Origin of the sequence: Azospirillum sp. OGB3, from assembly GCF_014192915.1 — a bacterium.
Taxonomy (GTDB): Bacteria; Pseudomonadota; Alphaproteobacteria; order Azospirillales; family Azospirillaceae; genus Azospirillum.
On the sequence record NZ_JACHYN010000006.1, the window covers coordinates 1 to 223,908 of the forward strand.

General features: G+C 67.2%; 221 protein-coding genes, 5 tRNA genes, 2 rRNA genes and 2 pseudogenes (1 of these 230 only partly in view). 103 read left to right on the top strand and 127 right to left on the bottom strand.

Going from position 1 to position 223,908, the window contains the following annotated elements; genetic code table 11:
• The 3 genes from FHW79_RS14030 to FHW79_RS32725 form a co-directional block, all read left to right on the top strand.
• A 23S ribosomal RNA gene (locus tag FHW79_RS14030) occupies positions 1-108 on the top strand; the annotation flags it as partial.
• A 135-nt stretch (positions 109-243) separates the two neighbouring features.
• Positions 244-359 (top strand): 5S ribosomal RNA (rrf, locus tag FHW79_RS14035).
• 70 nt (positions 360-429) lie between these two features.
• Complete coding sequence (locus FHW79_RS32725) at positions 430-879, top strand: YkgJ family cysteine cluster protein (protein ID WP_247884374.1); 450 nt, start codon at positions 430-432, stop codon at positions 877-879.
• Here FHW79_RS32725 and FHW79_RS14045 read toward each other — a convergent pair.
• A complete protein-coding gene (locus FHW79_RS14045) occupies positions 851-1,651 on the bottom strand; it encodes a hypothetical protein (protein ID WP_183179519.1) in 801 nt (266 codons plus the stop codon). The genes FHW79_RS32725 and FHW79_RS14045 overlap by 29 nt on opposite strands.
• Positions 1,652-1,745: 94 nt before the next feature.
• On the opposite strand from FHW79_RS14045, the gene FHW79_RS14050 reads away from it, so the two are divergent.
• From FHW79_RS14050 to FHW79_RS14090, 9 genes and pseudogenes are all read left to right on the top strand, one after another.
• Positions 1,746-2,516 carry an SDR family oxidoreductase gene (locus FHW79_RS14050; protein WP_183179520.1) on the top strand — a complete coding sequence of 257 codons (771 nt, stop codon included), beginning with the start codon at positions 1,746-1,748 and terminating at the stop codon, positions 2,514-2,516.
• A 522-nt stretch (positions 2,517-3,038) separates the two neighbouring features.
• Positions 3,039-4,877: pseudogene (gene uvrC / locus FHW79_RS14055) on the top strand (excinuclease ABC subunit UvrC); the annotation flags it as partial.
• 48 nt (positions 4,878-4,925) lie between these two features.
• Positions 4,926-5,537, top strand: a complete 612-nt coding sequence (gene pgsA / locus FHW79_RS14060) for a CDP-diacylglycerol--glycerol-3-phosphate 3-phosphatidyltransferase (RefSeq protein WP_183179522.1) — start codon at positions 4,926-4,928, stop codon at positions 5,535-5,537.
• A gap of 160 nt (positions 5,538-5,697) precedes the next feature.
• Positions 5,698-6,225 (top strand): molybdopterin-guanine dinucleotide biosynthesis protein B, encoded by a 528-nt coding sequence (gene mobB / locus FHW79_RS14065; RefSeq protein ID WP_183179523.1) that lies wholly within the window; start codon positions 5,698-5,700, stop codon positions 6,223-6,225.
• A 74-nt stretch (positions 6,226-6,299) separates the two neighbouring features.
• Positions 6,300-7,568: a gephyrin-like molybdotransferase Glp gene (gene glp / locus FHW79_RS14070; RefSeq protein WP_183179524.1), complete on the top strand. Its 1,269-nt coding sequence runs from the start codon at positions 6,300-6,302 to the stop codon at positions 7,566-7,568.
• A complete protein-coding gene (gene moaD, locus FHW79_RS14075) occupies positions 7,568-7,819 on the top strand; it encodes a molybdopterin converting factor subunit 1 (protein WP_014240490.1) in 252 nt (83 codons plus the stop codon). Before glp ends, moaD begins: the two co-directional genes overlap by 1 nt.
• Positions 7,820-7,835: 16 nt before the next feature.
• Positions 7,836-8,294, top strand: coding sequence for a molybdopterin synthase catalytic subunit MoaE (gene moaE / locus FHW79_RS14080; RefSeq protein ID WP_183179525.1), 459 nt, complete (start codon positions 7,836-7,838; stop codon positions 8,292-8,294).
• A gap of 89 nt (positions 8,295-8,383) precedes the next feature.
• Positions 8,384-9,079 carry a hypothetical protein gene (locus tag FHW79_RS14085; protein WP_183179526.1) on the top strand — a complete coding sequence of 232 codons (696 nt, stop codon included), beginning with the start codon at positions 8,384-8,386 and terminating at the stop codon, positions 9,077-9,079.
• Between the two features lie 75 nt (positions 9,080-9,154).
• Positions 9,155-9,790: a LysE family transporter gene (locus FHW79_RS14090; protein WP_183179527.1), complete on the top strand. Its 636-nt coding sequence runs from the start codon at positions 9,155-9,157 to the stop codon at positions 9,788-9,790.
• A 4-nt stretch (positions 9,791-9,794) separates the two neighbouring features.
• Here FHW79_RS14090 and FHW79_RS14095 read toward each other — a convergent pair whose 3' ends face one another.
• The gene (locus FHW79_RS14095; protein ID WP_183179528.1) at positions 9,795-10,949 is read right to left on the bottom strand and encodes an alpha/beta hydrolase; all 1,155 of its coding nucleotides are present in this window, start codon (positions 10,947-10,949) and stop codon (positions 9,795-9,797) included.
• Between the two features lie 222 nt (positions 10,950-11,171).
• Between FHW79_RS14095 and FHW79_RS14100 the strand changes: the two genes are divergently transcribed.
• Positions 11,172-11,642, top strand: coding sequence for a hypothetical protein (locus tag FHW79_RS14100; protein ID WP_183179529.1), 471 nt, complete (start codon positions 11,172-11,174; stop codon positions 11,640-11,642).
• On the opposite strand, the gene FHW79_RS14105 is transcribed toward FHW79_RS14100, so the two are convergent.
• Positions 11,620-12,195, bottom strand: a complete 576-nt coding sequence (locus FHW79_RS14105; protein ID WP_183179530.1) for a GNAT family N-acetyltransferase — start codon at positions 12,193-12,195, stop codon at positions 11,620-11,622. The genes FHW79_RS14100 and FHW79_RS14105 overlap by 23 nt on opposite strands.
• 311 nt (positions 12,196-12,506) lie before the next feature.
• Between FHW79_RS14105 and FHW79_RS14110 the strand changes: the two genes are divergently transcribed.
• A complete protein-coding gene (locus FHW79_RS14110; protein ID WP_183179531.1) occupies positions 12,507-12,677 on the top strand; it encodes a hypothetical protein in 171 nt (56 codons plus the stop codon).
• Positions 12,678-12,768: 91 nt separating this feature from the next.
• Here the strand turns inward: FHW79_RS14110 and FHW79_RS14115 are convergent, their stop codons facing one another.
• Positions 12,769-14,115, bottom strand: coding sequence for a globin-coupled sensor protein (locus tag FHW79_RS14115; protein WP_183179532.1), 1,347 nt, complete (start codon positions 14,113-14,115; stop codon positions 12,769-12,771).
• A gap of 231 nt (positions 14,116-14,346) precedes the next feature.
• Entirely contained in the window at positions 14,347-15,237 is an 891-nt protein-coding gene (gene rpoH / locus FHW79_RS14120) for an RNA polymerase sigma factor RpoH (protein WP_038527871.1), read from the bottom strand.
• A gap of 513 nt (positions 15,238-15,750) precedes the next feature.
• Here rpoH and FHW79_RS14125 point away from each other — a divergent pair.
• The gene (locus FHW79_RS14125; protein WP_183179533.1) at positions 15,751-16,275 is read left to right on the top strand and encodes a GNAT family N-acetyltransferase; all 525 of its coding nucleotides are present in this window, start codon (positions 15,751-15,753) and stop codon (positions 16,273-16,275) included.
• 97 nt (positions 16,276-16,372) lie between these two features.
• Here the strand turns inward: FHW79_RS14125 and FHW79_RS14130 are convergent, their stop codons facing one another.
• A complete protein-coding gene (locus FHW79_RS14130; RefSeq protein WP_183179534.1) occupies positions 16,373-16,783 on the bottom strand; it encodes a MucR family transcriptional regulator in 411 nt (136 codons plus the stop codon).
• Positions 16,784-16,850: 67 nt separating this feature from the next.
• Positions 16,851-17,126 (bottom strand): HU family DNA-binding protein, encoded by a 276-nt coding sequence (locus FHW79_RS14135; RefSeq protein WP_183179535.1) that lies wholly within the window; start codon positions 17,124-17,126, stop codon positions 16,851-16,853.
• Between the two features lie 372 nt (positions 17,127-17,498).
• Here FHW79_RS14135 and FHW79_RS14140 point away from each other — a divergent pair, with 372 nt between their 5' ends.
• Positions 17,499-18,488 (top strand): TerC family protein, encoded by a 990-nt coding sequence (locus FHW79_RS14140; RefSeq protein WP_183179536.1) that lies wholly within the window; start codon positions 17,499-17,501, stop codon positions 18,486-18,488.
• A 6-nt stretch (positions 18,489-18,494) separates the two neighbouring features.
• Here the strand turns inward: FHW79_RS14140 and FHW79_RS14145 are convergent, their stop codons facing one another.
• Complete coding sequence (locus FHW79_RS14145; protein ID WP_183179537.1) at positions 18,495-18,962, bottom strand: hypothetical protein; 468 nt, start codon at positions 18,960-18,962, stop codon at positions 18,495-18,497.
• A gap of 150 nt (positions 18,963-19,112) precedes the next feature.
• Between FHW79_RS14145 and FHW79_RS14150 the strand changes: the two genes are divergently transcribed.
• Both FHW79_RS14150 and FHW79_RS14155 read left to right on the top strand, forming a co-directional pair.
• Complete coding sequence (locus tag FHW79_RS14150; RefSeq protein WP_183179538.1) at positions 19,113-20,243, top strand: polysaccharide pyruvyl transferase family protein; 1,131 nt, start codon at positions 19,113-19,115, stop codon at positions 20,241-20,243.
• A gap of 30 nt (positions 20,244-20,273) precedes the next feature.
• On the top strand, positions 20,274-21,698 hold the full coding sequence (locus FHW79_RS14155; RefSeq protein WP_247884375.1) for an FAD-dependent oxidoreductase: 1,425 nt from the start codon (positions 20,274-20,276) through the stop codon (positions 21,696-21,698).
• Between the two features lie 15 nt (positions 21,699-21,713).
• On the opposite strand, the gene FHW79_RS14160 is transcribed toward FHW79_RS14155, so the two are convergent.
• The 3 genes from FHW79_RS14160 to FHW79_RS14170 all read right to left on the bottom strand — a co-directional run bounded on the left by FHW79_RS14160 (position 21,714) and on the right by FHW79_RS14170 (position 25,539).
• Entirely contained in the window at positions 21,714-22,979 is a 1,266-nt protein-coding gene (locus FHW79_RS14160; RefSeq protein ID WP_348984154.1) for a ferric reductase-like transmembrane domain-containing protein, read from the bottom strand.
• A 218-nt stretch (positions 22,980-23,197) separates the two neighbouring features.
• Positions 23,198-24,223: a hypothetical protein gene (locus FHW79_RS14165; protein WP_183179540.1), complete on the bottom strand. Its 1,026-nt coding sequence runs from the start codon at positions 24,221-24,223 to the stop codon at positions 23,198-23,200.
• Between the two features lie 35 nt (positions 24,224-24,258).
• Positions 24,259-25,539, bottom strand: a complete 1,281-nt coding sequence (locus FHW79_RS14170) for an FAD-binding oxidoreductase (RefSeq protein ID WP_183179541.1) — start codon at positions 25,537-25,539, stop codon at positions 24,259-24,261.
• A 165-nt stretch (positions 25,540-25,704) separates the two neighbouring features.
• Here FHW79_RS14170 and FHW79_RS14175 point away from each other — a divergent pair, with 165 nt between their 5' ends.
• The 8 genes from FHW79_RS14175 (at position 25,705) to FHW79_RS14210 (ending at position 34,257) form a co-directional block, all read left to right on the top strand.
• On the top strand, positions 25,705-27,048 hold the full coding sequence (locus FHW79_RS14175; protein ID WP_014240470.1) for a glutamine synthetase family protein: 1,344 nt from the start codon (positions 25,705-25,707) through the stop codon (positions 27,046-27,048).
• A gap of 220 nt (positions 27,049-27,268) precedes the next feature.
• Positions 27,269-28,369, top strand: coding sequence for an extracellular solute-binding protein (locus tag FHW79_RS14180; protein WP_183179542.1), 1,101 nt, complete (start codon positions 27,269-27,271; stop codon positions 28,367-28,369).
• A 214-nt stretch (positions 28,370-28,583) separates the two neighbouring features.
• A complete protein-coding gene (potA, locus tag FHW79_RS14185) occupies positions 28,584-29,735 on the top strand; it encodes a polyamine ABC transporter ATP-binding protein (RefSeq protein ID WP_183179543.1) in 1,152 nt (383 codons plus the stop codon).
• Positions 29,732-30,655, top strand: a complete 924-nt coding sequence (locus tag FHW79_RS14190; RefSeq protein ID WP_183179544.1) for an ABC transporter permease subunit — start codon at positions 29,732-29,734, stop codon at positions 30,653-30,655. The genes potA and FHW79_RS14190 overlap by 4 nt, the downstream gene beginning before the upstream one ends.
• Positions 30,652-31,485, top strand: coding sequence for an ABC transporter permease subunit (locus FHW79_RS14195; protein ID WP_137138499.1), 834 nt, complete (start codon positions 30,652-30,654; stop codon positions 31,483-31,485). The genes FHW79_RS14190 and FHW79_RS14195 overlap by 4 nt, the downstream gene beginning before the upstream one ends.
• Positions 31,486-31,886: 401 nt before the next feature.
• Complete coding sequence (locus FHW79_RS14200; RefSeq protein ID WP_183179545.1) at positions 31,887-32,903, top strand: agmatine deiminase family protein; 1,017 nt, start codon at positions 31,887-31,889, stop codon at positions 32,901-32,903.
• A gap of 186 nt (positions 32,904-33,089) precedes the next feature.
• A complete protein-coding gene (locus tag FHW79_RS14205) occupies positions 33,090-33,320 on the top strand; it encodes a hypothetical protein (protein WP_247884377.1) in 231 nt (76 codons plus the stop codon).
• A gap of 142 nt (positions 33,321-33,462) precedes the next feature.
• Positions 33,463-34,257, top strand: a complete 795-nt coding sequence (locus tag FHW79_RS14210; protein ID WP_183179547.1) for a protein phosphatase 2C domain-containing protein — start codon at positions 33,463-33,465, stop codon at positions 34,255-34,257.
• 24 nt (positions 34,258-34,281) lie between these two features.
• On the opposite strand, the gene FHW79_RS33515 is transcribed toward FHW79_RS14210, so the two are convergent.
• Entirely contained in the window at positions 34,282-35,130 is an 849-nt protein-coding gene (locus FHW79_RS33515; protein WP_183179548.1) for a DUF4384 domain-containing protein, read from the bottom strand.
• A gap of 260 nt (positions 35,131-35,390) precedes the next feature.
• On the opposite strand from FHW79_RS33515, the gene FHW79_RS14220 reads away from it, so the two are divergent.
• The gene (locus FHW79_RS14220) at positions 35,391-36,569 is read left to right on the top strand and encodes a lysozyme inhibitor LprI family protein (RefSeq protein WP_183179549.1); all 1,179 of its coding nucleotides are present in this window, start codon (positions 35,391-35,393) and stop codon (positions 36,567-36,569) included.
• Positions 36,570-36,600: 31 nt separating this feature from the next.
• Here FHW79_RS14220 and FHW79_RS14225 read toward each other — a convergent pair whose 3' ends face one another.
• From FHW79_RS14225 to FHW79_RS14260, 8 genes are all read right to left on the bottom strand, one after another.
• Positions 36,601-37,404 (bottom strand): MBL fold metallo-hydrolase, encoded by an 804-nt coding sequence (locus tag FHW79_RS14225; RefSeq protein ID WP_183179550.1) that lies wholly within the window; start codon positions 37,402-37,404, stop codon positions 36,601-36,603.
• Positions 37,401-38,198: a TatD family hydrolase gene (locus tag FHW79_RS14230; RefSeq protein WP_183179551.1), complete on the bottom strand. Its 798-nt coding sequence runs from the start codon at positions 38,196-38,198 to the stop codon at positions 37,401-37,403. Before FHW79_RS14230 ends, FHW79_RS14225 begins: the two co-directional genes overlap by 4 nt.
• A gap of 6 nt (positions 38,199-38,204) precedes the next feature.
• Positions 38,205-39,755, bottom strand: coding sequence for a methionine--tRNA ligase (metG, locus tag FHW79_RS14235; RefSeq protein ID WP_183179552.1), 1,551 nt, complete (start codon positions 39,753-39,755; stop codon positions 38,205-38,207).
• 72 nt (positions 39,756-39,827) lie between these two features.
• Complete coding sequence (locus FHW79_RS14240; RefSeq protein ID WP_183179553.1) at positions 39,828-40,946, bottom strand: DNA polymerase III subunit delta'; 1,119 nt, start codon at positions 40,944-40,946, stop codon at positions 39,828-39,830.
• 1 nt (position 40,947) lies between these two features.
• Positions 40,948-41,580, bottom strand: coding sequence for a dTMP kinase (gene tmk, locus FHW79_RS14245; protein WP_183179554.1), 633 nt, complete (start codon positions 41,578-41,580; stop codon positions 40,948-40,950).
• Between the two features lie 70 nt (positions 41,581-41,650).
• Positions 41,651-42,817 carry a D-alanyl-D-alanine carboxypeptidase family protein gene (locus tag FHW79_RS14250; RefSeq protein ID WP_183179555.1) on the bottom strand — a complete coding sequence of 389 codons (1,167 nt, stop codon included), beginning with the start codon at positions 42,815-42,817 and terminating at the stop codon, positions 41,651-41,653.
• Positions 42,818-42,906: 89 nt separating this feature from the next.
• Positions 42,907-43,818: a septal ring lytic transglycosylase RlpA family protein gene (locus FHW79_RS14255; RefSeq protein ID WP_348984155.1), complete on the bottom strand. Its 912-nt coding sequence runs from the start codon at positions 43,816-43,818 to the stop codon at positions 42,907-42,909.
• Between the two features lie 105 nt (positions 43,819-43,923).
• Entirely contained in the window at positions 43,924-44,748 is an 825-nt protein-coding gene (locus FHW79_RS14260) for a YdcF family protein (RefSeq protein ID WP_348984168.1), read from the bottom strand.
• A 169-nt stretch (positions 44,749-44,917) separates the two neighbouring features.
• Here FHW79_RS14260 and FHW79_RS14265 point away from each other — a divergent pair, with 169 nt between their 5' ends.
• Positions 44,918-46,876 carry a HAMP domain-containing methyl-accepting chemotaxis protein gene (locus FHW79_RS14265; RefSeq protein ID WP_183179558.1) on the top strand — a complete coding sequence of 653 codons (1,959 nt, stop codon included), beginning with the start codon at positions 44,918-44,920 and terminating at the stop codon, positions 46,874-46,876.
• 93 nt (positions 46,877-46,969) lie between these two features.
• Here FHW79_RS14265 and FHW79_RS14270 read toward each other — a convergent pair whose 3' ends face one another.
• The 5 genes from FHW79_RS14270 to FHW79_RS14290 all read right to left on the bottom strand — a co-directional run bounded on the left by FHW79_RS14270 (position 46,970) and on the right by FHW79_RS14290 (position 53,012).
• Positions 46,970-49,636 carry a valine--tRNA ligase gene (locus FHW79_RS14270; RefSeq protein WP_183179559.1) on the bottom strand — a complete coding sequence of 889 codons (2,667 nt, stop codon included), beginning with the start codon at positions 49,634-49,636 and terminating at the stop codon, positions 46,970-46,972.
• A 69-nt stretch (positions 49,637-49,705) separates the two neighbouring features.
• On the bottom strand, positions 49,706-50,383 hold the full coding sequence (locus tag FHW79_RS14275; protein ID WP_183179560.1) for a DUF2497 domain-containing protein: 678 nt from the start codon (positions 50,381-50,383) through the stop codon (positions 49,706-49,708).
• Between the two features lie 141 nt (positions 50,384-50,524).
• Positions 50,525-51,883: a TolC family outer membrane protein gene (locus tag FHW79_RS14280; RefSeq protein WP_247884378.1), complete on the bottom strand. Its 1,359-nt coding sequence runs from the start codon at positions 51,881-51,883 to the stop codon at positions 50,525-50,527.
• A 35-nt stretch (positions 51,884-51,918) separates the two neighbouring features.
• Positions 51,919-52,245 carry a rhodanese-like domain-containing protein gene (locus FHW79_RS14285; RefSeq protein ID WP_183179562.1) on the bottom strand — a complete coding sequence of 109 codons (327 nt, stop codon included), beginning with the start codon at positions 52,243-52,245 and terminating at the stop codon, positions 51,919-51,921.
• 110 nt (positions 52,246-52,355) lie between these two features.
• Positions 52,356-53,012, bottom strand: a complete 657-nt coding sequence (locus tag FHW79_RS14290; RefSeq protein WP_183179563.1) for a protein-L-isoaspartate O-methyltransferase — start codon at positions 53,010-53,012, stop codon at positions 52,356-52,358.
• A gap of 217 nt (positions 53,013-53,229) precedes the next feature.
• Between FHW79_RS14290 and FHW79_RS14295 the strand changes: the two genes are divergently transcribed.
• A tRNA-Cys gene (locus tag FHW79_RS14295) sits at positions 53,230-53,303 on the top strand.
• A gap of 284 nt (positions 53,304-53,587) precedes the next feature.
• Here the strand turns inward: FHW79_RS14295 and FHW79_RS14300 are convergent.
• Entirely contained in the window at positions 53,588-54,070 is a 483-nt protein-coding gene (locus FHW79_RS14300) for a DMT family transporter (RefSeq protein ID WP_183179564.1), read from the bottom strand.
• On the opposite strand from FHW79_RS14300, the gene FHW79_RS14305 reads away from it, so the two are divergent.
• Both FHW79_RS14305 and FHW79_RS14310 read left to right on the top strand, forming a co-directional pair.
• Positions 54,069-55,085 (top strand): LysR substrate-binding domain-containing protein, encoded by a 1,017-nt coding sequence (locus FHW79_RS14305; protein WP_211108279.1) that lies wholly within the window; start codon positions 54,069-54,071, stop codon positions 55,083-55,085. The genes FHW79_RS14300 and FHW79_RS14305 overlap by 2 nt on opposite strands.
• Positions 55,086-55,233: 148 nt before the next feature.
• A tRNA-Asn gene (locus FHW79_RS14310) sits at positions 55,234-55,309 on the top strand.
• A 500-nt stretch (positions 55,310-55,809) separates the two neighbouring features.
• On the opposite strand, the gene FHW79_RS14315 is transcribed toward FHW79_RS14310, so the two are convergent.
• Positions 55,810-56,049, bottom strand: coding sequence for a hypothetical protein (locus FHW79_RS14315; RefSeq protein WP_183179565.1), 240 nt, complete (start codon positions 56,047-56,049; stop codon positions 55,810-55,812).
• 133 nt (positions 56,050-56,182) lie between these two features.
• The gene (locus tag FHW79_RS14320; RefSeq protein ID WP_183179566.1) at positions 56,183-56,359 is read right to left on the bottom strand and encodes a hypothetical protein; all 177 of its coding nucleotides are present in this window, start codon (positions 56,357-56,359) and stop codon (positions 56,183-56,185) included.
• 189 nt (positions 56,360-56,548) lie between these two features.
• Here FHW79_RS14320 and FHW79_RS14325 point away from each other — a divergent pair, with 189 nt between their 5' ends.
• The 8 genes from FHW79_RS14325 (at position 56,549) to FHW79_RS14360 (ending at position 63,067) form a co-directional block, all read left to right on the top strand.
• On the top strand, positions 56,549-57,559 hold the full coding sequence (locus FHW79_RS14325; RefSeq protein ID WP_183179567.1) for a S1C family serine protease: 1,011 nt from the start codon (positions 56,549-56,551) through the stop codon (positions 57,557-57,559).
• Between the two features lie 86 nt (positions 57,560-57,645).
• Positions 57,646-58,254 carry an NUDIX domain-containing protein gene (locus tag FHW79_RS14330; RefSeq protein WP_183179568.1) on the top strand — a complete coding sequence of 203 codons (609 nt, stop codon included), beginning with the start codon at positions 57,646-57,648 and terminating at the stop codon, positions 58,252-58,254.
• Between the two features lie 111 nt (positions 58,255-58,365).
• Positions 58,366-59,370, top strand: coding sequence for a cysteine synthase A (locus FHW79_RS14335; RefSeq protein WP_183179569.1), 1,005 nt, complete (start codon positions 58,366-58,368; stop codon positions 59,368-59,370).
• Positions 59,371-59,386: 16 nt separating this feature from the next.
• Complete coding sequence (locus tag FHW79_RS14340) at positions 59,387-60,094, top strand: alanyl-tRNA editing protein (protein ID WP_183179570.1); 708 nt, start codon at positions 59,387-59,389, stop codon at positions 60,092-60,094.
• Positions 60,095-60,110: 16 nt separating this feature from the next.
• Positions 60,111-61,013: a 3-mercaptopyruvate sulfurtransferase gene (sseA, locus tag FHW79_RS14345; RefSeq protein ID WP_183179571.1), complete on the top strand. Its 903-nt coding sequence runs from the start codon at positions 60,111-60,113 to the stop codon at positions 61,011-61,013.
• 5 nt (positions 61,014-61,018) lie between these two features.
• Positions 61,019-61,444: a GNAT family acetyltransferase gene (locus FHW79_RS14350; protein ID WP_348984157.1), complete on the top strand. Its 426-nt coding sequence runs from the start codon at positions 61,019-61,021 to the stop codon at positions 61,442-61,444.
• Entirely contained in the window at positions 61,420-62,061 is a 642-nt protein-coding gene (locus FHW79_RS14355; RefSeq protein ID WP_183179573.1) for a GNAT family N-acetyltransferase, read from the top strand. The genes FHW79_RS14350 and FHW79_RS14355 overlap by 25 nt, the downstream gene beginning before the upstream one ends.
• A gap of 52 nt (positions 62,062-62,113) precedes the next feature.
• A complete protein-coding gene (locus tag FHW79_RS14360) occupies positions 62,114-63,067 on the top strand; it encodes an EamA family transporter (RefSeq protein WP_183179574.1) in 954 nt (317 codons plus the stop codon).
• Here the strand turns inward: FHW79_RS14360 and FHW79_RS14365 are convergent.
• The 5 genes from FHW79_RS14365 to FHW79_RS14385 form a co-directional block, all read right to left on the bottom strand.
• On the bottom strand, positions 63,003-64,088 hold the full coding sequence (locus tag FHW79_RS14365; RefSeq protein ID WP_183179575.1) for a histidinol-phosphate transaminase: 1,086 nt from the start codon (positions 64,086-64,088) through the stop codon (positions 63,003-63,005). The two genes, FHW79_RS14360 and FHW79_RS14365, sit on opposite strands and share 65 nt — an antisense overlap.
• A 141-nt stretch (positions 64,089-64,229) precedes the next feature.
• The gene (locus FHW79_RS14370; RefSeq protein ID WP_211108281.1) at positions 64,230-65,006 is read right to left on the bottom strand and encodes an amino acid ABC transporter ATP-binding protein; all 777 of its coding nucleotides are present in this window, start codon (positions 65,004-65,006) and stop codon (positions 64,230-64,232) included.
• A 22-nt stretch (positions 65,007-65,028) separates the two neighbouring features.
• Positions 65,029-66,147 (bottom strand): amino acid ABC transporter permease, encoded by a 1,119-nt coding sequence (locus tag FHW79_RS14375; RefSeq protein ID WP_183179576.1) that lies wholly within the window; start codon positions 66,145-66,147, stop codon positions 65,029-65,031.
• Between the two features lie 5 nt (positions 66,148-66,152).
• On the bottom strand, positions 66,153-67,352 hold the full coding sequence (locus FHW79_RS14380; protein WP_183179577.1) for an amino acid ABC transporter permease: 1,200 nt from the start codon (positions 67,350-67,352) through the stop codon (positions 66,153-66,155).
• 199 nt (positions 67,353-67,551) lie between these two features.
• Positions 67,552-68,574 carry an amino acid ABC transporter substrate-binding protein gene (locus FHW79_RS14385; RefSeq protein WP_183179578.1) on the bottom strand — a complete coding sequence of 341 codons (1,023 nt, stop codon included), beginning with the start codon at positions 68,572-68,574 and terminating at the stop codon, positions 67,552-67,554.
• Between the two features lie 241 nt (positions 68,575-68,815).
• Between FHW79_RS14385 and metC the strand changes: the two genes are divergently transcribed.
• Positions 68,816-69,994, top strand: coding sequence for a cystathionine beta-lyase (gene metC, locus FHW79_RS14390; RefSeq protein ID WP_183179579.1), 1,179 nt, complete (start codon positions 68,816-68,818; stop codon positions 69,992-69,994).
• A 43-nt stretch (positions 69,995-70,037) separates the two neighbouring features.
• Positions 70,038-70,472: a phosphoribosyl-AMP cyclohydrolase gene (gene hisI / locus FHW79_RS14395; RefSeq protein ID WP_183179580.1), complete on the top strand. Its 435-nt coding sequence runs from the start codon at positions 70,038-70,040 to the stop codon at positions 70,470-70,472.
• A 332-nt stretch (positions 70,473-70,804) separates the two neighbouring features.
• On the opposite strand, the gene FHW79_RS14400 is transcribed toward hisI, so the two are convergent.
• From FHW79_RS14400 to FHW79_RS14415, 4 genes are all read right to left on the bottom strand, one after another.
• Positions 70,805-71,047 carry a DUF6460 domain-containing protein gene (locus FHW79_RS14400; protein WP_348984159.1) on the bottom strand — a complete coding sequence of 81 codons (243 nt, stop codon included), beginning with the start codon at positions 71,045-71,047 and terminating at the stop codon, positions 70,805-70,807.
• Positions 71,048-71,490: 443 nt separating this feature from the next.
• Positions 71,491-71,567, bottom strand: a tRNA-Arg gene (locus FHW79_RS14405).
• A 10-nt stretch (positions 71,568-71,577) separates the two neighbouring features.
• Entirely contained in the window at positions 71,578-71,874 is a 297-nt protein-coding gene (locus FHW79_RS14410; protein WP_014240426.1) for an ETC complex I subunit, read from the bottom strand.
• Between the two features lie 49 nt (positions 71,875-71,923).
• Positions 71,924-72,001, bottom strand: a tRNA-Pro gene (locus FHW79_RS14415).
• A 119-nt stretch (positions 72,002-72,120) separates the two neighbouring features.
• On the opposite strand from FHW79_RS14415, the gene FHW79_RS14420 reads away from it, so the two are divergent.
• Positions 72,121-72,621 (top strand): hypothetical protein, encoded by a 501-nt coding sequence (locus FHW79_RS14420; protein WP_183179582.1) that lies wholly within the window; start codon positions 72,121-72,123, stop codon positions 72,619-72,621.
• A 13-nt stretch (positions 72,622-72,634) separates the two neighbouring features.
• Here the strand turns inward: FHW79_RS14420 and FHW79_RS14425 are convergent, their stop codons facing one another.
• The 4 genes from FHW79_RS14425 to FHW79_RS14440 all read right to left on the bottom strand — a co-directional run bounded on the left by FHW79_RS14425 (position 72,635) and on the right by FHW79_RS14440 (position 75,598).
• The gene (locus tag FHW79_RS14425; RefSeq protein ID WP_183179583.1) at positions 72,635-73,117 is read right to left on the bottom strand and encodes a DUF192 domain-containing protein; all 483 of its coding nucleotides are present in this window, start codon (positions 73,115-73,117) and stop codon (positions 72,635-72,637) included.
• A gap of 70 nt (positions 73,118-73,187) precedes the next feature.
• Positions 73,188-73,742 carry a hypothetical protein gene (locus FHW79_RS14430; protein ID WP_183179584.1) on the bottom strand — a complete coding sequence of 185 codons (555 nt, stop codon included), beginning with the start codon at positions 73,740-73,742 and terminating at the stop codon, positions 73,188-73,190.
• The gene (locus FHW79_RS14435) at positions 73,739-74,296 is read right to left on the bottom strand and encodes a hypothetical protein (RefSeq protein WP_183179585.1); all 558 of its coding nucleotides are present in this window, start codon (positions 74,294-74,296) and stop codon (positions 73,739-73,741) included. Before FHW79_RS14435 ends, FHW79_RS14430 begins: the two co-directional genes overlap by 4 nt.
• Before the next feature lie 150 nt (positions 74,297-74,446).
• Positions 74,447-75,598, bottom strand: a complete 1,152-nt coding sequence (locus FHW79_RS14440; RefSeq protein ID WP_183179586.1) for an acetoin utilization protein AcuC — start codon at positions 75,596-75,598, stop codon at positions 74,447-74,449.
• A gap of 127 nt (positions 75,599-75,725) precedes the next feature.
• On the opposite strand from FHW79_RS14440, the gene FHW79_RS14445 reads away from it, so the two are divergent.
• Positions 75,726-76,490, top strand: coding sequence for a DUF1194 domain-containing protein (locus tag FHW79_RS14445; protein ID WP_183179587.1), 765 nt, complete (start codon positions 75,726-75,728; stop codon positions 76,488-76,490).
• Between the two features lie 79 nt (positions 76,491-76,569).
• The gene (locus FHW79_RS14450) at positions 76,570-77,394 is read left to right on the top strand and encodes a universal stress protein (RefSeq protein WP_183179588.1); all 825 of its coding nucleotides are present in this window, start codon (positions 76,570-76,572) and stop codon (positions 77,392-77,394) included.
• Between the two features lie 49 nt (positions 77,395-77,443).
• Here FHW79_RS14450 and FHW79_RS14455 read toward each other — a convergent pair whose 3' ends face one another.
• The 4 genes from FHW79_RS14455 to FHW79_RS14470 form a co-directional block, all read right to left on the bottom strand.
• Complete coding sequence (locus FHW79_RS14455; protein WP_183179589.1) at positions 77,444-78,901, bottom strand: sodium:proton antiporter; 1,458 nt, start codon at positions 78,899-78,901, stop codon at positions 77,444-77,446.
• Positions 78,902-79,012: 111 nt separating this feature from the next.
• Positions 79,013-79,393: a DUF1850 domain-containing protein gene (locus tag FHW79_RS14460; protein ID WP_183179590.1), complete on the bottom strand. Its 381-nt coding sequence runs from the start codon at positions 79,391-79,393 to the stop codon at positions 79,013-79,015.
• 24 nt (positions 79,394-79,417) lie between these two features.
• Positions 79,418-81,514 carry a TRAP transporter permease gene (locus FHW79_RS14465; protein ID WP_183179591.1) on the bottom strand — a complete coding sequence of 699 codons (2,097 nt, stop codon included), beginning with the start codon at positions 81,512-81,514 and terminating at the stop codon, positions 79,418-79,420.
• 31 nt (positions 81,515-81,545) lie between these two features.
• A complete protein-coding gene (locus tag FHW79_RS14470) occupies positions 81,546-82,484 on the bottom strand; it encodes a TAXI family TRAP transporter solute-binding subunit (RefSeq protein WP_183179592.1) in 939 nt (312 codons plus the stop codon).
• A 319-nt stretch (positions 82,485-82,803) separates the two neighbouring features.
• Between FHW79_RS14470 and FHW79_RS14475 the strand changes: the two genes are divergently transcribed.
• The 8 genes from FHW79_RS14475 to FHW79_RS14510 all read left to right on the top strand — a co-directional run bounded on the left by FHW79_RS14475 (position 82,804) and on the right by FHW79_RS14510 (position 91,396).
• On the top strand, positions 82,804-83,301 hold the full coding sequence (locus FHW79_RS14475) for a (2Fe-2S)-binding protein (RefSeq protein WP_041811053.1): 498 nt from the start codon (positions 82,804-82,806) through the stop codon (positions 83,299-83,301).
• A gap of 37 nt (positions 83,302-83,338) precedes the next feature.
• Entirely contained in the window at positions 83,339-85,729 is a 2,391-nt protein-coding gene (locus FHW79_RS14480; protein WP_183179593.1) for a xanthine dehydrogenase family protein molybdopterin-binding subunit, read from the top strand.
• A 15-nt stretch (positions 85,730-85,744) separates the two neighbouring features.
• Positions 85,745-86,539 (top strand): xanthine dehydrogenase family protein subunit M, encoded by a 795-nt coding sequence (locus FHW79_RS14485; protein WP_183179594.1) that lies wholly within the window; start codon positions 85,745-85,747, stop codon positions 86,537-86,539.
• A gap of 77 nt (positions 86,540-86,616) precedes the next feature.
• Positions 86,617-87,540 (top strand): MoxR family ATPase, encoded by a 924-nt coding sequence (locus FHW79_RS14490; protein WP_183179595.1) that lies wholly within the window; start codon positions 86,617-86,619, stop codon positions 87,538-87,540.
• Between the two features lie 6 nt (positions 87,541-87,546).
• On the top strand, positions 87,547-88,746 hold the full coding sequence (locus FHW79_RS14495; protein ID WP_183179596.1) for a VWA domain-containing protein: 1,200 nt from the start codon (positions 87,547-87,549) through the stop codon (positions 88,744-88,746).
• On the top strand, positions 88,743-89,057 hold the full coding sequence (locus tag FHW79_RS14500; RefSeq protein ID WP_183179597.1) for an XdhC family protein: 315 nt from the start codon (positions 88,743-88,745) through the stop codon (positions 89,055-89,057). The genes FHW79_RS14495 and FHW79_RS14500 overlap by 4 nt, the downstream gene beginning before the upstream one ends.
• Positions 89,054-89,770, top strand: coding sequence for an XdhC/CoxI family protein (locus FHW79_RS14505; RefSeq protein WP_183179598.1), 717 nt, complete (start codon positions 89,054-89,056; stop codon positions 89,768-89,770). The genes FHW79_RS14500 and FHW79_RS14505 overlap by 4 nt, the downstream gene beginning before the upstream one ends.
• A 15-nt stretch (positions 89,771-89,785) precedes the next feature.
• The gene (locus tag FHW79_RS14510) at positions 89,786-91,396 is read left to right on the top strand and encodes a molybdopterin-binding/glycosyltransferase family 2 protein (RefSeq protein ID WP_183179599.1); all 1,611 of its coding nucleotides are present in this window, start codon (positions 89,786-89,788) and stop codon (positions 91,394-91,396) included.
• 3 nt (positions 91,397-91,399) lie between these two features.
• On the opposite strand, the gene FHW79_RS14515 is transcribed toward FHW79_RS14510, so the two are convergent.
• Complete coding sequence (locus FHW79_RS14515; protein ID WP_183179600.1) at positions 91,400-92,113, bottom strand: type 1 glutamine amidotransferase; 714 nt, start codon at positions 92,111-92,113, stop codon at positions 91,400-91,402.
• Positions 92,114-92,283: 170 nt separating this feature from the next.
• Here FHW79_RS14515 and FHW79_RS14520 point away from each other — a divergent pair, with 170 nt between their 5' ends.
• Entirely contained in the window at positions 92,284-93,804 is a 1,521-nt protein-coding gene (locus FHW79_RS14520) for a 5'-nucleotidase C-terminal domain-containing protein (protein WP_183179601.1), read from the top strand.
• Between the two features lie 79 nt (positions 93,805-93,883).
• Here the strand turns inward: FHW79_RS14520 and FHW79_RS14525 are convergent, their stop codons facing one another.
• Positions 93,884-94,450 carry a phasin family protein gene (locus tag FHW79_RS14525; protein ID WP_183179602.1) on the bottom strand — a complete coding sequence of 189 codons (567 nt, stop codon included), beginning with the start codon at positions 94,448-94,450 and terminating at the stop codon, positions 93,884-93,886.
• Positions 94,451-94,815: 365 nt separating this feature from the next.
• Here FHW79_RS14525 and ald point away from each other — a divergent pair, with 365 nt between their 5' ends.
• Positions 94,816-95,934, top strand: coding sequence for an alanine dehydrogenase (gene ald, locus FHW79_RS14530; RefSeq protein WP_183179603.1), 1,119 nt, complete (start codon positions 94,816-94,818; stop codon positions 95,932-95,934).
• Positions 95,935-95,985: 51 nt separating this feature from the next.
• Here the strand turns inward: ald and FHW79_RS14535 are convergent, their stop codons facing one another.
• The 8 genes from FHW79_RS14535 to FHW79_RS14570 all read right to left on the bottom strand — a co-directional run bounded on the left by FHW79_RS14535 (position 95,986) and on the right by FHW79_RS14570 (position 103,689).
• Positions 95,986-96,663, bottom strand: a complete 678-nt coding sequence (locus tag FHW79_RS14535; protein ID WP_183179604.1) for an L-2-amino-thiazoline-4-carboxylic acid hydrolase — start codon at positions 96,661-96,663, stop codon at positions 95,986-95,988.
• 45 nt (positions 96,664-96,708) lie between these two features.
• Positions 96,709-97,629 (bottom strand): branched-chain amino acid ABC transporter permease, encoded by a 921-nt coding sequence (locus FHW79_RS14540; protein ID WP_247884402.1) that lies wholly within the window; start codon positions 97,627-97,629, stop codon positions 96,709-96,711.
• Positions 97,630-97,689: 60 nt separating this feature from the next.
• Positions 97,690-98,577, bottom strand: coding sequence for a branched-chain amino acid ABC transporter permease (locus FHW79_RS14545; protein ID WP_183179606.1), 888 nt, complete (start codon positions 98,575-98,577; stop codon positions 97,690-97,692).
• 95 nt (positions 98,578-98,672) lie between these two features.
• Entirely contained in the window at positions 98,673-99,887 is a 1,215-nt protein-coding gene (locus FHW79_RS14550; RefSeq protein WP_119508420.1) for an ABC transporter substrate-binding protein, read from the bottom strand.
• A gap of 43 nt (positions 99,888-99,930) precedes the next feature.
• The gene (locus FHW79_RS14555; protein WP_183179607.1) at positions 99,931-100,653 is read right to left on the bottom strand and encodes an ABC transporter ATP-binding protein; all 723 of its coding nucleotides are present in this window, start codon (positions 100,651-100,653) and stop codon (positions 99,931-99,933) included.
• The gene (locus FHW79_RS14560) at positions 100,646-101,401 is read right to left on the bottom strand and encodes an ABC transporter ATP-binding protein (RefSeq protein ID WP_183179608.1); all 756 of its coding nucleotides are present in this window, start codon (positions 101,399-101,401) and stop codon (positions 100,646-100,648) included. Before FHW79_RS14560 ends, FHW79_RS14555 begins: the two co-directional genes overlap by 8 nt.
• A 330-nt stretch (positions 101,402-101,731) precedes the next feature.
• The gene (locus FHW79_RS14565; protein ID WP_014240398.1) at positions 101,732-102,205 is read right to left on the bottom strand and encodes a MarR family winged helix-turn-helix transcriptional regulator; all 474 of its coding nucleotides are present in this window, start codon (positions 102,203-102,205) and stop codon (positions 101,732-101,734) included.
• Positions 102,206-102,597: 392 nt separating this feature from the next.
• Entirely contained in the window at positions 102,598-103,689 is a 1,092-nt protein-coding gene (locus FHW79_RS14570; protein ID WP_183179609.1) for an enoyl-CoA hydratase/isomerase family protein, read from the bottom strand.
• A gap of 167 nt (positions 103,690-103,856) precedes the next feature.
• On the opposite strand from FHW79_RS14570, the gene FHW79_RS14575 reads away from it, so the two are divergent.
• The 3 genes from FHW79_RS14575 (at position 103,857) to hemB (ending at position 106,822) form a co-directional block, all read left to right on the top strand.
• Positions 103,857-104,837, top strand: coding sequence for a diacylglycerol kinase family protein (locus tag FHW79_RS14575; RefSeq protein WP_183179610.1), 981 nt, complete (start codon positions 103,857-103,859; stop codon positions 104,835-104,837).
• Between the two features lie 59 nt (positions 104,838-104,896).
• Positions 104,897-105,745, top strand: coding sequence for a metallophosphoesterase (locus tag FHW79_RS14580; RefSeq protein WP_014240394.1), 849 nt, complete (start codon positions 104,897-104,899; stop codon positions 105,743-105,745).
• Between the two features lie 63 nt (positions 105,746-105,808).
• Positions 105,809-106,822 (top strand): porphobilinogen synthase, encoded by a 1,014-nt coding sequence (hemB, locus tag FHW79_RS14585; protein ID WP_183179611.1) that lies wholly within the window; start codon positions 105,809-105,811, stop codon positions 106,820-106,822.
• A gap of 59 nt (positions 106,823-106,881) precedes the next feature.
• On the opposite strand, the gene FHW79_RS14590 is transcribed toward hemB, so the two are convergent.
• The 3 genes from FHW79_RS14590 to dapA are packed head-to-tail and all read right to left on the bottom strand — an operon-like array spanning position 106,882 to position 109,312.
• Positions 106,882-107,910, bottom strand: a complete 1,029-nt coding sequence (locus tag FHW79_RS14590; RefSeq protein ID WP_183179612.1) for a methyltransferase — start codon at positions 107,908-107,910, stop codon at positions 106,882-106,884.
• 13 nt (positions 107,911-107,923) lie between these two features.
• Positions 107,924-108,400, bottom strand: coding sequence for an SsrA-binding protein SmpB (smpB, locus tag FHW79_RS14595; RefSeq protein WP_038527736.1), 477 nt, complete (start codon positions 108,398-108,400; stop codon positions 107,924-107,926).
• A gap of 36 nt (positions 108,401-108,436) precedes the next feature.
• Positions 108,437-109,312, bottom strand: coding sequence for a 4-hydroxy-tetrahydrodipicolinate synthase (gene dapA, locus FHW79_RS14600; protein WP_183179613.1), 876 nt, complete (start codon positions 109,310-109,312; stop codon positions 108,437-108,439).
• Positions 109,313-109,390: 78 nt separating this feature from the next.
• Between dapA and FHW79_RS14605 the strand changes: the two genes are divergently transcribed.
• Together FHW79_RS14605 and FHW79_RS14610 are read left to right on the top strand one after the other, a co-directional pair.
• Positions 109,391-111,367 carry a lytic transglycosylase domain-containing protein gene (locus FHW79_RS14605; RefSeq protein ID WP_183179614.1) on the top strand — a complete coding sequence of 659 codons (1,977 nt, stop codon included), beginning with the start codon at positions 109,391-109,393 and terminating at the stop codon, positions 111,365-111,367.
• 263 nt (positions 111,368-111,630) lie between these two features.
• Positions 111,631-111,858 (top strand): hypothetical protein, encoded by a 228-nt coding sequence (locus FHW79_RS14610; protein WP_145676539.1) that lies wholly within the window; start codon positions 111,631-111,633, stop codon positions 111,856-111,858.
• 48 nt (positions 111,859-111,906) lie between these two features.
• Here FHW79_RS14610 and mltG read toward each other — a convergent pair whose 3' ends face one another.
• The 5 genes from mltG to fabD form a co-directional block, all read right to left on the bottom strand.
• Positions 111,907-112,908, bottom strand: coding sequence for an endolytic transglycosylase MltG (mltG, locus tag FHW79_RS14615; protein ID WP_183179615.1), 1,002 nt, complete (start codon positions 112,906-112,908; stop codon positions 111,907-111,909).
• A gap of 26 nt (positions 112,909-112,934) precedes the next feature.
• Positions 112,935-114,197: a beta-ketoacyl-ACP synthase II gene (gene fabF / locus FHW79_RS14620; protein WP_183179616.1), complete on the bottom strand. Its 1,263-nt coding sequence runs from the start codon at positions 114,195-114,197 to the stop codon at positions 112,935-112,937.
• A gap of 86 nt (positions 114,198-114,283) precedes the next feature.
• Positions 114,284-114,523 (bottom strand): acyl carrier protein, encoded by a 240-nt coding sequence (locus FHW79_RS14625; protein WP_014240383.1) that lies wholly within the window; start codon positions 114,521-114,523, stop codon positions 114,284-114,286.
• Between the two features lie 169 nt (positions 114,524-114,692).
• Positions 114,693-115,430: a 3-oxoacyl-[acyl-carrier-protein] reductase gene (gene fabG / locus FHW79_RS14630; RefSeq protein ID WP_183179617.1), complete on the bottom strand. Its 738-nt coding sequence runs from the start codon at positions 115,428-115,430 to the stop codon at positions 114,693-114,695.
• Between the two features lie 8 nt (positions 115,431-115,438).
• Complete coding sequence (gene fabD, locus FHW79_RS14635; RefSeq protein WP_183179618.1) at positions 115,439-116,395, bottom strand: ACP S-malonyltransferase; 957 nt, start codon at positions 116,393-116,395, stop codon at positions 115,439-115,441.
• Between the two features lie 393 nt (positions 116,396-116,788).
• On the opposite strand from fabD, the gene rpsF reads away from it, so the two are divergent.
• The 10 genes from rpsF to FHW79_RS14685 all read left to right on the top strand — a co-directional run bounded on the left by rpsF (position 116,789) and on the right by FHW79_RS14685 (position 125,303).
• Positions 116,789-117,226 (top strand): 30S ribosomal protein S6, encoded by a 438-nt coding sequence (gene rpsF / locus FHW79_RS14640; RefSeq protein ID WP_035673612.1) that lies wholly within the window; start codon positions 116,789-116,791, stop codon positions 117,224-117,226.
• Complete coding sequence (gene rpsR, locus FHW79_RS14645; RefSeq protein WP_014240379.1) at positions 117,227-117,499, top strand: 30S ribosomal protein S18; 273 nt, start codon at positions 117,227-117,229, stop codon at positions 117,497-117,499.
• A 34-nt stretch (positions 117,500-117,533) separates the two neighbouring features.
• The gene (locus FHW79_RS14650) at positions 117,534-118,490 is read left to right on the top strand and encodes a DUF2232 domain-containing protein (RefSeq protein WP_183179619.1); all 957 of its coding nucleotides are present in this window, start codon (positions 117,534-117,536) and stop codon (positions 118,488-118,490) included.
• Entirely contained in the window at positions 118,490-119,056 is a 567-nt protein-coding gene (gene rplI, locus FHW79_RS14655) for a 50S ribosomal protein L9 (protein WP_183179620.1), read from the top strand. The genes FHW79_RS14650 and rplI overlap by 1 nt, the downstream gene beginning before the upstream one ends.
• Positions 119,057-119,307: 251 nt before the next feature.
• Positions 119,308-120,561, top strand: coding sequence for a cyclopropane-fatty-acyl-phospholipid synthase family protein (locus FHW79_RS14660; protein ID WP_183179621.1), 1,254 nt, complete (start codon positions 119,308-119,310; stop codon positions 120,559-120,561).
• A 182-nt stretch (positions 120,562-120,743) separates the two neighbouring features.
• Positions 120,744-122,276, top strand: coding sequence for a replicative DNA helicase (locus FHW79_RS14665; RefSeq protein ID WP_183179622.1), 1,533 nt, complete (start codon positions 120,744-120,746; stop codon positions 122,274-122,276).
• Positions 122,254-123,390, top strand: coding sequence for an alanine racemase (alr, locus tag FHW79_RS14670; RefSeq protein WP_183179623.1), 1,137 nt, complete (start codon positions 122,254-122,256; stop codon positions 123,388-123,390). The genes FHW79_RS14665 and alr overlap by 23 nt, the downstream gene beginning before the upstream one ends.
• Positions 123,390-124,166: an ABC transporter permease gene (locus FHW79_RS14675; protein ID WP_183179624.1), complete on the top strand. Its 777-nt coding sequence runs from the start codon at positions 123,390-123,392 to the stop codon at positions 124,164-124,166. Before alr ends, FHW79_RS14675 begins: the two co-directional genes overlap by 1 nt.
• A gap of 22 nt (positions 124,167-124,188) precedes the next feature.
• Entirely contained in the window at positions 124,189-124,980 is a 792-nt protein-coding gene (locus FHW79_RS14680; protein ID WP_247884380.1) for an ATP-binding cassette domain-containing protein, read from the top strand.
• A gap of 104 nt (positions 124,981-125,084) precedes the next feature.
• Positions 125,085-125,303 carry a hypothetical protein gene (locus tag FHW79_RS14685; RefSeq protein WP_183179626.1) on the top strand — a complete coding sequence of 73 codons (219 nt, stop codon included), beginning with the start codon at positions 125,085-125,087 and terminating at the stop codon, positions 125,301-125,303.
• A gap of 3 nt (positions 125,304-125,306) precedes the next feature.
• On the opposite strand, the gene FHW79_RS14690 is transcribed toward FHW79_RS14685, so the two are convergent.
• Both FHW79_RS14690 and map read right to left on the bottom strand, forming a co-directional pair.
• A complete protein-coding gene (locus tag FHW79_RS14690) occupies positions 125,307-125,897 on the bottom strand; it encodes an NUDIX hydrolase (RefSeq protein WP_183179627.1) in 591 nt (196 codons plus the stop codon).
• Positions 125,894-126,721 carry a type I methionyl aminopeptidase gene (gene map, locus FHW79_RS14695; RefSeq protein ID WP_183179628.1) on the bottom strand — a complete coding sequence of 276 codons (828 nt, stop codon included), beginning with the start codon at positions 126,719-126,721 and terminating at the stop codon, positions 125,894-125,896. Before map ends, FHW79_RS14690 begins: the two co-directional genes overlap by 4 nt.
• A 159-nt stretch (positions 126,722-126,880) precedes the next feature.
• On the opposite strand from map, the gene radA reads away from it, so the two are divergent.
• From radA to FHW79_RS14715, 4 genes are all read left to right on the top strand, one after another.
• Complete coding sequence (radA, locus tag FHW79_RS14700) at positions 126,881-128,281, top strand: DNA repair protein RadA (RefSeq protein ID WP_183179629.1); 1,401 nt, start codon at positions 126,881-126,883, stop codon at positions 128,279-128,281.
• Between the two features lie 56 nt (positions 128,282-128,337).
• Entirely contained in the window at positions 128,338-129,024 is a 687-nt protein-coding gene (locus FHW79_RS14705) for a CvpA family protein (RefSeq protein WP_183179630.1), read from the top strand.
• A 100-nt stretch (positions 129,025-129,124) separates the two neighbouring features.
• Positions 129,125-130,573, top strand: coding sequence for an amidophosphoribosyltransferase (purF, locus tag FHW79_RS14710; protein WP_014240365.1), 1,449 nt, complete (start codon positions 129,125-129,127; stop codon positions 130,571-130,573).
• Between the two features lie 91 nt (positions 130,574-130,664).
• Positions 130,665-131,375: an SDR family NAD(P)-dependent oxidoreductase gene (locus FHW79_RS14715; protein ID WP_183179631.1), complete on the top strand. Its 711-nt coding sequence runs from the start codon at positions 130,665-130,667 to the stop codon at positions 131,373-131,375.
• A gap of 46 nt (positions 131,376-131,421) precedes the next feature.
• Here the strand turns inward: FHW79_RS14715 and der are convergent, their stop codons facing one another.
• From der to FHW79_RS14740, 5 genes are all read right to left on the bottom strand, one after another.
• Entirely contained in the window at positions 131,422-132,822 is a 1,401-nt protein-coding gene (gene der, locus FHW79_RS14720; RefSeq protein WP_183179632.1) for a ribosome biogenesis GTPase Der, read from the bottom strand.
• A gap of 36 nt (positions 132,823-132,858) precedes the next feature.
• Positions 132,859-134,241, bottom strand: coding sequence for a PQQ-like beta-propeller repeat protein (locus FHW79_RS14725; RefSeq protein WP_247884381.1), 1,383 nt, complete (start codon positions 134,239-134,241; stop codon positions 132,859-132,861).
• On the bottom strand, positions 134,241-134,885 hold the full coding sequence (locus FHW79_RS14730; RefSeq protein ID WP_183179633.1) for a hypothetical protein: 645 nt from the start codon (positions 134,883-134,885) through the stop codon (positions 134,241-134,243). The genes FHW79_RS14725 and FHW79_RS14730 overlap by 1 nt, the downstream gene beginning before the upstream one ends.
• A gap of 171 nt (positions 134,886-135,056) precedes the next feature.
• Positions 135,057-135,611 carry a thioredoxin family protein gene (locus FHW79_RS14735; protein WP_183179634.1) on the bottom strand — a complete coding sequence of 185 codons (555 nt, stop codon included), beginning with the start codon at positions 135,609-135,611 and terminating at the stop codon, positions 135,057-135,059.
• Positions 135,612-135,800: 189 nt separating this feature from the next.
• Positions 135,801-136,448: a response regulator transcription factor gene (locus FHW79_RS14740; RefSeq protein ID WP_035674679.1), complete on the bottom strand. Its 648-nt coding sequence runs from the start codon at positions 136,446-136,448 to the stop codon at positions 135,801-135,803.
• Positions 136,449-137,225: 777 nt separating this feature from the next.
• Here FHW79_RS14740 and FHW79_RS14745 point away from each other — a divergent pair.
• Positions 137,226-137,969: a LuxR C-terminal-related transcriptional regulator gene (locus FHW79_RS14745; RefSeq protein WP_247884382.1), complete on the top strand. Its 744-nt coding sequence runs from the start codon at positions 137,226-137,228 to the stop codon at positions 137,967-137,969.
• Positions 137,970-138,208: 239 nt separating this feature from the next.
• Here the strand turns inward: FHW79_RS14745 and FHW79_RS14750 are convergent, their stop codons facing one another.
• Positions 138,209-138,901: a response regulator transcription factor gene (locus FHW79_RS14750; protein WP_109071138.1), complete on the bottom strand. Its 693-nt coding sequence runs from the start codon at positions 138,899-138,901 to the stop codon at positions 138,209-138,211.
• Between the two features lie 502 nt (positions 138,902-139,403).
• Here FHW79_RS14750 and FHW79_RS14755 point away from each other — a divergent pair.
• Complete coding sequence (locus FHW79_RS14755; protein WP_175426370.1) at positions 139,404-139,574, top strand: hypothetical protein; 171 nt, start codon at positions 139,404-139,406, stop codon at positions 139,572-139,574.
• A gap of 103 nt (positions 139,575-139,677) precedes the next feature.
• Here the strand turns inward: FHW79_RS14755 and FHW79_RS14760 are convergent, their stop codons facing one another.
• Positions 139,678-141,033 (bottom strand): ATP-binding protein, encoded by a 1,356-nt coding sequence (locus FHW79_RS14760; protein WP_247884383.1) that lies wholly within the window; start codon positions 141,031-141,033, stop codon positions 139,678-139,680.
• 899 nt (positions 141,034-141,932) lie between these two features.
• Between FHW79_RS14760 and FHW79_RS14765 the strand changes: the two genes are divergently transcribed.
• Positions 141,933-143,879 carry a potassium transporter Kup gene (locus FHW79_RS14765; protein WP_183179636.1) on the top strand — a complete coding sequence of 649 codons (1,947 nt, stop codon included), beginning with the start codon at positions 141,933-141,935 and terminating at the stop codon, positions 143,877-143,879.
• Positions 143,880-143,882: 3 nt separating this feature from the next.
• On the opposite strand, the gene FHW79_RS14770 is transcribed toward FHW79_RS14765, so the two are convergent.
• Complete coding sequence (locus FHW79_RS14770; protein WP_348984161.1) at positions 143,883-144,716, bottom strand: ABC transporter substrate-binding protein; 834 nt, start codon at positions 144,714-144,716, stop codon at positions 143,883-143,885.
• Between the two features lie 139 nt (positions 144,717-144,855).
• Here FHW79_RS14770 and FHW79_RS14775 point away from each other — a divergent pair, with 139 nt between their 5' ends.
• Positions 144,856-148,344, top strand: a complete 3,489-nt coding sequence (locus FHW79_RS14775; protein ID WP_183179637.1) for a response regulator — start codon at positions 144,856-144,858, stop codon at positions 148,342-148,344.
• A gap of 128 nt (positions 148,345-148,472) precedes the next feature.
• On the opposite strand, the gene FHW79_RS14780 is transcribed toward FHW79_RS14775, so the two are convergent.
• The 4 genes from FHW79_RS14780 to cobD all read right to left on the bottom strand — a co-directional run bounded on the left by FHW79_RS14780 (position 148,473) and on the right by cobD (position 153,320).
• Positions 148,473-149,780, bottom strand: coding sequence for a methyl-accepting chemotaxis protein (locus FHW79_RS14780; RefSeq protein ID WP_183179638.1), 1,308 nt, complete (start codon positions 149,778-149,780; stop codon positions 148,473-148,475).
• Positions 149,755-150,318 (bottom strand): PAS domain-containing protein, encoded by a 564-nt coding sequence (locus FHW79_RS14785; RefSeq protein WP_183179639.1) that lies wholly within the window; start codon positions 150,316-150,318, stop codon positions 149,755-149,757. Before FHW79_RS14785 ends, FHW79_RS14780 begins: the two co-directional genes overlap by 26 nt.
• A 177-nt stretch (positions 150,319-150,495) precedes the next feature.
• Complete coding sequence (locus tag FHW79_RS14790; protein WP_247884384.1) at positions 150,496-152,097, bottom strand: diguanylate cyclase; 1,602 nt, start codon at positions 152,095-152,097, stop codon at positions 150,496-150,498.
• A 158-nt stretch (positions 152,098-152,255) separates the two neighbouring features.
• Positions 152,256-153,320, bottom strand: a complete 1,065-nt coding sequence (gene cobD / locus FHW79_RS14795) for a threonine-phosphate decarboxylase CobD (protein WP_183179641.1) — start codon at positions 153,318-153,320, stop codon at positions 152,256-152,258.
• Positions 153,321-153,354: 34 nt separating this feature from the next.
• Here cobD and cbiB point away from each other — a divergent pair, with 34 nt between their 5' ends.
• Positions 153,355-154,317, top strand: coding sequence for an adenosylcobinamide-phosphate synthase CbiB (cbiB, locus tag FHW79_RS14800; RefSeq protein WP_183179642.1), 963 nt, complete (start codon positions 153,355-153,357; stop codon positions 154,315-154,317).
• 72 nt (positions 154,318-154,389) lie between these two features.
• Here the strand turns inward: cbiB and FHW79_RS14805 are convergent, their stop codons facing one another.
• From FHW79_RS14805 to FHW79_RS14845, 9 genes are all read right to left on the bottom strand, one after another.
• The gene (locus FHW79_RS14805; protein ID WP_183179643.1) at positions 154,390-155,808 is read right to left on the bottom strand and encodes a saccharopine dehydrogenase C-terminal domain-containing protein; all 1,419 of its coding nucleotides are present in this window, start codon (positions 155,806-155,808) and stop codon (positions 154,390-154,392) included.
• 140 nt (positions 155,809-155,948) lie between these two features.
• A complete protein-coding gene (locus FHW79_RS14810; protein WP_183179644.1) occupies positions 155,949-157,223 on the bottom strand; it encodes a type III PLP-dependent enzyme in 1,275 nt (424 codons plus the stop codon).
• A 421-nt stretch (positions 157,224-157,644) separates the two neighbouring features.
• The gene (locus FHW79_RS14815; RefSeq protein WP_183179645.1) at positions 157,645-158,469 is read right to left on the bottom strand and encodes a hemerythrin domain-containing protein; all 825 of its coding nucleotides are present in this window, start codon (positions 158,467-158,469) and stop codon (positions 157,645-157,647) included.
• Positions 158,470-158,615: 146 nt separating this feature from the next.
• Positions 158,616-159,179: an acireductone dioxygenase gene (locus FHW79_RS14820; protein WP_183179646.1), complete on the bottom strand. Its 564-nt coding sequence runs from the start codon at positions 159,177-159,179 to the stop codon at positions 158,616-158,618.
• A gap of 100 nt (positions 159,180-159,279) precedes the next feature.
• On the bottom strand, positions 159,280-160,524 hold the full coding sequence (locus FHW79_RS14825) for an MFS transporter (protein WP_183179647.1): 1,245 nt from the start codon (positions 160,522-160,524) through the stop codon (positions 159,280-159,282).
• Positions 160,525-160,675: 151 nt separating this feature from the next.
• Complete coding sequence (locus FHW79_RS14830) at positions 160,676-161,548, bottom strand: VOC family protein (protein WP_183179648.1); 873 nt, start codon at positions 161,546-161,548, stop codon at positions 160,676-160,678.
• 87 nt (positions 161,549-161,635) lie between these two features.
• On the bottom strand, positions 161,636-162,148 hold the full coding sequence (locus tag FHW79_RS14835) for a thioesterase family protein (RefSeq protein ID WP_183179649.1): 513 nt from the start codon (positions 162,146-162,148) through the stop codon (positions 161,636-161,638).
• Positions 162,149-162,194: 46 nt separating this feature from the next.
• A complete protein-coding gene (locus tag FHW79_RS14840) occupies positions 162,195-162,587 on the bottom strand; it encodes a MerR family DNA-binding transcriptional regulator (protein WP_094302185.1) in 393 nt (130 codons plus the stop codon).
• A 138-nt stretch (positions 162,588-162,725) separates the two neighbouring features.
• Positions 162,726-164,444: a long-chain fatty acid--CoA ligase gene (locus FHW79_RS14845; protein WP_183179650.1), complete on the bottom strand. Its 1,719-nt coding sequence runs from the start codon at positions 164,442-164,444 to the stop codon at positions 162,726-162,728.
• 235 nt (positions 164,445-164,679) lie between these two features.
• On the opposite strand from FHW79_RS14845, the gene FHW79_RS14850 reads away from it, so the two are divergent.
• From FHW79_RS14850 to FHW79_RS14860, 3 genes are all read left to right on the top strand, one after another.
• Positions 164,680-164,988, top strand: a complete 309-nt coding sequence (locus FHW79_RS14850; protein WP_014240763.1) for an SCP2 sterol-binding domain-containing protein — start codon at positions 164,680-164,682, stop codon at positions 164,986-164,988.
• Between the two features lie 93 nt (positions 164,989-165,081).
• Entirely contained in the window at positions 165,082-165,714 is a 633-nt protein-coding gene (locus tag FHW79_RS14855; RefSeq protein ID WP_183179651.1) for a DUF6134 family protein, read from the top strand.
• Between the two features lie 23 nt (positions 165,715-165,737).
• Positions 165,738-166,022, top strand: a complete 285-nt coding sequence (locus FHW79_RS14860; RefSeq protein ID WP_145676604.1) for a DUF1488 family protein — start codon at positions 165,738-165,740, stop codon at positions 166,020-166,022.
• Positions 166,023-166,148: 126 nt separating this feature from the next.
• Here the strand turns inward: FHW79_RS14860 and FHW79_RS14865 are convergent, their stop codons facing one another.
• From FHW79_RS14865 to FHW79_RS14875, 3 genes are read right to left on the bottom strand one after another with little or no spacing between them, the layout of a single operon-like run.
• Positions 166,149-166,877, bottom strand: coding sequence for an ABC transporter ATP-binding protein (locus tag FHW79_RS14865; protein ID WP_307832725.1), 729 nt, complete (start codon positions 166,875-166,877; stop codon positions 166,149-166,151).
• An 11-nt stretch (positions 166,878-166,888) separates the two neighbouring features.
• On the bottom strand, positions 166,889-167,653 hold the full coding sequence (locus FHW79_RS14870) for an ABC transporter permease (protein WP_035674628.1): 765 nt from the start codon (positions 167,651-167,653) through the stop codon (positions 166,889-166,891).
• 5 nt (positions 167,654-167,658) lie between these two features.
• Positions 167,659-168,705, bottom strand: coding sequence for an ABC transporter substrate-binding protein (locus FHW79_RS14875; protein WP_183179652.1), 1,047 nt, complete (start codon positions 168,703-168,705; stop codon positions 167,659-167,661).
• A gap of 262 nt (positions 168,706-168,967) precedes the next feature.
• Between FHW79_RS14875 and FHW79_RS14880 the strand changes: the two genes are divergently transcribed.
• On the top strand, positions 168,968-169,855 hold the full coding sequence (locus FHW79_RS14880; protein ID WP_183179653.1) for a hypothetical protein: 888 nt from the start codon (positions 168,968-168,970) through the stop codon (positions 169,853-169,855).
• A gap of 63 nt (positions 169,856-169,918) precedes the next feature.
• Here the strand turns inward: FHW79_RS14880 and cysC are convergent, their stop codons facing one another.
• From cysC to FHW79_RS14895, 3 genes are read right to left on the bottom strand one after another with little or no spacing between them, the layout of a single operon-like run.
• Positions 169,919-171,793 (bottom strand): adenylyl-sulfate kinase, encoded by a 1,875-nt coding sequence (cysC, locus tag FHW79_RS14885; RefSeq protein ID WP_183179654.1) that lies wholly within the window; start codon positions 171,791-171,793, stop codon positions 169,919-169,921.
• 18 nt (positions 171,794-171,811) lie between these two features.
• Positions 171,812-172,609 (bottom strand): sulfate adenylyltransferase subunit CysD, encoded by a 798-nt coding sequence (cysD, locus tag FHW79_RS14890; protein ID WP_014240756.1) that lies wholly within the window; start codon positions 172,607-172,609, stop codon positions 171,812-171,814.
• Positions 172,606-173,340: a phosphoadenylyl-sulfate reductase gene (locus tag FHW79_RS14895; protein WP_183179655.1), complete on the bottom strand. Its 735-nt coding sequence runs from the start codon at positions 173,338-173,340 to the stop codon at positions 172,606-172,608. The genes cysD and FHW79_RS14895 overlap by 4 nt, the downstream gene beginning before the upstream one ends.
• 200 nt (positions 173,341-173,540) lie before the next feature.
• On the opposite strand from FHW79_RS14895, the gene FHW79_RS14900 reads away from it, so the two are divergent.
• Genes FHW79_RS14900 through FHW79_RS14920 form a run of 5 tightly spaced genes read left to right on the top strand, consistent with a single transcriptional unit; the run spans position 173,541 to position 177,511 of the window.
• Entirely contained in the window at positions 173,541-174,107 is a 567-nt protein-coding gene (locus FHW79_RS14900) for an NAD(P)-dependent oxidoreductase (protein ID WP_348984164.1), read from the top strand.
• Entirely contained in the window at positions 174,104-174,943 is an 840-nt protein-coding gene (gene cobA, locus FHW79_RS14905) for a uroporphyrinogen-III C-methyltransferase (protein WP_183179656.1), read from the top strand. The genes FHW79_RS14900 and cobA overlap by 4 nt, the downstream gene beginning before the upstream one ends.
• Before the next feature lie 24 nt (positions 174,944-174,967).
• Positions 174,968-175,303, top strand: a complete 336-nt coding sequence (locus FHW79_RS14910) for a DUF2849 domain-containing protein (RefSeq protein ID WP_211108285.1) — start codon at positions 174,968-174,970, stop codon at positions 175,301-175,303.
• 35 nt (positions 175,304-175,338) lie between these two features.
• The gene (locus FHW79_RS14915) at positions 175,339-177,027 is read left to right on the top strand and encodes a nitrite/sulfite reductase (RefSeq protein ID WP_183179657.1); all 1,689 of its coding nucleotides are present in this window, start codon (positions 175,339-175,341) and stop codon (positions 177,025-177,027) included.
• Entirely contained in the window at positions 177,014-177,511 is a 498-nt protein-coding gene (locus tag FHW79_RS14920; RefSeq protein WP_183179658.1) for a DUF934 domain-containing protein, read from the top strand. Before FHW79_RS14915 ends, FHW79_RS14920 begins: the two co-directional genes overlap by 14 nt.
• 53 nt (positions 177,512-177,564) lie before the next feature.
• On the opposite strand, the gene FHW79_RS14925 is transcribed toward FHW79_RS14920, so the two are convergent.
• Positions 177,565-177,771, bottom strand: a complete 207-nt coding sequence (locus tag FHW79_RS14925) for a hypothetical protein (RefSeq protein WP_183179659.1) — start codon at positions 177,769-177,771, stop codon at positions 177,565-177,567.
• Between the two features lie 397 nt (positions 177,772-178,168).
• Between FHW79_RS14925 and FHW79_RS14930 the strand changes: the two genes are divergently transcribed.
• Positions 178,169-179,935, top strand: coding sequence for a cation:proton antiporter (locus tag FHW79_RS14930; RefSeq protein ID WP_183179660.1), 1,767 nt, complete (start codon positions 178,169-178,171; stop codon positions 179,933-179,935).
• Between the two features lie 140 nt (positions 179,936-180,075).
• Here FHW79_RS14930 and FHW79_RS14935 read toward each other — a convergent pair.
• The 8 genes from FHW79_RS14935 to FHW79_RS14970 form a co-directional block, all read right to left on the bottom strand.
• A tRNA-Pro gene (locus tag FHW79_RS14935) sits at positions 180,076-180,152 on the bottom strand.
• 84 nt (positions 180,153-180,236) lie between these two features.
• On the bottom strand, positions 180,237-180,752 hold the full coding sequence (locus FHW79_RS14940; protein ID WP_183179661.1) for a MerR family transcriptional regulator: 516 nt from the start codon (positions 180,750-180,752) through the stop codon (positions 180,237-180,239).
• A 40-nt stretch (positions 180,753-180,792) separates the two neighbouring features.
• On the bottom strand, positions 180,793-181,131 hold the full coding sequence (locus FHW79_RS14945; RefSeq protein WP_014240747.1) for an integration host factor subunit alpha: 339 nt from the start codon (positions 181,129-181,131) through the stop codon (positions 180,793-180,795).
• 138 nt (positions 181,132-181,269) lie between these two features.
• Positions 181,270-182,241 carry a beta-ketoacyl-ACP synthase III gene (locus FHW79_RS14950; RefSeq protein ID WP_183179662.1) on the bottom strand — a complete coding sequence of 324 codons (972 nt, stop codon included), beginning with the start codon at positions 182,239-182,241 and terminating at the stop codon, positions 181,270-181,272.
• 4 nt (positions 182,242-182,245) lie between these two features.
• Positions 182,246-183,298: a phosphate acyltransferase PlsX gene (plsX, locus tag FHW79_RS14955; protein WP_094302201.1), complete on the bottom strand. Its 1,053-nt coding sequence runs from the start codon at positions 183,296-183,298 to the stop codon at positions 182,246-182,248.
• 49 nt (positions 183,299-183,347) lie between these two features.
• A complete protein-coding gene (gene rpmF, locus FHW79_RS14960) occupies positions 183,348-183,533 on the bottom strand; it encodes a 50S ribosomal protein L32 (RefSeq protein WP_014240744.1) in 186 nt (61 codons plus the stop codon).
• 105 nt (positions 183,534-183,638) lie between these two features.
• Complete coding sequence (locus FHW79_RS14965) at positions 183,639-184,247, bottom strand: DUF177 domain-containing protein (RefSeq protein WP_183179663.1); 609 nt, start codon at positions 184,245-184,247, stop codon at positions 183,639-183,641.
• Positions 184,248-184,378: 131 nt separating this feature from the next.
• Complete coding sequence (locus FHW79_RS14970) at positions 184,379-184,930, bottom strand: ubiquinol-cytochrome C chaperone family protein (protein WP_183179664.1); 552 nt, start codon at positions 184,928-184,930, stop codon at positions 184,379-184,381.
• 129 nt (positions 184,931-185,059) lie between these two features.
• Between FHW79_RS14970 and bamE the strand changes: the two genes are divergently transcribed.
• The gene (bamE, locus tag FHW79_RS14975; protein ID WP_014240740.1) at positions 185,060-185,527 is read left to right on the top strand and encodes an outer membrane protein assembly factor BamE; all 468 of its coding nucleotides are present in this window, start codon (positions 185,060-185,062) and stop codon (positions 185,525-185,527) included.
• Between the two features lie 85 nt (positions 185,528-185,612).
• On the opposite strand, the gene FHW79_RS14980 is transcribed toward bamE, so the two are convergent.
• The 11 genes and pseudogenes from FHW79_RS14980 to rpiB form a co-directional block, all read right to left on the bottom strand.
• On the bottom strand, positions 185,613-187,715 hold the full coding sequence (locus FHW79_RS14980; RefSeq protein WP_183179665.1) for a sodium-translocating pyrophosphatase: 2,103 nt from the start codon (positions 187,713-187,715) through the stop codon (positions 185,613-185,615).
• Between the two features lie 204 nt (positions 187,716-187,919).
• Positions 187,920-188,384 (bottom strand): hypothetical protein, encoded by a 465-nt coding sequence (locus FHW79_RS14985; RefSeq protein WP_183179666.1) that lies wholly within the window; start codon positions 188,382-188,384, stop codon positions 187,920-187,922.
• A gap of 83 nt (positions 188,385-188,467) precedes the next feature.
• Complete coding sequence (gene thiL / locus FHW79_RS14990; RefSeq protein ID WP_183179667.1) at positions 188,468-189,487, bottom strand: thiamine-phosphate kinase; 1,020 nt, start codon at positions 189,485-189,487, stop codon at positions 188,468-188,470.
• Entirely contained in the window at positions 189,465-190,037 is a 573-nt protein-coding gene (gene nusB, locus FHW79_RS14995) for a transcription antitermination factor NusB (protein WP_137103021.1), read from the bottom strand. Before nusB ends, thiL begins: the two co-directional genes overlap by 23 nt.
• Before the next feature lie 33 nt (positions 190,038-190,070).
• Positions 190,071-190,541 (bottom strand): annotated as a pseudogene (locus FHW79_RS15000) (6,7-dimethyl-8-ribityllumazine synthase); the annotation flags it as partial.
• Positions 190,542-190,557: 16 nt separating this feature from the next.
• Positions 190,558-191,682, bottom strand: coding sequence for a 3,4-dihydroxy-2-butanone-4-phosphate synthase (gene ribB, locus FHW79_RS15005; RefSeq protein WP_183179668.1), 1,125 nt, complete (start codon positions 191,680-191,682; stop codon positions 190,558-190,560).
• Entirely contained in the window at positions 191,679-192,266 is a 588-nt protein-coding gene (locus FHW79_RS15010) for a riboflavin synthase (RefSeq protein WP_183179669.1), read from the bottom strand. The genes ribB and FHW79_RS15010 overlap by 4 nt, the downstream gene beginning before the upstream one ends.
• Positions 192,267-192,379: 113 nt before the next feature.
• The gene (gene ribD / locus FHW79_RS15015; RefSeq protein ID WP_183179670.1) at positions 192,380-193,498 is read right to left on the bottom strand and encodes a bifunctional diaminohydroxyphosphoribosylaminopyrimidine deaminase/5-amino-6-(5-phosphoribosylamino)uracil reductase RibD; all 1,119 of its coding nucleotides are present in this window, start codon (positions 193,496-193,498) and stop codon (positions 192,380-192,382) included.
• 17 nt (positions 193,499-193,515) lie between these two features.
• Complete coding sequence (nrdR, locus tag FHW79_RS15020; RefSeq protein WP_183179671.1) at positions 193,516-193,980, bottom strand: transcriptional regulator NrdR; 465 nt, start codon at positions 193,978-193,980, stop codon at positions 193,516-193,518.
• Between the two features lie 32 nt (positions 193,981-194,012).
• On the bottom strand, positions 194,013-195,323 hold the full coding sequence (gene glyA / locus FHW79_RS15025) for a serine hydroxymethyltransferase (RefSeq protein ID WP_014240730.1): 1,311 nt from the start codon (positions 195,321-195,323) through the stop codon (positions 194,013-194,015).
• A gap of 54 nt (positions 195,324-195,377) precedes the next feature.
• Positions 195,378-195,809 carry a ribose 5-phosphate isomerase B gene (gene rpiB, locus FHW79_RS15030; protein ID WP_183179672.1) on the bottom strand — a complete coding sequence of 144 codons (432 nt, stop codon included), beginning with the start codon at positions 195,807-195,809 and terminating at the stop codon, positions 195,378-195,380.
• A 537-nt stretch (positions 195,810-196,346) separates the two neighbouring features.
• On the opposite strand from rpiB, the gene FHW79_RS15035 reads away from it, so the two are divergent.
• Positions 196,347-196,790 (top strand): MucR family transcriptional regulator, encoded by a 444-nt coding sequence (locus FHW79_RS15035; protein ID WP_014240726.1) that lies wholly within the window; start codon positions 196,347-196,349, stop codon positions 196,788-196,790.
• 174 nt (positions 196,791-196,964) lie between these two features.
• On the opposite strand, the gene FHW79_RS15040 is transcribed toward FHW79_RS15035, so the two are convergent.
• Positions 196,965-197,276: a hypothetical protein gene (locus tag FHW79_RS15040; protein WP_247884385.1), complete on the bottom strand. Its 312-nt coding sequence runs from the start codon at positions 197,274-197,276 to the stop codon at positions 196,965-196,967.
• Between the two features lie 326 nt (positions 197,277-197,602).
• The gene (locus FHW79_RS15045; RefSeq protein ID WP_183179673.1) at positions 197,603-197,833 is read right to left on the bottom strand and encodes a hypothetical protein; all 231 of its coding nucleotides are present in this window, start codon (positions 197,831-197,833) and stop codon (positions 197,603-197,605) included.
• A 128-nt stretch (positions 197,834-197,961) separates the two neighbouring features.
• Here FHW79_RS15045 and FHW79_RS15050 point away from each other — a divergent pair, with 128 nt between their 5' ends.
• The 5 genes from FHW79_RS15050 (at position 197,962) to FHW79_RS15070 (ending at position 200,424) form a co-directional block, all read left to right on the top strand.
• Complete coding sequence (locus tag FHW79_RS15050; RefSeq protein WP_183179674.1) at positions 197,962-198,474, top strand: ferritin-like domain-containing protein; 513 nt, start codon at positions 197,962-197,964, stop codon at positions 198,472-198,474.
• A gap of 112 nt (positions 198,475-198,586) precedes the next feature.
• The gene (locus FHW79_RS15055; RefSeq protein ID WP_183179675.1) at positions 198,587-199,006 is read left to right on the top strand and encodes a hypothetical protein; all 420 of its coding nucleotides are present in this window, start codon (positions 198,587-198,589) and stop codon (positions 199,004-199,006) included.
• A gap of 79 nt (positions 199,007-199,085) precedes the next feature.
• Positions 199,086-199,505 carry a hypothetical protein gene (locus FHW79_RS15060; protein WP_183179676.1) on the top strand — a complete coding sequence of 140 codons (420 nt, stop codon included), beginning with the start codon at positions 199,086-199,088 and terminating at the stop codon, positions 199,503-199,505.
• Entirely contained in the window at positions 199,502-199,966 is a 465-nt protein-coding gene (locus tag FHW79_RS15065; RefSeq protein WP_183179677.1) for a DUF488 domain-containing protein, read from the top strand. Before FHW79_RS15060 ends, FHW79_RS15065 begins: the two co-directional genes overlap by 4 nt.
• Positions 199,967-199,974: 8 nt before the next feature.
• Positions 199,975-200,424 (top strand): GNAT family N-acetyltransferase, encoded by a 450-nt coding sequence (locus tag FHW79_RS15070; protein WP_183179678.1) that lies wholly within the window; start codon positions 199,975-199,977, stop codon positions 200,422-200,424.
• Positions 200,425-200,439: 15 nt separating this feature from the next.
• Here FHW79_RS15070 and FHW79_RS15075 read toward each other — a convergent pair whose 3' ends face one another.
• From FHW79_RS15075 to FHW79_RS15085, 3 genes are all read right to left on the bottom strand, one after another.
• Positions 200,440-201,213: a hypothetical protein gene (locus FHW79_RS15075; RefSeq protein WP_183179679.1), complete on the bottom strand. Its 774-nt coding sequence runs from the start codon at positions 201,211-201,213 to the stop codon at positions 200,440-200,442.
• 136 nt (positions 201,214-201,349) lie between these two features.
• Entirely contained in the window at positions 201,350-202,927 is a 1,578-nt protein-coding gene (locus FHW79_RS15080) for a cisplatin damage response ATP-dependent DNA ligase (protein ID WP_183179680.1), read from the bottom strand.
• Positions 202,924-203,910 carry a ligase-associated DNA damage response exonuclease gene (locus tag FHW79_RS15085; protein WP_211108287.1) on the bottom strand — a complete coding sequence of 329 codons (987 nt, stop codon included), beginning with the start codon at positions 203,908-203,910 and terminating at the stop codon, positions 202,924-202,926. The genes FHW79_RS15080 and FHW79_RS15085 overlap by 4 nt, the downstream gene beginning before the upstream one ends.
• Positions 203,911-204,059: 149 nt before the next feature.
• Between FHW79_RS15085 and FHW79_RS15090 the strand changes: the two genes are divergently transcribed.
• Together FHW79_RS15090 and FHW79_RS15095 are read left to right on the top strand one after the other, a co-directional pair.
• Positions 204,060-204,980 (top strand): pseudouridine-5'-phosphate glycosidase, encoded by a 921-nt coding sequence (locus tag FHW79_RS15090; RefSeq protein WP_183179780.1) that lies wholly within the window; start codon positions 204,060-204,062, stop codon positions 204,978-204,980.
• Positions 204,981-205,089: 109 nt separating this feature from the next.
• Positions 205,090-205,503, top strand: coding sequence for a hypothetical protein (locus FHW79_RS15095; RefSeq protein ID WP_183179681.1), 414 nt, complete (start codon positions 205,090-205,092; stop codon positions 205,501-205,503).
• A 79-nt stretch (positions 205,504-205,582) separates the two neighbouring features.
• On the opposite strand, the gene FHW79_RS15100 is transcribed toward FHW79_RS15095, so the two are convergent.
• The 4 genes from FHW79_RS15100 to FHW79_RS15115 form a co-directional block, all read right to left on the bottom strand.
• On the bottom strand, positions 205,583-206,467 hold the full coding sequence (locus FHW79_RS15100) for an S-methyl-5'-thioadenosine phosphorylase (protein WP_183179682.1): 885 nt from the start codon (positions 206,465-206,467) through the stop codon (positions 205,583-205,585).
• 77 nt (positions 206,468-206,544) lie between these two features.
• Entirely contained in the window at positions 206,545-207,243 is a 699-nt protein-coding gene (locus FHW79_RS15105; protein ID WP_183179683.1) for a rhomboid family intramembrane serine protease, read from the bottom strand.
• A gap of 126 nt (positions 207,244-207,369) precedes the next feature.
• Complete coding sequence (locus tag FHW79_RS15110) at positions 207,370-211,689, bottom strand: translocation/assembly module TamB domain-containing protein (protein WP_183179684.1); 4,320 nt, start codon at positions 211,687-211,689, stop codon at positions 207,370-207,372.
• A 113-nt stretch (positions 211,690-211,802) separates the two neighbouring features.
• Positions 211,803-213,734: an autotransporter assembly complex family protein gene (locus FHW79_RS15115; RefSeq protein ID WP_247884386.1), complete on the bottom strand. Its 1,932-nt coding sequence runs from the start codon at positions 213,732-213,734 to the stop codon at positions 211,803-211,805.
• 268 nt (positions 213,735-214,002) lie between these two features.
• Here FHW79_RS15115 and typA point away from each other — a divergent pair, with 268 nt between their 5' ends.
• On the top strand, positions 214,003-215,829 hold the full coding sequence (gene typA, locus FHW79_RS15120) for a translational GTPase TypA (protein WP_145676661.1): 1,827 nt from the start codon (positions 214,003-214,005) through the stop codon (positions 215,827-215,829).
• A gap of 110 nt (positions 215,830-215,939) precedes the next feature.
• Complete coding sequence (locus FHW79_RS15125) at positions 215,940-216,413, top strand: OsmC family protein (RefSeq protein WP_183179685.1); 474 nt, start codon at positions 215,940-215,942, stop codon at positions 216,411-216,413.
• 38 nt (positions 216,414-216,451) lie between these two features.
• Here FHW79_RS15125 and FHW79_RS15130 read toward each other — a convergent pair whose 3' ends face one another.
• The 3 genes from FHW79_RS15130 to FHW79_RS15140 form a co-directional block, all read right to left on the bottom strand.
• Positions 216,452-216,634 (bottom strand): hypothetical protein, encoded by a 183-nt coding sequence (locus FHW79_RS15130; protein ID WP_183179686.1) that lies wholly within the window; start codon positions 216,632-216,634, stop codon positions 216,452-216,454.
• Entirely contained in the window at positions 216,634-216,810 is a 177-nt protein-coding gene (locus tag FHW79_RS15135) for a CsbD family protein (RefSeq protein WP_014240705.1), read from the bottom strand. The genes FHW79_RS15130 and FHW79_RS15135 overlap by 1 nt, the downstream gene beginning before the upstream one ends.
• 121 nt (positions 216,811-216,931) lie before the next feature.
• Positions 216,932-217,345: an HIT family protein gene (locus FHW79_RS15140; protein WP_183179687.1), complete on the bottom strand. Its 414-nt coding sequence runs from the start codon at positions 217,343-217,345 to the stop codon at positions 216,932-216,934.
• Positions 217,346-217,770: 425 nt separating this feature from the next.
• Here FHW79_RS15140 and FHW79_RS15145 point away from each other — a divergent pair, with 425 nt between their 5' ends.
• Positions 217,771-220,380 (top strand): glycosyltransferase, encoded by a 2,610-nt coding sequence (locus tag FHW79_RS15145; protein WP_183179688.1) that lies wholly within the window; start codon positions 217,771-217,773, stop codon positions 220,378-220,380.
• An 87-nt stretch (positions 220,381-220,467) separates the two neighbouring features.
• On the opposite strand, the gene FHW79_RS15150 is transcribed toward FHW79_RS15145, so the two are convergent.
• Entirely contained in the window at positions 220,468-220,752 is a 285-nt protein-coding gene (locus tag FHW79_RS15150) for a hypothetical protein (protein WP_183179689.1), read from the bottom strand.
• Positions 220,753-221,052: 300 nt separating this feature from the next.
• On the opposite strand from FHW79_RS15150, the gene FHW79_RS15155 reads away from it, so the two are divergent.
• Positions 221,053-221,787, top strand: a complete 735-nt coding sequence (locus FHW79_RS15155) for a Crp/Fnr family transcriptional regulator (protein ID WP_247884387.1) — start codon at positions 221,053-221,055, stop codon at positions 221,785-221,787.
• Positions 221,788-222,002: 215 nt separating this feature from the next.
• Entirely contained in the window at positions 222,003-222,416 is a 414-nt protein-coding gene (locus tag FHW79_RS15160; RefSeq protein ID WP_183179691.1) for a response regulator, read from the top strand.
• Positions 222,417-222,441: 25 nt separating this feature from the next.
• Here the strand turns inward: FHW79_RS15160 and FHW79_RS15165 are convergent, their stop codons facing one another.
• Positions 222,442-223,149 (bottom strand): Crp/Fnr family transcriptional regulator, encoded by a 708-nt coding sequence (locus FHW79_RS15165; protein ID WP_183179692.1) that lies wholly within the window; start codon positions 223,147-223,149, stop codon positions 222,442-222,444.
• Between the two features lie 161 nt (positions 223,150-223,310).
• Between FHW79_RS15165 and FHW79_RS15170 the strand changes: the two genes are divergently transcribed.
• Positions 223,311-223,724 (top strand): hypothetical protein, encoded by a 414-nt coding sequence (locus tag FHW79_RS15170; RefSeq protein WP_183179693.1) that lies wholly within the window; start codon positions 223,311-223,313, stop codon positions 223,722-223,724.
• On the opposite strand, the gene FHW79_RS15175 is transcribed toward FHW79_RS15170, so the two are convergent.
• Positions 223,696-223,908: the 3' portion of an isoprenylcysteine carboxylmethyltransferase family protein gene (locus FHW79_RS15175; protein WP_183179694.1), read on the bottom strand. The gene runs 327 nt beyond the window's last position; the window shows 213 of its 540 coding nt (coding positions 328-540); its start codon lies off the right edge, out of view; the stop codon is at positions 223,696-223,698. The genes FHW79_RS15170 and FHW79_RS15175 overlap by 29 nt on opposite strands.

The following is a 223,908-nucleotide window of genomic DNA, read 5'->3' on the forward strand; positions in this document are numbered from 1 at the left end:
CAGAACTCCCTTGAGAGCCGTGACAGACCATCACGTCGATAGGAGGCATGTGGACGGGCGGCAACGCCTGAAGCTGAGCCTTACTAATCGCTCGATCGGCTTGATCCTTCCCAGCAGGCGGCCCGCGCGCAGCGGCAAGCCCTGGACGCAACGAGCCAACACCGCAAGTACAAGAACGCAGACGTCCTCAACTTAACGAAACCTCTGCCGTCCGGTCCGGATGGTTCGCGTGTGCCTTGGTGACCTGGTGGTCATGGCGAGGCTCCCAACACCCGATCCCATTCCGAACTCGGCCGTGAAACGCCTCAGCGCCGATGGTACTGCGTCTTAAGACGTGGGAGAGTAGGTCGCCGCCAGGTCACCACGGCACACGCCAAGCCACCCAGGACTTGGACGATACGGTTTCAAACACGCTTGACAATCGGCTTCATGAACGGCAAGGCCGGCGCTTTCCCCTGCGGGAAGCGCCGGTTTTTCGTTGTGTTCGGAGTGTTGGAGATGAGCCCCCTCCCCAACCCTCCCCCGCCGCCGGCGGGGGAGGGGATCAAGGGGTTGGTGACGGGGGCGAGGAAGAATGGGGATATTGCCATGCCGACGGATGGTGACGTGCCGGATTGCGAAAGCTGCGGGGCCTGTTGCGCCTATTCCTGGGAATGGCCGACCTTCATCGGTGATTGGGATGGTGACGGGATCATGGAGCACCTGAAGGAGGACGGGCGCATGCGATGCAACGGCAACCGCTGTGCCGCCCTGATGGGAACCCTTGGCGAGTCGGTCTTCTGCAGCGTTTATGAGCAGCGCCCCTTGGTGTGCCGGGAATTCACGGCGGGAAGCGACGCCTGTCACTCGGTCAGGTCCCAGTTGGGGCTGCGAGATTGAACCACGCGCCGACGCGGTGGCGCAGACTGCGCCGTCGGTCTTCCTCCGGGGCCGGGGCAATGTCCCAATCCCAGCCGCGGTCGGGAGGGGGGAGGTCGAGCCCCCAGAGCGAGTCCTCACGCTCCAGAATCGCGCCGCCCTCCAACCACAGACTCTCCGTGTCGGTGAAAAGCGTTGCCTGCTCGGCAACGCTGGACAACCAGGTGCGATGGCTGCGCGCCAGGGCTTGGGCGAAGCGTTCCCGCTCCGCCTCCGGCCTGTTCGGCGCCTTGCGGTCGATGGCGTCCAGGGGCAGAAGCGGGAGCTGTGACAGCAGGTTGCAGGATAGGGCGAAAGCGAACCGTTCCCCCGGCAGTTCCGGCGGCGATGGTGAGGGAAGGGGCGACCCATCGGGCAGAGCGGCGTCCAGCGGCGCCAGCGCTCCGGTAACGTCAAGGGTGAGCAGGCGGACGTTGGGGTGGCGCCGCGCCTGTTGGCGAACGGAGCGGGAGTGCAGCATGTCGATCAGCAGGACTTCACCGAATCGCTCAGCGAGAGCAGGCAGCGGGACTTCGATCAGCAAGCCGGACCCCGCCACCAGCGCCCGCCCCCCGCGTGGAGCCCGTTCGGCTGCCTCAAGGACGAAGCGACGGCAAGCCTCGACATGCGGCGCCCATGCTCGTCGCTGACGGCGGTGGCGCGCTCCAAGAGCCACCATCTCCGCCAGATAGCCATAGCGGCGGGCCAGGGGCGGGCAGGGGGTGGTCAGATACTCGAAGGCTTCCCTCAGCATGGCCGCATCACGTCCCACCCGTCTTTCACCGGTTCGGGCCGCTACCCGAAGGGAACCCCTTGACCGGAACGGTTGGCAGGGTACCTATGGCGGCATGGTGGAGATCAAGAGGAAAGCGGCCCTGGTCACTGGGGCGGGAAAGCGGATCGGGCGTGCCATCGCGCTTGACCTTGCGGCGCGCGGCTGGCGGGTGGGGGTCCATTTCGGCCATTCCCGCCCCGAGGCCGACGCGGTGGTCGCGCACATCGTCGGGCAGGGCGGCGTTGCCGTCGCGCTTCAGGCCGACCTGGAACGCGAATTGGACGCGCAGGCGCTCGTGCCCGAAGCGGTGGAGCGCCTGGGCACGCTGTCGCTGCTGGTCAACAACGCCTCCCGCTTCGAGCGGGACGAGGTGGGGGACGTGACCCGCGAGTCCTGGGACCGGCACATGGAGGCCAATCTCCGTGCCCCGTTCGTGCTGAGCCAAGCCTTCGCGGCACAGGCGCCGGGCGACACGGAGGGGCTGATCGTCAACATGATCGATCAGCGGGTGTGGAATCTCACCCCGCATTTCATCTCCTACACCCTGTCGAAGGCCGGCTTGTGGACGCTGACGCAGACGCTTGCCATGGCGCTCGCCCCGCGTATCCGGGTCAACGCGATCGGACCGGGCCCGACGCTGAAGAACGTTCGGCAGACGGAGGAGGAGTTCGCCGCCCAGCGTGACGCGACTCCGCTCAAGCGCGGCCCCTCGCCCGAGGAAATCTGTGCGGCCTTGCGCTTCCTGATCGACGCGCCGTCGGTCACCGGTCAGATGGTCGCTCTGGATGGCGGTGAGCATTTGGGATGGGCGCAGCCGGCCTTGGGATTCGTGCCGACGGAATAGGCGGTTTGTCCAGGGTGCGCCTTGCCGTCTCGCGGTGGATACCCTGTGCCAGCGTACAGCCCGGCAGAACGACCGCGCGTTGTACACATCTCGCCCTGTCGGTGCAAGGGGCTGCTTGCACGATCCGAAAATTTAGCGCCACAGTGCCGACTTGACTCGAGGTGTCTTCATTAAAAACAATGACTTAGGGGAATTGCTCAATTTTTGTGCATAGCCTCGAAATCCCTTGGCCCGCCTTGGTTCTGTTAGGGTAGCCCTTGGGTTATCGACACACTTATCCACAGGAGTCGTGGATATCCCGAAGAGTGACCGCCAATGAGGTGAGTCGTTCGTCTTAACCATTCAGGACAGGGGGTGGTTGACCCATTCCCCGCACTCGACGACATTCGAGACATGGCCGACACTGCAGACACCCCCACCGATCTTGTCCTTCCGGACGCTGAGGGAGCCGACGTTGCGAACACGGATGCCCAAGGCGCCGGCGCGAGTCCGCGTCCGAGGCGGCGCCCCGCCGATCTCGCCCGCGGGGCGGAGGTGATCCGCGACCACCTGAAGACCCTGCCGCAGACGCCCGGCGTCTATCGCATGCTGGCGGGCGACGGAGCCGTGCTCTATGTCGGCAAGGCCAAGAACCTGAAGCGGCGGGTGTTCAACTACACCCAGGTCAACCGCCTGCCCGTGCGGCTGCAGCGCATGGTGTCGGAGACGGAGACCATGGAGTTCGTCACGACCCACACCGAGGTCGAGGCGCTGCTCCTCGAATCGAACCTGATCAAGCGGCTGATGCCGCGCTACAACGTGCTGCTGCGGGACGACAAGACCTTCCCGCACATCATGATCACCAAGGACCACGACTACCCGCAGCTGACCAAGCACCGGGGCGCGCGGTCGCGCGACGCCGACTATTTCGGTCCCTTCGCTTCGGCGGGGGCGGTCAACCGGACGATCACCGCGCTCCAGCGCGCCTTCCTGCTGCGCAACTGCGCCGACACGGTGTTCGCCGCGCGCACCCGGCCCTGCCTGCAGTACCAGATTAAGCGCTGCACCGCGCCCTGCGTGGAACGGGTCAGCCCGGCGGAGTATCAGGCGCAAGTCGATCAGGCCCGCGCCTTCCTGTCCGGCAAGAGCCGGGACATCCAGACGGAGTTCGTCGCGGAGATGACCAAGGCGGCGGAGAATCTCGACTACGAGACCGCCGCTCGCTACCGCGACCGTATCCGTGCGTTGACCGCGGTGCAGGCGCACCAGGACATCAACGTCGAAGGGGTGGTCGAGGACGCCGACGTGATCGCCGCCTACGCGGAGGGCGGGATGACCTGCGTGCAGGTGTTCTTCTTCCGCGGCGGGCGCAACTACGGCAACCGCGCCTACTTCCCCAGCCACGACAAGAGCGCCGAGACCCCGGAGGTGCTGGCCGCCTTCATCGCCCAGTTCTACGAGAACAAGGCGGCCCCCGGCCTCGTCCTGGTCAGCCACGACCTGCCGGAACAGGAACTGCTGACCGAGGCCCTGGCGCTGCGCGCCGGCCACCGGGTGGAGCTGGCCGCGCCCAAGCGGGGCGACAAGCGCCGCATCGTCGAACACGCCTTGACCAACGCGCGGGAGGCTCATGGACGGCGGCTCGCCGAAAGCTCGTCGCAGGCGCGGCTGCTCGACGGGGTGGCGACGGTGTTCGGGTTGGACGGCCCGCCGCAACGCATCGAGGTCTACGACAACTCCCACGTCCAGGGCGCCCACGCCATCGGCGCCATGATCGTCGCCGGGCCGGAGGGCTTCATCAAAAACGCCTACCGCAAGTTCAACATCAAGACCGAGGGCGCCGCCGGCGACGACTTCGCGATGATGCGCGAGGTCATGGCCCGCCGCTTCGGCCGGGCGATCAAGGAGGACCCGGAGCGGACGCAGGGCACCTGGCCCGATCTGGTGCTGATCGACGGCGGCATCGGGCAGCTCAACACGGCGTTGGGTGTGCTGGCCGATCTGGGGATCGACGACGTGACGCTGGTCGGCATCGCCAAGGGGCCGGACCGCGACGCCGGGCGCGAGCGCTTCTTCATGCCGGACCGTGCGCCGTTCCAGCTGGAAATGCGCGATCCCGTGCTCTATTTCCTGCAACGGCTGCGGGACGAGGCGCACCGCTTCGCCATCGGCACCCATCGGGCGAAGCGCACCAAGGCGTTGGGCAAATCGATGATCGACGAGGTTCCCGGAATCGGACCCAGCCGGAAGAAGGCCCTGCTTCACCATTTCGGGAGCGCCGTCGCCGTCTCCCGTGCCGGACTGGCGGATTTGGAGTCGGTCGAAGGGATCAGCAAGACGGTGGCGAAAAAGATATACGATCATTTCCATTCAGACGGTTAGAATGACGCCGCCCGCCGTGCGTTTCCCCCGATTCCAGAGTTGCGACCGATGCTGACCAGCCTGCCGAACCTGCTCACCCTGTCGCGCATCGCGGTGATTCCCGTCGTTGTCGGGCTGTTCTACGTGCCGGAAGCGTGGGCCGCCTACACGGCCTGCGCTCTCTTCGCCGCGGCCTGCATCACCGACTGGTTCGACGGCTATCTGGCCCGCGCCTGGGAGCAGGAAAGCGTCATCGGCAAGTTCCTCGATCCCATCGCGGACAAGCTGCTGGTCGCCGCGACGCTGATCATGCTGGTCGCCTTCGCCCGGCTGTCCGGGCTGTCGGTGCTGGCCGCCGTGGTCATCCTGCTGCGCGAGGTCCTGGTGTCCGGCCTGCGCGAGTACCTGGCCGGGCTCAACGTCGGGGTGCCGGTGACCTGGATGGCCAAGTGGAAGACGACGATCCAGATGGTGGCGATCGGCTTCCTGATCGTCGGTGACTACGGCCCGGTCCACATCCCGGTCACGCTGATCGGCACGCTGGGCCTGTGGGTGGCGGCGATCCTGACCTTCGTCACCGGCTGGGATTACATGCGCGCCGGGCTGAAGCACATGATGGCCCACCAGCCGGCCAAGCCCAGCAAGGGCGCTCCGGGGAACCCGGCCCGCACACCAGGCTGATTTGCTCGCGCTGAGTCGCCGTTTATGCAGACGGCTTTCCGACCAGCGGCAGAGCGGGCCGCAAATCCGGTTTGTCCGTTCGCATGCCCGTGTGTTTCTGCTATGTGACCGGAGAACGCCCGCGCAGCGATGGGCGGCAAGGCGGAGGATAGGGGCTTCCATGAAGATGTTCGGCCTGACGGGGTGGAGCGGCAGCGGCAAGACGACGCTGATCGTTCGCCTGATCCCGGCGCTGATCCGGCGCGGCCTGACCGTTTCGACCATGAAGCACGCGCACAAGGGCTTCGACATCGATCATCCCGGAAAGGACAGCCACAACCACCGCGAAGCCGGCGCCACCGAGGTTCTGGTCAGCTCGCCGCGCCGCTGGGCGCTGATGCACGAGATCCGCAACGACGAGCCGGAACTGACCCTGTCGGAACTGCTGCCGAAGCTGTCGCCCGTCGACCTGCTGCTGATCGAAGGGTTCAAGCGCGAGCCGCACGAGAAGATCGAGGTGTGGCGCGCCTCGGTGGGCAAATCGCTGATCGCGCGGGACGATCCGAGCATTGTCGCGATCGCCAGCGACGGGCCGGTGCCGGACGCCGGGGTTCCCGTCTTCGACCTGAACGACGAGGAGGCCATCGCGTCCTTCATCATCGAGCGTTGTGCGCTCGACCGATGCAGGGCAACGGGGCAGGCTGTCTGAGACGGCGGACGGCCTGAAGCAGAGTGGTCCGGCATAAGGTTGACGGACGGCGGTGTGCGGGGTGGAGTGGAGCGATGGCTCAGCTTAGCGACGATTGCTTCGCCTTCGGCGGGGAGATGATGGCGGTGGACCGGGCGCTGGAGCTTCTCTCCGGCCGCCTCCACCCGGTCACGGAGACCCATCGGATCGGTCTTGCCGACGCGCTGGGCCATGTGCTGGCCGAGGACGTCGTCGCTCCGTTCAACGTGCCGCCCCACGACAATTCGGCGGTGGACGGCTACGCCGTCTTCTTCGACGACCTGACGCCCGACGCGGCCACGCTGCTGCCGGTCACGGCGCGCGTCGCCGCCGGCCATGCGCTGGACCGTCCAGGACGGCGCGGCGAGGCGGTGCGCATCTTCACCGGCGCCCCGATGCCCGCGGGATTCGACACGGTGCTGATGCAGGAGGACTGCAAGGCGGAGGAGGGCTCCGTTGCCATTCCCCCCGGCATCCGCCGTGGCGCCAACCGTCGCCGCGCCGGGGAGGACATGGCGCAGGACAGCACCGTCCTGACCGCCGGACGCCGGCTGCGGGCGGAGGACATCGGCCTGCTCGCCTCGTTGGGGCGTCGGGAGGTGACGGTGCGCACGGCGCTGCGCGTCGCCGTCTTCTCCACCGGGGACGAGGTGCGCGAGCCGGGCGTGCCTCTGGAGCCCGGCTGCATCTACGACGCCAACCGCTTTGCCCTGATCGCTGCGCTGCGCCAGCTCGGCTGCGGCGTGACCGACCTCGGCATCCTGCCCGACCGGCTCGACGCCGTTCGCGGCGCGTTGGAAGAGGCGGCGGGGACGCACGACGTTCTCATCACCTCGGGCGGCATGTCCACCGGGGAGGAGGACCACGTCAAGGCGGCGGTGGAAGCGTTGGGCGGCCTGCATTTCTGGCGGCTTGCGATCAAGCCGGGGCGCCCGGTGGCTCTGGGTACGGTCAAGGGCGCAACCAAGGGGGCAGCCGTCTTTGTCGGCTTGCCGGGCAACCCGGTGGCGGTCATGGTCACCTTCCTGCGCATCGCCCGCCCGATCCTGCTCCGGCTGATGGGGGCGGCCGACGAGGTTCCGGCCTTGTTCCCGCTGCGCGCCGGCTTCACCTACAAGAAGAAGGCCGGGCGGCGCGAGTATGTGCGGGCCACGCTCGCCCGCGCCGCCGACGGGGTTTTGACCGCGGTCAAGCACCCGCGCGACGGGGCGGGCATCCTGTCGTCGATGGTCGAGTCCGACGGGCTCGTCGAACTGCCGGAAGAGATCACCCGCGTCGAGCCGGGGATGATCGTGGATTTCCTGCCCTTCAGTGAGGTTCGGTGATGAAGATCCTCTATTTTGCTTGGCTGCGCACCAAGATCGGCGTGGCGACCGAGACGGTGGACCTGCCGGCGGAGGTCCGCGACGTCGGCGCCCTGGTGGAGTGGCTGAAGACCCGCAGCCCGAAGCACGCCGACGCGCTCGCCAACAGCACGGTGGTCAAGGTCGCGGTGAACCAGGAGCATGTGCCCTACGACCACCCGGTCGGCCCCGGCGACGAGGTGGCCCTGTTCCCGCCGGTGACCGGCGGCTGAGGAAGGAAGCATTGCCGTGACGGTGAGGGTGCAGAGCGAGGATTTCGACGTCGGCGCGGAGCTGGCCGCGCTGACCGGCGGCAAGACCGGAATCGGCGGGGTGACCCTGTTCGTCGGGCTGGTGCGCGACATGGCCGGCGGCGAATCCGTCAGCGCCATGACGCTGGAGCATTATCCCGGCATGACCGAGCGGCAGTTGGAGGCCATCGAGGCGGAGGCGCGGGCGCGTTGGCCGCTCGACGACGCGCTGATCATCCACCGCTACGGGCGGCTGGAGCCGGGCGACCGGATCGTGCTGGTCGCCACCGCCAGCGCCCACCGCGAGGCGGCCTTTGAAAGCTGCCATTTCCTGATCGACTGGCTGAAGACCAAGGCGCCCTTCTGGAAGATGGAGGCCACTCCGGAAGGTGAGCGCTGGGTGGAGGCCAAGGAGTCCGACGACGAGGCGGCGGCCCGCTGGACGAAACCGGCGTGAGGTGAGAGGCAGGGCACAGACGGCGCCCTCCTCACAGTGATTGGATCCGCTCCCGCGCAAGGCTGTGCGCGCATGCGGAGTGTCCGATCATGCGAACCCGGTTCCTGCTCACCGGACTGGTGATCCTGTCGCTGGGTACATTCCTGTCGTGCCCTGTCCAAGGGAAGGAGCGGCAGACGGCGCAGCGGATTCTGACCGACCCGGCCAGCGGTTGCCGCGTCCGCGACCCTGATCCGAGCCGGGGGAGGTCCGTCCGCTGGAGCGGCGCCTGCCACAACGGCTTCGCTCAGGGCGCGGGTGTTCTTGAAATGTTCGATGGTGCGGAACCGACGGACTGGACCGAGGCGGTCTTCGTCGATGGCCGGGCCGAGGGGCCGGGACGCCGCGGACGCGCGGATGGGACGATCTTCCAGGGGCGTTTTCGTCACGGTCTCGCGACTGGCATGGGAACTCTGACCCTGCCGGACGGGCACCGCTACGAGGGGGCCTTCGCGTTCGGGCGCCCGACCGGGGAGGGGGAGTTCATCGCCTCCATGGGGTTGCGCTACCGCGCCCAGGTCGATCGGGACGGACGGGTGTGGCCCGGCGCGCTTCTCGGCGCGAAGCCTCCCGAGGCCATCCAGTCGGCCGAGCGGCTGGAACCGCGGGGCAAGGCGGCGCCGGGCAGCCTGGAGGAGTGGTTGCGCACGCCGCCGTGGGACTACCGTGATCCGACGTCCAGCGATCCGACATCCAGCGATCCGACATCCAGCGATCCGGCGCCGGGCGATGCGAACCGGCGTTGACCAGCTTTGCGCAGGCGGCGTTTGCCAGACGCGCCCCGCCGTGGTGACATCGCAAGCCCCTTTCGGATGACGGCGATGAACTGGCAGACCCTCGGATTCTTCTTCGCGACGGCCTTCGTGCTGTCGATGACCCCCGGCCCCAACATGCTGCTGGCGATGAGCCTCGGCCTGCGCTACGGCGTCCGCCGGGCGGCCTGGGGCGGGCTCGGCATGTGCGTGGCGCTGACGACGATGGCCACCCTGTCGGTGCTGGGCCTCGGCGCCCTTCTGGCGGCGTCGGAGCCGGCCTTCCAGGCGGTGAAATGGGCGGGCGTGGCCTATCTGACCTGGCTCGGCATCGCCGCCTGGCGGGCGCCGGTGCCGGATGGCTCGCCGCGCGCCAGCGGTGCCGCGGCGGTGGAGGAAGCCCCGGCCCATCGCCTGTTCCTGCGCGGGCTGCTGGTCGCCTTCAGCAACCCGAAGGCGCTGGTCTTCATGGCCGCCCTGTTTCCGCAGTTCATCGACCCGGCAACCCCGCTGATGCCCCAGCTTGTGGCGCTGGTGGCGATCATGGTGGTGATCGAGTTCGGCTGGATCATGGCCTACGCCACCGGCGGCAACAGCATTGGCGCCCGCTTGACCAGTGCATCCGCCACCCGGACCCTCAACCGCTTGACCGGCGGCCTGATGATCGGCGCCGGCGGGCTTCTGGCGCTCGCCCGCCGGCTGTGATCACTCAGTCCATCCGACGGAGGGTCGTCTCCAGACGGCCCTTGCCGGAGCGGTCCAGCCACGTGGCGGACAGGCGCCCGTCCGTGCGGATGCTGTAGCGCAGCACGTTGCGCCCCTTTTCGTCGAACACCAGTTCGTCGTTCTCGATGCGGCCCTTGCGCTGGGCGCGCTCCATCGGCTGGTCGGCCTCCATGCCCGGCCCCAGCACATAGTCGGCGTAGACGGCGTCGCCGTCGACCCGGTCCACCGCCAGCGCGATCTCCCGCCCGTTGATGTAGGCGCCGTACCAGACGCCGAGGAAGGAACGGGCGCCGGTGCCCGCCGGGGAGGAGGTGCCGCTGCCGGTGCGCGGTTCCGGCGCCGCGGCCCGCATCAATTCCGCGCTCGGCGTGCGGCCCCAGGATTCGTCACAGGACGGGTCGCCCCGCCGCGGCGGCGCCTCGGAAAAGCGCAGGATGCAGGACCCGAAGCGCCGGACGAACATGCCGGTCGTCGCGGCGCCGTGGCCGGTCAACAGGGCCGGCTGATCGACCACGATGTGGTCCAGCCCGCGCGAGGACAGGATGCTGCGCGCCGACTCCCCGCGTCCGCCCGGGTCGAAATCGTCACCATGGAAGAAGAACAGCATCACCCGCGCATTGTGGATGCCGCGCAGGATCGGCCAGAGCTGGGCGGCGTTGTCGCGGAAGCTGTCGTAGGAGTCGGAGAAGTTTCCAAAGGCCGCGGGGGCGGTGCCGACGACGGCATCCACCCTGTCGCTCTGCCCGGCGGCCATCAGCGAGATGAAAGCGCCGAAGGACTGGCCGGTCAGCACGACCTTGCGGTAGCCACGGTCCTTCAATTGATCGGCGTAACCCGCGAGCGCGCGGGAGCTGTTCGGCAGCGTGTCGCTGACCCGCATGCGGTCCAGCCGGAACACATCCCACCCGGCGTCCTTCATGGTCTTCATGTAAAGCGGCGTGGGAGCGCTCGAATCCTCCACATCCACCGACCGGCCGTGGCTCCACACCACAGCGCCGCGGGCCATGGTCGGGCCGAGCAGGGCACCGTCGCCATAGGCCGCGTTCAGGTGAATCTGGGCCGCCGCCGTCTGCGCCGTACCGAGCATCGCCAACGCCACCACCAATCCGAGCAGCGCCTGTCCGATTGTCCGCCTCATCCTTCCACGCTCCTGTCTGCGGGCGTGGAAAGGGTCCAAGAATATGGTTAACCCGATCTTTCCAGCAGGGGAGGCCGGCGTTTGTCACGGAGCGTTGTCACAGCCTCCATCGGTGTGGGTGCCCTGCGTCAGAAGGTCCATGGATTGCAAATGCGAATGACTCGCAAATCAGGCATGGATCGTCTAAGGTCGGTTCCGTCACTTCAGTCGGGAGGGGTCAACATGTGCGATTCGGTGGGCGGGGGGCGATTGTCCCCCTGGACGGTGTCCGATCTGACGACGGCGGAACGCGCGCTGCTGACCGGTTTCCGGCAGTGGTTCCGTCACGGCACCGCCGGCGCGATGGCCGCCATGCGGGCCAGCTTCGGCGTCGCCGGCGTGCCGTCGTCGGCTCTGCTTCCGCTGTTTGCCCTGCTGGGCACCTTCGCCGTCACCAACGCCGGCCGTCCGGCCTTTCGCTGCCCGTCCTGCTCTCGGGTCGGGATGGACGAGATGGCGGTGCTGGACGCGCTTGCCGCCATGCAGGCCGGGGAAGGGGACGTGACGACGCAGGTGTTCGACCGCTGGCTTCCCCTGGTCGCCCTGACCATGGCCACGGATTCCGCGCGGGAGTTGGCGGACATCCTGGACGGCGCGCGCATCCGTCTGCCGCGGCGCCGTCCAGCCCGGCTCATAGCGCTGGCGGCGGAATGACCGGCGCGAAGCCGGCTCCGGTCTGCCAGGGCACCCGCCGGAACAGCGGCTTGCGCATGATCCACTGATCGATGGGCACCTGGACCAGTTCGCCGGCCGGGGTGCGGTAGGAATAGCGCCCCCGTTCGGTGCCGCGCAACTCGTAGCCCAGCCGCTCGTAGAAGACGAGGACCCCGGCGTTGTCCCGGTCTACGCCCAGTTCCGCTTCCGAATAGCCATGGTCGAGCGCGGCACCCTCGGCGGCGGTCATCAGTCGCGTGGCGATGCCCCGGTTGCGAAAGGGTTGGAACACCCGCAACGCCCACAGCGTGGCGCGTCGCAGATGCCGCTTGCGCTGGAAGTCGATGCAGATCTGACCCGCAGGAAAGCCGTTGACCTCCGCCACGAGGAGGGCACCGCTTCCTCGTTCCTGGGCGCGAAAGGCCGTGGCGAGGATTTCCCGGTGCGGTGTATGCAACCCGAACCATTCGAGTTCCGGCAGGTCGGTCCGGCAGGCCGGGCGAATTGTGACGGGCAGGCTGATCACATCCTGCGACGCGGTGGCGGCGTCCATTCCTCCTCCGGACTTCAAACCATCTGAGGGAATGAACGGAGCGACTCCGCGCGGCGTTCCCCGCGACCGATGAAAGTCTTGCCGAACGGGACAGAGCGGTTGCGGACGAAATTCAGGTGAGCGGGCCGGATCGGCGTCGTTACCCAAAGCTTCTCTTTTTAAGCGTCGAACAATCTGTGGTGTATGATGATTGGACGGATTGACCGGTTGAGCGGTCTTTTGGTAAGTCTCTAAATGAAATGGGGAGGCGGCGGCGCTGTGGATCAGTATGGCGCGAAATCGATTCCCCAAAGACGGAGGAGGGGAGCGCGATGGTTAAAATCGTCAATCTGGGGCGCACCGGCCTTTTTGTCGTGATGCAGAACGGCGCCCTGACCACCATCGGTGGCCGCAGCCACTGGCGTTCGCTGGATGATGCCCGTTCGGCCGTCAGTGTGGCGAAGATCAAGGTCAGCGATACAGTCCTGCGCACCGTTCTCTGACGGCAAGGACCGTGTCAGCGTCCGGACAATTCGCTTATCCCGCTAAGCCGGCGGCGCAGAACGGGCCGCCGGCTGCCGACCGCCGCAGCGGTCAGCCGGCCCGAACCCGTGCAAGAAAGCGATCGACCTCGGCCCGCAAATTGTTCGACTGAACGGACAATTCGTTCGTCGCCGACAGGACGCTGCGCGCTTCCGATCCCGTGTCCGACGCCGATGCATTGACGCGCACGATGGTCTCGCTGACCTCGCGCGTGCCGATCGATGCCTGCTGGACGTTGCGGGCGATCTCGGTGGTGGCGGCACCCTGCTCCTCCATGGCCGAGGCGATGGAGGTCGAAATGTCGTTGATCCGCGCGATGGTTTCCGAGATCGACCGGATGGCCAGAACGGCGTCCTGGGTCGCCCCCTGAACCGCGCCGATCTGGGAATTGATTTCCTCCGTCGCCTTGGCGGTCTGGTTGGCGAGGCTCTTCACCTCTGACGCCACGACGGCGAAGCCCTTGCCGGCCTCCCCCGCGCGCGCCGCCTCGATGGTGGCGTTCAACGCCAGAAGGTTGGTCTGGCTGGCGATGTCGTGGATCAGCTTCACCACTTGGCCGATGCGGCTGGCGGCGTCGGCCAAGCCCTGAACGGTGGTGTTGGTGCGCTCCGCCTGCGACATGGCCTCGCCGGCGATCGCTGCCGACTGAGTCACCTGATGGCTGATCTCTCCGATGGAGGCGGTCAGCTCCTCCGCAGCCGCGGCGACCGTCTGGATGTTGACGGAGGCTTCCTCCGCGGCGGCCGCAACCTGTGTGGACTGCGCGCTGGTTTCCTCGGCGGTGCGGCTCATGTTCTGGGCGGTGCCCTGGAGCTGATGCGCGGCGGAGGCCACCGCCTGCACCACGCTCTTCACCTCACGCTCGAACGAATCGGCGGTGGTGCCCAACTCGCGTGAGATGATCGCGGCGGTGTTCAGGTCGACATAGACGGAGGTCGCCAGATCCATGTCGAGGAAAACCGCCTTGTTGATCGCCTGCATCAACTGCGCAAGCTTTTCCGGCTTCTTGCGGTAGATCTGATAGGCGAGGTCGATCAGCTTGTTCAAGGTGAAGCAATAGGCGCCCGTGTACCAGCGCGGCTCCAGGCCGATGCGCTGGTGAGCCTGCCCGATCTTCAGCACCTGCGCCATGTAGGCGTCGTCAAAGGTGCCGGTGAAGACGTTCTTCAGCCAATGCTGCTTCTGCATGTCGCGCGCCCGGCTGACCACGGTCGGATCGGCGAGGAGCGTCGCAACCTGCGGGACCGCGCGCAGGTAGCCGTAGAAATCCTCAAGGATCTGATCGATGCGCTGGGCGAGATAGGGTTGGAAGTCCCGGAGGACGGCCTTCGTGGGTTCGTCGATTCGCAAAAAGGAAATTCGGTCGAGGATGGATTGCGTCTGGGCAGAATGCGACATGGATCGACTTCCCCGCGAAAATAGGAGCGCATCAGATTAGCGCAATTTGTTTTTAATGCAAAGTAACTAACCTGCGGCCGGCACTATGGAGGGTTATGATCGGCGTGGAAACCGGCAGAGTTGTCGCAGGTCGGCAAATCATTAAAGGCAGGTGAAAATAAAAAACCGGCGGAGCCGTTTAGCATCCGCCGGTATGCAATGCATTTCGCTTGGAAGGACTGCCCGTCTACATCAGGCAGCCATGTGGGCCGGCGCGCGGCGCAGAGCCTGCGCGGCGCTGAGGACAGCCTTCTGCAGCTTCTCGAAGGCGCGCACCTCGATCTGGCGCACCCGCTCGCGCGACACGCAGAACTGCTGGCTCAACGATTCCAGGGTGGAAGGATCATCCTTCAGGCGACGCTCGAACAGGATGCGGCGTTCACGGTCGTCCAGACGCTCGAGTGCCTGCCCGACCAGCCGGCGGCGCAGCGCCAGTTCGTCGGCATCGGCGATCACGCTCTCCTGCGTCGGCCGGTCATCGGCCAGAAGCTCCAGCCAATTGGTTTCGCCGTCGCTCGACAGGGCCGCATCGAGCGAGCTGTCGTTGGACGAGAGCCGGCGGTTCATCTCGATCACCTCCTGCTCCGGCACATCCAGCTCGGTCGCGATGGCGGTGACCGTGGACGGGGACAGGTCGCCCTGCTCCAGTTCCTGCATCTGGCTCTTCAGGCGGCGCAGGTTGAAGAACAGCTTCTTCTGCGCGGCGGTCGTGCCCATCTTCACCAGGGACCAGCTGTGCAGGATGTACTCTTGGATGGAGGCGCGGATCCACCAGGTGGCGTAGGTGGCGAAACGGAAGCCGCGTTCCGGATCGAACTTCTGGGCGGCCTGCATCAGACCCACATTGCCTTCGGCGACGAGGTCGGGCAGGGGCAGGCCGTACCCGCCGAAGCCGCGGGCGATCTTGATGACCAGCCGCAGGTGGCTGCCCACAAGACGCTCCAGCGCGTGGCCATTCCCGCGGTCGCGCCAGGCGACAGCCAGCTCGCGCTCCTCGTCGGGGGCCAGGATGGGGAACCGCTTCGACTCCTCGACATAACGGGTCAGGCTGGCGTTTTCACCAGTCAGGAGTTTCTTGAGCACACCGGCCTCCTCTCTCCAACGCTCCACCGTCTCTTGCCGTGGAACCCTTTCGATGGCCGTTCGCAGACGCCCACCGTTTCGGCATTTTTTTTTCTGGGAGATTTGCCGAAATTATCCGGGAACACGTCAATCAGACATTGATACTGTGCCGCCACCTCCAAGTTGGATCAAGCCTTGAAACGGCGGTGCAGCAATATTTTTTGGCCTATGTCCGGACTATTCGGTCCTTATGAATGCCGAAAAGATCAGAAGAACTTTTGGAAGATTGGCGAAAAGATGACGATTTTCGTTTGGAGCTAAGGCAGATACGGTTCTCTCCGCTTTGTTATCACTCGGCCGGACGTATGTGTCTTTTGCAGTAGCCGCGGCCATACAGGCTATGGGATCGGCTTCTTGGCATAGAACGTTCCTCAGGGGAGCGTGCGGTGAAACGCGATGTCGCCCCGGCGACCCTTCTGTTCACCGGACCTTGGGGTGTGCTATTCCAAGCGGGAACGTGGCGAGAGGCCCCTCATGCACATCCGCGACAGCCGGCTGGATGATCTGCCGCGCATCCAGATGATCTACACCCACCACGTCCTGACCGGCACGGCCAGCTTCGAGGAGGTTCCTCCCAGCCTGGATGAGCTTGCCCGCCGACGGGACGACGTTCTGGCCCGGAGCATGCCCTATGTCGTTGCGGAGATGGACGGGCGGGTCATAGGATACGCCTATGCCGGTCCCTACCGGCTGCGCACGGCCTACCGTTACTGCGTTGAGGATTCGATCTATCTCGACCCGGACTGCACGGGCCGCGGCGCTGGCCGGGCCTTGCTCGCGACCGTGATCGAGCGCTGCACGGCGGCGGGATGCCGTCAAATGCTCGCGGTGATCGGCGACAGCGGAAACGCGGCGTCCATCGGCTTGCACCGGAGTCTGGGTTTCGAATCAGCGGGCTTGCTGAAGGCGGTCGGGTTCAAGTTCGGGCGCTGGGTGGACAGCGTCCTGATGCAGCGCCCGCTCGGTCACGGGCAGACCGCATTGCCTGACGATCGTTGATGGAGCAGCCACCGGCCATTGGCCGGCGAGCGCCGAAAGAAAAGGGCGCATCCTGAGGATGCGCCCACCGTCGACCGCAGGGTGAAGGGCAGGCAGATCAATCCTGCGCAACCCGCTTGCGGCCCAAACCGAGCTTCGTGGCCATTTCCGACCGGGCCTTGGCGTAGTTCGGAGCGACCATCGGATATTCCGCCGGCAAATTCCATTTGGCGCGGTAATCGTCCGGAGACATGTCGTAGACGGTCTTGAGATGCCGCTTCAGCATCTTCAGCTTCTTTCCGTCCTCCAGACAGATGATGTATTCCGGAGTGACCGACTTCTTGATCGGCACCGCGGGGACCAACTCGGCCTTGGCTGGTGCGGCCCTCTCCTCGCCCAGGCCGTTGAAGGCCGCCTGAACGTTCAGAATCAGCGCCGGCAGGTCGGCGACCGGCACCGTGTTGTTGCCGACATAGGCCGAGACGACCTTGGCGGTCAGGGCCTGCAATTCCGATGCTTCGATGGTCATGGCCGCGTTCAGCTCCGTTCCCCAGTGAGTCGGCTGGTTTCAATCAGCCTTGATTCAGGCAATTCGATCAGACGTTTACCACGTCACGCAACTGCTTGGCGGGTTTGAAACGCGGCGCCTTGGATGCGGCGATCGGCACCGCTTCGCCAGTGCGTGGGTTTCGCCCCTCGCGAGCGGCGCGCTCGGCAACCTCGAAGATGCCGAACCCGGCAAGACGCACCTCCTCACCACGGGCAAGCGCCGAGGAAATGCCTTCAAACACCGATTGGACGACCTTCGCCGCATCGGATTTGCGGATGCCGGCGTTGGTCGCGATGGTCTCAATGAGTTCGGCTTGGTTCATGCGAAACTCCTGGTGCCTTCGCGAGGGTGGATTTTCTCGTGTTCTTGGCAGATCGAATCCATCCGCACAAGAGCGATGGGCGGGAAGGCAACCCTAAGTGTTTCATCAGTTATGAATTCTTGCATTAACTGTGGCCTGAATGCATCAAAGGGACCTTCCGGCGCGACACAACGGTGCCGCGTGGATGGCAAAGGAAGGATGTTTTCCGGGAAAAGTTGATCGACTCGCGGGATGCGAATCTTGAACGGACCATGGACAACACCATTTGCGTGGCGTTCGGGTCCGGGCCCCTCTGACGGCTGAGGCGTCAGCCGTGATGTCGGATACCGCTTGAATTCACTGCAGACGCAGCGCAATCAAGTGGGCCTTGTTATGGATTCCCTTATCGCCTCCTTCTTTCTCGATTTCATGGGAAAGCCGGCGTGGGTCTGGCTGACCTTCGTCGGTCTTGTTCTTGCCTTGCTGGCCTTCGATCTCGGCATCCTCAACCGGCGCGACCGCGAGATCGGTGTCAGGCAAAGCCTTCGCCTCTCCGCTTTCTACATCACCGTCGCCCTGCTGTTCGGCGGCTGGGTCTGGTGGTCGATGGGCGACGCGGCGGCCGCCCAGTACTACACGGGATTCTTCATCGAGAAGAGCCTGTCGCTCGACAATGTCTTCGTCATATCGCTGATCTTCACCTACTTCGCGGTCCCGCGCGCCTACCAGCATCGCGTGCTGTTCTGGGGCATCCTGGGCGTGATCGTGATGCGCGGCCTGATGATCGCCGCCGGCGCCGCGCTGGTCAGCGAGTTCGACTGGGTCCTATACATCTTCGGCGCCTTCCTGTTGATCACCGGCGTGAAGATGCTGTTCGCCGTGGACAAGGAGCCGGACCTCACCGGCAACCCGGCGCTGCGCTTCCTGACCCGGCACCTGCGGATCACCGACGGCTTCCGCGGCCAGAACTTCTTCGTGCGGGAAAAGGCACCCGACGGGCGGATGGCGCTCTACGCCACGCCGCTGTTCCTGGCGCTGATGATGGTCGAGTTCGCCGATCTGATCTTCGCGGTGGACAGCGTGCCGGCGATTTTTGCCATCACCACCGATCCCTACATCATCTACACCAGCAACATCTTCGCCATCCTCGGCCTGCGCGCGCTCTACTTCGCGCTGGCGGCGATGGTCCACCGCTTCCGTTACCTGAAATACGCGCTGGCGCTGGTGCTGGTCTTCATCGGCGGCAAGATCTTCTACGCGCAGGTCTTCGGCAAGCCGGACCCGCTGATCTCGCTCGGTGTGACGCTGACCCTGATCGCCGGCGGCGTGGTCGTGTCGCTTCTCAAGACGCGCAGCGAGGGCAAGCGGCTGGCGGTGGAATGACGCCGGTCAGCCGGTGAAGCCCAGGCGCTTCAGGGCGGCGATGCTCTCCTTCGCGCTGGTGTGGAGGATGAAGTCGCCGCCCGCCTGCGTCCAGGGATCGCGGGCCTTCTCGCGGTCGTCGACGAGCACCGTGCCCGGCCCGCCGTGGCGGTGCTTGTCGCGGGCCATGCAGGTGATGACCCGCACATGAGGGCCCAGCATGTGGGCGACCCAGCGCCGCTTCTGCTCCGGCGCCCAGGAGCCGAGCGGAAGGCCGGTCAGGATGGTCGGGCCGTAAGGTTCGCAGAAGCGCCAGAGATCCTGCGCGTCGTGCATGAAGTCGAGCGTACCGAAGAAGTCGGGGTGGCGGGACAGTTCCCGCCACATGACCTTCATCGGGATCTCCTCCGGCCGCTTGCCGGTGACCGCCTTCACGCCACGGTCGAAGTCGGCCAGAACGCCGTCGAGGTCGAGAAACAATTTGCGTTTTTGCATCGTCCGCCTTGTCGCGCCCTTCCGCGTCTCGCCGTCTCCCACCTCCAGGCGACGGGGATGAAGAATACCGGCGTCGCGGAACCTTCGCCAGCCCATCGGGTTGCACCCGAAGGCATAGGCGCACGGATACTGTGCGGCAGGGGGGTACGGATGACGGTCATAGGCATTTCAGGGTCTTACGGTGGCCTGAATTTGGGCGACGAGGCGATCCTCACCTCGGCCATCGAGCAGTTGCGCGCCACGGTGCCGGGGGTGGAGGTCGTCGTCTTCTCGCGCAACGCCGCCCACACGCAGGAGAACCATGCGGTCGACCGCGTCCTGAACCCGCGGGAGGCCATGAAGGACGAGATCACCCCGGAGGTCGAGCGGCTTGATCTGCTCCTCCTGGGCGGTGGCGGCATCCTCTACGACAGCGAGGCGCAGACCTACCTGCGCGAGGTCACCATCGCGCAGAGGCTGGGCGTGCCGACCTACACCTTCGCCATCGGCGTCGGCCCGCTGAAGGACCGGGTGGAGCGCGACGCGGTGCGCGAGGGACTGGACCGCATGGCCGGCATCACCGTCCGCGAGCCGAGCGCCAAACGGCTGATCGAGGAGATCGGCGTGCAGGTCCCTGTGACGGTCACCGCCGACCCGGCCCTGCTCCTGAAGCCGGAGCCCTTCACCGAGGAGATGCTGGCCGAGGCCGGCATTCCGCGCGGTCGTCCGCTGGTCGGTCTGTCGGTGCGCGAGCAGGGCGCTGCGGCGCCCGAACTCACCGACGCGGCCTACCACCAGCTTCTGGCCGAGGCGGCGGACTACATCGTGCAGCGCTTTGGCGCCGATGTGGTGTTCGTGCCGATGGAACGTGCCGACGTGCGGGAAGCGCACCGCGTCATGGGCCGCATGGCCGTGTCCGAGCGCGCCCATCTGCTGCAGTACCGCTACACGCCGCGCCAGATCATCGGGTTGATGGATCATTTCGAGATGGCCGTGGGGATGCGGCTGCATTTCCTGATCTTCGCGGCCATCACCGGCACGCCGCTGATCGCTCTGCCCTACGCCTCCAAGGTGTCGGATTTCCTGTCCTCGGTGGGGTTGGAGCCGCGGGCGACCGTGTCCCACACCACCGCCGGGACCTTCCTCGCCGACCTTGACCGCCTGTGGGATCACCGCGCGGAGCAGAAGGGACTGCTGCGCGATCGGCTTCCCGTGCTGATGGATCGCGCCCGCGAAACGGCGCCGCTGGCCCTGCGGACGGTGACCCCGCGCGCCGAACCGGCGGTGGAGCTGGCGGAATAATGGCCGGCGGAATGATGAAAGGAGCCAGTCTTGCCCGTTCTGCCCTGTCCTCCGAACCCTGAATCGGTCACGCTGCCGCCGCGCCGCGCCATGAAGGTGGCGCGCTGCCACGTCCTCGTCGTCGGCGGCGGCCCCGCCGGCATGGGGGCGGCCATCGGCGCCGCCCAGTCGGGAGCCGAGACGATCCTGGTGGAGCGCTACGGCTTCCTCGGCGGCAACGCCACGGCGGCGCTCGTCATGCCCTGGATGAGCTTCTACACCCAGCGCGGCTCGGTGGCGGTGGTCGACAACACCCGCCTGATGCCCCAGGACCACGGCCCCGGCGAGCCGGTGGTGGGCGGGGCGCTGGCCGTCTTCCTGGGGCGTCTGTACACCAACCAGGGAGCCATTCCGCCCTCGCCGGACACCGGCTTCACCGTTCCCTTCGACCCGGAGGTGCTCAAGGTCACCGCCCAGCAGATCCTGGATGAGGCCGGGGTGAAGGTGCTCCTGCACGCCTTCGCCTCCACCGTCCTCGGGGAGCCGGGAAAACCCGACGCCGTGGTCTTCGAGACGAAGTCCGGCCCGGTGGTCATCGAAGCCGACGTGATCGTGGATTGCACCGGCGACGGCGACATCGCGGCGCTGGCCGGCTGCGACTACGAGGTCGGGCGGGAGGAGGACGGGCTGACCCAGCCGATGACGCTGATGTTCCGTATGGTCGGCTTCGACCACGACGCCTTCAACGGCTATGTGCGGGAGCATCCGACGCAATGGCGCGGCGTGCACGGGCTGTGGGACCTTGTCTCCAAGGCCACCGCCAACGGCGACCTCGATCTGGCGCGCGAGGACATCCTGTTCTTCGCCACCACCCACCCCGGGGAGATCGCCCTGAACTGCACGCGGGTCACCGGCGCGCTGGGCACCGACGTCTTCGACCTGACCCGCGCGGAATGGGAGAGCCATCGGCAGGCCGCGCAGATCGCCAATTTCCTGCGCAAGTACGCCCCCGGATTCGCCGACGCCTACACCTGCCAGACCGGCACCGGAATCGGCATCCGCGAGACGCGGCGCATCGTCGGCGACTACGCCATGACCGCGGACGACGTGCTGGGGGCGGCGAAGTTCAAGGACGCCATCGCGCGCGGCACCTACCCGGTGGACATTCACAGCCCGACCGGCCGCGGCACGGTGTTGAAGCGCGTGCCCTCCGGCGAATGGTACGAGGTGCCCATGCGGGCGCTTCTGCCCAAGGGGACGGAGAAGCTGCTGGTGGCCGGACGCTGCATCTCCGGCAGCCACGAGGCCCATTCCTCCTACCGGGTGACGCCCACCTGCATGGCGACGGGGCAGGCCGCCGGGGTCTGCGCGTCGATGGCGGCGCGGCGCGGCGAGCGCACCCGCGACATACCGGTCGGCGCCATCCAGCGCGAGCTGCTGCGCCAGGGCGCCCTGCTGCGCGAGCCGGAGGCGTAGTCCCGCAAGGCGAGGTCAGCGCATCGCGAAGAGTTCCTGGTGGAAACGTCGCTCCACCGGCAGGCCGTGGGCGGCGAAGTCGTGCCGCAGCGCCTGCCCGAAGCCAGTCGGGCCGCAGAACCAGACGCTGGCGTCGCGCCATTGCGGCACCAGGGCACGGATGCGCCCGCCGTCCAGACGACCGTCGCGGCGGTCAACCAGGACATGGAGGCTCACCCCCGCCGCCGCGGCGTCGGCGGCGAGCTTCGCGATCGCCTCTTCGTCGTACTCGCTGGTGGTGTGGAAGAAGTCGATGGTTTGCCGCCGCCGTTCTGGGCTGGCCGCCAGGAACTTCATGCGGGCGATGAAGGGCGTGACGCCAATCCCGCCGCCCACCCAGATCTGGTGCGGGCAGGAATCGTCGAAGGTAAAGCAACCGTAAGGCCCCTCCACCGTCACCGCCTGGCCGACCGCCAGCCATTCCCGCAGGCGCCGGGTGTGGTCGCCAAGTTCCTTGACCACGAAGGTGATGCGACGCTCGGCATCGTTCCAGGCCGAGGCGATGGTGTAGGGATGGGCGCCCTCCGTCTTGTCCGAGGTGGCGAAGGCGAACTGGCCCGCCTTGTGGCCCGGCCAGCCCTGCGGAACGTCGATCGCGACCTCCAGCGTGCGCACGCCGGGAAAGTAATGGAGCGCGCTGATGGTGCCGGGAACCCGCCGGTCGGCGGCGACCCGGCCGAGCAGCGCGACAACGGCGGCCCAGGCGCTGGCGGCGAGGAGCGGAGCCAGGACCCAGCCGATGGGCGCGCTCCAGTAGGCGAAGTTGGTCAGCACGACGGCGTGGAAGACCAGCACGAGGTAGGCGATCGCCAGAAGGCGGTGCGTCTTGAAGAACAACCGGTAGGGAAGGCGTTTGAACAGCGCCAGCGCGATCAGCAGCACGGCCGCGTAGAAGGCCCATTCGCCGAGCCATTCGGCGGTGCCGCGCAGGCTGCGGAGCGACTGTTCGAGGGAACTGTCGGGCATGGCCCGCGGTCCCCGTTGCGGCCGGGCCAGCCACCCCCAGCCCACCGCCCATTTCGGCCCCTGGGCCCACAGCCAATGGACGACCGCCGCGACGAGGCCGGCGATGCCCAGCCATTTGTGCAGGCGGTACATTTTGTCGAGACCGCCGAACCACGCTTCCGGCCAGCGCGGCCGCAGCGCCAGGATCATTGCCATGCCCATGCAACCGATGGCGATGATCCCGCTGTACTGAACCAATGCGGCGCGAAGACCGAAGAAGCTATCCGCCAAAAACACTCCAGGTTCGGCGGCAAACCATAAAATCGTGAGAAGGGCTAAAATACCCCACAAAGACAATTTTATCGCTTTCATGGCGACATCCTCCGTGTCGGCCACCGTCAAGGTGCGGATGGAGGGATGATCGCGATCGCCTTTCCGGTGACAAGCCGATCCCGATCATCGCAGCCATTCGAATCGTCGGCCACGGCAACGGCGGGGGATGACGGGGGATTCGGTTACTTGCGAATCCAGACCTTGGTTTCCATGAAGCGGTTGGCGAGGAAGCGGTAGGTCTGCTTCTGCAACTGCTCGATGGCGGTCGACTTCTCCACCGGCGTGGCGTCCCAGGCCTGAAGGATGTCCTCCCATTCCAGAAGCCGGGCGCGCAGGTCGTCACGGATCTTGCGGATGAAGGTCACGGTCGTGTCGAAGGCCTTCAGCGCGCCGAAGATCTCGCCGGTCTGGGCGTCCGCCTGCTCGAAGATGGCGTCGTAGTCCTTCAACGGCTTGTTCAACAGACCCTGCATGCGCGCGACCTCATTGCACAGCGTACGGTCGGTCCGGTAGAGCTGGGTCAGCCGGCTCAGCTTGCCGCTGATGGCGCGGATGGCGTTGAAGCGGTCGCGCAGTGCCTCGATGTAGGATAGCTCCTGCGTCAGGTCCTCGATGCGGTCGGTCAGGTACTGCTCGTAATTGTCCTTGAGGCCGAGCTTCGCCGCGATGTCCTTGAAGGCGGCCTTGACGCGCTGCTTGGTCTGCGGGTCCTCGACGATCTGTTCCAACTCGTCGGCCTTCACCACGATCATCTCGGTTCCGGAGATCGAGGAGACGAGTTGGACGGTCAGGCGCCCGCGCGCGATGGTCCGATGCTTCTCCTCAACCGACCAGGAGGCCCGGCCGTCCAGCAGTTCGCCCGGAATCTGCTCGCCGGGACGGATCTGCTTCACGAAGGCCAGCCCCTTGGCGACGATGTCCAGAAGTTTGGCGTCGCGGCTGTCCTCCTTGATGTCGAAGGATTCCATCAGCGTGTTGAAGGGCAGGGCGGCCTTCAGATCCCCCAGCAGGATGTGCAGGACCGGCTGCTTGGCGGACGGGTCGATGCAGAAGAAGGCCCCGGAGAGGCTGAAGACCTTGTGCTCAAAATCGAAATGTGTGTCCCGCATCGGCGCCGCGGGCGCGGCATCGGGTGGAGGCGCCGCCGCGGGCATCGCCTCGGCATCGGCTTCCGTGTTTCCGGTTTCGGGATCGGTGACATCGGACATGGGAGGGGACCGGAAGCGGGAATGGGACGGGCAGGTTACAGCAGATCGCGCAGCCGGAACCAGAGCATCGCGAGGACAAGCGCCGGTGTGCGGAACCGCCGTCCGCCGGGGAAGGGCAGGTGGGGGACGCGGGCGAACACGTCGAACCGCTCCGCCGTGCCGCGGATCGCCTCGGCCATGACCCGTCCGGCCATGCCGGCCAGCGCCACCCCATGGCCGGAATAGCCGTGAGCGAAACAGGTGGTGGGCGTCAGGCGCCCGACATCGGGCATGCGGTTCATGGTGATGGCGACGTGGCCGCCCCAGAAGTGATCGACCGCGACGCCGCGGAGTTGCGGGAAGACCGCCAGCATCTTTGACCGCATGGCGATCTTCAGACCCGGCGCGTCCAGACCGGAGTAGCTGACGCCGCCGCCGAACAGCAGCCGGTGATCGGCGGAGCGGCGGAAGTAATTCAGCACGAAGTTCATGTCGCTGACCGCCGCATTGGTCGGCAGCAGGGAGGTTGCTGTGGCCTCGCCAAGCGGCTCTGTGGCGATCATGTAGGTGGCGACCGGCATCACCTTGGCTGACAGGCGCGGTGCCAACGCCCCCAGATAGGCGTTCCCGGCAAGCACAAGGAAGCGCGCCGTTACCCGCCCTTTGGCGGTGGTGGCGCTGGGTTTGTCCCCGGTGTCGATGGCGGTGACCCGGCTGTCCTCGAAAATGCGCACGCCGGCTTGGTGGGCCGCGCCGGCAAGGCCCAGCGCGTAATTCAGCGGGTGCAGATGTCCGCTTCCGTCGTCGGCCAGCCCGCCGACATAGGCGTCGCTGCCGACCACCGTCCGCATGGCGTCGCGGTCGAGCGCGCGGACCTTCCCATAGCCGTAGCGGTCACGCATCTCGCGTTCCATTGCCGCCACGTCGTCCATGTGGCGCGGTTTCACCGCGGCGTGGGCGAAACCCCAGGTGAGATCGCAGGCGATGGCGTGCTTCACCACCCGCTCGACGATCAGCGCCTTGGATTCCTCGCCGAGGTCCCACAGCCGACGGGCATCCTCCGCCCCAACCCAGCGCTCGATGGTGCTCATCGACTTGTTGTAGCCGGTGATGATCTGCCCGCCGTTGCGGCCCGACGCCCCCCAGCCGACGCGGTTGGCCTCCAGCAGGACCACGTCGTAGCCCCGCTCGGCCAGTTCCAGTGCGGTCATCAGCCCGGTGTAGCCGCCGCCGACCACGCAGACGTCGCAGGACAGCGTTCCTTCCAGTTCCGGGTGCTGCGGGTATGGAGTCGCGGTGTCGGCGTACCACGAGCGGATGTGGGATGATGGAGGCATGACCGCCGAGTTAGGGGAGGGACCCCCGCCCCGTCAATGATTCCAGCGGTCATATGGGCAGGATCTTTGTTCCCCTCTGGCGCGAGGAGGGGGTGCGGGATCATAGTAAGGCGGTCGTTCACAGCAGGGAGGGGCTGCCCACCGTCCGGTGCGGTCCATACGTTCATGGGTTTCATGGAAGACTTCATCAAGAAGAACCGCATCACCGAAGTGGAATGCCTCGTGCCCGACATGTCGGGCATTGCGCGCGGCAAGATCGTGCCCGCCGAGAAGTTCCTGCGCATCCTGCGCGACCGCGGTCTGCGGCTGCCCGAGGCGATCTTCGTCCAGACCGTGACCGGGGAGTATCCGGAGGACGATTCGGTGACCTCGGATGAGAATTCCGACATCTACATGATCCCGGACGAGCGGACGATCCGCTTCGTTCCCTGGTACGAGGAGCCGACCGCCCAGGTCATCACCGACTGCGTCTACGCCGATGGCAGCCCGGTGAACTTCTCGCCCCGCCATGTCCTAAAGCGGGTGCTGTCGCTCTACGAGGAGCGCGGCTGGAAGCCGATGGTGGCGCCGGAGCTGGAGTTCTTCCTCGTCCAGGTCAACAAGGACCCCGACTACCCGTTGGTGCCGCCGGTCGGCCGCAACGGGCGGGTGGAGAGCGGGCGGCAGGCCTTCGGCATCGACGCGGTGAACGAGTTCGATCCGATCTTCGAGATGGTCTACGACTTCTGCGAGGCGCAGGACATCGACATCGACACCCTGACCCATGAGGCCGGGGCGGCGCAGATCGAGATCAACTTCAACCACGGCGACGCGCTGGAACTGGCCGACCAGGCCTTCCTGTTCAAGCGGACGGCGCGCGAGGCGGCGCTGCGCCATCAGGTCTACGCGACCTTCATGGCAAAGCCGATGCAGAACGAGCCGGGCAGTGCCATGCACATCCACCAGTCGGTGGTCGATGCGGATTCCGGGCGCAACCTGTTCTCCGACGCCAACGGGGCGGACACGCCGCTGTTCATGTCGCACATCGCCGGCCTCCAGAAGTATTTGCCCTACGCGATGCCGCTGCTGGCGCCGAACGTGAACTCCTACCGCCGGCTGGTGCCGAACTCCGACGCGCCGATCAATGTGCATTGGGGCCGCGACAACCGCACCACCGGCCTGCGCGTTCCCGTCTCGCCCGCCGATTCGCGCCGGGTGGAGAACCGGGTGGCCGGCGCCGACGCGAATCCGTACCTCGCCATCGCCGCCTCGCTGGCCTGCGGCTATCTCGGCATGGCCCAGGGGCTGGAGCCGACCGACCCGGTGAAGGGCTCCGCCTACCGGCTGGCCTTCACCCTGCCGCGGCACCAGGGCGATGCCTTGCAGAAGTTCAACGCCTGCAAGCCACTGAAGGAGGTGCTGGGCGAGAAGTTCCTGGACGCGGTGACCTGCGTGAAGGAGGCCGAGTACGAGGCCTATCACCGCGTGATCAGCTCGTGGGAGCGCGAGAATCTTCTGCTGAACGTTTGAGCATTTTTCCGCCCCCTTCCGCCGTTGCCGCGGGAGGGGGCGTTTCCGTTCCGCAAAACCCCGGAAAACCACCCGCAAACCGTTGACAACCAACCTCCCCGTGGGTGCAATAGCGCTCGCGCCGGGGACGCCGTGCGACGCACGCCGCCCCTCACGTCGAATGGAAAAAAGTCGACCAGTCACGAACTGACGAACGATCCAGAATCCGGGGGCTTTCTGCATGAAACGTTTCGCTCTCAGCGTCATCGGCGCCGTCGCGGCGATCGCCATCGCCGGCCCGGCGCTGGCCCAGGCCAAGAAGCCGGTCAACATCTACATCTGGAACGACTATCTGGGCGAATCGACGCTGGCGGACTTCACCAAGGCCACCGGCTACGACACCAAGGTGGACCTGTACGACAGCCTTGAGCTGCTGGAGCAGAAGGTGCTGGTCGGCAAGTCGGGCTACGACGTGATCGTCCCGACCGCCGAGCCGACCCTGTCGCGCATGATCCAGGCGAAGGTCGTGGCGCCGCTCGACAAGGCGAAGATCCCGAACCTGAAGAACGTCGATCCGAAGGTTCTCAAGCTCCTCGAGAACTCGGACCCCGGCAACAAGTTCGCCGTGCCCTATCTGGGCGGCACGGTCGGCATCGCCATCATCCCGGAGAAGATCAAGGCCGTCGCCCCCGACGTCCCGCTCGACAGCTGGGACCTGATCTTCAAGCCGGAGGTGGCGAAGAAGGTCGCGGCCTGCGGCATCACCGTGATGGATTCGGCCATCGACGTGATCCCGTCGGTGCTGAACTACCTCGGCCTCGATCCGAACTCCGAGAAGAAGGAGGATCTGGACAAGGTCGAGAAGACGCTGCTGGCGGTCCGCCCCTACATCAAGCAGTTCGTCACCGGCCAGAACATCAACATCCTGGCGGGCGGCGACGCCTGCGTCGTCATGGCCTACAACGGCGACGCCATCCAGGGTGCGGCCCGCGCCGAGGAAGCCAAGAACGGCGTGAAGGTCGAGTACATCACGCCGAAGGAAGGCGTGCAGGTGTGGTGGGACACGCTGGCCATTCCGGCGGACGCGCCGAACAAGGACGGCGCGCACGCCTACATCAACTTCATCCTGGACCCGGCGAACACCGCCGCGATCTCCAACACGGTCAGCTACGCCAACGCCGTTCCGGCCTCGCTGGCCTCGGTTGACGAGGGCGTGAAGAGCAACCCGGCCGTCTTCCTGCCGGAGAACAGCAGCCTCAAGCTGTTTGCCCTGAAGTCGATCAAGCAGACCACCGACCGCGCCCGCACCCGCGTCTGGACCAAGGTCAAGACCGGCAAGTAAGCGCGCCGCGAACCGGCACGCACGACACGCGCCCTGGTCGTTTCCCATCGGGAACGGCCGGGGCGCTCCCATGATACGGCCGGAAAATGATCGTTCCCATCATTTTTCGGCCGTGAAACCCGGCAGATCAATGCTTTAGCATTGATTGAGAGGGGCATGCGGACGGCGCCTTCGGGTGCCGTCCGCATGAGAAGAGGACGCCGAGAGGAGCCGCATGGCCGTCCAGCCGATCCGCAAGCCCACGCGCCTGGAACCCTGGCAGGATCCGGGACAGAAGCCCTATGTGCGAATCGAGAAGGTGACCAAGACCTTCGGCGATTTCGTCGCCGTGGACGAGGTCAGCCTGTCGATCTACCGGGGCGAGTTCTTCGCCCTGCTGGGCGGTTCCGGGTCGGGCAAGACGACCCTGCTGCGCATGCTGGCCGGGTTCGAGACGCCGACCGAGGGCAAGATCTTCATCGACGGCGTCGACATGGCCGGCATCCCGCCCTACGAGCGGCCGGTCAACATGATGTTCCAGTCCTACGCCCTGTTCCCGCACATGTCGGTGGAGCAGAACGTCGCCTTCGGCCTGAAGCAGGACGGCGTTCCGAAGGCCGAGATCAAGGAACGGGTGGGGGCGATCCTCGACCTCGTCCAACTCGGCCAGTTCGGCAAGCGCAAGCCGCATCAGCTCTCCGGCGGCCAGCGGCAGCGCGTGGCGCTGGCCCGCTCGCTGGTCAAGCGGCCGAAGCTGCTGCTGCTGGACGAGCCGCTGGGCGCGCTGGACAAGCGGCTGCGCGAGCGGACCCAGTTCGAGCTGGTCAACATTCAGGAGAAGCTGGGCGTCACCTTCATCGTGGTCACCCACGACCAGGAGGAGGCGATGACCATGTCCTCGCGGATCGCCGTCATGAACCACGGCGTCATCGCCCAGACCGGCACGCCGACCGAGATCTATGAGTACCCGCAGTCCCGCTTCGTCGCCGAGTTCATCGGCTCGGTGAACATGTTCGAGGGCAGGGTGGTGGAGGATCAGGCCGACCATGTGCTGATCCGCTCCGAGGATGCCGGCTGCGACCTCTACATCAACCACGCGGTGGCGGTCCCCGCCGGCGCCACGGTGGGCGTCGCCGTCCGTCCGGAAAAGATCGCGCTGAGCAAGGAGCCGCCGGCCAACGCTGATGGGCGCAACGTCACCAGCGGGATCGTGCGCGAGATCGCCTATCTTGGCGACGTGTCGATCTATCTGGTCGAGCTGAAGACGGGCAAGACCGTGCGCGTCACGGCGCCCAACGTGGTGCGGCGCACCGAGATGCCGATCACCTGGGACGACGAGGTGCATCTGAGCTGGCGTCCCTTCGCCGGGGTGGTGCTGACGCAATGATCGATCTTCTGCGCCGGATCGGCCTGTGGGGGCGGGGGATGGTGGTCGCCATCCCCTACCTGTGGCTTCTGCTGTTCTTCCTGGTGCCCTTCCTGATCGTGTTCGGCATCAGCCTGTCGGAGGCGATGCTGGCGCAGCCGCCCTACGCGCCGCTGATCGACTGGCTGGTGGACGAGGACGCGGGCACGACCAAGCTCCAGATCCTGCTCAACCTGTCCAATTATCTGCGGCTGGGCGGGGACGACCTCTACATCCTGGCCTATCTGAACTCGGTGAAGATCGCGCTGGTCACCACCGTCTGCTGCCTGCTGCTGGGCTACCCCATGGCCTACGCCATCGCCCGGGCAGAGCCGTCCAGGCGCGGGCCGCTGATGATGCTGGTCATCCTGCCCTTCTGGACCAGCTTCCTGATCCGCATCTACGCCTGGATCGGCATCCTGAAGGCCAACGGGGTGGTGGACAACCTGCTGCAATGGACCGGCCTGACGACGGAGCCGTTCGAGCTGCTCTACTCGGACTGGGCCGTCTACATCGGCATGACCTACTGCTACCTGCCCTTCATGGTGCTGCCGCTCTACGCGACGTTGGAGAAGCTGGACCCAACGCTGCTGGAGGCGGCGGCGGACCTCGGCTGCCGGCCCTGGAAGGCGTTCCTGACCGTGACCCTGCCGCTGTCGCTGCCGGGCATCATCGCCGGGTCGCTGTTGGTCTTCATCCCCTCGGTCGGTGAGTTCGTGACTCCGGAGCTGCTGGGCGGTCCGGACACGCTGATGATCGGCCGGGTTCTGTGGAACGAGTTCTTCGCCAACCGCGACTGGCCCGTCGCCTCGGCGGTGGCCATCGCGCTCCTGTTGTTCCTGGTGGTGCCGATCATGGTCTTCCAGCATGTCCAGGGGCGCCAGACGGAGGCCGGGCGATGAAGCAGATGGGAAAACTGGCTTGGGCGCTGTGGTTCGGCTACGCCTTCCTCTATGTGCCGATCGCGCTGCTGATCTTCTATTCCTTCAACGAGTCGCGGCTGGTCACGGTGTGGGGCGGCTTCTCCACCAAATGGTACGCGGAGCTGCTGCAGAACGACCAGCTTCTCGGGGCGGCCTGGCTGTCGCTCAAGGTTGCGGCGATGTCGGCCACCGCGTCGGTGGTGCTCGGCACCGTCGCCGGTCTGGCGCTGGCCCGCTTCGGGCGGTTCCGCGGGCGGACGCTGTTCGGCGGCATGATCACCGCGCCGCTGGTCATGCCCGAGGTCATCACCGGCCTGTCGCTTCTGCTGCTGTTCGTGGCGCTGGAGCAAGCCATCGGCTGGCCGGACGGGCGCGGCATGACGACGATCACCATCGCCCACACCACCTTCACCATGGCCTATGTGGCGGTCATCATCCAGTCGCGCCTCGTCAGCCTGGACGAGAGCCTGGAGGAGGCGGCGATGGATCTCGGCGCCCGCCCGGCCAAGGTGTTCTTCGTCATCACGCTGCCGATCATCGCCCCGGCCATCGTGTCCGGCTGGCTGCTCGCCTTCACTCTGTCGCTCGACGACGTGGTGGTCGCCAGCTTCGTGTCGGGGCCGGGCTCCACCACGCTGCCGATGGTCATCTTCTCCAGCGTGAAGTTCGGCATCAGCCCGCAGATCAACGCGTTGGCAACGCTGATGATGGTGGTGGTCGCCACCGGAATCTTCATCGCCAGCCTTGTGATGGCGCGGCAGGAACGGCAGAGGAAGCGGGACGAGCAGATGGCGGTGCAAGGGGGCTGAAAACGCCCCTGTCACCCCGGAGCGCCGCCTCATAGGGGCTATGCCATCCGGCCGCAGCCGGCGGGGGTGGCCGTTTGCCGCTGCATTTGCTATTGTATTGGCATCTGCAACAGCGAATGAGGTCGTATCGTGCGCGCGCTCTTATGGTTCCCCATGCTTCGTCTTGGTTTTTCGATGCCTTTTTCGGCGCCCAAGCGCCGTTATTCGGACCGTCCGCCCTCCCGCCGCTGAGCGGTCGAGCGCGCCGCCCTTCCGGGCAATCCGGTGGCCCCTTTGGTGGCCGTTGCCAAATCCTCCGCTCCGTGGTTAGGGTGACCGTGGTCACGGGTGACGCCGTGACGACCCGCCCCGGCCACGCAAGAAGAGCCGGGCTATTCAGGGATTTGGCAGGAGATTCAAAGATGACGACACCGGCGGCGGAAGGCTTCACCATGCCGGGCGAATGGGCACGGCACACCCGTTGCTGGATGGCGTGGCCGTGCCGGCCCGAGACGTGGCCCGAGGGAGCCTTCGACGCCGCCGCTGCCGCCTACACCGACGTCGCCCGCGCCATCAGCCGGTTCGAACCGGTGACCATGGTCTGCGATCCCGCCGACGTCGCCGACGCCTCGCTGGCCTGCGGGCCGGGGATCGAGATCCTGCCTCTGCCCATCAGCGATTCCTGGATCCGCGACACCGGACCCAGCTTCGTCACCGATGGAAAAGGGCAGGTGGCCGGCGTCCATTGGCGCTTCAACGCCTGGGGCGGCAATTACCCGGACAGCGTCAAGGACCAGCAGGTCGGGCGCCTGATGCTCGACCATCTCAACCTGCGGCGCTTCGAGGCTCCCCTGGTCATGGAGGGCGGCTCCTTCCATGTGGACGGGGAGGGGACGCTGCTGACGACCGAGCAGTGCCTGCTGAATCCCAACCGCAACCCGAATCTCGGCAAGGCGGAGATCGAGGAGCTTCTGAAGGAGCATCTCGGCATCTCCAGCGTGATCTGGCTGGGCGAGGGCTATCAGGACGACGAGACGGACGGCCACATCGACGAGATCGCCCTGTTCGTGAAGCCCGGCGTCGTCATGGCGATCACCACCGACGATCCCGGCGACGCCAATTTCAAGGCGTTCCAGGACAACCTCGACCGTCTGAAGCGCGCCCGCGACGCCCAGGGGCGGGAGCTGGAGGTCATCCCGGTCCGCCAGCCGGCGCGGCGCGACGAGAACGGCGTGCGGCTGACCTTGTCCTACACGAACCTCTACATCGCCAACGGCGGCATCGTCATGCCGGCCTTCGAAGATTCGGCGGACGACGAGGCCTACCGCATCGTGCGCCGGGCCTTCCCCGACCGCGAGGTCGTGCAGGTTCCGGCCTTGGACATCGTCCGCGGCGGCGGCGGTATCCATTGTATCACGCAGCAGCAGCCGGCGGTCTGATATCCGGCATCTCGCAGGTCGCGAAAGGGCGAAGGCCGGTCCGGTCTTCGCCTGTGAATCGACAAGTGCGGCGATTGGGATCTTGAATCGGCGGATGCGCGGGCGCATCTTCTTAACATGCAGTTAAACCCGCTCAATATGCCACCGCTGGCAAAGCCTCAGCCGCCGATCACACCGGCAATGCAGATGGCCATGTCCCCGGCGGTGCAGGCGGCGCAGCAGACCACGCCCACCGTCCGAACCCAGACGGTCCAGGCGACCCAGGCGGTCGGCAAGATGGACCAGACGCGGGAAACGCGCAACGCCACCCAGTCGGGGCAAGCGGTGGACCCGCAGGCGGCGGCTGTGCAGGCACGAACGAACGGCCTCGGGTATGGCAGCAAGCAGCGCGGCACACTCCTCGATGTGAGCGTCTGAGGCTTTTTACGCGCCCTTTCCCGCTGTTCAATCCGCATTCTCTCCGTCATTATCTTGTGGAAAGCCGAGGCGGTTTTTCGCGTTGCCGAAGGCTGTTTCCAGGAATCTGGTTCGGCTGTAACGCGCTGGAGCCGTTCGTGTGATGCATTCCGCTCTGATCGCTATGATCGCCGTCGGACAAACGGACGTGGGCCGTGTCCGGTCGCGAAACGAGGACTCCTTTCACGTCGATCCGGAACGCGGTTTGGCAGTGATCTGCGATGGAATGGGGGGGCATGCCGGCGGCGACATCGCCAGTCGCACCGCGGTGGAGACGGTGGCCACGGTGATTGCCGCTCAGCATCGTGCCATGGGCGGGGAGACGATGTCCCCGGCGGAAGAAGATAGGGCGGCGGCCGATGCCGCGTCGACGGTCCGTTCCGCGGTGGTGGCCGCCAACCGTCGCATAAACGCCATGAACCGCCAGCGCGGCTTCGCTGAAGGACGTGGCATGGGGACCACGCTGGTGGGGCTGTGGCGGGTGCCGGGAACAGGCCGCATCGTCGTGTTCCATGCCGGTGACAGCCGGCTGTATCGCCTGCGCGGTGGCGAATTGCGCCTGCTAACCCGCGATCACAGCCTCTATCAGCTTTGGCATGACAACGGACGCCGTGGGCAAGCGCCCCAACGCAACATCATCGTCCGCGCTCTCGGCACCGGGGAGCAGGTCGAACCTGACATCGCCGTCCACGATCTGCAACTGGACGACGTGTATCTCCTGTGTTCCGATGGGCTGACCGGCATCGTGCCGGAGGGCGTGATCCAGCGGATGCTCACCCAACAGCCGCCACCCGCCGCCGAGGACGCCTGCGCCCGGCTGATCGACCTAGCCAACGGTGCGGGTGGGCCGGACAACATCACCCTCATCCTTGCCCGTTTTGTCGTGCTCCCGGCCTGACCGTCTGCGGCGTCGCCTGGTGTTTCAGGGCGCTCTCGCTTTCAGGAACCGCGCGGTGGCAAGGGTGGCGGGCGCGGCCGAGTTCAAAGCCTGCTTCAACGCCGGAAGATAGGACGCCGCCGCCTCGGCCTCAGGACGAGGCGACGCGAACAGCGGCGTGGGGCTGGCGATCACGACGATCAACTCGTGGCCGTACGGCGGGCCGATGGTCCAGAATCGCCCGCCGGTGCCGCGCTCACCCAACCGGCGAATCGCTCGGGATTCCACACGGCTACTGACTTCCAGCGGATTGGGCAACAGGTGGATCACGTCACCGTCCGACGTGAAGTAATCGACCTGCAAATGCGCAGGGAAATCGGGTGATGCGATGTCGAACACCAAATCTTGACCGCCCAGGAGCGGCTTTCGAGCGGCTTCCTTGAAGCGAATCGACAATGGAGCGGCCAATCCGGCGTTGGCCGACCGAAGCGGGCCGATCAGGGTCAGGGGCTCGCACAGGGCAGGGGACACGCGTTCAACCTCGACGGCGGGCCTTTGTCCGGCGAGGAGATCCTGGGCAAGCAGCGCGAGACTGTCCGGATCGGTATCGCCTGCGGTCAGACCGGAGATGGCGACCCGCTGGTCCTTGCCGATGGCGACTTCCAACTCGGCGCAATGAAACTCCGCCAGGGCCGTTTGCAAGGCCGACAGGTCGGGCACGGCGGGAACCGGTGGCACGTCCGGCGCGGAGAGTGGCGGCACGGCTTCGCCGTCGGCGGAGGCCTCGGACGCCGCTCCGGCATGGCCCGACCAAGCGGTCGCAGCGGCGACCGCGGCGAGCAAAACCGCGGAGCATCTGAGGCGCCATGTCGTCGGCGTGTCGGTGTCCTTCACCGGAACCTGAGCGTTGGCTGCAAACAACGGTTTATGTAGCGTGCATTTTGCGCATCGCCAAGGGTCGAGGGCCAAAGGTGGGAAGAGGCTCCCGCCACGGTCGGGAGTCGATCATATAATCTGTATTATGGAAAATAATATCGGGAGGAAGCGAGGAGGGCGCTAATCCGTCCCTTCCGGCGTTCCGGTCGATGCACTATCGTCGCGCTTCGGTTTTCGTGTCCATTCCCGTCCATTCCCTTCGATGAAGGCTGCGCCTTATGCCTCGTTTCCCGTGGCTTTTCGGTCCCGCGCTGTCGCTCTGTCTGATCCCCGTCGCCGGCTTGGCCCAGACGCCGCCCGACTGCGTCAAGCCGTTCAGTCGCGCCGACCGGACCATTTGCTCCAGTGCCGACCTCAGGGTCGCTGCCGAGGATCTGGCGACGCTCCTGCGCGACACCCTGGGGAACACACCGGCCGAAGGCCGCAATGCCATCGAGCGCGCGCAAAAGGCCTTTCTGACCGAACGTGATGGCACCTGCGCCGACAAATCCACCATTCCGGCCTGCCGCGCCCTGTACGAGACGCGCGCCGCCGACCTCGCTGCCCAGAACGCGGTGGCCCAGAAAAAGCTGGCCGCGGTTGTCGCCGGCATTCCGAAGGACGCCAAGTCCGCCGCCGCGGCGTTGCAGCGCCACAGTGGTGCGCTGGCGAAGGCGTGGCTGGTTTACCTCTACCAGAGCGGCACGGTGACGGTGCCCGACAAGGACGCCATGGTGCGCAGGCTGGTGGACGAGATCGTGAACCAGGATCTTCCGAAAGATCCCTATCTCCTTGAGGAGATGACGAATCTCGGCGATGTGGCGAGCGCACCCCTGGGAACGGGGCTGCTGTTCCTGCGCCATGTCCTGTCGACCACGGAGATGGACGCGCCCTGCTTCCTGTTCACCAAGCATGGGCAGCCGGCCTTTGAAGCCTTTGGCGCCTTCTGGGGCAACGCGCGCGACGAGACGCCCGGCCTGTGCAGCCCGCCGTCCTCCGTGTTCGATCTGGCGGAATGGAAGGCCGTCGCCACCCACATGGACCCGGCCATAGAGCCGGCCCTGGTTGAGCGCGGCAGCATCCGGCACGGTTACGAGCGTCAGTTCGAAGTGGACGATCTTCAAGCGTCGATGGTGCCCAGCACGCTTCTCGAAGCGCCCATGTCCGTCGAAGCCAAGAAGATGGCCGAGCAGCGCGGCCGGGCGGTGGCCGCTTTTCGATCCTGGAACGACTTCGAGGCTTGGCCGGAGAGGGAGTATCGCGCGACAGTGAGCGCCCTGCCCGCCGCTATCACAGCGACATCAAGGCTTTATCGGGAGAAGTTCAAGCTGAATCCTGAGACGGCGGATCAGGCGGCCAAGGCCGCCGCGGACCGTTTCATCGCCGGGCGGTTGGGCCTCATCATGCCGGACGACTGAGCGCCGCCCTGCCCCATTCCGTCGCCAAACGTTAAAGCTCGATGACGAGCCCGTCGTAGGCGGGCTCGACACCGGCGGGAAGCAGCCGGCGAAGCGTGTCGTAGTCCATGGTCTGGTCCATGTGCGTCAGGTAGGCCCGCTTGGGGCGCACCCGCGCGATCCATTCCAGCGTCAGGGCGAGATGGGCATGGACCGGGTGCGGCGGCTCGATCCGGGCGCAATCGACCACCCACACTTCGACACCGTCCAACGCCGCGAAGGCGTCTTCATCCAACCTCACAACATCGGTCGAATAGGCAAATTTATCAAACCGATAGCCGAGGGTCTTCAGATAGCCGTGATCCTGCTCGAATGGCACGATCTGGTGTCCGCGCACCTCGAACGGGCCTTCCACGGCACGAGACGTCAACACCGGGCGATAAAAAGGATCGCCGGGGCGCAGGGGCTCGAAGCAGTAGGTGAAGCGTCGTTCCAACTCGGCGAGGTCGTCGGCACGGCCATAGGCGTCGATGGGGGCCTGCATCGCCCGGCAGAGTTCCCGCAGTTCATCGATGCCGTGGGCATGATCGGCGTGCTGGTGTGTCCACAGCACGGCGTCGAGCCGTCGCACATCGGCGTTGAGAAGCTGCTGGCGCAGGTCCGGCGAGGTATCGACCAGGACGCTGACGCCACCGCCCTGCCCGGTCCCCCGCCCTTGCTCCCACTCCACCAGGACCGACGGGCGCATCCGCTGGTTCCTGGGGTTCGCCGGGTCACAGGAACCCCAGCCGAGACCGATCACGGGAACACCCCGCGATCCGCCGCAGCCGAGGATCGTAACCCGCTGGCCGGTCATGCGGCGGCCTGTTCGGCCGTTCCGGCACGGGGGAACAGGCGGAAGAAGTTCTCGGTGGAGATCCGGGCCAGTTCGGCCGTCTCCACGCTCTTGACCTCGGCGACACAGGCTGCGGTGTGGGCGACGTAGGCCGGTTCGTTGCGCTTGCCGCGGAACGGTACCGGCGCCAGGTAGGGCGCGTCCGTTTCCACCAGAATCCGGTCCAGCGGAACGTCCCTCACGATGGCGCGGAGATCCTCCGACTTCTTGAAGGTGACGATCCCGGAGAGCGAGATGTAGAACCCGAAATCCAGAGCCTCTTCAGCGAGTTGCCGCCCGGAGCTGAAGCAGTGCAGCAAGCCGTTGACCGGCTGTCCGGCGGCCTCCTCGCGGACGATCCGCATGGTGTCGCTGTCGGCGTCCCGGGTGTGCACGATCAGCGGCAGGCCGGTCTCCAGGCTGGCGCGGATGTGCCGGCGGAAGCACTCCTGCTGAACGTCCCGCGGGCTCTTATCGTAGAAGTAGTCGAGCCCGGTCTCGCCCAGCCCGATCACCTTCGGGTGCTTCGACAGTTCGACGAGGCGTTCAACGGACACTCCGGCGATCTCCTCCGCCGCTTGGTGCGGGTGGACGCCGAGCGAGCACAGGACATCGTCGTAGCGCTCGGCGACCGCCAGGATGCGGTCGAAGCGCGACAGGTAGGTGCAGATGGTCACCATCCGCCCCACCCCCACCTGCCGGGCGCGGTCGACGACCGCGTCCAACTCCTCGGCGAAATCGGGAAAGTCGAGATGGCAGTGGCTATCGACCAGCATCGTTCGTCAGCTCTTCACTTCGTCCACGTAGCGCGGGAACACGCCCTGCGGCGCCGGCAGCGGCGTGCCGGGGACCAGCGCCCCGCCCGCCCCCAGCCGGTCGAACCCGCGGGCCTCCGGCCCCTGCGCCAGTTGGTCCAGGATCTTGGCCGAGGCTTCCGGCATGATCGGCTGGGTCAGGATGGCGAGATGGCGGATGGTCTCGGCCAGCACGTACAGCACCGTGGCCATGCGCGCCGGGTCGGTCTTCTTCAACGCCCAGGGCGCTTGCTCGTCCACATAGCGGTTGCCGTCGCCGATCACCGCCCAGATGGCGTCGAGCGCCTTGTGGAAGGCCTGCGACTGGATCTCCGTCCGGACGATCGGCAGCAGGTTGCGGGCGGCGCCGAGCAGCGCGTCGTCAGCCTCGGTGAAGGCGCCCGGCTGCGGCACGGCGGCGCCGCAGTTCTTGCCGATCATCGACAGGGAGCGCTGCACGAGGTTCCCGTAGTCGTTGGCGAGGTTGCCGTTGATCCGCTGCACCATCTGCTTGTGCGAGAAGTCGCCGTCGTTGCCGAAGGGCACTTCGCGCAGCAGGAAATAGCGGGTCTGGTCCAGACCGTAGGTATTGACCAGCGTCTCGGGCGCGATGACGTTGCCCAGCGACTTCGACATCTTCTGACCTTCGATGGTCCACCAGCCGTGCGCGAAGACGCGCTTGGGCGGGGCCAGCTTGGCGGCCATCAGGAAGGCCGGCCAGTAGACGGCGTGGAAGCGCAGGATGTCCTTGCCGACCATGTGCAGGTTGGCCGGCCAGTATTTGGCGTACTCGCCGCTCTCGTCCGGGAATCCGACCGCGGTGATGTAGTTGGCCAGGGCGTCCAGCCAGACATACATGATGTGGTCGGGGTTGCCCGGCACCGGGATGCCCCACTTGAAGGTGGTGCGGCTGACCGACAGGTCCTTCAGCCCCGACTTCACGAAGGCGACGACCTCGTTGCGCTTGCCGGTCGGAGCGATGAAGTCCGGGTTCTGCTCGTAGAACTCCAGCAGGCGGTCCTGCCAGGCCGACAGGCGGAAGAAGTAGGACGGCTCCTCCACCCACTCGCACTCGGCACCGGTCGGGGCGATCTTCTTGCCAGCGGGCGAGGTGGTCAACTCGTCCTCGCCGTAGAAGGCCTCGTCGCGCACCGAGTACCAGCCGGCGTAGCTGCCGAGATAGATCTCCCCGGCCGATTCCAGGCGGCGCCACAGCTCCTGCACCGACGCGATGTGCCGCGGCTCGGTCGTGCGGATGAAGTCGTCGTTGGAGAAGTTCATCAGCGAGACGAGGTCGCGGAAGTTCTTCGACACGCGGTCGGTGAACTCCTGCGGCGCGATGCCGGCGTTCATGGCGGATTTCTCCACCTTCTGGCCGTGCTCGTCGGTGCCGGTGAGGAACTTCACGTCATAGCCGTCCAGCCGCATGAAGCGGGCCAGCACGTCGCAGGCGAGCGTGGTGTACGCGTGCCCGATGTGCGGCACGTCGTTCACGTAATAGATCGGAGTCGTCAGGTAGAAGGTCTTCGACCCGGTCATGGCAGAGGCTCTCCCGAGAATGCGCCGGCCCGGCGTGTCGCCGGTCCGGGTGGGCGTGGTGTGTCGTCCGTGTTAAGTAGCAGCCGCTTCCAGCGTCGCCAAGGCGTTCAGGACCACCTGTTTGCGGTCGAGATTGGCGGATTCCGCACGGGCGAAATGGCGTTGGACCTTTTCCCACACCTCCACCCAACGTTCAAGGCCGCGGGCGTTGGCCAGACGGGTCATCAGGGCGGCCTCCCCGGCCACCACCTCCGCCGGCCAGGCGCCGCGGGCCAGCGACCGGACGAAGCGGGCCAACCACCAGACGAGCAGGTCCGTGGCCGTCTCATAGAGCCCGTCGTCCTGCTTGCGGGTCAGCTTGTCGCCAAAGGTGTGGGCGGCGGTGATGTCCAGCCGCGGCAGCGTGCCGAGCAGGCCGATCAGCTCGCGGTAGAGGTCGAGCCCACCGGCCTCCGCCAGACCGATCGCCCGGCCGATGCTGCCCTCCGCCAGCCGGGCGAGCGCCGCCCGGTCTTCGCTGCCCAGGTCTGGACGATGCTGGGCCAACAGGTTGAGGACCGTTTCCTCAGGAAGCGGTTGAAGCGTCAGCTTGCGGCAGCGGGAGCGGATGGTCGGCAGCATGCCGCCGGGATTGTCGCTGACCAGAAGCAGCAACGCGCCGGGCGGCGGCTCCTCAAGAATCTTAAGAATGGCGTTCAAGCCACTGAGATTCATGCGATCCGCGCCGTCGATCACGGCGACGCGCCAGCCGCCTTCGGCGGCGGTCTTGCGCAGGAAGGGTCCGATCTTGCGAACGTCGTCCACGGCGATGTCGCGCTTCAGCCGGTCGCGCTTCTCGTCGCGTTGGCGCTCCACGGTCAGCAGGTCGGCGTGACCGCCCGAGGCGACACGGCGAAAGACCGGGGCGTCCGGGGACAGCACCAGCGAGGTGGGCGGTGGCGGCGCGCCGAACAGGCCGGCGTCCGGCGCCTCGTGCCCCTGGGACAGGACGAAGCGGGCGAAGCGAAAGGCAAGTGTCGCCTTGCCGATCCCCGGCGGGCCGCCGATCAGCCAGGCGTGCGGCAACCGCCCGGAGTTCCAGGCGTCGAGCAGCAGGCGCTCGGCGTCATCATGGCCGGTCAGACCGGGGTTGCGGCGCGGGGCGAGGGCGTCCTCCTCCGCGACCGGTTCGGGCGCGCGGGCGCGGCTCACCTCAGGACACTCCCAGGCGACGGGTCACGGTGTCCAGAATGGCCGCCTGCACCGCTTCCACGGGGTGCCCGGCGTCGACGACCGCGCAGCGCTCCGGCTCGCGCGCGGCGATGTCGAGGAAGCCGTCGCGCAGGCGGTGGTGGAAGGCGATGTCCATCCGCTCGTAGCGGTCCTCACCGCCGCGCCGGGCGGCGGCGCGGGCCAGACCCTCCTCCACCGGCAGGTCGAGGATCAGCGTCAGATCGGGCCGGAAGTCGCCCAGGGCCGTGGCTTGGAGCGTGGCGACCAGCTCGCGCCCGAGCCCCAGCCCATAGCCCTGATAGGCCATCGTGCTGTCGAAGAAACGGTCGCAGATGACCCAGTGGCCCGCGTCCAGCGCCGGCCAGACGGTGCGTTCCAGATGGTCGCGGCGGGCGGCGGTGTGCAGCAGAGCCTCGGTCACCGGACCCCAGCGCCCGGTCTCCCCGGACACCAGAAGGCCGCGGATCTCCTCCGCACCCGGCGAGCCGCCGGGCTCGCGGGTCAGCACGACGCGCTTGCCCCAACCGATCAGCGCGTCGGCGAGCAGGCGGATCTGGGTGGTCTTGCCTGCCCCTTCGCCGCCCTCCAGCGTGATGAACCGCCCGCGCGTCATGGTCTGCTCCCGATGGTGATGAGGCCCGCCGCCTTCCGGAGTCCGGCAGTGACGGGCCGGCTTACACCAATCAGCTCGCCCCGAAAATGAGGAACTTCGCCGCCGCCAAAGCGCGGCCCACGAAGCCCAGCTTCTCCACGTCCTGGGCGGCGACCACCGGGAACTCCTTGCCCGGGAAGCCCGGCGCGGAGACCACCACCTTGCCGACCACATCGCCCTTCTTCACCGGGGCGGCGACCGGGGCGTTGCTGACCAGCGACACCTTCATGCCGCTGCGGTCGGCGCGGGCCATGGTGACCTTCATGTCCTCCGGCACGGTGACCGGCACGCTGTCCTGCGCACCCAGCCAGAGCGGCACCTGATCGACCGTCTCGCCCGCCTTGAACAGGGCGTAGGTGGCGAATTCGCGGAAGCCCCATTCGATCAGCCGGGCCGATTCGTCGGCGCGGGCCTGCATGCTCGGCAATCCATTGACCACAAGGATCAGACGGCGCCCTTCCCGCTCCGCCGAGGCGGTCAAACCGTAGCCGCCGGCCTCGGTGTGGCCGGTCTTCATGCCGTCCACGTCCATGCCGCGGTAGAGCAGCGGGTTGCGGTTGCCTTGGTTGATGCCGTGGTACTTGAATTCCCGAATCGAGTAATAGTGGTAGTATTCCGGGAAGTCCTTGATCAGATGCTCGGCCAGGACCGCCAGATCGCGGGCGGTCATATAGTGGTTCGGGTCGGGCCAGCCCGTCGCGTTGGTCAGGTTGGTGTCCTTCAGACCCAACTCGCGGGCGCGCTTGTTCATGCGCTCGGCAAAGGCCGATTCGGAGCCGGCGAGACCTTCGGCGAAGACGATGCAAGCGTCGTTGCCCGACTGCACGATCACGCCCTTGATGAGGTCGTCGACCTTGATGTTGTTGTGCAGTTCCACGAACATCTTGGAACCCTGCATCCGCCACGCGCGCTCCGACACCGGCAGCGTGCTCTCCAGCGTGAGCCGGCCTTCCTTGATCGCGTCGAAGACCATGTACATCGTCATGATCTTGCTCATCGAGGACGGCGCCATGCGCTGATCCGGGCTCTTCTCGAACAGCACGGTGTTCGAGGTGATATCGACCAGGATCGCCTGCTTGGCGATGGTTTCGATGCTGGCGGCGTGAGCCACCGGCCCCACCCCCGCCGCGAACAGCGCGACCGCAAGGCCCATGGCGAAACGGGTGCGGGCAACGCGGGTGCGGACGACAGCGACCATGACAACTCCCTTCGAAACGCGGACTGGACAAGACGTGAAACGGAACGAGGCCCGGTGCCGGGCCAAGCTTGGACTGGGCTCGCGGGTGATCAATCAACCACGATTTTGGCGTCGGTAAGGCCGGCTTGGATGATCTGGTTCAAAACGGCGTCGGCGGAGTCCACGCTGGCCAGAGGCCCCACCCGCACCCGCTGCAGACGCTGCCGCCCGGCGACCGTCTGTGTGACCTGCGCCGGTTGGCCGAGCGAGGCCAGACGGGCGCGCACGCGGGCGACGTTGTCCGGACTGCCGAAGGCGCCGACCTGCACGTAGATCTGCTCGTAGGGCTTCACCGGAAGCTCGGCGACCACCGGGGCCGGAACGAAGCGGCCGTCCACCATGTCGCCGGCCACCGTCGTGGGCGGCGGCACCGGGGCGCGGGTGACCGCGGCGGGGGTCGGTCGAACGGTGCCGCTGACCTCCACCGAACCGCGCGGGGCGGCCTTCGGCGGCGGGCCGTCCAGTTCCGCCAGCATCGGGGCCGGCGTGCCCTGGCGGGCTGCGGCGGCGACCGCGCGGCTTTCCTCCGCGAGAATCTGCACGCGCACCTTGGCCGTGCCCGTGCCTTCGAACCCAAGCAATTGCGCGCCGCGCCGCGACATGTCGATGATTCGCCCATTGGCGTAGGGGCCGCGGTCGTTGATGCGAACCACCAGCGACCGGCCGTTGTCGAGATTGGTGACGCGCACGAGGCTTGGCATGGGCAAGGTCTTGTGCGCGGCCGTCAGCTCATTTTGGTCGTAAACCTCGCCGTTGGCGGTGACCTTTTGGTGGAATCCCGGCCCATACCAGGAGGCGATCCCGGTTTCGCTGTAGGAGTAGTCCTCGGCGGGATAATACCAGACGCCGTTGACTTGGTAGGGCTTTCCGACCTTGTAGACGCCGCTGCGCGGCAGTCCTGACGAAGACGGCGAGGGCGGCGCGGAGGCGCAGGCGGCGAGCGTCAGCGCTCCTGCGAGCACGACCGCCCCCCTCAGCATATGCGCGCGTCGCATGGCCCCACCCCGCTAAATCTGGTGGCGCCACTCTAACCGAGTTACCCCGCCGCGCCAACCGCGCAACACCCCTCAGGAGCCCGCCTGTGCTGCAGTGCGGTCATGGACGGGGCTCGGAAACAGCGAATCGGTCCGCCCCATCAGGTGGTAAGCGACGAGGCCGATCCATTCGCGGACCGGGTCCTGGAGCGCGTCGATCTGCTTGTCGAACTCGAAGCGGACGAAGGGCCGCCCGCCGAAGCGCGTGCGGTAATCGACCGGATAGGGAATCACCCCCCAGCCGACCTGCCGGAAGATGCCGACCGACCGCGGCATGTGCATGGCCGAGGTCACCAGGACCCAGGTCTCCCCCGGCTTCGGTTGGACGAGCCGCTGGCTGAACAGGGCGTTCTCCCAGGTGTTGCGGGACTCGTTTTCGTAGGTCACGCGGTCCGGGTCGATCCCGACCTGGCGAAGCGCGCCGCGGACGGCAAGGTCCTCGCGCAGGTCCAGGGCGTCCTGCCCGGCCAGCCGTCCCGAGCCGCCGGTGAAGACCGCGTGCGCCTGCGGATAGCGGCGGATCAATTCGGCGAAACCCAGGATGCGCTCCGCCGCGTCGTTGACGGACGGCTCCCCGCGATCGCGGGTGATCGGCGGGTTCACCGCCCCGCCCAGCATGATAATGCCGTCCACCCGCTCCGGCAGGTCGGGGCGGGGGAACCGCTCCTCCAGCGGCAGCGCGACCCAGGAGGCGATCGGCGTGACCATGACGACGACGAAGCCGACGGTGACCGCCACGACCAGCCGCCGCCCCCAATGGGCCAGGCGGCGGGTGAACAGCAGCGCCGACCCGGCGGTGAGGATCAGCACGAGCAGATTGCCCGGCGAGACCAGGAACCACAGCAGCTTCGACAGCACGAAGGACAACAGCCGACCTCCCCTTTCGATTTCCGGTGGTTTCTAGATACGGGCGTTCACCATGAATGCCCAGGGGGCGACGGCACGGTAACGAATCCGCCATCAATCCGTAACAGCGGCGTCTTCGGCGGCGCGTAAGGTCCGCGGCGCAACCAAGGATTTACCGCATATGCTGTCGAACATTTCCATCGGCACGCGAATCGCGCTGCTGGTCGCCGCGTCCGTGGTCACCTTGGGCCTGCTGGGCGGGACGGTCACCGTCGGCGCACAGCGCATGTTCGAGGCGACCGCCGAACTGGACCAGTTCCGCGACGCCTACGAGCACACCGCCGCCGTCGAGCGCCGGGCCAGCCGCCTGCGCTTCCAGGCGCTGCGCTTCGTGGCCGACCGGGACGAGACGGCGGCCGAGGCCTTCGCGAAAAACGCGGAGGAGGCCTCCCGCCTGCTCGACAACCTCAAGGAACGCAGCGCGGAGCGCCTGCCGGCGGAGGAGCTGGACAATCTGTCGCAGGGCATCGGCGCGCTGAAGGAGCGCTTCTCGTCGGTCGTCGCGCGGGCGAAGGAACTGGGTCTCTCCGACGACAGCGGCCTGCGCGGCGTCCTGCGCGCTTCGGCCCGCGCCATCGAGGATGAGCTGAAGCAGTGGCCGAACGCCGACAAGCTGACCGGCCGCATGGAGTCCATGCGGAAGATGGAGAAGGACTTCATCATCTACAGCGACGAATCGCTACTGTCCGGCCACCGCAAAGCCTTCAACGAATTCACCTTCTTCCTGGCCGATTCGGGGCTGGACGCGGCGACCCAGACCCGGTTGGAGAAGCAGGCGCGCGCCTACCGCACCGATCTCGGCCGCTTCGTGGACGCCACCAAGGCGTTCCGGGCCGAGGTGCAGACCTTCAACGACGCCTTCCAGGCCATGGTGCCGCGTTTCGAGGCCCTGCTGGAGTCGGCCAACGCCGGCATGGCCGGGGCGGTGGAGACGCAGAACCGGGTGCGCGGCGCGGTGATCGCCAACGTACTCCAGGTCGGCTCCGTCCTGCTGGTCGGCTTCGCGATCATCAGCCTGCTCGTCGCCCGCAGCATCACCCGGCCGCTGCGCCTGATCGAGGGCGTGATGGAGCGGCTGGCCGGCGGCGATCGGACGGCCACCGTGCCGGAGACCGGGCGGCGCGACGAGATCGGTGCAATGGCCCGCGCGGTCAGTGTGTTCAAGGAGAATCTTCAGCGCACGCATGAGCTGGAACAGGAGTCCCGCCGGGCCGAACGGCGGGCGGAAGAGGAGCGGGAAACCGCGCTGCGCGCCATCGCCCACGACTTCGATTCGGCCTTTGGCCGCGTGCTCCACACGGTCAGCCATGCCGCCGACCAGATCCGCAACGGCGCGCACATCCTGCGCGACACCGCAGAGAAGATGAAGGAGCAGGCGCTCGACACCTCGGAGAAGGCGGAGCAGACCTCCGAGGTGGTCGGCATCGTCAACAACGTGTCGCGAACCCTGTCCGCCTCCATCGGGGAGATCGGCGGGCGGGTGACCACCTCCAGCACAGCCATCCGTCGCGCCGTGGAGCACGCGCGGCAGAGCGACTCGGCGGTGGCGGCGCTGGCCGACAGCTCGCAGCGGATCGGGGAGATCGTCCGGCTGATCAACGACATCGCCGGGCAGACGAACCTGCTGGCGCTCAACGCCACCATCGAGGCAGCCCGCGCCGGCGAGGCCGGCAAGGGCTTCGCCGTCGTCGCGCAGGAGGTGAAGGTGCTGGCCAACCAGACCGCCAAGGCGACCGAGGACATCGCGGGTCAGGTCGGCGCCATCCAGGAAGCCACCGGCTCCGTCGTCGAGGCGATCCGGGCCATCCGGACCACCGTTGAGGAAGTCGCCCACCTGTCGGAGGACGTGTCGGCCGCCGTGCGCGACCAGCTTGAGCAGACCGAGGAAATCGTCGGTGCGGTGGGAAGGGCCAACGACAACACCCACGAGGTGACCGAGAGCGTCAGCACCATGGCGATCACCGCCGCGGAAACCGGCAAGTCGGCCATCGAGATGATTTATTCCGCCGCCCAACTGGCCGATGAGCTCCGTCAGCTCGAAGCCGACGCCGACCGCTTCGTCTCCTCGATCAGGATCTGACGCATCCCGCTGTCGGGTGTTCTTCAGACAGAAAGGAAGGGCAGAAGCCGAAGCCCCTGCCCTTCCTGATTTTTCTGGGTCAGATGACTGTCCCTATGCGGCCAGCATCTCCAGCGCCTTCTGCAGCTTGTCGCGGGCCTGCTCCGCGGCGTCGCGGCGGTCGCGCTGCTCCTCGATCACCTCTTCCGGCGCCTTGGCGACGAACTGCTCGTTCGACAGCTTGGCGTCGATCTTCTTGATCTCGCCGGACAGCTTCTCGATCTCCTTGGTCAGGCGCGCCCGCTCCTTGTCGAGGTCGACGATGCCTTCCAGCGGCAGGATCAGCGTGGCCTCGTCCAGTACGGCCTGGACGGCGCTCTTCGGCACCGGGCCGGACAGCGGCTCGACGCTGGACAGGCGGCCCATGCGCAGGATCAGGTCGCGGTGCGTGTCCAGCCGCTTCAAGCTCTCCGGACCGGCGTCCTTCAGCTTCAGCTCGATCTGCGCCGCGGGCGGCACGTTCATCTCCGACCGCATGGAACGAACCGAGGAGATCGCCCGCACCACCCAATCCATCTCGTCGCGGGCCGCCGGGTCGATCAGCTCCGCGCCATGCTCCGGCCAATGGGCGGAGATCAGACGGTTCGCCCGGTCGTCCGAAAGCTGCTCCCACAGCTCCTCCGTGATGAAGGGCATCAGCGGGTGGAGCATGTGCAGGATTTCGTCCAGCACCCAGGCGGTGGTCGCCCGCGTCTCGGCGATGGCCGCCTCGTCAGCGCCGTTCAGGATCGGCTTGGTGAACTCCAGGTACCAGTCGCAGAAGGTGCCCCAGGTGAAGGCGTAGGCGGTGTTGGCGGCCTCGTTGAACTTGTACGCCTCGATGGACTCGCCGACCTTCTTCGCCGCCTCCGCCAGGGCCCCGACGATCCAGCGGTTGACCGTCTGGCTCAGCCCGACCGGCTTGAAGCCGGGGACCGGGGCCACCCCGTTCATCTGGGTGTAGCGCGCGGCGTTCCACAGCTTCGTCGCGAAGTTGCGGTAACCCTCGACGCGGCTGACCGCCAGCTTGATGTCGCGCCCCTGGGCGGCCATGGCCGTCAGGGTGAAGCGCAGGGCGTCGGTGCCGTACTGGTCGATCAGCTCCAGCGGGTCGATGACGTTGCCCTTGGACTTCGACATCTTCTGGCCCTTCTCGTCGCGGACCAGGGCGTGGATGTAGACCGTCCGGAAGGGCACGTCCTTCATGAAATGCAGGCCCATCATCATCATCCGGGCGACCCAGAAGAAGATGATGTCGAAGCCCGTCACCAGCACGTCGGTCGGGTAATAGCGCGCCAGCTCCGGCGTCTCGTCCGGCCAGCCCAGCGTGGAGAAGGGCCACAGGGCCGACGAGAACCAGGTATCCAACACGTCCTGGTCGCGGGTCAGCGCCACGTCCTGGCCGTAATGGGCCTTGGCCGCGGCGATGGCCGCCTCCTCGGTCTCCTCGACGAAGAAATGGCCGTCCGGGCCGTACCAGGCGGGAATCTGATGGCCCCACCAGATCTGGCGGCTGATGCACCAGGGCTGGATGTTGCGCATCCACTCGAAATAGGTGTTCTCCCACTGCTTGGGCACGAAGACGGTCTTGCCGGTTTCCACCGCCTCGATGGCCGGCTTGGCAAGCGTGGCGGCGTCCACGTACCACTGATCGGTCAGCCAGGGCTCGATGGCGACGCCGGAGCGGTCGCCGTGCGGGACCATGTGGGTGTGCGGCTCGATCTTCTCCAGCAGGCCCAGCGCCTCCAGCTCGGCCACGACCTTCTTGCGCGCCTCGTAGCGGTCGAGCCCGCGGTAGGCCTCGGGGACCTCGTCGCCGGTGATGCGGGCGTCGCGGTCCATGATGTTGATGGCTGCGAGGTTGTTGCGCCGCCCGACCTCGAAGTCGTTGAAGTCGTGCGCCGGGGTGATCTTCACAGCACCCGAGCCAGTCTCCGGATCGGCGTACTCGTCGCCCACGATGGGGATCAGACGGCCGACCAGCGGCAGGACGACGTTCTTGCCGATCAGGTCCTTGTAGCGCTCATCCTCCGGATGCACGGCGACGCCGGTGTCGCCCAGCATGGTCTCCGGGCGCGTGGTGGCGACCACGATGAAGCGGTCGGCCTCGCCCTCGCCCCCGGTCTTTTCAATCGGGTAGCGGAAGTGCCAGAGGTTGCCCTTGATCTCCTTTTGCTCGACCTCGAGGTCGGAGATGGCGGTGTGCAGCTTGGGGTCCCAGTTGACCAGCCGCTTGTCCTTGTAGATCAGACCCTGCTTGTGCAGCTCCACGAACACCTTGCGGACGGCGCGGCTCAGTCCCTCGTCCATGGTGAAGCGCTCGCGCGGCCAGTCGGGCGACGCGCCCAGCCGGCGGAGCTGGCGGGTGATGGTGCCGCCCGATTCGGCCTTCCACTCCCACACCTTGTCGATGAAGGCGTCGCGGCCGAAATCGTGGCGCGTCTTGCCTTCCTTGGCGAGGTTGCGCTCCACGACCATCTGGGTCGCGATGCCGGCATGGTCGGTGCCCGGCTGCCACAGGGCGTCGCGCCCGCGCATCCGGTTGTAGCGGGTCAGAACGTCCTGGAGCGTGAAGGTCAGCGCGTGGCCCATGTGCAGGCTGCCGGTGACGTTCGGCGGCGGCATCATGATGGTGTAGGGCTTGCCGTTCGACTCGGTCTTCGCCGCGAACGCGCCCGTCTCTTCCCACAGCCGGTAGTGCTTTTCCTCGACCTCGGCGGGCCGGTACGTCTTTTCCAACATCACCAGGAACTTTCGCTTACGAATTCAAACGGAATGCGTGGCCGGAATGCGTGGCGGGCGTGACGCCGCTCAGAATTTCTGGGAGCGCCGGATCATCCGGTCGATTTCCTGCTGCACCAGCCGTTCGACGATGGTCGGCAGGTTCTCGTCCAGCCATTCCTTCAGCAACGGCTTCAACAGCTCGCGGACAACCTCCTCCACGGTGCGCACCCCGACGGGCATCGGGCCGATGGACAGGTCGTCGCCGAGCTGGCGCGCCAGATGCGTGAAATGGTGGGACGATTCCTCGGCCACCCGACGGGAGATCAGCCCGTCGTCGAGACCCGACGGGCGGATGCGCGGCCGCGGCGGCGGCGGCTCATCGTCATCGAAATCGTCGAAGGCCGGCGCCGGGCGCTTCGCGGCCGGACGTGGCGGCGGCGGCGGGGGCTCGGGATCCGGCACGTGATACGCCGGCTCCGGATCGGCCATGCCGCCGAAGGACGGCTCGTCGCGCCACGGATCGGGCTCCGGCTCGTCGGGCTCCTCCCTCCCCTCGTCCTCGAGCATCTGGGTAAGTTCCAGGACGTCGTCGTCGTCCTCCATGGGAGGCGGCGGTGGCGGTGGGGGGGGCGGCGGAGGTGGCGGCGGTGGCGGCGGAGGGGGCGCCGCTTCCGCCTTCGCGGGTTCGCCATCCTCCGAGATGATGCGGCGGATGGAGGCGAGGATCTCCTCCATCGACGGTTCTTGCTGGCCTTTATCGCTCATCGTGGCAAACCCGGAGACGTCATCCTGTCGCGGACACTAGGGCAGGACTGGGTAAAAAGCCACCAGACAAAAACGGCCCGCCGAGGCGGGCCGTTTCGATCATCCGGGGACGATCACCCAGGAAGGGCTGTTCAAGTACGGTCACTCCGGCACGCCGGTTCCGATCCACTTGTTGCGCACCTGCTTGTAGTGCGTGTCGGCGTCGTAATACTGGACCGGCAGGTTGAGCTGCCGCGCCGTCAACTGGCCGATCGCGCCGAGGACCGTGAAGGCCTGGACCATCTCGGTGCGCTGGGCGCGGACGAGGTTGACGCGGGCGTTGAGCAGTTCCTGCTCCTGGTTCAGCACGTCGAGAACGGTGCGCGAGCCGACCTGGGCCTCCTGCCGCACGCCTTCCAGCGCGATCTCGGCGGCCCGGATCTGCGAGTTGTAGGACTCGATGCTCGCCCGCGCGGCCTGCAAGCCCTGCCACGCGCTGATCGCCGCCTCGACCGCCTGACGGCGGGTGTCGTCGATCTGCAGGCGGGCCTGATTTGCCGTGTGCTTCGCCTCGCGGGTCAGCGCTTCCGGCAGGCCGGCCTGATAGAGCGGGATGGTGATCTGGGCGGTGAGCTGGGCGCCGTCCTGCCGCTTGATGTCGATGCCCGACGAACGGCCGGCGTCGATGGTGCGGTTCGCCTGCGCCGACAGGTTGGCCGACGGGAGCAGGCGGCCGAACTGCTGATCCACCGCCTCGCGCTGCGCCGCCTCGGTGTAGGTGGCCGACAGCACCGACGGGTTGTTGGAGCGGGCCATCTCGACGACTTCGTCGAGCGTCCCCGGCAGCTTGAACTTCGGCTTCGGCGCCTTCAGCTTGCCCGGCATCGAGCCGACGACGCGCTCGTAGGTCGCACGCGAGGCCTGGAGCGTGCCTTCGGCGGAGATGCGCGCGGCGATGGAGGCGGCCAGACGCGATTCGGACTGGCTGACGTCGGTGCGGGTGTATTCGCCGACGCGGAAGCGGTCGCGGGCGGCGTCGAGCTGGCGGCGCAGAACCTGCTCGTTGTTGGCCTGGAGTTCCAGCACCGCCTGGTTCTGCACGACGTCGAGATAGGCCGCCGCGGCGTTCAGCAGGATCTGCTGCTCGTTGGCCAGCACGGTGGCGCGCTGCGCTTCGACGGTGCGCTCGGCGCGGCGGACGGCCGGACCTACGGTCGCGTCATAGAGCGGCTGGGTGGCGGTGATTCCAACGCTCTTGGCGTTGTTCTCGGAACCGGTTTCGCCGCCCTGAAAGGTGCTGTTGCTGGCGTTGCGGGTGATACCCGCGGTCGCCTGCACCGTCGGACGGTAGCCGGACAGGGCCTGCGGAACGCTCTCGTCCACGGCGCGCTGACGGGCGCGCTGGGCGGCGAGCGCCGGGTTGTTGGAATAGGCCTGCGCTAGCGCGTCTTCGAGGGATTGGGCCGACGCGGTGTCGATGCCCCCGACGAAGGCAACCCCCAGCGTGAGGGCGGTCGCCATCAAATGGCGCGCGAAACGGCTTCGCACAGTCATGTTCAGTAGACCTTCATGTTCGGGTCGATTCGGCGTGCCCAGGCATCCACCCCGCCATTCAGGTTGGTGGCGCGGGAAAATCCCTGGGAACGCAACCACATGGTCACCTGCGCGCTGCGTCCGCCGTGATGGCAAACGACCACGATGTCGCGGTCCCGCGGCAACTCCCCGACGCGGGCGGGCAGCGCCCCCATCGGAATGTGGAGGCTGTCGGGAAGGGCGCAGATGGCCACCTCCCCCGGTTCCCGGACGTCAAGCACCAGCGGATCGCCTCCCGATGTCCGGATGCGGTCCAGATCCTCGACGTCCATCTCAAACGGCGCCGACATGCCTTGATTCTCCGCTGCGGGCCGCAGGACCGCGGCCGGTGAAAGGCAAGGTGACAGGCTGGGGGACAGGTCGACAGGGACCGAAGCCCCTGGGATCACTCACTCTGGAATCAGAATACGAATTTCGGCTTGGCTTCGAAACCGGGCAGCGGGTGCGTGTGGGCTTCAAACAGCGTGCGGGCCGACGTGACGCCGCCGCTGCGCTGGTAGAGCTTCACTTCGCCGACACCGCGGTCGCCGAGAACGGCGGCGACCAGCCGCCCGCCCTCGCCCAGCTGGGCCAGGATGCCTTCCGGAACCTCCGACACCAGACCCTCGATCACGATCACGTCGTAGGGGGCCTGCTGCGGGTAGCCTTCGGTCAGCGGGGCGGTGATGACGACGGCGTTGTCGACGCCGACCGTGTTCAGCGCTTCCGTCGCCTGCCGGGACAGCTCGGCGTCGGACTCGATGCCGACCACGGTCGCCGCGAGGCGGGCCAGCACAGCGGTCGAGTAGCCGGAGCCGCTGCCGATGTCGAGCACGACGTCGGTCGCGTCGATGCCCACTTCTTGGAGCATGCGAGCGAAGACCATCGGCTCCATCAGATAGCGGCCTTTGCCGATGGGCAGATCCTCGTCCACATAGGCGATGCCGCGCGCCGCCTTTGGAACGAACTGTTCACGGGGAATGTCGAGCATGGCATCGACCAGGCGCTGGTCGGTCACCTTGTTCGGTCGGATCTGCCCTTCGACCATGTTGAGACGGGCGGCGGCGTATTCGGACATGGCGGTCGCTTACAATCTGGTGGACGGAGCGCGGCGCCAAGCCGTGATGCGCGGCCTCGCTGCCTTGTCGCGTATATATCTTCAAAGTCTCACGAACACAACGCCGCACCGGTTCGTCGAAAAACGCCACGAAGGCGCTTGACCACCCCCGTGAACAGCAGTATACGTCCGCTCCCACGCTGCGGCGCTCCCGCTAGGGGGTGCCGGACGCAAGGATGGCGCGGTGGCAGAGTGGTGATGCAGCGGACTGCAAATCCGTGTACGTGGGTTCGATTCCCGCCCGTGCCTCCATCCTTGACCGCTGGAAACCATAGGGTTTTCAGCCGTTTGCTCTGAAGCCCAAAGGCCCAGGGCGCCCGATTTTCTCCCAAATCGCTCCCTGGATTTCGCCCCTGCCATGGCGCGCTCCCTGATGGCCTAAGCCATTATCCGACACCCCCCTTATCTGCCCGGCCGACTCGCCATAGTTCGAACCCACCGTGCGGCTTACGGATGGCGCGCCGAGAATGCCGGTGTCGATATGAAGCGGTTTGATGGACGATCTCTCTTGAAATGACGGCGTGATTTTCGCGCCGTCACGTACCGGCGGGCGGCTTTGCGCCGAGCCCCTGCCATTGCATCACGATCAATCCGAGGATGATCAGGCCAAGACCGGCAAGGCGGGACAACGAGACGGGTTTTTGAGGGAGGCCAACAAGGCCCCAATGGTCGATGATGATCGACGCCAGCATTTGCCCGGCAATAGCCGCCATGATGAAACCGGCGGCCCCGAGTTTTGGCGCAAGCATGAGCGCGCCCGTAATATAGACGACACCGACAATACCGCCGATCCATATCCAGCGGGGGGCTTGGGCAAGATTCGATAAGACAGGCGCTTCGACCTTCGCAAGCGCCATGACGGGCAGGATGCAGGCGAAGCTGACACAAAGAGATAGGACCGTTCCCCAAAGTGGATGGCCGAGCGTCCGCCCAAGGACAGCGTTAGCTCCGGCCTGAAACGGAACAACCGCGCCGGTTACGATTGCAGCGAGGATGAGAAGCAGCGGGTTGGTTTGCATGGTGAACCTCCGTGCTCACCACATGCAGCATCCGCTTTATGAATGGAAATTCCGATATAATATCTTCCATATGCACGATGTGAATACCCTTCGGGGCATCGACCTCAATCTGTTAGTGGTCCTTGATGCCCTGCTGGCCGAGCGGCACGTGTCGCGCACGGCCTCCCGGCTGAACATGAGTCAGCCGGCCGTCAGCCACGCGCTCGGGCGTCTGCGGCATCTGTTCGATGATCCCCTGCTGATCCGCCGCGCCGGGCAACTCGTGCCGAGCGCACGGGCGCGCGAGATCGCACCCGCGCTGACCGAAGCCTTACGGCAGTTGCGGGAGATTTTGGGACCGGGAGGCTTCGACCCGGCCAAGGAAAAACGGACGTTTCGTCTTGCGATGTCGGATTACGGCTCTGCCGTCATCCTTCCCGGCCTGCTGAAAATGCTGCGCCTTCAGGCGCCGGAGATCGATGTGGCGATAACTCAATCAAGCCGTGAAGCCATGATTGGGCTGGTTCTGGACGGAGAGTGCGATCTTGCTTTGGGTGTCTTTCCCGAACGCCCCGAACCGGTGGAAGCGGAACAGCTTTTCTTGGAGCGCTTCGCTTGCCTAGCGGATCGGGAGCAGATGGGAGGCCAGGACTGTCTGGATATGGAGGCCTATCTTTCACGGCCCCATGTGCTCGTTGCGACGAAGAGCGAGGCAAACAGCGAGATCGACATGGCCTTGCGTGCACTCGGTCACGTTCGTCGCATCGCTGTCACGCTGCCGCATTGGGGAAACGCGCCACGGCTGATCTGCGGGACGGATCTCGTTCTGACCGTCGCTCGTAAGGCTCTCGCGCATTATGAGCGTGATCCGGCCTTTGTGGCTTTCAAGCCGCCCTTCCCGATACCGCCATTTCCTTTCGTTCAAATCTGGCATGAACGGCGCGGCGGCGACCCCGCGCATCTGTGGCTGCGCAACGCTGTGAAAGGCGTCGCAGTGTCCGCGTCGTTGCCAACCGTCAATGCCGCGGCGAGTTGATCCCGCTCTACCGCCCCGACCGCTACGCCCCGGTTCACCCTGCTCCAGCCATCGATTTTTTGGCATCAAAAGACTTGGCAAGCGTCGGGCGGTCCGCTATATAGCCGCCCACGCCGGACGTTGCGCCTCGCAAGGCCGGTCAGACTGATCCCGGTTAGCTCAGTCGGTAGAGCAGCGGACTGTTAATCCGCGTGTCGCTGGTTCGAGTCCAGCACCGGGAGCCACTTCGATGAAAAGGCCAAGTCCTCGCGGGCTTGGCCTTTTCTCATAGCGAATTCCCATGACGGAAATCCGCCACACCGCTTCCGGCATCATCCGAAGGAAAGGGCGTTGCGACCGAAGGCCTGATCCCGTCGTCCGCCTTGCAGCGTTACACTGACTCCGGATACCCATCGAGTCGGGATTGCGCCTGTTCAGCGGTGGAGGCGACCCATGGCGATTGTTCCACTCCGTTCGCGTCCCCCCATCTTCCGGACCGACTCCCCACCCCCCGCCAGCCCGCAGGACGGCAGGGGGTGGATCGGTGCGGTCGCGGTCATCGCCCTGTCCATGGCCTTAGCCGTCGCCCTGCTTGGAATCGATTGGCATCGGATGCTGGTCCCCGGCGAAGCGGCACTCCCGGAAAACCAGCGGTCCATGGTGATCGCGCCGCTGGTCGCGCCAATGCCCCGCTGAACCGAAGGCATGATGGTTTGGCGACCCGTCGGTCTACCGGCTTGGCCGGCTATCGGGGCTGTGGATCGTCATAGATGAGGCGGTTGTCCACCGACTCGCCGCCAGGGTCGCCGATGTCGCGTTTCCATTCGCCGCACCAGTCGGTGGATAGGGTGATCGGAAAGCGCCCCTCGGTGTCCCGCGGCGTCACCTGCGGCGGAAAGCGGCGGCACAGGCCCTTTGGTCCCCTCTGGCGGATGCCCTGCCCTTCCCAGAACAGGCAAGTGTAGCAGTTGTCGATTCGCTTCATCGTGGGGACGCGCTCCTTCCTTCAACGGCGGCATCCCGGACCGGCAGGCCGGTCCGGGAGCGGCGGCAGTGTCGGTCAGCCGCCCCCTCCGCGTCGATGAAGAAATACGCGCTGTGGGACAACGCGCGTGGGATCAATCGTGCCGCGGTTTGCCCTTGCGCATGTCGTCGGAGTGCTGGGCATAGAAAGCCTTGATCTCCGCATCGAGTTCGAGCTTCCGGCGCTCGCCGGACGAACCGGCGGGCTCGTCGGCCAGACGCTGGAACTCCGCCACAGCCTGTTCGAGCTCGCGTTCGCTGTTGATGGCCATCGGTTCCGTCCTTCGTGGTGTCGCTGCTCCGGGTAACGCTGCGCGGCGGGCGGAGGTTTCACGGCTCTGACGGCGCCGCCCCGTCGAATCGGAGAGCCACTTGATGGAGGCGCGCCGACGCTCATGTTTAATTCGGGGACCGAGCATTCCGGCGCATCGCCCGACTCGGTTTCGGCAAGGGAGGGAAGCATGACGGGTCGCTGGCACCGCATCCCCTGGACGATGAGCGTCTTTGCGACCTTGTTTGCACTGTTTGTTCCGATCACCGCAGCGCGGGGGGACCAGCTCGACGCGGCGAAGCTGGCGGGCGCGTTGGTCCGCATCTCCGCCACCATCCTTCCCGACAGCCAGAGCGCCCGCTCGCTCGGCACGGAGCGCGAGGGGACCGGCGTCGTCATCGACGGGTCCGGACTGATCCTCACCATCGGCTACACGATCCTGGAGGCGTCGCAGCTCCAGGTCACCACCGGCGAGGGGCGCGGCTATCCCGCGGAGTTCGTGGCCTACGATCAGGCCAGCGGATTTGGGTTGCTGCGCGCCGGCATGGGCTTCAGCGCCGCGCCCGTGCGCCTCGGCGATTCCGACGCGATCAAGGTGGGGGAGCGCGCCATGGTGCTCACCCGGCAAGGGTCCACCGGGGTGCAGCCGGTGCTGATCGCCGCGAAGCGCGAGTTCGCCGGCTATTGGGAGTATCTGCTGGACGAGGCGATCTTCACCACCCCGCCGATCATGGGCTTCAACGGCGCCGCCCTGATCGACCGCAAGGGCGAGCTGGTCGGGATCGGCTCGCTGATCGTGCGCGACGCGGTGCCGGCCCACGGCGGCATCCCCGGCAACATGTTCGTTCCGGTGTCCGCGCTGAAACCGATCCTGGCCGATCTTCTGGCCTTCGGTCGGCGGCAGGAGCCCGCCCGCCCCTGGCTGGGCGTCACGCTGCGCGAGGAGCAGGGCCGCTTGATGGTCGAGCGGGTCACCCCGCAGAGCCCCGCCGCGACCGTGGGGATCCGGCCGGGCGACATGATCGTCGGTGTCGCCGGCCAGAGGCCGCAGGGACTGGCCGATTTCTACCGCAAGGTTTGGGAACTCGGCCCCGCCGGCGTCACCGTACCGCTGGAACTGCTGCGCGGCCCCAAGCTGGAACCGGTCGCCGTTCCCTCTGCCGACCGTTACAGCACGCTGAAGCTGAACCCGACCTTCTGAAAGACCGTCCGGCCGCCTCGCCCCGGATGGGCGGATGCGCTACATCCTTGGACTGTGCCCGCATCGCCAGCCAGGGAGTTCCGCCCGTGGATCATCCGGACATCGAGGTCCAAGAGAAGAAGAGGGCCTACAACGGCTACCTCAAGGTCGACGTCTACCGCCTGCGCCACAAGAAGTTTGACGGGTCCTGGAGTGGCGTGCTGCCGCCGCGCGAGGTCTGCGTGCGCGGTGAGGCGGTGGGCGTCCTGCTCTACGATCCGGACCGCGACAGCGTGGTTCTGATCGAACAGTTCCGGGTCGGCTCGGCGTCCGCGGGCGGCCGGGCGTGGCTGACGGAGATCGTCGCCGGCCTGCTGGACGAGGGCGAGACGCCCGAGCAGGTGGCGCGGCGCGAGGCCATGGAGGAGGCCGGCTGCACCGTCCAGGAGATCGAGACGATCTGCGACTATTACCCCAGCCCGGGCGCTTACGACGAGCATGTCACCGTGTTCTGCGGGCGGGTGGACAGCCGGGGCCTCGCCGCGACCGGCGGCTGCGCGGATGAGCACGAGGACATCCGCATCATGGTCGTTCCGGCCGACGAGGCGATCCGGCTGCTCGACGAAAACCGGCTGAACAACTCCATCGCCATCATCGCGCTCGGCTGGTTCGCGCGGAACCGCGACCGGCTGCGCGGCCAGTGGATTAAGAAATAGAAAGAACGAATCTATTTCGTTCAATGCTGCATTTCACAAGCCGACCTTGAATTCCCTGGTGCGCAATCCGATAGTGTTGCCCGGTTCATCATTCGATTCGGGAGACAGTCCGTGGACATCCGCACCGGCTTCATCGGCTCCATCGGCAACACGCCGCTGATTCGGCTGGAAGGGCCGTCGAAGGCCACGGGATGCGAGATCCTGGGCAAGGCGGAATTCCTCAACCCCGGCGGCTCGGTGAAGGACCGCGCGGCCCTGGCCATCGTCCGCGACGCCGAACGCCAGGGCCTGCTGCGTCCCGGCGGCACCATCGTGGAAGGCACGGCGGGCAACACCGGCATCGGGCTGGCGCTGGTCGGCAACGCGCTCGGCTACCGCACCGTCATCGTGATGCCCGAGACGCAGAGCCAGGAGAAGAAGGACATGCTGCGCCTGATCGGTGCCGACCTTCGTCTGGTGCCGGCGGTGCCCTATTCCAACCCCGACAACTACGTCCGCTATTCGGGCCGTCTGGCCGAGGAACTGGCGAAGACCGAGCCGAACGGCGCCGTCTGGGCCAACCAGTTCGACAACGTGGCGAACCGCGAAGGCCATCGCCTGACCACCGGTCCGGAAATCTGGACCCAGACCGAGGGGCGGATCGACGCCTTCACCTGCGCGGTGGGCAGCGGCGGCACGCTGGCCGGCGTCGGGCTGGCTCTGAAGGAGCGCAATCCGGACGTCCGCATCGTTCTGGCCGACCCGATGGGCGCCTCCCTCTACCATCATTACGCCCATGGGACGCTGAAAGCTGAGGGCAGCTCGATCACCGAAGGCATCGGCCAGGGCCGAATCACCGCCAACCTGGAGGGCGCCCCGGTCGATCAGGCGCTGCAGATTACCGACGAGGAGGCCCTTCCGGTCATTTTCGACCTGATCAAGTCGCAGGGGCTGGTGCTGGGCGGCTCGTCGGGCATCAACGTGGCGGCGGCCATCCGCATCGCCAGGGAGATGGGGCCGGGCCACACCATCGTGACGATTCTCTGCGACGGAGGGCAGCGCTACCAATCTAAGCTCTTCAATCCGGCCTTCCTGCGTGAGAAGAATCTGCCTGTGCCCGATTGGCTGGATTCGTAAACGCACCCGAGGTTCCATGGAGCTGATCTTCCGCGAGGACGCCTACGCAACCTCCTGCACCGCCACCGTGACCTCCGCGGACGAGCGGGGCATCCGGTTGGATCGGACGGTCTTCTACCCCAACGGCGGCGGCCAGCCCGGTGACACCGGCCTGCTGCGCGTCGCCGGCGTCACGCTGCGCATCGTGGACACGGTAAAGGGCGACGGGCCGGACGATGTGATCCATGTGCCCGAGCCCGGCGCCGCCCTGCCCGCCCCCGGCACCTCGGTGGAGGCCGAGATCGACTGGGACCGCCGGCACCGCCACATGCGGATGCACACGGCGTTGCACCTCGTCTGCGCGGTCCTGCCCGGCGCCTCGATCACCGGTGCCCAGGTCGGGGCGGAGCGCAGCCGCGTCGATTTCAACGTGCCGACCGAGGGGCTCGACAAGGAGGCCATCGCGGCGGCCCTGAACCGGCTGGTCGCCGCGGACACGCCGGTCGGATCGCTGTGGATCACCGACGCGGAGCTGGACGCCAACCCCGAGCTGATCCGCACCCTGACGGTCAAGCCGCCGCGCGGCCATGGCCGCGTCCGGCTGGTCGACATCGCCGGGGTCGACCGCCAACCCTGCGGCGGCACCCATGTGAAGCGGCTGGGCGAGATCGGCGGACTCGACGTCGTGAAGATCGAGAACAAGGGCAAGCAGAACCGGCGCGTGATCGTCGCGCTGCGGGATTGAACGGGGAGGATATCCTATGACCGATTCGCACACCACGCTCACCCTCCCCGGCCCGATCGTCCCGACGGGCTGGCTGGCCGAACGGCTGGGCCAGCCGGGCCTGCGCGTCCTCGACGCCTCCTGGTTCATGCCCGGCTCCGACCGTGATCCGAACGCCGAATTCCTGGAGCGGCACATCCCCGGCGCCGTGCGCATCGACATCGACGAGGTGGCGCAGCCGGACACCCACCCCCTGCCGCACATGGTGCCGGACGAGGCGACCTTCGCCGCCAAGGTCGGGGCGCTCGGCGTCGGCAACGGCGACGCGGTGGTCGTCTATGACAGCGCCGGCATGGCCACCGCCGCCGCCCGCGTCTGGTGGATGTTCCGCCTGTTCGGGCATGGCCGTGTCGCCGTTCTGGACGGCGGCCTGCCGAAATGGATCGCCGAAGGCCGGCCCCTGGAATCCGGGTCGCCCGACCCTGCCCCGGCGGATTTCGGGGCGACGCTGCGACCGGATTTGCTGCGCCGTGCCGACGATCTGCTCGCCAACATCGACTCGCGGGTGGACCAGGTGGTGGACGCCCGGGCCGCCAACCGCTACGAGGGCGCCGTCACCGAGCCGTGGCCGGGCCGCCGCAGCGGGCGCATCCCCGGAAGTTTCAACCTGCCCTTCAACGAGCTGATCGACGTGAACAGCAAGACCCTGCTGCCGCCCGAAACCATCGCGGAGCGGGCGAAGAGCGCCGGCCTCGATCTGGAGCGCCCCATCGTCGCCTCCTGCGGCAGCGGCGTGACCGCCTGCGTGCTGGCGCTCGGGCTGGCCGCCGCTGGCAAGGAGGACGTGGCCGTCTATGACGGGTCCTGGGCGGAATGGGGCCTGCGCTCCGATCTTCCGCTGGAAACCGGGCCGCGGGAAAGCGAACCGGTGAAGCGGTGAGGGAAGTGCTGAGCATCCGCCACTACGAGGCGGCGGACCGCGACGACGTGGTGGCGCTGTGGACCGCCTGCAACCTCGTCGTGCCGTGGAACGACCCGGTGGCAGACATTGCGCTCGCCGTGTCGAAGCCGAACGCCACGATCCTGATCGGCCGCGCGGACGACCGGACCGTGGCGTCCGTCATGGTCGGTCATGACGGGCACCGCGGCTGGTTCTACTATCTGGCGGTCGACCCCGCCTGCCGCGGGAGTGGCCATGGCCGGGCGATGGTCCGGGCGGCGGAGGGCTGGCTTGTCGAGTCCGGCATGCCCAAGGCGCAACTCATGGTGCGCACGACGAACCACGCCGTGGTGGCGTTCTATGAGCGGCTGGGCTATGCCACCGGTCCCGTTACCGTGATGCAGAAATGGCTGAAGACCGATTCTCCCTGACGCCGCCCTCCCGGACGTCCCTGCCGCAGTCCCGGATCGTGGCGCCAGTGCCGCCCGGCTGTCTGTCCGTCATCGTCACCTATCTGGAGATGACGGCCCCGCCGGCCCACGCGCCCCTGCCCCGTCCGGCGGGTGACGTGGCGGTGGTGCGGGCCAACCCGCCGACCGCCTCCTACTACCGCTATCTCTACGACACGGTCGGCGAGCCCTGGCTGTGGCACGAGCGGCGGCGCATGCCGATGCCGGAACTTGGGCGCGTCGTCACCGACCCGCGGGTCGAGATCTGGGTCCTCTACGTGAACGGCACGCCGGCCGGCTATGCCGAGATCGACCGGCGGGAGGAGGACACCGATCTGGCCTATTTTGGGCTGATCCCCGATTTCATCGGCCTGAAGCTAGGTCCCTGGCTGCTCGACACGGCAATCCGGCTGGCCTGGCAGGGCGGAACGAAGCGGCTTCTCGTCAACACCTGCACCTTCGACCACCCGAAGGCGCTGCCGCTCTACCAGTCGATGGGCTTCGTACCCATCCGGCACGTGACCCGCGAAATCCGCGATCCCCGCCTTCTCGGCTGGCTGCCGCGGACCTCGGCCCCGCACATTCCGATCAACGAGTGACGGGCCGCCCCGGCCCGCTCTCCGCCGTTCCGAACGCCAGGGCACCGACGCCATGATGAAGGGCATTCTGTTCGCGTTCCTGGCCTTTGCCTTCTTCGCCTGGGGCGATGCGCTGGTGAAGGCGATCGGGCATGGGCTGGACCCGTTCGAGGTCACCTTCTTCGCCTATATCCTGCCTTTGCTGCTCTCCCCGGTCTTCATGACCCGGGGCGACCGGCTCGGCGATCTTCTGCGCTGGAACCGGCCATGGCTGATGACGGTGCGGCTGGTCTTCGTGGCGGCCTCCACCCCGCTCAGCGTCATGTCGTTCCGAAGCCTTCCCTTCGCGGAAGCCTTCGCCATGATTTTCCTGATGCCCAGCCTGGTGACGCTGCTGTCGATCTTCGTGCTGAAGGAGCCGGTGCGCTGGCGCCGGAGGCTGGCGATCGGAGCGGCCTTCATCGGCGTGCTGATCGTCGCCCGCCCTGGCTTCCGCGAGCTGCTGCCCGGCCATTTCGCTGCGCTGGGCTGCGCCTTCAGCTCCGCCGTCGTGGTCATCACAGGGCGGATGATCGGGCATACGGAGAAGCGCTTCACCCTGATCGGGACGGTGTTCCTGTCGACCGCCGTGGCGTCCGGCCTGCTGATGATCCCCGGCTTCGAGTGGCCGACGCGGGAGCAGTGGATTCTGACGGTGGGCTTCGCCACCACGACCTTCGCCGCCCAGGCCCTGTTCACTCTGGCCGCCGCCTTCGCCCCGGCCGACCGGGTGGGGGCGGCCCAATACAGCCAGATCCTGTGGGCTCTGGCCATTGGGGCGATCTTCTTCGACGAGTGGCCGGACCTGCTCTCGCTGGTCGGCATCGTCATCGTTGTCGGCTCCGGGCTGTTCATCTTCGCCCGCGAGCATGCCCGGCATCCGGACCCGATGCCCGAACCGGTGCCCGGCGCGGGGCCGGAGGTCAGCTCAGAATCTCTCCCAGAGCCGCGACCAGAGCCCGGTTTTCGTCCTCCCGCCCCACCGTGATGCGCAGGCAGTCGGCCAGCCCATAGTCCTGGGTGGGCTTCACCAGGATGCCGCGGCGCGCCAGATGGTCCAGCACCGCCTGGACGCCGAGCGACGGGTCGGTCGGGATGCGCGCCAGGATGAAGTTGCAGACGCTGGGATAGACGCGCACGCCGAGTTGCTCCAGCTCGTGGCTCAGCCAGGGCAGCCACGCGCTGTTGTGGGCGAAGGTCGCCTCCTCATGCTCGGTGTCGCCGATGGCCGCCTCCGCCGCGGCCTGGGCGGCGATCCCGACGTTGAAGGGGCCGCGCGTCTGGTTGACCGCCTCGATCACCCCCGCCGGCCCGTAGGCCCAGCCGACGCGCAGCCCGGCAAGCCCGTGCAGCTTGGAGAAGGTGCGCACCATCAGCACGTTGTCGGAATTCTCGACGATTTCCGTCCCGTCGCTGTAATTGTCGCGGCGGCAATAGTCGGCGTAGGCCGAATCGAGCACCAGAAGCGTGTGCGACGGCAGGCCGGCGCGCAGCCGCAGGACCATTTCCGACGGGATATAGGTGCCCGTCGGGTTGTTCGGGTTGGCGAGGAAGCAGAGCTTCGTCTTCTCGTTCGCCCGGTCGATCATCGCCTCGACATCGACGACCAGATCGCGCTCCGCCGCGATGACCGGTGTCGCCCCGGCGGCGCGGATCGCTTTCATGAAGCCGCGGTAGCCGTGCTCGTGGCACAGCACCTCGTCCCCCGGCCCGGCGAAGGCCTGGGTGACGAGGTGGATCATCTCGTCGGAGCCGTTGGCGCAGGTGATGTGGCCGGCGTCCAGATCGTAGCGCCGGGCGATGGCGTGGCGCAGGCGATCCTGCGACCAGTCGGGATAGCGGTGGATTTGCGCCGCCATGTGGCGGTATGCGGTGAGCGCCTTTTTGCCGGGTCCCAGCGGATTGACCGTCAGCGACAGATCGACCCAGGCGGGGCCGTCCTCCGGCGGTCGGGCGGGACGGTAGGGCTTGATCTGGCCAATTCCGGGACGGGGACTCAGCAGCTCCATCAGGCAGGCTCCGTTGTGCACAGCGGCAAACAGCACGAACGGACTGCATTCAACCCGAAACCGGGGCAACCCGCCAGCGTTCCTTGCGGGTTGCGCTGGTTTACCGCGCCGGAACAAGCCGTTCCGGCGCGGTTGTCGGCATCAGTGGTTCAGGATCTGGCTGAGGAACAGCTTCGTCCGGTCCGACTGCGGGTGGTTGAAGAACTCGTTGGGCGTGTTCTGCTCGACGATCTCGCCGCGGTCCATGAAGATGACGCGGTCGGCGACCGACTTGGCGAAGCCCATCTCGTGGGTGACGCAGAGCATGGTCATGCCGTCCTCGGCCAGACCGATCATGACGTCCAGCACCTCCTTGACCATCTCCGGATCAAGGGCGGAGGTCGGCTCGTCGAACAGCATGACCTTCGGGCTCATGCACAGCGACCGCGCGATGGCGACGCGCTGCTGCTGGCCGCCGGAGAGCTGGCCGGGATACTTGTGCGCCTGCTCGGCGATGCGCACCCGCTTCAGGTAGCGCATCGCCATCTCCTCCGCCTCGGCCTTCGGCTTCTTGCGGACCCAGATGGGGGCGAGCGTGCAATTCTCCAGCACGGTCAGGTGCGGGAACAGGTTGAAGTGCTGGAACACCATGCCGACTTCGCGGCGGACCAGCTCGATGTTCTTCAGGTTGCCGGTCAGCTCGATGCCGTCAACGACGATGGAGCCCTTCTGGTGCTCCTCAAGCCGGTTCAGGCAGCGGATCATGGTCGACTTGCCGGAGCCCGACGGGCCGCAGATCACGATCCGCTCCCCCTTGGCGACCGACAGGTCGATGTTCTTCAGGACGTGGAACTCGCCGTACCACTTGTGCACGCCCCGGCACTGGATGATCGGCTCCCCCTGGGCGAAGGTGCGCGCGGCGCCGGCGGTTTGGGCCATGGTCATCTCTTTTCCCCTTCCCTCAGCGACGGTGACCGCGACGCAGGTCGCGTTCGAGTTTTTGGCTGTATTTGGACATCGAGTAGCAGAACACCCAATAGATCACGCCGATGAACAGGTAGGCCTCGCGGTAGAAGCCGCGCCAAGCCGGGTCGGACAGCGCCGCCTTGGCCGTGCCCAGCAGGTCGTAGAGGCCGATGATGATGACCAGCGACGTGTCCTTGAAGAAGCTGATGAAAGTGTTCACCAGCGGCGGGATGGAGATGGCGAGCGCCTGCGGCAGGATGATCTTGCCCATCGCCTGCCAGTAGTTCAGGCCGAGCGCATCCGCAGCCTCGTACTGCCCCTTGGGGATGGCCTGGAGACCGCCGCGGATCGCTTCCGCCATATAGGCGGCGGCGAACATGATGAAGGCGATCTGGGCGCGCAGCAGCTTGTCGAAATTCACGCCGGTCGGCAGGAACAGCGGGAACATCACCGACGCCATGAACAGCAGGCTGATCAGCGGCACGCCGCGGATCAGCTCGATGTAGGTCACCGAGATCACGCGGATCGCCGGAAGCTGCGAGCGCCGGCCGAGCGCCAGCAGGACCGACACCGGGAAGGCCACGGACAGGCCGACCACCGAGAGCATCAGCGTCAGCGGCAGGCCGCCCCACAGCGTGTTCTCGACATAGGTCAGGCCCAGAACGCCGCCCCACATCAGCACGCCCACCGCGGACAGGCCGGCGATCCACACCAGCGCCAGCCAGGGCTTCCAGAAGCGGCGGTCGCAGCTCGCCAGCACCAGCGCGATGATGATCACGATGGTGATCAGCGGCCGCCACTGCTCGTCGTACGGGAAGGTGCCGAACATGACGAAGCGCAGCTTCTCGCTGACGAAGGTCCAGCAGGCGCCGCCCTCCTGCCGGCACACCTGGGGCGGCGTGCCGAAGCTGTTGGCGCTGAAGATCAGCCAGTCGAGAAGCGGCGGGATCGCCTTGAACAGCAGCCAGGCGATCAGGATGGTCAGGAGCGCGTTGTACCAGGTGTTGAACAGGTTGTTGCGCAGCCACGCCACGGGGCCGACGGTGTTGGACGGCGGGCGCTCGTCGGGGATGCTTCCGGTGGGGACATTGCCGGTATGGACGTTGTCTGTCATGGCCGTCAGCGCTCCACCAGCGCGATGCGCTTGTTGTACCAGTTCATGAAGATCGAGATGCCCAGGCTGATCACCAGATAGGTGCCCATGATCATCGTCACGCCCTCGATCGCCTGACCGGTCTGGTTCAGCGTCGTGTTGGCGATCGACACCAGATCCGGGTAGCCGATGGCGAGCGCCAGGGAGCTGTTCTTGGTCAGGTTCAGATACTGGCTGGTCAGCGGCGGCACGATCACCCGCAGCGCCTGCGGCAGGACGACGAGCCGCAGCGTCTTGCCGCTGTCGATGCCGAGCGCCCTTGCGGCTTCCGTCTGGCCCCAGTTGACCGCCAGGATGCCGCTGCGCACCACCTCGGCGATGAAGGCCGCGGTGTAGACGACCAGACCGACCAGGATCGCGAAGAACTCCGGGGTGATGACCACGCCGCCGACGAAGTTGAAGCCCTGCAGCTTCGGAACGTCCAGCGCCGTCGGCGCGCCGCCGACGAGGTAGGCGACCAGCGGCAGGCCGATCAGCAGGCCGAGGCTCGCCGTTCCGATCGGGAAGGGCTGGCCCGTCCGCTCCTGCCGGGCCTTGGACCAGCGCCGCAGGAAGATCACGGCGATCACCCCGATGGCGAGCGCGAAGCCCATCGTGCCCCACACCGGGTCGGCGGAGGGCACCGGCACGAACAGGCCGCGCTGCGACAGGAACACGCCGGGAATCGGGTTCAGCGCCTGCCGCACCGGCGGCATGCTTTCCGAGACCAGCGCGTACCAGAAGAAGAGCTGGAGCAGCGGCGGGATGTTGCGGACGATCTCCACGTAGGTGGAGGCCAGCTTGGCGATCAGCCAATTGCTCGACAGGCGGGCGACGCCGATCAGCGTGCCCAGCACGGTCGCCAGCACGACGCCGATGATCGACACCTTCAGCGTGTTCAGCACGCCGACCAGGAAGGCCCGGCCATAGCTGTCCCGTGGATGATAGTCGATCAGGCTCTCACCGATGCCGAAGGAGGCCTCGCGGTCCAGGAATCCGAATCCCGTCGCGATGGACCGCTTCGACAGGTTGTCGAGCGTGTTATGAATAAGGAACCAGCCGACCGCGATGACGATGCCGACCACCAGAACCTGGTAGAACACGGCACGGACCGTCGGGTCGCTGAGGGAAAATGAAACACCGCCAGGCGCGCTTGGGCGCGCGGTGTCCCGGGTCTCGCTGGCCACGGTTCTCTCCCCTCACCAGCATGGCGTAAGGGCGTCGGCCGCCTCCCGAACGTCCGCCGCAACTTGCGCCACGTATATCGTCTCCCAAACGGGCCTGCGGCACCGGCATTGATTCTTGTCGCCCTGTGACCGCTCCGCCCGTCGTCAAAAAAGGAAGGACCGCGGGCCTCCCTGTGGTCCGCGGTCCCCCTTTCCGTCCTCAGCGGATCGGCATCGCGTACTGCAGACCGCCGTTGGTCCACAGCGCGTTCAGGCCGCGCTCCAGCTTCAGCGGGGTCTTCATGCCGACGTTGCGCTCAAAGATCTCACCATAGTTGCCCATGGTCTTGATGACGTTGTAGGCCCACTTCTCGTCCAGGCCCAGCGCCTTGCCCATGCCCGGCGAGGTGCCGAGGATGCGCTGGATCTCCGGGTTCTTGCTGTTCACGAACTCATCGACGTTCTTGGACGTGATGCCCATCTCTTCGGCCTGGATGGTGGCGTAGACGGTCCACTTCACCACATCGAACCACTGGTCGTCACCGTGACGGACGGCGGGGGCCAGCGGCTCTTTGGAGATGATCTCCGGGAGGATGATGTGGTCGTCCGGAACCGGGGCCACGCCGGCGCGGGTGCCGGCCAGACCGGAGGCGTCCGTCGTCAGCACGTCGCAGCGGCCGGCGAAGTAGGCGGCGTTCACCTCGTCGTTCGACTCGATGACGACCGGGTTGTAGGACATGTTGTTGGTGCGGAAATAGTCCGCCAGGTTCAGTTCGGTCGTGGTGCCGGCCTGGACGCAGACGGTGGCGCCGTTCAGCTCCTTGGCGCTCTTCACGCCGAGCTTCTTGTTCACCATGAAGCCCTGGCCGTCATAATAGGTGACCGGGGCGAAGTTCAGGCCGACCGAGGTGTCGCGGGTCAGCGTGACGGTGGTGTTGCGCGACAGCAGGTCGACCTCGCCCGACTGGATGGCGGGGAAACGCTGCTGGGCGGACAGCGGGGTGAACTTGACCTTGTTCGGGTCGTTGAACAGCGCAACCGCGACCGCGCGGCAGTAATCGACATCGAGACCGGTCCAGTTGCCCGAGCTGTCGGGGTTGCCGAAGCCCGGAAGGCCGGCGTTCACGCCGCACTGGACGAAGCCGCGGCCCTTGACGGCGTCCAGCGTCGGACCGGCCTGGGCGCCGGTCACGGCGCCGAACACCACGGCCGCGGCAGCAGCGGCGAGGATTCCCGATTTCATATTAAGCTCCACCCTGTTCTTGCGTTTTTACGCTTAGGTTCATGCATTGCGCGCCCCGCATGGCGGACACGCGCGTGTGACAAGAGTGCACCAACAGCAACCGGCTTGTCGAATCATCCTTAAGCCGTGCATTTGGCTTGGTTATCCCTTACAGAGGCTTGGGGAAAAGAAATCTTTGGCGGTCGGGTCCATCCTGGAAAGTCGGGATACGACCACCGTCACTGTTGTTGCGGGAAGACCCATGAAAGACGCACGAAAAGATACGGTCCTCGGACACGCCGGGCGCAGCCCGCGTGAGAATCACGGAATTGTGAATCCGCCGGTCTACCATTGTTCGACCGTGCTCTTCCCGACGCTGGAGGAGTTGGAGGCGAGCGACCGCGCCCCCTTCGACAGCATCAACTATGGACGCGTCGGGACTCCGACCACGCTGGCCTTTGAACAGGCGGTGGCGGAGCTTGAGGGCGCCTACCGCTCCGTCAACACCGGCTCGGGCCTGAACGCCATCGCGACGGCGCTTCTCGCCTTCACCAGGACCGGTGACCATGTGCTGATCACCGACAGTGCCTACGCCCCGACCCGCCGATTCGCCACCGACACGCTGATCCCCTACGGCGTGGAGGTCGAGTATTTCGACCCCACGATCGGCGCCGGCATCGCCGCCCTGCTCAAGCCGAACACCCGCGTCGTCTTCCTCGAATCTCCGGGCTCCCTGACCTTCGAGGTGCAGGACGTGCCGGCCATCGCCGCGGCGGCCAAGACGGTGGGCGCCACGGTGATGATCGACAACACCTGGGCCACCCCCCTCTTCTTCCAGCCGCTGCGGCACGGCGTGGACGTGTCGATCCACTCGGCCACCAAGTACATCGTCGGACACGCCGACGCGATGCTGGGCGTGATCTCCTGCGCCAACGAGGCGCAATGGCTGGCGGTGAAGAAGGCCGCCACGCGGACCGGCACCTGCGCCGGTCCGGACGACATCTATCTGGGCCTGCGCGGCCTGCGCACCCTATCCGTCCGCCTGAGGCAGCACGAGGCAAGCGCGCTCGCCCTGGCCGGCTGGCTGTCGAAGCAGCCCGAGGTCACCCGCATCCTGCATCCGGCCTTCCCCGATTGCCCCGGCCACGCGCTGTGGAAGCGCGACATCGGACGCTCTTCCGGCCTGTTCTCCATCGTCATGAACGCAGTGCCGAAGCCGGCCCTGTCGGCCATGCTGAATTCCCTGGAGCTGTTCGGGCTGGGGTACAGCTGGGGCGGATTCGAGAGCCTGATCCTGCCGGCACGCCCCGCCGCCGTTCGTACGGCGACCCGCTGGACCGATCCCGGAACCGTCCTGCGCCTGCACGCCGGGCTGGAGGACGTGGACGATCTCATCCGCGACCTCGATGGCGCCTTCGCCCGCCTGAGGACCGCCCTGTAACGGGCGGGTCCGGATACGCGGCACACACACGAGGATGGACACCATGACGGACGCCACCGCGTTCGAGCCCGCATCTGAGCCTGCAATCGAGGATGTGATCGCCGCCATCGCCTTCAACGCCGACGGGCTGGTCCCAGCCATCGCCCAGGCGGAAGGAACCGGCGAGATCCTGATGATGGCCTGGATGAACCGCGAGGCCGTGCTGGAAACGCTGCGCACGGGGCGCGTCTGCTACTGGTCGCGGTCCCGCAAGGGCTTGTGGCGCAAGGGCGAAACCTCCGGCCAGATGCAGCGGCTGAAGGACTTCCGCGTCGATTGCGACGGCGACACCCTGCTGTTGGTCGTGGAACAGGACGGCGTTGCCTGCCACACCGGACGGCGCAGTTGCTTTTACCGTGCGTTGCGTGACGGGAAACTCGCCATCATTCAGGACGTCGAAACCGATCCTTCGGTTCTCTACGGACACACGCACAAGTAAGACGCTAAACGTTCGCTGCAATGCGAAAAGTGTTTGATCTATGTCAACGTAGCCCGGGGCGGGAAGAGGTAGAAAGCTCTTGTCTCTAACCCTCCCTGTATTCGCCTATGCCGGGGGTTCCAATGGAACCCTCGGCTATTTTTTTGTCTCAAGTCAGAGCCCGATCGGTTGTGGCGGATCGATAAAATTATCGCAGATTGATGCAGATCAACGAAGCGGGTCTCTCGATCAGTTAAACAGTCCTTGTCTCTAACCCTCCCTGTATTCACTTAACCGGAGATCCATTGGATCTCCGGTTTTTTCTTTTGCCGGCAGCGTTGATTGGGATTGCGTTACGGACGGTGCCGCGTGCGGGTCCAGCGCATGACCGCTCCGATCACGGACAGCGGAACGACGATCACCGCCCCGATCAGGATGTATGGCAGCGCCCAATGGAACAGGTCGGCGGACAGCCGGGCGATGTCCTGGATCGTGTCCCAGCTGTTGGTCAGGATGCTGGCCGGATTGATGTCCAGAAAGGACAGAATCAGCCCGACCACGAAGCACAACAGAAGCGTTCTGACGATCCAACCCACCAAGACATCACCTCGTGCAGACGCCGAACGGCGCGGGATTGATCATGCGCCCCGTGAAACGTCACCGGCACGCCGACCGTTCCTTGCGGTAGATGGTGATGCCGATGGCGCGTGAGAACGCCTTGGCCCCACCCCAAACGGACGCTTTCGGGTTATCCCCAATTTCTGTGGATAACTTTGTGGATGAGACGGCAAGCCTGTTGGAGTGGCGACGTCTTGCCCCGATGCCCCCAAATTGAGCATGGCTATCGCGAGGCGAAGCCACTGGATGCATTGCACATCGCAGGGTCCGGAACGCCGCCGATGGTTCCCGAAACCCTTTGCCTACGACAAAAAGGATATGGGGATAACTGTGTTGAGCGTTTGGCAGGCGGCGGCTCGTCCGTGGAGGAATCCGCGGACAGTGCGCATTGGTCGGGGCCGTGCGGGTTTTCAAAGGAAGATGGCGACCCCAGCAGGATTCGAACCTGCGACCTATCGCTTAGAAGGCGATTGCTCTATCCAACTGAGCTATGGGGCCCCGGTTCGGATCAGAAGCGCGGACGGTCCATCCGGAAATTGTCGGCGTAGTTGCGCGGACGGACGCGGCGAACCGGCGCATCCTGAACCGTGTAGTCCCAACCCTTGCGCTGGGCGAAGGCGACCGCCTCCTCCGACGTCTCGAAACCGATGCGCACCTGGTTCAGCGTGTCGCCGGAGCTGATCCAGCCCATCAGGGGTTCCGGCCGGCGCGGGGTCTCGATCTCGTACTCCAGCAGCCAACGATGCGTCTTGGCACGCCCGGACTGAGTGGCCGCTTTGCTCGGCTGGTAGATCCGGACCTTCATGACGCGGCATCTCCTCTGATACGTGCGTGGTGCATCGTTCGAATTTCGTTGGTCGGGGCGCCCGGATTCGAACCGGGGGCCTCCAGTACCCAAAACTGGCGCGCTGACCAGACTGCGCTACGCCCCGACGTCGCGCAGTGGAATACACGAACCCCGCGCGGACGGCAAGACGCAGCCGCATCTATCCCGCAGGGTGGTGCTTCCGTATGATGCCGCCCTCTTTCGACCGCGTCGGCCACCCCTTCCGTGAACATCTCCTCCCTGCCCCCGCCCCGTCTCGCCGTCTTCGTGTCCAGGCTGGACGACACCCCGGCCGGACGCGCCGCCGTGAGCCTCGCCCACGCCCTGCAGCGGCGTGGGTACGGGCTCGACGTGGTGGCGCCGATGGGCGGCGGGCCGTTGCGGGCGGCGCTGCATCCCGGCATCGGCCAGATCGACCTCGCCAAGCGCCACACCAACACCTCTGTCCTCGCTCTCGCACGGATCCTCGCGGAGCGTCGGCCGAGCGGACTGGTCGGGGTGGGGAACGACGCGGGATTGGTTGCCCTGGCCGCCGTCCGGCTGGCGCGGCAGGGCACGCCCACAGCGGTGCTGGAGGATACACAGCGGTCCGACAGCCGGTTGCAGCGCGCCTTGGGGAGATGGCTGCACCCGCGCGCCAGCATGGTGTCCCCCCTCTTCATGGATCCCGGGGAGGCCGCTCCGCTTATTCTGGCCGCCTTCGGCTTGCGCGACCGGCTTCGTTAGCGGAGACGCGCGTTCATCCTCCGGTTCCGAAGGCCGAATGCACCACGCGGTCGCCCGGACGGATGCCCAAACGCGCGCTCATCCCGCCGTTGATCTCCAGGATGCCCTTCACCGGACCGGCCGAGTTCACCGCATCCAACGAGTGAGGCACGGCGTTGGCGTGGATGTTCACGATGCGGCCGTCCGCACCGATGAAGATCATATCGAGCGGGATCAGCGTGTTCTTCATCCAGAAGCTGGCCGGCTGCGGGCGGCTGTAGGTGAACAGCATGCCCGCGTCGGCGGCCATCTTTTCACGGAACATCAGCCCCTGGGCCTGCTGCGCCGGAGTCTCGGCCAGTTCGACGTCAAAACGGTACTTGCCGCCGACGGCGGTCTCGATGGTCAGGGTGGAGCGCGCAAAGCTCTCCAGCGCCGTCGCCGGCAGGGCCGACAGCAGAATCGCGGCCCCCAACAGAAGCCCACCCAAGAGGCCATGCACAGCCCGTCCGATCATCGCGATCAACCCATCCCTTGACGTTCAAAGCCTGGACGATGCCGCCGCGGCGCGCGCCTGTCCAGCGGCGTCACGCCGCCGTCCGATCGGTGGCGGTTGTGTAGATGTCTTTGGTCAATGGCTTGACCAGTTTGATCTGGTAGCCGGGGCGGGCACTGAAGCGGCGGATGGTCCGCTCCCCGGCTTCCCGGTCGCTCTCGGCCCAGACGAGATAGTCACGCCCGCGCGCCCACTCGATGGCCAGCGGGTGCAACGCGTCGATTTCGCCAATCTGGCTGTTGACGACGGTCACCAGCCATTCCTTGTCGTTCGGATTCCGCCGCTCGGTCAGGATCAAAAGCTGTGGCCTCTGCTTCGTCTGCGCCTCGGACAGGCGTCGCTGGATCTCCGACTGCCTGCGGCGCGCCTCGACCGTGTCGGCCATGCACTCGTCGATCTCCTTGGCAAGGTTCTCCTCTTCGCGCTGGAGCCTGCGGATGGTCGCTTCCAGCTTGCCGATGCTGTCCTTGGCGGCGCGCATCCGGCTGCGGCTCAGCGCCATTTGGGCATCCACCGCCAGCAGTACGTTGCCCAGCCAAGCCCCGATGGCGATGATCCCCAGGATGATGAGGAAGTTGATCATCATGACGCGGGCACCTTGATCCGGCCGGGGTTGGGGCGGCCCTGCGTCTTCTGGAAGGTCTTGGTGAATCCCATCTTGAACGGGAACGCCACCTCGACGAGTTGCTTGGCCTCCTCCGCGTTGGATGCCCAGACCTCTGCGACGTTGACGCAGCGCCAGATTGGGTTGACCTGGGACTTGTCGCCGCCGGACGACGCCTTCTCCTGGGCGACGTTCATCAGGAACTTCGACAGGCCGGCCTGCGGATCGCCCACCTCGTGCACGAACACGGGCGGCTGGAGGGCGATATCCGCGATCGCCCGTTCCATCTTGCGGTTTTCGGTTTCCGCGCGGTGCTTCTCGGCGGACACTTGGTTGCGCCGTTGCACCTTGCCGTTCACCCGGTCCTGAAGCTCGTGGATCTCCGAATGCAGGACGTAGATGCGGTTCTCAAGCTGGCCGATGCCCGCCGATCGATGAAGGAACTCGGGCAGGAAGCGCTTCAGCATCATGGCGACGGGTACGGCGGCCAGCATCATTGCGGCGATGGTCAGCAGGAGCAAGGTGGTGTTGGACATTGGCGGCCTGCCCTTTTCCCTCTCCGGCTCCCGGCATGGCGTGAATCATCGGATCGGCCAGCGGGCAGCGCGAGTCGCGCGAATAAAGCTGTCCGATTCGTTCCAATACGTCAACTGCGTGACATATGTGAATGAAAAGCTTTCCAAAGATTATCCAGTACGGACCATCTTCGCAATTGCCGCAGCGGCAACGCGACGCACCTCGTCGCGCAGCGGCCCTGGGCGGGGCGCGTCGGCAAGGGTGGTGAACCAGTGTTCCGGCGGGTTGCGTCCGGCGGCCCGCGACCAAGACAGCGCCCGCAACACGCCCTCCGCCTGCGGCGTCGGCGGCACCGCCGGGTCGATGCCGTTCAGCACCGCCCAGATTCCCGCCCAGCAGCGCCCGACAGACCAGGGATTGTAGCCCCCGCCCCCGACCACCATCAGGCGCGGCGCCAGCCCCGTCAGCGCCGCCACCGCCCGCCACAACGCCCCATTCGACAGCTCCAGCCGGCTCAGCGGATCTTCGGCGAGCGCGTCGGCTCCGGTCTGGATGACCAGCGCCTCGGGGCGGAACGCCCGCCCCAGCGGCAGGATCACCGTCTCCAGAAGATGGTCCATCTCCGTGTCGTTGAAGGCCGGAGGGACCGGCAGATTGAAAGCCAGCGCGCCGGGCCGATCCTCCACCTTGCCGGTGAAGGGCCAGCGCCCATCCTCATGGACCGACAGGGTCAGCACCCGGTCGTCGTCGGCGAAGGCGTCCTCCACCCCGTCGCCGTGGTGGGCGTCGAGGTCCACGTAGAGCACGCGTTCGATTCCGGCGTCGAGCAGGGCCAGGATGCCCAGCACCGGGGCGTTGAGGTAGCAGAAGCCGCTGGCCCGCCCCGGACGGGCATGATGGGTGCCGCTGGCCGGGCTGTAGACGATGCCGGCGGGCACCTCCGCCAACAGGCGTCCGGCCAGGATGGCGGCACCGGTGCTGATGGCGGGGCGGCGGTACATTTCCGGGAAGATCGGATTTTCCAGCCGGCCGAGGTTGTAGCGCTCCCCTGTCGCGCCGTCCACGCGCTGGTCCGCCTCCGCGCGGTGGAGGGCGGCGACGTAGTCCGGGGCATGGAAGCGGACCAGTTCCTCGGGCGTTGCGAGCGGGCTGTCGCGGTAGGCCTCGTCGGGCAGCCACCCCATGGCGCGGCTGAGGTCGATGGCGGTGGACACCCGCGGGATGGCCAGCGGGTGCTTCGCGCCGTAGCTGGAGCCCCGGTAGATCTCGCTGCCCAGGAAGAGCGGGCGGGCGGGAAATTCGGTCGGAAATTCGGTTGGCATGGGGTGGAGAGGTGGAGCGGCGACGCCCATCCGTCAACGCCTTGTGCACAAGGCCCCTTGTCGTGGCCGCGCGGCGATCTCTTTTCTTGAGGGGTATGGGCGAAAACATCCGCGGGGGAGGCACGGCATGGACGGTGCGTGGCGTCTGGCGGGGGTGGCCGTTGCGATTCTTGCAGCCAGCGGAACGGGTGCGCCGGCCCTGGCCGATACGCCGGTTGATCTGGAACTGGTGCTGGCCGTGGACGTGTCCGGCAGCGTGGACGCCGAGGAAGGCCGCCTCCAACGGGAAGGCTACGTTGCCGCCCTCACCGACCCGAAGATCCAGGCGGCGATCCGCGGGGGCCCCTATGGACGCATCGCCGTCACCTACATCGAATGGGCCGGCGACAGCTTCCAGCGCATCACCGTACCCTGGACCCTGCTGAGCGATCACGGCAGCGTCGAGGCCTTCGCCTCCTCTCTCGCCGAGTCGCCCACGCTGAGCGCGCAGTGGACCTCGATCAGCGCGGCCATCGACTTCAGCGCCCGCCTGTTCAACGACAACGAATTCGAAGGCACGCGGCGGGTGATCGACGTGTCGGGGGACGGGGTCAACAACCGCGGCCGCCCGGTGCAATGGGCGCGCGACGAGGCGGTGGCTGCGGGGATCACCATCAACGGCCTGCCGATCCTCAACGACCGGCCCAACCCCTGGGGCGGAGCCGCGCCGACGAATCTCGACGGATATTACGAGGAGCATGTGATCGGCGGCCCCGGTGCCTTCCTGGTGCCCGCCGTCAGCTTTGAGGCCTTCGCCGACGCCATCCTGAGCAAGCTTCTTCTAGAAATCTCCGGCCTTCCTCCGGACCCCGGCGCCGGCGCCGGCGCGCCAACCGGCCTTGCCAGCCGTTAGCCGGATCGTTGCCAGATTGGCTCAACAAACATTACCTATGGAGGGCCGGTCACCCGGTTCGAAACCTGCGAGCGAGACCATGCCGATCAAGACGATCCTGCTGCACATGTCGAACGACGACCGCCACACCCAGCGGCTTGAGGCGGCCGCCATCCTCGCCAAGCGCTTTTCCGCCTTTGTCGAGGTTCTGTTCGTCGCCACGCCGGTGTCCATGCCCGCCGCCGTGACCGGCCGCGCCGCGTCCTACGCCTACATCGCGGAGGCCACGGCCATCGCCCATGAAAAGGCCGAGCAGATTGAGCAGGAGGTCCGGCAGACGCTGAAGGACTGCTCCTACTCCTGGGCGATCGAGGAGGGCGACCATGTGGAGCTGCTGGCCGCCCGCGCCGTCTACGCCGACCTTGCCGTGGTGACTCAGAGCCATGACGACGAGCGCGGCGACCGGGTGGCGCTCCAGGTGCCGGATCGGCTGCCGCTGACCAGCCCCTGCCCCACCCTGGTCCTGCCCCATGCCGCGCCGTCCGCCTCGGGGATCGGGCGCCACGCGGTGGTCGCCTGGAAGAACACGCGGGAGTCCGGGCGCGCCGTTCGAAACGCCCTGCCGTTCCTGAAGGAGGCGGAGAAGGTCACGGTGGTCACCGTCGACCCGCCGGGCCATCGGCTGGACAGCGGACGCGATCTGATGATCTGGCTGGAGCGCCATGGCGTGCGCAGCCAGCATCAGGCGATCATCTTCCAGGGCGGCGACGTGGGCGACGTTTTGATCAGCGCCTGCCGCGAGCTGGCCGGCGATCTGCTGGTGATGGGGTCCTACGGCCATTCCCGCCTGCGGGAGATGGTCCTCGGCGGCGCCACCCGAACGGTTCTGGCGAAGCTGGAAGTGCCTGTTCTGATGTCCCATTGACGGGGAAGCGCCGGGCGGTAACGGGCCGCCCGGCGGACCGGACCTGGAGCTAGAGGAAGAACACCCAGGTCACCAGGACAAACAGCGGCACGAGAATGCCGCAGGACCACAGCATGTAGCCGAAGAAGCTCGGCATCGCCACGCCGCGCTCCTCCGCGATGGCCTTGACCATGAAGTTCGGCGCGTTGCCGATGTAGGTGTTGGCGCCCATGAACACCGCGCCCGCCGAAATGGCCGCCAGCGTCACCGCCAGATCGCCCATCAGCACCTGCGCGTCGCCGCCCGCGGTGTTGAAGAAGATCAGGTAAGTCGGCGCGTTGTCGAGGAAGCTCGACAGGACGCCCGCCGCCCAGAAATAGGCCGCGGGGACCGGTTGACCGTCCTGGTTCACTGCCGCGATGATGGCCCCCAGCGCACCGTCCGTGCCGGCCCGCAGGATCGCGATGGCCGGGATGATGGTCAGGAAGATCGCGGCGAACAGCTTCGCCACCTCCAGGATCGGCCCCCAGGTGAAGGCGTTCAGGCGGCGGCTCCGCGCGCTGGTCAGCACCAGCGACAGGCCGGTGATGCCGAGAAGCAGCAGGTTGCTGACGATGGTCTCCAGCGGCACCTGGATGTGGTAGATCTCCACCCCTACCCCCGGATGCCAGACACCGCTCAGCAGCACCGCGCCGACGATGGCGACGAGCAGGAGCAGGTTCACCGCCCCCTCGATCCGCACCGGCTCACGCTCATGCACGCCCTCGATCAGCGGGTGCTTGCCCGGGTCCTTGGTGTGCAGGTAGAGGTCGACCACGAAATAGATCGCCAGCAGGCAGCCGGCCACCAGCACCATCGGCCAGAACAGATGCACCGTCGGCCAGAAGAAGCTGACCCCCTTCAGGAAGCCCAGGAACAGCGGCGGATCGCCCAGCGGCGTCAGGGAACCGCCGACGTTCGACACCAGGAAGATGAAGAAGACGACGGTGTGCACCTTGTGCCGCCGGTGCTCGTTGGCGCGGATGAGCGGGCGGATCAGCAGCATCGAGGCGCCGGTGGTCCCCATCAGGCTCGCCAGAAGCGTACCCAGCCCAAGGCCCAGCGTGTTCGCCAGCGGAGTCCCGACCAGCGTTCCGCAGATCCGCACGCCGCCCGCCACCGTGAACAGGGCGGTCAGCAGCACGATGAAGGGAATGTATTCGAGAAGCAGCGTGTGCAGCAGTTCGTAGGTGGCGAGCCCCGCACCGAAGGTCAGCGCGAAAGGCAGCAGGAAGGCGATGGCCCAACCCGCGGCGACCTTGCCGAAATGATGATGCCAGAAGGATGGCGCCAACAGCGGCATCAGCGCGATGGACAGCAGAATCCCGACGAAGGGAATCACCCAGAAGACGCTCAGGTCACGCCCATCGAGATGAGGGGCGCCCGCCGCCTCCGCCGCCAGGACCAACCCGGGCAGTCCGGCGGTGGCGAGTCCCGCCAGGGCGGCCAGGGAACGGGTGAGATGTCGGTTCGGTCGGGCGTCGGTCATCATACGCATTCGGCTGTAATATCAGTTGCGTGAGTATGCGTCCCACAATGGCTTAAGCCAAGCCGGAACGGCCCTGCCAAACCCCTTTGCGGCCGTGCGTGGACAGCGGGGCTACAGGCAGGGTTTGATTTCCAAAGGGCTTGGCACCGGCCCGCCGATCCAATCGTGAAGGGGGCGACAGGCCCCGCCCGCGCACAGTTCGTGGTCCGGCGTGAAGGACGAGGCGGCCAGGACCAGCCGCTCCAGCGGCGGCACCGCCGGTGCCCAGACCCACCAGCCAGCGGCCAAGCGGGCGTCCTGTGCCGGCTCCATCCCGGCGCCGGCGCCCTTCACGCGGGCTTCGGTCAGACGAAGACGCCCGCCCTCGATCCGCCACTCCTCCCGCCATTCGGTTTTCTCCACCGAATGGGTCCAGGTCAGGGTGAAGACGGGACCCGGCAGGGCGGCCAGAACCGCCCCGCCGAGCGCCGACAGGCACAAGGCCACGCTCATGCCGCCGCCATCATGCCGCCACCATCATGCCGGGGCGCTGGACCGCCCCAGGCGGCGCAGGCGATGGCGCTGCCACAGCAGGAAGGCCGCCGTCATGACGAATCCGGCTTCGTCCGTCACCGGCAGCGACACAACGAACAGGAAGGCCGCCGCCGCCGCGAACACCCGCTCCGCCCAGTTCATCGGCGTCCAGAAATAGCCGATGGTCGCCGCGCCCCATAGGCCGATGGAAATCAGCGCCTTGAACAGGACGTAAGCCACGGCCAGCGGGTCGTCGGTCTGGAGCATCAGCGCCGGGTCGTACACCGCCATGAAGGGCACGACGTAGCCCGCCATGGCGACGCGCGTGGCGATCCAGCCGATCTCCATGTGCCCGGCCCGGCAAATGGACGAAGCCGCCAGCGCCGCCAGCGCCACCGGCGGCGTCAGGTCGGCCATGATGCCGAAGTAGAAGACGAACATGTGCGAAACGATCAGCGGCACACCCATCTGCAGCAGGGCCGGCGCCGCGATGGCCGCGGTGATGATGTAGTTCGCCGTGGTCGGCAGGCCGGTGCCCAGGACGATGCAGGCCAGCATGGTCAGCAGCAGCGCGATCAGCAGATTGCCGCCCGACAGATCCATGATGGTGGAGGCGAAGCTGGAGGCGAGGCCAGTCAGGGTCAGGATGCCGATCAGCACGCCCACCAGCGCGCAGGCCACGCCCACCCCCACGGCGTTCTTGGCGCCGTCGGCGAGGCTTTGCACCAGCAGCGCCAAAGTCTCCCGCCCGCCTTTCAGCGCCAGACAGGGCAGGACCAGCAGTCCGACGATGGCGAAGGCCAGATGCTCCGTCCGCAGCCCCATCCGCCACAGCGCCGCGGCGATCAGGCCGAGGACGACCCAGAAGCCGACGCGCAGGACGGTCGGGCCGATGAAGCCGACGATCCGCGTGCCGAGGATCAGCGCGACGGTCAGGGCGATGCCGATCACCCCCGCGAACAGCGGCGTGAAGCCGGAGAACAGCAGATAGACCAGCGCCGCCAGCGGCAAGATCAGGTACCAGCTTTCCTTCAGCGCGCGGAGGACGCTGGGGCACTGGTCCTTCGGCAGACCGACGAGGTTGTGCTTGCCGGCCTCCAGGTGGACCATCCAGAAGGCGCTGCCGAAATAGAGGATGGCCGGGATGGCGGCGGCAATGGCGATGTCGCTGAAGGGAACGCCGATGGTCTCCGCCATGATGAAGGCGGCCGCCCCCATGACCGGCGGCATGATCTGCCCGCCCATGCTGGCCGTCGCCTCCACCGCTCCGGCGAAGGCCGGGCGATAGCCGAAGCGCATCATCAGCGGGATGGTGAACTGGCCGGTGGTCAGCACGTTCGCCACGCCTGAGCCGTTGATCGTCCCCATGAAGCCGGAGGAGATGACCGCCACCTTCGCCGGCCCGCCCTTGGCATGGCCGACGAGGCCGAGCGACACGTCGTTGAACAGCTTGATCATGCCGGCGCGCTCCAGGAAGGCGCCGAACAGGATGAACAGGAAGATGAAGGTCGCCGACACGAAGGTCGGCGTGCCGTAGATGCCCTCGGTCGACAGGTACAGGTTGTCGATGACCTGATCGATGTCGTAGCCGCGGTGGGCCAGCCCGAAGGGCAGATGCCGCCCGAACAGCGCGTAGGGGATGAAGACGCCGCACATGATCGGCAGCGCCCACCCCATGATGCGCCGCGCCGCCTCGAACACCAGCGCGATGGTCAGCGCGCCGACGATCAGGTCCGTGGTGTTCGGATCGCCCGCCCGCTGGATGAGATCGACCTCGAAGACGTAATGGTAGAGGCCCAGTGCGAACGCGCCCAGGCCGAGCAGCCAGTCGTACCAGGGCACGCTGCGCCGTTCCGCCTCCTGCCGGAAGCCGAACAGCGTGAAGGTCATCAGCAGCAGGAAGCCGACATGGACCGACCGGACGACCATGCTCGACAGCGGGTTGAAGGCCGCCGTCCAGATCTGGAACAGGGAGAAGGCGACGGCGATGGCGAAGACGGCCTTGCCCGCCACGCCTTCGAAGGCCATGACCGTGGAGGGGTTCTCACGGTCGATGGCCTGGCGGATTTTGTTGTCCGCCTCTTGGGACGATGCGCTCATCGCACGGGGGGTCCGGGACGACGCGGCGGGCTTACATCAGGCCCTTTTCCTTGTAGAACTTTTCCGCCCCCGGATGCAGCGGCACCGGCGACTGGATGGTCGTGGCGTCCAGCTTGATCTGCTTGGCGGCGGCGTGAGCCGCGCCCATCGCGTCGAGGTTCTCGAACATCGCCTTGGTCATCGCATAGACCGCGTCGTCCGACACGCCGGCGTGCGTGACCAGCAGGTTGCGCACCGCCGCGGTCGGCACCGGCTCGCCCTGGCCGCTGTAGCTGTTGGCCGGGATGGTTTCCGCGATGTAGGCGGGATCGCCGACCTTCTGGATCACGTCGGCCGGGATCGAGACGATGGTGATGTCCTGCGAGGTCGCCAGATCCTTGATCGCCGCCACGCCGAGTCCCGCGGAGATCAGCGTCGCGTCGAGCTGCCGGTTCTTGATCAGGTCCACCGATTCGGCGAAGGGCAGATACTCGGTCTTGGCGAAGTCCTTGTAGCCCAGCCCGGCGGCGGCGAAGATCGCGCGGGCGTTCAGTTCCGTCCCCGACTTCGGCGCGCCGACCGACACGCGCTTGCCCTTCAGGTCGGCCAGCGTCTTCACGCCGGAATCCTTGCTGGCGACGATCTGGATGTAGTTGGGATAGATGGCGGCGACGGTGCGCAGCTTGGTCAGTTTGGTCTTGAAACCGGCCTCCTCGTCGCCCTTCCAGGCGCCGCTCAGCGAGTCGCCGAGCGAGAAGGCGATCTCGCCGCGCTCCGACTGGAGGAGGTTCAGGTTCTCCACCGAGGCCTTGGTCGCCTGGACCGTGACCTTCGCCCCCGGGATGGCCTTGCCATAGATGCCGGACAGCGCCACGCCCAGCGGGTAGTAGACGCCGCTGGTGCCGCCGGTCAGGACGGTGACGAACTGCTCGGCCTGGGCCGGCAGCGCGGTGAGCATGCAGACGCCAACCGCGGCCAGGAAACGCTTCATACTTCTGCCCTCCCAAAAGGCTGTCCGTTGCGGATCGTTCGTAAGACGCTTTGGTTTGCGTCGGATTGTTGGCTATCCTAACTTGTGGGCGGTGGGTCCGCCAGTCCGTAGGAACCGATAGACGCGCGGCGCTTCGGCACAAGCATTCTCCCTTCGGAGGAGGCCGAACGGCGTCTTGACCGGACAGGACGACGCCCCCCTATCCTTGTTCCGGTTGGTCCTGCACCACACTTTATCCCGCAGATTCGGAAGAGCCGTCGAAGGAAGCGTCGCGAAGGTCGGGGCAACAGAACGTCACCAAACAATGGGAGGACAGCGGATGCCGTGTACCGTTTCCATGACCGTCAACGGAAAGGCGGTCTCGCGCGAGGTGGAGGAGCGGACCCTGCTGGTCACCTTCCTTCGTGACCAGCTCGGCCTGACCGGCACCCATGTCGGCTGCGACACCAGCCAGTGCGGCGCCTGCGTCGTCCACATCGACGGGCGGTCGGTGAAGTCCTGCACCATGCTGGCGGCCCAGGCCGACGGCGCCGCGGTCACCACCATCGAGGGGCTGGCGGCGGCGGACGGCACGCTGCACCCGATGCAGGCGGCCTTCCGCGAGCATCATGGCCTGCAATGCGGCTTCTGCACGCCCGGCATGGTGATGAGCGCCGTCGATCTAGTGACCGCCAACCCCTCCCCCAGCGAGCACGACGTCCGCGAAGGGCTGGAGGGCAACATCTGTCGCTGCACCGGCTACCACAACATCGTCAAGGCGGTGATGGCCGGGGCCGAGGCGATGCAAGGCGGCACGATGAAGGCCGCCGCCGAATAACGGGCGGAAGCAAGGCTCACATGGGAGGAACACGAAGATGGCGAACCCCACCGGCATCGGCGCTTCCGTGCGCCGGCGCGAGGACGCGCGCTTCCTGACCGGGCGCGGCACCTACACCGACGACATCAACCGGCCCGGCCAGACCCACGCGGTCTTCGTCCGGTCCCCCTACGCCCACGCCCGCATCACCGGGATCGACGCGGCCGAGGCCATGCGGGCCCCCGGCGTGATCGCAGTGCTGACCGGCGCCGACATGGAGACCGACAAGGTCGGCAGCCTGCCCTGCGGCTGGCTGATCCACTCCAAGGACGGTTCCCCGATGAAGGAGCCGCCGCACTTCCCGATCGCCCGCGACCGCGCCCGCTACGTCGGCGACGCCGTCGCCGTGGTGATCGCCGAGACGCGCGAGCAGGCGAAGGACGCCGCCGAGCTGGTGATGGTCGATTACGAGGAGCTGCCGGCGGCGGTGACCTCGCTGAAGGCGCTGGAAGGCGGCGCGCCGCTGGTGCACGACGACGTCGGCGGCAACCTCTGCTTCGACTGGCATCTCGGCGACGCGGCGGCGGTGGACGCGGCCTTCGCGCAGGCGGCGCATGTCGCCAAGCTCGATCTGGTCAACCAGCGGCTCGTCCCCAACGCGATGGAGCCGCGGGCGGCGCTCGGCGAGTACGACCGGGCGACCGGCGAGCACACGCTGACCACCACCAGCCAGAATCCGCACGTCATCCGCCTGCTGATGGGCGCCTTCGTGCTGGGCATCCCGGAGCACAAGCTGCGCGTCGTCGCCCCCGATGTCGGCGGCGGCTTCGGCTCCAAGATCTTCCATTACGGGGAGGAGGCCGTCGTCACCTGGGCGGCGAAGAAGGTCGGGCGCCCGGTGAAGTGGACCGCCGAACGCTCCGAGAGCTTCCTGACCGACGCCCACGGCCGCGACCATGTCAGCCACGCCGAGCTGGCGATGGACAAGGACGGCAATTTCCTGGCGCTGCGCGTCGCGACCATCGCCAACATGGGCGCCTATCTGTCGACCTTCGCGCCGTCGATCCCGACCTACCTCTACGCGACGCTGCTGGCCGGCCAGTATAAGACCCCGGCGATCTACGCCGAGGTGAAGGCGGTCTTCACCAACACCGTGCCGGTGGACGCCTACCGCGGCGCCGGCCGTCCGGAGGCCTGCTACCTGATCGAGCGGCTGGTCGAGGTCGCCGCCGCCGAGACGGGGATCGACAAGGCGGAGCTGCGCCGCCGCAACTTCGTGCCGGCCAGCGCCATGCCCTACCAGACCCCGGTGGCGCTGCAGTACGACACCGGCGACTTCGCCAAGAATCTCGACATCGCCCTGCCGCTGGTCGATTACGACGGTTTCGCGGCGCGCAAGGCCGAATCCGCCCGGCGCGGCAAGCTGCGCGGCATCGGCTTCGCCACCTACATCGAGGCCTGCGGCATTGCCCCCAGCAACGTCGCGGGCGCGCTCGGCGCGCGGGCCGGGCTGTACGAATCTGCGGAGGTGCGCTTCCACCCCACCGGCTCGGTGACGGTCTTCACCGGCTCCCACAGCCATGGACAGGGGCACGAGACGACCTTCGCGCAGCTTGTCTCCGAACGCTTCGGCGTGCCCATCGAGAATGTGGAGATCGTCCACGGCGACACCAGCAAGATCCCCTTCGGCATGGGCACCTACGGCTCGCGCTCCCTGGCGGTCGGCGGGTCGGCCATCGTCAAGGCGATGGACAAGGTGGAGCGCAAGGCCAAGAAGATCGCCGCCCACATGCTGGAGGCCGCCGAGGCCGACATCGAAGTGAAGGACGGGCGCTTCGTCGTGGCGGGCACCGACAAGGCGCTGACCATCGGCGACATCGCCCTGCAGGCTTACGTCCCGCACAACTTCCCGCTCGACGAGCTGGAGCCGGGGCTGGACGAGCAGGCCTTCTACGATCCGAAGAACTTCACCTACCCCAACGGCTGCCACGTCTGCGAGGTGGAGATCGACCCCGACACCGGCGTGGTTCAGGTGGTCAGCTTCGCCGCGGTGGACGATTTCGGGCGGGTCATCAACCCGCTGATCGTCGAGGGGCAGGTGCATGGCGGGCTGGTCCAGGGCATCGGGCAGGCGCTCTACGAGAACTGCGTCTACGACGAGGAGTCCGGGCAGCTCATCACCGGCTCCTACATGGACTACTGCATGCCGCGGGCGGACGATGTGCCGTCCTTCACGGTGCGCTACCACGAGGACCAGCCCTGCACGCACAACCCGCTGGGCGTGAAGGGCTGCGGCGAGGCCGGGACCATCGGCGCGTCGGCCGCCGTGATGAACGCGGTGGTGCACGCGCTGTCCGAGTACGGCGTCACCCATCTCGACATGCCGGCGACCCCCGAGCGGGTCTGGCAGGCGATCCGGCGCCACACCCCCGCCCAGGCGGCCGAGTAAGAGGGAGGAGACATCATGTACGCCTTCACCTATCACCGCCCCAAGAGCGTCGCCGACGCCGTCGCCCTGCTCGGCCAGTTCGAGGACCCGAAGCTGCTGGGCGGAGGGCAGACGCTCCTGCCGACGCTCAAGCAGCGCCTCGCCCGGCCGAGCGACCTGATCGACCTCGGCCAGATTCCCGAGCTTCAGGGCATCCGGGAGGAGGCCGGCGGTCTGACCGTCGGCGCCTTCACCCGCCACGCCGAGGTCGCCCATTCCGAGACGGTGCAGCGCGTCATCCCGGCGCTGGCCAGCCTCGCCGAAGGCATCGGCGACCGGCAGGTGCGCAACATGGGCACGCTCGGCGGGTCGATCTGCAACGCCGATCCCTCCGCCGACTACCCCGCCGCGGTCGTCGCGCTGAAGGCCACGGTGCGGACCGACCGGCGGGAAATCGCGGGCGACGACTTCTTCACCGGCATGTTTGAGACGGCGCTGGAGCCCGGCGAGATCGTCACCGCCGTGCATTTCCGGACGCCCGACAAGGCCGCCTACGCCAAGTTCCGCAACCCGGCCAGCCGCTACGCCATCGTCGGCGTCTTCGTGGCCGTGTTCGGGAGCGAGGTGCGGGTCACGGTGACCGGCGCCGGCCCGTCGGTCTTCCGGGCGGACGACATGGAGGCGGCGCTGGCCCAGGACTTCCGCGCCGACGCCCTGAACGGTGCGTCGGTGTCGGCGGACGGGCTGAACGCCGACATCCACGCCAGCGCCGACTACCGCGCCCATCTGGTGCGGGTGATGGCCCGGCGCGCGGTCGAGGCGTGTGGGTAAGGACAAGCACCTTCAAAATCCCCTCTCCCCTCTGGGGAGAGGGCTACCGCAGCACCCTGCAAGGCATTCCGCCCACCATGCCCAACACCCTCCCCGCTTCCGTCGATGACACGCTGGACCTGCTGCGGCGGGGGAATTACGTCGCCGACCGCTCGCTGGCGACGGCGCTGTACCTCGCCTTGAAGCTGCGCCGCCCGCTGTTCCTGGAGGGCGAGGCGGGGGTCGGCAAGACCGAGATCGCCAAGGTGCTGTCCACCACGCTGGGCCGGCGCCTGCTGCGGCTGCAATGCTACGAGGGGCTGGACGTCGCCGCGGCGGTCTACGAATGGAATTACGCCCGGCAGATGATGGAAATCCGGCTGGCCGAGGCGTCGGGCGACCGCGACCGGGACGCGCTCGGCGCCAATCTCTTTTCCGAACGCTTCCTCATCAAGCGCCCACTGCTCCAGGCGCTGGAACCCGACTTGGCCGGTCCTCCCGTCCTGCTGATCGACGAGCTGGACCGCACCGACGAGCCGTTCGAAGCCTATCTCCTCGAAATCCTCTCGGACTTCCAGGTTTCGATCCCGGAGTTCGGCACGGTCACGGCGCCGGAGCCGCCCATCGTCATCCTGACCTCCAACCGCACCCGCGAGATTCACGACGCGCTGAAACGGCGTTGCTTCTACCACTGGGTCGATTACCCCAACGCCGAGCGCGAGCGCGCCATCCTGGCGGTGAAGGCGCCGGAGGCCGACGCCCGGCTGGCCGCCCAAGTCGTCGGCGTCGTGCAGAGCCTGCGCGGGATGGACCTCTACAAGGCGCCGGGCGTGGCGGAGACGCTGGACTGGGCGCAGGCGCTGGTGGAGTTGAACCAGCTTGAGCTGGAACCTTCGGTCATCAACGACACGTTGGGCACGCTGCTGAAGTACCAGGACGACATCGCCCGCATCCAGGGCAGCGAGGCCGCGCGCATCCTGGCCCAGGTCAAGACGGAACTCGCCGCCTCCACGGCCCGGTAAAAGACGATGCAGGGCGGCCTCGCCACCAACCTGATGCATTTCGCCCGCGCGCTGCGGGCGGCGGGGCTGCCGGTCGGGCCGGGCAAGCTGCTTCAGGCCGTCGAGGCGGTGGAGGCCGTGGGGATCGGCAACCGGGCGGATTTCTACTGGGCGCTGCACGCCGTCTTCGTGAACCGGCGCGACCAGCGCGAGGTCTTCGATCAGGCCTTCCACGTCTTCTGGCGCAACCCCGACATCCTGAAGCGGATGATGGGGCTTATGCTGCCGACCATCCGCACGGAGTCGGCAGACAGCCAGGACCCGATGTCCCGCCGCGTCGCCGACGCGCTGCGCGGCACCGCGCCGGAGGCCGAAGGGCCGGAGAAGTCGGAGATCGAGGTCGACGCCGCCTTCACCGTTTCGGCCCAGGAACGGTTGCAGGAGAAGGATTTCGAAAAGATGTCGGCGGCGGAGATGGCCGAGGCCAAGCGGATGCTCGCCCGCATCGCCCTGCCGGTGGCCGAGGTGACCACCCGCCGCCACCGCCCCGACCCGCGGGGGCCACGCGTGGACCCGCGGGCGACGCTGCGGCGGATGCTGCGCTCCGGCGGCGATCTCGCCGATCTGGCGCGGCGCAGCCGCCGCACGCGGCCACCGCCGCTGGTCGTGCTGTGCGACATCTCCGGCTCTATGACCCGCTATTCGCGGATGCTGCTGCATTTCATGCACGCGCTCAGCAACGACCGCGACCGGGTGCACAGCTTCGTCTTCGGCACCCGCCTGACCAACATCACCCGCCATCTGCGGCACAAGGACGTGGACGTGGCGCTGGACGCCGTGTCGGCGGCGGTGGCCGACTGGTCGGGTGGGACGCGCATCGGCACGGCGCTGCACGCCTTCAACCGGACCTGGGCGCGGCGGGTCCTCGGCCAGGGGGCGGTGGTTCTGCTCATCACCGACGGGCTGGACCGGGATGCCGGCGAGGGGCTTGCGGCGGAGGCGGAACGGCTGCACAAGAGCTGCCGCCGTCTGGTCTGGCTGAACCCGCTCTTGCGGTGGGAGGGGTTCGCACCAAAATCCAGCGGTATCCGGGCCTTGTTGCCGCATGTGGATGACTTCCGCCCGGTCCACAACCTGAACAGTCTGGCCGGGCTCGCCGACGCGCTGAACCGCGACGGGCCGCGACGGGCCGAAAGCCTGCGCAAGTGGCTGAAGGAGGCCGCATGAAGGACGATATTCTGGAGCAGGTCGCGGGCTGGCGCGCGGAGGGCCGCAAGGTGGCGCTGGCGACGGTGGTCGCCACCTGGGGGTCATCCCCCCGGCCGGTGGGCAGCCAGATGGCGGTGGACGACGCCGGTTCGATGATCGGCTCCGTCTCCGGGGGCTGCATCGAGGGGGCCGTGGTGCACGAGGCGCGCAAGACCATGGAGGATGGCGAGCCCCGGATGATCTCGTTCGGGGTCAGCAACGAAATGGCCTGGGAGGTCGGGCTGGCCTGCGGCGGCCGGGTGCAGGTCTATGTCGAGGCCGTGGAATGAAGCGCGACATCACCGAACGGCTGCTGGCCGCCCGCAAGGCCGGGCGTCCCGTGGCCCTGGTCACCGACCTCGGCACCGGTCTGCAGACTCTCGTCTACGAGGACGCCATCCAGGGCGGCTTCGGGCTGGAGGACGACCTTCTGGAGGAGGTGCGGGAGCGGCTGCGCCAGGATCGTTCCGGCCTCGTCAGCGATTTGGAGGAGGATGAGGACGGCGTCCAGCTGTTCGTCCAGACCCACAACCCGCCGCTGCGCCTGCTGGTGGTCGGCGCCGTGCACATCGCCCAGGCGCTGGCCCCACTCGCCGCGCTGACCGGCTACGCCGTCACGGTGATCGACCCGCGCGGATCCTTCGCCACGGAATCGCGCTTTCCCGGCGTTTCCCTGCACGATTCCTGGCCGGACGAGGCGCTGACGGATTTGAAGATCGACAACCGCACCGCCGTGGTGACCCTGACCCACGACCCCAAGCTGGACGACCCGGCGCTTCTGGTGGCGCTGCGGTCCCCGGCCTTCTACGTCGGGTCGCTCGGCAGCAAGCGCACCCACATCAAGCGGCTGGAGCGGCTGAAGGAGCAGGGCGTGACCGACGCGGAGCTGGCGCGCATCCACGCCCCGGTCGGGCTGGACATCGGCGCCGTGACCCCGGCGGAAATCGCCCTGTCGGTCATGGCCCAGATCACCGCCGTGCGGCGCAAGGCCGGCGCGGCCTGACAGGAGTTCATCACCATGTTTTTCGGCCCGCTGCCCTTGCGGGAGCTGGAGGGCGCCATTCTGGCGCATTCGGTCCGCCGCGGCTCCGTCAGCTTCAAGAAGGGCCGCGTCCTCAGCGCCGAGGACGTGACGGCGCTGCGTGACGCCGGCCTTACCACGGTGACCGTCGCCAAGCCCGGCCCTGACGACGTTGGCGAGGACGCCGCCGCCGCCCGCATCGCCGCCGCCCTGAAGGGGCAGGAGATCACCGTCGGCGCCGCCTTCACCGGGCGCGTCAACCTGTTCGCCGAATCGCGCGGCCTGTTCGTTCCGGACGTCGAACGGATCAACGCGCTGAACCTCATCGACGAAAGCGTAACGGTCGCCACCCTGCCCGCCTTCGCACCCGTCGAGCCCGGCCAGATGGTCGCTACGGTCAAGATCATCCCCTTCGCCGCCCCCCGCGGCGCCGTGGAGGGGGCGGAGGTCGAGGCGTCGGCCGGGATGCCGGCGCTGCGCATCGCCCCCTTCCGGCCCCTGACCGCAGCGCTGATCCAGACCCGTCTGCCCGGCGTGAAGGACAGCGTCCTCGACAAGACCGTGACGGTGACGCGCCAGAGGTTGGAGGCGATGGGCGGGCGGCTGGTCCGCGATTCGCGCTGCTACCACGGCGAGGCGGCGCTGGCCGACGCCATCGCAGCGGCCGGGCGCGTCGACCTGCTGCTGATCGCCGGGGCCTCGGCCATCACCGACCGGCGTGACGTGCTGCCCGCGGGCATCGAGCGGGCGGGCGGCGTGATCGAACATTTCGGCATGCCGGTCGATCCCGGCAACCTGCTTCTGCTCGCCCGCATCGGGGAAACGCCCGTGCTCGGCCTGCCCGGCTGCGCGCGGTCGCCCAAGCTGAACGGCTTCGATTGGGTGCTCCAGCGCATCGCCGCGGGGATTCCGGTGACGCGGGCCGATGTCATGCGCATGGGGGTGGGTGGCCTGCTGGCCGAGATCCCCAGCCGGCCCCTGCCCCGCGCCGGCGCCGTGGCGGCGGAGCCGCCGCGCGCGCCGCGCATCGCCGCACTGGTTCTGGCCGCCGGGCGGTCGAGCCGGATGGGCGGCAGCAACAAGCTGCTCGCCGATGTCGGCGGGGAGCCGCTGGTTGTCCGCACGGTCGAAGCGGTGCTGGCCTCGCAGGCCAGGCCGGTGCTGGTGGTGACCGGCCACATGGCCGAGGCGGTGTCCGCCCCGCTGGCCGGGCGCCCACTGACCATCGTCCACAACCCGTCCTTCGCCGATGGGCTCAGCGCCTCGCTGCGCGCCGGGCTGGCCGCCCTGCCGGCGGATGTGGACGGGGTGGTGGTGTGCCTCGGCGACATGCCGCGAGTCACGTCGCAGGCCATCGACCGGCTGATCGCCGCCTACAACCCGCTGGAGGGCCGGACCGTCTGCGTCCCGACCGTCCAGGGCAAGCGCGGCAACCCGGTCCTGTGGGACCGCGGCTTTTTCGCGGAGATGGCCAAGCTGAGCGGCGATGCCGGGGCCAAGACCCTGCTGGCCACCCACGCCGATCAGGTGGTCGAGGTACCGGTGGAGGACGGTGGCATCCTCTACGACGTCGATACGCCGGAACTGCTGGCGGATCTGCGCGGGTAAGGCTCAGGCCGCCCGTTCGATCACCAGATCCAGCCAGCGGCGGGAGATCGTCCGGGCGACCGCCTTGGCGGCGGGCAGGTGCCGCTCCAGCGCGGCGTCCAGCCCATCGAGGACGGCCCGGTTGCGCTCCCGCGAATCCACGCCGAACTTCTCCGCCCAGCCACGGACGATCGCGGCGTCGGCCTCCGGGTGGAACTGGAAGGCGTAGAGGCTGCGGCCGAGCCGGAAGGCCTGACGCATGCAGGCCTCGCTCCAGGCCAGCGGCACGGCGCCCTCGGGAAACTCGAAGGTGTCGTAGTGCCACTGCACCATGCGAAGCTCCGGCTCCAGCCCGCCGAGCAGCGGATCGTCCGAAGCGGCATTGAACAGCCGGACCGCCCCCACGCCGATCTCCGCCACCGAATGGCGGTAGACGCGGGCCCCGAAGGCGCGGGCGGCCAATTGCGCGCCCAGGCAGATGCCCATCACCGGGCGCTCCTCCGCCGCGAAGGCGCGGATCAGGTCCATGACCTGTGGAAAATGCGGCCCCTGCGCGTCGTTCCAGGCATCCTGCGGGCCACCGAGGACCAGCAGCCCGTGATAGCTCTCCGGCGTGGCGGGGAGCGCTTCCCCTTCGTCCGCGGCGACGGTGACCAGCGTCGCGCCGAACTCGGTCAGCGCGTCCCCGACGAGTCCGGCGGGGGCGTTTCGGTTGTTCTGAACGACCAGGATGCGCATCGAGGGGCCACGTCGGTTGAAGCGGATTCCGGCGAGCGGACGCCCCTGTTCTTGATCGGCACCTGTCACAAAATCAAGCGGTGCAAGGCGGCTATGCGCCGCGCCGCAGGTCGGCGTACAGTGCGATGACGCGAAGGAAGCCTTTCAACTTCCCCAGGGAGACGAGATTGATGCTGACCCGGATTCGCACGCTGGCGGGGGCCGCTGCCCTTCTTGCCGGCACCTTGCTTTTCCCTGCTCTGTCCGCGGCGCAGAACGGCACAGTGACCTTTCTGCACTTCAACGACATCTACGAGATTTCCCCGGTGAAGGGGCGCGGCGGATTCGCCCCCCTGATGACGGTGCTGAAGACGGAGCGGGAGCGCAGCGCCGGGGCGCTGACCACGGTCGGTGGCGATTTCCTGTCCCCGTCGCTGCTGTCGGGAACGACGCGTGGCGCGCAGATGCCCGACCTGTTCAACGCCATGGGCGTGGACGTCGTCGGCTTCGGGAATCACGAGTTCGACTTCGGCACGGAGGTGCTGAAGGCCCGCATCGCCGAATCGAAATTCCCCTGGGTCGGCACCAACGTCGCCGGGCCGGATGGCCAGCCGCTCCCCGGTTCGGTCGCCACCTGGACGAAGACGGTCGGCGACGTCAAGGTCGGCTTCCTCGGCGTCCTGACCCCGGAGACCGCGCATCTGTCCAGCGGCGGGGCGGAGGCAACCTTCACCAACGTGCAGGCCGCCGCGGCCCTGGCGGTGAAGGCGCTGCGCGACGCGGGGGCGAACGTCGTCGTGGCGCTGACCCACCAGACCATCACGGAGGACCGCGATCTGGCCGTCAAGGTCAAGGGCATCGACCTCGTGCTGGGCGGCCACGACCACGACCCGATCAGCTTCTACGAAGGATCGACCCTGATCCTGAAGGCGGGGGCGGACGGCCATTATCTCGGCGTCATTGATCTGGCGGTCAGCACCAAAGCGACCGAAAAAGGGCCGGCGACCACCGTCGCTCCCGGCGGCTGGCGTTTCGTCACCACCGCCGGGGTGGCTCCGGACGCCGAGGTCGGGGCGCTGGTCAAGCGCTACACCGACCAGCTCGACGCCACGCTGGCCGGGGTGATCGGGCGGACGGAAACCGACCTGGACAGCCGCAAGGACGTCGTCCGCTCGCAGGAAACGACGATGGGCAACCTGATCGCCGACGCACTTCGCGACGGGCTCAAGGCCGACATCGCCATCACCAACGGCGGCGGCATCCGCGCCGACACGCTGCACCCGGCGGGCAGTTCGCTGACCCGCAAGGACATCTTCGCGGAGATGCCCTTCGGCAACGTCGCCGTGCTGACGCTGCTGTCCGGAGCCGACATTCTGGCCGCGCTGGAGCATGGCGTGTCGAAGGTGGAGGACAAGGCCGGGCGCTTCCCGCAGGTGTCGGGCCTGTCCTTCACCTACGATCCGAAGCTGCCGTCGGGTACCCGCGTGACCGGCGTGACGGTGGGCGGCCAGCCGCTCGACCCCGCCAGAACCTACCGCGTGGCGACCAACGACTACATGCTGAAGGGTGGCGACGGCTACGCCGCGCTGACCCGCGGTCGGACGGTGGTGGACGCCTCCGGCGCCGTGCTGATGGCGACGATGGTGATGGATTACGTGGAAGCGAAGAAGACCGTCGCTCCGAAGGTCGAAGGCCGCATCGTCGCGAGGTAACCGCAGCGCGCGCAAAAAAGAACGCCCCTGGACCGGTCGGTCCGGGGGCGCAAGGCCAGGATGGATCGTTGGTGAAGCGTCAGGCGCTGCGACGGGCGTGGCGCGCGGCCCCTTCGGCCCGCGCGTTCAGCCGCCGCACCGCGTCGTTCGCGGTTTTCGCCGACAGCTCCGAAATCTTGACGCTGCGGTTCAGCAGAAGTTCCATCTCGTCTTTGACCATGCTGCTCTGCGCGGCGTAGAGGTCCTGGACCGACCGGCTACGCATCATCGCGTTGACGCCTTCGGCGTTGCGGGCCATCGCTTCCTGGGCGAAGCCCATCCATTCGCGCATGATGGACTGCATCCCGTCCATCAGCACGGACCCGCACTGCGTCATGACGTCCATGTTCTCGCGGGCCTGCTGGGCGACCTCGCCCTGGGCCTCCGCGGACAGGCCCATCATGCGGTTGAGTTGATCGGTGGTCTGGCCGGCAACCTGTCCGGCAACCTGGGTCGCCTTTCCCATCATGTCGCTGGCCGTGTCGGCACCGCGCTGGGTCGCCTCCGCGGCGGTTTCCGCCATGCGGCGGGTGGTGTCCTCGGCAACATTCCGGCCTTTGGCGGCGGTGTCGCGCGCGATGGTCTGCGCGTCCTTCTCTGAAGCCATCTGCCTTGCTCCTGGTTTCGTTCCGTCCGAATCGGACGCTCCCCCCATTTTCTTAGGTGCCGCGATTTTTTGTGCAGTGCGACACAAGCATCCATATACCATGGTGGCGAAGAATAGTTCCACAACTCTAAAAACTAACCTTACCTACTTTTTTGCGGATACGGAGAAGTCTCAACCAGGATTTATTGCATAGAATTTTGCGTCAAATTTCTTGCAGAGTTTTAATCGATCCAAAGAAAATCGCTAGGCAGCGCTGTAAGCGAGATGCGGATGGCCCGAGCAGTCCCCAAATTCTGGGGCAAGCAAACCTGAGCCGGTGCGCTGCCCGTCCTGGTCCGACACCGGCCCACCCGCGGAGGATGCCCATGCTCATCGGCGTGCCGACGGAAATCAAAAACCATGAATACCGCGTCGGTCTGACACCGGCCTCGGTCCGTGAACTGACGCATCACGGGCACAGCGTGCTGGTGCAGGCGGAGGCCGGCGCCGCCATCGGGCTGGACGACGAGCATTACGAAGCGGCCGGAGCGGAGATTGTGCCAGACGCCGCAACCATCTTCGCCCGTGCGGACATGGTCGTGAAGGTGAAGGAGCCCCAGCCGCAGGAATGCGCGATGCTGCGCCGGGGGCAGATCCTGTTCACCTATCTGCACCTCGCCCCCGATCCCAAGCAGACGAAGCTCCTGCAGGACTCAGGCGCCGTCGCCATCGCCTATGAAACGGTGACCGATTCCCGCGGCGGCCTGCCGCTCCTGGCGCCGATGAGCGAGGTGGCCGGCCGCATGTCGGTGCAGGCCGGCGCCCATTGCCTGGAGAAGGCGCAGGGCGGGCGTGGCGTCCTGCTCGGCGGCGTGCCCGGCGTTCCGGCGGCGAAGGTCGTCGTGCTGGGCGGCGGCGTGGTCGGCACCAACGCCGCCCGCATGGCCATGGGTCTGGAGGCGAAGGTGGTCGTCATCGACAAGTCCCTGCCCCGCCTGAAGGAGCTGGACCTGCAATTCGGCGCCAAGCTGCAGACGCTTTATTCGACCGTCGACACGATCGAGGAGCATGTGCTCGACGCCGACCTTGTCATCGGTGCGGTCCTCGTGCCGGGGGCCGAGGCGCCGAAGCTGGTGACCAGGGCGATGGTGGAGCGGATGCGGCGGGGTGCCGTGGTGGTTGACGTCGCCATCGACCAGGGCGGCTGCTTCGAGACCTCGCACCCCACCACCCACGCCGAGCCGACCTATCGGGTGGACGGGGTGGTCCATTACTGCGTCGCCAACATGCCGGGGGCGGTCGCGCGCACCTCGACCTTCGCGTTGAACAACGCCACCCTGCCGTTCACGCTGGCGCTCGCCGACCAGGGCTACCGCGCGGCTCTGGCCCGCGACCCGCATCTGCGGGCCGGGCTGAACATCCACGCCGGAGCGGTCACCTGCAAGGCGGTCGCCGACGCCCAGGGGCTGGATTACCAGCCGGCGGAGGAAGCCCTGCGGCTCTAGCATCGCGTCCCGGAGGGTGGCGACGCCATTGCCCCCTCCGGGGACCGGTGCTCAGGCCGACCGGATCCGCGAGAAGCGGAAATCGCAGTGGCTGGCGCCGCCGGCCAGGGTTTGCGTTCTTTCCAGATGGATGCCGCGTGTCGCGTAGGCGTCGAAATCGAGACCGCAGATGTTCGGCAGAATGTCGTTGTCGCCATGGCGGGCCGCGAATTTGCAGAAACCGCAGGCTTTGTAGTTGATGCCGAACTCGAAACGTTCTCCTGGACCCGGCTCGACGAAGTCGTAGACGAAATCCTCGGGAAACTGCTCCTGGCGGCTTTTCGCCGCCTGCTCGCGCAGAAACGCCTGATTCTCTGGTGACATGAATTGACGCCCCGAGGCGAGACGCTCCGCTTCGGGAACGGTGAGCAATTGGGCCTTGTAGGTGTCCCGCTCGATGTCGCCGATCACGGACAGCGGCACGCCGTGCCGTCGCAGCACCCGGCTGATCGCCATGAAGCCAAGGAGACGCATGAAGAAGTCGCTCATGCGACTGTCCGCGCCCCCGACATAGGGCATTTGCGTGAGCACGATGGCGAACTCGTCCATCACCTCCCGCTTGATCCCTTCGATGTCGGATGGGTGGACATGTTCGCCCAACAGCCCTTCGGCAAGGTCCAGGCGCTGGCGCATGGCCGCCTCCATCGTACCGCGATGCTCCTCGTAGAAGGGATGGATGGTTCCGGCCATGCGGTATCTCCCACAGTCAATGGTGACCGGTCGGGCGCGACCGGCTCACGGGCGCTTGCCGCCCAACCGGGCGGCGATCTCCCCGACGATGCCGCGGCGGAACAGCAGCACGCAGGCGACGAAGATGACGCCGATCACCACCGGCACCGGCAGGTTGCTCGCCGCCAGATAATTCTCCAGCGTCACCACCAGCGCCGCCCCGACCACCGGCCCGAACAGCGTCCCGATGCCGCCGAGCAGGGTCATCAGAACCACCGCGCCGGACATCTGCCACTGCACATCGGTCAGGGTGGCGAGTTGGAAGACGATGGCCTTGGTGCCTCCGGCCAGCCCTGCCAGGGCCGCGGACAGGACGAAGGCCATCAGCTTGTAATGGTCGGTGCGGTAGCCGAGCGAGATGGCGCGCGGCTCGTTCTCACGGATCGCCTTCAGCACCTGACCAAAGGGCGAGTGCACGGTGCGCCAGATCACCACGAAGCCGAACAGGAAGACCGCCAGCACCGTGTAATACATCGCCATCGGCTGGCTGAGGTCGATCAGCCCGAACAGATGGCCGCGCGGCACCGCCTGGATGCCGTCCTCGCCACCGGTGAACTTGAGCTGGAGCGCCATGAAGAAGACCATCTGCGACAGCGCCAGCGTGATCATGGCGAAGTAGATGCCCTGCCGCCGGATCGCCAGCGCCCCGAAGGCCAGCCCGAGCGTCGCGGAAAAGGCGGTGCCCAGCAGGATGCCGAGTTCCGGCGGCAGCCCCCAGACCTTCACCGTGTGGGCGGTGATGTAGGCCGCTCCGCCGAAGAAGGCGGCGTGGCCGAAGCTCAGGAGACCGGCGAAGCCGATCAGCAGGTTGAAGGCGCAGGCGAACAGCGCGAAGCACAGCACCTTCATCACGAAGACGGGGTACAGCACGTAGGGCGCGGCGACCAGCACCAGCAGCAGCACGGCGAGCGCCAGAAGACCCGGCATGGCCGGTCGGGCGGGAGCCGCGGTGTCGCGGCGGACGGCTTGGATCTCGGTCGCCATGGGTCACCTCTCCCGCCCGAACAGGCCGGCGGGCTTGATCAGCAGCACCACGGCCATGATGACGAAGACGACGATGTTGGACGCTTCCGGATAGAACACCTTCGTCAGACCTTCCAACAGCCCCAGGCCGTATCCGGTCAGCACCGCCCCCAGGATCGACCCCATGCCGCCGATCACCACCACGGCGAAGACGACGATGATCAGGTTGGAGCCCATCAGCGGCGACACCTGGTAGATCGGGGCGGCCAGCACCCCGGCCAGCCCGGCCAGAGCGACGCCGAAGCCATAGGTCGCGGTGATCATCAGCGGCACGTTGATGCCAAAAGCCTGGACCAGCACCGGATTCTCGGTGGCGGCGCGCAGGTAGGCGCCGAGCTTCGTCCGCTCGATGGCGTACCAGGTGGCGAGGCAGACGACCAGCGAGGCGACGACGACCCAGCCCCGGTAATTGGGCAGGAACATGAAGCCGAGATTTTGCCCGCCGCGCAGCAGGTCGGGAATGGGATAGGGCTGGCCCGACACGCCGTAGAAATGGCGGAACGCCCCCTCCACGATCAGCGCGAGGCCGAAGGTCAGCAGCAGCCCGTAGAGATGGTCGAGCTTGTAGAGGCGGCTGAGCAGCGTCTTTTCCAGCACCACGCCGAAAGCGCCGACGACCAGAGGCGCCAGCAGCAGGGCCCACCAATAGCCGATCCCCGCCATGGTCAGCAGCAGCCACGCCACGAAGGCCCCCAGCATGTAGAGCGCGCCGTGGGCGAAGTTGATGACGTTGAGCATGCCGAAGATCACCGCCAGCCCGAGGCTGAGCAGCGCGTAGAAGGACCCGTTGATCAGCCCCAGCAGAAGCTGCCCGAACAGCGCCTGGGGCGGGATGCCGAAAATGGTGGACATGGTGGTTCGCCTCCGGCCGTTCTGCGCGGCGGGTGATCGCCCCGGCACCCAGCCCCGCGCGGTGGCGGGAAACCGGTCGCCGGGGCGGGCGGGAATCAGCCCGGCAGCTTGCAGCCGCTTTCCGCCATGGTGGCGAAGGCCTCGTCGCCGGGGATGGTGCGGATGATCTCGTAATAATCCCACGGCCCCTTGGACTCGCTGGGCTTCTTCACGCGGGCCAGATACATGTCGTGGACCATGCGCCCGTTCGGCAGGATCTTGCCGTTCTTGGCGAACATGTCGTTGACCGGCATTTCCTTCATCTTGGCGGCGACGGTCGGCCCATCGTCGGTCCCGGCCGCCTCGATGGCCTTCAGATAATGCTTCACCGAGGAGTAGCTGCCGGCCTGCACCATGGTCGGCATCTTGCCGGTCTTCGCCTTGTACTTCTCCGACCAGGCGCGCTTCTCGTCGTCCATGTCCCAGTAGAAGCCGGTGGTCAGGACGAGATCCTGGGCGACCTGGAGCCCCAGCGCGTGCACGTCCGACAGGAAGATCAGCAGCCCGGCCAGCTTCTGCTGCCCGCTCTGCGTCAGGCCGAACTCAGACGCCTGCTTGATCGAGGTGATGGTGTCGCCGCCGGCGTTGGCGAGGCCGATGACCTGGGCGCCCGACGACTGCGCCTGCAGCAGGAAGGAGGAGAAGTCCGCCGTGTTCAGCGGCGCGCGCACCGCGCCGACGACCGTGCCGCCGGCCTTCTTCACCTGCGCCGCCGTGTCGGTTTCGAGTTGGTGGCCGAAGGCGTAGTCGGCGGTCAGGAAGAACCAGCTCTTTCCGCCCTCCTTCACGATGGCCTGACCGGTGCCGACGGCCAGCGCGCGGGTGTCGTAGGCCCAGTGGAAGCCGGTGGGCGAGCAGGCGTCGCCGGTCAGGCGCGAGGTCGCAGGCCCCTGCATCAGGAAGATCGTCTTCTTCTCGCGCGTCACCTCCTGCACCGCCAGGGCGACGCCGGAGTTCGGCACGTCGACGATGACGTCCACCCCGTCGCGGTCGATCCATTCACGGGAGAGGTTGGAGCCGATGTCCGGCTTGTTCTGGTGGTCGGCCGAAACCACCTCGATGGGCTTGCCGAGAATCTTGCCGCCCACCTCCTCGACCGCCATGCGGACGGCGACCGCCGAGCCCTCGCCGCCCAAATCGGCGTAGAGGCCGGAGCGGTCGTTGAGGACGCCGATCTTCACGACGTCGCCGGAGATCTTGCCCTGCTGGGCCTGCGCAGAACCGACGGCCAGCGCGGCAAGCGCCGCCCCGGCAAGCAGACGTGCAATCATTCCATTCCTCCCGGTTCGAATTCGAACGTTTCTGCTTGTTGATTCAGACACCCAGATACGTGTGCAGCTTCTCCATGTTGGCGGCGAGCTGGTTGTTCGGGATCATGTCTACGACATGGCCTTCCTCCATCATGTAATGACGGTCGGCGATGGTGGCGGCGAAGCGGAAGTTCTGCTCCACCAGCAGGATGGTGAAGCCGCGCTGCTTCAGCTTGCGGACGGCCACCCCGATCTGCTCGATGATCACCGGGGCCAGCCCTTCCGTCGGCTCGTCGAGAAGGATCATGGTGGCGCCAGTGCGCAGGATGCGCGCGATGGCCAGCATCTGCTGCTCCCCGCCCGACAGCCGGGTGCCCTGGGTCGAGCCCCGGCCCTGCAGGTTGGGAAACAGCTCGTGGATCTGCTGGACCGTCATGCCGCCGTCCTTTACGACGGGCGGCAGGGTCAGGTTCTCATCGACGTTCAGCGAGGCGAAGATCCCGCGTTCCTCCGGCACATAACCGATGCCGAGGCGCGGAACCCTGTGCGGCGCCATGCCGATCAACTCCTGTCCCTGGAAGCGGATGGCGCCGGTGCGTTTGCCGACGATGCCCATGATCGAGCGCATGGTGGTCGTCTTTCCGGCGCCGTTGCGGCCCAGCAGAGTCACCACCTCCCCCTGGCGGACCTCCAGGTTTACGCCGTGCAGAACGTGGCTTTCGCCGTAGAAGGCGTGGAGATCGGAGACCTCCAGCATCGCGGTCCTCACCGTTGCGCCGTCAGGCATGTCCGCTCCCCATATAGGCTTCACGGACCTTCGGGTGGCGCGACACCTCGGCATAGGGGCCTTCGGCCAGGACCTCGCCGCGGGCCAGCACCGTGATCCAGTCCGACAGGTTGGCGACGACGGACAGGTTGTGCTCGACCATCAGGATCGTGCGGTTGGCCGAGACCCGCTTGATCAGCGCGGCGATGCGGTCGATGTCCTCGTGCCCCATGCCGGCCATCGGCTCGTCCAGCAGCAGCATCTCCGGCTCCAGGGCCAGCGTCGTGGCGATCTCCAGCGCGCGCTTGCGGCCGTAGGGAAGCTCCGCCGCCGAGTGGTGGGCGTAGCCGGCGAGCCCGACATCCTCCAGCAGCTCCATCGCCCGCCCGTTCAGCCGGTCGAGCACCGATTCCGATGTCCAGAAATGGAAGGAGTTGCCGAGCGGCCGTTGCAGCCCGACGCGCACATTCTCCAGCACCGACAGATGCGGGAACACCGCCGAGATCTGGAAGGAACGGATGATGCCCAAGCGCGCCACGTCCGCCGGCTTCACCGCGGTGATATCGCGCCCGTTGAACAGGATGGCGCCGTTGCTGGGTTGAAGGAACTTGGTGAGCAGATTGAAAACGGTCGTTTTTCCAGCCCCGTTGGGACCGATCAGCGCATGGATGGACCCCCGCTTCACCCGAAGGCTGACGTCGCGGACGGCGACGAAGCCCCGGAATTCCTTGGTCAGTCCGCGCGTCTCCAGAATGACGTCACTTGCCATATCCTCCCCATTCCCTGTTTTCAGCAGCCTTCCGCGAGACCGCCTGTTGTTTGGTTCAGGTTAGCAGCAATCTGTCACACGTACAGCTTACGGAAAGAACTTAATCCCGTCCATCCGGAAGCATCGAAGGCGTGACAAAGCGTGGCCGGGGGGCAGAACCGCCGGCAAAATGGTCTGTGGAAGGCCGTAACGCGGGCATGAAAAAAGCGGCCACGCTGGGCCGCACACCGACTCGCGACACGCCCCCGGCTTACAGGCCGGAGGCATGCCTTTCTCTTTCGACGCAGGAGCCGGAAACCGCGGTACCGATACGACTCAGGCGGCCGCGGATCAGGCCGCCGAGGTCAGCGGAAAGCCGCTGTAGTCGAGCGACGCGGACCAGAAGCGTTCGAGCTTGCGCAGGGTCTCGTTCGCCTTGACCAGTTCCTCGTCGCTGAAGCCGGCTTTCTCCAGCGCCGTGAGGTGGCGCTCGAACATGCGGCTGATCTTTTCGCGGAGATCGAGGCCCTTCTCCGACAGGCGGACGCGCACCGACCGGCGGTCGTGCGGCGAGCGCTCCTGCCCGAGATAGCCGTTCTCGACCATCTTCTTCACGTTGTAGGACACGTTGGAGCCGAGATAATAGCCGCGCGCCGTCAGTTCGCCGACGGTCATCTCGTCTTCGCCGATGTTGTAGAGGATCAGGCTCTGGACGTTGTTGATGTCCTGGATACCGAGCCGGTCAAGCTCGGTCTTCAGCACCTCGAGAAAGTGGCGGTGAAGCCGTTCGATCAAGAGGATGCTTTCATAATAGGGTTTGCGCACCGCGGTCTCCTTTGGCTCGTACCGGACATGGGCCGACCTGTGGCCTTTCCGGGGTCCTTAAGGGGAGATTAACCGATCATTGTCCGGCAATCACCTCAATAATGCCCCAAAAGCACAGCCCGGGTTGTAGAACAGCCTGGCCCTGCGGAATACGCCCGTCCTGCCGTGCCAAGCCCCGTCGCGTGCCGGGATGTGCCTCGAATCCGGACACCCCAGCGGCGTTCCCGCCCGGCGAACCGGGCGGCAAGCCGACCCGTCCATTCCGACCTTTCACAACAACGGTCAGGTTTGAGACAAGTCCCGCAAGGATTTCCCCGATACTAACGCAGAAACGCGCGGAATGTGCCCGCATCTGCGCACGTTCTGAGTGCAATAAAGGGGGGCAGGCCTCTTCATTCGGTAAAGCGCAAATCCCCGCCAACGGGTTCGGCGAAGTAACCGGCAACCTCTTCGGCCGTCACCTCCGCCAGAGAAGCGGGCGACCAGCGCGGGTTCCGGTCCTTGTCCACCAGCGCCGCGCGGATGCCTTCGTAGACATCATGGCGGGCGAGGAAGGCGAGGCTGAGGCGAAGCTCCTGGATCATGCAGCCGTCGAAGTCCAGCCGGGCGCCGCGGCGCAGCGCCTCAAGCGTCACCTTCAGGCTGGTCGGCGACACCCGCTTGAGCGTGGCGAGCTGGCCGGCGGCCCACTCCGTGCCCTCGGCCTCCAGGGCGGCGACGATGGCCTCCACCGCGTTGTGGGCGTAGCAGCGGTCGATGGCCGCACGGTTGGCGGCAACCGGCGGTTCGCCGGCCTCCTCGCGATGGCGCGCGACCGCCTCGTCGGCCGGCACGCCGTCGGCCAGCTCGGCGATCAGCGACTTCAGCTTGGCGCTGGGCACGAAGGCGTCGGCGGCGCCGACCTCGATCATGTCGGCCGCCTTCAGACGGTCGCCGGTCAGGCCCAGCCAGATGCCGACCTGTCCGGGCAGGCGCGGCAGGAAATAGGTGCCGCCGACGTCCGGATAGAGCCCGATGCCCGTCTCCGGCATGGCGAACATCGTCCGCTCGGTCACGATCCGATGCGACCCGTGCACCGACAGACCGACGCCACCGCCCATGCTGATGCCGTCGATCAGCGCCACATAGGGCTTGGGGCAGGTGTGGATCAGGCGGTTGAGGACATACTCCTCGCTGAAGAAGGCGCGGATGGCGGCGCCATCGCCCTGCCCCGCCTTGGCGGCCTTGCCCGTCTCGTACAGGTTCACCACGTCGCCGCCGGCGCAGAAGGCCTTCTCCCCCGCGCCCTGCACGACGATGGCCTTGACCTCGGGATCGGCGATCCAGGCGCGCAGCTGCGGATCGAACAGGCGGATCATGCCCAGCGTCAGGGCATTCAGCGCCTTCGGGCGGTTCAGCGTCACCAGCCCGATGGAGCCGCGGCGTTCGAACAGGATCTCGGCGAACTGGATTTCGGCGATCTGGGTCTGGGCGGGGTCGCTCATGGTTCCGGTCGTTTCCATTTGTTCGTTTGTGGGGCGGATTTGTTGGTTTCGGGCGATGATACGGGCGGCGGGCGGCGTGTCAAACCGCGGTTTCGCAGCGCAGCGTCGCGGAACACCGCGCCTGCCCCAGCCGTTGCCGCACCCACAGTCATGAGCGGGATGGTTCCATGATGGCAGCCTCAGCAGCGCAAGCGTCACGTCAGGAGGGAGCGGGCCGCAAGACGGCCATCGTCCTCAACCGGTCCGCGGGAACGCTGGCCGGACAGCCGATCGACGACACGGTGGCGGCGATCCGCAGCGCTTTCGAGCGGCACGGGGCGGAGGTGTCGCTGACCGCGGTGGAGCCGGCCGACTGCGAATCGGAGATCCGCAAGGCCATCGAGTCCGACGCGGAGCTGGTCATCGTCGGCGGCGGCGACGGGACCATCCACACCGCGGTCAACATGATCATGCCCACCGGGAAGACCCTGGGCATCCTGCCGCTCGGCACCATGAACCTGCTGGCGCGCGACCTGAAGACCCCCCTGGACCTCGACGAGGCCTACGAGGCGCTGGCCGCCGGCGAGGTGAGCAGCATCGACGTGGCGGAGGTGAACGGCGAGATCTACCTGAACAGCTCCGTCCTTGGCTTCTACCCCCAGGTGGTTCAGGAGCGCGAGGAGAAGCGCAAGCGGCACCGTCTGCTGAAATGGCCGGCGATGGCGCTCGCCATGGTCCGCACCTTCCGCCGCCTGCCCCTGCTCGACGTGCGCATCGATTGGGGCGACGGGCCGCGCCGCGTGCGCACCCCGATTCTGGTGGTGTCCAACAACCCGTTCGACGGCGAGGCGGGCAGCATGCTCCTGCGCCGCAACACGCTCGCTTCCGGCAAGCTCGGCGTCTATGTGGCGCGGCAGCGCGATCCCTGGGGGCTGTTGCGGCTGATGGGGCGCACCATGCTCGGAACCTGGCAGCAGGATGAGGAGTTGGAAACGCTGACGGCAACGCAACTGACGGTGCACAGCCGGCGCCGCCGGCTGAAAATGGTCAACGACGGCGAAATCCTTCAGATGGAGCCGCCGCTGAACTACCGCATCCGCCACAAGGCGCTGAAGATCCTGCTGCCCAAGGCGGCCCCGGAGGGGAATGGAACGGCGGACGGTGCGTGATCGGAGAGGGCGCGTGATCGGAGAGGGCGTATGACCGCAAAGATCGTCAGGGAGGCGTCGTGAAGAAGCTCGCCCACATCTCGGACCTGCATTTCGGGCGGATCGACCCGCTGGTGGTCGACGGCCTGCTGGCCGACCTGACGGCGGCGCGGCCCGACCTGATTGTCATCTCCGGCGATCTGGTCCAGCGCGCCAAGGCCCGCCATTTCCTGGAGGCGCGGGCCTTCCTGGAGAAGCTGCCCTTCCCCTATCTGGTCGTGCCGGGCAACCATGACATTCCGGTGTACAACGTGGTGCGCCGCTTCCTCGACCCGTTCGGCAACTACAAGCGCTACATCACGACCGACCTCAGCCCCTTCCACATCGATTCGGAAATCGCCGTTCTGGGGATCAACACGGCGCGCTCGGTGATCACGGATTTCTCCGAAGGGCGCATGAACAAGGCCCAGATCAAGCGCGTGCGGGAGGTGTTCTGCGAGGTGCCGGACACCGTCTTCAAGGTGCTGTTCACCCACCACCCCTTCCTGCCGCCGCCCGACGCGCCGAAGACGAAGCTGGTCGGGCGGCACAAACTGGCACTGCCGGCGCTGGAAAGCTGCGGCGTGGACCTGCTGCTGGCCGGGCACCTGCACCGCGCCTATTCCGGCGACATCATGACCCACCACACCCAGGTGGCCCGCTCCATCCTGGTCGCCCAGGCCTCCACCGCGACGTCCACGCGCCTGCGCAACGAGGCCAACGCTTACAACCTCATCGCCATCGAGCCGCCGCGCGTCACCTTCGAGGTGCGGTCCTGGGAGGGGGCGGCCTTCACCGGCGGCCTCGTCTCGCAATGGCGCAAGGACGGGCACCGCTGGGTCATGGAGATGCAGGACTCGGGATTCAGACCTGTGAGCGGTGCGGCTTGAGTCGCGGCGGCCATGCGGCGTAGGATCGCGCCGCAAGTTTTAAGAGCACATCAGGGCCCCCGCATGTCCGCTTCGCATTTCCGGTCCCCGGCGTCCTTCCCGCGCACCCGGCTGCGCCGCAACCGCGCCGACGCCTGGACCCGCCGCCTCGTCGCCGAGAACCGCCTGACCGTGGACGACCTGATCTGGCCGGTCTTCGTCATCGAGGGGCAGAACCAGCGGGTGCCGGTGGCCTCCATGCCCGGCGTGGAACGGCTGACCATCGACCTGCTGACCGAGGCTGTGGCCGCGGCCGGCGACCTCGGCATTCCCTGCGTCGCCCTGTTCCCGGTCGTCGGCGCCGAGGGCAAGTCGGAGGACGCGGCAGAGGCCTACCGCCCCGACAACCTGATGAACCGCGCCATCCGCGCGCTGAAGGCCGCGGTGCCGCATGTCGGCATCCTGGGCGATGTGGCGCTGGACCCCTACACCACCCACGGCCACGACGGCTTGCTGCGCGACGGCTACATCCAGAACGACGAGACGGTCGAGGTGCTGGCCCGGCAGGCGCTGTCGCAGGCCGACGCCGGCGTGGACATCGTCGCCCCGTCGGACATGATGGACGGCCGCATCGGCCTGATCCGCGACCGGCTGGACAGCCATGGGCATGAGCTGGTGCGGCTGTGCTCCTACGCCGCCAAATACGCCTCGGCCTTCTATGGCCCCTTCCGCGACGCGGTGAATTCCGGCGGTTTCCTGAAGGGCGACAAGAAGACCTACCAGATGAACCCCGCCAACACCGACGAGGCCCTGCACGAGGTCGCCCTCGACCTGCAGGAAGGGGCGGACATGGTGATGGTGAAGCCAGGCCTGCCCTATCTGGACATCATCCGCCGGGTGAAGGACACCTTCGCCGTTCCGACCTTCGCCTATCACGTCTCCGGCGAGTACGCGATGCTGCGCGCCGCCGCGCAGAACGGCTGGCTGGATTACGACAAGGCGCTGCTGGAGACCCTGACCGGCTTCAAGCGCGCCGGCTGCGACGCGGTCCTGACCTACGGCGCCGTGGACGCCGCGCGGCGGCTGCAGGAGGGCTGACCCTTCCGCGCGGGGCCGCGCTGCGGCACGGCCCCGGCCCGTCTATTAAGTTCTGCCCGTCACTTCGGCGTGCCCTTCCACACCTGGAACTGCGGCGTTTCCAGCAGCAGGTCGGCGTGGCCGAAGGCCGTCTTGAACAGCTTGCCCACCCCCGCCGTCCGCTGGGTCACCGCGACCAGCGAGCCGCGCAGCTTCAAATACTGCTTGGTGCCGGCGACCAGGGCCTCCAGCATCCCGAAATCCTCGTCCTTGCCGCGGTGGAGCGGCGGGTTCGAGACGATCAGCCCGAAGCGTTCCCGCGCGCCGAGGCCGCCCAGCCCGTCACTCAGCACGCACTCCGCGTCCGGCACGTTCTGGCGGGCGGCGTGCAGCGCCACCGCGTCGATGTCCAGCAGGGTCAGCCGGGCGTCCGGCGTGCGCTCGCGCACGGCCCGCGCGATCACCCCGGCGCCGCAGCCGAAATCGAGGACGGCGGTGCCGGCCGCGATCTCCGGCAGAACCTGGAGCAGGCATTCCGTGCCGGTGTCGAGACGGCCATGGGCGAACAGGCCGGGATAGGACACCAGATCGAGCGCGCCGTCACGCCCCGGCAGCGGCAGGGCGACGGTTTCCCGCCAATCCTCCAGATTGCCCCTGGCCGAGTCGTTGGTCCGGCGGGTTTCCAGCAGGCGCGCGCGGCGCTTGATGGTCAGCGTCTCCACGCCTTCCGCCAGCCCGTCGAACCGCTTCGGCGCGGAGGTGATGCCCTCGTCGTTGCTGCCGGCAATCCACAGCGGCGCCCCCGCCGGCAGGCGGGCAGCCAGGGCGTGCAGGGCCATCTCGAAGGCGGCCCAGCCGCGCGGCAGGCGCAGGACCGCACCGTCGAAGGCGCCGTCCGCCGGCCAAGGCGTGGCCGGCTTGCCGTCCAGCCCCAGGCGGTGCCAGGAGACGACCTCCGCCCCGCCGTCGGTCAAGGCCTCTTCCATAGCGCCGTCGGTGTCGCCGGCCACCAGGATGCGGCCCTGCGGGCGGCGCTCGGCCAGGGCCTCCGCGGCGACGCCGGCCACGGTGGAATCGCGGTCGGTCGCGCGGTTGGACAATCGGCTCACTAGGGTCTTCCTTTTATCCCCGGTCGCGCATCAGGCGCGCCTTGTCGCGCTGCCATGTCCGTTCCTTCTCGGACTCGCGCTTGTCGTGCTTCTTCTTGCCGGCGGCCAAGCCCACCTCGACCTTGGCGATGCCGCGGTCGTTGAAATAGACGGACATCGGGATCAGCGTGATCCCCTTCTGCTTGATGGCGCCCATGAGCTTGCTCAGCTCGCGGCGGTGCACCAGCAGCTTGCGCGGCCGCTTGGTCTCGTGCTGAAGCCAGCGTCCCGCCTGCCCGTATTCCGGGATGTAGGCGTTGAACAGGTACAGTTCCCCGTTCTTGAGGCCGGCGTACGCCTCGTTGATGCTGGCACGGCCGCCGCGCAACGACTTCACCTCGGTGCCGGTCAGGATCAGACCGGCCTCCATGGTGTCTTCGATGAAATAGTCGAAGCGTGCGCGGCGGTTCTGTGCCGCGATGCGCCTTGGTTCGGGCTCGCGGGCGGCCACGGATCCTCCTTCCCTGGGGCGGGGTGCTGCCGTCCCTTAGGACAGCAGCCCGGCCTTCTTCATCGCGTCGCGGACGGTGGTCCGCGTGCTTTCCGACGCGGCGATCAGCGGCAGGCGAACCTCGTCCGAGGACTTGCCGAGCAGGCTGGCGGCGTATTTCACCGGGGCCGGGCTCGTCTCCACGAACATGGAATCGTGCAGCGGGGTCAGCAGGTCGCGGTACTTGTAGGCGGTGGCGAGGTCGCCCTTCCGCCAAGCGTCCTGCATCGCGGCGCACTGGGCCGGCGCGATGTTCGCCGTCACCGAGATGCAGCCGACGCCGCCCTGCGCGTTGAAGGCGAGCGCCGTCGCGTCCTCGCCCGAGAGCTGGATGAAGTCGGGACCGACCTCCTGCAGCAGGCGGACCGGACGGGCCAGATCGGCCGTGGCGTCCTTCACGCCGATGATGTTCGGCAGCTTGGCGAGGCGGGCCATCGTTGCCACCGACATATCCACGACACTGCGGCCGGGAATGTTGTAGATAACGATCGGCAAATCCGCCGCGTCATGGATCGCTTTGAAATGCTGGTACAGACCTTCTTGCGTCGGCTTGTTGTAATAGGGCGTGACGACCAGCGCCGCGGTGGCGCCGGCCTTCTTGGCGTGCTGGGTCAGCGCGATCGCCTCCTCGGTGGAGTTCGACCCGGTGCCGGCGACGACCGGAACCTTCCCGCCCGCGGCCTCGATGCACAGCTCGACGACCCGGTTGTGCTCCTCGTGGGAGAGGGTGGGCGACTCGCCCGTGGTGCCGCACGGAACGAGACCGTGTGTGCCCTGCGCAACCTGCCACTCGACGAAGGACTGGAAGGCGGCCTCGTCCACTTTCCCGTTTTTAAACGGGGTCAAAAGAGCGACGATGGAACCGTACAACATGCCTGCCACCTCCGACGGACTACAAGAAAAGTGTCGCGCACCTTAGCCGCACCCGTTCCCCCGAGCAAGAGCGCCCGGATGATCATCCGACATGCCACCCGTTTCGCCACCCGTTCCGCCATTGCCGCCGCCCTGCTGGGACTGATCGTGCTGGCCCAGCCCGCCGGGGCGGCCAGCCTGACGGCGCAGGACCTCGCCGTCTACCGGCAGGCCTTCAAGGCCGCCGACAACGACCGGCACGACGAGGCGATGCGCCTCGCCGCACAGGCGTCCAACAAGCTGCCGGCCAAGGTGATCCGCTGGATGGCCCTGGCGACTCCCGGCGGCGGCAGCTTCGACGAGATCGCCGCCTTCATCCGCGAGAACGGCGACTGGCCCAACCAGGCGCAGCTCCGCCGTCAGGCGGAAAAGGCGATGCCCATCGACCTGGACGAGGACCGGGTGCTCGCCTGGTTCAAGCAGTACCCGCCGCTGTCCAACGAAGGCTTCATGCGCCACGCCGACACGCTGCTGGCGACTGGCAACGCCGAGCGGGCGGTGCGGTTGGTGCGCGACCGCTGGGTCGAGGCGAACTTCACGTCGGCGGACGAGGAGCAGTTCCTGGCCCGCTACCGCTCCCACCTGCGCCCGCAGGAGCACAAGGCGCGCATCGACCGGCTGCTGTGGGAACGCCAGGAAGCCGCGGTGCGCCGCATGCTGCCCTTCTTCGACGAGGCCTACGACCTGCTGATCGAGGCGCGGATCGCGCTGGACAGCGACGCCAAGAACGCCGACGCGGCGCTGGCGCGCGTCCCCGCCTCCCTGCGCAACGACCCCGGCCTGCTGTTCGACCGCGCCCGCTACCGCCGCCGCAAGGGCGACGACGCGGGGGCGCTGGAGATCATCGCCCAGGCGCCCAAGGACATGGGCCGCCCGCAGGCCTGGTGGACGGAGCGCCACATCCTGGCCCGCCGCGCCATGGTGAACGGCGACCACAACCTCGCCTACCGGCTGGTGACGGCGCACGGGCAGACCGAGGGCAGCGGCGCGGCGGAGGCGGAGTTCCTCGCCGGCTTCCTGGCGCTGCGCTTCCTCGACGACCCGTCGAGCGCCTTCAACCACTTCCACAAGCTCTACCGCTCCGTCGGCGCGCCCATCAGCAAGGCGCGCGGCGCCTACTGGTGCGGGCGTGCGGCCGAGGCGCTGGGCCAGACCGCGCAGGCCAAGGACTGGTACGCCAAGGCCGCCCAGTATGGCACGACCTTCTACGGCCAGCTCGCCGCCCGCCATGCCGGGAACGGGCGCATCGCCCTGCCCGCCGAGCCGCGCGTGTCCAACGCCGACGCCACCGCCTTCGAGCGGCGCGAGGTGGTGCGCGTGACCAAGCTGCTGGCGGAGATCGAGGGCAACACCGACGAGCGGGTGACCGCCTTCCTGCGCCGCATCAGCCTCGACGCCAAGGAGCCGGCGGATTACGTGCTGGCCGCCAAGCTGGCCCGCGAGGTCGGGCGCCGCGACCTCGCCGTCGCCGCCGCGAAGGACGCCGCACAGAACGACGTGTTCCTGGTGGAAGCCGGCTACCCGATGATCGAAAGCCGGCCGGCCGCTCCGGAAATCGCCCTGGTGCACGCCATCATCCGGCAGGAGAGCACCTTCAACACCCGCGTGGTGTCGTCGGCCGGGGCGCGCGGCCTGATGCAGCTCATGCCCGGAACGGCGCAGCTGGTCGCCGGCAAGCTGGGCGTCAAGCACGACACCGCCAAGCTGATCAGCGACCCGGACTACAATGTGCGGCTCGGTTCGACCTATCTGGCGGACATGATCGACCGCTTCAACGGCTCCTACATCATGGCCATCGCCGCCTACAACGCCGGCCCGACCCGCGTGCGCCAATGGATCGACACCTACGGCGACCCGCGCGGCGAAGCGATCGACGCCGTGGACTGGCTGGAGCTGATTCCGATCTACGAGACCCGCAACTACGTCCAGCGGGTCATGGAGGCCATGCTGGTCTATCGGGCGCGCATCCAGGGCGCCAAGGCGGAGCTGAACCTGGACAAGGAAATCCGTCGTTGATATCCCGGCGGTCCTTCGTCCCCACCGGACGAGGGACCGTCGCACCGATCAAAGACGAATATTCGAAAGTCACAAAAGCCGGCTTATCTCTGTCACATACCGAAATCGAAATCGTCCAATTTTCGCCCTTTTCGTCTGAAGTGGTAACTCTTCTTCCTGTCCGGAAGATGAATTGCATTTAATGCTCTATTAACCACAACCCGACAGAATTCCCACGCACGGACGCACCGTGTTTCTCTTTATTCCGTGATTGGGAGCCTACCATGCCAGCACCGATGGTCGCCGATGAAGTCCGCCAGGCGTGCCGCATCCACGCGCGCCTTTTAGACGCCTTCATCGCCTTGACGGAACAGGAGCTGACACAGCTCGCCCCTGGTTTCGCCGAGGAAAGCCTCATGGAATCGCTGGAGAAGATGCGCGCCGCCCGCAAGAGCTACGGCGCTCTGGGCGGTGTCGTCGCCCTGGAGGTGGTGGCGTCGAACGCCGCCTGACCACAGGCTGGCGTTCGGACAGGCCTTCCATTCGGGAACAGGGGACCGCTATTCCTGCGGCGTGTCCCCGTTGCCCGCGCCACCGGACTGCCGACGCTGCACCTCGCGCCATTTGGCGACGTTCCGGTTGTGATCCGGCAAAGTCTTCGCAAAGACATGCCCGCCACCTCCGTCGGCGACGAAGTATAGGAAGTCGTGCTTTTCCGGGTGGAGCGCCGCCTGGATGGACGCCCGTCCGGGGTTGGCGATCGGTCCCGGCGGAAGCCCCGCGGCGACGTAGGTGTTGTAGGGCGACTCGAACTTCCAGTCGTTGCGGGTCAGAGCCCGTCCCAACTCTCCGCTGCCATCGGTCAGCGCGTAGATCACCGTCGGGTCCGACTGGAGCTTCATGCCGGTCTCCAGGCGGTTGACGAAGACGCCTGCGACCTTGGCGCGCTCCGCCGCCACGCCGGTTTCCTTCTCCACGATGGACGCCATGGTCAGCGCCTGCTGCGGAGTCTCGTAAGGCAGGTCCGGACCGCGGTTCTTCCAGGCCTCGCTCAGAGCCTGGGTCATCGCGTGCTGCATCCGCTCGATCAGGGCCGAACGCGAATCGCCGTAGGAATAGTGATAAGTTTCAGGCAGTACGGTCCCGTCTTTCGGAACCGTCTTCAACTCGCCGCTCAGCGCCGGCTCGGCATCGAGCAGCGCCACCACCTGCGCGGCGGTCAGCCCCTCCGGCACCGTGAAGCGGCGGACCACCGTCTTGCCCTGGCGCAGCATCTCCAGGACGCCATCCACGCTGATGCCCGCTGGGAACGCGTACTCGCCGGCCTTCAGCGGCCCCTGGAGCTTCGCGGCGAACAGGAAGAGGATCGGGGACTCGACGACTCCCGCGTCTTCCAAGGTTAGCGCGATCGCTTCCAGCCCGCTCCCGCGCGGAATGACAACCGTTTCGGCATGCTCTAGGGGTCCGGGGGCCATCACGCGGAGGGCACCCCAGAACACCAACCCGCTGCCCGCGGTGAGGACGGTCAACGCCCCCGCCGCGATTCGGAGGCCCCAACCCATCGGCGGTCTCCGCGATGCTTCGCCGCTCAGGCGAATTCCTTGAAGACCAGGGAGGCGTTGGTGCCGCCGAAGCCAAAGGAGTTCGACAGCGCGGCCCGCACGCGGCGCTCCTGCGCAACCTTCGGAACGAGGTTGACGCCGAGGCAGCTCTCCGAGGGGTTCTCAAGGTTCAGCGTCGGCGGAACCAGGCTGTGGTTGATCGCCTTGATCGAATAGATCGCCTCGACCGCGCCGGCGGCCCCCAACAGGTGGCCGATGGCCGACTTGGTGGAGGACATCGCGACGTTGTCCATCGCCGCGCCAAACAGACGCTTCACCGCGCCCAGCTCGATCTCGTCGCCCAGCGGCGTCGACGTGCCGTGCGCGTTGACGTAATCGATCTCCGACGGCTCCATTCCGGCCCGCTTCAGCGCGTTGCGCATGGCGCGGAAGCCGCCGTTGCCATCCTCCGCCGGGGCGGAAATGTGGTAGGCGTCGCCGGACATGCCGTAGCCGACCACTTCGGCGTAGATGTGGGCGCCGCGCTTCTTGGCGTGCTCCAGCTCCTCGAGGACGACGACACCGGCGCCCTCGCCGATCACGAAGCCGTCGCGGTCCTTGTCGTAGGGACGCGACGCCTTTTCCGGCGTGTCGTTGAAATTCGTGGACAGGGCGCGCATGGCGGCAAAACCGCCGACGCCCAGGCGGCTCACCGCCGCTTCCGTGCCGCCGGCGACCATCACGTCGGCATCACCCAGCATGATCAGGCGCGAAGCGTCGCCGATGGCGTGCGCGCCGGTCGAGCAGGCCGTGACCACCGCGTGGTTCGGGCCCTTGAAGCCGTGCTGGATGGAGATGTGACCGGACGCCAGATTGATGAGGCAGGCCGGAATGAAGAAGGGGGAAATGCGGCGCGGACCCTTTTCGGCCAGCGTGACCGCACCGTCGGCGATGCCCGGCAGGCCACCGATGCCCGAGCCCACCATGACGCCGGTGAGTTCGCGCTCCTCCTCGGTCTGGGGAACCCAGCCGGAATCCTTGATCGCTTCGTGGGCGGCGGCGATGGCGAAGATGATGAAATCATCCATCTTCCGCTGGTCCTTCGGCGGAACGAAGGCATCGGGGTTGAACAACCCGTCGCCATCCCCGCGCGGAACCTGCCCGGCAACTTTCGAGGCCAGATCGGAGGCGTCAAAACCCGTGATGGCGCGGATGCCCGATTGGCTGGCGGTCAAACGCTCCCAGTTGAGCTTGTGGCCGACACCGAGCGGCGTGACCAGACCAAGGCCGGTAACGACGACACGTCTCATGGGGTATTCCTTGACCTTTCCTCGGAAAACTCAGCGACGGCCAGGCCACTTCGGAAAGCTGCCTGGCCTTCTTGCGCCACGCCTGATCAGGCCGCGGCGTTCGCCTTGATGAAGTCGATGGCGTCCTTCACCGTCAGAATCTTCTCGGCGGCGTCGTCCGGAATCTCGCAGCCGAACTCTTCCTCGAAAGCCATAACCAGCTCGACCGTGTCGAGGCTGTCGGCGCCGAGATCGTCGATGAAGGAGGCGTTCTCCGTCACCTTCGACTCCTCGACCCCGAGGTGGTCCACAACGATCTTCTTAACGCGCTCGGCGACATCGCTCATTTTTTAAGACCTTCCAATCCTTGAGACCGCTCGGGCGAATTCGGCCGGCTCAACACGCGGCTGCGTGCCTTCCTGCCACAAAAAGCCCCGTCCGATAACACATTTTTAGAGCCTTGACCAGCGCCCGCGGGCGCCGGTCCGAACCTCCGGTTCAGGCAGCGAATCCGCCTCAGATCATGGCCATGCCGCCGTTGATGTGCAGCGTCTGGCCGGTGACATAGGCGGCCTCATCGCTCGCCAGGTACACGACTCCGGCGGCGATTTCCCCCGGCTCGCCCATGCGGCCGGAAGGAATGGCGGTGAGCAGCTTGTCCTTCTGCTCGGAATTCAGGGCGTCGGTCATCGCCGTGGTGATGAAACCCGGCGCGACGCAGTTCACGGTGATGCCGCGCGACGCGACCTCCGCGGCCAGCGACTTCGACATGCCGATCATGCCGGCCTTGGAGGCGGCGTAGTTGGCCTGGCCGGGGTTGCCGGTGACGCCGACGATCGAGGTGATGCCGATGATGCGGCCCCAGCGGCGCTTCATCATGCCGCGCAGCACGGCGCGCGACAGGCGGAAGGCGGCGGTCAGGTTGACGTCCAGCACCGACTGCCAGTCGTCGTCCTTCATGCGCATGGCCAGCTGGTCGCGGGTCAGGCCGGCGTTGTTCACCAGGATGTCGATCTGGCCGAGGGCGGCCTCCGCGTCCTTGGCGAGCTGCTCGGTGCCGGCGGCGTCGGCGAGGTTGCCGGGCACCACCAGGGCGCGCTCGCCCAGTTCGGCGGCGAGCGACTCCAGCGGCGCGACGCGGGTGCCGGACAGGGCGACGGTGGCGCCCTGCGCGTGCAGCGCGCGGGCGATCTGCGCCCCGATGCCACCCGAGGCGCCGGTGACCAGCGCCTTCTTTCCGGTCAGGTCGAACATGGAATGCCTCACAGGGTCTTCAGGAACGATTCGACGTCGGCCGGGCCCTGAACGGAGGTGCCGGCCAACTCCTTGTCGATGCGCTTGGCGAGACCCGACAGCACCTTGCCCGAGCCGAGTTCGACCAGCGTGTCAACGCCCTGCTCCTTCATATAGAGCACGCTTTCGCGCCAGCGAACCATGCCGGTCACCTGCTCCACCAGAAGGCGGCGGATCTCGTTGGGGTCCGACACGGCCGACGCGGTCACGTTGGCGACCACCGGAACCACCGGCGCGCCGATCGTCACAGTGGCCAGGGCTTCGGCCATGGCGTCGGCGGCGGGCTGCATCAGCGGGCAGTGGAAGGGCGCGCTGACCGGCAGACGCACGGTGCGCTTCAGCCCGCGCTCCGCCGCGATCACGATGGCGCGCTCGATGGCCTCGGCGTGGCCGGAGATCACCACCTGACCCGACGAGTTGTCGTTGGCGACGGTGCAGACCTCGGTCTGACCCGCAGGGGTCTTGGCGGCGTCGGCGGCGATGGCCTGGGCCTGCTCCAGCTCGGCGCCCAGCAGGGCGGCCATGGCGCCCTGCCCGACCGGCACGGCCTTCTGCATGGCCTGGCCGCGCAGCTTCAGCAGGCGCGCGGTGTCGGCCAGGGTGAAGGCACCGGCGGCGCACAGGGCCGAGTATTCGCCGAGCGAATGGCCGGCGACGAAAGCCGCGTGCCTGGTCAGGTCGAGCCCGCCCTGGTCCTTCAGCACCCGCATGACGGCGACGCTGACGGCCATCAGGGCCGGCTGGGCGTTCTCGGTCAGCGTCAGGTCGGCCTCGGGGCCTTCGAACATCAGGCGGGACAGGCGCTGGTTCAGCGCGTCGTCCACCTCTTCAAAGGTGAGCCGCGCGACCTCGAACGCCTCGGCCAGCTCACGGCCCATGCCGACGGCTTGGCTGCCCTGGCCCGGAAAGACGAACGCCCTGGTCATGCTGTCTGGGAACCCTAGTAAAAAGGCGCGCCACCCGCGGCGCTGCCGTTGAATTCGGCGACAGTCATACCCGGCCTTTCGGGCAAGTCAAGCGATGCTCAACGTTGAAGGGATGGAATTGGTGCCTTTCTGTTGCTTTTCCGGCGTTTTTTCATTGCTGCGATGCAAAGGCCAATGGAGAAAAGGGCCATTCTAGGGTGCAGCGAAGGCGGCGACGCCGGAATCGCCGACGGGCTCGTGTTTCCGCTTGTCGGAATGGGGCTTTTGTGCATACTGCGCCGCTTCATAACTCCTTGCCGGTGGCCCGCGTGCCGTCGGCTAGGCCCGGGCGGCTGATCCTGTCCATAGGGGATGGGGCGCAGCGCCGGACCATGAACAGCCATGGGGAGTACAATGGCTCTTTACGAGTGCGTGCTGATCGCGCGCCAGGACATCTCGGCCGCCCAGGCCGAGCAGCTCGGCGAGCAGTTCGCCCAGATCATTCGCGACAACGGCGGCCAGGTCGCCAAGACCGAATACTGGGGTCTGAAGACGCTCACCTACAAGATCAAGAAGAACCGCAAGGGTCACTACACCCTGTTCAACCTTGACGCCCCCGCCGCCGCCGTCCTCGAGATGGAGCGCAACATGGGCATCAACGAGGACGTGCTGCGCTTCATGACCGTCCGCGTCGATGCGCTGGACGCCAACCCGTCGGTGATGATGCAGAGCCGCGGCGAGCGTGGTGACCGCGGCGATCGCGGCGACCGCGGCCCGCGCCGCTTCGACGATCGTGGCCCGCGCCCGCCGCGTCGCCAGGAGCCCACCGTTGCCGAAGGGGAGAACGCCTAAATGTCCGACAAGCAGACCTCGGGCGCTCCGGCCCGCACCGGTGGCGGTCCCCGCCGTCCGTTCTTCCGCCGCCGCAAGACCTGCCCGTTCTCGGGCGCGAACGCCCCGGCGATCGACTACAAGGACGTCAAGCTCCTGTCCCGCTTCATCTCCGAGCGTGGCAAGATCGTGCCGAGCCGCATCACCGCGGTTTCCGCGAAGAAGCAGCGCGAACTCGCCCGCGCCATCAAGCGCGCCCGTTTCCTGGCCCTGCTTCCCTACGTGGTGAAGTAAGGACCTGAAGCGGACAACAGGCAAAGGCAATCCCATGGCCTCGCCCCTGGCCGCCCCTCTGGCGGCTGCCATCGGTGTCGGCGTGGTCAGCGCTTTCTTCTATCTCGCCGTTCTGTTCGGCGGGTTCGGGGCGCTGATCCTGGGCTATCTGGCGCCGCTGCCGCTGTTCCTCGCGGGACTGTGGCTCGGCTCCACCGCCTCCCTTCTCGCCGGTGCGGCGGGGACGGTGGCGGTCCTGGCGGTGTCGTCCAGCGTCCTGGTGTCTCTCGCCTATCTGGTGACCGCGGCTGTCCCGGTCATCCTGGTGGTGCGGCAGGCGCTGCTGGCGCGGGCGGCTCCCGACGGGAGTGTTGAATGGTATCCTCCGGGCCGGCTCCTGATGGCGCTGACCGGAATGGGACTGGCGGGCCTTCTGGGTGCCGCGGTTCTGACGCTCGATCAGCCCGGCGGGCTGGAGGGCGCGGTGCGGGAAACGCTGAGCCGCATGGCGGACCAGATGTTCTCCGCGCAGGGCCAGCCGGCCCCGGACCCGCAGGACATCTGGATGGCCGAGGTGTTGCCGGGCTTCGCGGTGATCTCATGGCTCGTCATGACGATCGTCAACGGAGCCCTGGCGCAGGGCGTCCTGATGCGGTTCGGCCGCAACAAGCGCCCGGCCATGCGGCTGGATGATCTGGAACTGCCACGGTGGCTCGCCACCGCGTTCCTGCTGACCATGGTGGCCGCCTCGCTGGCGTCGGACCCGGTCGGGTTCCTCGCGGTCAACGCCGCGCTGATCCTGTCCCTGCCATTCGCCTTTGCCGGGCTTTCGGTGGTGCATGTGTTCGCCCGAAGCCGATCGGCCAAGCTGCCGATCCTCATCGGGTTCTACATGTTCCTGTTTCTTTTCGGTTGGCCGATCGTGCTGATGGTCGGTCTGGGCATGATCGAGCAATGGATTGGGCTGCGTCGCCGTCTCCGGCCCGCCGGCCCCGATCAGGAGGACGAGTGATGGAAGTTATTCTGCTGGAGCGGGTCGAGAAGCTCGGCCAGATGGGCCAGGTCGTGAAGGTGCGTCCCGGCTTCGCCCGCAACTATCTGCTGCCGCAGAAGAAGGCTATGCGCGCCACCAAGGCGAACATGGCGTTCTTCGAGAAGCAGAAGGCCCACCTGGAGGCCGTCAACCTGGAGCGCCGCAAGGACGCCGAGCAGGTTGCCGCCAAGATGAACGACGTGACGGTCGTCGTGATCCGTCAGGCCGGCGAAACCGGCGTTCTGTACGGTTCGGTGACGCCGCGCGACGTCGCGGACGCCCTTGACGCCGCCGGCTACAAGGTCGACCGCAAGCAGGTGTCGATCGAGACCCCGATCAAGACGCTGGGCCTGTTCAAGCTGCGCGTCGTCCTGCACCCCGAGGTGAGCATCTCCGTCACGGTGAATGTCGCCCGCTCGCAGGAAGAGGCCGAGTTGCAGCTGTCGCGTGGTGGCATGGTCACCGCGGCCGACCTGCGCGACGACGAGGACGAGATCGAGGAGGCTCCCGAAGCCGCCGAGACCGAGGTTTCCGAGGAGGGCTGACCGCCCGCTCAACGAGACCAGTCCGCTCGTCCGGAAGCCGCCCGCCCCGAAAAGGGGCGAGGCGGCTTTTCCGTTTTCCGCACTCCGCCACATCCGGCCCCTCCCCCTTCCGGATGCGCCGGACGCCCCGCCCCCTGCCCCGTCCGGCGGGTTGCCTCCCCCCGCTCCGAACTCCGACTCTCGTTCCTGGTGATTCGCTCGCGGCGAAGGAACGAAACCGAGTCGTGTTCGACGGATGGGGAGAATGCGCGATGCTGCTTGCCCGCCTGCTCAGCCCGGCCCTGACCGCCGGTGCTCTGGACATCGTCGGCGCCGATGGGCGGAGGCACCGGGTGGGGGTCGGCACCCCGTCCCTCACACTGCGCCTGCACGACAAGGCGCTGCATCGCGACCTCGTGGTCAATCCGCGGCTGCGCTTCGGCGAAGCCTACATGGACGGCCGCCTGTCCATCGAGGGTGGCTCGGTCTATGATTTCCTGGCGTTGCTGAGCGCCGGGACGGACAATGTCCAGGGCGTTCTGGGCAATCTGCGGGAAACCCTCTCCCCCGCGCTACGGCTCATCCAGCAGAGCAATCCCCTGCGGCGGTCGCGGCGCAACGTGGTCCATCATTACGACCTGTCGCGCTCCTTCTTCGAACTTTTCCTCGACCGCGATCTGCAATATTCCTGCGCCTACTTCCCTACCCCCGACACCGGGCTGGACGAGGCGCAGGAGGCCAAGAAGCGGCACATCGCGGCAAAACTGCTGCTTCAGCCGGGCATGCGCGTCCTGGACGTCGGCTGCGGCTGGGGCGGCATGGCGCTCTATCTCGCCCGGCTGACCGGCGCCCAAGTCACCGGCATCACCCTGTCCCGCGAGCAGCTCGCAGTGGCGCGGCAGCGGGCGGCCCATGCCGGATTGGCCGGGCAGGTCCGCTTCGAGCTGCGCGACTACCGGCAGATGGAGGGGCGCTTTGACCGCATCGTCTCGGTCGGCATGTTCGAGCATGTCGGGGTGCCCCATTACCCGACCTTCTTCGCCAAGCTGCGCGACCTGCTGACCGAGGACGGGGTGGCGCTGCTTCATTCCATTGGACGATCGGATGGGCCGGGCTCCACCAACCCGTGGTTCCGCAAATACATCTTCCCGGGCGGCTACTCGCCCGCCCTGTCGGAGGTGATCCCGGCGGTGGAGAAGGCCGGGCTGTGGAACACCGACGTCGAGATTCTGCGCCTCCATTACGCCGAGACGCTGCGCCACTGGCGGGAGCGGTTCGCCGCCCGGCGCGAGGAGGCCCGCGCGATGTACGACGAGCGCTTCTGCCGTATGTGGGAGTTCTATCTGGCGGGGGCGGAGATCAGCTTCCGCTACCAGGGGCACATGGTTTTCCAGTTGCAGCTCGCCCGCTCGCTGGGCGCCGTCCCGCTCGTCCGCGATTACATGCGGCGCACCGAGACGGCGTTGGCCGAGGCCGTGCCGCCACCCTTGCGGACGGGTCGGAACGTCGGCGCCAGCAACGCGTGACCGAAGGTGCCCGCGCCACATCGACACACAGGTTTTGCTCTGGACCAAGCTCTTGATAGAACATTCAAATTCTGCCTTACCCCCAGCTTTCACCGGCTGTGGGCAAAAGTTACTCACAGGAATGTGGGTATCCTTACCCCGATCGCACAGCTTTGCGCCCCGCCCTTTGCTAAAGTGCCGCTATGGATGACAAGACCACCCAGCTTTTCGAGCCGCGCCCCCTCGACGGCGGGCTGTCCCGTGCCGGTGCCGCGAAGCCGACGGCCGAATACCGCACGCCGCCGCACAACGAGGAAGCGGAACAGGCGCTCCTCGGCGCCATCCTGGTGAACAACAAGGCGTACGAAAAGGTCGGCGAGTTCCTGCGCGCCGAGCATTTCTACGACCCGGCGCACCAGCGCATCTTCTCGGCCATCGCCAAGATGGTGGAGCGCGGCCAGATCGCCAACCCGGTGACGCTGAAGGCCTATTTCGACAACGACGTCGAGCTGGCGCCGGACGGCGGCGCCGGCTATCTGGCGCAGCTCGCCGCGAACGTCGTGACGGTGGTCAACGCGGGCGATTACGGCAAGACGATCCACGACCTGTTCCTGCGCCGGCAGTTGATCGAGGTCGGAACGGACATGGTCAACGAGGCGTACCAGCACGACCTCGACATCGACGCCATGGACCAGATCGAGACGGCGGAGAAGCAGCTCTTCGATCTCGCCTCGACCGGCGACGTGCGCGGCGGCTTCATCGCCTTCTCCGAGTCGCTGAAGGCGGCCATCGCCACGGCGGAGACGGCATTCCGCCGGTCCAGCCACGTCACCGGCGTGACCACCGGCCTGCGCGACATGGACCGCAAGCTGGGCGGCCTGCACCCGTCCGATCTCATCATCCTGGCCGGGCGCCCCTCGATGGGCAAGACGGCGCTGGCCACCAACATCGCCTTCAACGCCGCCAAGGCGCACATGCGCACCAACGGCGGCGAGGGCGCGCCGGTCGGCTTCTTCTCGCTGGAAATGTCGGCGGAGCAGCTCGCCACCCGTATCCTGGCCGGCGAGGCCGAGGTGTCGGGCGACAAGATCCGCCGCGGCGAGATCAAGGACAGCGACTTCCCCAAATTCGTGGCGGCCAGCCAGGAACTCAGCCGCGTCCCCTTCTTCGTGGACGACACGCCGGCCCTGACCATCGCTGCGGTGCGCACCCGTTGCCGACGGCTGAAGCGCACGCATGGGCTGGGCATGGTGGTGGTGGACTATCTCCAGCTCCTGCGCGGCAGCTCGACCAAGGGCAACGAGAACCGGGTGCAGGAAATCTCGGAGATCACCCGCGGCCTGAAGGCCATCGCCAAGGAGCTGGAGGTGCCGGTGCTCGCCCTGTCGCAGCTCAGCCGCGCCGTGGAAATGCGCGAGGACAAACGGCCGCAGCTTGCCGACCTGCGCGAATCGGGCTCCATCGAGCAGGACGCCGACGTTGTGATGTTCGTTTACCGCGAACAGTACTATCTTGAGCGCGGCGAGCCGGCCCGCCGGCCCGAAGAGTCGGAGGACAAGTACAACGACCGCTACGCCAACTGGCAAAGGCGCTACGCCGAGGTGCACAACACCGCGGAGGCGATCATCGCCAAGCAGCGCCACGGTCCGATCGGCAGCGTCCGCATGTTCTTCGATGGGCAGTTCACGAAATTCGGCGACCTCGACACGACCCATGACTTCGGCCCCACTGAGTGATCCGCTGGCCCGCGCCGGCGCCGTCCTGACCATCGACCTCGGCGCCGTGGTCGCCAACTGGACGCAGCTCCGCGACCGGGTGGCGCCCGCCGAGTGCGCCGCCGTGGTCAAAGCGAACGCCTATGGGTTGGGGGTGGAGCGCGTCGTCCCGGCGCTTGCTGCCGCCGGTTGCCGGACCTTCGTGGTCGCCCAGTTCGAGGAGGCGCTGGCCGTGCGCGCCGTGGCGCCGCCGGGCGCGCGCGTGCTGTCACTGGGCGGCCTGCCCGTCGGCACCGCGGCGGACTTCACAGCCCGGCGCATCCTGCCGGTGCTGAACCATCTCGGCGACATCGCCGCGTGGCAGGCCCACGCCAGGACGCAGGGAACGGCCCTGCCCGCCGTTGTCCACATCGACACCGGCATGAACCGACTCGGGCTTGGCCCGGACGAGCTGGACACGCTGGTCGGAGACCTCTCCCGGCTGGAGGGGATCGACGTCCGGGTGTGGATGACCCACCTCGCCTGCGCCGACGAGGATTCGGTGATGAACAGCCAGCAGCTCGGGCGCTTCCGCTCAGCGGTCGGACGGCTGCCCGCGGCCGAGGCGAGCTTCGCCAACTCCGCCGGAATCTTCCACGGAACGGCCTTCCATTTCGACCTCGTGCGGCCCGGCTGCGCGCTCTACGGCGTCAACCCGACCCCCGCCGCGGCGAACCCGATGCGGGGCACCATCCGGCTCGACGCCCGGCTGCTTCAGGTGCGCAACGTTGACAGCCCTATGACCGTTGGCTACGGTGCCACGCACCGCGTTGCGGCGAGAGGAAAAATCGCAACCATCGCAGTGGGTTATGCCGACGGATATCTGCGCTCGCTCAGCGGGTGCGGCCATGTCTTCGTCAACGGCGTGGCCGCTCCGGTGGTTGGGCGTGTTTCGATGGATCTGGTGACGGTGGATGTCAGCCACCTTCCCGACGCGGCGGTGACGCCCGGCGGGCTGGTGGAGTTGATCGGCCCGAACCGCCCGGTGGACACCGTGGCGAGCGAGGGCGGCACCATTGGCTACGAGATCCTGACCTCGCTGGGCGCGCGTTACCACAGGGTCTACCGCGACCCGCCGCCGCCTGAGGTCGCTTGATGGGTTTCCTTGCCGCCACCGGACGGGCCTTCCTGATCTTTCTGGAAGCCACCGGAAAGCTCGCCATGTTCACCGGCGCCGCGCTGTCGCACTGCCTGCGCCCGCCGTTCTACCCGCGGCAGATCCTGCGCCAGATGGTCGACATCGGCTACTACTCGCTGCCGGTGGTCGGGCTGACCGCGCTGTTCACCGGCATGGTGCTGGCGCTGCAGAGCTATTCCGGCTTTTCCCGCTTCCAGGCGGAGGGCGCCATCGCCACGGTGGTCGCCTTGTCGGTGACGCGGGAACTGGGGCCGGTGCTGGGCGGCCTGATGGTCGCCGGACGCATCGGCGCCGCCATGGCCGCCGAGATCGGCACCATGCGGGTCACCGAACAGATCGACGCCCTGTCGACCCTGTCGACCAACCCCTTCAAGTATCTGATCGCCCCGCGCCTGATCGCCGGGCTGACCATGCTGCCGCTGCTGGTGCTGGTCGCCGACATCATCGGCGTGTTCGGCGGCTTCCTGGTCGGCGTCTACCGGCTGGACTTCAACCCGGCCTCCTACATCGGCCGGACCTGGGAATTCCTGGAGCCGGTCGACGTGATCTCCGGCCTCGTCAAGGCGGCGGTGTTCGGCTTCATGGTGTCGCTGATGGGCTGCTACCACGGCTACCACTCGCGTGGCGGCGCCCAGGGCGTGGGCGCGGCGACGACCAACGCCGTGGTGTCGGCCTCCATCCTGATCCTGGTGTGGAACTACCTCATCACCGGCATCTTCTTCTCGACGAAGTGAGCGCAGACCAATGAGCGAGTCCATGTCGCAGGTTCCCCCCGCTCATCCGCCGAAGATCGCGCTGAAGAACGTGCACAAGGCGTTCGGACCGAAGGTCGTCCTCAACGGCATCGACCTGGAGGTTGGGCGCGGTGAATCGCTGGTCGTCATCGGCGGGTCGGGCACCGGCAAGTCGGTCATGCTGAAATGCATCCTCGGCCTGCTGTCGCCGGACAGCGGCTCCATCCGCGTCGACGGCGACGAAACGACGAAGCTGCGCCCGCGCGAGCGGGAGAAGCTGCTGCACAAGTTCGGCATGCTGTTCCAGGGCGCCGCCTTGTTCGACAGCCTGAAGGTCTGGGAGAACGTCGCCTTCGGCCTGATCCAGGGCGAGCATATGCCGCGCGCTAAGGCCAAGGACATCGCCATCGCCAAGATGGGCGCGGTCGGCCTCGGCCCCGAGGTGGGCGAACTGTTCCCGTCGGAGCTGTCGGGTGGCATGCAGAAGCGCGTCGGCCTTGCCCGCGCCATCGCCGACGAGCCGGAGATCATTTTCTTCGACGAGCCGACGACCGGCCTCGACCCGATCATGGCCGACGTGATCAACGAGCTGATCGTGAAGTGCGTGAAGGATCTGGGCGCCACCGCCGTGACCATCACCCACGACATGGCCTCGGCCCGCAAGATCGCCGACCGCGTGGCGATGATCTACCAGGGCCGGATCATCTGGACCGGCCACGCCAACGACATCGACAACTCCGGCAACCCCTACGTGGACCAGTTCGTCCACGGACGGGGTGAAGGGCCGATCCAGATGCAGGTGCGGGCGCTCTGACGTGCCCGTTCACCGGTTCGCTCAAAATTAACCGGCCGGCCGCTAGGGTCGGCGGCGACCTTCACCGGCCCCCCTCAGGCCGGCTTCCTATCGGAGAGACGAGCATGGCGGACATCACCACGAACGGGCTGGCCTTTGCGAGCTTCATGCTGAGCGCAAAGATTCTGGAGACGCTCCAGGCCAAGGGACTGCTGACCAACGAAGAGACGGTGCAGACCATCAAGAACGCCCACGAGCAGCTCCTCAAGAACAACAACCAGCTGTCGCTCGAAGCCGCCGATGCGCTTGCCCATTTCTTCGCCGGCCCGACCGAGGAGAAGTGACGTTCAGGGCGCCGCCCGCGCTGCTCCCCTGGCGAGAGTCTCGCGCAATTCCGGCAGCAGAACGGCGCCCAGCAGGGCGATGACCGGCAGCAGGGCGTAATCGCCCTCCGCCGCCGCGGCGATCAGTTCCGCGCGGGTCAGCAGTTCCAGCCGCATCTCCTCCAGATCCCCGGAGTCCGCCTCGGCCACTTTGCGGGCGTTGCGGGCGTGGAACATGTGGCAGACGCAGCCCCGCTGGTTGCCCTGCACCACGTAGGAGCCGAGCGCGGTCCAGTCTTCTGCGGCGTAGCCGGTCTCCTCCAGCAGTTCCCGCTTCGCCGCGGCCAGCGGTTCCTCACCGGGGTTCAGAGCCCCGGCGGGAAAGGTCTGGCTGACGCGGCGCGGCCCATGCTTGTAGGTACGCAGCATCAGGACGCGCCCATCCTCGTCCTCGATGAACATCTGGACGAAGTCCATCTGCTCGACCTGAAAGAAGTTTTCCACCCGCCGGCCCTCAGGCGTCTCGACGGTCTCGGCATGCACCTTCAGGAAAGGCCCGGCGTCGAGCAGGGTCCGGCGCTCCAGGACCGTCCAGGGCTTCAACTCCCCACTCATGCCGCGTCGACCCCGGCAAGAGTCCCATAGGGCGGCTGGGTGAAGCCCGCCGGCGACAGGGTGAAGATCTCGCAGCCCGTCTCCGTGATGCCGACCTGATGCTCGAACTGGGCGGACAGGGAGCGGTCGCGGGTGACGGTGGTCCAGCCGTCCGACAGGATTTTCACGTCCGCTTTTCCGGCGTTGAGCATCGGCTCGATGGTGAAGACCATGCCGGGAACCAGCAGAACCCCGGTGCCGCGCTTGCCGAAATGGTCGACATGCGGTGCGTCGTGGAACACCCGCCCGATGCCGTGCCCGCCGAAGTCGCGCACCACGCCGTAACGGTGGGATTCGGCCAGGGTCTGGATGGCGTGGCCGATGTCGCCCAGATGGTTGCCCGGCTTGGCCTGCGCGATGCCCGCCATCATCGCCTTGTAGGTGATGTCGACCAGCTTGCGCGCCTTCACCCCGATCTTGTCGCCGACAAAGAACATGCGGCTGGTGTCGCCGTACCAGCCGTCCAGGATCACCGTCACGTCGACGTTCACGATGTCACCGTCGACCAGCGTCTTGTCGTCGGACGGAATGCCGTGATTCACCACATGGTTTGGCGAGATGCAGCTCGCCGCCGGATAGCCTTGATAGCCGAGGGTCGCGGGGATGGCGCCGTTGTCCCGCATGAAGGTTTCGATCAGACGGTTCAGATGGCCCGTGCTGACTCCCGGCACCACCTGGGGCGTTATGTGGTCCAGCGTCGCCGCGGCCAGCCGCCCGGCCTTGCGGATCGCCTCGAACTCCTCCGGGCCGTGCAGCGGGATCTTCCGCGCGTCCTTGTCCGCCACCGTGTCACCTCACATCCGTTGTTCATCGTGAATTCCGGGACAGAACCTACCACTGGAACAGCCGAGAAAAGCCCCAGCTTTTTATCACCTCTGCCATAGGATTTAGAACGCCACCTTGCTATATGTGGGGCGCTGCCGCTCCAACCAATCGCTAGACCTTTGGCCAAGCCAACCACCCGCTATGTCTGTCAGGCTTGCGGCGCGTCCTTCCCGAAATGGGCCGGGCGCTGCGACGCCTGCGGCGAATGGAACACCCTTGTCGAGGAAGCCGCCCCGGAAGCCGCCCCCAAGGGACTGGGCGTGGCGCGCGGGCGCCGGCTGGACTTCGTAGGACTGGCCGGGTCCAGCGAGGCGCCGCCGCGCCGCATGACCCGCATCGAGGAGTTCGACCGCGTCTGCGGCGGCGGCCTCGTCCCGGGATCGGCGATCCTGATCGGCGGCGATCCCGGCATCGGCAAATCGACCCTTCTCCTCCAGGCCATGGCCCGGCTGTCGCAGGAGCACCGCTGCGCCTACGTCTCCGGCGAGGAGGCGGTGGACCAGGTGCGGCTGCGCGCCGTCCGGCTGGGCTGCGCCGCCGCACCGGTCCAGCTCGCCTCGGCGACCAGCGTGCGCGACATCGTCGCCTCGCTGGACGGCACGGACGGGCCCGAGGTCGTGGTGATCGACTCGATCCAGACCATGTATGTGGACAATCTGGACAGCGCCCCCGGAACCGTCGCCCAGGTCCGAGCGAGCGCGCAGGAATTGATCCGCGTCGCCAAGCGGCGCGGCTGCGTCCTGCTGCTGGTCGGCCACGTCACCAAGGAAGGCACCATCGCCGGCCCCCGCGTGCTGGAGCACATGGTGGACACGGTGCTCTATTTCGAAGGCGAGCGCGGCCACCAGTTCCGCATCCTGCGCGCGGTGAAGAACCGCTTCGGCGCGACGGACGAGATCGGCGTGTTCGAGATGACCGACGGCGGGCTGGGCGAGGTCGCCAACCCTTCCGCCCTGTTCCTTGCGGAACGGCGCGGCGACGTGTCGGGCGCCGCGGTCTTCGCCGGCATGGAGGGCACCCGCCCCGTGCTGGTGGAGGTCCAGGCTCTGGTCGCCCCCTCCCCGCTCGGCACGCCGCGGCGCGCGGTGGTCGGCTGGGACTCGGCGCGGCTTGCCATGGTGCTGGCGGTTCTGGAGGCGCGCTGCGGCGTGCAGATCGGCGCCAACGACGTCTATCTCAACGTGGCCGGCGGGCTGCGCATCACCGAGCCGGCGGCGGACCTCGCGGTCGCCGCGGCGCTGGTCTCGTCCCTGACCGGGGAGCCGGTGCCCGCCGACGCCGTGGTCTTCGGCGAGATCGGCCTGTCGGGCGAGGTGCGCGCCGTGGGCCAGAGCGACGCCCGGCTGAAGGAAGCCGCGAAGCTGGGGTTTTCAACGGCGATCTTTCCGGCTAGACGGAACGGCAAGAAGCCGGGGCGCAGCGACAGCGGCCTGAAATCGGTCGAGTTGCAGCAGCTCAGCGAACTGCTGCCGCTGTTCCAGGCCGGATCGGGACCCCGTCCGCCGCGCGGCCGGGATTGAAGCGTCTGATTTGACACGAGCATCTGAAGCGAAAGCGCACGAGGCGTAGCGGCGTTATGGACACCTTCCCGATCAACCCGGCGGATCTGGCCGTCATCGTGGTGCTTCTGCTGGCGGCCCTGCTGGCCTTCACCCGCGGCATGGTCGCCGAGGTGCTGTCGGTCGCGGCCTGGGTCGGCGCGGCGCTGATCACGCTGAACGCCCTGCCCCACGTTCTGCCCATCGCGCAGACCTACATCCATGTCGAGATGGCCGCCTACGCCGCCTCGGCGGTGGCGCTGTTCGTCGTCGGCCTTGTGATTTTGACAATCCTGGGCCGCGTCGTGTCGCGCGGGGTGCAGAATTCCGGCCTGTCGGCGCTCGACCGCTCGCTGGGCTTCGTGTTCGGCCTGCTGAAGGGTGCAATCCTCGCCTCCGTCGCCTATCTCTTCTTCGCTTGGCTGGTGCCGAACCCGGCGGAGCATCCCGCGTGGCTGCAGAGCGCCAAGACCCGGCCGATGCTGGTCTCCGGCGCCTCCATGATCTACGAGGTGATGCCGGAGTCGCTGCGCAAGGATGGTCTGGGCCAGATGGACATGGCGCGGGAACGCGCGCGGCAGGCGGTGGAGGCCAAGGAGGCCCTGGACCGCCTGTCCACGCCGGTTCCCGGAGCGCCGAAGACCGGTGGTGCGTCGCAATCCGATACCGGCTATAAGGACCGGGACCGCGGCGACCTTGAGCGACTGATCCAGAACGCACGCTGAACGCCGCATGGTGCAGAGTGCCTGTGAGTAACGCCCCGCTGGCAAAGAGGCCGCCGGGGCAATGCCCTTTGGTGATGCTGTGTATGACGAGGATCTTCCGATGCTGACGACGCATCCGTTCGACGACGACAAGCTGCGCGAGGAGTGCGGCGTGTTCGGCATCCACAGCCATCCGCAGGCGGGGGCCATCACCGCGCTCGGCCTGCACGCGCTGCAGCATCGCGGCCAGGAAGCCTGCGGCATCGTCAGCCACGACGGCGACCGCTTCCATCTGGAGCACACGCTGGGCCTCGTCGGCGATCACTTCTCGTCGGAGGCGATCATCGGCAAGCTGAAGGGCCCGCAGGCCATCGGCCATGTCCGCTACGCCACCACGGGCGACACGACGATCCGCAACGTCCAGCCGCTCTACGCCGACTTCGAGTTCGGCGGCTTCGCGCTGGCCCACAACGGCAACCTGACCAACGCGCACACGCTGCGCCGCCAGCTCGTCCGCCGCGGCTGCCTGTTCCAGTCCACCACCGACACCGAGACCATCGTCCATCTGATGGCCATTGCCCGCGGCGGTTCGCCGGTCGACCGGCTGATCGAGGCGGTGCGGCAGGTCGAGGGCGCCTTCTCCCTGGTGGCTCTGACCCCGAACGAGGTGATCGGCGTGCGCGACCCGCTGGGCGTCCGCCCGCTGGTCCTGGGCAAGCTGGGCGACACCTACATCGTGACCAGCGAGACCTGCGCGCTCGACATCGTCGGCGCCGATTACGTGCGCGACGTCGAGCCGGGCGAGATGGTCGTTCTGAACGAGCAGGGCGTGCAGAGCCTGCGCCCCTTCCAGCCGCAGGGCCGCCGCTTCTGCATCTTCGAATACATCTACTTCGCGCGGCCCGACAGCGTGATGGAGGGGTCCTCCGTCTACAACGCCCGCCAGCGGATCGGCGCCGAGCTGGCCCGCGAATCGGGGATCGAGGCCGACGTGGTGGTGCCGGTGCCCGACAGCGGCGTTCCGGCGGCCCTCGGCTACGCCACGCAGAGCGGCGTGCCCTTCGAGCTGGGCATCATCCGCAACCACTATGTCGGCCGCACCTTCATCGAGCCGACCGACCAGATCCGCCATCTGGGCGTGAAGCTGAAGCACAACGCCAACCGCGCCATGATCGAGGGCAAGCGGGTGGTGTTGGTGGATGACAGCATCGTGCGCGGCACGACCTCCAAGAAGATCGTCGAGATGGTGCGCGCCGCCGGGGCGAAGGAGGTGCACATGCGCATCTCCAGCCCGCCGACCTCGCACCCCTGCTTCTACGGCATCGACACGCCGGAGCAGAGCAAGCTGCTCGCCCACCGCATGTCGGTGGAGGAGATGCGCGACTTCATCCAGGCCGACAGCCTCGCCTTCATCTCGCTGGACGGTCTGTACCGCGCGATGGGTGCGGAGCGCCGCGACCCGCAGAAGCTGACCTTCTGCGACGCCTGTTTCACCGGCGACTACCCCATCGCGTTGACCGACGCGCTGGACCACCCGCCGGTTGAGGCGAACGTCCGCATCCGCGCCTGACCGCCTGACCACCGCCGCGACGGGCCGGCCGCAACCCCTGCGGACCGGCCCGTTTGCCAATCCCGCTACCGAACATCGTCGAGTCGCCGCCATGTCCCGTCTTTCCGGCCGCACCGCTCTCATCACCGGCGCCTCGCGCGGCATCGGCGCCGCCGTCGCCAAGCGCTTCGCCGCCGAAGGCGCCCACGTCATCCTCGCCGCCCGCACCGTCGGCGGCCTGGAGGAAACCGACGACGCGATCTTCCAAGCCACGGGCCGCAACGCCACGTTGGTCCCGCTGGACCTGCGCCAGTTCGACAAGATCGACCAGCTCGGCTATTCGATCTTCGAGCGGTTCGGGAAACTGGACATCCTGGTCAGCAACGCCGGCGTCCTGGAGGCGCTGGGGCCGGTCGCCCACTACGATCCGAAGCTGTGGCAGCGTGTGATGGACGTGAACGTCACGGCCAACTTCCGGCTGATCCGCTCCTTCGACCGCCTGCTGCGCGCGTCCGACGCGGGGCGCGCCATCTTCGTGACGTCGGGTGCGGCGAACGCGCCCTACCCCTACTGGAGCCCGTACGGGGCCAGCAAGGCGGCGCTGGAGATGATGGTGAAGACCTACGCGATGGAAATCGCCGCGTCGAACCTGCGCGTCAATCTGATCGATCCCGGCATCGTGGCGACCAAGCTGCGCATGCAGGCCTTCCCCGGCGAGGACCAGACCAAGCTGGCCCAGCCGGACGACGTTGCCGAGGCCTTCGTGGCCCTGGCGGAGGCATCCTGCACCCGCCACGGCGAGGTCGTGTCGGCTCAGGGCTAAAAAGACAGAAGGGGTGGTGGCGCCGGGCCTCCACCCCTCTATGGGATCAATCGTCCGCGTAGGGGTTTTTCTGCTTGCGCAGCAGCAGCCGCACAGGCACGCCCGGCAGGTCGAACGTCTCGCGCAGATGCGCGATCAGGTAGCGCTGGTAGCTTTCCGGCAGGTCCAGCGGCTTGTTGACGAACAGGGCCACGGTCGGCGGGCGCGTCTTCACCTGCGTGGCGTAGCGGATCTTTACGCGGCGGCCCTCGACCAGGGGCGGCGGATGGTGATCCAGCACGCCCTCGATCCAACGGTTGAGCTGGGCGGTCGGGATGCGGCGGTTCCACTGCGCGTAGGTCGACAGGATCGAATCGAGCAGCGTGTCCAGCTTCTTGCCCTGCAGGGCCGAGATGGTCACGACCTCGACGCCCTTGATCTGGGCCAGCGCGGCCTGCAGCTTGTCCTCGACCTGACGCAGGGCCATGGCGCGGTCGTCCACGGAGTCCCACTTGTTCAGGGCGATGACCAGGGCGCGGCCTTCCTCCACCACCGTGCGGGCGATGGTCAGGTCCTGCTTGTCGAGGATCTGGTTGGCGTCGACCACGAGCAGCACGACCTGGGCCATGCGGACGACGCGCAGGGCGTCGGCGACGGCCAGCTTCTCCACCTTGGCGTCGACGCGGGCGCGCCGGCGCATGCCGGCGGTGTCGACCAGACGGAACTTGCGGCCGCGCCACTCCCAATCGACGCTGATGGCGTCGCGCGTCATGCCGGCCTCGGGGCCGGTCAGCACGCGCTCCTCGCCGATCAGGGCGTTGAGCAGGGTGGACTTGCCGACGTTCGGACGGCCGACGATGGCGATCTGGATCGGGCGCGCGCGCTCCTCGTCGGTCTCCGGCTGGTCGCCGACGGGCAACTCCTCCCCCTCGCCCTTGGCAGGGGCCTGGGCCGTCTCGACCGCCTCCGGCTCCGGCGGGGCGTAGGGCAGCAGGGCCTCGACCAGATCGGCCATGCCCTCGCCATGCTCCGCCGACAGCGCGAGTGGGTCGCCCAGGCCAAGCTCGAAGGCCTCGTAGAGGCCGGTCATCCCCACCTTGCCCTCGGCCTTGTTGGCGACGAGGATAACGGGGGTCTTGCTCTTGCGCAGCAGGGCCGCGAAGTGGCGGTCCAGCGGCGTGATGCCGGTGCGGGCATCGACGATGAACAGCGCCACGTCGGCGCGTTCCAGGGCGCGTTCGGTCTGGCGGCGCATCCGCGCCTCCAGGCTGTCGTCGGTGACGTCCTCCAGGCCGGCGGTGTCGACCACGGTGAAGGACAGCCCGCCCACGCGGGCGGGGGCCGAGCGCCAGTCGCGCGTCACGCCGGGCGTGTCGTCGACCAGCGCCAGCTTCTTGCCGGCCAAACGATTGAAGAGAGTCGATTTGCCGACATTCGGCCGACCGACAAGGGCAACGGTGAAGGACATCGGGCCGGGGGCCTTATAAAGAACCAGGGACGGCGATCAGCGGTACGCCACCAGCGTACCGTTCTCGCCCAGGACATATAGGGTGTTGTTCGCCACGACCGGAGGCAAATAGGTGGAGGCCGGCAGCGAATAGCGGGTCAGCACCTGCCCGTCGGCGGGCGACAGGGCGAGCATCTGCCCGTTCGACCCGGTGACGTAGAGCTTGCCGCCCGCCAGGACCGGACCGGACCAAGTGATCGGCCCCTTCCTGTCCTCCGGATCGGTGAACTGAGCGAGCTGGGTGACCCAGCGGGCATGGCCGGCCTGACGGGTCAGGGCGACCAACTCCGAATCGTTGGTGACGACGAACAGATAGTCGCCGGCGAGCCACGGGGTCTGGGTGCCGCCGATCTCGGCTTCCCACAGGCGGATGCCGATGCGCTCGTCGATGGCGACCATGCGGCCGGAATGGCCGATGGCGTAGACGACGCCGCGGTCGATCACCGGCAGGCCGCGGATGTCGGCAAGGCTGCTGAGGGCGCCGCTGCGGCGGATGGCCGCCAGGCTCTCCTGCCACGCCACGCGCCCGTTCTCCGGGCGCAGGCCGTACAGCTCGCCGGAGGAGTAAGGGGCGACGATCAGGGTCGGCGAGGCGGCCGGGCTGACGGCGCCCAGCAGGCCCGCCGTCTCCAGGATGCCCTGGTGCGACCACTGGACGGCGCCATCGGCGGCCGACAGCGCGGTGAGCTGGTTGTCCAGCGTCAGGACGAGGACACGCCCGCCCTCCACGGTCGGAGCGCCGCGCACCGGACCCGGAACGCGCTTGCGCCAGACGATCGAGCCGTTGGCGGGATCGAGCGCCACCACCTCGCCGAAGCCGGTGGCCGCGAAGACGCGCCCGTCGGCGAAGGCGACGCCGCCGCCGCTGGCACCGCCGCGCTCCTTTTCCGGCTTGGTGTCGACACGCCAGAGCTGGCGTCCGGTGCGCTCGTCCAGGGCGGCGACGTGCGAGTCGGCGTCCATGGCGAAGATGCGGCCGTCGGCGATGACCGGCGTGGCCAGCAGCGAGCGGGAGCTGCTGGCTCCGGTGCCGACGTCGCCACGCCACGCCTCGGCCGGCGTGGCCGACAGGGCGAGGTTGCCGCCGGCGTGTTCCGGCGTGCCGCCGGGCTGCGCCCACGACGGGTTGGCGACGGCGGCCGGCAGGGCGACCGGCGTGCCGACCAGCCGCTGGTCGACCTCGACCTTGCGCTCGCGGGTCAGGACGGACACCCGCTCGCCCGGCAGGGGCGGATCGGGGGTCTTGCCGAACCACCCGCTCACCGTGTCGCAGCCGCTGAGCAGCACGGCCAGCAGCGGGGCGGAGAGCAGAGCGGTGCGCAGGGAGCGGCGCTTCGCGGTGGGGTGCGCGGTCGGGGCGGCCATGGGAATGCGGGTCATCAGCTCTTGCCGTAGAGGGTGGCGAGATCGGCGGCACGCGACCGGACGCCGGCCGGAGCCTGCGAGTCGTCGGCCAATTGCTGGAACAGGGTGCGCGCGCGGTCCTTGTCCCCGGCGCGGGCGGCCAGAACGGCGCTCATCTCGCGGGCGGAGAAACGCCAGGGGTTGGCGTCCGCGGTCAGCGGCTGAAGCCGCGCCTGGAGCTGGGCCGGATCACCGGAATCGAGCTGGTGCATCACCGACAGCAGGGCCGCCAGCTCGCGGTAGACCGCGGCGGCGGCGGCGGTGCCGGACAGTTTGTCGTAGACGGCCACCGCCTCCGCGGTCTTGCCCTCGCGGGCCAGCAGGGCGGCGGCGTTCAACTGGGCGAGCGCGGCCATGCCGGGATCGGCTTGGCCGGCGAAGGAAGCCAGAGCCTCCACGCCCTTGTCCGGCCCCTGGGCGGCCTGGGACAGGGCGGCGGCCAGGGCCGTCGTTTCACTTTCCTTCTGCGACTGCTGCCAGTTGCGCCAGGCGACCGTGCCGCCCGTCGCGGCGACGACCGCCAGCGCGGCCGCCAGCATGATGCCGCCGTAGCGTTTGAACACACGCTCCATGCGGTCGCGGCGCAGATCCTCGTCGACTTCGCGGAAAATATCGCTCATGGCTCTACAGCGGCATCCTACGGCACGAAAACCGTTACAGCGGGGATTGCGCCCGCGCGCGGCTGCGGCGGGCGGTTCTGTTGGTTCAAAGGGCCGGATAGCATTGGGCGCCGCACGCGGTCAAGGCGCAACGGCGCCCATCACGGCATTAAAGCCACGCTTCGGGCGGAGTCAGGCGGGATTCCGCCATTTGATCGAGCAGCCCATGCTGGCGATCTGGTCGGCCGGCCCCTGCCCCGTCTGGGCGATGCGCACCATCGCGTGGAACAATTCGCGCGGGGCGTCGGGGATCCGCTCGCGCTTCGAGGCGTCCAGACGCCCGCGGTACTGCAGGCAGAGGTCAGCGTTGAAGCCGAAGAAGTCCGGCGTGCAGACGGCGCCGTAGGCCCGGGCGACCTTTTGCGTTTCGTCGAGCAGATAGGGGAAAGTGAAGCCGTGTTCAGCCGCAAAGCGCTTCATGTTGTCAAAGCTGTCGTCGGGATAGGCTTCGGTGTCGTTCGACATGATGGCGACCGCGCCGATGCCGTGGGCACGCAGCGCGTCGACCTCTTCGACGATTCGGCCGATCACCGCCTTCACGTAGGGGCAGTGATTGCAGATGAACATGACCAGCGTGCCGCTCGGCCCCTGGACGTCGGCCAAGCTGTAGGTCTTTCCATCGGTTCCTTTCAGGCTGAAATCCTCCGCCTTCCGGCCGAAGTCGCACACCGGGGTTTCCGCCGCCATCGCTGTCATTCCTCCTTCTGGACCCATGAACGCGCCGCCGGCGCGATTTTGAGCGTGAGTATATGAGGTGAGGCGAAAGCCGGAATCGAAAAGGCCGCGGCGGCACCTTGTTCGTGCCTGCTCGCGGCCCTGTCGGTCTCCAACCCGTTTCTTGTGTCCTGCCCTACCCCGTAACCTTCGGACCGCCCCTTACGAGGCCATGGCGGCGGCGGCGATCACCGCCTGGGTGCGGTTCTTGACGCCCAGCGACTTGAAGATCGCCGTGACGTGGATCTTCACCGTGCCCTCGGACAGGCCGAGTTCATAGGCGATCTGCTTGTTCGACTTGCCGGCCCGCAGGCAGTCCAGGACTTCCCGCTGGCGCTGGGTCAGGCCGTAGGCGCTGCGGTCCGCACCATCCAGGCGGCCGCGGCGCGGCGCGGCGTCGGAGGCTGCGGTCGCAGCGGTGAGCGCGCCGGGGGGCACGTAGATGCCGCCGGAGAAGACGAGGTTCAGCGCGCCCATCATGACCTTGACGCTGCTGGACTTCGGAATGTAGCCGGTGGCCCCGTGGTCGAGCGCGCCGCGGATGTCGCTCAGCGCTTCCGAGGCGGAGATCACCACCACCGGCACGCCCGGCTGGAGGCTCTGCACCTCGCGCAGCCCGTCGAAGCCCGGCCAGTTCGGCATGTGCAGGTCCATCAGCACCACGTCGAACCCGCCGGCAACACGGCATTGCTGCAGCACCTCGTCGAAAGTGCCCGCCTCGACAAAGATTGCGTCGCCGTGAAGCTGCTCCAAAAGACGGCGCAGGCCTTCACGAAAAAGGAGATGGTCGTCACCGATCAGAATTTTCATGGCCCCGTCCGCCTTCGTTTTACCCGTTGCTTTGGATCAGCCCTCCCCGGACCAACCGGGCCACCCTTTTGGCGATCCACCAACCCTTTCGCCCCGTGGCTTGAAGAACTGCTACCACATTCGGAAGAGGGGCAATATCCGGACAAGGGCCATAGGTCATTTGCGGCGCGGACAGACCGTCCCCTACGGCAAAGGCCGACTGAACAAAACAAGAACTATTACGTTCAACCTATACCTCCGCACGAAAGAAAGTGGGTGCGGGATTTTCTCCATGTTTGGTTGTTTATTCTCACATCGGCGGAACGAGCCCGAGCAAAACAGCCACTGCGCGCAAAGGAATGGCCCGAATGATCGACATGCGTGAAAACCTATCCCAATGGTGCAGTGCCTCGTCCGGATGGTCAGCGCATTTCCTGCACGAACACCACTCTTTGCGGCACAAGCCTGTACTGGCCTTTCAGAGCAGTCCGTCACGAAAGAGTTATCGCTTGGAGCGATCTGATCACCATTCAGATGCGCTTGACGATCTTGAGTGATCATCTATCGTTTGATTTACGTGTTACACGCCTAATTTATAAACTGTTTGTCACAGTGTCAAGTTTTTTTCCAGGTTTGATGGATATATACAAGAAATTCGATGCAGTCTTTAAACGAAAGCACTTAAGCGAAGACACAGAGCGCCGACCGATAGAGAGCACGAGACAAGCCTAAAACACAGGCGGCGACAATGCCCGACAAGGGCCTGCCGTGGATGCCTCCTCCAAACAGAGCTGACCCATGCACATGAACCATGAGTACGCCCAAGAGAAAGCATCGCACTCGACCCGCAACGCGGTGACCCCCATGCACGTCTGCCTGATTCTCGACAACAATTCCCTGACCGACACCGTGGTGCAGGCGCTCGACCGGGCCGGTCGCCATCGTGTGACCGTCTTCCACGACATATCGGAACTGACGCAGAGCACGCTGACGCCCGATGCGATCCTGATCGGCCTTCAGCAGTTCACGGCGCTGCGCGAGAACGAACCGATGGTCTATCTGCGGCTGTCACGCCGGTCGCGGATCGTCGTGGTGCTGTCGTCGCGGGAATTGCTGGACGCCGCACACATCCTGGCCTTCGCCGATGCGTGGGTGTTCGAGGACATCAACGTGGACCGCATCAACGAACTGCTGGACCTGGGGCTGGAGGGGCACTGTCTGATGCCCAAGCAGTTCCTGTCCCGGCTGGGCGTCGATGAGATCCGGCTGACGCTGCTGCCGCGGCTGTCGGAACCGGAGTTCGAAACCCTTCGCCTGCTCGGCCAGGGATTGAACAACCGGACGATCGCCAACCAGCTCGATCTGTCCGAGGCGGTCATCAAGTCGATGGTGCGAAGCGTCCTGTCAAAGCTGCACTTCCGCAACAGAACGGAAGCCGGTGTCTTCGCCGCGCGACAGCAGGGTGCGTTGCAGTCCGCCCGGGAAGGCATGGTGCCGCCGCACATTCACGCGGCCCCGGCCCACCGGACCGGCACGTCCTGACGCTCCGTCAGACGCGCTTCACCCTGATCAAACGAAAGAATCCCGGCCACAGTGCCGGGATATTTTCTGTGCGCTCACAGCTTTTCCTTCGGATCCCAGCGGGCGCAGGAGATCCCACCCACCGATGGTCATGACCGGAAACAGGCACGCGGGCGGGCGCCGGGCCGCCGCCTCCCGTTGTTGGGAGTGGGCGGGCCGGCCCGGCGCCTGCAACGCTGGAGATGACCGTGGGAGCGCGGTTACTGGTGGGCCGCCGCCGCGGTCACCGCTCCGGCCCCGGCCAATTCCCCGCCGATGCCGTTGTTCAGCGCCCAGATCGCCGCCTGGGTGCGGTTGGAGGCATTGATCTTGCGCAGCAGACTCTTCAAGTGGACCTTCACCGTCGCCTCGGTGATGTTCAAATGGTTGGCGATCATCTTGTTGCTGTCGCCGTTCAGCAGGCAGCGCAGGATCTGCACCTCCCGCTGCGACAGGCCCTTGCGCGACACCGGCATGTCCGTGCCGTTGCCGTTCACCCGGCCGGAGATCAGCAGGGCGGCGAGATGGGTCGGAAACACCTTCTCGCCCATCATTACCAAGCGCAGCGACTGCGCCAGCGCGTCGGAGGACAGGTCCTTCATCAGGTAACCGTCGGCCCCGGCCTCCAGCGCGTTGGCGAGACGGCGGGTGCACAGGTCGCTGGTCAGGATGACCATGCGCGCCTCGGGAAGCTGGGCGCGCAGGCGCCGCATGCCGTCGGCCTCCTCCTCGCCCCCGTTCACCAGATCGAGCAGGATGAGCTGCGGACGCAAGCCGTTGTCCACGGAATTCAGCGCCTCGCGCAGGTTCCCCGCCTCGGCGGCGATCTGAAAGGGCGAATCGTCGAGAAGCCTCTTCAGGCCTTCGCGGAACAGCTTATTGGAGTCGATCAGAAAAGCACGCACTGGTTCCATTGGTCAGCTCCCGCGATTTTTGGAAAATTGCTCTGACTCCCTGGGCAATCTTGTAGGTTACCAATCACCCGAGGTTTCCCCACCCGTGCCCCACCGATGGCATTGACGTGCCGATATTTTGGATGACCTTACCCCTGTGTCGCGCAACACGGTACCACTCTGTGGGATTAAAAGAAGAACGCATTAGGCATATGCGCAAAGCTACTTTTAATCATGGATTACTGCTTCTCTTTTAAAGTACTGAGCATCCCCAATCGAATGGATACTTTATTCATTTTTTACCACTTTCTTGCAGGACGCTGCACGGTTTGGATGCGAAGGGGTGGCTCCCGATTCATGTGGGTTGCCAAATGTTCCCGACCCCAAACGGGGAGGAGGCACTCATGCCGAAGAAGCGCATCCACCCCTTGCCGCCCGCGTCCTATGATCGCCGTCGCCCCTTCACCGTAGGTCATAACACCATGCGGAGGGAGCGTTCTCGACAGAGGCGGTGCACGGTTCAATGTGGACGATGATCGGTGCGGCAGCGGCCGGCTACCTGCTGCTTCTCGCCCGAAGCGCCTGGAAACAGGGGGAGATGCGCCAATTCCTGCGCAGCCTCGCCATCGTGGCGGCCCTGTGCGCGCTGGTCGCCGGCGCGGTGCTCGCCGCGGTGCTGCTCGATTCGCGCTGACCGCCGGAAGACCGGAGACCGCAAGCCGGAACGCACGAAGGCCCCTCCCCGCCTAACGGCGGAAAGGGGCCTTCCCGGACCGGTCTGCCCGTGGATGGACGGGTCAGATCTGACCGCGCTCGTGGGCCTGCCGCATCAGCACATACTGGCGCATCATCTGGTTGCGGAAGCGGTAGCGGGTCCAACCCGGCTCGACGACCGGGGCGAGCACGCCGCCATACTCCTCGCGGCACAGCCGTTCCAGGATGCCGAGCGCCTCCTTGGTCGGCGGAACGCCGCCCGGTCCGGCCAGCTCCTTGGGATCGAAAGTCCCGTAGGAGTCCGCCGGGCACAGGGCACAGGCCAACAGCACATCCTCCAACTCGGCGCGGCGTTCGGCGGCCAGCGCGCGGGCGTAGGAGTCGACGATGCCGCGCTCCGCCTCCTGAAGGCAGCGGGTGACGGCGTAGGCGAGGTCGTCCCGCTCCACCACCGTCGAACCGCGGCTGACCGCGCTGCGGGCGGCGTGCAGACCGAGAAGCTGCGCGTAGTAGGGCAGACCGCGGACGAACTCGCAGACGCGGTCCACGGCTTCCGGCGCGAAAGCGATTCCGGCGTTCTCCGCCCCGGCGTTGATGAGGCGTCCGATCTCCACGTCGGTCATCAGCGGCAGATGCACCGGCACCAGCGAGCGCTGGATCGACGGGTGCTTGCCCAGCAGCTGGTCGAGGTTCTCGGCCACGCCGACCACCAGCAGCGTCACCGGGATCGAGCTGTCGGTCAGATTCTTGAACAGCTCGGCCAACTTGTTGCGGAAGTCCTCGTCGGTGACGCGGTCATACTCGTCGAGGATCAGCAGCACGTGAGTGGCGTGGATGCCCGACAGGACCTCGTTCAGCTCCGTCACGCTGAACCCGCCCTCGGGCAGAAGCTCGTTGAAGCTGGTAAAGCTGCGGCGCGAGGCGAAGGGATTGTCGATCCCCGAGCGGTAATAGGTCGAGGGGATCTTCTTCAGGAAGTGGCGGAAGATGTCCTCGAAGCTCAACTCCGCGCTGCAGGTCAGCTTCAGCGAAAGGTAGCCGGCCTGACCGGCGATCTTCTCGATGGCGTTGGCGACGGAGGTCTTGCCGCGGCCGCGGTCGCCGAACAGGATGACGTGGGCCCGCTCCTCCTCGATGGCGGAGATGATGCGCTTCAGCGTGTCGGTCCGGCCGATGAACAGCGAGTTGAGCTGCTGCTTGGGCCGCGTCGGCGTGAAGGCTTCGCGCAGCAGCCCGTTCAGTTCGGGGGTGAGCCCCTTCAGCATGGCCGGCGCACCGACCGCCCCCGGCCCGCGCAGGCCGCCGTTGACGGTCATGGTGAAGCGCGGAAGGTCCGTGTCGGCGGGAGCCTGCCCGCGCTGGCCGCCCAGCCCGCCTCCGGCGCCTCCGCCAAGCGGGCTGTTCAGCGGATCGTGCCGCAGACCCGATGGGCCGCGCATCGTCTCGCCCATCCCGCCGCCAAGCCCACTGCCAAGCCCGGTCCCCGCCGCTCCGCCGACCGGTCGCAGATGCGGCGCCGGACGGCCCGCGAGGGGGCTCTGGGATTGCATCGGCGGATGACCGTGAGCCGTATTGCCCGGTGAAGAGCCCGGTCCGGCCGCTCCACCACCCGTGATGCCGCCACCCATGGACATCCGGTCATCCGCATCGGCGGTCGCCCGCCGCTTCCGAAAGAAGTTTCGCATCCGTCCCGATCCCAGAATTCCGCGTTGTCGTCACCAGCCGGCCTCGGCCGGCGGCCTGATGGTCGCGTCGACCGCCCCGGCCCGGCTTGAGAGGCTGGGAGGGTGCGGTGCACGCATTCCGGATGTAAGCGATGCGTCGCCAAGGGTTGCCTGGGATTTCGGATTATTATCCGGAGGAGGTCCAACCCTTATGGCGACTCCTTTCGGGTGGGCCGGCGCCTCAGAAGCCGGCGGCGTGACCCAGCAGAGTCCAAACGAACAAGGTGCCGAACAGGGCCGTCAGTCCGGCAAGCTCGCGCAGGAAAACCAGGATCGACATGACAATCTCCCTTGATCGGATGGCCGCGCCGCGGCAGGCGCCATCGGAGCGTTTGACGTCAGCGGCGTTGGAGAAAAACCTAACAGAACAAAAAATGAACAACAAGAGCGTTGTTCCACATTTGTTCTTATCCAAGCCCTCCGTATGGACGCTTTGCGATGTTGATCGCGATGGTCGGCGTCCCGGTGCACGCTGCGGCTGGCACCCCCGCACCACCGGAACCATATGGTCTTGTGGTGAGCGGTTGATGTAAGGAGAAAGTTCGCGGCCGAAGCGTTCCGCCCGCAAGGAGGGACTTCCAACACCGGACCGCGATCCGAACGAACGGACCACCATGGACAGCGCCAACCAGCAAACCGGCGACGGACCGAACAGCGCCGCTCCGGCCACCGCCCCCACACCCGCTCCCCCGGGCCATTCTCCTCAAGCCAACCGCATGCCCGCCCTCGTCCTGGGGGCGCTGGGCGTCGTTTACGGCGACATCGGGACCAGCCCGCTCTACACCATGCGGGAGTCCTTCGCCCACACCGGCCTGCCGCTCGACGAGCCGACCATTCTTGGCATCCTGTCGCTGGCGACCTGGGCGCTCATCATCGTCGTAACGCTGAAATACGTCCTGCTCGTCATGCGGGCGGACAACAAGGGGGAAGGCGGCGTCCTGGCCCTGGGCACGCTGGCCCACCGCGGATTAAGCTCCAGGGCGGGCAACCGCGCCATCATGGCGCTGGCGATCCTGGGCATGGCGCTGTTCTACGGCGACAGCCTGATCACCCCGGCCATCTCGGTCCTGAGCGCGGTGGAAGGCTTGAAGGTCGTCACCCCCGCCCTGTCCCCCTACATCGTTCCGATCACGCTGGCGGTCCTCACCCTGCTGTTCCTGTTCCAACGGCAGGGCACCGGCCGGGTCGGCATCTTCTTCGGCCCCATCATGGGGGTGTGGTTCGCCACGCTGGCGGTGCTGGGCCTCATGCAGGTGCTGCACTGGCCGGACGTTCTGCGCGCCTTCAACCCGCTGTACGGGGCGACGCTGTTCGTCGACCACGGCTGGGTGGCATTCCTGACGCTGGGCGCCGTGGTCCTGGCGGTCACCGGGGCCGAGGCGCTCTACGCCGACATGGGCCATTTCGGACGGGCGCCGATCCGCATCGCTTGGCTCTACCTCGTCCTGCCGGCGCTGCTGCTGAATTACTTCGGGCAGGGCGCCATGCTGCTGCACGAGCCGGAGACGCTGGAGAACCCCTTCTTCCATCTGGCGCCGGACTGGGCGCAGCTTCCGCTGGTCCTGCTGTCCACCGCGGCCACGGTGATCGCCAGCCAGGCGGTGATCTCCGGCGCCTTCTCGCTGACCCGGCAAGCCGTGCAGCTCGGCTACCTGCCGCGGCGCGAGATCCGCCACACGTCTGAGCATGAGGTCGGCCAGGTCTACATCCCGCGCAACAACTGGCTGCTGCTGATCGGCGTGGTGATCCTGGTGATCGGCTTCGGGTCCAGCAGCAATCTGGCCGCCGCCTACGGCGTTTCGGTGACCGGGGCCATGGCCATCGACACGATCCTGGCCGCGGTGGTGGCGTGGCGGCTGTGGCGCTGGAATCCTCTGCTGGTGGTGGCCGCCTTCTCCATTCTGCTGGTGATCGACCTCGCGCTGTTCGGGGCGACCCTGCTGAAGGTGCCGGACGGCGGCTGGTTCCCGCTGCTGATCGCGGCGGCGGTCTACACGCTGATGACCACTTGGCGCCGGGGCCGCCGCATCCTGGCCGAGCGGCTCTACGCCGACGCCCTGCCGATGGACCTGTTCCTGCAGCGCGTCTCGCCGCAGTCGCCGCAGCGCGTCGCCGGAACGGCCGTTTTCATGACCGGGAACCCCGACGTCGTCCCCCACGCCCTGCTCCACAACATCAAGCACAACCGGGTTCTGCACGAGCGGGTCGTCGTCATGACCGTGATCATGGAGGAGGTTCCCCGGGTCTCCCCGGATCGCGGCGTGCTGGTGGAAAAGCTGGGCAAAGGATTCTTCCGCGTGGTCCTGCGCTTCGGCTACCTGGAACAGCCACACATTCCCCGCGCGCTGGAACGGTGCCGCCGCTTCGGCCTGCATCTGGACATGATGGAAACGTCGTTCTTCCTGGGCCGGGAGACGCTGATCCCGTCCCGGTCGACCGGCATGCCGGGCTGGCGCGAACCTGCCTTCATCCTGCTGTCGAAGACGGCCCTGTCGGCGACGGAGTTCTTCTGCATCCCACCGGGCCGGGTGGTGGAGCTGGGCACGCAGGTCGAAATCTGACCGTCAGTCCCGCGCCACGATGGGGGTCAGGCGGAAGCGGGCGGCGGCGGCTTCCAGCCGCCCGTCGCGCTTTATCGCGTCAACGAACCGGTTGACCCGGTCCAGCCACACCGGGTCATCCGGCGCCACCGCGTAGGCATAGGGCGTGGTCTGAACCGGGGTTTCCGGCGTGATCAAATGGGCCCATTGATGGACGCTGAGCATCCGCTGGCCATAGGGGTAATCGGTCAAAAAGGCGTCGGCGCGTCCGGACTGCACCTCCTCCTCCCGCTCCTGGGGTCCGGAGACGATGCGGATGCTGGCCTTGCGGAGGGCTCGGCTGGCGTAATCGTCCATGACGGTGCCCTTCTGGACCGCCACCACCATGCCGTGCTGATCCAGATCGTCCCACCGCAGGATGCGCGGGTGCGCCTGGGAGGAAACGGCGTAGATGCCGCTGCTCAGATAGGGGCGGCTGAACGCGATTTTTTCGGCGCGGGCAGCGGTGATGCCGATGCCGAACATGCCGATGTCACAGCGGTCGCTCAGCAGATCGGCGATGACATTCGAAAAGCCGCTTTCCACGAAGCTGACGCGCGCGCCCAGATCCTGGGCGAAGGCCCGCGCCATGTCGACATCCAGCCCCTGAAGCTCCCCGCTGTAAGGATTGCGGAAGGAGATGGCGTAATAGTCCGGCCAGATGCACACGCGCAGCAGCCCGGTGCGCTGCACCCGGTCGAGCCGGCCTTCCGTCCGGCCCCCTTCCGCCCGCACCGGCACGGCGCCGGACACCAGAAACATCGACTGAAGCGCCGCGTGAAACGCCAACGCCCACAGTGCGATGGAAAGACGCCGCACGGCTTTACTCCCCCGGAAACCGGCCCCCAACTGCGACAGGATAGCACCGCGCCTCCGGTCTGCACAGCGCAGGCTTGCGATTCGCCCGCTCGCTGTTAAGATTCGCATGATATCAGCACACCGCACGGAGCCGCGCGTGATGGCCAAGCTTGCCCTGTTGCAGCATCGGGGCGCTCTTCTCGCGTTGGCTTTTTTGTCGGTGATGGCCCTTCTGTTCGAGTTCTCCTACGACATACATGCCGACCGCGCCCTGACGTTGAAAAAGGCTGCGGAGAACATCGATAATTTGGCGAGCGCCCTGGAATCCTCGGTCAGCCGCACGGTCCAGACGGTCGATGTCACGCTCGCTTCGCTGGGCGATGCCGTGACGTTCGGCAATCTGCTCAACAGCGAGCCGACCGAAAGCAAGGAGAACCAGACTCTGGCGTCCCTGCTCCAGGAGCGGCTCCGCCGGTCGCCGCACATCCGTGGCCTGTCGTTGCTCAACAATCGGGGTGTTCTGGCGGCGACGACGGAGAACCCGCGGTTGCTTGGGACCTCCTTCGCGGAGATGGATCTGTTCCGCGTTCACCTGTCCGGCCAGAGCAGCGGTCTCCAAATCGGGACCCCGGTTCGGGGGCGTTTTCTGATGCCGGACGGGGGCGCGGAGGACCGCTTGGGCAAATGGGTTCTGCCGATGAGCCGGGCCATTCGTGGCGCGGACGGAACGCTTGTGGGGGTAGCGATCGCGTCGGTCAATCCCGAGTATCTGCAAAGCGTCTTCCGGGCGGTGCGCAACGGACTGCACGGAACCGTGTCGCTCTTCCGACGGGATGGGGTGCTCCTGACCCGGCTTCCTCAGGACGGGGCGGAGGGCATCGGTGTGTCGATGGCGGGAACGGAGTTGTTCCGGGTTCATCTTCCCATGTCGGAAGGCAGCGTGTTCCATGAGACCACCCCGGACGGACAGGACCGCATCACCGCCTATCGCGCCACGCCGATCTGGCCGCTGGTCCTGTCCATCAGCCGCAGCGAGGACGAGGAACTGGCTGGCTGGTGGAACAACCAGCTGGAAATCGCCGTGGTCACGTTGGGCTCCGGACTGGTCATCCTGCTGTTCACCACCGTGCTGACCTTGCTGCGCCGCAAGGATGCCCAGTTGGAGGACGGCAACGCCCGTTTCAACGCACTGCTGGAAACCGCCGTGGAAGGCATCCTCACGGTGCGCGCGGATGGGGTCATCGAAACGGCGAACAGCGCGGCCCACCGCATTTTCGGTTATCCGCCCGGCGGCCTGATCGGGCGCCATGTGCAGAACCTGATGGAGCCGCGGCATCACGCGGCTCACAGCCGCATCATGGAGGCCATCGCCTCAGGGGTCCGCCGGATCGGACCGAACTTCTCCCGCGAGGTCGATGGCCTGCGCATGGATGGGGAGGTGTTTCCCCTCGATCTGTCCCTGGCCGAGGTGCAGACCCAGAAGGGCATTCTCTTCGCTGCCTTCTTCCGCGACCTGTCGGACCGCAAGCGGGTGGAACGGGTGTTGACCGAGGCCAAGGAGAAGGCCGAGGCCGGGCAGCGCAGCAAGATGGAATTTCTGGCCACCATGAGCCACGAGATCCGAACGCCCATGAACGGGGTGATCGGCATGGCCGGGCTTCTCCAGGAAACCAGGCTCGATGAGGAGCAGCGCGGCTACGCCGACACCATCCGTGATTCCGCGGAGTCGTTGTTGACCATCATCAACGACATCCTGGACTTCTCCAAGATCGATGCCGGCCGCCTTACGCTGGAGGTGACCGAGTTCGAAGCCGTGCCGCTGGTCGAGAGCGTGGTGGAACTGCTGGCCCCGCGCGCCACCGCGAAAGGGTTGGAATTGGCCAGCTACGTGCCGCCGTCCTTGCACGGCACGCTGCGCGGCGATCCCGGACGGCTGCGCCAGATCCTCATCAACCTCGCCGGCAATGCGGTCAAGTTCACCGATCAGGGCAGTGTGACCATTGTGCTGTCGATCGAGCAGGACGGCTTGTCCGCCGATGACGACGCTGAGCAGGTGCGCGACGCGAAGGTCGAGTCTCCGCAAGACACGCCGGTGACCGTCCGCTTCGAGGTCCGGGACACCGGGATCGGCATCGCCGCGGCGGACCACAAGCGCCTGTTCTCCATGTTCAGCCAGGTGGATGGATCGTCGGCCCGGCGCCATGGCGGGACCGGGCTTGGCCTTGCCATCTGCAAACGCCTCACCGAACTGATGGGCGGGCGGATCGGCGTTCACAGCCTGCCTGGGGAGGGCAGCGTGTTCTGGGCCGTCATTCCCCTGTGGCGCGGCACCGCAACGGAATCCGCATCGGTGGTGAAGGAACCGGCCGTCTGGTCCGGGCGGCGGGTCTTGCTCGTGGACGATCTGGCGGTGAACCGCGACCTTCTGGCCCGCCAGCTCGCCGCGATGGGGCTGGAAACCGAGTCCGCCGCCACGGGTGAGGATGCCCTGCACCGGCTTCTGGCCGCCAGCGCGGAGGGGCGACCGTTTGACGCCGCCATCCTTGATCATTGCATGCCGGGCCTGACCGGACCGGAACTGGCTCTCCGCATTCGTGCCGAACCGGCTCTGGCAAACCTGCCGCTGGCGATGGCCACCTCTCACCGCATGGGCGATATGGAGGGGGAGGCCGCCGGCGTGGCGGTACGGATCGTCAAGCCGATCCGCACGTCGGCGCTTCGTAACGCGGTTTCACGCCTGTTTGCCCGGCCGCCGCGACAGGTTTCTCCGCGGTTGTCCGCGCCCGCGGGCAAGTCCCTTTCGGAATCGATGGCGCTCGGCACCCGTCGCCGCATCCTGGTGGCGGAGGACAACCCGGTGAATCTGCAGGTGACCCTGGCCCTTCTGCGCCGGGCCGGCCATGCGGTCGATTCCGTGTCGAACGGGCTGGAGGCGGTCAACGCCGTCGCCGCCCTGCCCTACGACCTCGTCCTGATGGATGTTCAGATGCCGGAAATGGATGGCTTGGCGGCGACGCGGGCGATCCGCCGGATGGGTGGTTCCGCCGCTCATGTTCCGATCGTCGCCATGACCGCCAACGCCATGGAAGGGGATCAGGCTGTCTGTCTGGCCGCAGGGATGGACGATTACCTGCCCAAGCCCATCGCGGCGGACCAACTCTTGCAGATCGTCGCCCGATGGAGCGGACTGCCGAAAGGGCGCGATCCCGAGAGCCCGAAGCCATGCCCTGGAAGCGCGCCACCGCCGCGCATCGATCATTTGAAGCGCCAGGATCTGCGCGAGGCAATCGGCGAGGCGGGTTTTGCCATGCTCATGGAAACCTTTCTTCACGAAACGTCCGTCCATCTCGACCGGCTCCGGCAGGCGGTGCAAAGCCGGGATTTTTCGGCGGTGGAACGCGAGGCCCATATCCTGAAAGGGTCGACCGGCAATGTGGGGTTTGCCCAGGCCTCCGCGCTGGCCGATGAGCTTGTGGCGGCGGCCCGTTGCTGGAATGGCGCGGGCATCGGCGGCGACCGCATCCTGGCCTTGGAAGCTGCCCTGAACGAGGCCATGGACGAGGCCGGCCGTACGGCCAACCCAAAGGGCGATGCGACGGTGGCGTTGGAAACGGCGGAGAGCTGGACAGGCGGTCCGGGAGCGACGTAGGCACCCGCAACCGACCGGTTCCATACCAGAGCCTCACATCCGCGGTCTTGGATTTATGGCAGGAATGTCCGGGACTGGAAATGTCCGGGGTGGAAATGCCCAGACCGGCCGCTCCATCTCCCCAACGCTCAGCGCTGTCCGCCGCAGACACGGGCAACAAAGCTGTCGATGTCGCCGTTCAGCGTCACGGCGCGACGCGCCAGTTCCCCAGCCGACGAAAGCACTTGGCTCGCTGCGGCGCTGGCATCCTGGGCACCGGACGATACGCTGGTCACCGCGTCGGCGACGGTGCGCACGCCCGCCGACGCCTCACGAATGGACCGGCTGATCTCGTCGATGGCCGCGCTCTGCTGTTCGGCGGCGCTGGCGATGCCGACGGCGATTTCGTCGATGTCGTGGATCATGCCCCCGACATGCTGGATCACGGCCGCCGTGTCGCGGGTGACCGACTGGACCTGGGCGATCTGTGCGGAAATGTCTTCCGTCGCCTGGGCCGTCTGGTTGGCGAGATTCTTCACCTCGGTCGCCACCACGGCAAATCCCTTGCCGGCCTCCCCGGCGCGCGCCGCCTCGATCGTCGCGTTGAGCGCCAACAGGTTCGTCTGGCTGGCGATGTCGTTAATGAGCTGGACGACCGCGCCGATCTGGTCGGAGGCGGCGAGCAGGGAGCGGATGGTGGCGTCCGCCTCCCGCACCTTCTCCACCGAACTGCGGGCCAGGTCGGCGGTGCGGGACACGCCCTGGGCAACCTCGCCGATGGCGCCCGAGACCTCGCCGGTCGCCGCGGCAACCCCGTCCACATTGGACGACACCTGCTCCGCCGCGGAGGCCGCGGAGAAGGACTGCTCGCTGGCCGTGGCCGCGGTCGCCGTCATGGCGGTGGAGAACGCTTCGAGCTGGGCGGCGCTGGCTGACAGGCTCTGCGCCACCTCCTTGATGTTGGCGCCGATGCGGGTGGCGCTTTCCACGAACTCGCGGCTCTTGCTGTCCATCGCGGCCAGCCCGTCGTTGATCTGGCGGGAATAGGCCCCGAACTCGCCGACCATGCCGGTCATCATGATGCGCCGGTAATACCGCCCCTCCGCCGCGTGCTGCATGGCCGCGTTGGCCTCCTTGCCGAAGGATTCCATGCGGTCGAGCAGGTGGTTGATGGTGCGCAGCATGTCCGCGATGGGACTGTGGCCGTGGATGTTCAGGATGCGCGGCTGGAGGTCGCCCTTCTCCGCCGCGGCGATCACCGCCATGGCTTTCCGGATGGTCCGGTTGGTGAGGGTCAGCCATCGGATCGCGGCCAGACAGGGAAGGATCGCCAACAGGCCCAGCGCGGCGGCGGCCGCGTTGCCGGTGGCGAGACCGTACACCGCCTGTGCCGCCGACAGCAGGGCAACCAAAGCGGTGACGGCGAGCGCTTTAGAGACCGAGGATAAACTCGTCATAGCTCGTCCCCTTGTCGCGCAGAAGTTTTTCCAGCATGGCGCCTGAGGCCGCCATCGCCGCGTTCCGGTCGGCGTGCCGCGCCTCTTCCGTCCGCAGGGCGGCGTAGAGGCTTACCGCCGCGTCCACCGCCGGCCGCGCCGGAACGCGCCGGCTGGAATGGTAGCCGGTGATGGTCCGCCTGTTCCCGCTGTCCGGCCCGCTGTCCGGAACACCGAACACCGGCGTGACGTGGGCGAACACCCAATAATGGTCACCATTCTTCGCCCGGTTGATCACATAGGCGAAGATTTCATTTCCCGCCTCGATGCGGCTCCACAGCAGCTTGTAAACGCAGCGCGGCATGTCCGGATGGCGGACGATGTTGTGAGGCCGCCCCAGCAACTCCGCCTCGCTGTACCCGCTGATGCGCAGGAACACGTCATTGGCGTAGGAAATGCAACCTTTGAGATCGGTCTTGGAAACGATGATCTCGTCGCGGTGAAACGTCCGCTCCTGTCCGGTCAGGTTACCGTGTGTGCCGCTTATGCCGACCGCCATGACCGTCCGCCTCTCAAACGCGCGGGGAACTCAAAATCCTGTTGAAAAGGTCACCAACCCAACCGTTGGTAATATCTTTTGCCATCGACTCATAGCGTACGTAATAATCGGATGGCTTCAAAAACGGACCGCGACGGGCTGCGACAAATTGAACCACTCACAGCCTGAAACAGCGGATCACATGCCCTGCTCGTAAACGACGACCCGGTTGCGCCCTTCGCGCTTGGCACGGTAGAGGGCGAGGTCGGCCCGGTGGATCGCCTTCTCCAGCGTGTCGTAGGCCCCTTCGATCGCCGAAATGCCGATGCTGCTGGTCAGATGGAAGCGGCCTTCGGGACCCGGAATCGCCATGCGGGACAGATGACGGCGCACCCGCTCGGCTACCACGCGGGATTCCTCCGCGGTGGCGCCGGGCAGGACCACCACGAACTCCTCACCGCCGAGCCGGCCGAGAATGTCGTACTCGCGCAGGATGGCCTGACAGCCGCCGGCCACCATGCGCAGGGCGTCGTCGCCGGTGGCGTGGCCGTAGCTGTCGTTGATCCGCTTGAAATGGTCGACGTCCAGCACGAACACCGACATCGGTTCGCTGAAGCGGTGGGCGCGGGCCAGTTGCGAGCGCGCCAGTTCCATGAAGGAACGCCGGTTGTAGATTCCCGTCAGCGGATCACGGGACGCCATGTCCCGCAGCGCCTCCTCCATGTTCCGGCGGTCGGTGTAATCGTAGATCCAGGCCAGATTCACCTGAACCCCCTGGATCACCGCTTGATTGACGGTGAACAGCGTCCAGAAGGACGACCCGTCGGCCCGGCGGAACTGCACCTCCATGTTGGTCACCGACCCGTAGGAGCGCAGCCGCTCAATCACCCGTTCCCTCTGGTGCCGGTCCAGATAATAGTCACGGGCCTGCCGGCCGATCAGATCCTCGCGAGTCAGACCGATCAACTCGGCGAAACGCGTGTTGACGAAAATGATTTTGCCGTCGTCGCGGCGCGACACCGACACGCCGATCGGGCTCTGCTCCAGGATGGCCTGGAGCCGCTCCTCACTGGGCAGCCCTTCCGTCAGGTCGTGGATCACGCCGACGATGCCGCCCAGGTTTCCGGCGCTGTCGCAGAAGACGGCCTTCGTCAGGCTGGACAGGCGGGTGGTGCCGCCGACGAAGGGAACCGCCTCCTCGTAGCTGCGCTGCCCCCAATTGACGGTCAGTTCGCGATCCTGGTCGGCGTGCGCCTTGGCGATGCGTGGGTCCATCAGGGCGAAGGCGGTCTTGGCGAGGATGCTCCGGCGCTCCAGACCGGTGTAGCGCTCGAAAGCGTCGTTGCAATCGGTGTACTCGCCCGCCGCGTTCTTCACGAAAACGGGGACCGGCAGCGTTTCGAACAGCACCTCCTTCATCAGAAGCTGGTCGCGCAGCGCGGCTTGCGCCTGCCGATGGTGGGTGACGTCGGTGTAGACGCGGAGAGACTGCCGTTCACCCAGCGGACCCGTGAGAGGGCCGACCGACTCCGAAACCCAGACGGTTGCGCCATCCAGACGCCGCAACGGCCGTTCTCCCAACGCGTCCGGCAGGGACGGGAGAACGACGTCCTCCGGTTCCAGCGCCGCGAGGTCGTGGCCGGTCAGATGGCCGGGGGCGTAAAGCAGCAGGCTGTGCAGGGCCGGGTTGGCGTACAGGATGGTTCCCGTGTCCGTGGTGACGCAGACCCCCGACGGCAGCGTGTCGAACACACACCACAGCGCAGCCCGGGTTTCCTCCGCATCCCCAGAAGGGCTCATTGAACCGACCGAATCCAGCATGGCCCCCACAGCGTCATGGAAGATTCTTGCGCCACGATAGGGCAAAACAAGAGTACGTTAGCCGATGCGCCTTTTTGCCCCTGTGTGCCATCTTGTCGCGCTATGGTGGTGATCGCCTATTTCGAGCGCAAAATCCATCAATTTATGAATGTTTCGAATGCAACTTTTACACGCTCTTCCACCGCCCTGTTCGCCGGAAGTCCCAACCTCAGCCAATCCTTCCGATGGTCGAACCGGCGAACCAGAACCCCGGCCCGGCCCAGCGCGTTGTAAAGTCCAGCCGCCCGGGGATCGTCTATAAGACGAAAGAGCGATGTCCCTCCGGCGACGCGCACCCCGGCCGCCGCCAACCGCGCATCGAAGCGGGCCGCGGCCTCGGCGAGACGGCGCCGGGTGGCGGCGATCCATGCCGAATCCGACAAGGCCGCGGTCGCGACGGCCAGAGCCGGACCCGACACCGCCCAGGGTCCGACGGCGGCGCGCACGTCCCATACCAGCGCCGGCGCACCGAGCAGGAAGCCGAGCCGGACCCCGGCCAACCCGAAGAACTTCCCGAAGGATCGCAGGACGACCAGCCCGGCCCGCCCGGCCTCGGGCGCCACGCTGCACTCCGGGGTGACCTCGGCGAAGGCCTCGTCCACCACCAGCCAACCGCCCCGTGCCGCCTGCCGCTCCGCCAGGGCCAGCAGCGTTTCGGGCGGGAGGATGCGGCCGTCCGGGTTGTTCGGATTGACGACCACCACCACATCGGCGTCGCATCCCTCCAGCGACTCCAGCTCGGTCACCCGATGCCCGGCCTTGGCCCAGCCCGCGGCGTGCTCGGCGTAGGTCGGCCCCAGCACCGCGACCGTCCCCGGATGGCGCAGCCGCGGCAGAAGCTGAATCAGCGCCTGGGAGCCGCCCGCGGCGGCGACGCGGTCCGGTGACGGCACGCCGTAGCACGCCGCCGCGGCCGCGCGCAGAGCCGTCTCCGCCGCGCGGCCCGGCAGGCGCGCCCAGGCCTCGGCCGGGATGGGCGGAAGCGGATATGGCCAGGGGTTGATGCCGGTGGACAGGTCCACCCAGGGCTCCGGCGCGCCCGGAAAGGCCGTCCGCGCCGTGTCGAGGTCTCCGCCGTGGATGATCTCACCCGGGACGCCCCCCTTATGGACGATCCCTTCATGGACGAGCCTCTTGGACCCCGCCGTCGATTCCGCCATCATCCCGCCCCTTCCCTTCCCCAGAGGATTCCATCCCGTGGAGCTTCATCCGTCCGTGCTCGCCGCCGCTCTCCTCATCGAGGCCGCCGTCGGCTATCCGGACGCACTCTACGCCCAAATCCGCCATCCGGTGGTGTGGATCGGGGCGCTTATCGCCCAGCTTGACCGCGCGCTCAACCGCGAGCGTGATTCCTTTGCCGTCCGCAAGGCCGCCGGCGTGGTGGCTCTGCTCGTCCTGCTTCTGGTGGTGGGTGGCGCCGCATCGGCGGTGGCCGGGCTGTGTCGGCATCTGCCGCTCGGCGGCCTCCTGGAAGCGGCGTTGGCCTCCACCCTGCTGGCGCAGCGCAGCCTGCACGATCATGTCGCCGCGGTCGCCGCCGCCTTCCGCGACGGCGGGCTGGAGGCGGCGCGCGAGGCGGTGTCGCGCATCGTCGGCCGCAACCCGGCGAGCCTCGACGAGCACGGGGTGAGCCGCGCCGCCATCGAAAGCCTGTCGGAGAACTTCTCGGACGGGGTGGTGGCGCCCGCCTTCTGGCTGCTGGTCGGCGGGCTGCCGGGAATCGCGCTCTACAAGGCGATCAACACCGCGGACAGCATGATCGGCCACCGCACCCCCCGGCACGAGGCGTTCGGCTGGGCCTCGGCGCGCCTGGACGATCTGGTCAACCTGCCCGGCTCCCGCCTGTCGGCGTTGCTGATCTGGGTGGCCGCCTGCTTCACCGAGGGGGCCGACGCCGACGAATCTTGGCGGTCGGTGCGGCGCGACGCCCATCGCCACCGCTCCCCCAATGCCGGCTGGCCGGAGGCGGCGATGGCCGGGGCGCTCGACCTCCGGCTCGGTGGGCCGCGGGTCTATGGCGCGGTGCGGATCGAGGACGCCTGGATGGGGCCGGGCCGCACCGCCGCCACCGCCCAGGACATCACCCGCGCCCTCCACCTTTACCGGCGCGCCTGCATCGCGCTTGTGGCCGGCGCGCTGCTGCTGGCGCTGACGCTCTGAGCGCACCAAAGAAAAAGGGGCTCCGGAGAGCCCCTTTCGCGTTCGGACGACCCGGCCTCAGGCGACCCGGCCTCAGGCGACCCGGAAGTTCTTGAACTGCCAGGGATCCTCGTGGTCGATGTCCTCCGGGAACAGGCGTTCGCGGTCCTGCAGCGGCGTCCAGTCGCCATAGGCGCCGACAAGCTCGCCCAGGTAAGGCTTGGCGATCTCCAGAATACGCTGGAAGTCGATCTCGTCCGGCTCGACGATGCCGCGGTTGGGGTTCTCCAACGCCCAGACGATGCCGGCGAGAACCGCCACCGTGACCTGCAGCGAGGTCGCGTTGTTGTAGGGCACCAGGGCGCGCGCCTCGTCGATGCCCAGGCGGGAACCGAACCAGTAGATGCCCTTCTTGTGGCCCATCAGCAGCACGCCCAGCTCGTCGGTGCCGCTGACGATCTCGTGCATCATCAGGCGCTGGCTCGGCTGCATGTACCAATTCTTGCCGGCCAGCTCATGCACCGACTTCACCGCGTCGTCGCACGGGTGGTAGGCGTAATGCACGGTCGGGCGGTAGGTGACGTGGTTGCCGTCGCGCTGGGTGTAGTAGTCGGCGATGGAGATCGCCTCGCTGTGGGTGATCAGGAAGCCGTGGAACGGCCCCTCCAGCGGGGTCCAGGTGCGCACGCGGGTGGAGGCGCCGGGCCGCATCAGATAGATGGCGGCGTCACAGCCGAACTCGTGGCGGCGGCCGTCCACGGGGAAATGCTTTTCGTGGCTGCCCCAGCCGAGTTCGGTGGGCTGGCAGCCCTCGCCGACGAAGCCGTCGATGGACCAGGTGTTGACGAACTCGCCCACCTTTTTCGGCTCGTTGGAGACCTGTGTGTCGCGTTCGGCGATGTGGATCACCTTGACGCCCAACTTGGCGGCCAGGGCGCCCCAGCCGGCGCGGTCCTTCGGGACCTCCGTCGATTCGCCGGTATCGGCGGCGACGTTGAGCAGCGCCTGCTTCACGAAATGCGAGACGAGGCCCGGGTTGGCGCCGTGGGTCAGGACGGCCGTCGGCCCGCCCTCGTAGGTGGCGCGGTGCGACAGCGCCGTCTCGCGCAGGGCGTAGTTGGAGCGCAGCGACGGCGACAGCGACGGGTCGGTGTAGCCGCCGGCCCACGGCTCGACGCAGGTATCGATGTAGAGCGCGCCGACCTTGTGGCAGAACTCGAACAGGGCGACCGAAGACACGTCCACCGACAGGTTGACCAGGAAATCGCCCTTGCCCAGCATGGGCTCCAGCACCTGGGCGTAGTTCTCCCTCGTCAGCGGCAGGTTGATGAATTTGACGCCAAGCTCATCCGCCTCGGCATGACCGCGCTCCTCGGCGGTGACGATGGTGATCTGGTCCTTCGTGATTCCGATGTGGCGCAAAATCAGGGGCAACACTCCCTGGCCAATCGATCCGAAGCCGACAATGACCATGCGGCCGGTGAAGGTGATGTGCTTGGTGTCCAGGGTCATCTAAGACGGTCCCCCGTGGTTGGCGTGACAGAAATACAGCCCGACACCCCCGCGCCTCTTGCAAAGGCGGAGGGTGTCGGACCAACGATGGTTTACGGTGATTTTTTAGGGATATCCACCGCTTTCCCGCAATGCGGGACTTATGCCACGCAGCTCTTCAGGACATAGCCGGGCGTTTCCAAAAGCGGCGCGTCCGAAACCTCGACCACGCGGGCCTGGTCGAAACCGTTGAAGGCGGTGCGCAGGCAGGAGCCGTAGGCCCCCAGCTGGCCCAGCTCGATCCAGTCGCCGGCACGGATGTCCGCCGGCAGGTGGAACGGGCCGTTCATGCGGTCCGCGCTGTCGCAGGTCGGGCCGTAGAAGGCGAAGGCCTCCACCGGCTCGTCGCCCATCGGCGCGAACGGACGGATCATGCGGGCCGGGAAGCGGAAGCCGGGAACGCCGGCGTCCGACAGGGCGCCGTAGACGCCGTCGTTGATGAACAGCTCGTTGCCGCGGCGCTTGACCACCTGCACGACCAGCGACACGCCCGGCGCCACCAGCGCGCGGCCCGGCTCGCACCAGACGCGGCAATGGGCCGGCAGGTCGAGCTTCGCCACGCCGCGGGCGATGGCCTCCATGAAGTCGCCGAGCGGCGGCGGGGTGACGCCCGGGTAGGAGACGGGGAAGCCGCCGCCGACGTCCAGAACGTCGATCACCACGCCCGACTCCGCGATGATGCGGCCGGCCAGCTCCAGCGCCCGCTCATAGGCGGACGGGTCGAGCATCTGCGAACCGACATGGAAGGACACGCCGACCTTCGGGGCCACCATCCGCACCGCCTGGAGCAGTTCGACCGCCGCCGCCGCCGGGGCGCCGAACTTACCGGACAGGTCGTAGACCGCGTTGCCCTTCGGCAGGGCCAGACGCACGACGAGGCCGAGATCCGGGGCGTCGCCCGTCTCCTCCAGGATCTTCTGCAGCTCCTCCATGCTGTCGAGCACGAAGTCGCGCACGCCGTACTGCTGGTAGGCGGTGCGGATCGCCTCGCGCCCCTTCACCGGGTGCATGTAGTGCAGCACGGCGTCCGGGAACATCTGGCGGATCAGGCGGATCTCGCCGGGCGAGGCCACGTCGAAATGGCGCACGCCGCCGGCCCACAAAGCGCGCAGCACCGCCGGCTCCGGGTTGCACTTCACGGCGTAGAGCACGTCGCCCGACACCGCGGCGTCGAAGGCGGCGACAAAGCTGGACGCCGTGTCGGCCAGGACGCCCGGACGGATGCAGTGCATCGGCTCCTCGGGCCGGGCCATTGCCACCGCCTGATGGACGGAGGTGCGGCGGTCCGACACCGGCGAAGCGCCGAAGGACGGGGCGGAAACGGAAACACCGCGGCGCAGCGGGGCGACGGCGGAACGGGAACGGATGAAGCCCATGGCGCACTCCTTACCCTGGGCCACCCGGCGCGGGGCGGTCCAGCGAACAGACGGGAACCCGTCACGGCCGTCAAAACCGCGGATCGGAATTCGGGTTGTGGTGAAAGGCGACGGAGAAAAGCCGGGTCAAACGCTCACGAGCGGGCTAACAGCTCCGCAGGTTCAAAGCGTCGATGTCCGGCTATGGGCTACCGTCTGAGAGCCCTGCCGTGGAGAGCCAACATGCCTACCTCCCTCTCGGGACCGGCCCACTGATGACCGGTTCTGCCAAAAAGGACGCGGTACGTCGTTGCATAACCACAGAGGGCCATTGGCACGTGCGAGTGCGTCGTGCCCGATGAATTACGCTTTTTCCCCGGCGATTCAAGTGATTTTTTGATGACAGGTCAGGATCGGCCCGGAAACGGAACGATGACCGCGATCAGCGGGGCGCCGCGTCCGCCGTCTCGGCGAAGGCCGGACGATCGGAGCCGAGCACATGGTCCATCAGCCAGAAGCGCAGGAACCCCCGCACGGCGACGCCGGGGTCGAGCCGCCCGCTCTCCACCTGCTGGCGGATGCTGGCGAACTGCCCCTCCAGCGACCGGTGATGGTTGCGGTGTGCCACGAAACGGCCGGGCGCCACGCGGCGCAGCACTCCTTCCTCCATGGCGAAATGGGCGAGCACGTGGTCGTGCAGCAGGCCCAGAAGGTCCAGCAGTTCGCTGGTGCGCGCGCCTTGACGGCTCATCGCGTCCAGCTCGTTCATGAGGGCGGCGAGTTGGCGGTGCTGCGCGTCGAGCGGTCCCACCCCGACATCGAAGGCGCTGTTCCAGGCGATCAGGCTCCGCCCTTCCGGGGCCTGGGAGGCGTCGCGCACCAGCGCGGCGTAATCGCCGTCATGCCGGATCTCATGCCCGCACAAGGCGGCGTCCAGCGTGCCCGCAACCGTGCACAGGAAGTCCGAGGTGACGTCGCAGTCGCGCACATAGTCGATGAGGCGGCCGAACTGCTGGTCCAGCATCGCGTGATGACTGGCGTGCTCCTCCCACCGGGCAAATCCGGCGGCGCGGATGATGACCTCCTCATGGTCGAAATGCATGCGCATCTCGTCCGCGAAGCGGCTGAAACGGGGAACCATGGCGTCGCGGGAGGCGCCCTCCGCGCAGGCGCGGCGGATGGCGTCGACATGGTCCATCAGCGACGTGTGGGCTTCGTCGATGAAGCCGTTGCCCGTGCGCGGAACGGTGTGGCCGTCCGTGGTCATGGAACCTCCCAGGCGGATGGCACGCCGCTTTGGGATCGGCGCTGATACCGAAGGGCTTGTAACAGCTCCGCTTTTGGCCGGCAATCGGCTGCGGCGAAAGGTGTCGGCGGCGGGCGTATCATGGCCGGCGGGTCATGGCCGGCGGGTCATGGGACCGCACCGGATTCCGGCTCGAATTTCGGAAAGCGGTCGGCGATCACGTCACCGGTGAAGGACGCTACCCAACCGTCCGGACGCGTGAAAAAACGGATCGCGGTGAATTCCGGGTCCGGCCCCATGTCGAACCAATGCTTCGTCCGCGCCGGGATGCTCAGCAGGTCGCCGGCCCCGCACACGATGCGGAACACCTTCTCGTCCATGTGCAGGTAGAAGGCGCCACCGCCCTGCACGAAGAAGCGGGCCTCGTCCTCGTCGTGGGTGTGTTCCGCGAGAAAGGCGGCGCGACGGGCGGCCGCGTCCGGCAGGCCGCGTGGCATCCGAACCACGTCGGCGGATTGGAAACCGCGCGCTTCCTTCAGGGCCGTCACCGGGCCGGCATAGGCCTCCAGCACCGCCTGGGAGTCGGCGGCTTCGGAAATGACTTTGGACGCCTCCCAACGCTCGAACAGCACCCCGGCCAGCGCCAGATGGGCGGTGACCAGCGCCGGGTCGGCGGACGAGAGCTCGATAACCGTGGGGTCGGTGTCGCTGTAGACGGACAAACGGGCCATGGTCGCCTCGTTGTGCAGGTGCACTCAGAATGAGACGAAGCGGCGCCCGGCGCAACCGAAACGGTTGAATCCATACCTCAGTATGCGCGCAGTGTACGAATCAACGGCGGATCGCCAGCCCCAGCGACACGATCAGCCCGACCGCCAGCAGAAGCCCGACGAATCCGCCGACTCCGGCCCAGCCGAACCCATGCCAGAAGACGCCGCCCAGCGTCCCGGCGATGGTGGAGCCCATGTAGTAGCAGAACAGGTAGATCGCCGAAGCCTGCCCGCGATTGACCGGCGCCCGCTGCCCGATCCAGCCGGAGGCGATTGTGTGGACCCCGAAGAAGGCGAAGGTGAACAGGGCGATGCCCGGTGTCATCGTCCACAGGCTGTCCGGCATCATCAGCGCCAGCCCGGCCGCCATCATCGCCGCGGCGGCGGCCAGCACCCGGCCCCGCCCCAGCCGGACCGCCAGCCCGCCGAACAGCGGCGAGCTGACGACCCCGCAGAGATAAACGGTGAAGACCGCCCCGACCGCCGCCGGGCGCAGCTCGAAGGGCGGTACCAGCAGCCGGAAACCGATGTAGTTGAAGACGGTGACGAAGGCCCCCATGGACAGGAACCCCATGGCGAACAGGGCGAGCAGCCCGCGGTCCATCAGGTGCCCGCGCCATGCCTCGGCCAGTTCCCGCATGCCTGCCGGCCGCCGCTGGAAATGGCGCGAGGCGGGAAGCGCCACCCACACCGCCACGGCGGCGGCGACCCCCAGCGCGCCGATCACCCCCATCGCCATGCGCCAGGACGCGACGTCGGCGAGCAGCGCGGTCAGCGCCCGCCCCGACATCCCGCCGAGCGCCGTTCCACCAATGTACAGCCCCATCGTGACGCCGGCGGAGCGCGGGTCCACCTCCTCCGACACGTAGGCCATGGCGACGGCGGGCAGGCCGCTGAGCGCCATCCCCTCCAGCGCGCGCACCAGCAGCAGCGACGCCCAGTCCGGCGCCATCGCCCCGCTGATGCCCAGCGTGCCGGAGGCGAGCAGCGAGAGCGCCATGATCGCCTTGCGCCCGAACCGGTCGGACACCGCCCCGGCGACCAGCAGCGCGAAGGCCAGGACGCCGGTGGACACCGACAGGGCAAGGCTGGACTGCGCCGGGGTGATCCCGAAGTCCCGCGTGAACTCCGGCATCAGCGGCTGCACGCAGTAGAGCGCGGCGAAGGTGGAGAAGCCGGCCACGAAGAGGATGCGGCTCGCCCGCTTGTAGGCCGGCGTGCCGGCGACGAGATATGCCGCCCCCGGTTCAGCCGCGCCCTGCCCCGCCGGTTCGATCTGAACCCTGCCGAAATCGCCGTCCGCCACGTCGGTCCGTCCCCATGATGCGCCGCAATATGCACGCAAGAGGCGAATGTGCGCCCGCGGCAACGGCCTGTCCAACGGTTCGGACGCAGTGCAGCAATATGATTCGGTTATGACAACCGGCCGCTTATGACAACAGGGTGCCCGGCGGGGTTCAGGGGATCAGCGCGCCGAGGTCGAACTCCTTGGCGAAGGCCAGCATGGCGCCGCAAGCGCTGGCGGACGAGACTCGCAACACGCCGTTGCCGACGACGGTCGGGAACTTGCTCTTCTGGAGCGCCTGCTGGGCGCGCTCCAGATCGGCCACCGTCAGCACCATGCCGGCCAGGAAGGGGCGCGGGACCGACAGCGCGGGGTCGCCGGTCCATCCCCAATGCAGCGCGGCGGGATCGGCCACCACGATGGGGGCGCTGCCGGTCGGCACAACGCGCGCCGGTCCCCGCGCCTCGACCGCCGTGCCGAACAGCCGGGCGTAGGAGGCGGCGGTGGCGTCGGGATCGTCGGCGGCGACGACCAGCGCGGCAAGGCCGGTCACCGTGTTGTCGTGCTGGATCAACTCCGGACGCCAGACCACGTCTCGGGTGTGGTGCTGGCATAGGAAGACCCGTCCGCCCCAATCCGGCACACCGTCGATCGGGGTCGTCGTGAAGCGCGCCTGCTGCGCGCCGCCCGGCAGTTCGACGGGACGGCCGAACTCCACCGGCTCGCCCGCCGGATAGCCGGCCTCGACGAGGAGGCGTTGCGCCGCCCGCGCGTCGTCGGTCTTCAGCGCCGCAGCGGCGATGCCCTCGCGAGTTTTCAGAACGTCGCTGAAAAAGGCGGTGAAGGGGTGCGGCTGCTCGATGGCGAGCAACTCCAGATAGTCGCCCGCCCCGAACATCATGGTGTGGTTGGCCGACTTCAGCTCGCCATGCCGGCCCTTCGGCGAGACGGTGAAGCCCATGCGGCGATAGGCGTCCTGCGCCTTCTCCAGATCGCGGACGACGATGACGAGATGGTCGATGCCGTTGATTCCGTGTGCGCCCATGACCTTTGCCCTTCCGCTTTGCCGGCTTTTCGCGTTCGGCCAGCCATAGTGCAAGGAGACCGCTCGGCGCAAGTGTCGGGGGCAGGGTCAGGGTGCCAGCGGCCGTTCGCGCCATGCGGCGACGACGTCCGGCATGGGCGGCGATTCCTGCTGCTCGCCGTGGATCGCCAGGATCTCCGCCGGGGCGACCACGGCGCCGCGCGCCACGAAGGCGCCCTGCACCACGGCCAGCGCCGCCGTTCCCGTGGCGGTCTCCACCCGGTGCTCGATGAAGAAGTACTTGTCGTCCCAGCACAGCACGCGGGTCGCCAGCTCGAAGCGCTGGAAGGGGGCCAGCGGGCGGCGGAAGCGCACGTTGGCGGCGCCGATCACCGGTTGCCAGCGGTGGCGCAGGATCGACCGCCCCATGCCGGAGCGCAGCATCAGATCGACCCGCCCCAGGTCCATGACGCTGAAATAGCGGGCGTTGGTCATGTGCATGTTGAGGTCGAGGTCGGTCGGCCACACCCGGAAGCGCAACCGCGCCGGTTCGAGGAACCCCACCGGCCGACCGGTCAGGGCGGCCGCGATGACGCCGATCAGGCGGAACAGCAAATTCATACCCCTATCCCCTCCGGCCCAGCCGGGCGGACGGGACCGCACCGGCTCAGGCGCTCTTGGACGCCAATCCGCGCTCGTCCAGCGCGGCCTGCACCTGGGCCTCGATCTCCCGCAGTTCGCCCACGGTCGCCTCCAGGTCCTGGCGCTGCTGCTCCAGGTCCTTCAGCCGCGCGTCGATGCGCTTCTGCAGGACCTTCAACTGCTCCACCCCGCCATCGACGTTGTAGAGGTCCAGATACTCCCGGATCTCCGCCAGCGAGAATCCCAGCCGCTTGCCCCGCAGGATCAGCTTCAGCCGGGCGCGGTCGCGCTTGGTGTAGACGCGGTTGTTGCCCAGGCGGTTGGGCGACAGCAGCCCCTTCACTTCGTAGAAGCGGAGGGCGCGCGGCGTGATGCCCAGTTCCTCCGCCAACTGATTGACCGTGTAGAGCTGTTCCATGGTGGGGGGCACGCCTTCCGTCACGTCGCGCCGCGGCGGCGTGTGGGAAGCGAAGGCTGCTCGCTCCACGCCGCCGGACGGCGTCTCCGTTCCTACCACACACACCACGGCGTGACAAAGCCACGCGCTTTTCCGATGTCACTCCTCCGGCTTTTGCAGGGTCTCGGCGATCAGTTCCTTCTTTGACAGCTTGCCGACCGCCGTCTTGGGCAGCTCGGCGCGGAATACGATCCGCTTCGGCATCTCGATCCGCGAGATCTTGTCGCGGAGGAAGTCCTTCAATTGCTCTGCGGTCAGGTCGGCGCCGGGCCGGAGCTGGACGAAGGCCTTCGGGCTCTGGCCGCGGTAATCGTCGGGGATACCGATGACGCAGACGGCGACCACATCCGGGTGCTGGTAGATGGCCTCCTCGATCACGCGCGGATAGACGTTGTAGCCGCCGCAGATGATCAGGTCCTTCAGCCGGTCGAGCAGGAAGACGTAACCGTCCTCGTCCATCACCCCGACGTCGCCGGTGAACAGCCAGCCGCCGACGATGGTGCGCCGGCTCTCCTCGTCGTTGTTCCAATAGCCGGCCATGACGTTGGGACCGGACAGCGCGACCTGCCCCTTCTCGCCGGGCGGCAACACGCGGTCGGGATCGTCCAGCGCGCGAATCTGCACCATGATGCCGGGCAGCGGCAGGCCGATCGAGCCTTCCTTGTTGACCCCGGTCAGCGGGTTGCAGGCGCAGACCGGCGACGCTTCGCTGAGGCCGTAGCCCTCGACCAGCACGCAGCCGGTGGCCTCCTCGAACTGGCGCTTCAGCTCCATCGGCAGCGGCGCCCCGCCGGAGATGCAATAGCGGATCGACCGCATCGGGTAACGCGCCACGTCCGGATGGCCCAGCAGCGCCTTGTACATGGTCGGCACGCCGGGCAGCAGGGTCGGCTTGCGCCGCGCGATGGTCTTCAGGACCTGAAGCGTGTCGAAGCGGGGCAGCATGACCAGCTCCGCCCCTGCCGCCAGCCCCATGTTCAGGATCACCGTCATGGCGAAGACGTGGAAGAAGGGCAGGACGGCGAGCATCCGTTCCTCCCCCAGCGCCATGCCGGGGAACCAGGCCTGCACCTGCCGCGCGTTGGCGACGAGGTTGGCGTGGGTCAGCATCGCCCCCTTGGGCACGCCGGTGGTCCCGCCGGTGTATTGCAGCACCGCCACGTCGCGCCGCGGGTCCAGCCGCACCGGCGGCATCGCTCCGTCGTTGGCCAGCAGCGCGTCGAAATCCACATGCCGCCCGTCCTGCGGGATGCTGGCCAGCTCGCTGCGCTTCAGCACGCGGAAGAGGACGCTCTTCACGGGCGACAGGATGGAGGCCATGCGGCAGACGACCACCGTCTTCAGCCGCGTGCGGTCCAGCATCGCCTCGATGCGCGGGTAGATCTGCTTCAGATCGAGCGTGACCATGATCTCGGTCCCGGAATCCTCGATCTGGTGCTCCAGCTCCCGCTCGACATAGAGCGGGTTGTAGTTCACCACCGTGCCGCCGGCCTTCAGAATCGCGAAATAGGCGATCACGTAGGTCGGCGTGTTCGGCAGACACAGCCCCACCCGCACGCCCGGCTTCACCCCCAGCGCCGCGAAGCCCTTGGCCGCCCGGTTCACCAGCCCCAGCACCTCCGCGTAGCGGTAGCGGCGGCCGAGGAAGTCCAGGCACGGACGGTCGGCGTAGCGGCGGGCGGCCTCCTCGAACAGCTCGGCCAGCGGCGTCACAGGGATCGGCTGGTCCCAGGCGATGCCCTCGGGGTAATGGGCAAGCCAGGGATGGGCCGGCGTGTCGTCGCCGATGCTGCCCCGGCGCGCAAGATTCTCGGTCATCTCCGATCCTCCCGGCTGCGCGGCGGGTCAGGACAAGCGGGGGCGGAAGGCGGTGCGGGGCGATGGGACTCCGGGCGCGGCGGCGGTCTGCATGGTTTCACTCCCCTCGATTGATTTGGTGGTTCCCGGATCGTTGAGGCGCCGGAAACCTTTTGGTTATGACGTTGACGTAAACGTAAACTCTGCCTACTGTCAAGATCCGACAAGCACGAATCCAGGGGAGAGTGACTGATCCATGGTTGAGGACATCCTGCGCGAACTCCAGTCCCGCTCCACCAGCTTCCGCAGCCTGAAGGCCGACGTCCGCTTCGCGCTGGAGGACGGCGAGGCGGTGCGGGTCAACGCCCGCGAGACGCCCGTCGCCATCGCGCGGGAGGACGCCGGGGACGCTGATCCCGACTGCACCATCCGCATCTCCGCAGAGAATCTGAAGAAGCTGATGGACGGGCGGCTGAACCCGATGCTGGCCTTCACCATGGGCAAGCTGAAGGTGGACGGATCGATGGGCGTCGCCATGAAGCTGGCGCAGCTTCTCGACGACTGAGCGCCTGCGACTGAGTGACGGAATCCGGACGGCGGCACCATAAGCCGCCGCCGAACAACGACCACAAAAGGCGAACACAGGGAGGGAACATCCATGACGCACGCCCTGCGCGCGGCGCTGGCGGCCGCCGGCCTGCTGCTGTCCACGGCCGCGGCCCAGGCCGCCGAGCCGCGCACGCTGACCTACCGGATCCTGATGGGCGACGATCCGGTGGGAACGGAAACCGTCCGGCTGGAGCCCCAGGGCGACGTGACGAAGGTCGCCGTCACCGCCTCGACGCGGGTGAAGGTGCTGTTCATCAACTTCCGCTACGACCACAAGCGGGAAGAGGTCTGGAAGGGCCGGACGCTCGAATCCATGAGCGCCCAGACCGACGACGACGGCACGCCCCACGCCATCCGCATGATGCGGACCGGCGGCGGCTACTCCGTCACGGTGGATGGCAAGGCCGGACAGGCCGGCGCCGACACCCTGCCCCTGACGCTGTGGACCCCGGAGGTTCTGAAGCGCCCCACCCTGCTCTCGGTCATCGACGGCAAGCCCTACAGCGTGCGCACCGACCTCGTCGGCACCGAGACGCTGACCGTCGGTGGGCGCGCCGTTCCGGCACAGCATCACCGGATTTCCGGCGACGTGGAACGCGACCTGTGGTTCGACGCGCAGGGCACGCTGCTGAAGACCCGCTTCAAGCGCAGCGGCTACGATGTTACCTACATCCTGGACTGAGATGTGTTCTGCGTGAGGGTGTGATGCCGCTGTTCGTGTTCCCCGACGACCCGTCCTGGAACGAGGAGGCCGACGCCGTGGAGTTCGCGGTTGAGGTCGGGGAGTATCACGGGCGGGTCTTCGTCCCCCGCCGCGCCCTGCAAACCCTTGCCGGCCATCTGCCGAAGCCGGACGAGGCGCTTCAGTATGTCTGCCTGAACCGCCCGGTCTTCGACAAGGCGGTAGAGGCCCGCATCATGGACCGCAAGCTGGACCCGGATGCGAACGTCCATCTGACGGCGCGGGATGTGAGAAGGGTGGCGTCGTAGGGGGCATAGGAATTTAAGTGGTCGCATCGAGCCCCCCTCCCGACCTCCCCCCGCTTCGCAGGGGGAGGAGATAAGCCCTCCCCTGCGAAGCGGGGGAGGGTTGGGTGGGGGCCCGGTTCGACACCCTCAAATGCTGTAATTGTCCGCGATCCCCGACCGCAGCTGCTCCACCTGCTCGCGGAAGCCGCCGCTGTCGCGGCCCGGCTCGTTGCGCACATCCTGGACGATGCGCGCCGGGCTGCCGCCCAGCACGATGATGCGGTCGGCGAGATGCACCGCCTCCTCCAGGTCGTGCGTGACGAACAGCACGGTTTTGCCGGTCTCGCGGTGAATGCGCAGCAGCTCGTCCTGAAGGCCGTGCCGCGTGATGGCGTCGAGCGCGCCGAACGGCTCGTCCATCAGCAGGATGTCGGGGTCGACGGCCAGAGCGCGGGCGATGCCGACGCGCTGGCGCTGGCCGCCCGACAGCTCATAGGGCCAGCGCCGCCCGTAATCGTCCAGCCGGACGAGGCGCAGCGCGGCGGCCACCCGCTCCTCGCGCTCGGCGGTGGAGATCGGCAGTCCCTCCAGGCCGAAGCGGACGTTCTTGGCGACCCGCCGCCAGGGCAGAAGGCGAGCGTCCTGGAAGACGAGGCTGACCGGACGGTGGCCCGGCTTCTTCGTCTCGTGGATGGTGACGGCACCGGCGCGCGCCGTGTGCAGACCGGCGACGACGCGCAGCAGGGTCGACTTGCCGACGCCGGACGGCCCGACGATGGCGACGAAGCTGCCGCGCTCGATGGACAGGTCGACGTCCACCAGGACCGGCGGGGCCTCGGCGCCGTAGCCAATGGCGACGCCCTTCAAATCGATCACAGCGGAACCGTTCACTTTTGCCATGCCAGCACCCGCTGCTGAACCTGCATGAACAGGAAGTCGCAGACGCCGTAGAGCGCCGCGATGGTGACCATGTAGAGCACGACGATGTGGGTGGCGAGCAGGCCGGAGGCGTCGGACATGCGCGCGCCTAGGCCGGAGATGCCGAACAGCTCCGCCGCCACCACGGTCATCCAGCCCTGCCCCAGCCCGGCGCGCACGCCGGACAGGATGCCCGGCAGCGCGCCGGGCAGGACGATCTTGAACAGGCGCGGGATCAGCCCGCCCTGCCCGAAGGCGTGGCCGAGTTCGATAAGATCCTTGTCCACCCCGCGCACCGCGCTGTAGGTGGCGTAGTAGTTGATCCAGAAGACGGTCAGCGCGATCAGGAAGGTTGCGGCCGACTTGCTGACGCCGAACCAGATGATGGCGAAGGGAATCCAGGCGATGGACGGGATGGGGCGCAGCATGCGCACAACCCAGGCCTGGAAAGCGTCCCAGATGCCCCAGGTCGCCGCCGCCGTGCCGAAGGTGATGCCGAGGACGGTGCCGAGCGCCAGCCCCGACAGGTAGTGCGACAGGCTGGCAAAGACCATCGCCTGCCAGGTGCCGGAGCGGAACTCCGCCAGGAAGGCGCCGGGCACCGCGCTGGGCGATGGCAAAAGCCCGGCGGGCACGACGCCGCTGCGCGCCAGCGCCTCCCAGGCGAGCAGGAAAGCGCCGACGCCGAGCGCCGACAGGGCGATGGAGCTGTGGAGCTTCAGCGGTTGACGCATCGCGCTTACTTCGCGGCGGCCGCGTCGTAGAAGCGGAAGTCGAACGCCTCCGCCACCGGGATGGTGCCCTCGGCGGAGCCGATCTCCTTGGCGTAGGCCATCATCTGCTCGACCGCCGGGACCACGCCGTGCGGGTCGGCGACGAACTTGGAGCCCGGCGAGCGGAAGGCGGCCTCCAGCGTGGCCGGCTCCATCAGGCCCTTGCCCAGATACTCGTTGGCGACCTTGGCGGAGCGGGCCGGGTCCTTGGCGATCAGGTCCACCGCACGGATGTGCGCCTTGAGGAGGCGGGTCAGCGCCTCGCCATGCTCCTTGGCGACCGGGCCGCGGACCGCGATGACGGTGCCGGGCTGGTTCGGGAACATCTCCGCGCCGGTGGCGAGCAGGCCGACGTTCGGGTCGACCTTCTGGGTGACGGTCACCGTCGGCTCACGGATCGTCGCCGCGTCGAGGGCGCCGGCGAGCAGGGCCTGCTGGGTCTTCTCGATGCCCATGGAGATGATCTCGACGTTCGCCGGGTCGGCCTTCACCACCTTGAACAGCCAGTGGCGCAGCACGGTGTCCGGAACTGAGCCCGGCGGCTGCGTGCCGATCTTGACCTTGCGGCCGCTGTCGGCAACGAACTTCGCGATGGACTCCGCGGTGGCCTTGCCGCCCAGCGCCTTGGCGAACTCGCCGCGGCTGGCGACGACCATCTCCTCGACCGCCGAGTTGGCGATGACCGACACGTCCGCACCCTTCGAACGGGCGACCAGGACCGGGGCGACGCCGGCATAGAGCAGGTCAATCTTCCCGGCGGCCATCGCCTGGATGGCGTGCGGGCCGGATTCGAACTTGGTCAGCTTCAGGTCGATGCCCGCCTCGCGCGCCCAGCCTTCCCCTTCCAGGATGAACAGCGGCGCGGCGGCGAGGATGGGGATGTAGCCGACCTCCAGCTTCACCGGATCGGCGGCGCGGGCCGCGCCGGGCGTCAGGGCGGTCAGGGACGCGGCGGTCAGGGATGCGACGGCGGCCACAGCCAGCATCGCGGAACGTCGGGTCAGGGCGGTCATGGGATCCATCCTCGCAGGAAATTGCCCGCCTATTTAGCACATCCCCTATCGGAAGGAAGAGTGAATTGCACAAATTTGCGTGATGCAATGAGCAATTTAACTGTGAAAACTGGTTCTTTTGGTCGTTAAAAACCCAGGCAAAAGCGGCTCTCCCAGCCACCGACCTTTGCCGTCACCATTACTTCAACCCCTAATTATCATTTATAAAAGATTAGCAACCGACAACCCATTATCCGGTATGAGCCACAGCGGGAGAGGGAACATGACGGCCATCGACTCCACAAAGGCACAGCCCTTCGCATCCACCCTTTCCCAATGGACCAGAACCGGCCCGACGAAGCTTCAACCCATCATCCCGGAAAACGGCTCCAGCCCCGCGGGCGATCAGGTGACCTTGTCCGCTCAGGCCAAAGGCCTCATGGCCGGCGGTTCGGGAGCGAATCCGGCCATGGGAGCACCAAGGGAGTTCGCCATCACGGGCATCCCGCCGGCGAGCAGCGACCCGACGGACGACTATTTCGCAAAAATGCATAAGTATTTTGAGGATCTGAACAATTTTACAAAAAAGACTCTCGGCCTGGGCGATCGGGTGGGGGTTGGACTCACCGGCGACATCATAAACATCATGAAGAAGGCAGCGGCGAAGGCGGGCATCGTCGAGCCGGAAATGCCCGCCTCGATCAAGGCGATGAAGGAGGAACGCGAGGCGCGCAGCGCGTCCGAACCGGAGAAGGAACCGGGGCCGGGGATGAAGGGGACCTCTCTGATCACCCTGTACATGCCGGAGGAGCAAGGCGGCGGACAGGTTGAACTGTGGATCGACAACAAGGGCCTGGACAAGCTTGCAGACCTGTCGGCGCAGACGGTCAAATCCAGCCTCGTCGACCTGATGAAGGGCGACGACAAGGCGGCTGCGGCGAACGCCGCGATCGACAACGGCATCTTTGGAAAGGCCTTCGCGGAGAACGCCGCCTGGCATCCGGAATTCCGGACCCCGAAAGCGCGCATGGCCTATTTCGACCCGAGCGCGGAACCCGGCGAAACCCCGTTGTTCATGATCCAGTCGAAGCAGCAAGCCGGATACGTGTCCCAGCACGCTGGTGATCTGGCGGCAAGCCTCATCAACCTGCTGAAGGCGGCAAAGGATTGAGGCGCCGACCTCCCCTTCCCGAAGGAAACGGAAAGCCGACGCCCCTCGTGATGCCCGTCCGCGTTACACCCGGTCGCGCTTCAGGGCGTTCCGGCCGAACACGCCGTCCACATAGTCGAGCAATTCGCCGAGCGCCTCCACCGGGGTGACCGCGCCGGTGTCGATGGTCAGTTCCGCCGACTCCGGGGCCTCGTAGGGGGCGGAGATGCCGGTGAAGTCCGGGATCTCGCCGGCGCGCGCCCGGCGGTACAGACCCTTGGGGTCGCGCGATTCGCAGGTGGCGAGGTCGGCGGCCACATAGACCTCGTGAAAGCGCTCGCCGCCGATGGCCCGCGCCCGCGCCCGGTCGGCCTGGAGCGGCGAGATCAGCGAGGCGATGACCAGAACGCCCGCATCCGCGAACAGCTTGGCCGTCTCGGCGACACGGCGGATGTTCTCGGCCCGGTCCTCCGCCGAGAAGCCCAGCCCGGCGTTCAGCCCGTTGCGGACGTTGTCGCCGTCCAGCACGAAGACCTGCCAGCCGCGGTCGAACAGGGCGCGCTCCAGCGCCATGGCCAGCGTGGACTTGCCGGCCCCGGACAGGCCGGTCAGCCAGAGGACGCCGCCCTTGTGGCCGTTGGCGGCGTTGCGCTCGTCCGCCGTGACGGCGTGCGAGACCTCGGTCGTGTTGGCCGAGGCGGCAGGGCCTTCGTCCACCTCGACGACGATGCAGCCGCCGACCACGTCGTGACCGTCGATCAGCACGCCGCGCCCGGTCCGCGACAGAGCCGAGGCGAGGTCGACGGCGATCGGCGAGCGGGAGCGCAGGACGACCTCGGCCACCTCGTTGCGATGGACCGCCTTGGCCGGGGTGCTCGACAGGTCCTCGATGTCGATGACGGCGGTGATGCTCTCCACCGTCACGCGGTGCTCGCCCGTCGTGATCTTCAGCGTGTAGGTCTTGCCGACCGCCAGCGGCTCCGAGGTCAGCCAGAAGGCCCGGACGCCCAGCCGGTGGGTGACGTGCGGCGCGCCCTCCTCATGATGGGCGATGTGACCGCGTTCGGCGAAGATGCGCTTGTCGAGCGTAATGCCGATGCTCTGCCCGGCCTGGGCGGCGACGATGGGCTGGCTGTGGTTCCACCCCTCGATGCTGACCACCGTGGCGGTGGCGCCGGTCGGCGAGAAGCGCAGCGTGTCGCCGACGCGCAGGCGCCCGCTCTCGATGCGGCCGGCCAGGATGCGGCGGTCGTCCGGCTTGTAGACGTCCTGCAGCGGGAAGCGCAGCGGCAGTTCGGTCGGCGCCTGCTGCGGGCGGAAGGCGTCCAGCGCCTCCACCACGGTCGGCCCCTCGTACCACGGCGCCTTGTCGGAGCGGGTGACGATGTTGTCGCCGTGGCGCGCCGCGATGGGGATCACCGTGGAGGTGTGCAGGCCGAGTTCCGCCAGATAGGCGCGGATCTCCTGCGACACCGCCTCGAACCGGTACTGGTCGAAATCAACCCGGTCCATCTTGTTGACGGCGACCGCCACCTGGCGCACGCCCAGCAGATGCAGCAGGAAGGCGTGGCGCCGCGACTGCTCCAGGGCGCCCTCGGCGGCGTCGATGACCAGCAGGGCGGCATCGGCCTGCGAGGCGCCGGTCACCATGTTCTTCAGGAACTCGGTGTGGCCCGGCGCGTCGATGATGACGTAGGGGCGCTGCTCCGTCTTGAAATGGATCTGCGTGGTGTCGATGGTGATGCCCTGGTCGCGCTCGGCCTGCAGCGCGTCCATCACGAAGGCCCATTCGAAGGGCATGCCGCGCTTGCGGCTCATCTCGTGGACCTGCTCCACCTTGCCGTCGGGCAGGCTGCCGGTGTCGTTCAGCAGGCGCCCGATCAGCGTCGACTTGCCGTGGTCGACATGGCCGACGATGACGATGCGGAGCTGGCCGTTCAGTTCGTTCCGGATGTCCATGGTCCCAATCCCCGCTTCTTACATGTAGCCCGAGCTGCGCAGGCGCTCGAAGCTGTCCTCGGCCTCGTTGTCCATGGCGCGGCCGGCGCGCTCCGGAATGCGGGTCACGACCAGTTCGGCGATGATCTCGTCGATGGTGCCGGCGGTGCTGTCCACCGGGAAGGTGATGTTCTTCTCGCCCAGCGAGCGGTAGCGCTTGCCGTCCTTGGCGAAGTACAGCGGGACGATGGGAATCCCCTCGCGCTTGGAGTAGCGCCAGATGTCCAGCTCGGTCCAGTGCAGCAGCGGGTGGATGCGGACGTGGGTGCCTTCGTCGAAGCGGGTCTTGTAATGGTCCCAGAACTCCGCCGGCTGATCCTTCACGTCCCAGTCGCCTTCCAGCGAGCGCGGGGAGAAGACGCGCTCCTTGGCGCGGGTCGCCTGCTCGTCGCGGCGGATGCCGACCATGATGCCCTGGTACTTGCCGGTGCGCAGGAGGTTCTTCAGCCCCTCCGTCTTGCGGGCGGCGGCGCGGGTCAGCGGCGGCAGGGTCTGGTCCATGTCGGCTTCCGGCGGGCACTGCTCCACCCGCAGGTCGAGGTCCCATTCCCCGGCGATGCGGTCGCGGAAGTCGTAGACCTCCTGAAGCTCCATCGCGGTGTCGAGCTGGACGACCGGGAACGGCACGCGCCCGAAGAACGCCTTGCGGCAGAGCCAGAGCAGGACGTTGCTGTCCTTTCCGATCGACCACAGCAGAGCCAGCTTGTCGATGCGGTTGTAGGCCTCGCGGAGGATGTAGATGCTCTGGCTCTCAAGGTAATCGAGATCGGCGGTCATTGGGCTGTTCCGGTCTTCTTGAAGGTGTGAATGCCGCATTCGGTCTTGGCGGTTCCGGCCCAGCGGCCCGACCGCGGGTCCGCACCGGGAGCGACGCGCTCGGTGCAGGTGAAGCAGCCGATGGACAGGAAGCCGTCGGCTTCAAGCGGGTGGCGCGGCAGGCTGCGCCGGGTGAATTCCTGCTCGATCCGCTCGCGGTCCCAGTGGGCCAGCGGGTTGATCTTGATGCGGCCCGTGCCTTCCTCCGCCTCGAACAGGGGAAGGGCGGCGCGTGTGGAGGCCTGGAAGCGCTTGCGCCCGGTCACCCAGGCGTCGAAACCCTCCAGGGCACGGTCCAGCGGCACCGTCTTGCGCAAATGGCAACAGGCGTCATGCGAGCGGGTGAACAGCAGGCTGTCGGGGTCCCCTGCCGCCAAATCCGCGTCGGTCGGGCCGATCGTGCGCACACCGGTCAGGCCGAGCGCGGCAATCAGCTTGTCGCGGTAGCGCAGCGTTTCCCCGAACAGTTTCCCCGTGTCGACGAACAGCACCGGGAAGGCCGGGTCGGCTTCCGCCGCGAGGGCGAGCAGAACCGCCGATTCCGTTCCGAAGGAGGAAACCACAGCGACGCGGCCGTTGAATTCATCGCGCAGAAGGGCGTTCAGAAGCACCGCCCCGTCCAGCTTTCCATACCGCTCGGTCAGATTGGCCACGCGGTCGCGTTTCACAGCATGAGCAAGTCCATCCAGCATGGCCTGTTTGCCTATCCACGAAGTGGAGTATTTGTTCTGAATTGCACATTAACACCAGTTTCACGGCGTTGCAATGCATATACATTGTCTACATGTATTATAGGTTTAAGCGAGTTTGTGAAATCTGTTGATTGCACCCCGCCATCGCGCTTAAATGCGCCCATGATGTCTTTTCACGATAGCTCCGGTGTGCATTCCAGGTGGCGGCGGTGATCCCGGTCGCGCTTGATCCGGCGCATGTGCGGATCGCGCTGGTCGGCCAAGGGCCGCTGGCGAAGCGCCGTCTTGCGCAGTTGCTGGAGGGCGGTGCGGCACCGGCGATCTATTCACCGGAACCGGATGCGGAATTGATCGCCCTGTCGGGTGCGGCCCTGCGCCGCGCCCTGCCCTCGCTCTCCGACTTGGAGGGCGTGCAGGTGCTGTTCGTCGTCGGCATCGACGACGCCGACGCGGCGGCGCTGGCCCGTCAAGCGCGCGGGCGCAACATCCTGGTCAATGTCGAGGATGTGATTCCGCTCTGTGATTTCCACGCGCCGTCTGTGATACGGCGCGGCGACCTTTTGATGACCGTCTCCACCGGCGGCAGGAGTCCGGCGCTGGCCCAGCTTCTCCGCGAACGGCTGGAAGCTCTGTTCCCCGCCATCTGGGCGGACCGGCTGGCGGAAGTCGCCGCGCTCCGCGACCGCCTGCGCGCCGCGGGCGCCAAGGGACCCGAGGTGCTGCGCGCCTGCCGGGATCTGATCGCCGCCAAAGGATGGCTGCCATGATCGCATCGTCTCTTCTGTCCCGGACTCTTCTGTCCCGCCTGTCCGCCTTCGAGCCGGGCAGCGTCTGGCTGGCCGGGGCCGGCCCCGGCGATCCGGGCCTGCTGACCCTGCTGGCCGCCAAGGCGCTGGGCGAGGCCGACGCCATCGTCCACGACGCGCTCGTCGGCGGCGGCATCCTGGAGGCCGCCAACCCCGACGCCCTTCTGGTGGACATGGGCAAGCGCGCCGGCCACCCCTCGCCCAAGCAGGAGGCGATCAACGCCCGGCTGGTGGAATTGGCGCGGGAGGGCCGTCGCGTGCTGCGGCTGAAGGGTGGCGATCCTTTCGTCTTCGGGCGCGGCGGCGAGGAGTGCCTGGCGCTGGCCGAGGCGGAGATCCCCTTCCGCGTGGTGCCGGGCGTCACCGCGGGGATCGGCGGTCTGGCCTACGCCGGCATCCCGGTGACCCACCGCGGCTTCGGCACCACCGCGACCTTCGTCACCGGTCACGACAAGGCCGGCGGCCTGCCCGCCGACCTCGACTGGGACGTTCTGGCGCGGCTTCCCGGCGCGCTGGTGTTCTACATGGCGCTGGGCACCATCGGGACCATCGCCGAGCGGCTCGAAGCCGCTGGCAAGCCGCCGATGACCCCGGTCGCCATCGTGTCGAGCGCCAGCACCGAGGCGCAGGACGTCATCGAGACCAATCTTGCCCATTGCGCGCGGGACGTCGTGCGGCTACAGGCCAAGCGCCCCGCGATCGTCGTGGTCGGCGAGGTCGTGCGGCTGCGCGCCGTGATCGGCGCGTGGCAGCAGACCACCGGCCAGAACCCGTTTTCCACCGCCGTGTCGGCGTGAGCGTACGTGTTAGGAGTTGAAGGCATGGCGTTGAACGATAAGTCCAGGAACGAGGCGGTGCTGAAGGCCATCACCGCCAACCGCCTGCGCGACGGCGAGGTGATCTTCCTTGCCCCCGACCCTGACCTTGGCTGGGTGGAGCGTCTGGACGACGCCGCCCTGTTCGAGGACGCGGCGGCCGCCGAAACCGCCCTGGAGGCCGCCAAGGCCCAGGCGGAGGGCGAGCAGTTCGCCGTGGACGTCTACGCCTTCGACCTGCGCGTCGTGGACGGGCAGCGGGTGCCGGTCAAGACGCGCGAGCGCATCCGGGCGCTCGGTCCCACCGTCCGCATCGATCTCGGCAAGCAGGCTGCGGCCTGAACCAGGCGGCCACTCTTTTGACAAGGGCGAGTTCCATGAACCACATCGCGCCCGGCCGCAACGCCGGGGTCTACAGCTACGACGACATCGACCGCCGCTTCGTCGCGGAGCGCGTGGAGCAGTTCCGCGCCCAGGTCGAGCGCCGCCTGTCTGGCGAGCTGACGGAGGAGGAGTTCAAGCCGCTGCGGCTGATGAACGGCCTCTATCTCCAGCTCCACGCCTACATGCTGCGCATCGCCGTTCCCTACGGCGTGCTGACCTCCCGGCAGCTCCGCAAGCTGGCCGAGATCGGGCGCAAGTACGATAAGGGGTACGGCCACTTTACCACCCGCCAGAATCTCCAGTTCAACTGGATCAAGCTGGAGGACACTCCGGCCATTCTGCACGAGCTGGCCGAGGTGGACATGCACGCGCTGCAGACCAGCGGCAACTGCGTGCGCAACGTCACCACCGACCAGTTCGTGGGCGCGGCGCGGGACGAGGTGGTGGACGGGCGCGTCTACGCCGAGATCCTGCGACAGTGGACGACCCTGCATCCCGAATTCACCTTCCTGCCGCGCAAGTTCAAGATCGCCATCATGGGGTCGGATGCCGACCGCGCGGCCATCCGCGTCCACGACGTCGGCGTCTTCGCCAAGCGCAACGAGCGGGGCGAGGTCGGCTTCACCTTCTATGTCGGCGGCGGCCTCGGCCGCTCACCCTTCGTCGGCAAGCTGGTCCGCGACTGGGTGCCGGAAGAGGACTTCGTCGCCTATCTCGAAGCCATCCTGCGCGTCTACAACCAGTACGGCCGGCGCGACAACCTCTACAAGGCGCGCATCAAGATCCTCGTCCACGAGCTGGGCCAGGAGAAGTTCACCCAGGAGGTGGAGGAGGAGTTCGCCCGCCTGCGCGGCCCGAAATACCGCCTCGCCCCGGAGGTCGTCGACGAGATCCGCCGCCGCTTCGGCGGCCCGGCCTTCGAGACGCTGACCGACGAGCCGGAGTCCTTCCAGGCTGCCAAGGCCGCGAACCCGGACTTCGCCCGCTGGGTGGCGGTCAACGTGCTCGCCCACAAAGTCCCCGGCTACGCCGCCGCCACCATCTCGCTGAAGCCCGCCGGCGGCATCCCCGGCGATGCCACCTCGGAGCAGATGGATCTGGTCGCCGATCTGGCTGATGCGCACAGCTTCGGCGAACTCCGCGTCAGCCACGCGCAGAACCTCGTCCTCGCCCATGTCCGGCAGGACGCACTGTTCACCCTGTGGACGGCGCTGGAGGCCAACGGGCTGGGCACGCCGAACGCTGGGCTGATCGGCGACATCATCGCCTGCCCCGGCCTCGACTATTGCGCGCTGGCCAACGCCCGCTCAATCCCGCTGGCCCAGGCCATCTCGGCCCGCTTCGCCGATCCGGCGCGGCAGCAGACCATCGGCGAACTGGGCATCAAGATCAGCGGCTGCATCAACGCCTGCGGCCACCACCATGTCGGAGCCATCGGCATCCTCGGCGTCGACAAGAAGGGCGAGGAATTCTACCAGATCACCGTCGGCGGCGACCCGACCCTGACCACGGCGATCGGCGACATCCTCGGCCCGGCGGTGACCGCCGACGAGACGGTGGACGCCATCGAAGCCATCGTCGAGGTCTATCTGTCCAACCGGCACGACGGGGAACGTTTCATCGACACGCTGAAGCGCGTCGGCCACGGCCCGTTCAAGGAGAGAGTCTATGCCGCTCATTAAGGACGGCCGCATCGTCGAGGACGAGTGGGTCGCGGTCGCCGACGGCGAGCCGGTCCCCGCCGACCGCCCCGCCATCGTCACCTTCGAGCGCTGGCAGGCGGAGCGCGCGAGCTTCGACGGGCGCAACGCGGCGCTCGGCGTCCGGGTCAAGAGCGGGACCCTGGCCCCGGTCATCGCGCCGGACCTGGACCGCTTCGCCCTGGTGGCGATCGAGTTCCCCAAGTTCCGCGACGGCCGCGGCTTCTCCACGGCGCGCGAGCTGCGGGAGCGCTACGGCTACAGCGGCGAGATCCGGGCGGTCGGGCACGTGATCCCCGACCAATACCGGTTTCTCCTGCGCACTGGTTTCACCTCCGCCGAGGCGCCGGAGACCACCAACCCGGAGAGCTGGGCCCGCGCGCTGACAGAGATCACCGTCGCTTTCCAGCCGTCGCTGGACGACCCGCAGCCGCTGTCGCTCCTGCGCCGCCGCCTGGGGTCCTGACACGCGTCGCGCCGCGCCGGCATCCCGGGCGCGGCGCGATTCACATCCCGCCTTCACATCCCGCCGAACGCCCAGAACAGGCCCGCCACAGCCGCGGCTGCGACAGCCGCTAAAGCCCCGCCCACGGTGCGCCGCAGCCGCGCCTCGCGCCGTTCGACCTCCTGGCGCTTCCTCAGCAGATACTGTTGCTCGGGCCCGAGAAAGGCCCCCGAATCGCCGTCCAGAGAGACGAAGCGTTTCGCATTGCCCCGGCTGCGCACAACAGGGGGCATCCGGACCTGCGGCCGCGGGGCCCGACCATCCAGGACCATCGATTCGCCCGCCAGAGGGCGCCCCGTCCCCGAGCGGCCCCGGCCGGCCTTCCTGGGTGCCTTGCGTCTTTTGCTCGCCATGCCTTTCCCCTCACCATCCGCCCGCGGAGCATAGCGGTCCCGGCCGGCTTATCCAGCCCCGGAACGCGACGGGCCAGCAAAGTCACACCGTATGGATTCCGACCGCCATGCCGAAGCATTGGGCAATTGAGGCGAATTTGCGCCTATCGCACATTAGTCCCCGCGAATGCGGGCGAACGACTGGAAAAATCCCGACAACATTGCTCACACGGCCAGCCAAAATCCGTACTATGCGGCATCGCGCCGATGCAGCCAGGATTTTCGCATGTCCCATGACGTTCCGCTTATTTCCATGATCGCCATCGCATTTGGGTTGGCATTCATCTTCGGATACCTCGCCGACCGCATTCGCTTGCCTCCCCTCGTCGGTTATCTGGTTGCCGGCATCATCATCGGCCCCTTCACGCCGGGCTTCGTCGCCGACGGTGCCCTGGCCGCCCAGTTGGCCGAGATCGGCGTCATTCTCCTGATGTTCGGCGTCGGTCTTCATTTCTCGCCCTCGGACCTGCTGGCGGTCCGGAAAATCGCCATTCCCGGCGCGGTCGGCCAGATCGGCCTCGCCACCGCGCTGGGCGTCGGGTTGGCGTGGCTGTGGGGCTGGAGCCTCGGCGCTGGCCTCGTGCTCGGCCTCAGCCTGTCGGTGGCGAGCACGGTCGTGCTGCTGAAGGCCCTGGAAGAGCGCGACATGCTGAACACCGCCGAGGGCCGCGTGGCGGTCGGCTGGCTGATCGTCGAGGACCTCGCGATGGTCCTGGCGCTCGTTCTGCTGCCCGCACTGGCGGAGGTTCTGGGCGGCCACGCGCCGGGCGCCGCTGGGGGCCATGGCGCCGGCTCGGACGGGCCGATCTGGCTGACGCTGGCGCTCACGCTGGGCAAGGTGGCGGCCTTCTCCGTTCTGGCGATCGTCCTCGGCCCGCGCGTCGTTCCGGTGATCCTGACCAACGTGGCGCGGACCGGATCACGCGAACTGTTCACTCTGTCCGTTCTCGCCATCGCGCTCGGCGTCGCCTATGGCTCGGCGGTGTTGTTCGGCGTGTCCTTCGCGCTGGGCGCCTTCTTCGCCGGCGTGGTGTTGAACGAATCGCGCTTCAGCCACAAGGCTGCCACCGATTCGATGCCGTTGCAGGACGCTTTCGCCGTGCTGTTCTTCGTGTCGGTCGGCATGCTGTTCGACCCTTCAATCTTGCTGCGCGACCCGTTGGCGGTCATCGCCGTGGTGGCTCTGATCGTGGTCGGCAAGTCGCTGATCGCTTTCGGCATCGTGATCCTGCTGCGCTTCCCGGTGGGCATGGGCTTGGCGGTGTCGGCCAGCCTCGCGCAGATCGGCGAGTTCTCCTTCATCCTCGTCGGACTCGGCATGTCGCTCGGCCTGTTGCCGGAGGAAGGGCGCGACCTCGTGCTGGCCGGCGCGCTGCTGTCGATTACGCTGAACCCGGCGGTCTTCGCGGGCGTCGCGATGCTGCGCAAGCATCTCCAGGCCAAGCGGGCCGCCGGTGTGCCGCCCTATGGCTGGGAGCAGTTCGAGCAGCTCCAGAGCAGCCTCGCCGATGCCCGCCACCAGGCGGAGGAGCGCGAGAAGGAACACGACCTGCAGATCCAGGCGCTGGCCAAAACCTTCCCGGTGCTGTCGCTGCTGGACGCCCACGAGCAGGAGCGGCTGATGATGCTGTTCCGGCCCAAGTCGGCGGTGCCCGGCGAGCGGATCATCCGCAAGGGCGACCGCGCCAACGCCATGTACTTCATCTCCTCAGGCGCCGTGGAGGTGCTCATGGAAGGCCAGACCATCCGCCTGGGCGCCGGCACGATGTTCGGCGAGATGGCCCTGCTGAGCGGCCAGCGGCGCAACGCCGACGTCGCTGCGGTCGACTACTGCCAGCTTCAGGTGCTGGAGCGGCGCGACTTCAACCAATTCACCGCCCGCCATCCGGCGCTGCGCACGGCCCTGATCGACATGGCCGCGCAGCGGCGCAAGATGAACCAGCAGGACGCCGCCACCGACGAAGCCGTTGCCGCGTCGGAGAGCGCCGCCTGAGCGGACGCGCATTGCAACGGAACCGCCGCCGGCCTCTCCAACAGAGGCCCGGCGGCTTCCGCACATCGGCCGCTGGAGAAAAGCAAAAGAAAAGGCCTTGGAGCCGATCAGCTCCAAGGCCTTTTCATCTTCCAGAACATTGGTCGGAGCGACAGGATTTGAACCTGCGACCCCCAGACCCCCAGTCTGATGCGCTACCAGGCTGCGCTACGCTCCGTTCGACGGACCGCCCTTCGTTCTGGAAGGGAGCGGGACTATAGCCGGGACCTTGGTCCAACGCAAGCGCTACAGTTCATTTTTTTCACACCCCTCGAATTTCTTTTTCCTCTCCTACCGCGAGCAAAAGGCGTGCCTCCCTCAACTCATCGAGAGCCTGAGCGATGGCTTGCCGGATGCTGTCCGACAGACCGTCGAGCGCAACGACCGGAGCGCCATTCTCCCCATCGAGCAAGGCCACGGCCGCTTCGTCAGGAACGGCCTCGAAAATGTCGGGGACACCCGGTTCTTCCGGCAGTTCTTCCGGCGTCTCCACCACCCTCCGGGCGTCCGGCTCATCGTCCACCTTCCCGTCCTTCAGAAGGCGCTGGACACCCTTGATCGTGTAGCCTTCGCCATACAGCAGGTTCTGAATCTGCCGCAGCAGGTCCACGTCTTCCGGGCGGTAATAGCGCCGCCCTCCACCGCGCTTGAGCGGGCGGAGTTGCGGGAACTTGCCCTCCCAGAAACGCAGCACATGCTGCGGCACGTCCAGGTCGGACGACACCTCGCTGATCGTGCGGAACGCCGTGGCGGACTTTGTGGTGCCGCGCGCCTTCATGTCCGGGAAACCCTTGTTGTCGACCGCTCCGTCCGGCGGATCAGGAAACCGCCTTCACGCGCTGCGCCTCGGCTTCCTCCGCCTCGACGACCTCGTTGATGCGGTTCTTCAGGACGTGGCTCGCCCGGAAGACCAGGACGCGCCTGGGCAGGATGGGCACCTCTTCGCCGGTCTTCGGGTTGCGGCCGACCCGCTGCCCCTTCTGCCGGATCTGGAAACTGCCGAAGGACGAGATCTTGACCATCTCGCCGCGGGCCAGGGCGTCGGAGATCTCCTCCAGGACGCTTTCGACCAGATCGGCGGATTCGTTGCGCGACAGGCCGACCTCTTGGTAGACCGCCTCGCTGAGCTGCGCGCGGGTGACGGTGTTCTGTGACATGGTTCGCTTCCCCCCCGAAACCATAGGGGAAAAACCGTAATCCGGGGAAAGAACCCGGTCAATTCAAAAGCTTGGATCGCGTCGTTGTGAGCAGCGCAGCAAACGCCACCCTGCGGAAAAACGAAGCGGGCGCGCCGCTTACCAGCGCACCATCGCGGCGCCCCAGGTCAGGCCACCGCCGATGGCCTCCATGAGGATCAGGTCGCCACGCTTCACGCGGCCGTCATGCACCGCTTCGCACAGCGCCAGCGGGATCGAAGCGGCGGAGGTGTTGCCATGCCGGTCCACCGTCAGCACGACCTTGTCGGTCGGCAGCTTGAGCTTGCGGGCGATGCCGTCGATGATCCGCTGGTTGGCCTGGTGCGGCACCAGCCAGTCCACCGCCGACGGCTCCAGACCGTTGGCCGCCAGAGCCTCCTCGACGACCGAGGACAGCTTGCTGACGGCGTGGCGGAACACGTCCTGGCCGTTCATCCGAACATGCCCCGCCGTGCCGGTGGTCGACGGGCCGCCATCGACGTAGAGCAGACCGTACTGGGCGCCGTCCGAATGCAGGTGGGTGGACAGCACGCCGCGGTCCGCCGAGGTCCCGGCGGCGTCGTAGCCCTCCATCACCACGGCCCCCGCGCCGTCGCCGAACAGGACGCAGGTGGTGCGGTCCTTCCAGTCGAGCAGGCGGGAGAAGGTCTCCGCGCCGATGACCAGGGCGCGGTTGGCCTGTCCGATGCGGATGAAGTTGTCGGCGATCGACATGGCGTAGACGAAGCCGGCACACACCGCCTGGATGTCCAGCGCGAAGCCCTTGGTCCCCAGCGCCGCCTGCACCTTCGTCGCCGTCGCCGGGAAGGTGTTGTCCGGAGTCGTCGTCGCTAGCACGATGCAGTCGATGCTGGCGGCGTCCACCCCGGCATGCTCCAGCGCGCGCGTCGCCGCGGCGATGGCGAGGTCGGAGGTGAGTTCCCCGTCGGCGGCGATGTGGCGCGACTTGATGCCGGTGCGCTGGACGATCCACTCGTCCGAGGTGTCCACACGGGCTTCGAGGTCGCGATTCGTGACGACATTGGCCGGGAGGTAGGAACCGCAGCCGAGAACTCGGGAACGCTTGACCATGATGTTAGACCGCCGCCGCCTTCGTGTCGGGAAGAGGCTTGGCGTCGCCGAGACGCTGCATCTCTTCCTTGATTCGGTCGTTGAAACCGTTTGCCGCCAGATTGTAGGCCACACCGATGGCGTTGGCGAACCCGATGGCGTCGGTGCCCCCGTGGCTCTTCACGCAGACTCCGCGCAGCCCCAGGAACATGGCGCCGTTGTAGCGGCGCGGATCGGTGCGCTGCTTCAACCGCTTGAAGGCCCCGCGGGCCAGCAGGTAGCCGAGACGCGCCGTCCAGGAGGACTGGAACGTCCGGCGCAGGAACTCCGTAAAGAGCTTCGCCGTGCCTTCGGCGGTCTTCAGGGCGACGTTGCCGGTGAAGCCGTCGGTGACGATCACGTCCACCGTGCCGGTGGCGATGTCGTTGCCCTCGACGAATCCGTGGAAACGCCCGGGCAGCGGCATTTCACGCAGACGGGTCGCGGCGGCGCGCACCACCTCGTTCCCCTTCACCTCCTCCGAACCGATGTTCAGCACGCCGATGGTCGGCTCGGACAGGTTCAGCGCGGTGCGCGCGAAGACCGCGCCCATCACGGCGAACTGCACGAGATTCTCGGGCTGGCACTCGGTGTTGGCGCCGAGGTCGAGCATGACGCTCTCCCCCCGCAGGGTCGGGAAGAAGGAGGCGATGGCCGGGCGGTCGATCCCGGGAATCGTCTTCAACACGAACTTGGCCATGGCCATGAGCGCGCCGGTGTTGCCGGCAGAGACCACACAGGCGGCTTGCCCGCCCGCCACCGAGTCGATGGCGAGACGCATGCTCGACTGGCGTCCGGCGCGCAGCGCGACCGACGGCTTGGCGTCGCCGGCCACGGCGTCCGGGGTGTGGCGCACCTCGGCCACCGCTCTCAAGGCGGGCCGCTGCGCAAGCAGCGGCTCGATGCGGGCGGTGTCCCCGAACAGCAGGTAATGCACCTGCGGGTGACGCTCGCGGGCGATATCCGCCCCGGCAATCACCATGTCGGGTCCTTTGTCACCGCCCATGGCATCAAGGGCAATGGTCAGGCGCTGGCTCACCGCGGACAGGCTCCCTGGCTAGGACGTAGGGCGGCCAACCAAACCGCCATCAGGCCGCCGGAGCGCTCTGAACCACTTCGCGCTGGTCGTAGTGACCGCAAGAGCCGCAGACATGGTGCGGGCGCTTCAGCTCGCCGCAGTTCGAGCACTCGGCGTAGGACGAGGTCGGGAGAGCGTGGTGCGAGCGACGCATGTTGCGGCGCGACTTGGAGGTCTTCTTCTTCGGAACAGCCATGGCCGTAAACTCTCTTCATTGTAAAAGGCGGCCCGAAGAGGGGCCGCCTGACGCGAGCGGCATTCAATACGGCAATTGCCCCCGAAGGGCAAGCCCGTTCCGCCCTCAATTCTGTCGTTTCAGACGTTCCAGCGCGGCGAACGGGTTCGGCTTCTCCGGATCGGCGCCGGCGTCATCTTCGGCGGGGGCCATGCCCTCCTCCTCGTCTTCGCCTTCGCTGTATCCGTCGAACGCCACGCCTTCTGCATGAGGATAGGGGTCGAGCGCCAGCGACAAATGCTGGGCGGCCAGTTCGCCGATGTCGATGCGCCCGTTGTTCATCGCCTCCGGAATGTCCTCCTCGGCGATGTTCGGGTCGATCTCGATCTCGTCGTCCTCGTCAGGGACCATCGACTCCGGCGCGAACAGCGCGCCGAACCGGTCGGAAATCTCGGCGGGCACCGGCTCCAGCGTGATGACGCAGGTCTGCACCACATCGGCCTCCAGTTCCCCCTCCACGCGCACCATCTGGCCGCCGCGCACGGAGCGCAGGCGGATCCGGGCGGTCAGCCGCCCGATTCCCTCCAGTTCGAACCGCTCGGCCAGCGCCTTGCGCTCGGCTTCCGTCGCCTCGATGGTTTCGACCAGATCGCCGTCACGGTGGACGGCATCGGCGCGGACGATGCGCGAGAATTCCGGCGCGGGGCCGGCGGAGGGCTGGATCGTGTTGCGCATGTCAGGCAATTCCTTGTCACAGCGCCCGTTCTGAAGCGGGCGCCTTCGTCTCACTGTCAGATGAATCCGGACGCCGGGAAAGGCAAGTCCATTCGGCGAGCCCCATAGAAGAAGAGACTCGGCGGAGTCGGTCAATCCGTCCCGGCGCCGGGCGGCGGACCGAAGCGCACCTCCCCGGCCATGAGCGACTCCAGCGGCTGCGCCTCCAGCGCGGCGGCCTCGCGCCAGACATAGGCGGCCAAGACGGCCAGCCGGTGCGGCGGCACATCCGATGCGGTGCCATAGACGTTGTTGTCGAGGGCGACCTCCAACGCGGCCGCGTTCTCATCGGCGAGTGCGCGGTCGTAGACCTCGATGCGGCCGGCGATGCCGCGCGCCATGGTCTTGATCCGCCGTCCGACTCCGCTGTCGCCCACACCCTGCTCCATCAGCGACTTCTCGAAATGGTCGATCATCGCCTCGAAGAGCAGGCGCGAGCGGTCCGCGGCGGCAGCCCCCTGCCCCTTCAGGCGGCGCATCACCAGGAAGACGTGAAGCACCACCATGTCGAAACGACCGTCCAGCGTGTCGGGAACGCCAAGGTCACGGTAGAAGGCCGGCTGGCGGGCCTGCGCGGCGATGGCAAGATAGAAATCGGCGACGGCGCGGGCTTCACGCCGGCGCCGGAACAGGCGGTCAAGCACGGATTCTCCCCCGCTCGGAGTTTCGTTGACAGGACAAACCGCGCGGTGCGATTGTCCCGGCATTGCGGGCGGAGTCCGGCCTGCCGCAAGGGTCCGGCGGTCCGCCCGCGCCATCATAGCCTGAGCACCATGACGAGATCGATTCCTTCGGCGCTGTGCGCCTTCGCCTTTCTGGGTCTCGCCGTCTCCGCGTGCTCGCCCACCGTGGCGACCCGTGGCAACATGGCGGACCCCGACCGCATCGCCGAGATCAAGGCCGGCCAGTCGCGGCGGGAGGATGTGGCGGACATTCTCGGCACGCCGACCTCGGTGGGAACCTTCGACCAGAATGTCTGGTACTACATCGGCCAGAAGACGGAGAAGGTCGCTTTCTTCCAGCCGAGCGTGATGGAGCGCCGTGTCGTGGTCGTCCATTTCGACGACGCGGGCGTGGTGACGGAGATGAAGCAGCTCGACGCCACCGACGGACAGCAGATCGACATCGTCGATCGCAGCACCCCCACCGCCGGCCGCGAGTTGAGCTTCCTCGAACAGATGCTCGGCAACGTCGGGCGCTTCTCCGCCAAGGACTCGCGCAACCGCGGCCCTGGCCGCTGACGCCAACCGGTGCACCGAAACAGAAAAAGCCCCGCTCCCGCGGGGCTTTTCTTTTGGTGCCGAGCCGGGATCAGCCGGTTCCTCCTCAACCGATCTGGGCGAGGATCGCCAGAAGCAGGATCGCCACGATGTTGGTGATCTTGATCATCGGATTGACCGCCGGGCCGGCGGTGTCCTTGTAGGGGTCGCCGACGGTGTCGCCGGTCACCGCCGCCTTGTGCGCATCAGAGCCCTTGCCGCCGTGGTTCCCCTCCTCGATGAACTTCTTGGCGTTGTCCCAGGCGCCGCCGCCCGAGGTCATCGAGATGGCGACGAAGATCCCCGTCACGATGGTGCCCAGCAGCATGGCACCCAAAGCGGCAAAGGCCTGCGCCTGACCGGCGATGGCGGCGATGACGATGTACAGGACCACCGGCGCCAGCACCGGCAGCAGCGACGGAATCACCATCTCCTTGATCGCGGCGCGGGTCAGCATGTCGACGGCCCGACCATAGTCGGGCTTCGCCGTGCCCTCCATAATGCCGCTGATCTCGCGGAACTGGCGGCGCACCTCCACCACCACCGATCCGGCGGCGCGACCGACCGCGGTCATGCCCATCGCCCCGAACAGGTAGGGCAGCAGGCCGCCGATCAGCAGCCCGACGACCACATAGGGATCGTCGAGCCGGAACTCGACCGCCACGTTGGGGAAATAATGCTTCAGATCCTGGACATAGGCGGCGAACAGCACCAGTGCGGCGAGGCCGGCGGAGCCGATGGCGTAGCCCTTGGTCACCGCCTTGGTGGTGTTGCCGACGGCGTCCAGCGCGTCGGTCGTCACGCGGATGTCCTTCGGCATGTCGGCCATTTCGGCGATGCCGCCCGCGTTGTCGGTCACCGGACCGTAGGCGTCCAGCGCCACCACCATACCGGCCAGGGCAAGCATCGTGGTCGCGGCGATGCCGATGCCGAAGATGCCGGCCTGCCCGTAGGCGATGATGATGCCGACGCAGATGACCAGGACGGGAAGCGCCGTTGCCTCCATCGACACAGCCAGACCCTGGATCACGTTGGTGCCGTGCCCGGTTTCCGACGCGCGGGCGACGCTGCGCACCGGGCGGAAGGCAGTGGAGGTGTAATATTCGGTGATCCACACCAGCAGGCCGGTCACGCCCAGCCCGACCAGGGACGATACGAACAGGTTGGCTCCGGTGACGTAACCGCCGCCGTTCAGCGGGATGGGCCGGGTGAAGCCGAACATGATCGCCGTCACGATCAGGATCAGCACCAGCGAGATGCCGGCGGTGGCGGCCAGCCCCTTGTAGAGGGCGGCCATGATGTTGTTGTTGCTGCCCAGCTTCACGAAGAAGGTGCCGGCGACGGAGGCGGCGATGCAGACCGCGCCGATGACCAGCGGGTAGACGAGCAGCAGGCGGATCACCTCGCCCGAAAAGAAAATCGCCGCCAGCAGCATGGTGGCGACGATGGTGACGGCGTAGGTTTCGAAGAGGTCGGCGGCCATACCGGCGCAGTCGCCGACGTTGTCGCCCACATTGTCCGCGATCACCGCGGGGTTGCGGGGATCGTCCTCCGGAATGCCGGCCTCGACCTTGCCCACCAGATCGGCGCCGACGTCGGCCCCCTTGGTGAAGATGCCGCCGCCCAGACGGGCGAAGATGGAGATCAGCGAGGCGCCAAAGCTGAGGGCGACCAGGGCCTCCAGCACGGCGCGGACCTCGATCGGGTCGGTCACGCGGTAGATCATCGTCAGGATGCCGTAATAGACACCCACGCCCAGCAGGCCCAGACCGACCACCAGCATGCCGGTGATCGCCCCCGCCTTGAAGGCGATGTCGAGCGCCGGGGCCAAGCCCTGGGTCGCCGCCTGGGCCGTGCGCACGTTGGCGCGCACCGACACGTTCATCCCGACATAGCCGGCGGCCCCCGACAGGACCGACCCGATCAGAAAGCCGATGGCCACATGCAGGCCGAGGAAGGCGCCGAGGATGATGAGAAGAACCACGCCGGCGATGGCGATGGTGGTGTACTGGCGATTCAGATAGGCTCGGGCGCCCTCCTGCACGGCCGCTGCGATTTCCTGCATACGGTCGGACCCGGCGGAGGCCGCCATGACTTGCTTGCCGGCGTAGTACCCATACGCCAGGGCCAACAGGCCGCTGGCGATGATGATGACGAACGCTGCTGCCATCGGTTCCCCCAAATTCTTATGGTTTCGGGCCCGATTACCGCCTTGTCGTGAAAACGACCCGTACAAACGAAGGTGGATGACGGGCGAGTTGTTCAGGAAAAGGATGCCGAAGAGAAGGGCACAATGCAACAGCCGCCACGCCCGAATAGGCGCGGCGATTTGGCCGAGGCGCTCCTGACTTTCGGATGGGCTTTTTCAGAACGGTTACAAATTGCGCTGTGTAACCACCTGAACAAGAACATTTTGCACCACGCCCTCCCCCACGACTTTCGCGGCGGCGGCGGCGAGTTTTTCTTTTATGGCAATGATGTTGACCAAGTTGCCCGTCATCACCGACCGGTCGTCTACGGCGGCGTAGAGGGCCGACAGGCAGCGGTCGTAGACCAGCGGCTGGCGGGCCTGGACATAGGGGACCTTGTCGAGAACGACCTCCAGCGTGACGACCACGGTCACGAACTGCTCGACCTTCTGCGTGCCGATGGCCGGGACGACGAGAGGGGCCATGCGGACGAAGCCGGTGGGCGGCTTGGGCAGCGGCTCCTCCTTCTTGGGAGCCGATTCCTCGTGCTCGATGAAATACTTGTTGTAGATCATCCAGCCGCCGAAGCCCGCACCGCCCAGCAGCAGCAGGCCCAAAACCAGCAATATGACGGCCTTGATCACGCCCATCCCTTTCCGGATACGGAACGGATCGAGCCTAGCGCCGCCCTGCTTTCGATTGCGTTAAGCGGAGTCGCGCGACAAAGGGGCTCTCAGAAATGGTCCCAGCCGCGAGTCGGCAGGTCGAGAACCCGCCCCTGCGCATCGGCGACCGTGACGTCGCCCGCCGGCCCATCCAGCAAATGGCCGATGCCCGTCACCGGCACGCCGGTCTCCGCCGACAGGGCGGCAAGCGCCGGTGCGGCGTCCTCCGCGGCGGTGAAGAGCAGCTCGTAGTCGTCGCCACCCGTCAGCGCCATGGCGAAGCGCACCGGATCGTCGCCGATCACCGACCTCGCGGCATCCGAAAGAGGAACCAGCCCCGACTCCAGAAGCGCGGCGCAGCCCGATTCCTCGCACAAATGGCCGAGATCAGCGACCAAGCCGTCGGACACGTCCAGGCAACCGGTCGCCAGCCCGACCAGACGCGGCCCCAGCGTCGTCCGCGGATCGGGACGCCGGAGGCGCCCCAGCAGCACGGCGCGCGCCGAGTCGTCCGCCACCTCCAGCGTTCCGTAGGCGATCCGCAGACCGAGCGCCGCGTCGCCGATGGTGCCGGTGACGTAGACACGGTCGCCGGGACGCCCACCCCAGCGTGGCACCGCCCCACCCTTCGGCACCAACCCGAAGGCGGTTACCGACAGGGTGATCGGGCCGGAGGTCGACACCGAGTCACCGCCCGCCAGAGCGATTCCGAAACGGGCCTGATCCTCGCCCAGACCGGCGGCGAAGCCGGCGAGCCAGTCCTCTCCCACCGTCTTCGGCAAAGCGGTCACGAGCGTATAGGCGTAGGGGGCCGCGCCCATGGCGGCGAGGTCCGACAGGTTGGTGCGCAGCAGCTTCGCGGCGATGTCGCCGGGCGCGTCGTCGGGAAAGAAATGGACGCCGGCAACCATGGCGTCCGTGGTGACGACCAGCTCCTGGTCGGCGGGGACGCCGAACACGGCGGCGTCGTCGGCAAGCCCGCGGGCGCCCGGAAAACCGGACGCCAGCGGCCTGAAATAGCGGTCGATCCGCCCGAACTCGCCGAGCGGCTTGCCGGTCGTTGCCCTAGCGGTCTTTGGACTGGTCACGGCTGGGGTCCGGCTGGGCCAGTTCGTCCGGCCGCAACGCACGGGCCACATGGTCGAGCACGCCGTTCACCATGCCCGGCTCGCGCGCCGCAAAGAAGGCGTGCGCCACATCCACATACTCGCTGATGAGGATGCGCGGGTGGGTGTCGTTGTGGACGAACAGCTCGTAGGCGCCGGCCCGCAGGATGGCGCGCATCAGCAGTTCCAGGCGGTCCAGGGCGTAGCGCGGCTCGAGCGCTGAGGCCAGCATGCCGTCAACCTCGGCCCGGCGGTGCGCGGCACCGCGGACGATGTCGGCGAACAGCTGCGGGTCGGCGGAGACGAACTTCGCCCCGTCGATCTCCTCACCCAGCCGGTGATTGACGAATTCGCCGATCACGGATTCCACGGCGATGCCGGTCGGTTCGATCTGGTTCAGGTCGATCTGGTACAGGGCCTGAACGGCGGCAAGGCGTGCGGCCTTGCGCCGGGCCTTGGCCGATCCGCCACCCGTCCGGTTCCGGGAGCCGCGCTTCTGTTTCGCGCGGCCAGCCGCGTCGTCGTTGCTCATGATGCTCAGTCTGTCAGGAATTGCACCGCGGGGTCACCGCGGATAGAGGCGGAATTGGCGCTTGAGTTCGATCATGTCAAGGCAGGCGCGCGCCGCGAAACCGCCCTTGTTCTTGGCCGTCACGGAGGCCCGCGCCCAGGCCTGCTCGCGGTTCTCCACCGTCAGCACGCCGTTGCCGATGGCCAGCGCGTAGCGCAGCGCGAGGTCCTGGAGACCGCGGGCGCTCTCGTTGCAGACGATGTCGTAATGGGTGGTCTCGCCGCGGATCACGCAGCCCAGCCCGACATAGCCGTCGAAGCGCTTGCGCGCCGTGAAGAAATCCATGGAACGCAGGGCATACAGGATCGCCGCCGGAATCTCCAGGCATCCCGGGACCGAGACGCGCTGGTAAGTGGCGCCGTCCTTCTCGATCTCGGCGATGGCGCCTTTCACCAGCTCGTCGGCGATGTCCTCGTAGAAGCGGGCTTCCACGATCATCAGATGGGGCTTTTCGGTCATCTCAGGGTCGCTCGGCTGGCGGTTACTGGTCTTGCGGGGGAATCGGACGGTGGCCGAGCACGGTCAGGCCGTACCCCTCCAGCCCGATGATGGACTTCTTGCGGTTCGACAGCAGAACCATGTCGCGCACGCCCAGGTCCAGCAGGATCTGCGCGCCCACGCCGTAATCCCGCAAGGCGGGGGTCGGGTTGTCGTGGCCTTCCAGCCGCGCCAGCACCGATTCGGTCAGGCTGTTGGCCATCGGCTCGCGCAGCAGGACGATGACGCCGCGGCCTTCCCGCGCGATCATCTCCATGGAGGCCTGAAGCTCGCCGTCGCGCGCGGCGCTCTTGTCGCCCAAGACGTCGTCCAGCACCGACAGAGCGTGCATGCGCACCAGCACCGGCTCGTCGCCGGAAATGTCGCCGCGCACCAGCGCGATGTGCTCCGCGTAGGCCACCTTGTTGACGTAGACGTACATCTGGAAACGCCCGCCGAAACGGCTGTCCAGCGTCGCGGCCAGCCTCTGCTCGACGATCGTCTCGGTGCGGCGGCGGTAGGCGATCAGGTCGGCGATGGTGCCCACCTTCAGTCCATGGAACTGCGCGAACTTCACCAGATCCGGCAGGCGGGCCATGGTGCCGTCGTCGTTCATGATCTCGCAGATCACGCCCGCCGCGCTCATCCCGGCCATGCGGGCGATGTCCACCGAGGCTTCCGTGTGGCCGGCGCGGACCAGCACGCCGCCGTCGCGGGCAAGCAGCGGGAAGACGTGGCCCGGCGTCACGATGGCGTCCGGCCCGGCTGTCGGGTCGATGGCGACCTGAATGGTGCGGGCGCGGTCGGCGGCGGATATGCCCGTCGTCACACCCTCGCGCGCCTCGATGGAGACGGTGAAGGCGGTCTGGTGGCGGGTGCCGTTCTGCTGTGCCATCAGCGGCAGGCGCAGCCGCTCGATGTGGGTCTGATCCATGGCGAGGCAGATCAGGCCGCGCCCGTACTTGGCCATGAAGTTCACGGCCTCGGGGGTCGCGCACTGGGCCGGGATGACCAGATCGCCTTCGTTCTCGCGGTCCTCGTCGTCGACGAGGATGAACATCTTGCCCTGGCGCGCCTCCTCGATGATCTCCTCGGGGCGCGACAGATACTCGTGAAACTCGGACGTCATTCCTGCCCTGCCAGCCGCGCCACATACCGCGCGAGCATATCGATTTCCAGGTTCACCCGGTCCCCGGCCTTCAGCGCGCCGAAGGTGGTCGCATCCTGGGTGTGCGGGATGATGTTCACGCCGAAGCGCGCACCATCGACCTCGTTCACCGTCAGCGACACGCCGTCCAGCGCCACCGACCCCTTGGAGGCGATGTATTTCGCCAGGGCGGCCGGCGCCTCGAAGGTGAAGCGCTTCGACTCGCCGTCGGCGCGGACCTCCACGACCGTGGCGACGCCGTCGACATGGCCGGACACGATGTGCCCGCCCAGCTCGTCGCCGACCTTGAGCGCGCGCTCCAGATTGACGCGCGTGCCCTCGGCCCAGCCGCCCAGCGTCGTCTTCGACAGGGTCTCGGCGGAGGCTTGGACGGCGAACCAGCCCGGCCCCTTCTCGACGACGGTCAGGCAGACGCCGTTGTTGGCGATGGACGCGCCGATGGGAACCGTCTCCATAGCGAAGACGGTCTCGACGGTGAACCGGGTGTCGCCCTGCCGTTCCACGGCCCGAACGCGCCCAACATCGGTGATGATTCCGGTGAACATGGGCCGGCAATTTAGCAGGTTTTCAATCGTGTGAAAGATTCATCCGCACGGCGTGGCGCGCAACGGACTGTTGCGCGCGGCACGGTGCCGGACGTCCTGGAAACCGGCGCCGCTCAACCGCGGCGGACGTAGCTTTCCAAGAGGTCTTCCCCGGCCGAACGCAGATCGGTCCGGCGGAACCGCGCCATGCCTTCCAACCCGTCCACCCCGAAGGCGTGGATCGCCGGCAGCCCGTCGCCTCCCATGACCGAGGCGGCCCGGAACCATTCCAGCCGGTCCACCAGATTGGCCCGCAGCAGCGAGGCCGCCAGAGTGGCGCCGCCCTCCACCAGCACGCGGGTCAAGCCGCGGCGGGCCAGGGCGGCGCTCGCCACGGCCAGATCCGGCAGGCCGGCGGAGTCGGCGGGCACCCGGAGGACCTCCAGTCCGCAGTCCTGGAAGACGGCCAGACGGCCGGGGTCGGCGTCGTCGCGGGTGATGACCCAGGTCGGCACGGACCGCGCGCCCACGGCCAGCTTCCCGGTCAGCGGCAAACGCAGCCGGCTGTCCACCACGATGCGCACGGGCGACCGATGGGCCAGACCCGGCAGGCGGCAGGTGAGTTCCGGGTCGTCGGCCAGGGCGGTGCGAATGCCGACCATGATCGCGTCGTGGGTGGCGCGCAGCCGATGCCCCCAGGCCCGCGCCGTCGGACCGGTGATCCATTGCGACTGGCCACTGTGGGTGGCGATGCGCCCGTCCAGCGTCGTCGCCGCCTTCAGCGTATAGAGTGGGCGATCGTCCTGGATGCGCCGGAAGAAGCCCTCGTTGAGCGTCCAGGCTTCGTCCTCGCAGACGCCGGTGTCGACAACGATCCCGGCGGCGCGCAGCCGCTCCAGCCCGCCACCGGCAACCCGCGGATCGGGATCGCCGCAAGCCACCACCACCCGCGCCACCCCGGCATTCACCAGGGCCAGAGCACAAGGCGGCGTTTTCCCGTAATGATTGCAGGGCTCCAGCGTCACATAGGCGGTCGCGCCCCGCGCGGCATCACCGGCACGGGCCAGGGCTTCCGTCTCGGCGTGTGGGCGCCCGCCCGGCTGGGTCCAGCCGCGCCCAACCACCACGCCGTCGCGCACGATGACGCAGCCCACGGCCGGGTTCGGCCACGTGTTGCCGAGCCCGCGCCCCGCCAGGGCCAGGGCGGCCCGCATGTGGCGGAGGTCGTCGGGATGGATGGCTTGCTTCGCCATGGGCGCCGCCCGCCCCCTCAGCCGTTCTGGGCTTCGGGGGCGAGCTGCTCGACGAACTCGTTGAAGTCCGACGCCTCGCGGAAGTCCTTGTAGACCGAGGCGTAGCGGATGTAGGCGACCTGATCCAGCGTCTGGAGCGCCGCCATGATCATCTCGCCGATCTGCTTCGACGGGATCTCGCTCTCCCCGGAGGATTCGAGCTGGCGCACCAGGCTGTTGACCACCCGGTCGATGCGGTCGGCGTCGATCGGGCGCTTGCGCAGGGCGATGCGCATGGAGCGCAGGAGCTTCTCGCGGTCGAAAGGCTCCCGCTGGCCGGTGCTCTTCACCACCGTCAGCTCGCGGAGCTGGACGCGCTCGAAGGTGGTGAATCGCGCGCTGCAACTGGGGCAGAACCGCCGCCTGCGGATCGCCGAGTTGTCCTCGGTCGGTCGCGAGTCCTTGACCTGGGTGTCCTCGTGTCCGCAGAACGGGCAGCGCATGTCCGGCCTTTCCCCTTAGTCGGTCTTGATGATTACAGGGTCGGGTAGATGGGGAAGCGGCGGCACAGCTCGCGCACCTCTTCCCGCACCTTCGCCTCGACCGCCGCGTTGTCGCCGGAGTTGCTGGCGGCCAGCCCGTCCAGCGTCTCGACGATCAGGCGGCCGACCTGCTCGAACTCGGCCACGCCGAAGCCGCGGGTGGTGGCCGCCGGGCTGCCCAAGCGGACGCCGGAGGTGACCATCGGCTTCTGCGGGTCGAACGGCACGCCGTTCTTGTTGCAGGTCATGCCGGCGTGCTCCAGGCTCGCCTCGGCGGCCTTGCCGGTCAGGTTCTTCGGACGCAGGTCGACCAGCACGATGTGGCTGTCGGTGCCGCCGGACACGATGTCCAGGCCGCCCTCGATCAGCACCTTCGACAGGGCGCGGGCGTTGTCCAGGACGCTCTTGGCGTAGGTCTTGAACTCCGGACGCAGCGCCTCGGCGAAGGCCACCGCCTTGGCGGCGATGACGTGCATCAGCGGGCCGCCCTGCAGGCCGGGGAAGACCGCCGAGTTGATCTTCTTGGCGATCTCCTCGCTGTTGGTCAGCACCATGCCGCCGCGCGGGCCGCGCAGCGTCTTGTGGGTGGTGGTGGTGACGACGTCGGCATAGGGGAACGGGTTCGGGTAGACGCCGCCGGCGATCAGACCGGCATAATGGGCGATGTCCACCATGAAGTAGGCGCCGACCTCGTCCGCGATGGCGCGGAAGCGCTGGTAGTCGAGGACGCGCGGGTAGGCGGAGCCGCCGGCGATGATCAGCTTCGGCTTGTGCTCGCGGGCCAGACGCTCGACCTCGTCGAAGTCGATCAGGTGGTCGTCGCGGCGCACGCCGTACTGCACGGCCTTGAACCACTTGCCCGACAGGTTCGGGGCGGCGCCGTGGGTCAGGTGGCCGCCGGCCGCCAGCGACATGCCGAGGATGGTGTCGCCCGGCTGGAGCAGGGCGAGGTTGACCGCTTGGTTGGCCTGCGACCCGGAGTTCGGCTGGACGTTGGCGAAGCCGCAGCCGAACAGCTTGCAGGCGCGCTCGATCGCCAGTGTCTCGGCCACGTCCACATACTCGCAACCGCCGTAGTAGCGCCGGCCCGGATAGCCCTCGGCGTACTTGTTGGTCATGACCGAGCCCTGGGCCTCCAGCACCGCCTGGGAGACGATGTTCTCGGACGCGATCAGCTCGATCTGCTCCTGCTGGCGGACCAGCTCGTCGCGCACCGCGCGGGCCAGTTCGGGATCGGTCTCGGCGAGCGAGGCGGCGAAGAAGCGGCCGATCTCGGCGCGGGGGTCGGCGTTGGTCACGGTCATGGCAGGGCAGGTCCTTGGTTCAGAAAGCAGTCACGGGCCGGATGAAGGGCCGTCTCATCCCATCTTGGCGATTCGCCGGCTGTGCCGCTCACCGCCTTCGAAATCGGTCTTCAGGAAGGCGTCCACGCAGTCCTTCGCGATCTCTGCGCCGATGATGCGGGCGCCCAGCGCCACCACGTTCGCGTCGTTGTGCTGGCGCGCGAGGCGGGCGGTGGTCACGTCATGCACCAGGGCCGCACGGATGCCCGGATGGCGGTTCGCCGCGATGCTGATACCGATGCCGCTGCCGCAGATCAAGACGCCGCGCGCCGCGCGCTTGTCGTTGATGGCGCCGGCCAGCGCCGTGGCGAAATCCGGATAATCCACCGATTCCGGACCGTTGCAGCCGAGGTCCAGCACCTCGTAGCCGTTGCCGGCCAGCCAGGAGGCGATCTGGGCCTTCATCTCGTACCCCGCGTGATCGGACGCGATCGCGATGGTGGTCATGAAAGAAAAACTCCGTGCACGAATACGAAGGGCGCCGGCCCGGGGGGAACACCCGGCGGGAACGGCGGCACGGCGCGCAAGCTACCAGATGTCGCCCCGAACCGCCAGAAGGACACAACGCACAGGGGCTTTGCGCCGCGCACAGAACCGCAAAAGAGGGGATGCCGTGCACCGGCGCGGGGAAGGTCGGCGTGATCCGCGATACATGCCGAGAACAAATGTTTCTCTATTTCCCGCGCCCGTTGACGTTAACGGCCAGTAAGCATGCTGAGCGATTCGGTGTCGCACTACGAATCGGTCAGTTGCGACGCCCGATTCCCATGGTCTTGCCTAGCTTCCCCTCACTAGACGATGCCTAAACGTGGGGCAGTGCAGCCGCAGCCCGGCCATTTGCTGCGACATCTGATTTGCCGCGCCTTGTAACTTCATGCAGATCGCAAATAACTTAATTCGCTCCACTCGAAATTATATTGACACCCAAATCACGCTGTGCAACTTGGTTGCTAGGGACAAAATGAAAAATCAGGACTAATGGCAATGAGTGACCAGCTTCGCGCCGATGTGCCCGATAACGAGCTTCTGCGGATGACCGCGGACATCGTCTCCGCATATGTCAGCAAGAACGTTCTGCCGGCGCAGCAGATTCCCGAGGTGATCAACACGGTCTACTCGTCGCTGACCGGGCTGAACACGCAGCCCCGAGAAATACCGTCGGAGCCCCTGAAGCCCGCCGTGCCGATCCGCAAGTCGGTGACCCCCGAATACATCGTGTGCCTGGAGGACGGCAAAAAGCTGAAGATGCTGAAGCGCCATTTGCGCTCGACCTACAACATGTCGCCGGACGAATACCGGGCGCGCTGGAGCCTGCCGCCCGATTACCCGATGGTCGCGCCGAACTACGCGGCCCAGCGCTCGGAGTTCGCGAAGCGGATCGGCCTCGGCCGCAGCTCCGGCCGCCAGACCCGCCGCAAGGCCGGCTGAGCGCCAGCACCGTCCTGAACGAACAGGGCCGGCCTCCCCGATGGGAGGCCGGCCCTGTGTCGTTTCACCGTCCTGTCGTTTCGCCGTCCTGTCGATTTGGCTCCGGGCCGTTCCGCCCCCGGATCATTCCGGCCGTGGCGCGGACGGGCATTGCCGCCCCGTCCGCGCCACTCGTCACCCGCAGTTGCGGCCGGACAGGCGGCAGTTGAACCGCTCCACATTGCGGGTCAGTTCCTGCCCTGTGCTGGTGTTCTCCTCGTTCAGGCAGCGCAGATAGTCCATGGTCTTGTCCACATACTCCTTCACCTCGAACTGACAGGCAGCCATCTTGTCCGCGCTGACGAAGGTGGTGGTATCGCTCATGCAGAGCGGAACGCCGGGCTTCGTGCAGATGATTGTGGTTTCCGCCCGCACCGCCGGGCTTTGCAGCGCCACGGCCAGCACCAGCAGCGCGGCCGCCGGCATCAGGGTCTCTTTCAACAACACGGGCATTCTCCGCAAGACCGTCACGCAACGCATGCGATCGTCTCCCTCCGCATTCGGTCAGGGCCGCCGCGCCCGGAAAGCGCTGTCCGGGCTGCCGGCGGACCGTTCGTTCGTGGATTGCTTTCTAGCGGCGTTACATCCGATGCACCAGTGCCCACGGCGCGGCATAGGTCTAGAGTCGGAGTTGAGCAGTTCACCCCCGGACCGGTTCCGCAGGTCCGGCACCGGGATGTCAGTGCTCACCATCAGCAGAAGCCAAGACTAGCCGCGCTCCCCCGCCCCGCCGGGAGAGCGCGCTTCTTGGCGTCTGCATGGCCGGAGCCCCGTCAGCGTTTGGCCGCGTCGCGCTTCAGCACGAACTGAAGCTTGCTGATCGCGGTCCGCTTCAACAGTTCCAGACTGCCGGTGGCCGGCCCGACGACCGACACCTCCGTCGCGGTGACGGGGTCGATGGCCATAACCTTCAGATAGCTGCCGACCCGCTGGAATTCGAACAGCACCTCGCCGACGCTGTTTCCAGCCGTCTGGCCTTTTCCGGGTGCCCGATTGCCCACCATCGTTCTTTCTCCATCGCCGGCCTTCGCCGGTACCGTTACCACCTTAGCACAGCGCAACCGCTCCGGAACCCCGTCTGCCACGTCCTGTTGTTGGCGGACGACGCACTCAGCAAGGGAGTACCGGCACCATGGCTGCCAAGACCATGCAGGATCTGCTGATCGAAGAACTCCGCGACATCTACCACGCCGAAAAGCAGCTCACCAAGGCCCTGCCGAAGCTGGCCAAGGCGGCACACTCCGAGCAGCTCCGCGCGGCCTTCGAATCCCATCTGGAAGAGACCCGCGGCCAGATCGAGCGGTTGGAACAGGTGTTCGATGAGCTGGACACCCGCACCCGCGGCAAGCATTGCGACGCAATGGAGGGCTTGATCAGCGAAGCCCGCGAGATCATGGAAATGGGCCTCGCCCCGGAGGTGCAGGACGCCGCCCTGATCGCCGCCGCCCAGAAGGTGGAGCATTACGAGATTGCCAGCTACGGCACCGTCCACGCCTACGCCACCGCCTGCGGTCTCACCAAGGTGGCGGAACTGCTGGAGCAGACCTTGAACGAAGAGAAGGAGACCGACAAGAAGTTGAACATGCTGGCAATCAACGACGTGAACAAAAAGGCGATCCAGGCCAGCGGCAAAAAGGCGGCCTGACGACGGCACACCGGTCATAAGCCGAATCTCTTGTTACAGCGGGCGCCATTGAAGACGGACGGGTGAGCCCCTACTATCGGGGCCACCCAATCGATTTTTCCGGTGCCCGCTCATGCGCAGGGTCGCGTCCTTCCTCGGTGCCCTTCTGATCGCCGCCGCCACCGGTTCGGCAATGGTGGCTCAGGCGGCGGAGGGTCCGGCGGCCCTGCCGCCCTCGGTCCGCATCAAGCCGGTGATGGTCCCCATCGTCACCCGCGGGCAGGTGGAGCGTTACACCCAGATCGAGGTGATGCTGGAGGTGGCGAACGCCACCCGGCTGGGTGAAGTCCAGGTCGCCATCCCGCGGCTGCACGACGCCACGCTCCGCGCGGTCTATCTGGGCATTGAGGAGGGATGGATCGTCCGCGGCAACATCGCCAACATGCCCGCTCTGCGCCGCAAGATCGACGAGGAGAGCGTCAAGCTGTTCGGCAAGGACGTCGTCAGCCGCATCCTCATCACCCCCTTGTCCCGCCAATCCTCCTTTCCCTGACCCCTACCCTTCTTCCCGTGGTTGCCTCCTCGGGCGGTTCGCGGCAGCATGGCCGCCTGACCGGTGAGGAAACGCGAGAATGGCCGTGGTGTATGTGGCGCGCAGTGCCGCGCTGACGAAGTGGGCGTCCGACGTCGGACAGGGAAAGCACATCTTCAAGCTGGGCGTGGCCGCCGACATGGACGAGGCCAAGGCCGCGATCGACGCCGGCTGGGCGGGCGAAGGCGACTGGCGCCTGATCCACAGCCAGGACGTGCCCGACCTCGAAGAGGAGGCGGTGACCGAGCGCCTGATGCGCAAGGAGAAGGTCATCGATCCGACCTATTACCCGAAGCTGAAGGGCGCCTCGGGGGTCTTCCGCATCACATTGACCAACGTGCAGAACAGCCTTCTGGTTGCCAAGGCCATGTCCGCCGACGAGCCGCTGACCGATGTCAAGGTGAAGCCCAAGGACATCGGCGAATACATGATCCGCAACGCCCTCCCCACCCCGTCATGAGCACCCCACCGCCGCTCTACACCATAGGTTACGAAGGCGCCTCCTTCGACTCCGTTCTGCGCGCGTTGAAAGCGCGGGGCGTCGGAGTTTTGGTGGACGTGCGCGAACTGCCGCTGTCCCGCCGCGCCGGCTTCTCCAAAAGGCCGCTGTCCGCCGGGCTTGAGGAGGCCGGAATCGGTTACGTCCATCTGAAGGGGCTGGGCACGCCCAAGGAAGGGCGCGTCGCCGCCCACCAGGGGGATATGGAGCGCTTCTGGTCGATCGTCGACGCGAAAATGCAGTCCCCGGAAGCCGAGCACGACCTCAGCCGCGCGGCCGCGCTGGCGCGGGAAAAGCCGGCGTGCCTGCTCTGCTTCGAAGCCTCTCCGCACCTCTGCCACCGGCTCCGCGTCGGCGAACTGCTCCACAGCCGTTTCGGCTTCACGGTGGAGCATCTGAACCCCACCGACCTCTCCTTCTAGGGGCTGACATGCATTCCCGCTGGTACCGCTTCGCCGACCTGTCCGCCGGCGCCTTCCACGACATGCTCCACCTCCGCCAGAGCGTGCTGGTGGTGGAGCAGGCCTCGCCCTTCCCCGACCTCGACGGGCGCGACCCGGTGGCGCAGCATCTGGCGCTGTATGACGGCGACGCGCCGACACCGGTCGGCTACGCCCGCGTCTTCGGCCCCGATCCGGAGACCGGCGCGACCTCCTTCGGGCGGCTGGCGGTCGCACCGGCGTGGCGCGGCAAGGAGCTGGGCCGCCGGCTGGTCGCCGAATGCCTGGAGCGGCTGGGCCAAGAATGGCCGGAGCACGACGTGCAGATCAGCGCGCAGCTTTACCTGGAGAGTTTCTACGGCGGCTTCGGCTTCCGTCGCGTCAGCGGCATCTACGATGACGTCGGCATCGACCACATTGACATGCGGCTGAGCCGATAGGGCGGACAATCCTGTCTACTTCTTCGCTTCGGCCAGGATATCCCCAGCCTCCTTGCGGATGACGTTCAGGTTCTTCAGCAGGATCGCCAGCGCCTGATCGTAGTTGAAGGCCTCCTCCGACTCGTCCGGGATGTCGGTGTCGTCGGCGGCGACGGAGACCCTGGCCTTCTTCTTCACGGTCGCGAAATACTCGCTGCCGGTCTTCTCGAATCCCTTGATCGCCTTCTGCAGGGCGTCGACGTCGTTGGCCCGCGTGGCGGCATCCAGCGCCTTCGTCGCCTTCTCCAGACCGCTCGACGCCCGGAAGGCGAGCAGGAAGCCTTCGGCCGGCTTCTTCTTGCCGGTCAGCGCCTCGAACATCTTCTTGGCGGCGGTCCAGTCGGCGAAGAAGGTGGTGGCGGGCATCTCCTTGCCGCTGCCGGCCTTCTCCAGCTTCTTCAGGGCGGACTGGCTTTCCAGCTGGGCCATCTGCTCGACGTTCATGGCGCCGCCCAGCATGTCGGCCGCCACCTCGACGGCGCCCTCGTTCTTCGCCTTCTGCGCCTTGACGATGACCGCGCTGAGCTTCGCCCGGAAGATCTTGGTCGCCTGGAGCAGATCGGCCAGCGCCGCGCGCAACGCCTTGGCGTCCCCGGCCTTGTAGGCCTTGTCCCAAGCCGCGGCAGCCTTCTCCACATCGCCCGACTTCTTCACCACCGCCAGGGCGTCGCCGGAATTGGGGATCTTCTTCGCCTCGGCCTCGCACTTCGCCTTGTGCTTCTTGAATTCGGGAGCGGCGGCGAACGGCATGGTCAGGTCTCCGGCTTGATGTCTTCCACCCCGTTCGACCGCAGCGAACGGTTGCAGAAGACTAGACGCCGTCCCGCCGGCGTCAACGCGGACCCGGTTCAAAATGGAAGAAGCGGTCCCACTTGGCCCGACAGCCCTACCCCACGACCATCGCCTGGAGCGTTTCCAGCCGGTCGGCCTCCACCGCCGGCTTGTCCCAGCGGATGCGGTGGACGCGCGGGAAGCGCATCGCCAGACCGCTCTTGTGGCGGTTCGACGGGTGCACGCTGTCGAAGGCGACCTCCAGCACCAGCCCCGGCTCGACCTCCCGCACCGGGCCGTAGCGGCGGGTGGTGCGGTTGCGCACCCAGCGGTCGAGTTCGACCAGCTCCGCGTCGGTGAAGCCGAAATAGGCCTTGCCGACCGGCACCAGCTCCTCGCCGCGCCAGACGCCGAAGGTGAAGTCCGAGTAATAGCTGGACCGCTTGCCGTGTCCGCGTTGGGCGTACATCAGCACGGTGTCGAGGGTCAGCGCCCCGCGCTTCCACTTGAACCAGGGCCCCTTGGGGCGTCCGGCCACGTAGACGCTGTCCTTGCGCTTCAGCATCAGCCCTTCGATGCTGTTTTCCCGGCTGCCCTCGCGCAGGCCCTTCAGCGCCTCCCAGCCTTCGAAGGGCACCAGCGGCGACAGGTCCATCCGCCGGGGCCGCGCCGCGTCGTGCCATCGCTCCAGCCGGGCGCGCCGCTCGGTGAAGGGCAGGCTCCGCAGATCCTCCTCGCCGTCGAACAGGATGTCGTAGAGCCTCACCCAGGCGGGAAATTCCTTGAGCATCGCGGCGGTGACCGTCTTGCGGTTCAGCCGCTGCTGCAGGTCGTTGAAGGGTGCAATGTCGCCCTCGTCGCGGGCGACCAGCAATTCGCCGTCCAGCACGGCGTCGAAGGTCATGTGGTCCGCGATGTCGGGAAAGGCGCCGGACACGTCGTCGCCGGTCCGGCTGTAGATCCGCCGCTCCCCGCCACGCGCCGCCAGCTGCACGCGGATCCCGTCCCATTTCCATTCCGCGGCGTAGTCGGCCGGATCGAGCCCGGCCATGTCCTCCTCCTCCAGCGGGTGCGAGAGCATCAGCGGGCGGAAGCCGGCGCCCTTACCCGCCGCCGGCCGGTCGGACTTCCCTTCCAGCCAGGCGAACAGGTCGGCGTAGGGCGGGGTCAGCCCATGCCAGCACTCCTCAAGGTCGCCGAGATCGACCTTGCCCCATTCCGCCAGCGCCGTCTTGGCCAGCCGCGCCGACACACCCACCCGCAGACTGCCGGTGATCAGCTTCAGCAGCGCGAAGCGGCCCGAGGAATCCAGCGTGTCGAGCCAGCCCTCCACCAGCCCCATCACCTGCCCGCGCTTGGCCGCGCGCAGAGTCTCCACCACCTCGGTCATGGACGGCGGCAGGCTGTTCGCCCGCTCCGGGCGCTCCGGCCAGATCAGGGCCACCGTCTCGGCGAGGTCGCCCACATAGTCGTAGGACAGGGCGAACAGCTCGGGATCGACGCGGGTGGCGACCAGTTGCCGGATGGCCGCCGGCTTGGCCTCGTGGAAGACCAATGATTCCGTCAGGGCCGCCAGCGCCCAGCCGCGGTCGGGGTCCGGCGTGGTGGCGAAGAAGTCGGCCAGCAGGCGGATCTTCCCGTTGCGCGCCGGCATGAAGACCAGCCCGTCGATCAGCGCGGAGAAGTTCCTCACGCCCCCTCCTCCTCGAAGCCGACCAGGGCCAGGGCGCGGGCGCGGATGCCGCGCTGGGTCGCATGATGGACCAGCGCCTCCTCCCGGCCATGGGTCACCCAGACCTCGGGCGCCGCAACCTCGTCGAGCGTCTGGACCAGTTCGTCCCAGTCGGCGTGGTCGGAGATGACCAGCGGCAGTTCCACACCGCGCTGGCGGGCCCGCTGCCGCACCCGCATCCAGCCGGAGGCCATCGCCACCACCGGATCGGTCAGCCGCCGCGCCCAGCGGTCGGCCACCGCGCCGGGCGGGGCCAGCACCAGGGCGCCCTTCAGCTCCTCCTTCGCCGCGACGGTCGCCGGGCGAAGCTCGCCCAGGGGCACGCCGAAGCCCTCGTAGAGCTTGCAGATCGGCTCCAGGGCGCCGTGCAGATAGATCGGCCGGTCATAGCCGGCGGCGCGCAGCAGCGAGATCACGCGCTGGCATTTGCCCAGCGCGTAGGCCCCGACGACATGGCTGCGCTCCGGAAAGAGCGACAGGGAGTGCAGCAGCTTGTCGATCTCGCCGAGGTCCGGCGGGTGGCGGAAGACCGGCAGGCCGAAGGTCGCCTCGGTGATGAAGACATCGCAGGGCACCGGCTCGAACGAGGCGCAGGTGCGGTCGAAGCGGCGCTTGTAGTCGCCCGACACCACCACCCGTGTCCCGGCATGCTCCAGCACCACCTGCGCGCTGCCCAGCACATGGCCGGCGGGGACCAGCCGCACCGTCACGTCGCCGATGCGGATCGCCTCGCCATAGTCGAGCGACTGTGTCGCCGCCCCCGCCCCCTCGCCCAGCCGCTGCCGCATGATGGCAAGCGTCCCGGCGGTGGCGAGCACATGGGCGTGGCCGGGCCGGGCGTGGTCGGAATGGCCGTGGGTCACCACGGCGCGCTCCACCGGGCGCAGCGGGTCCACGTAGAAGCCGCCGGGCTCGACGTAGAGTCCCTCGGGGCAGACCTTCATCCAACGTTCGGCGGGGGGGCGGGAGGGGCTTTGCGCAGGCATGTCCTGCAATATAGGCCGTCCTCGTGAAAGGACAAAATTCCGATTCCTCCGGTTGCGCCGACGCGGAGCACAGCGCAGGATGCGGGAGAACGATGGAGACCCCACCCATGCACCACCGCCTGTCCCCGACGCCCGAGGTCGCCGCCGCCCTGGCCGAGGGACGGCCGGTGGTGGCGCTGGAATCCACCGTCATCTCCCACGGCATGCCCTACCCGAAGAACCTGGAAACGGCGATGGCGTTGGAGGACGCGGTGCGGGCCGAAGGGGCTGTGCCCGCGACCATCGCCGTTCTCGATGGGCGCATCCGCATCGGGCTGGACGGTGAGTCCTTGGAGCGGCTCGCCAAGGGCGGCACCGGCGTCATGAAGCTGAGCCGTCGCGACCTGCCCGTCGCGCTGGCCACCGGAGCGCTGGGCGCCACCACAGTGGCCGCCACCATGATCGCCGCGAGGCTGGCCGGAATCGCCGTCTTCGCCACCGGCGGCCTGGGTGGGGTGCACCGCGGCGCCGAAAGCAGTTTCGACGTGTCGGCGGATCTCGACGAGCTGGCCCGCACAAGCGTCTGCGTCGTCTGCGCGGGGGCGAAGTCGATTCTCGACCTGCCGAAGACGCTTGAGGTTCTGGAGACGCGGGGCGTCCCCGTCCTGGGGCTGGGCACGGATGAGTTTCCGGCCTTCTACAGCCGCAACTCTGGTCTGCCTGTCTCTCATCGCTGTGACAACGTGCAGGAGATCGCGGCCATCCTGCGGGCCAAATGGGAGCTTGGGCTGGAAGGCGGGATGGTCGTCGCCAACCCCATTCCGGAGGCCGACGCGTTGGATGGCACTGCCATGGAGCAGGCTATCGTCCAGGCGCTAAGCGATGCGGAACATTATGGAATCACGGGAAAATCCGTCACGCCTTTCCTCCTTGCGGCGCTGGAGCGGATCACCGGCGGGCGCAGCCTGACCGCGAACATGGCGCTGATCCGAAACAACGCCGTAACCGCGGCGCGGCTGGCGGCGGCTTACGCGGCGCTGACGGCATGACTGGTCATAGACCATTACGCATAAGAGGTAAGCCATCCGTGACGTCCGGATTTAAGTCCCCGTTAACCGACGCCGGGTGAATCTGCGCTTGTTCTTCACGGAGGTCTCTATGCGTGCGCCCAGCCCGTCGAACCTGGTTTCCCGGATGATCGCCATGGCCGCCCAGCCCGACGAGGGCATCGGCGAAACCGACAACCGCCCGGCCGCGCGGGTCAAGAAGATCGTCTGGGCCTCCCAGGCGGCGAAACTGCGGAGTTCTCTCTCCTCCCGCCTCGTCCATGAGATCGAGTGCGCTGTGTCGGCCGACCTCGACAGCATGGAACTGCCGGAGGTGTTCTTCACCTCCGTCGAGTTCGCCGGCCGCGTCATCACCTGCGACCTGGACGCCTCGGGCACCGCCTCGATCTTCGGCCTGATCGACATCAGCGATTATGACGAGCTGGTGGAGGAGGCCGGCGACGACGCGCTGTTCGGTGTCGATTGGGACGGCGTCTACGTCACCCCGGCGCGCACCCGCCACTGAGTCTTTCCGCCTCGATCCAAAGAAAAAGCCGCGGGACCCGGACGCACGCCGGGTCCCGCGGCTTTTTCCATTGGCGCCCTCAGCCCAGCGCGCGGGCGAGAATGACGTCGAGATTCTTCAGCATCTCCGGGTCGCGTTTGTCCGGCGCGGTCATGATCGCGTGGTCGAGCGCGGTGTGGCAACCCTGGGCGCACAGCCCGTCGCGCACCTGGAGCTTCGGCGCGAGCGTCTTGACCAGCGACCGCGCCTTGCCGGCATTGGCGACCACCACGCGGATGACGGCGTCCACGGTGACGTGGTCATGCTCCGGGTGCCAGCAGTCGAAGTCGGTGACCATGGCGACCGTCGCGTAACACATCTCCGCCTCGCGGGCGAGCTTGGCCTCGGGCATGTTGGTCATGCCGATCACGTCGCAGCCCCAGCTCCGGTACAGCTCGGATTCGGCCTTGGTCGAGAATTGCGGGCCTTCCATGACCATGTAGGTGCCGCGGCGCTGGTGCGGTACCTTCAGCTCCACCAGCGCCTCCTCGATCAAGTCGCCGAGCCGCCCGCAGACCGGATGGCCCAGCGCCACATGCGCCACCAGACCGGTGCCGAAGAAGCTCTTGTTGCGGGCGAAGGTGCGGTCGATGAACTGGTCGATCACCACGAAGGTGCCGGGCGGCAGATGCTCCTTCAGCGAGCCGACGGCAGAGACCGACAGGATTTCGGTCACGCCCAGCGCCTTCAGCGCGTAGATGTTGGCGCGGAAGTTCAACTCGGACGGTGGGATGCGGTGGCCACGGCCGTGGCGCGGCAGGAAGACCAGCTTCTGGCCGTTCAGCTCGCCCGTCAGCAACTCGTCCGACGGGTCGCCGAAGGGCGTCTCCACCGCCACCCAGCGCTGGTTCTCCAGCCCGTCGATGTCGTAGACGCCGCTGCCGCCGATCACGCCGAGCACCGGCGCGGACCCGGTTTCCGCCATAGTCACATGCCTCCGTCAATGGGAGGGCGCAGTATTCCGCCCCAGCCCGGCAAAGGCAACGGTCACGGCGGAGGTCGTCACAGGGTGCGCAGCAGAACCACGACCAGCGTCAGATAGACGGCGGCCTTCGCCGCGGTGCTGAGGCGGGCGACGCTCCACAGCGCCACGCCGGGGCGGCGGAACAGGGCGACCAGCGCCATCCCCGCGCCGAACCCGCCGAGGTGCGCCGCCCAGGCCACGTCGCCCAGGCTGGATTCCGGGGATGGCGGCATCAGCGTCATCGCCACGTTGATCGCCAGGAAGCTGCCCACCACGAAGGAGGCCGGAACGCGCGGCCCCGGCGTCACGCCGAGCGTGGCCTGCGGGTGCAGCAGCAGGAAGGCGCCCATCACCCCGCAGATGCCTCCGCTCGCTCCGACCAGCGGCGCCATGGAATCGACGGCCAACACCCCCTCGACCACGGCACCCGACGCGGCGCACAGCAGGAAAAACAGCAGGTAGCGCAGGCTGCCCATCGCCAGCTCGACAGCACCACCGAAGGCCCAGAGCGCCAGCATGTTGCTGACCAGATGCACGATGTCGCTGTGGATCAGGACATGGCCGAACAGCCCGCGCCACACCGCCCAGGTCGGCAGCGGCCCGGCCGTGTCCACCGTTCCGAAGAAATAGGCGGGGACGAAGGCGAGGGATTCCGGTGGCACGCCCAGCACGAAGGCCAGCGTGCAGGCCATGACGATGCCCTGGTTGACGTAGGGAATCCTTCTGGCAGCCCGCACCGTTCCCCCTTCGCCGATGGCCGGAGCCTTGGCGGCCCAGCCTTCATCCTTGCTCGATATGGGGGCTCTTGCGCCGATGACCAGCGCCCGAAAGCAGCGTCAGGAACGGCGCAAAGCCGGTACCGGTCAGTAATTCCACTCCCACTTGACGCCGACGCGGGTGTCGGAATCGGCGCCGACGTCGGCCTGGGCCTTGATGTTCTTGGTGATGTCCACCTCGACGGTGGCGCGGCTCTGGTTCGCGCCGATGCCTTGCTCCACCCCGACATAGACGCGGTCGCTGACATAGCGTCCCGCCTCCACCGCCCCGCCCTTGCCGTCGGCGCCGCCGGTGAACTCCAGCCGATCGACGCCGAGACCGCGGCGCAGGTTGCCGAGCAGGCCGGGCCCGCCGCCGCCGAAGCCGGCCAGCGTCGCCGCGGACTGGGCGAGTTGGACCGCCTCCACCGCGTTCAGGTTGCCGACCGACTTCCCGAACAGAACGGCGGACAGCACCTCATCCTGCGGCAAACCTTGCGGAGAGGTCAATTCCAGCTTCGGCTGTCCGGCGGTGCCGGTAACGAGAACCTGGGCGGTCACGTCGTTGGCGGTGGCCTCCGCCAGGAAATCCAGCCGCGGGTCGATGGTGGGGCCGCCGTCGAACTCGATGATGCCGCGCTTGAAGACGAAGGTCTTGGCGAGAAGGTCCAGCTCGCCCTTCAGCATGTTCAGCCGCCCGCTGACGAGCGGCTGGCTGGAGGTGCCGGTGACGGCGAGCTGGCCGGCGAACTCCGCCTCCAGCCCGCGCCCCCGGACGAAGATCTGGTTCTGCGCGTTGATCGTCAGGTCGAGAATCATCGCAAAGGCAGGCTCAGGCGCCGCCGCTTGCCCATTGCCCGCCTGCCCGTTCTTCAGGCTGACCGGCTGCGCCTTGCGGCCCCTCCCGACCTCGACGACCTTCAGGTCGACCACGTTGGGCGGGGTCTGGTTGGGGATCTGGATCTCCGCCCGCTCGATCCGCACGGGGCCGGCCAGCCGCGGATTCACGAAGCTGCCGGTCAGCGTCAGGTTTGTGCCGATGGTGACCGCCGCCAGGTCGTTCTGCACCAGCCGCGCCCGGTCGGCCTGGATGACGAGGTCGAGCTGCTGCTGCGGGTCCGTCGCGGCGGGGCGGATCACGCCGCGGGCGCTGATCTCGCCGCCATTGGTGGTCCGCCCGCGGAAGGTCTGGATGGTGAAGACGTCGCCGTCGCCGACGATGCGGGCGTCGATGTTGCTGATGATCGCGCCGCTCGCCCGGTTTTCGTAGCGCCCGTTGGCCAGGGTCACCGTGCCGCCCAGCCGGGGAGCCGCCACGGTGCCGTCGACGCTGACGTCCAGCCGCAGCGTGCCGCGTGCCCGGTCGCCGCTGGCCGCCAGCAGGTCGTTGGCGAGCGAGGCGTCGATGGCGCCGCGCAGCGCTCCTTCCAGCCGACCGCGCTCCGGCACCGAGAAGGCCAGCGTGTCCGGGTCCATGGCCAGCGGCGCCGCGGCGCTCAGGGTCACCCGGCCGGCGTTGTTGCTGGTGGCGACATCGCCGTCCACCGACAGGCGAGCCTCCCTCCAGCGCGCGTTGACGGTGGCGTTCAGGCCCGGCACGCCGGCCTGCGTGGTCTGCTGCGCCTTCAGGTTGGCGACGCGCACCGTGGCGTCGGCCTGCGGACGGCGGACGGTGCCGCCGAGCGTCGCCTGGGCGTTCAGCGTGCCGTCCAGCCGAAGGGTTGGGTTCGCCAGCCGGGCCAGCGCCATCGGCACGCGGTCCAGCCGCAGCTCGCCCGACAGCCGCTCCCCGTTCAGGCCGAGATCGGCGGCGAGCTGGGCGTTGCCGCTGACCAGCCGCAGGCCGGACACCTCGTAGCGCCGCTCGCCCAGGGCGATGGCGGCGGGCTGGGTCAGCCGGAAGGATTCGCCGCTGTAGCGGCCCTGGAGCCGGTCGAGCCGGATGCGGTTCAGCGCACCGTTCTGGGTGAACTCCCCGGCCAAGTCGAGCCCCAGCGGGTCTCGCCCAGCCCCCGCGGCCTCCGCCCGGAAGGCCGCCTTGGCGAGCGAGCCGTCCACGCTGGCGGTGACACGCGACAGGTCGTTGCCGGCGGCGGCGCCGTCCTGCAACTCCACGCGCGCCTTGCCGCTGGCGTTGCCCAGCGCGTCGGCCACCTCCGTGTTGGCGGTCAGGCGGCGCGCGGCGAACAGCGGACCGCCCTCCCCCTCGACGCGCAGGTTGGTGGCGTTGGCGGTCAGGTTGGCCGCCTGCTTGCCGTTCGGCGCATCGAGCGCCACCGTGAAGCCCGCCGCCCCGGTGAGTGGCACGCCGGCCAGCTCCGACAGCGCCTGAAGCTGCGGCAGGTTGCCGTCGAGCTTGCCGGTCGCGGTCATGGTGTCGAGCGCCACGCGCACCGCCCCGGTGATCCGGTTCGGCCCGTTCACAACGGCAAGGTCGCTGATGCGCAACGCCTGCCCCTCCAGCGCGTAGGCGGCGTCCGCCGTCAGCCCGGCGCCGGCCAGTTCCGTGCGGGCCGACACACGCCCCTGCGGGGCGCCCGGCAGATTCTGCGCGGTGGCGTTCAGCCGCGTGTCGCCGAAGCGGCGCCCCTGCACGGCGAGGTTCCGCGCGTGCAGCGCCGCCTCCGCCACCAGCGCGTCCAGCGGGCCTTTCGCCGTCGCGTCAAGCGTCAGGACACCGGCCACCTCGGTTCCGGCGGCGGTACCCACCGGGGCGAGGTCGGCGATCTCCAGCCGGGTCTTCGCGTCCACAGCCCCGTCCACCAGGGCCGCAACACCGGTCAGCCGCCCGTTGCGGCCATCCACCGTCAAGTCGGTGAGGCGCATGGCGCCGCCCGGCTCCATCACCGCCTGGGCGCCCAGGCTGACGTCGCGGCCGAGCACGCCGTCGGCCGGCGTTCCGGTCTGCAAGCCGCGCAGCGCGCCGCTGAGACCGGCCGTCAGTGTGCCATCCTCCTGCCGGCGCACCGGCCCGGCCAGGGCCAGCGAGCCGGCCAGCGGCTGCCCGGCGAGGGCGGAGAGGCGCGACAGGTCGTCGGCGTTCAGCGACACCGTCACGTCGGCGGTCTGGCCCCAGCCGGTCACGCTGCCCTGCGCCCCGGCGCTGGCCGCCGCGGTGGTCAGGGTCACCCCGTCGATCCCCACCGCCCCGGTGTCGGCGTTGATCCGCGCCCGCCCGTCCAGCCGCACCTCCGGCCCGGCGACCGAGGCCAGGGCGGGATCGTCGGCGGCGAGGTCGCGGATCAGCCCCTCCACCACCACGGTCAGCGCGTCGAGCGTGCCCTGGGCGGTGCCCGACACGGTGCCCTCCCGCCAGGCGATGCCGGGGGCGAAGCCGTGCAGGGTGGAGTCCGGCCCGGCCTGAACCTCGTAACGCAGGTCGAGGCTGCGGCGGTCGGCGCCGATACGCCCCGAGAGATTGGCCGTGGCGGCGGCGGTCTCGACGGCCACCGGCTGCAAGGTCAGGGCGCCGTCCGGGGCGACGACGACAGTGCCCTTCAGCGCCGGCTGCGGCCCGGCCAGCGGCGCGATGTCGGGGCCGAGCAGCGACGCCACGTCACCGGTCGCCGCGATGGAGACGGCGTGCCCGTCCGGCACCGCCTTGATCGTGGCGTCGGCGGCCAGCCGGGCGGCGTTCTCCGCCGCCGCGGTGAAGGTGCCCTTCCAGTCGTCCAGCGAGCCCTGCCCGTCCAGCGATGCGCTGACCGGCGGAGCGCCGGGGATGTTCAGCGCGGTGGCGATCAGCCCGCCCGCCGGCTCCGACGCCTTCAGGTTCAGGTCGAGCCGCTTGTCGTCGGGATTGAACGCGACATCGAGCGCCACCGTGCCCGGCTGCTCGCCCAGACGGTCCACGTTCAGATGCGCTTCGAGCGAGGAGCCACCGGAGGCGAGGTCGAGCGATCCGTCGATCTTCAGCCGCGCCTCCTGCCCGATCAGCGGCTCCGCCAGGACCAGCTCGGCGATGGCCAGCTTGTCCACGGCGACGCCCACCGGCAGGCTGGGCAGCAGCGAGGTCGGCCCCTGGTCGGGCGGCGGCTCCGGCCCTTCGGCGGGCAGCGGCGCGCGCTCCACGACGACGCGCTGCGCCTCGATGGCGTCGGCCTTGGCCCGCCCGGTCAGCAGCGCGGTCGGGGCGAGGTTGACGCGCAGATCCTCCAACCGCAGCCACACGCCCTCGCGGTCGGCGACGGTGACGTCCGAGATCGTGAAGTTGACGGGAACCGCCCCGCCGATGGTGCCGATCCGGACCTGGAGGTCGGGACCGTTCACCGCCTTCTCGATGGTCTGGGCGATCCAGCGCCGGACCGCGTTGGCCGGCCCCCAGCCGCCCCCGTCGGTGTCGGCTGCGCGGGCAGCTTCCGTCAGGACCGCCCCGCTGAGGATGGCGATGGCCAGAAAAAGGACGATCAGACGACGCAAACCCGACACCACGCACCCCGTTGCGGCATTCCCCGAATGGTATAACGGGAAAGAGCAAGGGCGATCCCGATCCAAGTGGCAAAAATGCGACCTGGCCCGGCATCACCGGTTGAAACGATGAATCAGAAGGCCTGACCCAGACTGAGATAGAGCTGCCACTTCGCATCGCCGGAATCGGCGTTCAGCGGGAAGGCGACGTCGGCCCGCAACGGCCCGAAATCGGTGTAGTAGCGGGCGCCGATGCCCGCGCCGACCTTCAGCGGCTCTTTGAAGTCCGGGAAAGCGCTGTCGAAGACGGTGCCGGCGTCGACGAACGGCACGATGCCGACGGTCTCCGTCACCTTGACCCGCAACTCCAAACCGGCTTCGAACAGCGACCGTCCACCGGTCGGGTCACCGTAGATGTCGCGCGGTCCGGCCTTCTGGAAGCCGTAGCCGCGCACCGACCCGCCGCCGCCCGCGTAGAAGCGGTGGTCTGGCGGAACCTGGTCCAGCGACGCTCCCACCGTGCTGCCGACGCCGATGCGCGCCGCCGCGACGTAACGGCCGTCGTCGGACAGATCGCGGTAGGCCGACGCGTTGATCTGGAAGCTGGTGAAGATCGAGTCCGTGTCCCCGGCGTAGGGGAACCAGGGGGTGGCGAGCAGCGAGGCGCGATAGCCTCTGGACGGGTTCAGCAGGTTGTCCGAGCCGTCCCAGGCGACGCCCAGCGGCACGCCGATGAAGCCGGTCTGATACTCCCGCAGGTTGGAGCGCACCCGCCCGCGCTCCCCCGACACCCCGTAGGAGACCTTGAGCTGGTCGGTCACCTGCCGCTCCAGCGAGGCCGAGCCGATGGTGGCGACGCGGTCGTAGGCCGGCGGCTGCTCGGACGCGACCTGGAAATCGAGGATCAGAGACTGGCGCGGCGCCAGGAAATCGGGCTTGCGGAAGTTGGCGGACAGCCGGATGTCCGGCAGGTCCAAGCTGCCGCGCGGTCCCTGAGCGGCGCCGTTGTCGCCGCCGATTCGCCCGACCTCCACGCCCAGCCGCAGCCGCTCCGCCCCGCCGAACAGGTTGCGGTGGCCCCAGTAGGCCGAGCCGCCCACGCCATCCTCAGACGAATAGAAGGCGCTGGCCCCGATGAAGCGGTGCAGCTTTTCGGCCAGGGTCACGTCCACCGGCGTGACGCCGCCCGGCCCCGGCTCCTCGGCCAGCCGCACCCGCACCGTGTCGAACACGTCGAGCTGGGCGATCTGCTGGCGCGCCCGGTCGACCTTGGCCGGGCTGTAGATGTCGCCCTGCTTCCAGGGCAGGCGCCCGCGGATCAGCCCCTCGTCGACGCTGGCCAGGCCGTCGATCTTGGTGTCGCCGAACATCACCAGCGGACCGGGGTCGACCGAGAAGGTGACGTCCATGCTGTGGTCGTCGTGGTCGACCACCACCCGCCGCTCGGCGACGGTGGCGAAGGGGTGGCCGCGGTCGGTCATCCGGCGCAGCAGTGCGGACTGGGCGTCCACCACCTGCGGCGCGCGCGCCCGCTCCCCCACCGGCAGTCCGATGTCGGCCGGCGTCACCTCGCCGCCCGGCAGCGGCGCGCCGTCGGTGGAAGCGATGGTGATGGTCTTGAAGCGGTAGGCCGCGCCGGGCGTCACCGCCACGGTCACCTTGGCCGGCGTCTGGGCGGCGTCCACCCGGATGTCGAGCACCGCGTCGTAGAAGCCGGCGGAGCGCAGCGCCGTCTGCAGGCGATCCCGGTCGCTGTCGGCCCGCCGTTCCAGCCCCAGCACCGACGGCGGCGGGTCGTCCTTCAGGCTGACCAGCGAGGAACTGTCGCGCAGCAGGGTGCGCAGGTCGTCGTCGTCCAGCCCGGTGAACTCCACCTCGTAGGGGATCTGCGGGCCAGGGGCGTCGGGAGTGGGGTCATCCTGCCCGGAATCGTCCCGTGCCGCAGGCGTCGGAGGCGCGTCGGACGCGGGGTCCTGCGCACGCAACGGAGCGCCCGGCACGGCGACGAGCGCGCTGGACAGGAGAATGACGGCGAGGCGGGAAGCGGAAACGCGGCGGGTCATCATCGGACCATGTGGGATTCCGGGATGCAGACGCCAATGATTCGGTCGCCGTGACGCAAGGAAATTCCGCATAGGCGCTTTGGGCGAGTTTCCCTCACCACGCCGCTTGCGTTATGAAGCCGGATCATTATATTGCGTCGCAACAGTTTCCCCGGCAGAGCCCCCCGATCGATCTCGGAGGGTTTTTTTGTTGTGCGCGGCCGACGTGCCGCGGTGTCGGGGCGGCATTGCGCAACGGAAGCCCCAGAGCGGATTTAAGAGTCCCCGACACATGAATCTTCGTAACGTCGCCATCATCGCGCACGTCGACCACGGCAAGACGACCCTGGTCGATCAGCTCCTCAAGCAGGCCGGTTCGTTCCGCGAGAATCAGCAGGTCGCCGAACGCGCCATGGACTCCAACGACCTGGAGCGCGAGCGCGGCATCACCATCCTGGCCAAGTGCACGTCGGTCCTGTGGAACGACCTGCGCATCAACATCGTGGACACCCCCGGCCACGCCGATTTCGGCGGCGAGGTCGAGCGCATCCTCTCCATGGTGGACGGCGTGGTCCTGCTCTGCGACGCCGCCGAAGGGCCGCTGCCGCAGACCAAGTTCGTGCTGGGCAAGGCGCTGAAGCTGGGCCTGCGCCCGATCGTCGTCATCAACAAGGTGGACCGTCCCGACGGCCGTCCGCACGAGGTGCATGACGAGGTGTTCGACCTCTTCGCCTCGCTCGATGCCTCGAACGAGCAGCTCGATTTCCCGACCCTGTTCGCCTCGGGCCGCAACGGCTGGGCGACCACGGACCTGGAGAACGGCGCCCGCGAGACGCTGACCCCGCTGTTCGAGCTGATCCGCGACCACGTCCCGCCGCCCAAGGTGGAAGAGGACCTGCCCTTCGCGATGCTGGCGACCACGCTGGAGGCGAACCCCTATCTGGGTCGCATCCTGACCGGCCGCATCCAGACCGGCAGCGTCAAGGTCAACATGGCCATCAAGTCGCTGAGCCGCGACGGCAAGCTGATCGAGAACGCCCGCATCAGCAAGGTGCTGGCCTTCCGCGGTCTTGAGCGCGTTCCGGTGGACGAGGCGCACGCCGGCGACATCGTCGCCCTGGCCGGCCTGACCACCACCACCGTGGCCGACACCATCTGCGCGCCGGAAGTGGCCGAGCCGCTGAACGCCCAGCCGATCGACCCGCCGACCCTGGCGATGACCTTCTCGGTCAACGACAGCCCGCTGGCTGGCCGCGAGGGCGACAAGGTCACCAGCCGCATGATCCGCGACCGCCTGTTCCGCGAGGCGGAAGGCAACGTGGCGCTGCGCATCTCCGACACCGAGGGCGGCGACGCCTTCGAGGTGGCCGGCCGCGGCGAACTGCAGCTCGGCATCCTCATCGAGACGATGCGCCGCGAGGGCTACGAGCTGGCCATCAGCCGTCCGCGCGTGCTGTTCAAGACCGATCCGCTGAACGGCCAACGCCTGGAGCCGATCGAGGAAGTCGTCGTCGACGTGGACGAGGAGTTCTCCGGCACCGTCGTGCAGAAGATGGCGGAGCGCAAGGCGGACCTCATCGAGATGCGTCCGTCGGGCGGCAACAAGACCCGCATCGTCTTCCACGCCCCGTCGCGCGGCCTGATCGGCTATCAGGGCGAGTTCCTGACCGACACGCGCGGCACCGGCATCATGAACCGGCTGTTCCACGGCTATGCCCCCTACAAGGGCACCATCGCCGGCCGGCGCACCGGCGTCCTGATCTCCAACGCCGACGGCACCGCGGTCGCCTACGCGCTGTGGAACCTGGAGGATCGCGGCCCGATGCTGATCGATCCGGGCGTTCCGGTCTATCAGGGCATGATCATCGGTGAGCACACCCGCGGCAACGACCTCGAGGTCAACGTCATCAAAGGCAAGCAGCTCACCAACATCCGCACCACCAGCAAGGACGAGGCGGTCCGCCTGACCCCGCCGATCCAGATGACGCTGGAGCGCGCCCTGTCCTACATCGGCGACGACGAGCTGGTGGAGGTGACGCCGAAGTCCATCCGCCTGCGCAAGCGCTACCTCGACCCGAACGAGCGCAAGCGTCACGCCCGCGCCGCCGAAGCCAGCTGAGGCTGATAAGCAAGGCAGCGTTGAGATCGCGGGAGGGCTTCGGCCCTCCCGTTTTCTTTTCAGCAACGGCAGCCGCGGTTACCCTTCGGAAAACGCATGCGGAGGGACCGATGTCGGGACGCGAACACAAGTACGGCACTACGGTCACCTGGACCGGCAACCAGGGAACCGGAACGTCCGGATACAAGGCCTACAGCCGCGATCTTGAAATCGCCGCCCCCGGCAAGCCGCCGATCCCCGGATCGTCCGACCCGGCCTTCCGTGGCGACCCCGCCCGTTACAATCCCGAAGACATGCTCGTGGCCTCGCTCTCGTCCTGCCACATGCTGTGGTACCTGCATCTGTGCGCCGTGAATGGCGTCACGGTGACCTCCTACACGGACGAGGCATCCGGAACGATGGCCGAGGACGCCGATGGCGGGGGCCGCTTCACCGACGTCGTCCTACGCCCCCAGGTCACCCTTGCCCCTGGAAGCGATTCCGCCAAGGCCGTGACCCTGCATCACGAAGCCCATGAGAAATGCTTCATCGCCAATTCGGTGAATTTCCCGGTGCGGGTCGAGGCGCGGATTGCCGTTGAATGACAAAGAAAAACCCCCTTCCGGATGGAAGGGGGCGAATCCTAGTCCCTCAAGCTCTTTTTCTTAATGTCGGGCTTCTCGCCCAATTCGTCGAACTTCTCCTGGACAGGCTTGTCCGGGTTGCCTGAGGCCTGCCCAGTTTCCTTGATGAGCTTGTCCTCGATCCGCTGAGCGGCGTCGGACGGGGCATCTTCCTTGCGATGCCCCCGCTCCTCCGTGCCCATCACTTGTCGCCTTTGAGGATGTCCTTCACCTTGCCGACGACCTTGTCCAGCTTGCCCTCGGCCTTGTCGGCGCGGCCTTCGTCCTTCAGATCCCGGTTGCCGGTCAGGTCGCCGGCCTGCTTCTTGACTTCGCCCTTCAGCTCCTTGCCGGCACCGGTGATGCGATCGGTGTTCATGGTGCCTTCTCCTTTGATTGGTGACTGTTTCAGCGACCGTAAACAGGGCCGCAAGAGAAACGTCACGCCTTCGCTTGCCCGCAAAGGGAGAGGAGTCCGTCGCGTCCGGCTTTGCCGCGCCTCACTTTTGCCCCAACCCTTCCCCGATCTTTCGGATAAGGCTGTCCCGCTCCTCCGGGCTGTAGCGCTCTGCGAAGCCCGCCCCCCACACCGGCCCCGGCCACGCCGGGTCCGTCTTGGAGCGGGCAATGACGTGGATATGAAGCTGCGGGACCAGATTGCCCAGAGCCCCGACGTTGATCTTGTCCGGCTTGAACAGCGCATCCAGCGTGCGCGAGGCGAGGGCGATCTCGTCCATCAGCCGGTGCTGGTCCTCTCGGCACAACTGGTGGATCTCCGTCAGGCCATGCCGGGCGGGAACCAGGATCAGCCATGGCCACACCCGATTGTCCATCAGCAGGACGCGGCACAGCGGCCATTCGGCAATCAGGGCGGTATCGGCCTGCAAACGGTCGTGCAGATGGAACATCGTCATGGGGTCCCGTGTCTTCCCTTCGGCCAGTAAGGTTTTCCTTACGGCGTCCGGGGAAGAAAACGCCCATCCGGTGCGTTCGTCCAGTGGGGATTGCCGCCGCTGCAGGTCTGGGGACCGGCGCTTCGGAGTGGGACTGGTTGCGGGACTAGGAAAAATGTATAAACTGCCGCACGATCTTTATTCGGTCCGGTGATGTTCCGGTCGGAGGCGTTCGCTCTTCCGGCTTATGCGGATCGCGCGGCGGATTGAGACGTGTCCTGCAACCAGGGTGGTGGGTACGGGTGTTCGGTCCGAAGGCGGTGTCGGGGCGGCGAGTCCCCCTGCGTGCCGATCCGGTTGAACCCCTTCGCTGAATTCAAAGATGCCCGGCCGGGGCGGACAAAGCCAGGACGGTCGGCAGACGTTTGGGACAAAGAAAGACGGTCATGCGCAAGTCGGCGATCGCGGCTCTTCTTCTCGTGATCCTGGGCAACATCGGAGTCTGGGCGCTGTGGAACCGCCCGGTCGCCGAGCGGTCCTGGGGCGGCGCCATCAGCGGCGTCGGCTACACGCCCTTCCACCCGGACAAGAGCCCGTCCAAGGGCGACAAGGCCTCGGCGGAGGATATCGAGAAGGACATGAAGGCCCTGGAGGGGTCGGTCAAGGGCGTCCGCATCTACTCCACCACCGACGGGTCGGAGCAGACGGCGCCCATCGCCCGCAAGTACGGAATTCCGATCACCGCGGGCGCCTGGATCGCCGGCAAGCCGGAGATCGACGAGCCGGAGATCAACGGCCTGATCAAGCTGGCGCGCGACAACAACAACGTCCGCCGCGTCCTGGTCGGCAACGAGGCGATCCTGCGCGCCGACATCACCGTCCCCCAGGCCATCGAATACATCAAGCGCGTGAAGAAGAAGGTCAACGTTCCGGTCTCCACCGCGGAGCCGTGGCACGTCTGGCTGGAGCATCCGGAACTGGCCGAAGCGGTGGACTTCCTGGCCGTCCACCTGCTGCCCTATTGGGAAGGCGTACCCGCCGACCAGTCGGTCGATTACGCCATGTTCCGCTACAACGAGTTGAAGACCAAGTTCCCCAACAAGCACATCCTGATCTCGGAAATCGGCTGGCCGGCCGACGGCCCGTGGCGCCGCGGCGCCGAGGCGAGCCAGGTCAACCAAGCCAAGTTCATCCGCACCTTCCTGAACGTCGCGGCGCAGAACAAGCTCGACTATTTCATCATGGAGGCCTTCGACCAGCCCTGGAAGCGGGAGATCGAAGGCACCGCCGGCACCAGCTGGGGCCTTTGGGACGCATGGCGCAAGCCGAAGTTCCCGATGATCGGCGAGGTGACGGAACTGCGGAACTGGCCGCTGCTCTGCGGCATCTCCATCGCCGTCGGCTTCCTGCCGCTCGTCTTCTTCCTGTGGCGCCGCGGCGGCGACCTGAAGTTCGGCGGGCAGATCTTCTACGGCGCGATGATCCAAGGCGTGTCGTCGGTTCTGGTCTTCACCTTCACCGCGGCCAGCGTTGCCGGCCTCGCCACCACCACGGAAATCGCCTGGGGCATCCTGGTCTTCTGCCAGCTCGTCCTGCTCGCCGTCATGCTGATCGACGGGCTGGAACTGACCGAGGTCGTCTGGCAGGACCGCTTCAAGCGCAAGTTCCAGCCCTGCTCGGCGGCGCCCCTGCCCAACGCGCCGAAGGTCTCCATCCATGTGCCCTGCTACAACGAGCCGCCGCACATGGTCATGGAGACCCTGGACGCGCTGGCCCGATTGGACTACCCGAACTACGAGGTCCTGCTGCTCGACAACAACACCAAGGACCCGGCGGTGTGGCGCCCGGTCGAGGAGTACTGTCGCAAGCTGGGGCCGAAGTTCCGCTTCTTCCACCTCGACAATTGGCCGGGCTTCAAGGCCGGCGCGCTGAATTTCGGCCTCGCCCAGACGGCGCCGGACGCCCAGCACATCGCGGTCATCGACAGCGACTACCAAGTCCACCCCGACTGGCTGAAGGCGACGATTCCGCACTTCAACCGGCCCGAGGTCGGCTTCGTCCAGTCCCCCCAGGACTACCGGGACTGGAGCCACGACCTGTTCCAGCGGATGATCAACTGGGAATACGCCGGCTTCTTCCACATCGGCATGATCCAGCGCAACGAGCGCAACGCGATCATCCAGCACGGCACGATGACCATCATCCGCAAATCCGCGCTGGAGGAGGTCGGCCGCTGGGGCGAGTGGTGCATCACCGAGGACGCCGACCTCGGCCTGCGCCTGTTCGAGCACAAGTACGAAGCCGTCTACATGCCGGAGAGCTACGGCAAGGGCCTCGTTCCCGACAGCTTCTCCGCCTACAAGACGCAGCGCTTCCGCTGGGCCTACGGCGCCGTGCAGATCCTCAAGCACCACTGGCGCGACCTGCTGCCGGGCGGCCCGCGCCTGACCGCCGGCCAGAAGTATCACTTCATCACCGGTTGGCTGCCCTGGTTCGCCGACGCCGCCCACATGATCTTCGGCATCGCCGGCATCATCTGGTCGCTCGGCCTGCTGGCCTTCCCGAAGTATTTCGAGTTCCCGCCCAGCGTCTTCATGATCCCGACACTCAGCGTCTTCGCCTTCAAGGTCGGCGCCTCGCTCTGGCTGTACGAGGCGCGGGTGAAGTGCGGCTTCTGGGACAAGGTCGGCGCCGCCATCGCCGGCATGGCGCTGACCCACACGGTGGGCCGCGCCATGTGGCTGGGCATGTTCACCTCCGGACGCCCCTTCGTCCGCACGCCGAAGTGCGAGAACCAGCCGGCGCTGATGCAGGCCTTCCTGATGGCGCGGGAAGAGATCGCGCTGCTGCTGGGCCTGTGGGGCGCCGCCCTCGCCATCGTGCTGGTGTTCGGGCACGAGAACCGTGACGCCTTCATGTGGTCGGGCCTGCTGGTCGTGCAGTCGCTGCCCTACCTGTCGGCCTTCATCACCGCGCTGATCAACGCCTTCCCGAACATCGGGCTGGGCAAGCAGCGGCCCGAGCCCACGGAAGCCGCCAAGGCCGGGGCGGATTGACCGTCCCCATCGGAGCGCGAACTGAGGAGAGCCCGCCACCCGGCGGGGCTCTCCTCATGTCGGCCTTTCGATGGTTCGTCCGTCCCTTCAGTCCTGGGAACCGCCATCCGCCATCTGCCCGACCCCGACATGAGCCGACGCGGGATGGGCGGCGTTCACCTGGATCATCAGGCGTTCGACGATCTGCAGCGCCAAGCGGTGCAAATTCGGGTCTTCGCCATTGGCATCGCGATTTTGATGGGCAGCTGCGGCGTCTTCGAGCGCAGCATGCGCTTCTTCAAGCCGTAAGACGCCGCGTTCCACCAATGCGAGCATAAGGGATTCACAAATCGAGAGGGCAGCCAGTCCCGCCGCATCCCGCTCCGCCGCCATGCCGCCCCCCGCACTCATCTGTTACCACCGACGGCCGTTCAAAACCCCATACGGCCAATGCCACCAACAGTTTTGTATATGATCCCTCACCTGTCCGGTCGAGAAAATCTAACCCCCATTAACCTATGTTATAGATGGTTTTATCGTTTGGCTTAATCGTTCGAGGCCGCCCGGAATTGGGCTGGCAGTGGCACTCGCTTCGGGGCCATAACAATTGGACGATCAAAGGCTGGAACAGAAATGACCCGCGCCCAGGCCAACATACCGTCATCTCCACTGGGGCGCAAGATAACGAGTTACATGAACTTGACAGATGAGGAGAAGAGTTTCCTCGGCGAGTTGGAACGGAATGTTACACGACACGGTTCGCGATCCGATCTTCTCCAGCAGGGTGAGCGCTACGGTTGCGTGCGCGTGATGCGCAAAGGCTGGGCGATCCGGCATAAGGCGCTCCCCGACGGGCGGCGGCAGGTCGTCAATTTCGTCCTGCCCGGCGACATCATCGGCTTTTACTGCAACCTGTTCGAAACGGCCGACCATGGCGTCACCACGCTGACCCCCGCTGAGGTCGCCAACTTCCAGCCGGAACGCATCATCGAGCTGTTCAAGCTCTTTCCTCGTCTGGCCGCGGCCCTCGCCTGGTCCGGCGCCAAAGAGGAGGCGATCATCGCCGAACGCCTGCTCAGCGTCGGGCGCCGCACCGCCCTTGAGCGCACCGCCCACCTGATCGTGGAACTGCTGCGACGGTTGAGCATCGTCGGCCTGGTCGAGGAAGGACGTTTCACCCTGCCGGTAACCCAGGAGATCCTGGCGGACGCGCTGGGGCTCAGCATCGTCCACATCAACCGGACGCTCCGACGGCTGCGCGACATCGGGCTGATCGATCTGGCCGGACAGCAGATCACTGTCCACGATGTGAAGCAGCTCGCCTCCGTCGGCCAGTTCGACGAACTGTACCTGCACCTGATCCAGGCGCCGAAGCAATTGGAGCATGCGCTGGACGCCAAGTCGGACCGCAAGCGTGCAGGCGACTGATCCTGTTCTTCAGTCCCCAACGATATTCTCCTCCGATTAACCTATGACAATGCGACGGCGCGCTGCCTGATATAGAATCTAAATTACCTGCTCAGATAACCGAGCGGACAGCGGCCCCCAAGATGGCTTTCCCCAACAGGCCGGCCGGAGGGAATCGGGCAGCCGGCTTCGCCGTCCTGTTGTTCACCGCTCCCCGCTGTTCATTTGGATTACGCATGACCGACGTTTCCCTCGCCGGCCGATCCGCAAGCTCAGGCACACTCACGGTCGCCCTCCTGGAGGACGACATGGTGCTGTGCCTGTGCATGGAAACCCTGTTCGAGGACTGGGGAATGCTGCTGGTCAGCGCCCCGACGCCCGCCGCTCTTCTGGACGCGCTGAACGGCGGCACGCTCCCCGATGTCATGGTTGCCGATTATCATCTGGGCCGCCACGGCAAGGCGCCGGAATCCGTCAAGGCCGTCTTGGCGGAACTCGGATCGGCCATTCCCGTCATCATCACCACCGGAGACGAGTCCTTGGCCACCCAGGCGGAAATCCGCGACGCCGGCTGGCATTTCCTTCCCAAGCCCTACGACCCCGAATCGCTGCGCGCTCTGATTCTGTCCGTTCTCGGGCGGACGGACTGAAACGCCCAGTTCAGGCGCCGCACCGTCAGGCGCCGGCCCGGACATCCTCCACCAGTGCTTCCAACCGTTGCAGATCGCGAACGATCAGTGCGTCCGTCCGCCGCTCCACCAAACCATCGCGGGCGAGTTCGTTCAACACCCGGGCGACGGTCTCGCGGGCAGTACTGACCCGGCTGGCGATGTCCGCATGGACGGGGATCGGCGCGATCACCGCCACCCGACCTTCCACCCGCCCCCGCTTGGCGAGCCGCAGCAATTCGGCGTGAACGCGGTTGTTGGCGCCCAAGGTCGACAATTCCATCACGCGGTCGGTGGCAATGCGGACGACACGGCACAGCCGCCTCATCACCGCCATGGCAAGGTCCGGATGGCCGGACACCAGATCCTGGAAGGGCCGGGGCGCCAGGAAAGCGATCAGTGTCCCCTCCTCAAGCGCGACCGCGGAGGCCGAACGGGGAAGCCCGTCGATGGCCGCCATCTCGCCCAGGAAACCGCCGGACTCGATGTCGTCGAAGCTGATCTCGCGTCCCGCCGGCGAATGGCTCAGCACCCGCACGCGCCCATGAACCACCAGCACGACATCCCGCGAATCCCCTTGGTGGTCGATGATCTGCTCGTTCACGTGGAAGCGGCGCCAGCGGCATTGGCGCGCCACGGCGGCGCGCTCCTCCGCGGACAGCGGGCTCAGCAGCGTGATTCCATCCAGCCGGTACGGCCCAGCGTCGGCAGGCACGGCTTCTCCTTCATCGGTCGGCGGCCTGAGGTCAGGGGCTGGCAGCATAGACGGACCTGCGCAAAGGTGGAACAAACTCCCTCCAACGGGTATCGCTAACGTCCCGTTAACCCTGAAAGCGGCAGAACGGACGGGACGCGCCCACCGGAATTGAGAGAGCCATGTCGTTCCAACTGCCCTCCGGCCCCGTTCCCCGCAGCCTGATCCCCAACGCTGGCCGCGTGGATTCGCAGCGCCTGCTGTCGGTCGTCGCCATCCCCTTCGCCGCAGCCATCGCCATGGCCTCCGCCGTGGCGGCGATCGGCGGCGTGACCGACCCCATCGCGGAGGCCGGCGGGCCCATGTACTTCGTCCTGAACTTCGTGAAGTTCTGTTATCTGGCGGTCTCGATGGCCCATCTGTCCGGTGCCCTGGCGGAGCGCGCCAACGGTGGCCTGCCCGCCGGCCTGTGGCTGGACGAGATGGAGCGGTCCGAACCGGAATCCCGCGAGTCCTTCTGGCACGCCTTCCCCAACCACCTCGACGGGGCGGCGATCGCCGGCTGCGTCACGATGCTGTGCTTCCTGCTGACCTGAGCGTGCGCCGTCCGGACAGCGCGCCCTCCTCGACGCGGATGCGGTGCAGGGTCAACGGCACGTTCAGCAGCGTGGCCAGCACCGCGATCCACCACGCCCCGAAGACCAGGGGCAGCACGGCCAGTTCCCCCGCCACGACCAGATAGTTGGGGTGGCGGACCCAGCGGAAGGGCCCGCGCCGCAC

Bases quoted from the DNA above. Each gene is read 5' to 3' on its own strand.
- FHW79_RS15135 (WP_014240705.1), bottom strand. From the start codon at position 216,810: ATGAACACCGATCGCATCACCGGTGCCGGCAAGGAGCTGAAGGGCGAA.
- cysD (WP_014240756.1), bottom strand. From the start codon at position 172,609: ATGACCGCCGATCTCGATTACCTTGAGAGCCAGAGCATCTACATCCTC.
- FHW79_RS14465 (WP_183179591.1), bottom strand. From the start codon at position 81,514: ATGAGCGCATCGTCCCAAGAGGCGGACAACAAAATCCGCCAGGCCATC.
- FHW79_RS14470 (WP_183179592.1), bottom strand. From the start codon at position 82,484: ATGAAGCGTTTCCTGGCCGCGGTTGGCGTCTGCATGCTCACCGCGCTG.
- fabG (WP_183179617.1), bottom strand. From the start codon at position 115,430: ATGTTCGACCTGACCGGAAAGAAGGCGCTGGTCACCGGCGCCTCGGGT.
- FHW79_RS14745 (WP_247884382.1), top strand. From the start codon at position 137,226: ATGCACATGAACCATGAGTACGCCCAAGAGAAAGCATCGCACTCGACC.
- FHW79_RS14045 (WP_183179519.1), bottom strand. From the start codon at position 1,651: ATGCTGAGGGAAGCCTTCGAGTATCTGACCACCCCCTGCCCGCCCCTG.
- FHW79_RS14965 (WP_183179663.1), bottom strand. From the start codon at position 184,247: ATGCGCAACACGATCCAGCCCTCCGCCGGCCCCGCGCCGGAATTCTCG.
- glp (WP_183179524.1), top strand. From the start codon at position 6,300: ATGGCTCAGCTTAGCGACGATTGCTTCGCCTTCGGCGGGGAGATGATG.
- FHW79_RS14570 (WP_183179609.1), bottom strand. From the start codon at position 103,689: ATGAGCGACCCCGCCCAGACCCAGATCGCCGAAATCCAGTTCGCCGAG.
- FHW79_RS14095 (WP_183179528.1), bottom strand. From the start codon at position 10,949: ATGAGGCGGACAATCGGACAGGCGCTGCTCGGATTGGTGGTGGCGTTG.
- FHW79_RS15130 (WP_183179686.1), bottom strand. From the start codon at position 216,634: ATGGGCACGGAGGAGCGGGGGCATCGCAAGGAAGATGCCCCGTCCGAC.
- FHW79_RS14205 (WP_247884377.1), top strand. From the start codon at position 33,090: ATGGCCATGTCCCCGGCGGTGCAGGCGGCGCAGCAGACCACGCCCACC.
- FHW79_RS14665 (WP_183179622.1), top strand. From the start codon at position 120,744: ATGGATGACAAGACCACCCAGCTTTTCGAGCCGCGCCCCCTCGACGGC.
- FHW79_RS14490 (WP_183179595.1), top strand. From the start codon at position 86,617: ATGCCCAACACCCTCCCCGCTTCCGTCGATGACACGCTGGACCTGCTG.
- FHW79_RS14860 (WP_145676604.1), top strand. From the start codon at position 165,738: ATGCCGCTGTTCGTGTTCCCCGACGACCCGTCCTGGAACGAGGAGGCC.
- FHW79_RS14790 (WP_247884384.1), bottom strand. From the start codon at position 152,097: ATGAGCCCTTCTGGGGATGCGGAGGAAACCCGGGCTGCGCTGTGGTGT.
- FHW79_RS14555 (WP_183179607.1), bottom strand. From the start codon at position 100,653: ATGCCTGACGGCGCAACGGTGAGGACCGCGATGCTGGAGGTCTCCGAT.
- cysC (WP_183179654.1), bottom strand. From the start codon at position 171,793: ATGGACATCCGGAACGAACTGAACGGCCAGCTCCGCATCGTCATCGTC.
- FHW79_RS14220 (WP_183179549.1), top strand. From the start codon at position 35,391: ATGCCTCGTTTCCCGTGGCTTTTCGGTCCCGCGCTGTCGCTCTGTCTG.
- FHW79_RS32725 (WP_247884374.1), top strand. From the start codon at position 430: ATGAACGGCAAGGCCGGCGCTTTCCCCTGCGGGAAGCGCCGGTTTTTC.
- FHW79_RS14855 (WP_183179651.1), top strand. From the start codon at position 165,082: ATGACGCACGCCCTGCGCGCGGCGCTGGCGGCCGCCGGCCTGCTGCTG.
- FHW79_RS14835 (WP_183179649.1), bottom strand. From the start codon at position 162,148: ATGAATTTGCTGTTCCGCCTGATCGGCGTCATCGCGGCCGCCCTGACC.
- pgsA (WP_183179522.1), top strand. From the start codon at position 4,926: ATGCTGACCAGCCTGCCGAACCTGCTCACCCTGTCGCGCATCGCGGTG.
- cobD (WP_183179641.1), bottom strand. From the start codon at position 153,320: ATGATGGCGGAATCGACGGCGGGGTCCAAGAGGCTCGTCCATGAAGGG.
- FHW79_RS14435 (WP_183179585.1), bottom strand. From the start codon at position 74,296: ATGTCCAACACCACCTTGCTCCTGCTGACCATCGCCGCAATGATGCTG.
- FHW79_RS14315 (WP_183179565.1), bottom strand. From the start codon at position 56,049: ATGAAGCGAATCGACAACTGCTACACTTGCCTGTTCTGGGAAGGGCAG.
- FHW79_RS14325 (WP_183179567.1), top strand. From the start codon at position 56,549: ATGACGGGTCGCTGGCACCGCATCCCCTGGACGATGAGCGTCTTTGCG.
- FHW79_RS14105 (WP_183179530.1), bottom strand. From the start codon at position 12,195: ATGGACGCCGCCACCGCGTCGCAGGATGTGATCAGCCTGCCCGTCACA.
- dapA (WP_183179613.1), bottom strand. From the start codon at position 109,312: ATGTTGTACGGTTCCATCGTCGCTCTTTTGACCCCGTTTAAAAACGGG.
- FHW79_RS14360 (WP_183179574.1), top strand. From the start codon at position 62,114: ATGATGAAGGGCATTCTGTTCGCGTTCCTGGCCTTTGCCTTCTTCGCC.
- typA (WP_145676661.1), top strand. From the start codon at position 214,003: ATGAATCTTCGTAACGTCGCCATCATCGCGCACGTCGACCACGGCAAG.
- FHW79_RS14480 (WP_183179593.1), top strand. From the start codon at position 83,339: ATGGCGAACCCCACCGGCATCGGCGCTTCCGTGCGCCGGCGCGAGGAC.
- ribB (WP_183179668.1), bottom strand. From the start codon at position 191,682: ATGACGTCCGAGTTTCACGAGTATCTGTCGCGCCCCGAGGAGATCATC.
- mltG (WP_183179615.1), bottom strand. From the start codon at position 112,908: ATGGGTTGGGGCCTCCGAATCGCGGCGGGGGCGTTGACCGTCCTCACC.
- FHW79_RS15160 (WP_183179691.1), top strand. From the start codon at position 222,003: ATGACCGACGTTTCCCTCGCCGGCCGATCCGCAAGCTCAGGCACACTC.
- FHW79_RS15150 (WP_183179689.1), bottom strand. From the start codon at position 220,752: ATGGCGGCGGAGCGGGATGCGGCGGGACTGGCTGCCCTCTCGATTTGT.
- FHW79_RS14845 (WP_183179650.1), bottom strand. From the start codon at position 164,444: ATGACCGAGAATCTTGCGCGCCGGGGCAGCATCGGCGACGACACGCCG.
- tmk (WP_183179554.1), bottom strand. From the start codon at position 41,580: ATGACGCGCGGGCGGTTCATCACGCTGGAGGGCGGCGAAGGGGCAGGC.
- FHW79_RS14340 (WP_183179570.1), top strand. From the start codon at position 59,387: ATGGAGCTGATCTTCCGCGAGGACGCCTACGCAACCTCCTGCACCGCC.
- FHW79_RS14125 (WP_183179533.1), top strand. From the start codon at position 15,751: ATGCACATCCGCGACAGCCGGCTGGATGATCTGCCGCGCATCCAGATG.
- FHW79_RS15170 (WP_183179693.1), top strand. From the start codon at position 223,311: ATGTCGTTCCAACTGCCCTCCGGCCCCGTTCCCCGCAGCCTGATCCCC.
- fabD (WP_183179618.1), bottom strand. From the start codon at position 116,395: ATGACCAGGGCGTTCGTCTTTCCGGGCCAGGGCAGCCAAGCCGTCGGC.
- FHW79_RS14265 (WP_183179558.1), top strand. From the start codon at position 44,918: ATGCTGTCGAACATTTCCATCGGCACGCGAATCGCGCTGCTGGTCGCC.
- FHW79_RS14445 (WP_183179587.1), top strand. From the start codon at position 75,726: ATGGACGGTGCGTGGCGTCTGGCGGGGGTGGCCGTTGCGATTCTTGCA.
- FHW79_RS15095 (WP_183179681.1), top strand. From the start codon at position 205,090: ATGCGTGCGCCCAGCCCGTCGAACCTGGTTTCCCGGATGATCGCCATG.
- FHW79_RS14610 (WP_145676539.1), top strand. From the start codon at position 111,631: ATGCCAGCACCGATGGTCGCCGATGAAGTCCGCCAGGCGTGCCGCATC.
- FHW79_RS14880 (WP_183179653.1), top strand. From the start codon at position 168,968: ATGACGGCCATCGACTCCACAAAGGCACAGCCCTTCGCATCCACCCTT.
- FHW79_RS15060 (WP_183179676.1), top strand. From the start codon at position 199,086: ATGGCCGTGGTGTATGTGGCGCGCAGTGCCGCGCTGACGAAGTGGGCG.
- purF (WP_014240365.1), top strand. From the start codon at position 129,125: ATGCTGACGACGCATCCGTTCGACGACGACAAGCTGCGCGAGGAGTGC.
- FHW79_RS14820 (WP_183179646.1), bottom strand. From the start codon at position 159,179: ATGGCCCGTTTGTCCGTCTACAGCGACACCGACCCCACGGTTATCGAG.
- rpiB (WP_183179672.1), bottom strand. From the start codon at position 195,809: ATGACCACCATCGCGATCGCGTCCGATCACGCGGGGTACGAGATGAAG.
- FHW79_RS15140 (WP_183179687.1), bottom strand. From the start codon at position 217,345: ATGACGATGTTCCATCTGCACGACCGTTTGCAGGCCGATACCGCCCTG.
- FHW79_RS14475 (WP_041811053.1), top strand. From the start codon at position 82,804: ATGCCGTGTACCGTTTCCATGACCGTCAACGGAAAGGCGGTCTCGCGC.
- FHW79_RS15145 (WP_183179688.1), top strand. From the start codon at position 217,771: ATGCGCAAGTCGGCGATCGCGGCTCTTCTTCTCGTGATCCTGGGCAAC.
- FHW79_RS14550 (WP_119508420.1), bottom strand. From the start codon at position 99,887: ATGATTGCACGTCTGCTTGCCGGGGCGGCGCTTGCCGCGCTGGCCGTC.
- FHW79_RS15070 (WP_183179678.1), top strand. From the start codon at position 199,975: ATGCATTCCCGCTGGTACCGCTTCGCCGACCTGTCCGCCGGCGCCTTC.
- FHW79_RS14305 (WP_211108279.1), top strand. From the start codon at position 54,069: ATGGTGAACCTCCGTGCTCACCACATGCAGCATCCGCTTTATGAATGG.
- FHW79_RS14705 (WP_183179630.1), top strand. From the start codon at position 128,338: ATGGACACCTTCCCGATCAACCCGGCGGATCTGGCCGTCATCGTGGTG.
- FHW79_RS15010 (WP_183179669.1), bottom strand. From the start codon at position 192,266: ATGTTCACCGGAATCATCACCGATGTTGGGCGCGTTCGGGCCGTGGAA.
- FHW79_RS14225 (WP_183179550.1), bottom strand. From the start codon at position 37,404: ATGACCGGCCAGCGGGTTACGATCCTCGGCTGCGGCGGATCGCGGGGT.
- FHW79_RS14980 (WP_183179665.1), bottom strand. From the start codon at position 187,715: ATGGCAGCAGCGTTCGTCATCATCATCGCCAGCGGCCTGTTGGCCCTG.
- rpmF (WP_014240744.1), bottom strand. From the start codon at position 183,533: ATGGCTGTTCCGAAGAAGAAGACCTCCAAGTCGCGCCGCAACATGCGT.
- FHW79_RS14110 (WP_183179531.1), top strand. From the start codon at position 12,507: ATGGTTAAAATCGTCAATCTGGGGCGCACCGGCCTTTTTGTCGTGATG.
- FHW79_RS14830 (WP_183179648.1), bottom strand. From the start codon at position 161,548: ATGGGCGCACACGGAATCAACGGCATCGACCATCTCGTCATCGTCGTC.
- FHW79_RS15155 (WP_247884387.1), top strand. From the start codon at position 221,053: ATGAACTTGACAGATGAGGAGAAGAGTTTCCTCGGCGAGTTGGAACGG.
- FHW79_RS14455 (WP_183179589.1), bottom strand. From the start codon at position 78,901: ATGACCGACGCCCGACCGAACCGACATCTCACCCGTTCCCTGGCCGCC.
- FHW79_RS14290 (WP_183179563.1), bottom strand. From the start codon at position 53,012: ATGTCCGAATACGCCGCCGCCCGTCTCAACATGGTCGAAGGGCAGATC.
- FHW79_RS14805 (WP_183179643.1), bottom strand. From the start codon at position 155,808: ATGACCCTGGACACCAAGCACATCACCTTCACCGGCCGCATGGTCATT.
- metC (WP_183179579.1), top strand. From the start codon at position 68,816: ATGAAAGACGCACGAAAAGATACGGTCCTCGGACACGCCGGGCGCAGC.
- FHW79_RS14660 (WP_183179621.1), top strand. From the start codon at position 119,308: ATGCTGCTTGCCCGCCTGCTCAGCCCGGCCCTGACCGCCGGTGCTCTG.
- FHW79_RS15045 (WP_183179673.1), bottom strand. From the start codon at position 197,833: ATGGTGGGCAATCGGGCACCCGGAAAAGGCCAGACGGCTGGAAACAGC.
- FHW79_RS14500 (WP_183179597.1), top strand. From the start codon at position 88,743: ATGAAGGACGATATTCTGGAGCAGGTCGCGGGCTGGCGCGCGGAGGGC.
- FHW79_RS14625 (WP_014240383.1), bottom strand. From the start codon at position 114,523: ATGAGCGATGTCGCCGAGCGCGTTAAGAAGATCGTTGTGGACCACCTC.
- FHW79_RS14280 (WP_247884378.1), bottom strand. From the start codon at position 51,883: ATGGCGACCGCCCTCACGCTGGGGGTTGCCTTCGTCGGGGGCATCGAC.
- FHW79_RS14875 (WP_183179652.1), bottom strand. From the start codon at position 168,705: ATGACCGCCCTGACCCGACGTTCCGCGATGCTGGCTGTGGCCGCCGTC.
- FHW79_RS14430 (WP_183179584.1), bottom strand. From the start codon at position 73,742: ATGATGATCAACTTCCTCATCATCCTGGGGATCATCGCCATCGGGGCT.
- FHW79_RS15035 (WP_014240726.1), top strand. From the start codon at position 196,347: ATGAGTGACCAGCTTCGCGCCGATGTGCCCGATAACGAGCTTCTGCGG.
- ribD (WP_183179670.1), bottom strand. From the start codon at position 193,498: ATGGCGAAGCAAGCCATCCATCCCGACGACCTCCGCCACATGCGGGCC.
- FHW79_RS14190 (WP_183179544.1), top strand. From the start codon at position 29,732: ATGATCGATCTTCTGCGCCGGATCGGCCTGTGGGGGCGGGGGATGGTG.
- FHW79_RS14425 (WP_183179583.1), bottom strand. From the start codon at position 73,117: ATGATCGGACGGGCTGTGCATGGCCTCTTGGGTGGGCTTCTGTTGGGG.
- FHW79_RS14135 (WP_183179535.1), bottom strand. From the start codon at position 17,126: ATGAACCAAGCCGAACTCATTGAGACCATCGCGACCAACGCCGGCATC.
- FHW79_RS14850 (WP_014240763.1), top strand. From the start codon at position 164,680: ATGGTTGAGGACATCCTGCGCGAACTCCAGTCCCGCTCCACCAGCTTC.
- FHW79_RS14715 (WP_183179631.1), top strand. From the start codon at position 130,665: ATGTCCCGTCTTTCCGGCCGCACCGCTCTCATCACCGGCGCCTCGCGC.
- FHW79_RS14765 (WP_183179636.1), top strand. From the start codon at position 141,933: ATGGACAGCGCCAACCAGCAAACCGGCGACGGACCGAACAGCGCCGCT.
- FHW79_RS14950 (WP_183179662.1), bottom strand. From the start codon at position 182,241: ATGGTCAAGCGTTCCCGAGTTCTCGGCTGCGGTTCCTACCTCCCGGCC.
- FHW79_RS14115 (WP_183179532.1), bottom strand. From the start codon at position 14,115: ATGTCGCATTCTGCCCAGACGCAATCCATCCTCGACCGAATTTCCTTT.
- FHW79_RS14755 (WP_175426370.1), top strand. From the start codon at position 139,404: ATGTGGACGATGATCGGTGCGGCAGCGGCCGGCTACCTGCTGCTTCTC.
- FHW79_RS14195 (WP_137138499.1), top strand. From the start codon at position 30,652: ATGAAGCAGATGGGAAAACTGGCTTGGGCGCTGTGGTTCGGCTACGCC.
- sseA (WP_183179571.1), top strand. From the start codon at position 60,111: ATGACCGATTCGCACACCACGCTCACCCTCCCCGGCCCGATCGTCCCG.
- FHW79_RS15090 (WP_183179780.1), top strand. From the start codon at position 204,060: ATGCACCACCGCCTGTCCCCGACGCCCGAGGTCGCCGCCGCCCTGGCC.
- FHW79_RS14920 (WP_183179658.1), top strand. From the start codon at position 177,014: ATGCCGCTCATTAAGGACGGCCGCATCGTCGAGGACGAGTGGGTCGCG.
- FHW79_RS14895 (WP_183179655.1), bottom strand. From the start codon at position 173,340: ATGCTGGATGGACTTGCTCATGCTGTGAAACGCGACCGCGTGGCCAAT.
- FHW79_RS15055 (WP_183179675.1), top strand. From the start codon at position 198,587: ATGCGCAGGGTCGCGTCCTTCCTCGGTGCCCTTCTGATCGCCGCCGCC.
- FHW79_RS14510 (WP_183179599.1), top strand. From the start codon at position 89,786: ATGTTTTTCGGCCCGCTGCCCTTGCGGGAGCTGGAGGGCGCCATTCTG.
- ald (WP_183179603.1), top strand. From the start codon at position 94,816: ATGCTCATCGGCGTGCCGACGGAAATCAAAAACCATGAATACCGCGTC.
- FHW79_RS14150 (WP_183179538.1), top strand. From the start codon at position 19,113: ATGACGGTCATAGGCATTTCAGGGTCTTACGGTGGCCTGAATTTGGGC.
- rpsF (WP_035673612.1), top strand. From the start codon at position 116,789: ATGGCTCTTTACGAGTGCGTGCTGATCGCGCGCCAGGACATCTCGGCC.
- FHW79_RS14985 (WP_183179666.1), bottom strand. From the start codon at position 188,384: ATGGGCGTGATCAAGGCCGTCATATTGCTGGTTTTGGGCCTGCTGCTG.
- nrdR (WP_183179671.1), bottom strand. From the start codon at position 193,980: ATGCGCTGCCCGTTCTGCGGACACGAGGACACCCAGGTCAAGGACTCG.
- FHW79_RS14385 (WP_183179578.1), bottom strand. From the start codon at position 68,574: ATGAAATCGGGAATCCTCGCCGCTGCTGCCGCGGCCGTGGTGTTCGGC.
- FHW79_RS14370 (WP_211108281.1), bottom strand. From the start codon at position 65,006: ATGGCCCAAACCGCCGGCGCCGCGCGCACCTTCGCCCAGGGGGAGCCG.
- FHW79_RS14485 (WP_183179594.1), top strand. From the start codon at position 85,745: ATGTACGCCTTCACCTATCACCGCCCCAAGAGCGTCGCCGACGCCGTC.
- der (WP_183179632.1), bottom strand. From the start codon at position 132,822: ATGTCCTTCACCGTTGCCCTTGTCGGTCGGCCGAATGTCGGCAAATCG.
- FHW79_RS14230 (WP_183179551.1), bottom strand. From the start codon at position 38,198: ATGCTGGTCGATAGCCACTGCCATCTCGACTTTCCCGATTTCGCCGAG.
- FHW79_RS14460 (WP_183179590.1), bottom strand. From the start codon at position 79,393: ATGAGCGTGGCCTTGTGCCTGTCGGCGCTCGGCGGGGCGGTTCTGGCC.
- FHW79_RS14090 (WP_183179527.1), top strand. From the start codon at position 9,155: ATGAACTGGCAGACCCTCGGATTCTTCTTCGCGACGGCCTTCGTGCTG.
- FHW79_RS14680 (WP_247884380.1), top strand. From the start codon at position 124,189: ATGTCGCAGGTTCCCCCCGCTCATCCGCCGAAGATCGCGCTGAAGAAC.
- FHW79_RS14725 (WP_247884381.1), bottom strand. From the start codon at position 134,241: ATGACCCGCATTCCCATGGCCGCCCCGACCGCGCACCCCACCGCGAAG.
- FHW79_RS14515 (WP_183179600.1), bottom strand. From the start codon at position 92,113: ATGCGCATCCTGGTCGTTCAGAACAACCGAAACGCCCCCGCCGGACTC.
- FHW79_RS14050 (WP_183179520.1), top strand. From the start codon at position 1,746: ATGGTGGAGATCAAGAGGAAAGCGGCCCTGGTCACTGGGGCGGGAAAG.
- FHW79_RS14870 (WP_035674628.1), bottom strand. From the start codon at position 167,653: ATGCGTCAACCGCTGAAGCTCCACAGCTCCATCGCCCTGTCGGCGCTC.
- FHW79_RS14270 (WP_183179559.1), bottom strand. From the start codon at position 49,636: ATGTTGGAAAAGACGTACCGGCCCGCCGAGGTCGAGGAAAAGCACTAC.
- FHW79_RS14780 (WP_183179638.1), bottom strand. From the start codon at position 149,780: ATGACGAGTTTATCCTCGGTCTCTAAAGCGCTCGCCGTCACCGCTTTG.
- FHW79_RS14685 (WP_183179626.1), top strand. From the start codon at position 125,085: ATGGCGGACATCACCACGAACGGGCTGGCCTTTGCGAGCTTCATGCTG.
- FHW79_RS14520 (WP_183179601.1), top strand. From the start codon at position 92,284: ATGCTGACCCGGATTCGCACGCTGGCGGGGGCCGCTGCCCTTCTTGCC.
- hisI (WP_183179580.1), top strand. From the start codon at position 70,038: ATGACGGACGCCACCGCGTTCGAGCCCGCATCTGAGCCTGCAATCGAG.
- FHW79_RS14575 (WP_183179610.1), top strand. From the start codon at position 103,857: ATGATGGCAGCCTCAGCAGCGCAAGCGTCACGTCAGGAGGGAGCGGGC.
- FHW79_RS14940 (WP_183179661.1), bottom strand. From the start codon at position 180,752: ATGAAGGCGCGCGGCACCACAAAGTCCGCCACGGCGTTCCGCACGATC.
- FHW79_RS15115 (WP_247884386.1), bottom strand. From the start codon at position 213,734: ATGATGACCCGCCGCGTTTCCGCTTCCCGCCTCGCCGTCATTCTCCTG.
- FHW79_RS14740 (WP_035674679.1), bottom strand. From the start codon at position 136,448: ATGAAAATTCTGATCGGTGACGACCATCTCCTTTTTCGTGAAGGCCTG.
- FHW79_RS14375 (WP_183179576.1), bottom strand. From the start codon at position 66,147: ATGACAGACAACGTCCATACCGGCAATGTCCCCACCGGAAGCATCCCC.
- FHW79_RS15100 (WP_183179682.1), bottom strand. From the start codon at position 206,467: ATGGCGGAAACCGGGTCCGCGCCGGTGCTCGGCGTGATCGGCGGCAGC.
- glyA (WP_014240730.1), bottom strand. From the start codon at position 195,323: ATGACCGTGACCAACGCCGACCCCCGCGCCGAGATCGGCCGCTTCTTC.
- FHW79_RS14840 (WP_094302185.1), bottom strand. From the start codon at position 162,587: ATGGAACAGCTCTACACGGTCAATCAGTTGGCGGAGGAACTGGGCATC.
- FHW79_RS14540 (WP_247884402.1), bottom strand. From the start codon at position 97,629: ATGCCGGGTCTTCTGGCGCTCGCCGTGCTGCTGCTGGTGCTGGTCGCC.
- FHW79_RS14100 (WP_183179529.1), top strand. From the start codon at position 11,172: ATGTGCGATTCGGTGGGCGGGGGGCGATTGTCCCCCTGGACGGTGTCC.
- FHW79_RS14440 (WP_183179586.1), bottom strand. From the start codon at position 75,598: ATGCCAACCGAATTTCCGACCGAATTTCCCGCCCGCCCGCTCTTCCTG.
- FHW79_RS15125 (WP_183179685.1), top strand. From the start codon at position 215,940: ATGTCGGGACGCGAACACAAGTACGGCACTACGGTCACCTGGACCGGC.
- FHW79_RS14775 (WP_183179637.1), top strand. From the start codon at position 144,856: ATGGCCAAGCTTGCCCTGTTGCAGCATCGGGGCGCTCTTCTCGCGTTG.
- FHW79_RS14930 (WP_183179660.1), top strand. From the start codon at position 178,169: ATGTCCCATGACGTTCCGCTTATTTCCATGATCGCCATCGCATTTGGG.
- FHW79_RS14915 (WP_183179657.1), top strand. From the start codon at position 175,339: ATGAACCACATCGCGCCCGGCCGCAACGCCGGGGTCTACAGCTACGAC.
- FHW79_RS14410 (WP_014240426.1), bottom strand. From the start codon at position 71,874: ATGAAGGTCCGGATCTACCAGCCGAGCAAAGCGGCCACTCAGTCCGGG.
- FHW79_RS14130 (WP_183179534.1), bottom strand. From the start codon at position 16,783: ATGACCATCGAAGCATCGGAATTGCAGGCCCTGACCGCCAAGGTCGTC.
- FHW79_RS14560 (WP_183179608.1), bottom strand. From the start codon at position 101,401: ATGGCAAGTGACGTCATTCTGGAGACGCGCGGACTGACCAAGGAATTC.
- FHW79_RS14210 (WP_183179547.1), top strand. From the start codon at position 33,463: ATGCATTCCGCTCTGATCGCTATGATCGCCGTCGGACAAACGGACGTG.
- FHW79_RS14175 (WP_014240470.1), top strand. From the start codon at position 25,705: ATGGGTTTCATGGAAGACTTCATCAAGAAGAACCGCATCACCGAAGTG.
- FHW79_RS14545 (WP_183179606.1), bottom strand. From the start codon at position 98,577: ATGTCCACCATTTTCGGCATCCCGCCCCAGGCGCTGTTCGGGCAGCTT.
- hemB (WP_183179611.1), top strand. From the start codon at position 105,809: ATGTCCGCTTCGCATTTCCGGTCCCCGGCGTCCTTCCCGCGCACCCGG.
- FHW79_RS14525 (WP_183179602.1), bottom strand. From the start codon at position 94,450: ATGGCTTCAGAGAAGGACGCGCAGACCATCGCGCGCGACACCGCCGCC.
- mobB (WP_183179523.1), top strand. From the start codon at position 5,698: ATGAAGATGTTCGGCCTGACGGGGTGGAGCGGCAGCGGCAAGACGACG.
- FHW79_RS14815 (WP_183179645.1), bottom strand. From the start codon at position 158,469: ATGACCACGGACGGCCACACCGTTCCGCGCACGGGCAACGGCTTCATC.
- rpsR (WP_014240379.1), top strand. From the start codon at position 117,227: ATGTCCGACAAGCAGACCTCGGGCGCTCCGGCCCGCACCGGTGGCGGT.
- potA (WP_183179543.1), top strand. From the start codon at position 28,584: ATGGCCGTCCAGCCGATCCGCAAGCCCACGCGCCTGGAACCCTGGCAG.
- metG (WP_183179552.1), bottom strand. From the start codon at position 39,755: ATGACCGGGTCGAAGACCTTCTACCTGACGACTCCGATCTATTACGTG.
- FHW79_RS14730 (WP_183179633.1), bottom strand. From the start codon at position 134,885: ATGAGCGATATTTTCCGCGAAGTCGACGAGGATCTGCGCCGCGACCGC.
- FHW79_RS14140 (WP_183179536.1), top strand. From the start codon at position 17,499: ATGGATTCCCTTATCGCCTCCTTCTTTCTCGATTTCATGGGAAAGCCG.
- FHW79_RS14690 (WP_183179627.1), bottom strand. From the start codon at position 125,897: ATGAGTGGGGAGTTGAAGCCCTGGACGGTCCTGGAGCGCCGGACCCTG.
- FHW79_RS14735 (WP_183179634.1), bottom strand. From the start codon at position 135,611: ATGGCGGCGGAAACCCCGGTGTGCGACTTCGGCCGGAAGGCGGAGGAT.
- FHW79_RS14750 (WP_109071138.1), bottom strand. From the start codon at position 138,901: ATGGAACCAGTGCGTGCTTTTCTGATCGACTCCAATAAGCTGTTCCGC.
- FHW79_RS14945 (WP_014240747.1), bottom strand. From the start codon at position 181,131: ATGTCACAGAACACCGTCACCCGCGCGCAGCTCAGCGAGGCGGTCTAC.
- FHW79_RS14785 (WP_183179639.1), bottom strand. From the start codon at position 150,318: ATGGCGGTCGGCATAAGCGGCACACACGGTAACCTGACCGGACAGGAG.
- FHW79_RS14365 (WP_183179575.1), bottom strand. From the start codon at position 64,088: ATGGAGCTGCTGAGTCCCCGTCCCGGAATTGGCCAGATCAAGCCCTAC.
- FHW79_RS14650 (WP_183179619.1), top strand. From the start codon at position 117,534: ATGGCCTCGCCCCTGGCCGCCCCTCTGGCGGCTGCCATCGGTGTCGGC.
- moaD (WP_014240490.1), top strand. From the start codon at position 7,568: ATGAAGATCCTCTATTTTGCTTGGCTGCGCACCAAGATCGGCGTGGCG.
- bamE (WP_014240740.1), top strand. From the start codon at position 185,060: ATGACGAGATCGATTCCTTCGGCGCTGTGCGCCTTCGCCTTTCTGGGT.
- FHW79_RS14170 (WP_183179541.1), bottom strand. From the start codon at position 25,539: ATGCCTCCATCATCCCACATCCGCTCGTGGTACGCCGACACCGCGACT.
- alr (WP_183179623.1), top strand. From the start codon at position 122,254: ATGACTTCGGCCCCACTGAGTGATCCGCTGGCCCGCGCCGGCGCCGTC.
- FHW79_RS15085 (WP_211108287.1), bottom strand. From the start codon at position 203,910: ATGAAGGTCTGCCCCGAGGGACTCTACGTCGAGCCCGGCGGCTTCTAC.
- FHW79_RS14495 (WP_183179596.1), top strand. From the start codon at position 87,547: ATGCAGGGCGGCCTCGCCACCAACCTGATGCATTTCGCCCGCGCGCTG.
- FHW79_RS14505 (WP_183179598.1), top strand. From the start codon at position 89,054: ATGAAGCGCGACATCACCGAACGGCTGCTGGCCGCCCGCAAGGCCGGG.
- nusB (WP_137103021.1), bottom strand. From the start codon at position 190,037: ATGAGCAACGACGACGCGGCTGGCCGCGCGAAACAGAAGCGCGGCTCC.
- FHW79_RS14200 (WP_183179545.1), top strand. From the start codon at position 31,887: ATGACGACACCGGCGGCGGAAGGCTTCACCATGCCGGGCGAATGGGCA.
- FHW79_RS15065 (WP_183179677.1), top strand. From the start codon at position 199,502: ATGAGCACCCCACCGCCGCTCTACACCATAGGTTACGAAGGCGCCTCC.
- FHW79_RS14180 (WP_183179542.1), top strand. From the start codon at position 27,269: ATGAAACGTTTCGCTCTCAGCGTCATCGGCGCCGTCGCGGCGATCGCC.
- FHW79_RS15050 (WP_183179674.1), top strand. From the start codon at position 197,962: ATGGCTGCCAAGACCATGCAGGATCTGCTGATCGAAGAACTCCGCGAC.
- FHW79_RS14165 (WP_183179540.1), bottom strand. From the start codon at position 24,223: ATGTCCGATGTCACCGATCCCGAAACCGGAAACACGGAAGCCGATGCC.
- FHW79_RS14910 (WP_211108285.1), top strand. From the start codon at position 174,968: ATGGCGTTGAACGATAAGTCCAGGAACGAGGCGGTGCTGAAGGCCATC.
- FHW79_RS14300 (WP_183179564.1), bottom strand. From the start codon at position 54,070: ATGCAAACCAACCCGCTGCTTCTCATCCTCGCTGCAATCGTAACCGGC.
- FHW79_RS14275 (WP_183179560.1), bottom strand. From the start codon at position 50,383: ATGAGCGATAAAGGCCAGCAAGAACCGTCGATGGAGGAGATCCTCGCC.
- FHW79_RS14320 (WP_183179566.1), bottom strand. From the start codon at position 56,359: ATGGCCATCAACAGCGAACGCGAGCTCGAACAGGCTGTGGCGGAGTTC.
- FHW79_RS14145 (WP_183179537.1), bottom strand. From the start codon at position 18,962: ATGCAAAAACGCAAATTGTTTCTCGACCTCGACGGCGTTCTGGCCGAC.
- cobA (WP_183179656.1), top strand. From the start codon at position 174,104: ATGATCGCATCGTCTCTTCTGTCCCGGACTCTTCTGTCCCGCCTGTCC.
- FHW79_RS14085 (WP_183179526.1), top strand. From the start codon at position 8,384: ATGCGAACCCGGTTCCTGCTCACCGGACTGGTGATCCTGTCGCTGGGT.
- fabF (WP_183179616.1), bottom strand. From the start codon at position 114,197: ATGAGACGTGTCGTCGTTACCGGCCTTGGTCTGGTCACGCCGCTCGGT.
- FHW79_RS14450 (WP_183179588.1), top strand. From the start codon at position 76,570: ATGCCGATCAAGACGATCCTGCTGCACATGTCGAACGACGACCGCCAC.
- FHW79_RS14760 (WP_247884383.1), bottom strand. From the start codon at position 141,033: ATGCGCGGCCCATCGGGTCTGCGGCACGATCCGCTGAACAGCCCGCTT.
- rplI (WP_183179620.1), top strand. From the start codon at position 118,490: ATGGAAGTTATTCTGCTGGAGCGGGTCGAGAAGCTCGGCCAGATGGGC.
- FHW79_RS14605 (WP_183179614.1), top strand. From the start codon at position 109,391: ATGATCATCCGACATGCCACCCGTTTCGCCACCCGTTCCGCCATTGCC.
- FHW79_RS14285 (WP_183179562.1), bottom strand. From the start codon at position 52,245: ATGTCGGCGCCGTTTGAGATGGACGTCGAGGATCTGGACCGCATCCGG.
- FHW79_RS14810 (WP_183179644.1), bottom strand. From the start codon at position 157,223: ATGGGCTTCATCCGTTCCCGTTCCGCCGTCGCCCCGCTGCGCCGCGGT.
- FHW79_RS14535 (WP_183179604.1), bottom strand. From the start codon at position 96,663: ATGGCCGGAACCATCCATCCCTTCTACGAGGAGCATCGCGGTACGATG.
- FHW79_RS15075 (WP_183179679.1), bottom strand. From the start codon at position 201,213: ATGCCGTTCGCCGCCGCTCCCGAATTCAAGAAGCACAAGGCGAAGTGC.
- FHW79_RS14250 (WP_183179555.1), bottom strand. From the start codon at position 42,817: ATGGTCGCTGTCGTCCGCACCCGCGTTGCCCGCACCCGTTTCGCCATG.
- FHW79_RS14355 (WP_183179573.1), top strand. From the start codon at position 61,420: ATGGCTGAAGACCGATTCTCCCTGACGCCGCCCTCCCGGACGTCCCTG.
- FHW79_RS14675 (WP_183179624.1), top strand. From the start codon at position 123,390: ATGGGTTTCCTTGCCGCCACCGGACGGGCCTTCCTGATCTTTCTGGAA.